General features: G+C 59.0%; 227 protein-coding genes, 4 tRNA genes, 1 pseudogene and 1 riboswitch (1 of these 233 only partly in view). Of the genes and pseudogenes, 102 read left to right on the top strand and 130 right to left on the bottom strand.

Annotated elements, in window-relative coordinates:
• Window positions 1–470 carry the start of a phosphoethanolamine--lipid A transferase gene (locus tag F6R97_RS23350; RefSeq protein WP_315867151.1) on the bottom strand. 1180 nt of this gene lie to the left of the window's left edge, so 470 of the gene's 1650 nt are visible here — the first part of the coding sequence; it begins with the start codon at window positions 468–470; the stop codon falls past the left edge of the window.
• 166 nt (window positions 471–636) lie between these two features.
• Window positions 637–2019, bottom strand: a complete 1383-nt coding sequence (locus F6R97_RS23345; RefSeq protein WP_038979349.1) for a glutamine synthetase family protein — start codon at window positions 2017–2019, stop codon at window positions 637–639.
• 478 nt (window positions 2020–2497) lie between these two features.
• On the opposite strand from F6R97_RS23345, the gene F6R97_RS23340 reads away from it, so the two are divergent.
• Both F6R97_RS23340 and F6R97_RS23335 read left to right on the top strand, forming a co-directional pair.
• Window positions 2498–3685: a cyanate transporter gene (locus tag F6R97_RS23340; protein ID WP_315867150.1), complete on the top strand. Its 1188-nt coding sequence runs from the start codon at window positions 2498–2500 to the stop codon at window positions 3683–3685.
• Between the two features lie 130 nt (window positions 3686–3815).
• Window positions 3816–4727 (top strand): DMT family transporter, encoded by a 912-nt coding sequence (locus tag F6R97_RS23335; protein WP_038979347.1) that lies wholly within the window; start codon window positions 3816–3818, stop codon window positions 4725–4727.
• A 6-nt stretch (window positions 4728–4733) separates the two neighbouring features.
• On the opposite strand, the gene F6R97_RS23330 is transcribed toward F6R97_RS23335, so the two are convergent.
• From F6R97_RS23330 to F6R97_RS23305, 6 genes are read right to left on the bottom strand one after another with little or no spacing between them, the layout of a single operon-like run.
• Entirely contained in the window at window positions 4734–6149 is a 1416-nt protein-coding gene (locus tag F6R97_RS23330; RefSeq protein WP_038979346.1) for an amidase, read from the bottom strand.
• 2 nt (window positions 6150–6151) lie between these two features.
• On the bottom strand, window positions 6152–7492 hold the full coding sequence (locus F6R97_RS23325) for an aspartate aminotransferase family protein (RefSeq protein ID WP_038979345.1): 1341 nt from the start codon (window positions 7490–7492) through the stop codon (window positions 6152–6154).
• Window positions 7470–8597: an aminotransferase class III-fold pyridoxal phosphate-dependent enzyme gene (locus F6R97_RS23320; protein WP_038980225.1), complete on the bottom strand. Its 1128-nt coding sequence runs from the start codon at window positions 8595–8597 to the stop codon at window positions 7470–7472. The genes F6R97_RS23325 and F6R97_RS23320 overlap by 23 nt, the downstream gene beginning before the upstream one ends.
• 9 nt (window positions 8598–8606) lie before the next feature.
• Complete coding sequence (locus F6R97_RS23315; RefSeq protein WP_038979344.1) at window positions 8607–9488, bottom strand: TauD/TfdA family dioxygenase; 882 nt, start codon at window positions 9486–9488, stop codon at window positions 8607–8609.
• Window positions 9463–11031, bottom strand: coding sequence for an AMP-binding protein (locus F6R97_RS23310; RefSeq protein ID WP_038979343.1), 1569 nt, complete (start codon window positions 11029–11031; stop codon window positions 9463–9465). The genes F6R97_RS23315 and F6R97_RS23310 overlap by 26 nt, the downstream gene beginning before the upstream one ends.
• The gene (locus tag F6R97_RS23305; RefSeq protein WP_038979342.1) at window positions 11028–11645 is read right to left on the bottom strand and encodes a thermostable hemolysin; all 618 of its coding nucleotides are present in this window, start codon (window positions 11643–11645) and stop codon (window positions 11028–11030) included. Before F6R97_RS23305 ends, F6R97_RS23310 begins: the two co-directional genes overlap by 4 nt.
• 171 nt (window positions 11646–11816) lie before the next feature.
• Between F6R97_RS23305 and F6R97_RS23300 the strand changes: the two genes are divergently transcribed.
• Window positions 11817–12752, top strand: coding sequence for a LysR family transcriptional regulator (locus tag F6R97_RS23300; RefSeq protein WP_038980224.1), 936 nt, complete (start codon window positions 11817–11819; stop codon window positions 12750–12752).
• 346 nt (window positions 12753–13098) lie between these two features.
• Window positions 13099–14013 (top strand): LysR family transcriptional regulator, encoded by a 915-nt coding sequence (locus F6R97_RS23295; protein WP_038979341.1) that lies wholly within the window; start codon window positions 13099–13101, stop codon window positions 14011–14013.
• A 17-nt stretch (window positions 14014–14030) separates the two neighbouring features.
• Here the strand turns inward: F6R97_RS23295 and F6R97_RS23290 are convergent, their stop codons facing one another.
• The 8 genes from F6R97_RS23290 to dapA form a co-directional block, all read right to left on the bottom strand.
• Window positions 14031–14396 (bottom strand): 5-carboxymethyl-2-hydroxymuconate Delta-isomerase, encoded by a 366-nt coding sequence (locus F6R97_RS23290; protein ID WP_038979340.1) that lies wholly within the window; start codon window positions 14394–14396, stop codon window positions 14031–14033.
• Between the two features lie 57 nt (window positions 14397–14453).
• Complete coding sequence (locus tag F6R97_RS23285; RefSeq protein WP_038979339.1) at window positions 14454–15380, bottom strand: LysR substrate-binding domain-containing protein; 927 nt, start codon at window positions 15378–15380, stop codon at window positions 14454–14456.
• A 150-nt stretch (window positions 15381–15530) separates the two neighbouring features.
• A complete protein-coding gene (locus F6R97_RS23280; RefSeq protein WP_008074435.1) occupies window positions 15531–15722 on the bottom strand; it encodes a YegP family protein in 192 nt (63 codons plus the stop codon).
• Between the two features lie 340 nt (window positions 15723–16062).
• Window positions 16063–16152, bottom strand: a tRNA-Ser gene (locus F6R97_RS23275).
• 83 nt (window positions 16153–16235) lie between these two features.
• Window positions 16236–16949 (bottom strand): phosphoribosylaminoimidazolesuccinocarboxamide synthase, encoded by a 714-nt coding sequence (purC, locus tag F6R97_RS23270; RefSeq protein ID WP_007898671.1) that lies wholly within the window; start codon window positions 16947–16949, stop codon window positions 16236–16238.
• 28 nt (window positions 16950–16977) lie between these two features.
• A complete protein-coding gene (locus F6R97_RS23265; RefSeq protein WP_038979338.1) occupies window positions 16978–17736 on the bottom strand; it encodes an MBL fold metallo-hydrolase in 759 nt (252 codons plus the stop codon).
• 4 nt (window positions 17737–17740) lie between these two features.
• Window positions 17741–18856, bottom strand: coding sequence for an outer membrane protein assembly factor BamC (gene bamC / locus F6R97_RS23260; RefSeq protein ID WP_038979337.1), 1116 nt, complete (start codon window positions 18854–18856; stop codon window positions 17741–17743).
• Window positions 18857–18873: 17 nt separating this feature from the next.
• Window positions 18874–19752 carry a 4-hydroxy-tetrahydrodipicolinate synthase gene (gene dapA, locus F6R97_RS23255; RefSeq protein WP_048394063.1) on the bottom strand — a complete coding sequence of 293 codons (879 nt, stop codon included), beginning with the start codon at window positions 19750–19752 and terminating at the stop codon, window positions 18874–18876.
• Between the two features lie 325 nt (window positions 19753–20077).
• Between dapA and F6R97_RS23250 the strand changes: the two genes are divergently transcribed.
• A complete protein-coding gene (locus tag F6R97_RS23250; RefSeq protein ID WP_007898662.1) occupies window positions 20078–20638 on the top strand; it encodes a glycine cleavage system protein R in 561 nt (186 codons plus the stop codon).
• A 10-nt stretch (window positions 20639–20648) separates the two neighbouring features.
• Window positions 20649–21122 carry a peroxiredoxin gene (locus tag F6R97_RS23245; RefSeq protein WP_095051510.1) on the top strand — a complete coding sequence of 158 codons (474 nt, stop codon included), beginning with the start codon at window positions 20649–20651 and terminating at the stop codon, window positions 21120–21122.
• A 97-nt stretch (window positions 21123–21219) separates the two neighbouring features.
• Here F6R97_RS23245 and F6R97_RS23240 read toward each other — a convergent pair whose 3' ends face one another.
• A complete protein-coding gene (locus tag F6R97_RS23240; RefSeq protein WP_038979334.1) occupies window positions 21220–22290 on the bottom strand; it encodes an AI-2E family transporter in 1071 nt (356 codons plus the stop codon).
• A gap of 31 nt (window positions 22291–22321) precedes the next feature.
• A complete protein-coding gene (locus F6R97_RS23235) occupies window positions 22322–22561 on the bottom strand; it encodes a sulfurtransferase TusA family protein (protein ID WP_007898654.1) in 240 nt (79 codons plus the stop codon).
• Between the two features lie 98 nt (window positions 22562–22659).
• Between F6R97_RS23235 and F6R97_RS23230 the strand changes: the two genes are divergently transcribed.
• Window positions 22660–24093, top strand: a complete 1434-nt coding sequence (locus tag F6R97_RS23230) for a M48 family metalloprotease (protein WP_048394060.1) — start codon at window positions 22660–22662, stop codon at window positions 24091–24093.
• An 88-nt stretch (window positions 24094–24181) separates the two neighbouring features.
• Here the strand turns inward: F6R97_RS23230 and F6R97_RS23225 are convergent, their stop codons facing one another.
• The 4 genes from F6R97_RS23225 to rpoE form a co-directional block, all read right to left on the bottom strand.
• Complete coding sequence (locus F6R97_RS23225; protein ID WP_315867149.1) at window positions 24182–25612, bottom strand: DegQ family serine endoprotease; 1431 nt, start codon at window positions 25610–25612, stop codon at window positions 24182–24184.
• Window positions 25613–25859: 247 nt separating this feature from the next.
• Entirely contained in the window at window positions 25860–26822 is a 963-nt protein-coding gene (locus F6R97_RS23220) for a MucB/RseB C-terminal domain-containing protein (protein WP_038979332.1), read from the bottom strand.
• 8 nt (window positions 26823–26830) lie between these two features.
• A complete protein-coding gene (locus F6R97_RS23215; protein WP_038979331.1) occupies window positions 26831–27418 on the bottom strand; it encodes a sigma-E factor negative regulatory protein in 588 nt (195 codons plus the stop codon).
• A gap of 30 nt (window positions 27419–27448) precedes the next feature.
• Entirely contained in the window at window positions 27449–28030 is a 582-nt protein-coding gene (gene rpoE / locus F6R97_RS23210) for an RNA polymerase sigma factor RpoE (RefSeq protein ID WP_003172477.1), read from the bottom strand.
• A gap of 558 nt (window positions 28031–28588) precedes the next feature.
• Here rpoE and nadB point away from each other — a divergent pair.
• Entirely contained in the window at window positions 28589–30205 is a 1617-nt protein-coding gene (gene nadB / locus F6R97_RS23205; protein WP_048394055.1) for an L-aspartate oxidase, read from the top strand.
• On the opposite strand, the gene F6R97_RS23200 is transcribed toward nadB, so the two are convergent.
• Entirely contained in the window at window positions 30174–30626 is a 453-nt protein-coding gene (locus tag F6R97_RS23200; RefSeq protein WP_048394053.1) for a protein YgfX, read from the bottom strand. The two genes, nadB and F6R97_RS23200, sit on opposite strands and share 32 nt — an antisense overlap.
• The gene (locus F6R97_RS23195; RefSeq protein WP_030132661.1) at window positions 30610–30864 is read right to left on the bottom strand and encodes a succinate dehydrogenase assembly factor 2; all 255 of its coding nucleotides are present in this window, start codon (window positions 30862–30864) and stop codon (window positions 30610–30612) included. The genes F6R97_RS23200 and F6R97_RS23195 overlap by 17 nt, the downstream gene beginning before the upstream one ends.
• A 148-nt stretch (window positions 30865–31012) precedes the next feature.
• On the opposite strand from F6R97_RS23195, the gene F6R97_RS23190 reads away from it, so the two are divergent.
• Both F6R97_RS23190 and F6R97_RS23185 read left to right on the top strand, forming a co-directional pair.
• Entirely contained in the window at window positions 31013–31954 is a 942-nt protein-coding gene (locus tag F6R97_RS23190) for a folate-binding protein YgfZ (protein ID WP_315867148.1), read from the top strand.
• Window positions 31955–31989: 35 nt separating this feature from the next.
• Window positions 31990–32811 carry an HDOD domain-containing protein gene (locus F6R97_RS23185; RefSeq protein ID WP_038979327.1) on the top strand — a complete coding sequence of 274 codons (822 nt, stop codon included), beginning with the start codon at window positions 31990–31992 and terminating at the stop codon, window positions 32809–32811.
• Between the two features lie 135 nt (window positions 32812–32946).
• Here the strand turns inward: F6R97_RS23185 and F6R97_RS23180 are convergent, their stop codons facing one another.
• The gene (locus F6R97_RS23180) at window positions 32947–34335 is read right to left on the bottom strand and encodes a sensor histidine kinase (protein WP_038979326.1); all 1389 of its coding nucleotides are present in this window, start codon (window positions 34333–34335) and stop codon (window positions 32947–32949) included.
• On the bottom strand, window positions 34328–34999 hold the full coding sequence (locus F6R97_RS23175) for a response regulator (protein ID WP_007898613.1): 672 nt from the start codon (window positions 34997–34999) through the stop codon (window positions 34328–34330). The genes F6R97_RS23180 and F6R97_RS23175 overlap by 8 nt, the downstream gene beginning before the upstream one ends.
• A 233-nt stretch (window positions 35000–35232) precedes the next feature.
• On the opposite strand from F6R97_RS23175, the gene F6R97_RS23170 reads away from it, so the two are divergent.
• The 5 genes from F6R97_RS23170 to F6R97_RS23150 are packed head-to-tail and all read left to right on the top strand — an operon-like array spanning window position 35233 to window position 40612.
• On the top strand, window positions 35233–36525 hold the full coding sequence (locus F6R97_RS23170; RefSeq protein WP_048394048.1) for an OprD family porin: 1293 nt from the start codon (window positions 35233–35235) through the stop codon (window positions 36523–36525).
• Window positions 36526–36568: 43 nt separating this feature from the next.
• Window positions 36569–37546: a Bug family tripartite tricarboxylate transporter substrate binding protein gene (locus F6R97_RS23165; protein WP_038979324.1), complete on the top strand. Its 978-nt coding sequence runs from the start codon at window positions 36569–36571 to the stop codon at window positions 37544–37546.
• A gap of 58 nt (window positions 37547–37604) precedes the next feature.
• Window positions 37605–38063 carry a tripartite tricarboxylate transporter TctB family protein gene (locus F6R97_RS23160; RefSeq protein ID WP_038979323.1) on the top strand — a complete coding sequence of 153 codons (459 nt, stop codon included), beginning with the start codon at window positions 37605–37607 and terminating at the stop codon, window positions 38061–38063.
• Between the two features lies 1 nt (window position 38064).
• Window positions 38065–39579: a tripartite tricarboxylate transporter permease gene (locus F6R97_RS23155; protein ID WP_048394037.1), complete on the top strand. Its 1515-nt coding sequence runs from the start codon at window positions 38065–38067 to the stop codon at window positions 39577–39579.
• Window positions 39572–40612: an AbrB family transcriptional regulator gene (locus F6R97_RS23150; protein ID WP_038979321.1), complete on the top strand. Its 1041-nt coding sequence runs from the start codon at window positions 39572–39574 to the stop codon at window positions 40610–40612. Before F6R97_RS23155 ends, F6R97_RS23150 begins: the two co-directional genes overlap by 8 nt.
• 102 nt (window positions 40613–40714) lie before the next feature.
• On the opposite strand, the gene ung is transcribed toward F6R97_RS23150, so the two are convergent.
• Window positions 40715–41407: a uracil-DNA glycosylase gene (ung, locus tag F6R97_RS23145; RefSeq protein ID WP_030132670.1), complete on the bottom strand. Its 693-nt coding sequence runs from the start codon at window positions 41405–41407 to the stop codon at window positions 40715–40717.
• Between the two features lie 132 nt (window positions 41408–41539).
• On the opposite strand from ung, the gene F6R97_RS23140 reads away from it, so the two are divergent.
• Complete coding sequence (locus tag F6R97_RS23140; RefSeq protein ID WP_038979320.1) at window positions 41540–42652, top strand: enoyl-CoA hydratase/isomerase family protein; 1113 nt, start codon at window positions 41540–41542, stop codon at window positions 42650–42652.
• A 53-nt stretch (window positions 42653–42705) separates the two neighbouring features.
• Here F6R97_RS23140 and F6R97_RS23135 read toward each other — a convergent pair whose 3' ends face one another.
• Both F6R97_RS23135 and F6R97_RS23130 read right to left on the bottom strand, forming a co-directional pair.
• Window positions 42706–43209, bottom strand: a complete 504-nt coding sequence (locus F6R97_RS23135) for a hypothetical protein (RefSeq protein ID WP_080772038.1) — start codon at window positions 43207–43209, stop codon at window positions 42706–42708.
• 212 nt (window positions 43210–43421) lie between these two features.
• Window positions 43422–43661, bottom strand: coding sequence for a hypothetical protein (locus F6R97_RS23130; protein WP_048394036.1), 240 nt, complete (start codon window positions 43659–43661; stop codon window positions 43422–43424).
• Window positions 43662–43944: 283 nt separating this feature from the next.
• Window positions 43945–44045, top strand: a riboswitch (guanidine-I (ykkC/yxkD leader).
• A gap of 62 nt (window positions 44046–44107) precedes the next feature.
• Between F6R97_RS23130 and F6R97_RS23125 the strand changes: the two genes are divergently transcribed.
• From F6R97_RS23125 to F6R97_RS23070, 12 genes are all read left to right on the top strand, one after another.
• Complete coding sequence (locus tag F6R97_RS23125) at window positions 44108–45175, top strand: putative urea ABC transporter substrate-binding protein (protein ID WP_038979319.1); 1068 nt, start codon at window positions 44108–44110, stop codon at window positions 45173–45175.
• Between the two features lie 17 nt (window positions 45176–45192).
• A complete protein-coding gene (locus F6R97_RS23120; RefSeq protein ID WP_038979318.1) occupies window positions 45193–46008 on the top strand; it encodes an ABC transporter permease in 816 nt (271 codons plus the stop codon).
• Window positions 46005–46793, top strand: coding sequence for an ABC transporter ATP-binding protein (locus F6R97_RS23115; protein WP_048394035.1), 789 nt, complete (start codon window positions 46005–46007; stop codon window positions 46791–46793). Before F6R97_RS23120 ends, F6R97_RS23115 begins: the two co-directional genes overlap by 4 nt.
• 12 nt (window positions 46794–46805) lie before the next feature.
• Complete coding sequence (locus F6R97_RS23110; protein ID WP_315867147.1) at window positions 46806–47531, top strand: urea amidolyase associated protein UAAP1; 726 nt, start codon at window positions 46806–46808, stop codon at window positions 47529–47531.
• Window positions 47532–47542: 11 nt separating this feature from the next.
• Complete coding sequence (locus F6R97_RS23105) at window positions 47543–48196, top strand: urea amidolyase associated protein UAAP2 (protein WP_315867146.1); 654 nt, start codon at window positions 47543–47545, stop codon at window positions 48194–48196.
• Window positions 48197–48504: 308 nt separating this feature from the next.
• Window positions 48505–52146, top strand: a complete 3642-nt coding sequence (gene uca, locus F6R97_RS23100; protein ID WP_315867145.1) for an urea carboxylase — start codon at window positions 48505–48507, stop codon at window positions 52144–52146.
• A gap of 15 nt (window positions 52147–52161) precedes the next feature.
• Window positions 52162–53940, top strand: a complete 1779-nt coding sequence (gene atzF, locus F6R97_RS23095; protein ID WP_315867144.1) for an allophanate hydrolase — start codon at window positions 52162–52164, stop codon at window positions 53938–53940.
• 91 nt (window positions 53941–54031) lie between these two features.
• On the top strand, window positions 54032–54250 hold the full coding sequence (locus F6R97_RS23090; protein ID WP_048394027.1) for a cysteine-rich CWC family protein: 219 nt from the start codon (window positions 54032–54034) through the stop codon (window positions 54248–54250).
• Between the two features lie 35 nt (window positions 54251–54285).
• Window positions 54286–54978 carry a pseudouridine synthase gene (locus F6R97_RS23085; protein ID WP_048394026.1) on the top strand — a complete coding sequence of 231 codons (693 nt, stop codon included), beginning with the start codon at window positions 54286–54288 and terminating at the stop codon, window positions 54976–54978.
• 315 nt (window positions 54979–55293) lie between these two features.
• Window positions 55294–56178: an alpha/beta fold hydrolase gene (locus F6R97_RS23080; protein ID WP_038979310.1), complete on the top strand. Its 885-nt coding sequence runs from the start codon at window positions 55294–55296 to the stop codon at window positions 56176–56178.
• A 181-nt stretch (window positions 56179–56359) separates the two neighbouring features.
• Window positions 56360–56433: transfer RNA gene (locus F6R97_RS23075), tRNA-Gly, on the top strand.
• Window positions 56434–56717: 284 nt separating this feature from the next.
• Window positions 56718–57278: a hypothetical protein gene (locus F6R97_RS23070; protein WP_038979309.1), complete on the top strand. Its 561-nt coding sequence runs from the start codon at window positions 56718–56720 to the stop codon at window positions 57276–57278.
• Window positions 57279–57305: 27 nt separating this feature from the next.
• Here F6R97_RS23070 and F6R97_RS23065 read toward each other — a convergent pair whose 3' ends face one another.
• The 5 genes from F6R97_RS23065 to F6R97_RS23045 are packed head-to-tail and all read right to left on the bottom strand — an operon-like array spanning window position 57306 to window position 62329.
• Entirely contained in the window at window positions 57306–57623 is a 318-nt protein-coding gene (locus F6R97_RS23065; RefSeq protein ID WP_030132679.1) for a cytochrome C oxidase subunit IV family protein, read from the bottom strand.
• Window positions 57624–57636: 13 nt separating this feature from the next.
• Window positions 57637–58350 carry a heme-copper oxidase subunit III family protein gene (locus F6R97_RS23060; protein WP_038979308.1) on the bottom strand — a complete coding sequence of 238 codons (714 nt, stop codon included), beginning with the start codon at window positions 58348–58350 and terminating at the stop codon, window positions 57637–57639.
• A gap of 6 nt (window positions 58351–58356) precedes the next feature.
• Window positions 58357–59043 carry a cytochrome c oxidase subunit 3 gene (locus tag F6R97_RS23055; protein ID WP_038979307.1) on the bottom strand — a complete coding sequence of 229 codons (687 nt, stop codon included), beginning with the start codon at window positions 59041–59043 and terminating at the stop codon, window positions 58357–58359.
• A complete protein-coding gene (ctaD, locus tag F6R97_RS23050; protein ID WP_038980222.1) occupies window positions 59040–60815 on the bottom strand; it encodes a cytochrome c oxidase subunit I in 1776 nt (591 codons plus the stop codon). Before ctaD ends, F6R97_RS23055 begins: the two co-directional genes overlap by 4 nt.
• A gap of 47 nt (window positions 60816–60862) precedes the next feature.
• Entirely contained in the window at window positions 60863–62329 is a 1467-nt protein-coding gene (locus F6R97_RS23045; protein ID WP_315867143.1) for a cytochrome c oxidase subunit II, read from the bottom strand.
• Between the two features lie 397 nt (window positions 62330–62726).
• On the opposite strand from F6R97_RS23045, the gene F6R97_RS23040 reads away from it, so the two are divergent.
• The gene (locus F6R97_RS23040; protein ID WP_038979305.1) at window positions 62727–63062 is read left to right on the top strand and encodes a hypothetical protein; all 336 of its coding nucleotides are present in this window, start codon (window positions 62727–62729) and stop codon (window positions 63060–63062) included.
• Between the two features lie 297 nt (window positions 63063–63359).
• Here the strand turns inward: F6R97_RS23040 and tam are convergent, their stop codons facing one another.
• Together tam and F6R97_RS23030 are read right to left on the bottom strand one after the other, a co-directional pair.
• Window positions 63360–64130 carry a trans-aconitate 2-methyltransferase gene (gene tam, locus F6R97_RS23035; RefSeq protein WP_315867142.1) on the bottom strand — a complete coding sequence of 257 codons (771 nt, stop codon included), beginning with the start codon at window positions 64128–64130 and terminating at the stop codon, window positions 63360–63362.
• A gap of 66 nt (window positions 64131–64196) precedes the next feature.
• The gene (locus tag F6R97_RS23030) at window positions 64197–64526 is read right to left on the bottom strand and encodes a hypothetical protein (RefSeq protein WP_315867141.1); all 330 of its coding nucleotides are present in this window, start codon (window positions 64524–64526) and stop codon (window positions 64197–64199) included.
• A 441-nt stretch (window positions 64527–64967) separates the two neighbouring features.
• On the opposite strand from F6R97_RS23030, the gene F6R97_RS23025 reads away from it, so the two are divergent.
• Together F6R97_RS23025 and F6R97_RS23020 are read left to right on the top strand one after the other, a co-directional pair.
• The gene (locus F6R97_RS23025; RefSeq protein WP_007903283.1) at window positions 64968–65471 is read left to right on the top strand and encodes an inclusion body family protein; all 504 of its coding nucleotides are present in this window, start codon (window positions 64968–64970) and stop codon (window positions 65469–65471) included.
• A 124-nt stretch (window positions 65472–65595) separates the two neighbouring features.
• Window positions 65596–66135: an AidA/PixA family protein gene (locus F6R97_RS23020; RefSeq protein WP_048394014.1), complete on the top strand. Its 540-nt coding sequence runs from the start codon at window positions 65596–65598 to the stop codon at window positions 66133–66135.
• 164 nt (window positions 66136–66299) lie between these two features.
• Here F6R97_RS23020 and F6R97_RS23015 read toward each other — a convergent pair whose 3' ends face one another.
• On the bottom strand, window positions 66300–66446 hold the full coding sequence (locus tag F6R97_RS23015; RefSeq protein WP_008074520.1) for a hypothetical protein: 147 nt from the start codon (window positions 66444–66446) through the stop codon (window positions 66300–66302).
• A 196-nt stretch (window positions 66447–66642) separates the two neighbouring features.
• On the opposite strand from F6R97_RS23015, the gene F6R97_RS23010 reads away from it, so the two are divergent.
• Window positions 66643–67044 carry a low affinity iron permease family protein gene (locus tag F6R97_RS23010; RefSeq protein ID WP_038979300.1) on the top strand — a complete coding sequence of 134 codons (402 nt, stop codon included), beginning with the start codon at window positions 66643–66645 and terminating at the stop codon, window positions 67042–67044.
• 52 nt (window positions 67045–67096) lie between these two features.
• Here the strand turns inward: F6R97_RS23010 and F6R97_RS23005 are convergent, their stop codons facing one another.
• The 10 genes from F6R97_RS23005 to yiaY all read right to left on the bottom strand — a co-directional run bounded on the left by F6R97_RS23005 (window position 67097) and on the right by yiaY (window position 76791).
• On the bottom strand, window positions 67097–67600 hold the full coding sequence (locus F6R97_RS23005) for a DUF4142 domain-containing protein (RefSeq protein ID WP_048394012.1): 504 nt from the start codon (window positions 67598–67600) through the stop codon (window positions 67097–67099).
• 72 nt (window positions 67601–67672) lie between these two features.
• Window positions 67673–67828 (bottom strand): KGG domain-containing protein, encoded by a 156-nt coding sequence (locus F6R97_RS23000; RefSeq protein ID WP_008014777.1) that lies wholly within the window; start codon window positions 67826–67828, stop codon window positions 67673–67675.
• A 123-nt stretch (window positions 67829–67951) separates the two neighbouring features.
• The gene (locus F6R97_RS22995) at window positions 67952–69304 is read right to left on the bottom strand and encodes a diguanylate cyclase domain-containing protein (protein ID WP_038980221.1); all 1353 of its coding nucleotides are present in this window, start codon (window positions 69302–69304) and stop codon (window positions 67952–67954) included.
• Between the two features lie 103 nt (window positions 69305–69407).
• Window positions 69408–70046: a LysE family translocator gene (locus F6R97_RS22990; RefSeq protein WP_038979298.1), complete on the bottom strand. Its 639-nt coding sequence runs from the start codon at window positions 70044–70046 to the stop codon at window positions 69408–69410.
• A 64-nt stretch (window positions 70047–70110) separates the two neighbouring features.
• Window positions 70111–70527, bottom strand: coding sequence for a fosfomycin resistance glutathione transferase (fos, locus tag F6R97_RS22985; protein ID WP_048394008.1), 417 nt, complete (start codon window positions 70525–70527; stop codon window positions 70111–70113).
• A gap of 210 nt (window positions 70528–70737) precedes the next feature.
• Window positions 70738–72069 carry an MFS transporter gene (locus tag F6R97_RS22980; protein ID WP_038979296.1) on the bottom strand — a complete coding sequence of 444 codons (1332 nt, stop codon included), beginning with the start codon at window positions 72067–72069 and terminating at the stop codon, window positions 70738–70740.
• A gap of 220 nt (window positions 72070–72289) precedes the next feature.
• The gene (locus F6R97_RS22975; RefSeq protein ID WP_048394007.1) at window positions 72290–73216 is read right to left on the bottom strand and encodes a hydroxymethylglutaryl-CoA lyase; all 927 of its coding nucleotides are present in this window, start codon (window positions 73214–73216) and stop codon (window positions 72290–72292) included.
• Window positions 73213–74406, bottom strand: a complete 1194-nt coding sequence (locus F6R97_RS22970) for a CaiB/BaiF CoA transferase family protein (RefSeq protein WP_038979294.1) — start codon at window positions 74404–74406, stop codon at window positions 73213–73215. Before F6R97_RS22970 ends, F6R97_RS22975 begins: the two co-directional genes overlap by 4 nt.
• A gap of 256 nt (window positions 74407–74662) precedes the next feature.
• On the bottom strand, window positions 74663–75571 hold the full coding sequence (locus F6R97_RS22965; RefSeq protein ID WP_038979293.1) for a LysR family transcriptional regulator: 909 nt from the start codon (window positions 75569–75571) through the stop codon (window positions 74663–74665).
• Window positions 75572–75642: 71 nt separating this feature from the next.
• Window positions 75643–76791, bottom strand: coding sequence for an L-threonine dehydrogenase (gene yiaY, locus F6R97_RS22960; protein ID WP_315867140.1), 1149 nt, complete (start codon window positions 76789–76791; stop codon window positions 75643–75645).
• Between the two features lie 156 nt (window positions 76792–76947).
• Between yiaY and F6R97_RS22955 the strand changes: the two genes are divergently transcribed.
• On the top strand, window positions 76948–77967 hold the full coding sequence (locus tag F6R97_RS22955; RefSeq protein ID WP_315867139.1) for a DUF4917 family protein: 1020 nt from the start codon (window positions 76948–76950) through the stop codon (window positions 77965–77967).
• 86 nt (window positions 77968–78053) lie between these two features.
• On the opposite strand, the gene F6R97_RS22950 is transcribed toward F6R97_RS22955, so the two are convergent.
• Window positions 78054–78596, bottom strand: a complete 543-nt coding sequence (locus tag F6R97_RS22950; RefSeq protein WP_038979290.1) for a helix-turn-helix domain-containing protein — start codon at window positions 78594–78596, stop codon at window positions 78054–78056.
• 108 nt (window positions 78597–78704) lie between these two features.
• On the opposite strand from F6R97_RS22950, the gene F6R97_RS22945 reads away from it, so the two are divergent.
• Both F6R97_RS22945 and F6R97_RS22940 read left to right on the top strand, forming a co-directional pair.
• The gene (locus F6R97_RS22945) at window positions 78705–79487 is read left to right on the top strand and encodes an aldolase (protein WP_048393993.1); all 783 of its coding nucleotides are present in this window, start codon (window positions 78705–78707) and stop codon (window positions 79485–79487) included.
• A 29-nt stretch (window positions 79488–79516) separates the two neighbouring features.
• On the top strand, window positions 79517–80404 hold the full coding sequence (locus F6R97_RS22940; RefSeq protein WP_048393991.1) for a dihydrodipicolinate synthase family protein: 888 nt from the start codon (window positions 79517–79519) through the stop codon (window positions 80402–80404).
• A gap of 130 nt (window positions 80405–80534) precedes the next feature.
• Here the strand turns inward: F6R97_RS22940 and F6R97_RS22935 are convergent, their stop codons facing one another.
• The 3 genes from F6R97_RS22935 to F6R97_RS22925 form a co-directional block, all read right to left on the bottom strand.
• Window positions 80535–80879, bottom strand: coding sequence for a YegP family protein (locus tag F6R97_RS22935; protein ID WP_038979287.1), 345 nt, complete (start codon window positions 80877–80879; stop codon window positions 80535–80537).
• Between the two features lie 191 nt (window positions 80880–81070).
• Window positions 81071–81376 carry a ribbon-helix-helix domain-containing protein gene (locus F6R97_RS22930; protein WP_038979286.1) on the bottom strand — a complete coding sequence of 102 codons (306 nt, stop codon included), beginning with the start codon at window positions 81374–81376 and terminating at the stop codon, window positions 81071–81073.
• Between the two features lie 14 nt (window positions 81377–81390).
• Window positions 81391–81972 carry a DJ-1/PfpI family protein gene (locus F6R97_RS22925; protein ID WP_038979285.1) on the bottom strand — a complete coding sequence of 194 codons (582 nt, stop codon included), beginning with the start codon at window positions 81970–81972 and terminating at the stop codon, window positions 81391–81393.
• Between the two features lie 370 nt (window positions 81973–82342).
• On the opposite strand from F6R97_RS22925, the gene F6R97_RS22920 reads away from it, so the two are divergent.
• Window positions 82343–83260: a DMT family transporter gene (locus F6R97_RS22920; RefSeq protein WP_048393988.1), complete on the top strand. Its 918-nt coding sequence runs from the start codon at window positions 82343–82345 to the stop codon at window positions 83258–83260.
• 44 nt (window positions 83261–83304) lie between these two features.
• On the opposite strand, the gene F6R97_RS22915 is transcribed toward F6R97_RS22920, so the two are convergent.
• From F6R97_RS22915 to F6R97_RS22900, 4 genes are all read right to left on the bottom strand, one after another.
• A complete protein-coding gene (locus F6R97_RS22915; protein WP_038979283.1) occupies window positions 83305–84519 on the bottom strand; it encodes a class I SAM-dependent methyltransferase in 1215 nt (404 codons plus the stop codon).
• 179 nt (window positions 84520–84698) lie between these two features.
• The gene (locus F6R97_RS22910) at window positions 84699–85316 is read right to left on the bottom strand and encodes a TPM domain-containing protein (RefSeq protein WP_007903764.1); all 618 of its coding nucleotides are present in this window, start codon (window positions 85314–85316) and stop codon (window positions 84699–84701) included.
• A 46-nt stretch (window positions 85317–85362) separates the two neighbouring features.
• A complete protein-coding gene (locus F6R97_RS22905; RefSeq protein WP_038979282.1) occupies window positions 85363–86112 on the bottom strand; it encodes a TPM domain-containing protein in 750 nt (249 codons plus the stop codon).
• 43 nt (window positions 86113–86155) lie between these two features.
• Window positions 86156–86767, bottom strand: coding sequence for a LemA family protein (locus F6R97_RS22900; protein WP_048393987.1), 612 nt, complete (start codon window positions 86765–86767; stop codon window positions 86156–86158).
• Between the two features lie 236 nt (window positions 86768–87003).
• Here F6R97_RS22900 and bglX point away from each other — a divergent pair, with 236 nt between their 5' ends.
• Window positions 87004–89295, top strand: a complete 2292-nt coding sequence (gene bglX, locus F6R97_RS22895; protein WP_038979281.1) for a beta-glucosidase BglX — start codon at window positions 87004–87006, stop codon at window positions 89293–89295.
• Between the two features lie 141 nt (window positions 89296–89436).
• On the opposite strand, the gene F6R97_RS22890 is transcribed toward bglX, so the two are convergent.
• The 5 genes from F6R97_RS22890 to F6R97_RS22870 all read right to left on the bottom strand — a co-directional run bounded on the left by F6R97_RS22890 (window position 89437) and on the right by F6R97_RS22870 (window position 93834).
• On the bottom strand, window positions 89437–90594 hold the full coding sequence (locus tag F6R97_RS22890; protein ID WP_315867138.1) for a phosphatidylserine/phosphatidylglycerophosphate/cardiolipin synthase family protein: 1158 nt from the start codon (window positions 90592–90594) through the stop codon (window positions 89437–89439).
• 1 nt (window position 90595) lies between these two features.
• On the bottom strand, window positions 90596–91186 hold the full coding sequence (locus F6R97_RS22885) for a YceI family protein (protein ID WP_048393982.1): 591 nt from the start codon (window positions 91184–91186) through the stop codon (window positions 90596–90598).
• Window positions 91187–91341: 155 nt separating this feature from the next.
• Window positions 91342–91671 carry a hypothetical protein gene (locus F6R97_RS22880; RefSeq protein WP_048393980.1) on the bottom strand — a complete coding sequence of 110 codons (330 nt, stop codon included), beginning with the start codon at window positions 91669–91671 and terminating at the stop codon, window positions 91342–91344.
• Window positions 91668–92762 carry a serine hydrolase gene (locus F6R97_RS22875; RefSeq protein WP_315867137.1) on the bottom strand — a complete coding sequence of 365 codons (1095 nt, stop codon included), beginning with the start codon at window positions 92760–92762 and terminating at the stop codon, window positions 91668–91670. The genes F6R97_RS22880 and F6R97_RS22875 overlap by 4 nt, the downstream gene beginning before the upstream one ends.
• A 184-nt stretch (window positions 92763–92946) precedes the next feature.
• A complete protein-coding gene (locus F6R97_RS22870) occupies window positions 92947–93834 on the bottom strand; it encodes an acyl-CoA dehydrogenase family protein (protein WP_048393976.1) in 888 nt (295 codons plus the stop codon).
• Window positions 93835–93988: 154 nt separating this feature from the next.
• On the opposite strand from F6R97_RS22870, the gene olsB reads away from it, so the two are divergent.
• Window positions 93989–94744, top strand: coding sequence for an L-ornithine N(alpha)-acyltransferase (olsB, locus tag F6R97_RS22865; RefSeq protein ID WP_007903792.1), 756 nt, complete (start codon window positions 93989–93991; stop codon window positions 94742–94744).
• A complete protein-coding gene (locus F6R97_RS22860; RefSeq protein ID WP_237883785.1) occupies window positions 94744–95535 on the top strand; it encodes a lysophospholipid acyltransferase family protein in 792 nt (263 codons plus the stop codon). Before olsB ends, F6R97_RS22860 begins: the two co-directional genes overlap by 1 nt.
• 106 nt (window positions 95536–95641) lie before the next feature.
• On the opposite strand, the gene F6R97_RS22855 is transcribed toward F6R97_RS22860, so the two are convergent.
• Window positions 95642–96220 carry an ACP phosphodiesterase gene (locus F6R97_RS22855; RefSeq protein WP_038979274.1) on the bottom strand — a complete coding sequence of 193 codons (579 nt, stop codon included), beginning with the start codon at window positions 96218–96220 and terminating at the stop codon, window positions 95642–95644.
• 154 nt (window positions 96221–96374) lie between these two features.
• Between F6R97_RS22855 and F6R97_RS22850 the strand changes: the two genes are divergently transcribed.
• From F6R97_RS22850 to F6R97_RS22835, 4 genes are all read left to right on the top strand, one after another.
• Window positions 96375–96695 carry an ArsR/SmtB family transcription factor gene (locus tag F6R97_RS22850; RefSeq protein WP_007903797.1) on the top strand — a complete coding sequence of 107 codons (321 nt, stop codon included), beginning with the start codon at window positions 96375–96377 and terminating at the stop codon, window positions 96693–96695.
• 2 nt (window positions 96696–96697) lie between these two features.
• Window positions 96698–97864 (top strand): MFS transporter, encoded by a 1167-nt coding sequence (locus tag F6R97_RS22845; protein WP_038979273.1) that lies wholly within the window; start codon window positions 96698–96700, stop codon window positions 97862–97864.
• Between the two features lie 22 nt (window positions 97865–97886).
• Complete coding sequence (locus F6R97_RS22840; RefSeq protein WP_315867136.1) at window positions 97887–98936, top strand: alkene reductase; 1050 nt, start codon at window positions 97887–97889, stop codon at window positions 98934–98936.
• A gap of 165 nt (window positions 98937–99101) precedes the next feature.
• Window positions 99102–99551, top strand: a complete 450-nt coding sequence (locus F6R97_RS22835) for a hypothetical protein (RefSeq protein WP_038979271.1) — start codon at window positions 99102–99104, stop codon at window positions 99549–99551.
• A gap of 16 nt (window positions 99552–99567) precedes the next feature.
• Here F6R97_RS22835 and F6R97_RS22830 read toward each other — a convergent pair whose 3' ends face one another.
• Both F6R97_RS22830 and emhR read right to left on the bottom strand, forming a co-directional pair.
• Window positions 99568–100461: a DMT family transporter gene (locus tag F6R97_RS22830; protein WP_038979270.1), complete on the bottom strand. Its 894-nt coding sequence runs from the start codon at window positions 100459–100461 to the stop codon at window positions 99568–99570.
• Between the two features lie 164 nt (window positions 100462–100625).
• A complete protein-coding gene (gene emhR, locus F6R97_RS22825) occupies window positions 100626–101258 on the bottom strand; it encodes an efflux system transcriptional repressor EmhR (protein WP_038979269.1) in 633 nt (210 codons plus the stop codon).
• A gap of 265 nt (window positions 101259–101523) precedes the next feature.
• On the opposite strand from emhR, the gene emhA reads away from it, so the two are divergent.
• The 4 genes from emhA to F6R97_RS22805 all read left to right on the top strand — a co-directional run bounded on the left by emhA (window position 101524) and on the right by F6R97_RS22805 (window position 108945).
• Window positions 101524–102681 carry an efflux RND transporter periplasmic adaptor subunit EmhA gene (gene emhA, locus F6R97_RS22820; RefSeq protein ID WP_038979268.1) on the top strand — a complete coding sequence of 386 codons (1158 nt, stop codon included), beginning with the start codon at window positions 101524–101526 and terminating at the stop codon, window positions 102679–102681.
• Window positions 102682–102684: 3 nt separating this feature from the next.
• The gene (emhB, locus tag F6R97_RS22815; RefSeq protein WP_050681803.1) at window positions 102685–105849 is read left to right on the top strand and encodes an efflux RND transporter permease subunit EmhB; all 3165 of its coding nucleotides are present in this window, start codon (window positions 102685–102687) and stop codon (window positions 105847–105849) included.
• Complete coding sequence (emhC, locus tag F6R97_RS22810) at window positions 105849–107309, top strand: efflux RND transporter outer membrane subunit EmhC (RefSeq protein WP_038979266.1); 1461 nt, start codon at window positions 105849–105851, stop codon at window positions 107307–107309. Before emhB ends, emhC begins: the two co-directional genes overlap by 1 nt.
• Before the next feature lie 379 nt (window positions 107310–107688).
• Window positions 107689–108945 carry an OprD family porin gene (locus tag F6R97_RS22805; RefSeq protein ID WP_315867135.1) on the top strand — a complete coding sequence of 419 codons (1257 nt, stop codon included), beginning with the start codon at window positions 107689–107691 and terminating at the stop codon, window positions 108943–108945.
• A 198-nt stretch (window positions 108946–109143) separates the two neighbouring features.
• Here the strand turns inward: F6R97_RS22805 and pcaC are convergent, their stop codons facing one another.
• The 10 genes from pcaC to pcaR form a co-directional block, all read right to left on the bottom strand.
• Window positions 109144–109536, bottom strand: coding sequence for a 4-carboxymuconolactone decarboxylase (pcaC, locus tag F6R97_RS22800; protein WP_008005892.1), 393 nt, complete (start codon window positions 109534–109536; stop codon window positions 109144–109146).
• An 11-nt stretch (window positions 109537–109547) separates the two neighbouring features.
• Complete coding sequence (gene pcaD / locus F6R97_RS22795) at window positions 109548–110354, bottom strand: 3-oxoadipate enol-lactonase (RefSeq protein WP_315867134.1); 807 nt, start codon at window positions 110352–110354, stop codon at window positions 109548–109550.
• Window positions 110355–110365: 11 nt separating this feature from the next.
• Window positions 110366–111730, bottom strand: coding sequence for a 3-carboxy-cis,cis-muconate cycloisomerase (locus tag F6R97_RS22790; RefSeq protein WP_315867133.1), 1365 nt, complete (start codon window positions 111728–111730; stop codon window positions 110366–110368).
• 166 nt (window positions 111731–111896) lie between these two features.
• Entirely contained in the window at window positions 111897–112463 is a 567-nt protein-coding gene (gene pcaG, locus F6R97_RS22785) for a protocatechuate 3,4-dioxygenase subunit alpha (RefSeq protein WP_038979262.1), read from the bottom strand.
• A gap of 1 nt (window position 112464) precedes the next feature.
• The gene (gene pcaH, locus F6R97_RS22780) at window positions 112465–113169 is read right to left on the bottom strand and encodes a protocatechuate 3,4-dioxygenase subunit beta (RefSeq protein WP_038979261.1); all 705 of its coding nucleotides are present in this window, start codon (window positions 113167–113169) and stop codon (window positions 112465–112467) included.
• Window positions 113170–113206: 37 nt separating this feature from the next.
• Complete coding sequence (pcaF, locus tag F6R97_RS22775) at window positions 113207–114412, bottom strand: 3-oxoadipyl-CoA thiolase (RefSeq protein ID WP_174160272.1); 1206 nt, start codon at window positions 114410–114412, stop codon at window positions 113207–113209.
• The gene (locus F6R97_RS22770; RefSeq protein ID WP_315867132.1) at window positions 114409–115188 is read right to left on the bottom strand and encodes a CoA-transferase subunit beta; all 780 of its coding nucleotides are present in this window, start codon (window positions 115186–115188) and stop codon (window positions 114409–114411) included. The genes pcaF and F6R97_RS22770 overlap by 4 nt, the downstream gene beginning before the upstream one ends.
• Window positions 115188–116045 carry a CoA transferase subunit A gene (locus F6R97_RS22765; RefSeq protein WP_007903838.1) on the bottom strand — a complete coding sequence of 286 codons (858 nt, stop codon included), beginning with the start codon at window positions 116043–116045 and terminating at the stop codon, window positions 115188–115190. Before F6R97_RS22765 ends, F6R97_RS22770 begins: the two co-directional genes overlap by 1 nt.
• A gap of 270 nt (window positions 116046–116315) precedes the next feature.
• Window positions 116316–117662 (bottom strand): MFS transporter, encoded by a 1347-nt coding sequence (locus F6R97_RS22760; protein WP_315867131.1) that lies wholly within the window; start codon window positions 117660–117662, stop codon window positions 116316–116318.
• 128 nt (window positions 117663–117790) lie between these two features.
• Complete coding sequence (gene pcaR, locus F6R97_RS22755; protein WP_007903845.1) at window positions 117791–118633, bottom strand: pca regulon transcriptional regulator PcaR; 843 nt, start codon at window positions 118631–118633, stop codon at window positions 117791–117793.
• 666 nt (window positions 118634–119299) lie between these two features.
• Here pcaR and F6R97_RS22750 point away from each other — a divergent pair.
• Together F6R97_RS22750 and F6R97_RS22745 are read left to right on the top strand one after the other, a co-directional pair.
• Window positions 119300–119500, top strand: a complete 201-nt coding sequence (locus F6R97_RS22750; RefSeq protein WP_007903846.1) for a hypothetical protein — start codon at window positions 119300–119302, stop codon at window positions 119498–119500.
• Between the two features lie 378 nt (window positions 119501–119878).
• Window positions 119879–121354 (top strand): inorganic phosphate transporter, encoded by a 1476-nt coding sequence (locus F6R97_RS22745; protein WP_038979257.1) that lies wholly within the window; start codon window positions 119879–119881, stop codon window positions 121352–121354.
• Window positions 121355–121622: 268 nt separating this feature from the next.
• Here F6R97_RS22745 and ccoM read toward each other — a convergent pair whose 3' ends face one another.
• The 4 genes from ccoM to F6R97_RS22725 all read right to left on the bottom strand — a co-directional run bounded on the left by ccoM (window position 121623) and on the right by F6R97_RS22725 (window position 122649).
• The gene (ccoM, locus tag F6R97_RS22740; RefSeq protein ID WP_010462558.1) at window positions 121623–121736 is read right to left on the bottom strand and encodes a cytochrome c oxidase subunit CcoM; all 114 of its coding nucleotides are present in this window, start codon (window positions 121734–121736) and stop codon (window positions 121623–121625) included.
• Between the two features lie 144 nt (window positions 121737–121880).
• Entirely contained in the window at window positions 121881–122042 is a 162-nt protein-coding gene (locus tag F6R97_RS22735; protein ID WP_007935839.1) for a hypothetical protein, read from the bottom strand.
• A 105-nt stretch (window positions 122043–122147) separates the two neighbouring features.
• Entirely contained in the window at window positions 122148–122489 is a 342-nt protein-coding gene (locus F6R97_RS22730; RefSeq protein ID WP_030132729.1) for a hypothetical protein, read from the bottom strand.
• Window positions 122490–122493: 4 nt separating this feature from the next.
• Window positions 122494–122649 (bottom strand): hypothetical protein, encoded by a 156-nt coding sequence (locus F6R97_RS22725; RefSeq protein WP_315867130.1) that lies wholly within the window; start codon window positions 122647–122649, stop codon window positions 122494–122496.
• A gap of 69 nt (window positions 122650–122718) precedes the next feature.
• Here F6R97_RS22725 and rapA point away from each other — a divergent pair, with 69 nt between their 5' ends.
• Window positions 122719–125565, top strand: a complete 2847-nt coding sequence (gene rapA / locus F6R97_RS22720) for an RNA polymerase-associated protein RapA (protein WP_315867129.1) — start codon at window positions 122719–122721, stop codon at window positions 125563–125565.
• 187 nt (window positions 125566–125752) lie between these two features.
• On the opposite strand, the gene F6R97_RS22715 is transcribed toward rapA, so the two are convergent.
• Window positions 125753–127102, bottom strand: coding sequence for a spinster family MFS transporter (locus F6R97_RS22715; RefSeq protein ID WP_050681800.1), 1350 nt, complete (start codon window positions 127100–127102; stop codon window positions 125753–125755).
• A gap of 293 nt (window positions 127103–127395) precedes the next feature.
• Here F6R97_RS22715 and F6R97_RS22710 point away from each other — a divergent pair, with 293 nt between their 5' ends.
• The gene (locus F6R97_RS22710) at window positions 127396–129678 is read left to right on the top strand and encodes a bifunctional diguanylate cyclase/phosphodiesterase (RefSeq protein WP_315867195.1); all 2283 of its coding nucleotides are present in this window, start codon (window positions 127396–127398) and stop codon (window positions 129676–129678) included.
• On the opposite strand, the gene F6R97_RS22705 is transcribed toward F6R97_RS22710, so the two are convergent.
• On the bottom strand, window positions 129569–130465 hold the full coding sequence (locus F6R97_RS22705; protein WP_315867128.1) for an NAD(P)-dependent oxidoreductase: 897 nt from the start codon (window positions 130463–130465) through the stop codon (window positions 129569–129571). The two genes, F6R97_RS22710 and F6R97_RS22705, sit on opposite strands and share 110 nt — an antisense overlap.
• A gap of 199 nt (window positions 130466–130664) precedes the next feature.
• Here F6R97_RS22705 and F6R97_RS22700 point away from each other — a divergent pair, with 199 nt between their 5' ends.
• The gene (locus F6R97_RS22700) at window positions 130665–132860 is read left to right on the top strand and encodes a hypothetical protein (RefSeq protein WP_048393933.1); all 2196 of its coding nucleotides are present in this window, start codon (window positions 130665–130667) and stop codon (window positions 132858–132860) included.
• Between the two features lie 309 nt (window positions 132861–133169).
• On the opposite strand, the gene F6R97_RS22695 is transcribed toward F6R97_RS22700, so the two are convergent.
• Entirely contained in the window at window positions 133170–133475 is a 306-nt protein-coding gene (locus F6R97_RS22695) for a DUF2288 domain-containing protein (protein WP_033059033.1), read from the bottom strand.
• A gap of 351 nt (window positions 133476–133826) precedes the next feature.
• Between F6R97_RS22695 and F6R97_RS22690 the strand changes: the two genes are divergently transcribed.
• From F6R97_RS22690 to F6R97_RS22650, 9 genes are all read left to right on the top strand, one after another.
• Window positions 133827–134954, top strand: coding sequence for a branched-chain amino acid ABC transporter substrate-binding protein (locus F6R97_RS22690; RefSeq protein ID WP_038979250.1), 1128 nt, complete (start codon window positions 133827–133829; stop codon window positions 134952–134954).
• 234 nt (window positions 134955–135188) lie between these two features.
• The gene (gene livH, locus F6R97_RS22685; RefSeq protein ID WP_030128345.1) at window positions 135189–136112 is read left to right on the top strand and encodes a high-affinity branched-chain amino acid ABC transporter permease LivH; all 924 of its coding nucleotides are present in this window, start codon (window positions 135189–135191) and stop codon (window positions 136110–136112) included.
• Complete coding sequence (locus tag F6R97_RS22680; protein ID WP_048393929.1) at window positions 136109–137377, top strand: high-affinity branched-chain amino acid ABC transporter permease LivM; 1269 nt, start codon at window positions 136109–136111, stop codon at window positions 137375–137377. Before livH ends, F6R97_RS22680 begins: the two co-directional genes overlap by 4 nt.
• Window positions 137374–138141: a high-affinity branched-chain amino acid ABC transporter ATP-binding protein LivG gene (gene livG / locus F6R97_RS22675; RefSeq protein WP_048393925.1), complete on the top strand. Its 768-nt coding sequence runs from the start codon at window positions 137374–137376 to the stop codon at window positions 138139–138141. The genes F6R97_RS22680 and livG overlap by 4 nt, the downstream gene beginning before the upstream one ends.
• Complete coding sequence (locus tag F6R97_RS22670) at window positions 138142–138843, top strand: ABC transporter ATP-binding protein (protein WP_007906649.1); 702 nt, start codon at window positions 138142–138144, stop codon at window positions 138841–138843. It abuts the gene before it with no gap.
• Between the two features lie 297 nt (window positions 138844–139140).
• Window positions 139141–139446, top strand: a complete 306-nt coding sequence (locus tag F6R97_RS22665) for a DUF2282 domain-containing protein (RefSeq protein ID WP_038979247.1) — start codon at window positions 139141–139143, stop codon at window positions 139444–139446.
• A 25-nt stretch (window positions 139447–139471) separates the two neighbouring features.
• A complete protein-coding gene (locus F6R97_RS22660) occupies window positions 139472–140326 on the top strand; it encodes a DUF692 domain-containing protein (protein ID WP_050681799.1) in 855 nt (284 codons plus the stop codon).
• A complete protein-coding gene (locus F6R97_RS22655) occupies window positions 140323–141081 on the top strand; it encodes a DUF2063 domain-containing protein (protein ID WP_050681798.1) in 759 nt (252 codons plus the stop codon). Before F6R97_RS22660 ends, F6R97_RS22655 begins: the two co-directional genes overlap by 4 nt.
• A complete protein-coding gene (locus tag F6R97_RS22650) occupies window positions 141078–141563 on the top strand; it encodes a DoxX family protein (protein ID WP_048393918.1) in 486 nt (161 codons plus the stop codon). Before F6R97_RS22655 ends, F6R97_RS22650 begins: the two co-directional genes overlap by 4 nt.
• A 190-nt stretch (window positions 141564–141753) precedes the next feature.
• On the opposite strand, the gene F6R97_RS22645 is transcribed toward F6R97_RS22650, so the two are convergent.
• Window positions 141754–142668, bottom strand: a complete 915-nt coding sequence (locus tag F6R97_RS22645) for a LysR family transcriptional regulator (RefSeq protein WP_048393916.1) — start codon at window positions 142666–142668, stop codon at window positions 141754–141756.
• Window positions 142669–142774: 106 nt separating this feature from the next.
• On the opposite strand from F6R97_RS22645, the gene F6R97_RS22640 reads away from it, so the two are divergent.
• The 3 genes from F6R97_RS22640 to F6R97_RS22630 all read left to right on the top strand — a co-directional run bounded on the left by F6R97_RS22640 (window position 142775) and on the right by F6R97_RS22630 (window position 145912).
• The gene (locus F6R97_RS22640) at window positions 142775–143374 is read left to right on the top strand and encodes a short chain dehydrogenase (protein WP_038979242.1); all 600 of its coding nucleotides are present in this window, start codon (window positions 142775–142777) and stop codon (window positions 143372–143374) included.
• A gap of 163 nt (window positions 143375–143537) precedes the next feature.
• Window positions 143538–144203 (top strand): COG3650 family protein, encoded by a 666-nt coding sequence (locus tag F6R97_RS22635; protein WP_038979241.1) that lies wholly within the window; start codon window positions 143538–143540, stop codon window positions 144201–144203.
• 95 nt (window positions 144204–144298) lie between these two features.
• Window positions 144299–145912 carry an NAD(P)/FAD-dependent oxidoreductase gene (locus tag F6R97_RS22630; protein ID WP_048393910.1) on the top strand — a complete coding sequence of 538 codons (1614 nt, stop codon included), beginning with the start codon at window positions 144299–144301 and terminating at the stop codon, window positions 145910–145912.
• 143 nt (window positions 145913–146055) lie between these two features.
• Here F6R97_RS22630 and F6R97_RS22625 read toward each other — a convergent pair whose 3' ends face one another.
• A complete protein-coding gene (locus tag F6R97_RS22625) occupies window positions 146056–147153 on the bottom strand; it encodes a PLP-dependent cysteine synthase family protein (RefSeq protein WP_315867194.1) in 1098 nt (365 codons plus the stop codon).
• A gap of 248 nt (window positions 147154–147401) precedes the next feature.
• On the opposite strand from F6R97_RS22625, the gene nhaA reads away from it, so the two are divergent.
• The 3 genes from nhaA to F6R97_RS22610 all read left to right on the top strand — a co-directional run bounded on the left by nhaA (window position 147402) and on the right by F6R97_RS22610 (window position 150125).
• Window positions 147402–148610: a Na+/H+ antiporter NhaA gene (nhaA, locus tag F6R97_RS22620; RefSeq protein ID WP_048393905.1), complete on the top strand. Its 1209-nt coding sequence runs from the start codon at window positions 147402–147404 to the stop codon at window positions 148608–148610.
• Window positions 148611–148710: 100 nt separating this feature from the next.
• A complete protein-coding gene (locus F6R97_RS22615) occupies window positions 148711–149892 on the top strand; it encodes an S-type pyocin domain-containing protein (protein WP_315867127.1) in 1182 nt (393 codons plus the stop codon).
• Window positions 149889–150125 (top strand): hypothetical protein, encoded by a 237-nt coding sequence (locus F6R97_RS22610; protein WP_038979236.1) that lies wholly within the window; start codon window positions 149889–149891, stop codon window positions 150123–150125. The genes F6R97_RS22615 and F6R97_RS22610 overlap by 4 nt, the downstream gene beginning before the upstream one ends.
• A 79-nt stretch (window positions 150126–150204) precedes the next feature.
• Here F6R97_RS22610 and F6R97_RS22605 read toward each other — a convergent pair whose 3' ends face one another.
• Window positions 150205–150669 carry a glycine zipper 2TM domain-containing protein gene (locus F6R97_RS22605; protein ID WP_048393893.1) on the bottom strand — a complete coding sequence of 155 codons (465 nt, stop codon included), beginning with the start codon at window positions 150667–150669 and terminating at the stop codon, window positions 150205–150207.
• Between the two features lie 169 nt (window positions 150670–150838).
• On the opposite strand from F6R97_RS22605, the gene F6R97_RS22600 reads away from it, so the two are divergent.
• Window positions 150839–151075, top strand: a complete 237-nt coding sequence (locus tag F6R97_RS22600) for a hypothetical protein (protein ID WP_048393891.1) — start codon at window positions 150839–150841, stop codon at window positions 151073–151075.
• A 5-nt stretch (window positions 151076–151080) separates the two neighbouring features.
• Here F6R97_RS22600 and pdxH read toward each other — a convergent pair whose 3' ends face one another.
• The 5 genes from pdxH to dinG all read right to left on the bottom strand — a co-directional run bounded on the left by pdxH (window position 151081) and on the right by dinG (window position 159062).
• Window positions 151081–151728, bottom strand: a complete 648-nt coding sequence (gene pdxH, locus F6R97_RS22595) for a pyridoxamine 5'-phosphate oxidase (protein WP_048393889.1) — start codon at window positions 151726–151728, stop codon at window positions 151081–151083.
• A 24-nt stretch (window positions 151729–151752) separates the two neighbouring features.
• Window positions 151753–152850: an OmpA family protein gene (locus tag F6R97_RS22590; RefSeq protein WP_038979233.1), complete on the bottom strand. Its 1098-nt coding sequence runs from the start codon at window positions 152848–152850 to the stop codon at window positions 151753–151755.
• A gap of 112 nt (window positions 152851–152962) precedes the next feature.
• Entirely contained in the window at window positions 152963–154108 is a 1146-nt protein-coding gene (locus F6R97_RS22585; RefSeq protein ID WP_315867126.1) for a serine hydrolase domain-containing protein, read from the bottom strand.
• Between the two features lie 196 nt (window positions 154109–154304).
• Complete coding sequence (locus F6R97_RS22580; RefSeq protein ID WP_315867125.1) at window positions 154305–156821, bottom strand: beta-agarase; 2517 nt, start codon at window positions 156819–156821, stop codon at window positions 154305–154307.
• Window positions 156822–156917: 96 nt separating this feature from the next.
• Window positions 156918–159062 carry an ATP-dependent DNA helicase DinG gene (gene dinG / locus F6R97_RS22575; RefSeq protein WP_038979230.1) on the bottom strand — a complete coding sequence of 715 codons (2145 nt, stop codon included), beginning with the start codon at window positions 159060–159062 and terminating at the stop codon, window positions 156918–156920.
• An 86-nt stretch (window positions 159063–159148) separates the two neighbouring features.
• Here dinG and F6R97_RS22570 point away from each other — a divergent pair, with 86 nt between their 5' ends.
• Window positions 159149–159613, top strand: a complete 465-nt coding sequence (locus F6R97_RS22570; protein WP_315867124.1) for a CopD family protein — start codon at window positions 159149–159151, stop codon at window positions 159611–159613.
• Window positions 159614–159808: 195 nt separating this feature from the next.
• Here F6R97_RS22570 and F6R97_RS22565 read toward each other — a convergent pair whose 3' ends face one another.
• The 4 genes from F6R97_RS22565 to F6R97_RS22550 form a co-directional block, all read right to left on the bottom strand.
• Entirely contained in the window at window positions 159809–160567 is a 759-nt protein-coding gene (locus F6R97_RS22565) for a collagen-like protein (RefSeq protein WP_315867123.1), read from the bottom strand.
• Window positions 160560–160838 (bottom strand): DUF1145 domain-containing protein, encoded by a 279-nt coding sequence (locus tag F6R97_RS22560; RefSeq protein WP_315867122.1) that lies wholly within the window; start codon window positions 160836–160838, stop codon window positions 160560–160562. Before F6R97_RS22560 ends, F6R97_RS22565 begins: the two co-directional genes overlap by 8 nt.
• A gap of 178 nt (window positions 160839–161016) precedes the next feature.
• Window positions 161017–161730 (bottom strand): OmpA family protein, encoded by a 714-nt coding sequence (locus tag F6R97_RS22555; protein ID WP_315867121.1) that lies wholly within the window; start codon window positions 161728–161730, stop codon window positions 161017–161019.
• A gap of 90 nt (window positions 161731–161820) precedes the next feature.
• Window positions 161821–162516, bottom strand: coding sequence for an OmpA family protein (locus F6R97_RS22550; protein WP_038979225.1), 696 nt, complete (start codon window positions 162514–162516; stop codon window positions 161821–161823).
• Between the two features lie 201 nt (window positions 162517–162717).
• Between F6R97_RS22550 and F6R97_RS22545 the strand changes: the two genes are divergently transcribed.
• From F6R97_RS22545 to F6R97_RS22530, 4 genes are all read left to right on the top strand, one after another.
• Window positions 162718–163215 carry a DUF6231 family protein gene (locus F6R97_RS22545; protein WP_008005788.1) on the top strand — a complete coding sequence of 166 codons (498 nt, stop codon included), beginning with the start codon at window positions 162718–162720 and terminating at the stop codon, window positions 163213–163215.
• A 4-nt stretch (window positions 163216–163219) separates the two neighbouring features.
• Window positions 163220–163696, top strand: coding sequence for a YchJ family protein (locus F6R97_RS22540; protein ID WP_038979224.1), 477 nt, complete (start codon window positions 163220–163222; stop codon window positions 163694–163696).
• A 79-nt stretch (window positions 163697–163775) separates the two neighbouring features.
• A complete protein-coding gene (locus tag F6R97_RS22535; RefSeq protein ID WP_315867120.1) occupies window positions 163776–164267 on the top strand; it encodes an LEA type 2 family protein in 492 nt (163 codons plus the stop codon).
• A gap of 5 nt (window positions 164268–164272) precedes the next feature.
• Window positions 164273–164491: an SEC-C metal-binding domain-containing protein gene (locus F6R97_RS22530; protein ID WP_046046248.1), complete on the top strand. Its 219-nt coding sequence runs from the start codon at window positions 164273–164275 to the stop codon at window positions 164489–164491.
• 204 nt (window positions 164492–164695) lie between these two features.
• Here the strand turns inward: F6R97_RS22530 and F6R97_RS22525 are convergent, their stop codons facing one another.
• Window positions 164696–165253 carry a cysteine hydrolase family protein gene (locus F6R97_RS22525; RefSeq protein WP_315867119.1) on the bottom strand — a complete coding sequence of 186 codons (558 nt, stop codon included), beginning with the start codon at window positions 165251–165253 and terminating at the stop codon, window positions 164696–164698.
• Window positions 165254–165399: 146 nt separating this feature from the next.
• Here F6R97_RS22525 and F6R97_RS22520 point away from each other — a divergent pair, with 146 nt between their 5' ends.
• The 10 genes from F6R97_RS22520 to F6R97_RS22475 all read left to right on the top strand — a co-directional run bounded on the left by F6R97_RS22520 (window position 165400) and on the right by F6R97_RS22475 (window position 176322).
• On the top strand, window positions 165400–166044 hold the full coding sequence (locus F6R97_RS22520) for a glutathione S-transferase N-terminal domain-containing protein (RefSeq protein WP_315867118.1): 645 nt from the start codon (window positions 165400–165402) through the stop codon (window positions 166042–166044).
• A 112-nt stretch (window positions 166045–166156) separates the two neighbouring features.
• Entirely contained in the window at window positions 166157–166288 is a 132-nt protein-coding gene (locus F6R97_RS22515; protein ID WP_409999807.1) for a hypothetical protein, read from the top strand.
• Window positions 166289–166507: 219 nt separating this feature from the next.
• A complete protein-coding gene (locus tag F6R97_RS22510) occupies window positions 166508–168958 on the top strand; it encodes a penicillin acylase family protein (protein ID WP_315867117.1) in 2451 nt (816 codons plus the stop codon).
• A gap of 149 nt (window positions 168959–169107) precedes the next feature.
• Complete coding sequence (locus F6R97_RS22505) at window positions 169108–170139, top strand: ligase-associated DNA damage response exonuclease (RefSeq protein WP_038979218.1); 1032 nt, start codon at window positions 169108–169110, stop codon at window positions 170137–170139.
• Window positions 170136–171824, top strand: coding sequence for an ATP-dependent DNA ligase (locus F6R97_RS22500; RefSeq protein ID WP_315867116.1), 1689 nt, complete (start codon window positions 170136–170138; stop codon window positions 171822–171824). Before F6R97_RS22505 ends, F6R97_RS22500 begins: the two co-directional genes overlap by 4 nt.
• Before the next feature lie 314 nt (window positions 171825–172138).
• Entirely contained in the window at window positions 172139–172921 is a 783-nt protein-coding gene (locus F6R97_RS22495) for a transporter substrate-binding domain-containing protein (RefSeq protein WP_038979216.1), read from the top strand.
• A gap of 56 nt (window positions 172922–172977) precedes the next feature.
• The gene (locus tag F6R97_RS22490) at window positions 172978–173706 is read left to right on the top strand and encodes an ABC transporter permease (protein ID WP_038979215.1); all 729 of its coding nucleotides are present in this window, start codon (window positions 172978–172980) and stop codon (window positions 173704–173706) included.
• A complete protein-coding gene (locus F6R97_RS22485) occupies window positions 173703–174413 on the top strand; it encodes an ABC transporter permease (protein ID WP_038979214.1) in 711 nt (236 codons plus the stop codon). The genes F6R97_RS22490 and F6R97_RS22485 overlap by 4 nt, the downstream gene beginning before the upstream one ends.
• Before the next feature lie 12 nt (window positions 174414–174425).
• Window positions 174426–175544 (top strand): succinylglutamate desuccinylase/aspartoacylase family protein, encoded by a 1119-nt coding sequence (locus tag F6R97_RS22480; protein ID WP_038979213.1) that lies wholly within the window; start codon window positions 174426–174428, stop codon window positions 175542–175544.
• A gap of 13 nt (window positions 175545–175557) precedes the next feature.
• Window positions 175558–176322 (top strand): ABC transporter ATP-binding protein, encoded by a 765-nt coding sequence (locus F6R97_RS22475; protein ID WP_038979212.1) that lies wholly within the window; start codon window positions 175558–175560, stop codon window positions 176320–176322.
• A 122-nt stretch (window positions 176323–176444) separates the two neighbouring features.
• Here F6R97_RS22475 and F6R97_RS22470 read toward each other — a convergent pair whose 3' ends face one another.
• Together F6R97_RS22470 and dcd are read right to left on the bottom strand one after the other, a co-directional pair.
• Window positions 176445–176654 carry a hypothetical protein gene (locus F6R97_RS22470; protein ID WP_048393859.1) on the bottom strand — a complete coding sequence of 70 codons (210 nt, stop codon included), beginning with the start codon at window positions 176652–176654 and terminating at the stop codon, window positions 176445–176447.
• A 107-nt stretch (window positions 176655–176761) separates the two neighbouring features.
• Window positions 176762–177328, bottom strand: coding sequence for a dCTP deaminase (gene dcd / locus F6R97_RS22465; protein WP_007904652.1), 567 nt, complete (start codon window positions 177326–177328; stop codon window positions 176762–176764).
• Between the two features lie 354 nt (window positions 177329–177682).
• Between dcd and F6R97_RS22460 the strand changes: the two genes are divergently transcribed.
• Window positions 177683–177892: a cold-shock protein gene (locus F6R97_RS22460; RefSeq protein ID WP_002554837.1), complete on the top strand. Its 210-nt coding sequence runs from the start codon at window positions 177683–177685 to the stop codon at window positions 177890–177892.
• 164 nt (window positions 177893–178056) lie between these two features.
• Here F6R97_RS22460 and F6R97_RS22455 read toward each other — a convergent pair whose 3' ends face one another.
• Window positions 178057–179064 (bottom strand): DUF481 domain-containing protein, encoded by a 1008-nt coding sequence (locus F6R97_RS22455; RefSeq protein WP_315867115.1) that lies wholly within the window; start codon window positions 179062–179064, stop codon window positions 178057–178059.
• 167 nt (window positions 179065–179231) lie between these two features.
• Here F6R97_RS22455 and F6R97_RS22450 point away from each other — a divergent pair, with 167 nt between their 5' ends.
• From F6R97_RS22450 to F6R97_RS22435, 4 genes are all read left to right on the top strand, one after another.
• Entirely contained in the window at window positions 179232–179585 is a 354-nt protein-coding gene (locus tag F6R97_RS22450; RefSeq protein ID WP_038979210.1) for an MGMT family protein, read from the top strand.
• A 44-nt stretch (window positions 179586–179629) separates the two neighbouring features.
• The gene (locus F6R97_RS22445; protein ID WP_038979209.1) at window positions 179630–181189 is read left to right on the top strand and encodes an AmpG family muropeptide MFS transporter; all 1560 of its coding nucleotides are present in this window, start codon (window positions 179630–179632) and stop codon (window positions 181187–181189) included.
• Between the two features lie 142 nt (window positions 181190–181331).
• Entirely contained in the window at window positions 181332–183047 is a 1716-nt protein-coding gene (locus F6R97_RS22440) for a proline--tRNA ligase (RefSeq protein ID WP_038979208.1), read from the top strand.
• A 17-nt stretch (window positions 183048–183064) separates the two neighbouring features.
• Window positions 183065–184018, top strand: a complete 954-nt coding sequence (locus F6R97_RS22435) for a hypothetical protein (protein ID WP_048393856.1) — start codon at window positions 183065–183067, stop codon at window positions 184016–184018.
• A gap of 208 nt (window positions 184019–184226) precedes the next feature.
• On the opposite strand, the gene dinB is transcribed toward F6R97_RS22435, so the two are convergent.
• Window positions 184227–185288: a DNA polymerase IV gene (dinB, locus tag F6R97_RS22430; RefSeq protein WP_315867114.1), complete on the bottom strand. Its 1062-nt coding sequence runs from the start codon at window positions 185286–185288 to the stop codon at window positions 184227–184229.
• A 301-nt stretch (window positions 185289–185589) separates the two neighbouring features.
• Between dinB and F6R97_RS22425 the strand changes: the two genes are divergently transcribed.
• The 5 genes from F6R97_RS22425 to F6R97_RS22405 all read left to right on the top strand — a co-directional run bounded on the left by F6R97_RS22425 (window position 185590) and on the right by F6R97_RS22405 (window position 191171).
• Window positions 185590–185666 (top strand) — tRNA-Met (locus F6R97_RS22425).
• A 220-nt stretch (window positions 185667–185886) separates the two neighbouring features.
• Window positions 185887–185963 (top strand) — tRNA-Met (locus F6R97_RS22420).
• Between the two features lie 277 nt (window positions 185964–186240).
• On the top strand, window positions 186241–188883 hold the full coding sequence (gene mprF, locus F6R97_RS22415; protein ID WP_315867113.1) for a bifunctional lysylphosphatidylglycerol flippase/synthetase MprF: 2643 nt from the start codon (window positions 186241–186243) through the stop codon (window positions 188881–188883).
• On the top strand, window positions 188883–190181 hold the full coding sequence (locus tag F6R97_RS22410) for a virulence factor family protein (RefSeq protein ID WP_050682650.1): 1299 nt from the start codon (window positions 188883–188885) through the stop codon (window positions 190179–190181). Before mprF ends, F6R97_RS22410 begins: the two co-directional genes overlap by 1 nt.
• A 678-nt stretch (window positions 190182–190859) precedes the next feature.
• The gene (locus tag F6R97_RS22405; RefSeq protein WP_315867112.1) at window positions 190860–191171 is read left to right on the top strand and encodes a DUF3077 domain-containing protein; all 312 of its coding nucleotides are present in this window, start codon (window positions 190860–190862) and stop codon (window positions 191169–191171) included.
• Between the two features lie 197 nt (window positions 191172–191368).
• Here the strand turns inward: F6R97_RS22405 and F6R97_RS22400 are convergent, their stop codons facing one another.
• Entirely contained in the window at window positions 191369–193270 is a 1902-nt protein-coding gene (locus tag F6R97_RS22400) for a potassium transporter Kup (protein WP_315867111.1), read from the bottom strand.
• A gap of 289 nt (window positions 193271–193559) precedes the next feature.
• On the opposite strand from F6R97_RS22400, the gene rimO reads away from it, so the two are divergent.
• The 6 genes from rimO (at window position 193560) to tsaA (ending at window position 198797) form a co-directional block, all read left to right on the top strand.
• A complete protein-coding gene (gene rimO, locus F6R97_RS22395; protein ID WP_038979196.1) occupies window positions 193560–194897 on the top strand; it encodes a 30S ribosomal protein S12 methylthiotransferase RimO in 1338 nt (445 codons plus the stop codon).
• A gap of 111 nt (window positions 194898–195008) precedes the next feature.
• Window positions 195009–195482 (top strand): GNAT family N-acetyltransferase, encoded by a 474-nt coding sequence (locus F6R97_RS22390; RefSeq protein WP_315867110.1) that lies wholly within the window; start codon window positions 195009–195011, stop codon window positions 195480–195482.
• A gap of 195 nt (window positions 195483–195677) precedes the next feature.
• The gene (locus tag F6R97_RS22385; RefSeq protein WP_038979194.1) at window positions 195678–196388 is read left to right on the top strand and encodes an rRNA pseudouridine synthase; all 711 of its coding nucleotides are present in this window, start codon (window positions 195678–195680) and stop codon (window positions 196386–196388) included.
• A 75-nt stretch (window positions 196389–196463) separates the two neighbouring features.
• Window positions 196464–196934, top strand: a complete 471-nt coding sequence (locus F6R97_RS22380) for a DUF1456 family protein (RefSeq protein WP_038979193.1) — start codon at window positions 196464–196466, stop codon at window positions 196932–196934.
• A gap of 204 nt (window positions 196935–197138) precedes the next feature.
• The gene (locus F6R97_RS22375) at window positions 197139–197909 is read left to right on the top strand and encodes an SDR family oxidoreductase (RefSeq protein WP_038979192.1); all 771 of its coding nucleotides are present in this window, start codon (window positions 197139–197141) and stop codon (window positions 197907–197909) included.
• Window positions 197910–198095: 186 nt separating this feature from the next.
• Window positions 198096–198797, top strand: coding sequence for a tRNA (N6-threonylcarbamoyladenosine(37)-N6)-methyltransferase TrmO (tsaA, locus tag F6R97_RS22370; RefSeq protein WP_038979191.1), 702 nt, complete (start codon window positions 198096–198098; stop codon window positions 198795–198797).
• A 98-nt stretch (window positions 198798–198895) separates the two neighbouring features.
• Here the strand turns inward: tsaA and fpr are convergent, their stop codons facing one another.
• Window positions 198896–199675, bottom strand: a complete 780-nt coding sequence (fpr, locus tag F6R97_RS22365) for a ferredoxin-NADP reductase (protein ID WP_007947184.1) — start codon at window positions 199673–199675, stop codon at window positions 198896–198898.
• Between the two features lie 121 nt (window positions 199676–199796).
• Between fpr and F6R97_RS22360 the strand changes: the two genes are divergently transcribed.
• Entirely contained in the window at window positions 199797–200723 is a 927-nt protein-coding gene (locus F6R97_RS22360; protein ID WP_007907288.1) for a LysR family transcriptional regulator, read from the top strand.
• Here the strand turns inward: F6R97_RS22360 and F6R97_RS22355 are convergent.
• The 3 genes from F6R97_RS22355 to F6R97_RS22345 form a co-directional block, all read right to left on the bottom strand.
• Window positions 200720–201082: a diacylglycerol kinase gene (locus F6R97_RS22355; protein WP_007907286.1), complete on the bottom strand. Its 363-nt coding sequence runs from the start codon at window positions 201080–201082 to the stop codon at window positions 200720–200722. The genes F6R97_RS22360 and F6R97_RS22355 overlap by 4 nt on opposite strands.
• A 75-nt stretch (window positions 201083–201157) precedes the next feature.
• Window positions 201158–201808, bottom strand: a complete 651-nt coding sequence (gene erdR / locus F6R97_RS22350; protein WP_007907284.1) for a response regulator transcription factor ErdR — start codon at window positions 201806–201808, stop codon at window positions 201158–201160.
• Window positions 201809–202047: 239 nt separating this feature from the next.
• Complete coding sequence (locus F6R97_RS22345) at window positions 202048–202791, bottom strand: tRNA-uridine aminocarboxypropyltransferase (RefSeq protein WP_315867109.1); 744 nt, start codon at window positions 202789–202791, stop codon at window positions 202048–202050.
• Window positions 202792–202980: 189 nt separating this feature from the next.
• On the opposite strand from F6R97_RS22345, the gene F6R97_RS22340 reads away from it, so the two are divergent.
• Window positions 202981–203406, top strand: coding sequence for a PA3611 family quorum-sensing-regulated virulence factor (locus F6R97_RS22340; protein ID WP_315867108.1), 426 nt, complete (start codon window positions 202981–202983; stop codon window positions 203404–203406).
• On the opposite strand, the gene F6R97_RS22335 is transcribed toward F6R97_RS22340, so the two are convergent.
• The gene (locus F6R97_RS22335) at window positions 203407–203601 is read right to left on the bottom strand and encodes a hypothetical protein (RefSeq protein ID WP_038979188.1); all 195 of its coding nucleotides are present in this window, start codon (window positions 203599–203601) and stop codon (window positions 203407–203409) included. It lies immediately after the preceding gene.
• Between the two features lie 486 nt (window positions 203602–204087).
• Between F6R97_RS22335 and F6R97_RS22330 the strand changes: the two genes are divergently transcribed.
• Window positions 204088–205206, top strand: coding sequence for a TIGR00730 family Rossman fold protein (locus F6R97_RS22330; protein ID WP_038979187.1), 1119 nt, complete (start codon window positions 204088–204090; stop codon window positions 205204–205206).
• Between the two features lie 43 nt (window positions 205207–205249).
• Here the strand turns inward: F6R97_RS22330 and recX are convergent, their stop codons facing one another.
• From recX to F6R97_RS22190, 27 genes and pseudogenes are all read right to left on the bottom strand, one after another.
• Entirely contained in the window at window positions 205250–205717 is a 468-nt protein-coding gene (recX, locus tag F6R97_RS22325) for a recombination regulator RecX (RefSeq protein WP_048393833.1), read from the bottom strand.
• 8 nt (window positions 205718–205725) lie between these two features.
• A complete protein-coding gene (gene recA / locus F6R97_RS22320) occupies window positions 205726–206778 on the bottom strand; it encodes a recombinase RecA (RefSeq protein ID WP_007907270.1) in 1053 nt (350 codons plus the stop codon).
• Between the two features lie 83 nt (window positions 206779–206861).
• Entirely contained in the window at window positions 206862–207362 is a 501-nt protein-coding gene (locus F6R97_RS22315) for a CinA family protein (RefSeq protein ID WP_007907266.1), read from the bottom strand.
• 80 nt (window positions 207363–207442) lie between these two features.
• Window positions 207443–207961, bottom strand: a complete 519-nt coding sequence (locus tag F6R97_RS22310; RefSeq protein ID WP_048393831.1) for a lysis system i-spanin subunit Rz — start codon at window positions 207959–207961, stop codon at window positions 207443–207445.
• Entirely contained in the window at window positions 207943–208506 is a 564-nt protein-coding gene (locus tag F6R97_RS22305) for a glycoside hydrolase family 19 protein (RefSeq protein ID WP_038979185.1), read from the bottom strand. Before F6R97_RS22305 ends, F6R97_RS22310 begins: the two co-directional genes overlap by 19 nt.
• Window positions 208507–208516: 10 nt before the next feature.
• Entirely contained in the window at window positions 208517–208714 is a 198-nt protein-coding gene (locus F6R97_RS22300; RefSeq protein WP_080772035.1) for a hypothetical protein, read from the bottom strand.
• Window positions 208715–208726: 12 nt separating this feature from the next.
• Window positions 208727–209935 (bottom strand): carbohydrate-binding protein, encoded by a 1209-nt coding sequence (locus F6R97_RS22295; RefSeq protein ID WP_038979184.1) that lies wholly within the window; start codon window positions 209933–209935, stop codon window positions 208727–208729.
• Between the two features lie 107 nt (window positions 209936–210042).
• Window positions 210043–210489, bottom strand: coding sequence for a phage tail assembly chaperone (locus F6R97_RS22290; RefSeq protein WP_038979183.1), 447 nt, complete (start codon window positions 210487–210489; stop codon window positions 210043–210045).
• Window positions 210490–211386, bottom strand: coding sequence for a hypothetical protein (locus F6R97_RS22285; protein WP_048393826.1), 897 nt, complete (start codon window positions 211384–211386; stop codon window positions 210490–210492).
• An 85-nt stretch (window positions 211387–211471) separates the two neighbouring features.
• On the bottom strand, window positions 211472–212044 hold the full coding sequence (locus tag F6R97_RS22280; RefSeq protein ID WP_038979181.1) for a tail fiber assembly protein: 573 nt from the start codon (window positions 212042–212044) through the stop codon (window positions 211472–211474).
• Between the two features lie 7 nt (window positions 212045–212051).
• Window positions 212052–213092, bottom strand: coding sequence for a phage tail protein (locus tag F6R97_RS22275; RefSeq protein WP_315867107.1), 1041 nt, complete (start codon window positions 213090–213092; stop codon window positions 212052–212054).
• Window positions 213093–213169: 77 nt separating this feature from the next.
• On the bottom strand, window positions 213170–213592 hold the full coding sequence (locus tag F6R97_RS22270) for a tail fiber assembly protein (protein ID WP_315867106.1): 423 nt from the start codon (window positions 213590–213592) through the stop codon (window positions 213170–213172).
• A 534-nt stretch (window positions 213593–214126) separates the two neighbouring features.
• A pseudogene (locus tag F6R97_RS29675) lies at window positions 214127–214325 on the bottom strand (hypothetical protein); the annotation flags it as partial.
• Between the two features lie 11 nt (window positions 214326–214336).
• A complete protein-coding gene (locus tag F6R97_RS22260; RefSeq protein ID WP_038979179.1) occupies window positions 214337–214936 on the bottom strand; it encodes a YmfQ family protein in 600 nt (199 codons plus the stop codon).
• Window positions 214924–215967 (bottom strand): baseplate J/gp47 family protein, encoded by a 1044-nt coding sequence (locus F6R97_RS22255; RefSeq protein ID WP_315867105.1) that lies wholly within the window; start codon window positions 215965–215967, stop codon window positions 214924–214926. Before F6R97_RS22255 ends, F6R97_RS22260 begins: the two co-directional genes overlap by 13 nt.
• Complete coding sequence (locus F6R97_RS22250; RefSeq protein ID WP_315867104.1) at window positions 215957–216355, bottom strand: phage GP46 family protein; 399 nt, start codon at window positions 216353–216355, stop codon at window positions 215957–215959. Before F6R97_RS22250 ends, F6R97_RS22255 begins: the two co-directional genes overlap by 11 nt.
• A complete protein-coding gene (locus F6R97_RS22245; RefSeq protein WP_315867103.1) occupies window positions 216355–216864 on the bottom strand; it encodes a phage baseplate assembly protein V in 510 nt (169 codons plus the stop codon). The genes F6R97_RS22250 and F6R97_RS22245 overlap by 1 nt, the downstream gene beginning before the upstream one ends.
• 143 nt (window positions 216865–217007) lie before the next feature.
• Entirely contained in the window at window positions 217008–218051 is a 1044-nt protein-coding gene (locus F6R97_RS22235) for a phage baseplate assembly protein (protein ID WP_315867102.1), read from the bottom strand.
• 3 nt (window positions 218052–218054) lie between these two features.
• Window positions 218055–219293 carry a DNA circularization protein gene (locus tag F6R97_RS22230; protein WP_038979174.1) on the bottom strand — a complete coding sequence of 413 codons (1239 nt, stop codon included), beginning with the start codon at window positions 219291–219293 and terminating at the stop codon, window positions 218055–218057.
• Window positions 219280–220779 (bottom strand): hypothetical protein, encoded by a 1500-nt coding sequence (locus tag F6R97_RS22225; protein WP_038979173.1) that lies wholly within the window; start codon window positions 220777–220779, stop codon window positions 219280–219282. Before F6R97_RS22225 ends, F6R97_RS22230 begins: the two co-directional genes overlap by 14 nt.
• Before the next feature lie 130 nt (window positions 220780–220909).
• A complete protein-coding gene (locus tag F6R97_RS22220) occupies window positions 220910–221206 on the bottom strand; it encodes a phage tail assembly protein (RefSeq protein ID WP_038979172.1) in 297 nt (98 codons plus the stop codon).
• Window positions 221203–221550, bottom strand: a complete 348-nt coding sequence (locus F6R97_RS22215) for a phage tail tube protein (RefSeq protein WP_007907215.1) — start codon at window positions 221548–221550, stop codon at window positions 221203–221205. The genes F6R97_RS22220 and F6R97_RS22215 overlap by 4 nt, the downstream gene beginning before the upstream one ends.
• A 67-nt stretch (window positions 221551–221617) precedes the next feature.
• Window positions 221618–223114: a phage tail sheath subtilisin-like domain-containing protein gene (locus F6R97_RS22210; protein WP_038979171.1), complete on the bottom strand. Its 1497-nt coding sequence runs from the start codon at window positions 223112–223114 to the stop codon at window positions 221618–221620.
• Window positions 223114–223296 carry a DUF2635 domain-containing protein gene (locus tag F6R97_RS22205; protein WP_007907211.1) on the bottom strand — a complete coding sequence of 61 codons (183 nt, stop codon included), beginning with the start codon at window positions 223294–223296 and terminating at the stop codon, window positions 223114–223116. The genes F6R97_RS22210 and F6R97_RS22205 overlap by 1 nt, the downstream gene beginning before the upstream one ends.
• Window positions 223293–223877: a hypothetical protein gene (locus F6R97_RS22200; RefSeq protein ID WP_048393811.1), complete on the bottom strand. Its 585-nt coding sequence runs from the start codon at window positions 223875–223877 to the stop codon at window positions 223293–223295. The genes F6R97_RS22205 and F6R97_RS22200 overlap by 4 nt, the downstream gene beginning before the upstream one ends.
• A 128-nt stretch (window positions 223878–224005) precedes the next feature.
• The gene (locus F6R97_RS22195; protein ID WP_038979169.1) at window positions 224006–224353 is read right to left on the bottom strand and encodes a phage holin family protein; all 348 of its coding nucleotides are present in this window, start codon (window positions 224351–224353) and stop codon (window positions 224006–224008) included.
• Between the two features lie 279 nt (window positions 224354–224632).
• The gene (locus tag F6R97_RS22190) at window positions 224633–225049 is read right to left on the bottom strand and encodes a tail fiber assembly protein (RefSeq protein WP_038979168.1); all 417 of its coding nucleotides are present in this window, start codon (window positions 225047–225049) and stop codon (window positions 224633–224635) included.
• Between the last annotated feature and the right edge of the window lie 352 nt (window positions 225050–225401).

Raw genomic sequence — 225401 nt, 5'->3', positions numbered from 1 at the left:
GCGACACTCACCAGCACTTTACTTAACAACTCACGGTGCCAACGACGGTAATTAACCGGCGTATTCCACAACAACCACGACGGTAAAATTCCGAGAAATATAATATAAACAAACAACTTCACGGACAGTAAGTCACGTACTTCCGTGGCATTGGTTTCTGCGAAGTTACGAAACATACCGGCGTCGATCAACACACCGTATTGGCTCATGAAATAGGCCACGCCGGCACTGACCAAAAAGATCAGCGTCAACACGGGTTTCATCACAGGCCGGAATGCCAGCAACGTCAGCACAATGTTGAAGACCGCCAGGATCATCACCCCGAACGCGACACGCATGGTGATGCCTGGACCGTCTGCCGCGGTGATATCGAAGAGGTGTTGCCAGAGAACTGAATTGAACCCTGCCAATAAAAAGACGCTGGCAATCACCGTCACCCACTCGGGGCGCACCGCTTTGAACTTCAACATGATGATTGGCTGTTCCTGAAAGAAGTGTCCGCGACAAATGTGAAAAATTCATTTACCGCGACAACACAAATCTTAAGCAGCCAACCATCAATTTTTCGTGAAAAATAAGCCAACGATTAGTTGGCTCATGGCATTAGGCCCAAACTTTCAACAGTGGAAACTCGTTTCAAGCCTGATGCAAATACCAGCGCCAGTCCTGCTCACCAACTTCGCCCATGAACTGCCGGTATTCGGCACGTTTTACCGCCAGATACACGCCAAGAAACTCACTACCGAAAGCCTCCCGCGCCCAGTTCGATGCCTCCAGCGCTCGCAACGTGGTCAACCAGTCGGTCGGCAACAATTCAGTGGCCTGGGCGTACCCGTTACCCTCCACCGGAGCGCCCGGGTCAAGCTGCTCACGAATGCCGCGATGAATCCCGGCCAGGATCGCCGCAGCCGCCAGGTACGGGTTGGCGTCGGCACCGCAGATGCGGTGCTCGATATGCCGGGAGAATGCCGGCCCGCCCGGCACTCGCAAACTCACGGTGCGGTTGTCCACGCCCCAGGTGGCCGCCAGTGGTGCGTAGCTGTTGGTCTGGAAACGACGGTACGAGTTGGCGTTCGGACAGAACAGCAGCAATGAATCGAGCAGCGTACTGAGCATGCCACCGACCGCTTGTTTAAGCAGCGGCGTGCCGTCCGGGGCTTCGCTGGCGAACAGGTTATTGCCGTCCTTGTCCGCCAGGCTGACGTGCATGTGCATGCCGGTGCCGGCCAGATCATCGAAAGGCTTGGCCATGAAACAGGCCGCCATCCCATGCTTGTGGGCCACGCCCTTGACCAGCCGTTTGTAGCGCACCGCTTCGTCCATCGCCTGCAAAGCATCGGTGCGGTGTTCGAGGGTGATTTCCACCTGCCCCGGCGCATATTCGGAAATCGCCGTGCGCGCCGGAATGCCCTGCAGCTTGCAGGCGCTGTAGAGGTCTGCCAGAAACGGTTCGATTTGCTCCAGCTCCCGCAAGCCGTAAACCTGCGTGGTGCGTGGCCGCCCGCCATCGACATCCCGCGCCGGCTGCGGCCGACCGTTGCCGTCGCGCTGCTGATCCAGCAAATAGAACTCCAGTTCCGCCGCCATCACCGGGTAATAACCGTCAGCCTGCAAGCCTTCGATGACCTTGGCCAGCAAGTGCCGTGGATCGGCGATGGTCGCGGGCATGCCTTCTTTTGGATGCATGCTGACCTGCACCGCCGCCGTGGGAATCAATCGCCACGGCATACGCTGCAAACTGCCGCTGATCGGGTAGGCCCGACAATCGATATCACCGACGTCCCAGACCAGCCCGGAATTTTCCACGTCATCGCCATTGATGGTCAGTCCCAGAATGGTACTCGGCAGCGGCCGCCCGCTCTCGTACACCGCCAGCAGTTCATCGCGATGCAGCAGCTTGCCCCGTGGCACACCGTTGTTGTCGAGGATGAACAGCTCGAACATCTCGATATCCGGATTGTGTTCCAGGAAGGACAGGGCTTCTTCTTTCGTGGCGAAGGATGTCGTGGCACAGCTCATGGGAATTCTCGTCTATCCGCGTCAGGCAAACGCACAGGCGCCGCCGGTTTGATCCCGACGCACAGCGCGGGACCTGTCAGAACAATCAACGGGACATGCAGGAATCCGGCGGGCGGGCGTGGCGGCAGTGCCACAGTGCCCAGAAGGTCAGTTCAGAAGGGAGTGCAGACAAACTCAATGCGCAGGCAGGTCTATATAGACGACATGGATGAAAGCTTGAAGTGGCCCCAGGCGTCCTCTCGTGTTTGATTCCGATTAGCCAAGCGTCCATGGAAAAAACCGCAGTAAACAGATCAAAGCAGCGTCACACGGGCAGATAAGCCGTTAAATCCAGACTTGATGAACCTTGGTTGCAGACTGGCTAAACAATCCCCCCAAGTCACTAAACCTAATTTCTCGATAGTGCCAGTGACTTTTCAGTTTGCCCCGACAGGCTTGGAGCTGCCTAATCGAAGCCTTGTATATTTGGGGTTCCCTTATGGAAAACGTTCGCACTTCAAGCTCCTATGCCGGATGGCTGATGGTCAGCGTGGTATTGGTGGCACTGAACCTGAGGCCTTCGATGGCCGCTGTCGGACCGTTGTTGTCGGCCATTCGCGCAGATGTTCCATTAAGTTTCAGTACCGCCTCGCTGCTGACCATGCTGCCCGTCATGGCGATGGGCCTGGCGATGTTCCTGGGAATGCGCATCGCGCAACGCGTCGGCGAACATCGCACCATCATCGTGTCGTTGCTGATCATCGGTGTGGCCACGGTCTCCCGGTTGTACCTGGACAGCACGCTTGAGCTGATCCTCAGCGCGGTATTGGCCGGACTGGGGATCGCCCTTATTCAAGCGGTGATGCCGGCGCTGATCAAGTCACGCTTCAGCGACAACGTTTCGCTGTTCATGGGTTTGTATGTCACCTCGATCATGGGCGGAGCGGCGATTGCGGCATCGTTCTCGCCTTTTGTCCTGGCGCAGACCGGTAGTTGGCGGATGGGCCTGGCAATCTGGGCTCTCCTGACGCTGGTGGCCCTGGCCTTCTGGTTTGCCCAGCGCTCGGCAATCGCGCCATTGCCGGCGGCGCCGATGGGGCGCCAGGAGTCCTTCGTCGGTAACTCACGGGCCTGGTTGCTGGCAATTTTCTTCGGCTTGGGCACGGCCTCCTACACCTGTGTGCTGGCTTGGCTTGCTCCGTATTACGTGGAAAAGGGCTGGAGCGAACAAAATGCAGGTTTATTGCTGGGATTTCTGACAGCCATGGAAGTCGTGTCCGGGTTGATCACACCCGCGATTGCCAACCGCAGCCAGGACAAACGTGTGGTGCTGGTCGTTCTGCTGGCCTTGATCATGGCCGGCTTCTGCGGCCTGATCCTCAGTCCGGAACGCTTTAGCCTGCTATGGCCGTGCCTGCTGGGTCTGGGTATTGGCGGTCTGTTCCCGATGAGCCTGATCGTGTCCCTTGATCACTTGTATAACCCGCGCCGTGCCGGCGGCCTGACGGCCTTTGTACAAGGCATCGGTTACCTGATCGCGGGACTCTCACCGCTGATTGCCGGGATGATTCGTGACCAATTGGGTAGCTTCGAATGGGCTTGGTGGTCACTCACGGCAGTTATGGCAGTGATGATCGTGATGGTGCTGCGCTTCAATCCCAAGCAGTACGCGCAGCATATCCAATAGTCTGTTTGTCGTAGGAGCCAGCGGTGCGGCGATCCGACTTGCCGGCGAAGGCGCTCTGAAGGACGCCTTCGCCGGCAAGCCTGGCTCCTACCATGTCCGGTTTACCGATCAAACCCAGGGGAAGGAACGCATGAAACAAGTCGGTTTTGCAGAAGCTCACTGGGGGATGTTGATCTGGGCGATGCTGATCGCCTCCTCGTTCTTTGCGGCGGCAGAGGTTGGTCAATCGATAGACCCGATCCTGTTGACCGGGCTGCGCTTGTTGTTTTCAGCCTTGATATTCTTGCCGCTGCTGTTATTGAAAAACACTTCACCGATCTCGGCCAAAGGCTTGCTGGCCCATGCGGTTCTTGGGCTGCTGCTGGCGACGTATTTTGGTTCGTTGTTTGAAGCGCTGCGTTATACGACGGCGGTCAATACCGCAACGCTGTATACCCTGGTGCCGCTGATGACTTTGTTCTTTGAAGTATTCCTGCTGCCGAGCCCGAGCCTGAAAACCCGCTTGTTGCCGATGTCGATTGCAGCGATCGGTGCCCTGCTGCTGATCCTCAAAGGGGCGGCTCCAGGCGAGTTGCCGGCGCTGTACCCGGTACTGGTCTTCGGCGTCGGCTGCCTGGCGATGGCGCTTTATTCGCCTTTGAGCCAGCGATTCAAGGCCAAGACTTTAAAGGGACGTGACCCGGTGGCGATGACCTTCTGGAACATGCTCTTCGGCTCACTGTTTCTGTTTGTGTTCTGTCTGTTTAACGGCGGTTGGCGCAGCGGCGCGCAGTTGTCGGCGAGCGATATGTTCTGGCTGGTGTACCTGGCGCTGTTTGGCACCCTCGCGACATTCTGGCTGCTGCATCGGGCAATCGGGGTGATTTCACCATCAACGGTGATTTCCTACGTCTACCTGAACACGCTGTTTGTCACATTGTTTCACTGGGTGTGGCTCAGAGAGCAACCGGCGCTGATAGAAGTCACCGGTGCGGTACTGGTGGGTGTCGGTATGCTGGCCCTGGTGATCACCAGCCGCAACGCCAAAACCGTTACGGCTTGAGATCCGTTAAAGAGCGACTGTGGTCAATGGTGCCACCGGGCTCCAGCGCTCCAGTTCGCGTTCAAGGAAATTGGCCACGGCCAGCAGCCGTTCTTCCTGCCAATGCGGACCCACTATCTGAATGCCGATCGGCATCCCGCTGACCGGATCATGCCCGGCGCGAATGACCACCGCCGGTGAACCGGAGAGGCTGAACGGAAACACAAAGGCATAGCGCTCACGATCCTGCAAAGATTCGCCATGAGCGAACGCCACGTCGGGGAATACCGGACAAATGAACAGATCGTGCTGATTGAAGAACTTCGCCAGGTGATAGCGAAACGTATCGATCTGAATCCAGTCGCGCTTCATTTCATCCACGCTCAATTCGACCTCTTCGCTCAAGCGAATCAACTCTGTGGTGGCAGGCGTATAGGTCTGTTTGTCCATGGACTGGAACAGACGCTTCCAGCCACGCCCGGCATCCGCGCCCGTGATGAAAACCCGCCATAGCACATCGCAGGCCTCGTCGAGCATCTGCGGAGCCGTCGGTGTCACTTGCGCCACCACACTGCTCAGGCAACTCTCGACCCGTTGCAGGACTTGCTTCACCGCCGGGCTCACCCGGGTTCTGGTGGACTCCCAAGACAGTGCGACACGCAATTGGGCCAGCGGCTGGCTGTCGGCGAACGGCACATCGACGGTGTCCGGGTCGTGACCGTCAGCGCCGCTGATCAGTTGCCCGAGTAACGCCAGATCATCGACATAACGCCCCATCACGCCAAACGCCGACGTCAGATGAAACAGCCCGGAGCGATCATTGGGAAACTGGCCGGTCAACGGCACACGCCCCTGGGTCAGTTTCATGCCGCAGATACCGTTGAAATGCGCCGGAATCCGTACACTGCCGCAAGCATCCGAGGCCAGCCCGGCCGGCGAGCAACCGGCCGCGATGGCCGCCGCTTCACCGCCACTGCTGCCACCGGCGGAGCGCTGCCCGTCATAAGGATTTAGCGTGCGGCCATACAGCAGGTTGTCGGTTTCAAACGCCATGCACAGCTCGGGAACATTGGTGATCCCAAGGATGATCGCTCCCGCCTGGCGAAGCCGGGCAACGACCGTGGCATCCTCCTGACTGGCTTCGCCAAGCAATTCTTCCAGGCCTCGCGACATCCGGAAGCCACGCACATGGCAGACGTCCTTGATGGTCATGGGGATCCCGTGTAAAGGGCCACGAATCTGTCCAATGCGGGCCATTTCATCGGCCTCCCGGGCCTGTCGACGCAGTTCGTCGACAGACTCCAGTTGAATCAGGGCATTGATCTGCGGATTGCGTTCAGCAATACGCTGCAGGTAGAACTCCAGCAAGTCGACGCTGGTCAGCACACCGCGGCGCAACAGACCGGCCATTTCGCGCAAGGTCAAAGTATCGGGATTGAACATACTCAGGGCTTCCCTTTGTTGCGCAGTAGTTTGTTGGGGATGTGGTACATGTTTCTGACCACCAGAGAAAACGCCTTGACCGCCAGCTTCGGACGCCGGGCAATCGCCTCGAGGGCTTCCTCGGTCATCGTCAGGACATGCCGAAGCGCTTCGGGCGTGATGTTCAGCGGCGGGTAAAACCGCAAAACCGGGTGCTCGGCCTTTTCATTCATGGAATGCCCGGCATGCACTCCACGCTTGCCCAACTCCATGCTCATCAGCGCTTCGTAGACCGAACCACGCAAGCGCAAGCCGGTCATCAGACCGACACCGGGCACCCCCTCGACAATCTGCGGATAACGCTGAGCCAGCCGTTGCAGGCCATGGCGCAGCAAACCGCCATTGATCCGTGATTGCTCGACCAGATTGTGCTGCTCGATGTAATCGATAGCGGCCAGCGCCGAGGCACACGCCACCGGATGCCCGCCATTGGTTCGCTGGTCCGGCTCGATTTCGCTCAGCGGGTATTGCGTGGCCAGTCGCTGGCTGTACATCGCACAGGCAAACGAGGTGTAGCCGCCCGTCAGGCCTTTGGAGAGGATCATGATGTCCGGCACGATGTCGTCGTACTGCACGGCGAACCACTTGCCACAGCGACCGAAACCGGTCTGGATTTCGTCGGCCACCAACAAGGTTTCGGTGGCATCGCACAGGGCGCGGATATTCGCCATATAACCTACGGGCGGAACCTGTAAGTGGGCGCCCCCCAGAATCGGCTCGACATACACCGCACGCACACCCTCGCCAACCGCTCTCTGCAAGGCAGCGAAATCACCGTACGGCACATAAGTCACTTCCGAGGCCTCGGTGCCGTAGCTGCGATGGTGTTGTTTCTGCCCCAGAATGCTCATCGCCGCCAGCGTCTTGCCGTGGTAGGAATCGTTCATTACCACGATTCCGCGCCGGTGCTGCTGCACCTTGAGCACATAACGCATGCTCTGTTCGATGGCTTCGGCACCCGAGACCATGAACTGCACATCCCCCCAATCACCCGGCACCAGATTCCGAAGGCGCTCGGACAGTGCGCCTTGCAGCGGGTGCACCCGCCCCTCTGGAACCCAAGCCATCTGGTTCAACTGGGTCTGCACTTGCTCACGCACCATCGGATTGCGATGGCCGACGATGAACACCCCATAGCTGCATGCGCAGTCGATAAAGCGCTTGCCGGCATGGTCGGTGACATAGATGCCATCGGCCTCCTTTTCGACGCTGGTTTTACCCAGGCGATAGAGCTTTGCCGCCGAGGCACTCCAATGCCGCTGGCAATCATCCAGCAGTTGTTCATGCGATAGGGTTAAGGACATGGCTTAAAGTCTCCTTGAGGATCCGGGATGCGCGCTGGATGTGTTCGGCTCGTGCGGTGATCGGGCAACGCAGAATCAACTCGCGGCCACGGGGTGCACTGACATAGACGCCACGCTGATAAAGCTCCTCGCACAATTCGGCGGGTTTGAGGTCGGCTGGCAGCTGCAGGCTGACCCAGGCACCGCAGGCGACAGCACCGAATGAGGCGAGCGCTTGCGCCAGAATCTGGCCGTTATCGAGGCACTGCCTGGGCAAGTCGTGTGCCTGCACGTAATCCAGTGCCGCCATGGCGGCCACACAGGCCATCGGATTGCCGGCCGTGGTGCTGCCATGTTTCGCCGGGCTGCTGCGACCGTAGACTTGATAGGCCATCTGTTCGCTGCAGGTATAGGTGCCGATAGGAATCGCACTGCCGCCCAGTGGTCCGCCCAACACCACAATGTCCGGAGTGTTGCGATAACGCTGGAAACCGAACAGCGTGCCCAGGCTCCCCAGACAACTTTGCACATCGACCGCGATGACCGGCGCCGACACCTTGGCCGCCGCGGCATACAAGTGATCGAGTAGCACCTGCTCTATCAGGCGCAAGCGACCGTCTTCACCCATCACGGTGCTGGTGTGGCAAACAGCGAAGCAATCGTTCCAGTCCACCTTGTCCAGCTCACGGACATGACGGATCGCCACCAGTTCGAAGCCCAGGAAACGCTGCATTTCCAGATAGTTTTGCGGTGCGCTGAGGCAACGTCCATAACTCAGCGAGCCATAGTCGCCGCCCTGGACAACGACAATGGTGTTGCCCTTGGGCTTGAGGCCTTTGCACAGTTTCAAGGCGCCTTCGAATGCTTCATCGCCGGAGCTGCACACATAAGAGTTCACCAGCGGTTGCGGTAGCAACTCGGCCAAGCGGCGGCACAAAGCGATCAGTGGGTCGGACATCAGCACCCGATTGGACAGGCCCATATTCTGCGCCTGAAGGCTGACCGCCTCGATCACCTCAGGCACCTGAAAGCCAAACCCGCCGGCCAGATCGACGATCTGGCGACCATCGCCGTCGATATACGTCTCGTACTGGCCAGAAATGATCTGTTGGTTATTGGTCTTCATAAATAGGTCTCAGCGGTAGCTCAGGGCGTTGAAGATACGGCGACGTTCGTCAACGATGGCCTCACGGCCGTGCATCACCCGACGGTTGTCGATCATCACCATGTCATGGTCACGCCAGCCGACGGGGTAGGTGTATTGCGCGGAAACCTCAGCGATTTCGTGCAGGAATTCGCTGGGAATGGGCAGCCCGGACGCTGTATCGATCACGGGCACTTCATAGTTGAACGACGGCCCGAGGATGCTGTTGGCAAACGCCGGTCGCTGGCTGAATTCGGAGACCAGAATCGCCGAGGTACTGAAGGCGTAGTGAATTGAATCATCGGCCGGGTTGAAGGAGATTTGCGTCTGCGAATCGTCGCCGACGATCTGCATCAGATCTTCGATCTCGACCGCCGCCGGGTCCGAGAGCGCCGGCGAATAGTGGCAGACCAGCCGACGCCATTTGTCGCCGGCAACAGTGCGGCTGTAGCGAATCGGGTTGTTCTCGAAAAATGTGCGGCAGGCGGGCGACAGTTTCGCCAGCACTTTCTCACCGTCGCACAAGGTGGTTTGCGAGCCCTTGCGCGGCGCTTCCTGGCAATAAAACCAAGTGATGTCCGGCCAGAATGGAGAGTTGCCATTCTCGCAATGCAGACCAATCGCCTGACGACCTGCATCCACCAACTGTGCTGCACCGCCGACCATGACCCGCGCAGGGTCGAGGCTCAGCCGCGAGCTGTTCTGCTTCACATAGGCGCTGAAATCCTCGGCATTGTGAATGCAGTTGCGTAACAGGACGACACCGTAGTGCCCCAGCAACTCGTATAGCTCGGCCTTGCCCAGGCTGGCGAAATGGCGTGGCTCGATAATGGATACGTCGGGACTTTCAGAGTGATAGGCCGGTGTGTTCATCAGATGCACTCCCTTGCAGATTGGCGAAAACAGTAGCGATGTCGGCACGTTTTGGACGGCCGGTGACGGTATAGAGTTGCTCGAGCAATGGATCGTCTTTAGTCAGCAACCACAGGCGGCTCGGGCGCTCGATGTCGGAAAAGCGCCGTGCTGACCAGCTGGCCAGGTCATCGCGATCCGGTGTCGACTCAACACACAACAACGCCACCAGACCATGGGCCTCATCGAAAAACACCGCGGCATCGCGCACACCGGGGTATTCGCGGTATTCCAGCTCGACCTGTTCCGGGCTGACGTTGCGGCCATTGGGCAGGCAGATCACGTTTTTCTTGCGACCGCGAACATAGAGATAACCATCGGCATCCAGCTCCCCCAAATCGCCGGTGTCCATCCAGCCGTCGTCGGACATCGAACAGGCGCTCGGGTCCTTGCCTGAGTAACCACTGAACAACGAGCTGCTCTTGACCTCAATGGTCTGGTCGGTGCCGATGCGCACCTGAACATGCGGCAACGGCCTGCCCACACTACCCAGACGTTGGTGCTGCAAGGTATTCATACTGACGACCGAGGCGTTCTCGGAGAGCCCGTACCCCTGGAACACAGCAATACCCATCTCGGCGAGGGCATGCAGGATATCGATGCTGACGGCCGCGCCGCCGCAGGTGATATGCACCCCCGAATGCAGGTAACGAGACAAGTGCTCGCCTTGCGCGCCGCCTTCGGTCAATTGCTCGTAAAAGCGATTGAGCATCACCGGTGGCACCGTCAATGCCGTTGGTTCGACCCGCAGAATCCACTCGATCAAACGCTGCGGTGATGTCCCAGGCTCGCCCAGCAGCGCCTCGTCTTCTGGCAGGAAATGCACGATCCCACCGGCCAGCAATGGCAAATACGCGGCAGTCACTTGCTCCAGCAGCAGACTCAACGGCACCAGTGACAGGTAGCTGCGATGGGCATCGACCGGCATCCACTGGCGCAGGGAAGTCAACACCGCCCCCACAGCTGCGGTGCTCAGGCGCACCCCCTTGGGCCGGCTGGTAGTCCCGGAGGTATGAATGATTTTGCAGATCCAGTCGCTATCGCCGTCGGGTTCTCGCAACAACGGCTGCTCCAGGGCCGGCTCACTGATACGCCGGAGACGACTGTCGGGAAAATCGAGCATCCAGCGCTCAGCGAGCGTGCGCTCTCCTGCGGCATCCACCAAAAATCCGTCACAACGCTCGGCAAGGTGCTCGGCCTGGGACTGACTGAACGCCAGCGGCAAAGGCAGTGCGGTAATTCCGGCAAACAGACAAGCCAGATCGGCAATCAGCCAGTCACTGCTGTTACGCGTCGCAATCCCCAGCACGACGTGGTCGCCATGAGCCGCCGTGTCGAAACGCCGCTGCAGTTCTGCCGCCAGATTCAGCGCCCGGGATTCCAACTCGCCATAAGTCATGACAGCGGCGTGCTCCAGGCCGGTCGGAGCACAATCGATAGCGCAGACCTTCTGACGATTGACCTGCAACGCAAGCCGTAAATCCGCAATGAAACGGCCGCTCATGGTTGCGCCCTCGCCGGTAAATCGGTCGGCAGTTGGGTGAACAGCGTACCGAGCGTCATGGCTGCAAATCGCGAACGTTTCGGGTCCACTCGGATAAAACCGGTGATCGGTAATTTCGAGTAATAAGTTCCCCAGTTCTTGCCACCATCATCGGCCAGGCGCTGAGGGTCCGCCGTGAGCAGCGGTTCGAAATCGATCTGACAGCTCTCCATCATTTCCCGGACCCGGGGTGTGACGGTGCAAAGCAAATATTGAGCCCCCATGCACCAGGCCAACAGCGGAATCATGTTGACCATGATCATTCCGGCCGTCAGGTGATGAGAAATCAAACTGCCTATTTCGGCAATAACTGATCGATCGATCATTTTTTCAAAACGCTGGGACAAAATCGTTTCTATCGGTTGCGACAGGTATTGCTCCGAGAACAGTGTGCGGTGATCCGCAAAAGTTATCCCGGCGCAAGAAAGAATGCGCTCCTCACTGTCTTGGGTGACCGCAAAATACTGCGGGCTCGGCTCTACGGATGCCTTATAAGAGCTGCGAAATTTTTCTTTCACAACTTCAGTCGCCTGCATCCATAACGGCGTTTGACTTTCCGTGACTCGTACCAACACTTCGCCCTCCTTTCCCGGGTCAGGGATTTCTCTAAAGTGGAACGAGGATATGAGGAAATGTCCGACAGACTATTTAAAAAACCAATTGCTTCCACTAATATATAAATAAACAACCTTGTCACAAAACACGACGTACAGTGACCCGCATGGACTTTCACCGAGATGGATTTTATGCTTAACAGTAATCTGCTAAGAAAACTGGATATGCAGGACCTTATGGTTTTCGTGGCGGTATATGAACAAAGAAGCGTTACTGAGGTCTCCGAAACCCTTTGCGTCAGCCAGTCCACAGTGAGCTATTGCCTGAAAAAGCTGCGCACGAGCTTCGATGACGAACTCTTCATCAATACCCGTAGCGGCATGTGGCCAACACACAAAGCTGCCACAATGTACAGACATGTACTAAAAATCCTGAAAACCATAAACATATGCCATTCTGGAATACCCTCATTCGACCCTGCGCAAAAAGAGATCACTTTTAACATTTGCGCACCCGAATACTTTGAACTTCTGATACTTCCAAATTTATTGAAGCGCTTTATCGGAAGCCGCTTTCCAGTTATTGTAAATATTCAGAAGTTTCACAGAGACATCCCTAATGATGAGCTTATGGATGGGCGTTTCGACTTGGTAATTTGTTTCGGCCCTAACTTTCATCGCGGCGCTAAAAATCTGAAATCACAAGTACTGCTGGAAGACGATCTGGTCTGCGTCGTCGATAAAAACTTCGAGCCTCCAGAGGGCGAGTTCAGCCTGGACACCTTTGTCGCGCGTCAGCATATTTTCCCGACCCCATGGACTTCAGATACCAATATGGTCGATGGCTGGCTCAGCAAATGGGACTACTCTCGCCAAATTATCGCACGGGCCAATAGTTACGTTGCTGCACTGAACATGATTCCCGGAACCGATTTCATTCTCACCCTGCCTCGGCGTATCCAGATGCTGATCAGTAACGACGCCAAATTCAGCCATTGCAAACCTCCGACAGGTTTACCGAACTTCACACTGGAAATGTTGTGGAGCGAGAAACCAGGTCAAAACAGCGCCAACAACTGGTTTCGCGAACAAGTTGTCAGCGTGTGCGCGCAAGACGGCTTACTGTAATAAGACTCATTAACATACAACTTCACTTTACCGGGCCGACCGTAGCCAAGTGTCTGGACGTAACTTCAGCGCTTGGCCGGTGGGGTATTCAGCGTCTGGCAACCCGATGCCGATCACTTTCGAGCAGCCCGCGCTGATCCAGAAAATCCCGGAAAGCCCCTTCAGGCCAGAACGCGCTGGGCGATATGGCCGGCGATTGAATGCGTAGGTCGTGTTACCTACACGTTGTGTCCCACATCTGACAATGAAGCTTCCTACAAACCATTCTCCTGGCACTATCGTTCCGTTATCCTCTTATGGATAGGTTGTGCTCAAAACAGAACAGGGAGTTCATCAGGTGGGGCAGATGCTTAACAGCAATTTACTTAGAAAGCTCGATATGCAGGACCTCATGGTGTTCGTCGCCGTGTATGAACAAAACAGCGTCACTGCCGTCTCCGAAACCCTCGGGGTCAGCCAGTCCACCGTCAGCTATTCGCTGAAAAAGCTGCGCACCGGCTTCAAAGATGATTTGTTCATCAACACCCGATCAGGCATGCGTCCAACCTACAAAGCCACCACCATGCACGAGCATGTGCTGAAGATTCTGGAAGGCATCAACTTCTGCCATTCCGGAGCTCAAGCCTTTGATCCGACTCTAAAAGCCGTCACCTTCAACATTTGCGCGTCGGAATACTTCGAACTGCTGGTACTGCCGCGGCTGTTGAGGAACTTCGACTTCGCCAACTTGCCAGTGATCGTCAATGTGCAAAAACTCGATACCGCCCTACCCGTCGATGAACTGCGCGAGGGCAGTCTCGATCTGGTGATCTGCTTCGGTCACGATTTTCAACACAGCCACACTGACTTCAAATCCCGGAGGCTGGTTGAAGACGAGCTGGTTTACGTCTTCGATAAACGCGCAACCCCGCTGGAATCGCGCCCAAGCTTGCGATCAATCGCTGAACATCGTCACGTGCTCCCTCCACACAGGACCTTCGACACCCACAGGGTCGATCACAAGCGGCAGCTTATCGCGCGATCCAACAGCTACAGGGCAGCCCTCAAGATGATCACCGGCACCGACTTCATCCTGACGCTACCGCGGCGCATTCAAACGCTGCTGGCCAATGACGCCGTGTTCAGTCATTGCGAAGCACCGAATGGCTTGCCAGGATTTACCCTCGACATGCAATGGAGAGAAGCCAACGATCAGGACAGCGCCAATACCTGGCTTCGCGAGCAAGTGGTCAAAGCCTGTGGGGAACAAGGTTTGCTCTGAACCCAAGACCTCGCCTGTCAATGGCCGAAAGCGGTTTTGGTGTAGGACTCACGATCAATATCCAGAATTTCCGCACACAACTGCACTTCTACGTTGGCCGGCCATTCGCACAAGTCCTGCAACACCGCCAACAGGCTTTGCGACAACTGCTTCTTGATCTCCGCCGAACGCCCGCTCAACAGTGCCAGCTTGATATGCACAAAAGCACGCTCGCCCAATGCGGTGCCCACCTTGAAGCTTTCGACCTTCACTGCACGGCTCTTGATATCGAACTCGGCCGCAAACTGACCGGAAGCCATTAACGCATTGTTGAGTCGCATCAACGCCACGTCGGCATTCAGTTCGGGCAAGTTAGCGGTGTATTCCATGTGCAGGTGAGGCATGACAGGGCTCCTGTAGATTGGTAGAAAGTTCGTACATATAACACAGCGCCGTCCTACTCACTGGGACAGCGGAAGGATCGGCCGCTCACTCATGAACGCCTCCAGACGCGAGCGCAGCCAGCGTTCGGCCGGATCGCTGTCGACATGACTGAGCCAGACCATCGACAGGTCCAGAGTCGGCGTCTTGAACGGAAACGGCTCCTTGAACAGTTGGCCGGACGCGGCCATCGCTTCGGCCGTGTAATCCGGCAGGCTGGCGATCAGATCGGTGCCAGCGAGCAAGGCCGGCAACGAGCTGTATTGCGGCACTGAGAGCACCACATGACGAGTACGGCCGATCTCCGCCAGCCATTCATCGGCGTAGCCACTGACATTGGCGGTGTGAGACACCAGCACATGCGGCCGCGAGCAATATTCATCGAGGGTCAGCGGTGTATCTGATGCGTCTGCACGCAAAATACTGGGCTGGATGTGTCGCAGCAATTTGCGCTTGGCGTTGGCTGGCAGGCCGCGGGTCTGGCTAATACCAACGGTGATATCACCGGACGCCAGCAAGTCGGGAATGCGCCAGTAGTCGACATGCTGAACCACGAACACCACCTTCGGCGCTTCCTGACGCAAGGCGCGCAGCAACGGTGGTAACAGGCCGAACTCGACATCGTCCGACAGCCCGATGCGAAACGTCATGGTGCTGCTGAGCGGATCGAAATCGTGAGTCAGGCTCAGGGCCACCGACAGCGAATCCAGCGCCGGTGACAGGTGCTGAATAATTTCCTCGGCTCGCGCCGTGGGTTCCATGCGATGGCCGACCCGAATGAACAGCGGATCATTGAACATCGTCCGCAAGCGGTTCAGCGCCGCACTGATGGTCGGCTGACCGAGGAACAGCTTCTCCGCCACCCGCGTGACGTTGCGTTCGAGCATCAAGGTCTCGAACACCACCATCAGGTTGATGTCGGCCTTGCGCAGTTCGTTGCGATTCATCCCTTGCACCCCGGCCCCCAAGACTTGGGTGACAGTTTAGGGAGATGTCGTAATCGGCGTCTATGCAGGTTGGCAAATGACCTGATCCATAAAAACAGGGAGCCCGAAAAAACGAAGCTGCTCTGACTGAGCAGCTTCACCGCCTGGAGTCTATATCTCCTTGACCGGGGTCTGATCATGAGTCCCTTTGATCAAACTGATGGCATGCACGCAATCAGACTTGTTGACGTAAGCCTCCCCACTGGCAATCGTTTCATGATTCCCCGCCCGCAAACGCCAGCGCCATTGGCCCTTGCCAGTTTGTGCGATACCACGGGTTTGCCTGTAAATCTCAAAATACATTGATCGCTCCTTGCGACTGCTGATTACGACAGATCAGTGACCTGCGAAACCAGAGTAGATGAGGAATTTTTGAGGCAATGTTTTTCAATGTGAGGGGATATTTCGAAGAAAAACCCTTGATTCGCGGGGCGTCCAATAGATACGGGAGGCGGTAATTAAAGAGACTCGGTGGAGTCAGTTTTCCCGTAAATATGCATATTTTTCTTACGCTGTTGGTCTGATTTATCCGACACCAAAAACTTGGGGCAAACGTCGGACGAACGCGAAATGGTCCAAAGGAAAAAGCTGCGCAAACGAAAAAGCCCCGTAGATTTTCATCTACGGGGCTTTTTCTATGTAATGGCGGAGAGATAGGGATTCGAACCCTAGGTACCGGTGAAGGTACAACGGATTTCGAATCCGTCCCATTCGGCCACTCTGGCATCTCTCCAACGGCGCGCATCATAACAACACTTTTGCCGGAAGCGAACCCCCTAAGCGAAATTTTTCCGTGCTATCAGATGCTTGCGTCGATTAAAGCGGTACGCCCAGACGATTGGCGACTTCTTCGTAAGCTTCGATGACGTCACCGAGGCCCTGACGGAAGCGGTCCTTGTCCATTTTCTTGCCGGTGGCCTTGTCCCACAGACGGCAGCCGTCCGGGCTGAACTCGTCGCCCAGGACGATGGAGCCGTCGGAGAAAACGCCGAATTCGAGTTTGAAGTCGACCAGCAGCAGGCCGGCGTCGTCGAACAGTTTGCTCAGTACTTCGTTGACCTTGAGCGACAGTTCTTTCATGCGAACCAGTTGCTCGGCGGTGCCCCAACCGAATGCCACGACGTGGGATTCGTTGATGAACGGGTCGCCCTTGGCGTCGTCCTTCAGGAACAGTTCGAAGGTGTAAGGGTTGAGCTTCATGCCTTCTTCGACACCCAGACGCTTGACCAGGCTGCCGGCGGCGTAGTTACGCACGACGCACTCGACCGGGATCATGTCGAGTTTTTTCACCAGGCATTCGTTGTCGCCCAGCAGTTTGTCGAATTGAGTCGGCACGCCGGCTGCTTCGAGTTTCTGCATGATGAAGGCGTTGAACTTGTTGTTCACCATGCCTTTGCGGTCGAGCTGCTCGATGCGCTTGCCGTCGAACGCCGAAGTGTCGTTGCGAAACAGCAGGATCAAGCGGTCAGCGTCATCGGTCTTGTAAACCGATTTGGCTTTGCCGCGGTAGAGTTCTTCACGTTTTTCCATGATGGGCTCCGCTTGCTAAGTAGGTGGGCTAGGCGATGTGTCGCCAGTCGAGCCCTGAATCTTGATCGGCCAGTTGCAGCCAGTCCGGGTCGCACCCGAGGGTGTCGACAAAACATTGCCGGGCCAGCTGCGGCAGGTTGTTCTTGCTGCTCAGATGGGCCAGGACCAGGTGTTGCAGGCCTTGCCAGCCCAACTCGGCCACCAGGAATGCCGCCTGATGGTTGTTCAAATGTCCCAATTCACCGCCCACCCGCTGCTTGAGAAAGTACGGGTAGTGACCGCGAGCCAGCATGTCACGGCAATGGTTGGACTCGATCATCAATGCATCGAGGTCCCGGTAGCCGTCCAGCACCGTATTGCAATACGAGCCCAGGTCAGTCAACAGGCCGAAACGCCGCTGACCGTCGCTGAAGACATACTGCGTCGGCTCCTGTGCATCATGGGCCACGGCAATGACGCCGATGCTCAGGTTACCGATTTGCAGTTGCTCGCCGCCAGCCAGAAAGCCTGCGGGTTCAATCGGTTTGCGCATCCCGCGCAGAGTCCCGCGACTGAGGTAGACAGGCAGATTGTAACGCCGAGACAGCAAACCCACGCCATGCACGTGGTCGGCATGTTCGTGGGTCACAAGTATCGCGCTCAACTGCGAAGGGTTCACACCCAGTCGCAGCAGGCGTTTTTCGGTTTCTCGCAGGGAGAAACCACAATCCACCAGTACATACGTGTCGTCGCTGGCTATCAGCGTGCCGTTCCCTTGGCTACCGCTGCCGAGAACGGCAAAACGCATGTGATCAGCCCAGGTTGTCCTGAATCACGCTCAACACTTTACGCGCCACGTCTGCTGGCGCCACGGTGTTGATGTTTTTCTCGACGGTGACTTGGACGTTCTCGCCAACCTTGCTCAGGCGAACCTGATAACGCTCGGCGCGGGCTTCAACTTCTTCCTTGTCTGGCTTACTGCCGAACAGGCCGCTGAAGAAACCTGGCTTCTCGTCCTTTTTCTCGGCTTTTTCGGCGAGGTTGATGTAGTACAGGCCCAGGCTGCGGTTGATGTCTTCAACGCGCCATTCGCCCTGTTCCAGCGCACGACCGACACTCGACCAGGCACGATCCAGATCGGAACCGACGTTGAGCACCGGGTTGCCGCTGCCATCTTCGGTCAGGCTGACACGACTTGGCGTATCGAAATCACGCGAAGCCAGCATGGAGACCGAACCGCCCTTTTCCGAGGTGCGGCTCATGCTCGCGAGCATGTCGTCGACCAGTGCTGCGTCCAGGCCGGTGTTGACCGAGCGATTGGTGAAATCCACGTTGGCGGTGCTGCCGGCAGGACGCTCGGCGCTGACCACGTAGACTTCACTGGTGTTGCGCTGCACGCCCGGCTCGATACGCACCCGCACGCGGGTTTCGCTGTTGGCATCGACACCGGCCGCGCTCAGGCGCTTGGCCATTGCTGCGGACAGTTCGTCGGAATGCTGCCAGGTGGTGGTGAATTCGCCGGTTTGCGGGCGCTGTTCGTCCAGACGGAAACCGTTGTCCTGGAAGAACTGCACGGCCACAGGCCAGACTTCGGCCGGCGGGGTCTGAGCCAGGATCGAACGCGAGTCGCCGCTCTTCTGCAGAGAGTAGGCACTGGCGTCAGCCGATGCCGACAGCGGCTGTGGACGAGGCACGATGTATTCGCCCTTGGCGGTGTCGTCGGCCACGTTGCGCGGGATCGGCAACAGCGGATCCAGACGCTTGGCGGTGCTGACCTCTGGTGGCAGTTGCATCGGTGCAGTCTGTTGCGCTTCCAGGTAATCGCTACCACGGTCACGGAAGTAACCTTCCGGGCCCCAGATCCATCCGCAGCCACTGGTGCTGGAGATAATCAAGGCAAGTGCGGAAAGTCCGGCCAATCGCTTCATGCGTAGTACTTCCTCAATTAAACCAGGACGCCGGACTGGCGCATGGCCTGCCGCAGCGGTTCGTGACAGGCAGCACTGAGCCAGGTGAGCGGCAGACGGATACCGTCCGGCATCAAGCCCATTTCATGCAGTGCCCATTTCACGGGGATAGGGTTGGATTCGATAAACAGGGTTTTATTGAGCGGCATCAGCTTTTCGTGGATCGCCCGGGCTTTGACGGCATCACCGGCCATGGCCGCGGCACACAACTCGCTCATGGCGCGCGGTGCGACATTGGCGGTCACCGAAATATTGCCCTTGCCGCCGAGCAGCATCAGCTCGACCGCGGTCGCGTCGTCACCGGAATAAACCAGGAAGTCGCTGCTCACGCCGGCCAGGATGTCCTTGGCGCGCTGCAGGTCACCCGTGGCTTCCTTGATACCGATGATGTTCTTCACGGTCGACAGGCGGATCACCGTCTCGGCCAGCATGTCGCATGCAGTACGACCCGGCACGTTGTAGAGAATCTGCGGGATGTCGACGGCTTCGGCGATTGCCTTGAAGTGCTGGTACAGGCCTTCTTGCGTCGGTTTGTTGTAATAAGGGGTTACCAGCAGGCACGCGTCGGCGCCGGCGTTCTTCGCGTTGGTCGTCAGTTCGATCGCTTCGCGCGTCGAATTGGCGCCCGTACCGGCGATCACCGGAATACGCCCTGCAACCTGGGCAACCACGCGACGAATCACTTCGATGTGCTCGTTCACGTCAAGCGTGGCCGACTCACCTGTAGTGCCGACCGCCACGATGGCGTTGGTGCCCTCTTGCAGGTGGAAGTCCACCAGTTTGCTCAGGCTGTCCCAGTCGAGACGACCCTGTGCATCCATGGGTGTGACCAGTGCCACCATACTGCCCGCAATCATGCAACCGCTCCTGCCGGAAAAAGAGAGCGGTAATGGTACTGGCGCCAAGATGCTTGTACAAGCGAAGTACTGCGCTGCTGCCATTCCCCTTGGCGCTGCTTTTCGCTACCCTTCAGACTTTGATCGGTACTGATAAGCTCGTACGCCGCGTTCCAGCCTCCATTTTCGGCATCACAAGCCCCGATCCAGCGTTGCCACCCCTCGCTCTTGCCATACTGGAGCACGTTGCAACCTTCGGCCGGGTTTTCTGAATTCGCATCCGCTGGCTCGTCCCGGTAAAAAAGCGCATAAAAGTATCGACCGCTCATCGCTTTAGGAATGCTGCATGTCCACCCCCACAGTTCGCGAACAATTCCTTGTCATCAGTGCCCTCGGCGCCAACCCCATGGAGCTGACTAACGTCCTGTGCCGCGCCAGCCATGAAAACCGCTGCGCCGTGGTCACCTCTCGCCTGACGCGCCATGGCGAATGCAGTGCGTTGATCCTTGAAATCTCGGGCAGCTGGGACGCCCTGGCGCGTCTCGAAGGCAGCCTGCCAGTGCTGGCCAAACGGCACGCCTTCACCGTTAACGTGGTCCGCAGCGCTGCCCTGGAGAACCGTCCCCAGGCCCTGCCGTACGTTGCCTATGTCAGCTCGGCCTACCGCCCGGACATCATCAACGAACTGTGCCAGTTCTTCATGGATCACAACGTCGAGCTGGAGAACCTGACCTGCGACACCTATCAGGCCCCACAGACCGGCGGCACCATGCTTAACGCCACGTTCACCGTGACCCTGCCGGCCGGCACCCAGATCAGCTGGTTGCGTGACCAGTTCCTGGATTTCGCCGACGCCATGAACCTGGACGCACTGATTGAACCGTGGCGCCCACAAAACCCAATGTAAGGAAGCTTTCATGGCCGTAGCCATCGACCAACCGGTTGCCGACTTCGAAGCACCCGCCACCAGCGGGCAATCCGTCAGCCTCGCGGGCCTCAAAGGCAAGCAAGTGGTGATTTACTTCTATCCGAAGGACAGCACGCCGGGCTGCACCACCCAGGGTCAGGGTTTTCGTGATCAGCTTGAAGCCTTTAAAGCCGCCAATACCGAAGTTTTCGGCGTGTCTCGCGACAGCCTGAAATCCCATGAGAACTTCAAGGCCAAGCAGGCGTTCACCTTCGAACTGATCAGTGACAAGGAAGAAGCGCTGTGCCAGCTGTTCGACGTGATCAAGCTGAAAAAGCTCTACGGCAAGGAATATATGGGCGTTGATCGCAGCACATTCCTGATCGACAAGAACGGCGTACTGCGTCAGGAATGGCGCGGCGTGAAGGTGCCGGGGCATGTGGATGCGGTTTTGGCTGCTGCTCAGGCGCTGAACAAGGCCTGACACCCAAAAAGATCGCAGCCTTCGGCAGCTCCTACGCCGATCGAGGTGCTCCTGTAGGAGCTGCCGCAGGCTGCGATCTTTTTGCATCTCCACCGATTTAAAGCAGCGGCGCCACCATCGGCTCTTTGCGCGGCCAGGCATCCAGCACAGCTTTGAACAGCGTCGCCAGGGGAATCGCAAAGAACACACCCCAAAAGCCCCACAACCCGCCAAACAACAGCACCGCGCAAATGATCGCCACCGGGTGCAGGTTGACCGCTTCCGAAAACAGCAGCGGCACCAGCACGTTGCCGTCCAGTGTCTGGATGATCCCGTAGACCGCCATCAAATAGATGAACTGATCGCTCCAGCCCCACTGGAACAGCGCAATCAGCAGCACCGGCACGGTCACCACCACAGCCCCGACGTAAGGCACCACCACCGATACACCCACCAGCAACGCCAGCAGCGCCGAATAGTTGAGCCCCAGCGCCACGAAGGCGATGTAGGTCACGCCACCGCAAATGAAGATTTCGATGACTTTACCGCGAATGTAATTGGCGATCTGCCGGTTCATTTCCTGGGCGACCCGGGTGATCAGCGCCCGCTCGCGCGGCAGATAACCGCGTACCCACTGGCCGATCATGTCCCGATCCTTGAGAAAGAAGAACACCAGGATCGGCACCAGCACCAGGTAAATCATGATGTTCACCAGCAGCGGCAGACTCGACAGCGAGAATGTCAGCGCCCACTGGCCGAACTTGCCGATCTCGCCCCGCGCCACTTCGATCGCCTGCAACACTTGCTCATCCGACACCAGGTGCGGATAGCGCTCGGGCAGCAGCAACAGCAGCGACTGCCACTTGGCGAGCATGCCGGGCAATTCGTTGAACAACGTGATCAGTTGGTGCCAGAGCAGTGGCACCACGACGATGATAAAGACCAACAACAACCCCATGAATAACGCGAAAACCAACCCCACCGCCACACCACCCGGCACACGCAGGCGCTCAAGGGTCACCACCAGCCCCTGCATCAGATACGCCAGCACCATACCGGCCAGTACCGGCGCGAGCATTCCACCCAGGGTGAGCACCGCGGTAAATGCCAGAAACAGCAGCACCGCCAGCACCACAGCCTCTTCGTCCGAGAAATAGCGCTGAATCCAGTCGCGTAACACCTTGAACATCAATAATCCTTAGAAACGAACGCAGCAGGTTTCAGGCTTTTTTCAACCAATAGCGGTAAACGCCCGCTTCATCTTCTTCACGAAGCAGGGTATGACCGGCCAATCGGGCAAAGGTGCGAAAGTCGCGCTGGGAACCCGCATCGGTAGCAATCACCTTGAGTACCGCACCGCTGGCTAGTCGGTTGAGTTCCAGTTTGGCTTTGAGCAACGGCAACGGGCAATTCAGACCGCTGGCGTCCAGCTCGGCGTCGTGGGTTACAGCGTCAGTCATCGAATCACTCCGGGGCAGGGGGTTAAGCAGCTTAGAATATCTGGTCCCAAGCGTAGTGTCCGGCTACAGTAAGGTCTTTGTCGACTAAGGCTTTGTGCATGACTTTTTTGCGCCCTACCCTGCTGACGCTCGCTTGCCTGCTCGCCTCACCGGGCTTCGCCGACGACTTGCCGTCACTTGGTGACGCCAGTTCTGCCATCGTCTCGCCGCAACAGGAACACCAACTGGGCCGTGCGTGGCTGGCGCTGTTGCGCAGCCAGGTGTCACAGCTCAACGATCCGCAGCTCAAGGATTACGTCGAATCCAGCGTCTACCGGCTGGTGGAAACCAGCCAGGTCAATGACCGGCGCCTGGAGTTCATCCTGATCAATAGTCCGCAGCTCAACGCTTTTGCCGCACCGGGCGGGATCGTCGGTGTCAACGGTGGCTTGTTCCTCAATGCCCAGACCGAGGGCGAATATGCCTCGGTACTGGCCCACGAACTGGCTCACCTGTCGCAGCGTCACTTCGCCCGCGGGGTCGAAGCGTCGCAACGCATGCAAGTGCCCATGATGGCTGCGCTGCTGGCCGGCATCGTGATTGCCGCGGCCGGTGCAGGCGATGCCGGGATCGCGGCCATTGCCGGTACTCAAGCGGCGGCGATTCAGGAACAACGACGTTTCTCGCGCCAGAACGAACAGGAAGCCGACCGTATCGGCATCATGAATCTGGAAAAGGCCGGTTACGATCCGCGTTCGATGCCGACCATGTTCGAACGACTTATGCGCCAGTACCGCTTCGACGCCAAGCCCCCAGAATTCCTGCTGACTCACCCGGTGACCGAATCGCGGATCGCCGACACTCGCAACCGCGCCGAACAGGCCAAACCGGGCGGTATCGAAGACAGCATGCGTTACCAGCTGATTCGGGCACGCGTGCAGCTGATCTATGAAGAAACCCCAGGCCTGGGCGCCAAACGCTTTCGGGCCCAACTCGATGAAAACCCGAAAAATGACGTCGCGCGCTATGGCCTGGCAATCGCCCAGATCAAGGGCGGCCAGTTGAATGAGGCTCGCGAGAACCTCAAGCTGCTGCTGGCCAAATCGCCGAACGAGATCATCTACAACCTGGCGCAGGTCGATCTGGACATCACCAATAATCGTCTGCCCGATGCTCAATCACGGGTCGACCGGATGCTCACTCAATACCCCGGCAACTACCCGCTGAATCAGGTGCGTGTCGACCTGCTGCTCAAGCAGAATCGAGCGGCAGATGCGGAAAAAGCGCTGGAGAACCTGCTCAAGAGCCGACCTGATGATCCGGACGTCTGGTACATGGTGGCCGAGACTCGCGGCCTGTCGGGTAACATCATCGGCCTGCATCAGGCTCGCGCGGAGTACTTTGCGCTGGTCGGCGACTATCGCCAGGCAATCCAGCAACTGGACTTCGCCAAGCGCAAGGCTGGCAGCAACTTCCCGCTGTCATCGCGGATCGACGCACGGCAACGTGAGTTGATGGAGCAGGAACGGATGGTCAAGGACATGATGGGCTGACGTCTTCAGAAAAAGCTCAGAAACAAAAATCCAGGTACAAAAAAAACCGCCTCTTTCGAGGCGGTTTTTTATTCAGCCGACAACCGGTTTATTCAGCCAGTTTGAAGGTGATGAAGCTGGCGCGACCTTGACGCAGAACCCGCATCGACACCGAGCGATTCTTCGGCAGTGCCTTGGCAATGTCCGTGAACTCCTTGGAGGAGCCGATCGCCTGGTTGTTCAGGTGAGTGATCACATCGCCCGGCTGCAAGCCAATCAGGGCAGCAGGACCGTCCTGGACTTCCTTGATAACCACACCACCCTTGAGGTCGAGGGTTTTCTTCTGCTCTTCGGTCAACTCGGCCACCGAAACACCCAGGCGATTGCTGCTGCGCTCAACGCTGGATTTAGGCAGGGCTTCCAGCTCTTTGCCTTCTTCAGGGATAGCGCCGACGGTCAGCTCGACGTTCTTGCGCTTGCCTTCGCGGATCACTTCAAGATCAGCTTTCGAGCCAGCCTTCAGTGCGCCCACCAGGTGCGGCAGATCGGCGGACATGACGATCGGTTGACCGTTCATGCTGAGGATCACGTCGCCCACTTGCAGGCCACCCTTGGCAGCCGGACCGTCATCCTGGATCTGAGCCACCAGCGCGCCGGCCGGCTTCTCGAGACCGAACGACTCGGCCAGATCCTTGTTCACTTCCTGGATCACTACGCCCAACCAGCCACGACTGACTTTACCGCCGCTTTTCAGCTGATTGGAAACGTCCATCGCCACATCGATAGGGATTGCGAACGACACACCCATGAAGCCGCCGGAGCGGGTATAGATCTGTGAGTTGATGCCGACCACTTCACCGGCCAGGTTGAACAGCGGACCACCGGAGTTGCCCGGGTTGATCGGCACGTCGGTCTGGATGAACGGCACATAGTTTTCGTTCGGCAGGCTACGGCCGATGGCGCTGACGATACCTTGGGTCACCGTGTGATCAAAGCCGAACGGCGAACCGATGGCCACGACCCACTGACCTGCTTTCAGGTCCTGCGACTTGCCAAGCTTCAGAACCGGCAGGTCCTTGCCTTCGATTTTCAGCAAAGCGACGTCAGAGCGCGGATCGGTGCCGATCAGCTTGGCCTTTAACTCACTGCGATCGGCGAGGCGCACGAGAATCTCGTCGGCATCGGCAATCACATGGTTGTTGGTCAGGATGTAGCCGTCGGGCGAGATGATAAAACCCGAGCCTAGGGATTGCGCTTCACGCTGACGATCGCCGCGTGGGGAACGTGGCTGCTGCGGCATGCCCCGCTCAAAGAACTCGCGCAACATCGGCGGCAAGCCTTCAAGGTCAGGCATTTGCTCGTTGGATATCCGGCGGTCCGGCAGCTTCTGGGTGGTACTGATATTCACCACCGCGGGTGAGGCTTGCTCGACCAACTGCGTGAAGTCAGGCAACTCGACCGCTTGTGCAGCGACCGCCTGACCGAGCACCAGCACGGTGGCAAAAATGGAGAGATAAGACTTCAAGCGTGGTATCGACATACGGCTCCCGTTACGACGAGCATGGTTAAGCGATATGGAGCAAGGAACACCGGAAACGATACGCCGGTATTTTTGTTCCGGGAACAACAAACAAGGCCAGAGCCGAGGGGCTCTGACCTATAAAAAATTTTCGGGATATTTGCAAATGAAAATGCTCGGCAAAACATTTCGAGGCACCAATGGCGGGATAGCCATTGTCGACCTCCCGCACCATCCAGACCCCGATAGGTGAGCATGGCTGATCAGCTTACTGCTTGCTGGTAGCCGCGGCATCGTTGCGCATGGACAGCGCAATCCGTTCGGCGGTGCCAATCGGTATTTCACCGACCACAGTCACCATCATCTCGCCTTGCGGTGTAGTCAATCGCCGGGAGACAGCAACGGTTGGCCCCAACTGGGTGCGCGTATCAGTGACTGTTGCGCCATTCAACGGCTCAAGGAACACCGAGAATCGGGCCAGACCGTCGTCGAACATCAGACTGTTGACCTGGGCTTTGGTCTCCGGATCCTTGTGCGAGGTACTGCTGGTCAGCTCGAAACCTGGTGGTAACCAGTCCGAATGCCAGACCTGCGCAGTTTTGACGGCGGAAGCCTTGTCACTGTCGAGGGTAATGGGTTTGCAATCAGAACCTGCCTGCAAATCGCTGTCGGAAGGCACCTCGGCAGTATCCAGTCGGGTGAACTGGAACCGCTCCAGCAGTTGCCCTTTGTCATTGAGCAACAATGACTTCAACGGCAAACCGGTTTCCTTGTCCAGATGCAGCTCAAAACCGTAGCGGTGCTGATCGCGAGGCTTCAACGACACGATCACCGCTGAACGTCCGGCCACACGCGACTTGCCGATGACGGCAAGGTCATACCAATTCTTTAGCTTTTGTGGATCGAGTGCACGAGCGGTGGAGTTGGGTGAGTCCCCCAGCCCTGCTATCAGGGTGCCGCTAACGCATTGAGTATGCCCATCAATGCGCACGACTTCCTGTGCCGAGCCGTCGAGCTGGAGTAAACGCTCGCGGACCTTGCCATCCTGGACGCGATGCCAGATGTTGTGGGTAGAGAAACTACCGTTACGCTCGTAGACGAAAGTACCGTGAAAGCTTTGCGTTTGCTCCGCCTGCCCCAGACGCTTCAGCCAGTCCTGGGCTTCATCGGCGTGGGCTGGAACAACGAACCAGCCACTGAGCAGAAGCGTAAGTAGAGGTATGGCGCGCATGATCCTCCTTAGCGGTTTTCCAGGCTTGCTGCACGAGCGTAAGGCAGAGCGCTCTCAGTACCTTTCAATGCAGCCTGTTGAGCATGTTGGCGCAAGTAACCTGGCAGACGCTGATCGTGCCAGCCTGGCTGACCTTGCAATACGCCGTTGGCCATAGGGCCAGTGGCTTCCGAGCTCTCATTGTAGCCTGCCAATACAGCTGGACCCTTGACCTGAGGAGCGGCCAGACCCGGTTGACTGGATTGCTGGGCCAACTCGACACCGGCGATCTCGTCCTGGTTGTACAGACGAACACCCGCCAGCACGGCAACGGTCACCGAAGCAGCAACTGCCAGACGACCGAGGCTGCGCCATGGACCGCGAGAGGCTTTTGCCGGTACGGCTTCGTCAGCCAGCGCAGCAGAGACTGCCGCAGCGATGTCCAGACGAGGAAGCAACAAATCCTTGTGCATAACTGCCCGAGCGATCTGGTAACGAGCCCAAGTATCGCGGGTTTCAACATCGTCGAAGGCATTCAACACCCGACGCAATTCCAATTCGTCCGCTTCGTTATCCATCACTGCGGACAGCGATTCCTGCAGGGCTTCACGACTCATGGCGTTCCTCTCTTGGCTGTCGCCGCTGTCTCAGTTTTCCTGCAACAACGGCTGCAGGGCTTTATCGATGGCTTCCCGAGCGCGGAAAATCCGGGAGCGCACGGTACCCACCGGACACTGCATGACGCTGGCAATGTCCTCGTAACTCAGACCATCGAATTCACGTAAAGTTAAAGCCGTACGCAAATCTTCTGGCAGTTGCTGAATGGTTCGATGGACGGTGCCTTCGATCTCATCCCGCAGCAATGCACGTTCTGGCGACTCGAGATCCTTGAGGCCATGATCGCCATCGTAGAACTCTGCATCCTCGGAACTGACATCGCTATCCGGCGGCCGACGGCCGCGTGAAACCAGATAGTTTTTCGCCGTGTTGATGGCGATGCGGTAAAGCCACGTATAAAACGCGCTGTCTCCGCGAAAATTACCAAGTGCACGGTATGCCTTGATAAAGGCTTCCTGTGCGACATCCTGGGCTTCATGGGTGTCGTGCACGAACCGCACGATCAACCCGAGAATTTTGTGCTGGTATTTCAGCACTAGCAGATCGAAAGCTCGCTTGTCGCCGCGTTGAACGCGCTCGACCAGCTGCTGATCCTCTTCCTGGGTTAGCATGAACACTCCTCGATAAGCTCGAAGGAGGCTTGCATCACTGAACGACCAGACTTGCAAACATAGACTCGGGCTTTTCGCAAAAGTTCTCCCCCTTCAAGCAAGTTTCCTGCGCACTCTGATTTGGCACGCACGAAAAGCGCAGCGCGGGATAACCCGGCTGCGCGAATAATCTTGTCATCGGATTCGCCAGCTAAGGACCCAACCGCAAGTCCCGCACCGAAGCCGACACTGTCCCTTGTTTCAGGCAACCTTCTATTGATCTTGGGCCTTTGGCAAAAGTTCCATATTTATAGCTGCCCGAAACCGACATTGTGCAACTCTGAAGAGAAAAAGACTGTTAAATCCACGATACAGTCGCCTTGTCGCCGAAGCCCTCAAAAAAACTTCCGACGAAGCGTCCAGCCTTTTCCGTCACAGTAGTTTCACAATGCCATGCTGGCCCGGCTATTGTGCCGATCCCCCCCTCTATATACTAGTGGGCTGTGTGGCTGTCTTGACTCGCCGACCCAGCTGTCTTGCGCCAACCCCGTCCCGGGTCGCTTTGAGCGGAATCCTGAAATGAGCCAACAGTTTCAACACGATGTTCTGGTAATTGGCAGCGGTGCTGCCGGCTTGAGCCTTGCGCTGACCTTACCCGGTCATTTGCGCATCGCCGTATTGAGCAAAGGCGACCTCGCCAATGGCTCAACCTTCTGGGCCCAGGGCGGTGTCGCTGCCGTTCTGGATGACACCGATACTGTCGAATCCCATGTCGATGACACCCTCAACGCCGGTGGTGGCCTGTGCCATGAAGACGCCGTGCGCTTTACCGTCGAGCACAGCAGAGAGGCAATTCAATGGCTGATCGACCAAGGCGTGCCCTTTACCCGCGATGAACAGTCCGGCACCGAAGACGGTGGGTTCGAGTTTCACCTGACCCGCGAAGGCGGCCACAGCCATCGGCGAATCATCCACGCTGCCGATGCGACGGGCGCGGCGATCTTCAGAACCTTGCTCGATCAGGCCAAGCAGCGTCCCAACATCGAACTGCTGGAGCAGCGGGTCGCGGTCGACCTGATCACCGAAAAGCGTCTGGGCCTTGAAGGTGAGCGTTGCCTCGGCGCCTATGTGCTCAACCGCGGCACCGGTGAAGTTGACACCTACGGCGCGCGCTTCGTGATCCTTGCCTCCGGCGGCGCGGCAAAAGTCTACCTCTATACCAGCAACCCAGACGGCGCCTGCGGTGATGGCATCGCCATGGCCTGGCGTTCGGGCTGTCGGGTGGCGAACCTGGAGTTCAACCAGTTCCATCCCACCTGCCTTTATCACCCGCAAGCCAAGAGTTTCCTGATCACCGAAGCCCTGCGCGGCGAAGGTGGCCACCTGAAGCTGCCCAATGGTGAACGCTTCATGCAGCGCTTCGACCCACGGGCCGAGCTGGCACCACGGGACATCGTCGCCCGCGCCATCGACCATGAGATGAAGCGCCTGGGTATCGACTGCGTCTACCTTGACATCAGCCACAAGCCCGAAGATTTCATCAAGACGCACTTCCCGACGGTCTATGAACGCTGCCTGGAATTCTCCATCGACATCACCAAACAACCGATCCCGGTGGTACCGGCGGCGCACTACACCTGCGGCGGCGTAATGGTCGATCAGCGGGGTCGCACCGATGTGCCGGGCCTGTATGCGATTGGTGAAACCAGTTTCACCGGCCTGCATGGCGCCAACCGCATGGCCAGCAACTCGCTGCTGGAATGTTTCGTTTACGCCCGTTCGGCGGCGGCGGACATTCTGGAGCAGTTGCCAGACGTGTCGATTCCGACTGCCCTGCCCGTTTGGGATGCGAGCCAGGTCACCGATTCCGACGAAGACGTGATCATTGCGCACAACTGGGACGAACTGCGGCGATTCATGTGGGACTATGTCGGCATCGTGCGCACCAACAAGCGCCTGCAACGGGCTCAGCACCGGGTGCGTCTGTTGCTGGATGAAATCGATGAGTTCTACAGTAACTACAAGGTCAGCCGGGATTTGATCGAGCTGCGCAACCTGGCGCAAGTAGCCGAACTGATGATCCAGTCAGCCATGGAGCGCAAGGAAAGTCGCGGCCTGCATTACACCCTCGACTACCCGAATATGCTGCCGGTCGCCCTGGACACTATTCTGGTGCCGCCCACCTACGCCGACTGAACTTGAGCCGAACCCGCAGGCGTCGGTGCACATCCGCCGCCTGCGAATCGCGCAGCACACAGATCGCCCTGATCCGTCGCTCATCGCGCAGACGAAAACGCAGTACCACGATCAGCGGCAACGCCAGACTGTCCGGCCGCAGCTGCACGGGCTGCCAGCCCACCGCCTGATTCCACAACTGCCAGCCATCGGCATCGCGACGCAAGCCGCGAAACGCCTGTGGGTGTGTCAGCAGAATCTGTCGCGGCAATGCCCAGATGCCATGAGCCAGACAGCAAAAAGCGCCGAGCAAACTGGCCCAGACCGGTAGGGAAAGTAGAAACAAAGAACCCAACGCGAACAGCTGGGCCAGAAGATAGGCCGCCAGCAACTGCCGTGAGGCATGCCAGCGGCATTCGAACGCGTTACTTGGGCTGGACACGATCCAGGATCATGCGAACCATGCGCTGAAGCTCCGGATCTTCCGATTCGTTGCGCTCCATGAACCAGCCGAACATGTCCTGATCCTCACACGTCAGCAGACGGACGTACAGATCACGATCCACCTGGTTGAGGTGCGGGTAAACCTCTTTCACAAACGGCACCAGCAACACGTCAAGCTCAAGCATGCCGCGGCGGCTGTGCCAGTAGAGGCGATTCAGTTCAACTTGTTCGACCATGGAGCGCTCCTCAAATAGGCGGCAAGTATACAGCCCCAAAGCGAGCCTAACAGTCGGCTTTGGTCGGGACCGACGATCCTTTGTGAACTACCCATTTCAAGGGCGCCCCCTTATGATGTCCCTCGGACTCTTTACCCTGCGATGACCCATGGCCGATTCTGCTTTTTTCTGCACCCTGTCTCACGAAGGCGTTCTCGCGGTACGCGGCGCGGATGCCGGCAAATTCCTGCAAGGCCAATTGACTTGCAACCTTAATTACCTGAGCGACACCCAGGCCAGCCTTGGCGCGCGCTGCACGCAGAAAGGCCGGATGCAGTCGAGTTTCCGCATTCTGCTGGAAGGCGACGGTGTACTCATGGCGATGGCCAGCGAGCTGCTGGAGCCGCAACTGGCGGACCTGAAAAAGTACGCGGTGTTCTCCAAATCGAAACTGACCGATGAAAGTGCCAGCTGGGTTCGCTTTGGCCTTGAGCATGGCGATGCGGCACTGGCCAGCCTGGGCCTGGAGTTACCGGTAGAAACCGACAGCGTCGCGCGCAATGACGGCCTGATCGCCCTTCGCGCCTCGCCGGATCGCGCTGAGCTCTGGGTTCGCGCCGATCAAGCTGACACCCTCAAGGGCAAGCTGTCCGCTCTGTTGGCCGAAGGTGAATTGAATCAATGGCTGTTGGGCCAGATCCGCGCCGGGATCGGTCAGGTCATGCCGAGTACCCGCGAGCTGTTCATCCCGCAGATGCTCAATCTGCAAGCCGTCGGCGGCGTGAGCTTCAAGAAAGGTTGCTACACCGGCCAGGAAATCGTCGCGCGCATGCAATACCTTGGCAAACTCAAGCGCCGTCTGTACCGCCTGCAACTGGAGGCCAGCGAATTACCGGAGCCCGGTACCCAACTGTTCTCCCCAACCCATGGCAGTTCGATCGGTGAAGTGGTGATGGCCGCCCGTACCGAGCAAAACATTGAACTCCTTGCGGTGCTGCAAGCCGAAGCGGCAGAAGATGGCAATCTGCACCTTGGCGCACTTGAAGGTCCGGGCCTGCATCTGCTCGACCTGCCTTACCAACTGGATCGTGATCGCGAAATCCAGCGTTAACAGCAGCACTTGTCGCAATACCCTAGAGAAAAGAAATGATCGAGCTGGCGGATAAGGTCCAACAGGATTTGGTTGAGGCCATCGATAACGATGACCTGGTTCTGCCAACGTTACCCGAAGTGGCCCTGCAGATTCGCAAGGCCGCTGAAGACCCGGAAATCAGTGTCAGCACACTGAGCAAAGTGATTGGCCGCGATACCGCGCTGTCGGCGCGCCTGATCAAAGTGGTCAATAGCCCGTTGCTGCGCGCGACCCAGGAAGTGACTGACCTGCACACGGCCATCACCCGGCTGGGCGTCAATTACAGCAGCAACCTGGCCATTGGCCTGGTGATGGAACAGATCTTCAATGCCCGTTCCGAAGTGGTGGAACAGAAAATGCGCGAGGTCTGGCGCAAAAGCCTGGAAATCGCCGGCGTCAGTTACGCGTTGTGCCGCAGTTATACGCAACTCAAGCCTGATCAGGCGGCGCTCGGCGGGCTCGTGCATCAGATTGGTGTACTGCCGATTCTGACCTACGCCGAAGATCACTATGAATTGCTGTCTGACCCGATCAGCCTCAACCATGTGATCGACCGGATTCACCCGCTGCTCGGCGATAAATTGCTCAGGGTCTGGGAGTTTCCGGAAATGCTGGTGCAATTGCCGGGGCTGTATCTGGATTTCAAGCGGCAATCGGAGCGGGTCGATTATGTCGATCTGGTGCAAGTGGCCAGTCTGTATTGCCACAAGGACACCGATCATCCACTGGCCCGTATCGACCTCTTCAGCGTGCCGGCCTTCAAAAAGTTGGGGATCGATCCGGAGAACAAGGCGATGTGCAAGGATCTGGAGGAGTCGCGGTCGATGTTTTACTGATCACTGTGGCGAGGGGGCTTGCCCCCGTTGGAGCGCGAAGCGCTCCTCAGCGGTCTGTCTGGTAAGTCACCCATAACAGGTTTACGACTGCTGCGCAGCCGAACGGGGGCAAGCCCCCTCGCCACAGGGTTGTGTTCACTCTCCCGCGATAAAACTCACCCGCACCTTCAACCCCGCCTGCTCGCCGTCGTGCAGGCTGATCTGCGCCAGGTGGGCGCGGCAGATCTCGCCGACAATGGCCAAGCCCAGTCCCGATCCAGCCACCTGTTCGTTACGCCGATAAAAACGCTCGAACACCCGATCCCGCTCTTCAAGAGGAATCCCCGGGCCATCGTCTTCGACCTCCAGCACCGCTGGTGCCAAGACCCGCAGGATCACATTGCCGCCCGGCGGCGTGTGAGCCAGCGCGTTGTCCACCAGGTTGCTCAACAGTTCATTCAACAACGTCGGTTCGCCGCGCAGCCACACCGGTTCGTCAGCTTCCAGCGCCAGCGCCACACCACGTGCATGGGCCAGCGGCGCCATGGCCATGCCCAGTTCCCGGGCCAACTGACTGAGGTCGAGCAACTGCGCACCGCCCTCGGCAATTGCCCGGGCGCCATTCTCGACCCGTGCCAGCGAGAGCAATTGATTGGCCAGGTGGGTCAGACGATCTGTGCCCTGGGCCGCAGTTTCCAGGGTGCTGCGCCAGGTTTCGGGTTCGTTCGACCGCAGGCCCAGCTCGAGTCGTGCCTTGAGCGCCGCCAACGGGGTACGCAGTTCATGGGCGGCATCGGCGATGAACTGCGCCTGACGCTCGAACTGCCCGCGCAAGCGCTCGGTAAAGTGATTGAGCGCACGCACCAGCGGCCACAACTCGTGCTGCACTTCCACCAACGGCAAGGGCCGCAAGTCATCGGACTGACGCTCTTCCACCGCCGTGCGCAAGCGCTCCAGCGGACGCAGCGCCGCACTGACCGCAAACCACACCAGCAGCAGCGCACCGATCGCCAGCATGCCCAGTCGCAGCAACGTATCCGCCGCCAGACTGCGCGCCATACTGACCCTCGCCTCATCGGTTTCCGCGACTCGAATTTCCGCCATGCCATTCATGTTCGGTTCACTGACAGGCTTGAGCAGGCTGACTACCCGCACGTTTTGCCCTCGATAAATGGCGTTATAAAAACGCGCCAGCGCCGGGTAGTCATCGGTGCGCGGCGTTCCCGGAGGCGGAGCGGGAAGATTTTCGTAACCGGAAATCAGATTCTGGTGGATATCGTTGACCAGGTAAAAAATTCGCCCGGCACTGTCGTAGGCAAACGTGTCCAGCGCCACGTAAGGCACGTCGGCGCTGAGCGTCCCGTCACGCTGGGAAACCCCCGCGGCGATGGTCCGCGCCGAGGCCAGCAAGGTCCGGTCATAAGCGGTGTCGGCGGCTTCGCGACCGTTCCAGTACGCGCTCAAACCACTGGCGAGCATCAACACCACCAGCAGCAGCGCGAGGTTCCACAGCAACCGCCAGCGCAGGCTGCGGGGCTTATGCATCGCGGCTTTCCAGCAGATAGCCAAGGCCGCGGAAGGTCACGATGGCTACCGGTTGGCCATCGAGTTTCTTGCGCAAGCGGTGAACGTAGATCTCGATGGCATCGGGACTGGCCTCCTCGTCCAGACCGAACACCTGGGCGGCCAGTTGCTCCTTGCTCATCACCCGACCGGGACGGGCGATCAGCGCTTCAAGCACCGCCTGCTCGCGGGAGGTCAGGGTCAGCAATTCTTCGCCGAGGGTGAAGCGCCGGGTGTCCAGATCATAGGCCAGCACGCCACAACGCTGCTGGCGTTCACCGCCGAGCACACTGCGGCGCAGCAAGGCTTTGACCCGGGCTTCGAGTTCTGTCAGCTCGAAGGGTTTGGCCAGGTAATCGTCAGCCCCAAGGTTCAGGCCATGGACCCGATCCTTGACGTCGCTGCGGGCAGTCAGCATCAACACCGGCAGGTTCTTGCCCCGGGCCCGCAGGCGCGCCAGCACTTCGAAACCATCCATGCGCGGCAGGCCGACATCGAGGATCGCCACGGCGTATTCCTCGCTGCTCAAGGCCAGGTCGGCTGCCACACCGTCATGCAGCACATCCACGGTCAGCCCGGTGCTCTTGAGCGCTTGGGCGACACTTTCGGCAAGCTGCAGATGGTCTTCGACGAGCAGAACACGCATGGATCTTTACCTCATTCAGGGATGGTCGACGCCATTCTTTGGCGCGGAGTTTACAGCCGCAACCGTCGCTGTGAAGCCCGAAAACCGTGAAAGTCAGCTGAAAGGTTAGCGAAAGGTTGGCCGGTTAGAGTCCAGCCACGGACAGTTTCGACTGCCGTCGCTACCGCACATAGCGTACGAAAAACGCCTCGAAGCGTTTTCGCCAATAAGAACAATAAACGGAGTACGTCACCATGCTGTCCACGCAGCTTCAGGCTCGCCCGCCTGCTCGTTTTTCCCGCCTCAGCCACACCGCCCTTGCCAGTGCCGCCGCCCTCGCCGGCTTTTCGCCGTTGAGCCAGGCTGCCTTCTTCGAAGACAGTACGGCAACCTTCGAAACCCGCAACATGTATTTCAACCGCGACTTTCGCGACGGCACCAGCGCCCAGCAATCCAAGCGGGACGAATGGGCCCAGGGGTTCATGCTCAATCTGCAATCGGGTTACACCGACGGCACCGTGGGGTTCGGTGTCGATGCACTGGGCATGCTGGGGGTAAAACTCGATTCAAGTCCGGATCGTACCGGCACCGGCCTGTTGCCGACCCATGATGACGGTCGCGCGGCGGATGAGTATTCCAAGCTCGGCCTGACCGGCAAAATGAAAATCTCCGCCACGGAACTGAAAATTGGCAGCCTGATTCCGGAACTGCCGATCCTCAAAGCCAACGACGGGCGCATTCTGCCGCAGACCTTTGAAGGCGGCCTGCTGACCTCCAAAGAGATCAAGAACCTGACCTTCACCGGCGGGCGTCTGGGGAAAGCCAAGGACCGCGACAGCACCGACTTCGAGGACATCGCCCTCAACAACAAGAACAGCCGTTTCGCCGGCACCGTGGCCGGCAAGCACTTTGACTTTGGCGGCGTGGACTATAAGTTCACCGACAAGATCACCGGCAGCTACCACTTCGCCCAACTCGATGAAGTCTATAACCAGCACTTCCTCGGCATGGTGGCCTCGGAAAAATTCGGCCCCGGCACCTTCGGCACTGACTTGCGCCTGGCCATCAGTGATGACGAGGGCGCAGCCCGTGGCGGCCCAATCGACAACAAATCCCTGAACGGCCTGGTGAGCTACGCCTTGAACGGGCATAAACTCAGCGCCGGCTATCAGCACATGTCCGGTGACAGTGCCTTCCCCTATGTCGATGGCAGCGATCCGTACCTGGTCAACTTCGTACAGATCAATGACTTTGCCGGCGCCGAAGAACGTTCCTGGCAGGCACGTTACGACTATGACTTCGCCAAACTCGGCATTCCGGGCCTGAGCTTCATGAGCCGTTATGTGAGCGGTGACAACATCAAGCTCAAGAACGGCGACGAAGGCAAAGAGTGGGAACGCAACACCGAGATCAAATACGTCGTACAAAGCGGCGCCCTGAAAGACGTCGCCGTACGCCTGCGCAATGCCACCTACCGTTCCAACTACTCCGCTCGCGATGCCGATGAAGTGCGTCTGCTGGTGAGCTATAGCGTTGCTCTTTGGTAAACATCACGTTCAATAACAATAATGAATGCCCGTGGAGACTCAAATGAACTTATCACTGCGTAAAGTTGCTCTAGCCGCCAGCTGTGTACTGTTTGCCGGCCAATTGATGGCCGAACCCAAACGCCCGGAATGTATCGCTCCGGCGTCGCCAGGCGGCGGTTTCGACCTGACCTGCAAACTGGCGCAAAGCGCGTTGGTAAACGAAAAACTGCTGACCAAACCGATGCGCGTGACCTACATGCCCGGCGGTGTCGGCGCGGTGGCGTACAACGCGGTGGTTGCTCAGCGTCCGGCCGATGCCGGCACGCTGGTGGCGTGGTCCAGCGGTTCGCTGCTGAACCTGGCGCAAGGCAAGTTCGGTCGTTTCGATGAAACCAACGTTCGTTGGCTCGCCGCCGTCGGCACCAGTTATGGCGCCATCGCGGTGAAAAGCGACTCGCCTTACAAGACCCTGGACGACCTGGTTCAGGCGCTGAAGAAAGATCCAAGCAAAGTAGTGATCGGTTCCGGCGGCACCGTCGGCAGCCAGGACTGGATGCAGACCGCACTGATCGCCAAGGCGGCCGGGATCAACCCGCGCGACCTGCGTTATGTCGCCCTCGAAGGCGGTGGTGAAATTGCCACTGCCCTGCTCGGTGGCCACATCCAGGTCGGCAGCACCGACATCTCCGACTCCATGCCACACATCCAGAGTGGGGACATGCGCCTTCTCGCGGTGTTCTCCGAGAAGCGTCTGGACGAGCCGGAAATGAAAGAGATTCCGACCGCTAAAGAGCAAGGTTACGACATCGTCTGGCCAGTGGTTCGCGGTTTCTACCTTGGGCCAAAAGTCAGCGACGAAGACTACGCCTGGTGGAAAAACGCCTTCGACAAACTGCTGGCCTCCGAGGATTTCGCCAAGCTGCGCGATCAGCGTGAACTGTTCCCGTTCGCCATGACCGGCCCGGAGCTGGACACCTACGTGAAGAAGCAGGTCGCGGACTACAAAGTGCTGGCCAAAGAGTTCGGCCTGATCCAGTGATCGCCTCTGTCTAGTGGCCACGACCCCGGTTCTCGGGGTCGTGGCCCAGGAGTTCCTCATGCTCATACAACGCATTTTTGCTTCGGTGCTGTTGCTGGCCTGTATCAGCCTGATACTGATGGCCTGGCCCTATCAGGCTCCGTTTTCCTATGAACCCATCGGTCCCCGCGCCTTCCCGTTGTTGATGTTGGGCCTGATGGGGCTGGGGCTGGTTTACATGGTGTTTCGCCCGTCGCCGATCATCCACACGACTGACGATCCACCGATGGATCGCGAAACCCTGCACAAGATTGGCCTTTGCGTGCTGTTGCTGCTGATCTTCGCCGGCCTGTTCGAACCCTTGGGCTTCATCCTCAGCAGCATCTTGATCGGCATTCCGATGGCGCGTCTGTACGGCGGACGATGGTTGCCGAGCGCGGTGATCATCAGCCTGATGAGTATCGGCCTGTACCTGCTGTTCGACAAAGTCATGGACGTCCCGCTGCCTTTGGGCCTGCTTGACGTTCTGGAGAACTGATATGGATACGCTTGGTTATTTGAGTCACGGCTTCGGCGTCGCATTAACGCCATACAACCTGGTGACCGCACTCAGTGGCACACTGATCGGCACCGTCGTCGGGCTGTTGCCGGGTCTGGGCCCGATCAACGGCGTGGCGCTGCTGATCCCCATCGCGTTCGCCCTGGGCCTGCCACCGGAGTCGGCATTGATCCTGCTGGCAGCGGTCTATCTGGGTTGTGAGTACGGCGGCCGGATCAGTTCGATCCTGCTGAACATTCCGGGGGAAGCCTCCACCGTGATGACCACCCTCGACGGCTACCCGATGGCGCGTCAAGGCATGGCGGGGGTTGCACTTTCGCTGTCGGCCTGGAGCTCGTTCATCGGCGCCTTCATCGCGACCTGCGGGATGGTGGTGTTTGCACCGATTCTGGCGAAATGGGCGATTGCCTTCGGTCCCGCGGAATACTTCGTGCTGATGGTGTTCGCGATTGTCTGCCTCGGCGGCATGGCCGGCGATCGACCACTGAAGACCTTTATCGCCGCGCTGATCGGCCTGTTCCTGTCGACCGTCGGCATTGATGCCAATAGCGGCGTCTATCGATTCACCGGTGACAACATCCACCTCACTGACGGTATTCAGTTTGTGGTGCTGGTACTGGGTCTGTTCTCCATCAGTGAAATCCTTCTGCTGCTGGAAAAAACCCACCGCGGTCAGGAAGCGTTCAAAGCCACCGGTCGCATGATGTTCAACTTCAAGGAAGCCGCCTCGGTGTTCTGGGTGAACATGCGTTGCGGTGTGCTCGGTTTCATCATGGGCGTGCTGCCCGGTGCCGGCGCGACGCTGGCCAGCGCCGTGGCCTACATGACCGAGAAACGCATTGCCGGCCCTAGCGGCAAATTCGGTCAAGGCGACAAACGTGGTCTCGCCGCCCCGGAAACCGCTATCGGCGCTGAAGCCTGCGGCGCGCTGGTGCCGATGTTGACGCTCGGTGTGCCAGGTTCGGGCACGACGGCGGTGATGATCGGCGCACTGTCGCTGTACAACATCACGCCGGGCCCGCTGCTGTTCCAACAGCAACCGGACATCGTCTGGGGCCTGATTGCTTCGTTGTTCGTCGCCAACATCATGCTGGTGATCCTCAACATTCCGATGATCCGCATCTTCACCCGCATCCTCGCCGTGCCGAACTGGGCGCTGGTGCCGATGATTGCGATCATCACCGCCATCGGCGTCTTTGCGGTACACGCGACCACCTTCGACCTGTTCCTGATGATCGGCATCGGCATCTTCGGCTACATCCTGCGCAAGCTAGACTTCCCGTTGTCGCCAGTGCTGCTGGGCTTCATTCTCGGAGGGTTGATGGAACAGAATCTGCGCCGCGCCCTGTCGATTTCCAACGGCGCGCTGGAAATCCTCTGGTCGAGTCCGATCACTCTCGCCGTCTGGGGGTTGATTGTGATCATGCTGTTGGTGCCGATCCTGCGGATCTGGCGCAAGCGTTCGGTCGCCCGGCGCGTTATTGCCGATGTCTGACAGGACCCCCTTCAAAAGCTGGTGGGGAACACCGCTGGTCGGTCTGCTGGGCGGTTACCTCGCCAGCCAGATCGGCTGGCCACTGCCATGGATGGTCGGCTCGTTGCTGGCGATCATCCTGGTGCGCTGCCTGACTCCCTGGCAATTGGCGGAAATCCCTGGCGGCCGCAAGTGCGGCCAGTGGGTTGTCGGCATCGGCATCGGCCTGCACTTCACCCCGGTGGTGATGGAGCAGGTGCTGAGCCACTTCGGTTTGATCTTCTTCGGTGCGCTGGTTACCAGTCTTTCCGCCGTGGTGGGGGTCTGGTTGATGCGGCGCACCGGGGAAGATCGCGCCACCGCATTCTTTTCCAGCATGCCCGGCGGCTCCGGGGAGATGGTCAACCTCGGCGCCCGCAACGGTGCGGTGCTCAGTCGTGTCGCGGCGGGGCAGAGTTTGCGGGTACTGGTGGTGGTGCTGTGTGTGCCGGCGGCGTTCAAGTATCTGTTGGGCGACGGTGCGCCGGTCTTGCATCCAACGACCGTCAACTGGTGGTGGCTGGCCATTCTGTTCCCGGCGGGCGCCCTTGCCGCCTGGATCTGGGAGCGGCTGCGACAACCCAATCCCTGGCTGTTCGGACCGTTGCTGGTGACTGCGACGGTGAGCATTGCTTGGGACCTGCACATCGGTCTGCCCAACGGCGGCAGTCAGATTGGCCAATGGTTGATTGGCAGCGGGTTGGGGTGTCACTTCAATCGGCAGTTCTTCCGGCGGGCACCGTCGTTCATGGGCCGAACCCTGCTCGGCACAGTGTTGACCATGTTGATCGCAACTTTGGCGGCATTGGGTTTGAGCGCGCTGACCCATCTGGATCTGCGTTCGCTGACGCTGGGCATGATGCCCGGCGGGATTGCCGAGATGAGTTTGACGGCGGAAACCCTGCAATTGTCGGTACCGTTGGTGACGGCGATGCAGGTGATGCGGTTGTTGTTTGTATTGTTTCTGGCGGAACCGTTGTTTCGGTATTGGAACCGGGAGCCGGATTCTCCCTGATAGACCGAGTCGCTTTTATCGCGGGCAAGCCCGCTCCCACAAGGTCCGCGTAGTCCTTGTGGGAGCGGGCTTGCCCGCGATGGGGGCCTCCTGGTCAACACATCAGACCGACGGCAATCGCCACTCGATCGGCATCTCGCCATTCTGCTCCAGAAACTTGTTCGCCCGGCTGAAGTGCCCGCATCCGAGGAAACCGCGATAGGCGGACAGCGGCGACGGGTGGACCGAGGTCAGCACCAGGTGTTTGGTGGCATCGATGAGTTTCTGCTTGCTCTGGGCATGCGCGCCCCACAGCAGGAACACCAGATGTGGCTGGTGCTCGCTGACCACTTCGATAATCCGGTCGGTAAAATATTGCCAGCCCTTGCCCGCATGGGCGTTGGCATTCGCGCGCTCCACGGTCATGGTGGTATTGAGCATCAACACGCCCTGCTCTGCCCAACTCTGCAGGTAGCCATGGTTGGGAATGTCGATGTTCAGGTCGCGCTTCAACTCTTTATAAATGTTCACCAGCGACGGCGGTGCCGGCACGCCTGGTTGCACCGAGAAGCACAACCCATGGGCCTGACCCGGCCCGTGGTAAGGGTCTTGACCTAAAATGACCACTTTGACCTTATCCAGCGGCGTGGAATTGAGCGCGTTGAAGATCATCGGTCCGGGTGGATAGATCTCTTTGCCCGCCGCGCGTTCCTGTTGCAGGAATGTGCGCAACTCTGCCATGTAAGGCTGGTCGAATTCGGCACGCAGTGCCTCCTTCCAGCTCGGTTCGAGTTTGATACGGTCGTCAGCAGTCATGGTTACATCCGGCAAAAACAATGGGGCGAACCCTAGGAAAGCCCATCACGCTTGTCAATTGATCTGACGCAGATCCGGCACTTTCCTATAGAGCGATCATACTGAACGCTCAAATTCCCGATCGAGGTCACGATGAATCTGCACTTCGAAGAACTCACCGGCACCGACGGCGCACGCATCGGCATCGCCAGCCTGGATGCCGAAAAATCCCTCAACGCCCTCTCCTTGCCGATGATCAACGCCCTGCGCGATCAACTGGACGCCTGGGCCAAGGAGCCACAGATCGTTTGCGTGCTGCTGCGCGGCAATGGCGCCAAGGCTTTTTGCGCCGGCGGCGAAGTACGCAGCCTGGTGGAGGCGTGTCGCGACCATCCCGGCGAAGTGCCGCCCTTGGCTGCACACTTCTTTGCGGCAGAATATCGCCTCGACTTCAACCTGCACACCTACCCCAAACCGCTGATCTGCTGGGGGCATGGTTACGTGCTGGGCGGCGGCATGGGGCTGCTGCAAGGGGCGAGCATTCGGATTGTCACGCCGAGCAGCCGGTTGGCGATGCCGGAGATCGGCATCGGCTTGTACCCGGATGTCGGCGCCAGTTGGTTTCTGTCGCGGTTGCCCGGCAAGCTCGGATTGTTTCTCGGCCTGACCGGCGCCCAGATGAACGGTCGTGATGCGATCGATCTGGACCTCGCCGACCGCTTCCTGCGCGATGATCAACAGCATGAGCTGCTCGAAGGTTTGCTGCAATTGAACTGGCAGGAACAGACAGCCATGCAGCTCAACAGCCTGCTCAAGGCCTTGCAGCAGGAAGCGATTGCGCAGATGCCCGAAGCGCAGTGGCTGCCTCGACGCGAGCAGATCGACGAACTGTTGGATGTCAGCGACGTTCGATGCGCCTGGAAGGCCATCAGTGCACTGCGTGATGATTCCGACCCGCTGCTCGCTCGTGCCGCCAAGACCATGACTGAAGGCTCGCCCCTGACCGCTCATCTGGTGTGGGAACAGATCGTTCGCGCCCGGCATCTATCGTTGGCTCAAGTCTTTCAGATGGAATACACCATCAGCCTCAACTGCTGCCGTCATCCAGAGTTCAGCGAAGGCGTGCGAGCGCGGTTGATCGACAAGGACCAGAAACCTCGTTGGCACTGGCCGGACATCAACACTGTGCCGGAGGCGACGGTGGAGGCGCATTTCCATAAGGTCTGGGAAGGCCGGCATCCTCTGGCTGATCTCTCGGAATACTAAAAATCAGGCACAAAAAAAGCGGCGCTTCATGCGCCGATTTTTTATTGAGTGGTTTACCGGTGGTTGCGTCGGCCATCCCGATCGCCATCACGGTGATCGCCCCGACCGCCCCGATTATCCGACCTATTGTGGCCTCGATAGTCATTGTCCCGGCCGCCTCGGTTCCGGCCGTCCCAGCCGCCCCGGTGACGGCCATCCCAGCCGCCACGATCACGACGGTCATGACGATCCCATCCACGATTCTGATAGCCCCGGTAGTCTGCTCGTGGCGCCGGCTGGTAATAGCGCGGTGCCGATTGATAAACCCGCGGCTGGTGGTAATAACGCGGCGTTGGCTGGTAATACCGTGCAGGCGGTGAGTAATACCGGCGCGGGGCCGAGTAGTAACGGCCGTCGGAGTAATAAGACCCGCCACCGGAGTAATACGGCGCTGGGGACGTGTAGACATCGGAACGGTAGTAGCTCGATCCTCCATCGGAATAGGGCACGCACGCACCAAGAGACAATCCCGATAAAACAATCAGCAGAATTTGGCGGAGCTTTTTTTGACAGAGCATGGCGGCCTCCTGGACCGCGGGTGAGCCACACCAGCGACGCTGGCAGGCGACAGTCAATGGTTCGGCGACTGTCGAAATATCAGACAGTGAAATCGGAATCTGGTGCGTCCCTGCAACACGTTGAAACAAGTAGCCGATGAAAGGTTTTTCATCCAGCTCATAAGAAAACGGCGCATCCGTAAGCCGGACGCGCCGTTGTATTCATGAGCTGATCAGCGGTGCCCGCGAGGGTGTCCACCGCGATGATGATGACGGGGACCACTGAAATAATAGTAACGATAACCCCCGTAAAACCGCGGGCCGCCATAGTAGTAAGGTGAGTAGTAATAACCGGGGTAGTAATAAGGTGTCGGATAGAAATCGCCAGAGCCTGCGTAGTAATAACAGCCGGACAGGCCCAAACCGATAAACACACTGAACAGTATGCGACGGAGCATTTTTTGACAGAGCATGAAGGCCTCCTGGAAGACCTGCAACAGCAGTCGACTGACACCTGTTTTGACTTTCAAACCGGTACCGAGTGCCAGACAGCGTCGGCCTTCAGATCAGCGGCCACTGCGTCCATCTACGGTGCATAGACATACGCCAACGCACCATGACAAGGCAGGGCATGCCGCTTGTTTATCCCTCCCCTTTTCCTCGATGCCCAAGCTAGAGGGCTCAAGCCGACTTGGCACGGCTCTCGCTTAACCAAAGGCGTGCAGGAGTCATCACAGGTTCGCGGCACCACAATTTGCAATGGCTGACTAGGGTTCCGGCTCGCTTAGGCGAGTGGCTGGTCCGAGAGTTGGCGACCTCCAGTTGAGGTTACACGGCGGGACAAAAGCCCGGGAGACAAGCCACCGTTCGCGGTGCCGCTGCCTTCCTGTCCGCCCTTGATCAACTGGAGAACCATCCCATGTCCCGACTTCGTTTACCCGCCCTGCTCGCCGCTGCTTTTGCAGCCCTCGTGAGCGTCTCGTCCCAAGCCGCACAGAAAGACCATTTCAGCGTCTGCTGGACTATTTATGCCGGCTGGATGCCCTGGGAATATGCCGGCAGCCAAGGCATCGTCGACAAATGGGCGAAGAAGTACGGCATCAAGATCGATGTGGTGCAGCTCAACGATTACGTCGAATCCATCAACCAATACACCGCCGGCCAGTTTGACGGCTGCACCATGACCAACATGGATGCGCTGACCATTCCGGCTGCCGGTGGCGTCGACAGTACAGCGCTGATCGTCAGCGACTTCTCCAATGGCAACGACGGCATCGTGCTCAAAGGCGAAGGCAAGAAAGTCGCCGACCTCAAGGGCATGGACGTCAATCTGGTGGAGCTCTCGGTGTCCCACTATCTATTGGCCCGGGCACTCGATTCGGTGGACCTCACCGAGAAAGACCTGAAAGTGGTCAACACCTCCGACGCCGACATTTCGGCCGCCTTCAACACCGATCAGGTCAACGCCGTCACCACCTGGAACCCGATGCTCTCGGACATCAAGGCCAAACCCGGCGTGACCGAAGTCTTCAACTCCAGCCAGGTTCCCGGCGAAATCATGGACATGATGGTGGTCAACAGCGCCACCCTCAAAGACAACCCGGCCCTGGGCAAAGCCCTGACCGGCGCCTGGTTTGAAGTGGTGGAATTGATGAACGCGAAAAACGCCGCCAGCAAAGCCGCCCTCGAACACATGGCCAAAGCTTCGGGCACCGACCTGGCGGGTTTCCAGGCACAACTCGACACCACCAAACTGTTCGCCACCCCCCAGGAAGCCTTGGCGTTTTCCACCAGCAAGCAATTGCCGGAAACCATGCGCAAGGTCGCCGAGTTCTCCTTTCAGCACGGCTTGCTGGGTGAAGGCGCCAAGGACACCAGCGCCATCGGCATGGCCTTCGCCAATGGCGTGACCAGCGGCGACAAGACCAACCTCAAGCTGCGCTTCGATCCGAGCTACGTGCAGATGGCTGCCGACTCCACGTTGTAATAACGGAGGACTAGGCCATGCGCCTGATCAATCGCCACCCGGATCGCCCGAGTCGCCTGCTGTTGGTGATCCTGCCGTTCGCCCTGGTGTTGTTCGCCTACTTCATGGGCTCGGCCGATCGGCTGATGGACAACCCCAACGACAAACTGCTGCCCAGTGCCGTGCAGATGACCGACGCAGTGAAACGCCTGGCGTTCACTGCCGACACCCGCACCGGCGACTATTTACTTTGGCAAGACAGCGCCGCCAGCCTGCGACGGCTGGCCATCGGCCTCGGCATCAGTGCATTGGCCGGGCTGTGCCTGGGCATCGCCGCCGGGACCCTGCCGCTGTTCGGCGCACCGTTGTCGCCGGTACTCACCGTGCTGTCGATGGTGCCGCCGCTGGCGATCCTGCCGATTCTGTTCATCGTGTTCGGGCTGGGGGAATTGTCGAAAGTGATGCTGATCGTGATCGGTATCACCCCGTGCCTGGCCCGCGATCTGGAACAGCGCGCCCGGGAAATTCCCGTCGAGTTGCTGATCAAGGCGCAGACGCTTGGCGCTTCGACCTGGACCTTGATGCTGCGGGTGGTGCTGCCGCAATTATTGCCGCGCCTGTTGATATCGCTGCGACTGATGCTGGGTTCGGCGTGGTTGTTCCTGATCGCCGCCGAAGCCATCGCCTCTACCGACGGCCTCGGTTACCGGATTTTTCTGGTGCGCCGCTACCTGGCGATGGACGTGATCCTGCCTTATGTAGTCTGGATCACCCTGCTTGCCTGGCTGATGGATTGGGGTCTGAAACGCCTGACCCAACGGGCGTTCCCTTGGTATGAGGGGGCCCGCGCATGAGCTTTATCACAGTGAAGAATGTCTGGCAGCAATACGCCGATCAGGTGGTGCTCGAAGGGCTGAACCTGAACGTCAACGAAGGTGAGTTCTGCACACTCGTCGGTGCTTCAGGTTGCGGTAAATCGACTTTCCTGCGGCTACTGCTGGGCCAGGAACGCGCCAGTCGCGGCGAGATTCTGCTCGACGGCCAGGCCCTGGAGAGCGAACCGGATGCCAGCCGTGGCGTGGTATTCCAGCGCTACTCGGTGTTCCCGCATTTAAGCGTGCTGGACAACGTCGCCCTCGGCCTCGAACTGCCGCGTTCACCGCTACTTGGGCGCTTGTTCGGCAGCGCTAAAAAAGACGCACGCGAACAAGCCTCAGTGCTGCTGCACAAAGTCGGCCTCGGCCACTCGCTGGACAAGTACCCGGCGCAGCTCTCCGGCGGCATGCAGCAACGACTGGCGATTGCCCAGGCGCTGATCATGAAGCCGCGCGTGTTGCTGCTCGACGAACCGTTCGGAGCCCTCGATCCGGGCATCCGCAAAGACATGCACGGGTTGCTGCTGGAGCTGTGGCGCGAGACGCAGCTAACGGTGTTCATGGTCACCCATGACCTGTCCGAAGGTTTCAGCCTCGGCACCCGTTTACTGGTGTTCGACAAAGTCCGCCTCGACCCGCACGCCCCCGGCGCCTATGGCGCACGCATCACCTACGACATCCCTTTGAACAGCGACCGCCGTGCCAATCGCGCCGCCGTCGACGCCCTGCCTGCTCAGCTGGCAGGTTCGCTTCGCATCGCTTAGAGGAATTTACACATGACTGATTCGACCCAACTGTTCCCGCCCTTCGCCGAAGAAATGCTCCCTGGCGGCGGCCATCGTTCCTTCGTTCTGAAACGCGGCCAGTTACTGCGCCTGACCGACCTGCGCGGCGGTGCCAACGTCAGCCTGACGCTGCTCAATGCGCATGAAAAAACCGAACGCCTGAACCTGCCCGACAGCCTCAAATGCCAACACACCGCCAAGCTCACCACTGGCCATTGCCTGTACTCGGACATGGGCCGCGTATTGGCGGCAATCACTGCCGATACGTGCGGCTGGAGCGACAGTCTCGGCGGCGTGCTGTGCGCTGAAGAGGTCGCGCAAAAGTACGGCGCGGGCCGCTATCAGGAACTGCGTAACGGCTTCTTCCGCAACGGCACCGACAACCTGTTGGTGGAACTGGGCAAGTGGGGTTTGGGCCTGTCCGATCTGTTGATGACCCTCAACCTGTTCAGTCGCGTGAACGTCGATGAGGCCGGGCGTTTCCACTTCGTCGAAGGCCATTCCAAGGCCGGTGACTACATCGAGTTGTACGCGCCGATGGACACCCTGGTGGTGCTGACTACGCTGCAGCACCCGATGGACCCGGCGCCTGAGTACGCACCCAAACCGCTGAAGCTCAGCTGGATGAACGCCGATGCGAGTGTCGCCGAACACTGCCGCACCTCGCGCCCGGAAAACGAGCGCGGCTTCATCAACACCGACCGTCTGTTCGCCTGAGGATCGCTGCCATGTCACTCGCTATCACCACCGCTGCCGTTACTACAAACAGGCAGCCAGAAACCGCGGTGTACCGCGCCGCCATCCCCGCCGGCGAACCCTGGCTGATGGAGGTCAAGGCCGGCCAGACCTTGCGCATCCTCGACCTGGAAGGCAATCAGGCCGTCGACACCTTGTTCTACAGCGTTGCCAACCCGAAGGAGCGCTACGACGTACAACGCACGTTACGTCGGCAGAACAGCGTCTATCTGAGCACCGGCAGCGTGCTCTATTCCAACCTCGGCAAACCGATGCTGACCATCGTCGCCGACACTTGCGGGCGTCACGACACCCTCGGCGGTGCCTGCGCCCAAGAGAGCAACACCGTGCGTTATGCGCTGGAGAAACGCTACATGCACAGCTGCCGCGACAACTACCTGCGCGCCTGCGCCCACGACGGTCGGCTGGGCAAGGGAGACATCGGGCCGAACATCAACTTCTTCATGAACGTGCCGGTGACGGCCGACGGTGGCCTGACCTTCGAAGACGGGATTTCGGCGCCGGGCAAATACGTCGACCTGCGGGCCGAGATGGACGTGATCGTGCTGATCTCCAACTGCCCGCAACTGAACAACCCCTGCAACGCCTACAACCCGACGCCTGCGGAGCTGCTGGTATGGAACTGAAAATTTCGCGCTTGCGGCGGTGGTTGTTTGCCCTCTGCCAGTCCCGCTCCGGCCAGTGCCTAAAAAAGTAAAAACACTACAACCCAAATGTGGGAGCGGGCTTGCTCGCGAAGGGGCCGTCACATCCAGCATTGATGTCGACTGACACTCCGCTTTCGCGAGCAAGCCCGCTCCCACAGGGGGTCAGCGGTGCTTTTTAAGTGAACTGATTCTGCCGCCGAGGACGACCTCGGCGCCTATCGAAAAACTGCGGGACGGCCCGCATCCCAGGTCGAGGCTGATGCGTTATCGCCTCCGGGGGTTATGCCATGTTCGAAAAAGTCCTTATTGCCAACCGCGGCGCCATTGCCTGTCGCATCTTGCGTACCTTGGGTGAATTGCAGGTCAAGGGCGTTGCCGTTTACTCCGAAGCCGATGCCGCCAGCCTGCACATCCTGCAAGCCTTTGAGTCCCACAGCCTCGGCGAAGGCGCTGCCGCAGGCACTTATCTGGCCGTGGATAAAATCCTCGCCATCGCAAAAGCCACCGGCACCACCGCGATCCATCCCGGCTACGGCTTTCTTTCGGAAAACGCTGCATTCGCCCAAGCCTGCGAAACGGCCGACATCGCCTTCATCGGCCCCACACCGGAGCAACTGCGGGTGTTCGGCCTCAAGCACACCGCCCGTGCGCTGGCCAGGCAACACGGCGTGCCAATGCTCGAAGGCACCGAGCTGCTCGATAACCTCGACGCAGCGTTGATCGCAGGCGAACAGGTCGGCTACCCGGTGATGCTCAAAAGCACCGCCGGCGGTGGCGGCATCGGTATGCGCGTGTGTCGCAGCGCCGGCGAATTGAGCGAATCCTTCGAAGCCGTCAAACGCCTTGGGCAGAACAATTTCAGCGACGCCGGCGTGTTCATCGAGAAGTACATCCAGCGCGCCCGGCATCTGGAAGTGCAGGTGTTCGGTGATGGCCAGGGCGAGGTGCTTGCCCTCGGCGTGCGCGACTGTTCGGTGCAGCGACGCAACCAGAAAGTCCTCGAAGAAACCCCGGCGCCGAACCTGCCCGTGGGCATGGCCGAGGAACTCTGTGCAGCGGCAATCAAACTGGCCAAAGCGGTGAATTACCGCAGCGCGGGCACTGTGGAATTCGTCTTCGACAGCGATGCCCAGCGTTTCTATTTTCTTGAAGTGAATACCCGTTTGCAGGTGGAACACGGCGTCACCGAACAAGTGTGGGGCGTCGATCTGGTGCGCTGGATGGTGGAATTGGCGGCCGGTGATTTGCCGCCGCTGCGCGAGTTGAGCCAGGGATTGAAAGCCAACGGTCATGCGATTCAGGCACGACTCTATGCCGAAAATCCGGGTCGGGATTTCCAGCCGAGTCCCGGTCTGCTCACTGCCGTCAATTTCCCGGTTACCGATGGCAAACACCTGCGCATCGACACTTGGGTCGAGGCCGGTTGCGAGATCCCGCCGTACTTCGATCCGATGATCGCCAAGGTCATCAGCTGGGCACCGACTCGCGAAGCAGCGCGCGTCGATCTGCATCAGGCTCTGGGTGACAGCCTGCTGTACGGGGTGGAAACCAACCGCGATTACTTGCGGCAGATTCTGCTCGATACGCCCTTTGCCAGCGGCCAGCCGTGGACCCGTTGCCTGGAAGCCCTGATCTATCAAGCCAACACCTTTGAAGTGCTCAGCGCCGGCACGCAGACCAGCGTTCAGGACTATCCGGGACGCCTCGGTTACTGGGCGGTGGGCGTGCCGCCGTCGGGACCGATGGACAGCCGGGCGCTGCGTCTGGGCAATCGCTTGCTGGGTAACGATGAAGGTGCAGCAGCGCTGGAAATCACCATGAGCGGGCCGCTGCTGCGTTTCAATTGTGAGGCGGTTGTGGCCGTTACGGGTGCAGTGATTCCGTTGATGCTGAACGGTGAAGCGGTGCCGATGAATACCGCGCTGTTGATTCCCGTCGGTGCCACTTTGAATCTCGGCACCATTGGCGGTGCAGGTGCGCGCAGCTATCTGTGCCTGCGCGGCGGCGTGCAAGTGCCGGATTATCTGGGTAGCAAAAGTACCTTCACCCTCGGCCAGTTTGGTGGCCACGCTGGTCGTGCATTGCGCGCTGGGGACGTATTGCATGTTCCGGCCTTGAGCGACCACAGCGCCGGGCAAAACCTGGCGATCCAGCACGTTACCGAGTTGCCCGCCGTGCGGCAGATTCGGGTGATCTACGGCCCTCACGGCGCCCCGGAATATTTCACCGAAAACTACATTGGCACCTTCTTCGCTACACAGTGGGAAGTGCACTTCAACTCAAGCCGCACCGGTGTGCGGTTGATCGGGCCGAAGCCTGAATGGGTGCGGGCCGACGGTGGTGAAGCGGGATTGCATCCGTCGAATATTCATGACAATCCGTACGCGATTGGCGCGGTGGACTTCACTGGTGACATGCCAGTAATCCTCGGTCCCGATGGCCCGAGCCTCGGTGGCTTTGTCTGCCCGGTGACGGTGATCGAGGCGGACCTTTGGCAGTTGGGGCAGCTCAAGGCTGGGGACAAGGTTCAGTTCGTCCCGGTCGATCTCAAGACCGCGCGCAATCTCGCCTTGAAATGGGATTCCTGTGGGAGTGGGCTTGCTCACGAAGAAGTTGATGCGGTGCCTGATCTGGCCCCTTCGCGAGCAAGCCCGCTCCCACAGGGGATTGCGTCGCCTGTGGTGTTGGATATTGGTCAGGGGGATACGCGGCTAGTTGCAAGAATGTCGGGCGACACTCATTTGTTGTTGGAAATCGGTGCCCCCGAACTGGACCTGATCCTGCGCTTTCGCGCTCACGCGTTGATGCAGGCATTGGAAAGCAAACACCTGCACGGTGTGATCGACCTGACGCCGGGCATCCGCTCGCTGCAAGTGCACTACCAACCGGAGCAACTGCCGCTGGCCGATCTGCTGGGCATTGTCACCGGTGAATGGGACTCCGTGTGCGCCGCCAAGGACCTGCAAGTGCCCTCGCGCATCGTCCATCTGCCACTGTCCTGGGATGACCCGGCCTGCCAGTTGGCGATCGAGAAATACATGACCACCGTGCGTAAAGACGCGCCCTGGTGCCCGAGCAATCTGGAGTTCATCCGCCGCATCAACGACCTGCCGAACCTCGACGAAGTGCAGCGCACAGTGTTCGACGCCAGCTATCTGGTGATGGGCCTGGGCGACGTCTACCTCGGCGCACCGGTCGCCACCCCGCTCGATCCTCGGCATCGCCTGGTGACCACCAAGTACAACCCGGCCCGCACCTGGACCGCGGAAAACTCGGTAGGCATCGGCGGCGCCTACATGTGCGTGTACGGCATGGAGGGCCCCGGTGGTTATCAGTTCGTCGGTCGCACGCTGCAGATGTGGAATCGCTACCGCGAAGTCGCCGCGTTCGACGGCAAGCCGTGGCTGCTGCGCTTCTTCGACCAGATCCGGTTCTACCCGGTGAGCGCCGATGAACTGCTGCGCATTCGTCGGGATTTCCCGCTTGGGCGCTTTGATCTGAACATCGAACACAGTCAGCTGAATCTGGCGGATTACCAGGCGTTCTTGGCGAAAGAAGCCCAGGGCATCGCGGCATTTCGGGATCAGCAAAAAAGCGCGTTCAACGCCGAGCGCGAACGCTGGATCGCCAGCGGCCAGGCGCATTTCGACAGCGAAGAGCTGGCCCCGGAAGTGACCGAAGAGGCACCGTTAGCCGACGGTCAGCAGAGCATCGACAGCCACATCGCCGGCAATCTCTGGCAGGTTCAGGTGCAGGCTGGCAGCCGGGTTGCGGCGGGGGATGTGTTGGTGATTCTGGAGTCGATGAAGATGGAAATCCCGCTGCTCGCACCCATGGCGGGCGTGGTGCGCGAGATTCGCGTGCAACCGGGTTCGGCGGTGCGCGCCGGGCAACGTGTGGTGGTGCTGGAACTCGACTCAAGCCATTAAAAAAGGATTAACGCCATGAACATCAACCTGCAACTCGATGCCCTGCGCAACGCTTACCGTGACGGCAGCACTACGCCTCGGCAACTGCTGCTGAGCCTGCGTGAAAAAGCCGCGGCACTGAACCCCGACTATCACCTGTTCATCCATTTGCTCAGCGCCCTGGAACTGGAACCGTACCTCGCCGCACTCGACGATCGTGACCCAGGCAGCCTGCCGCTGTACGGCGTGCCGTTCGCGATCAAGGACAACATCGACCTGGCGGGCATTCCCACCACGGCGGCGTGTCCGGCGTTTGCTTATGTGCCGGAACGCTCGGCAACCATCGTCGAGCGACTGCTGGCGCTGGGTGCGATTCCGTTGGGCAAGACCAATCTCGACCAGTTCGCCACTGGCCTCAATGGCAGCCGCTCGCCGTATGGTGCTTGCCCGAACAGCGTGTTGCCGGAGTATCCGTCGGGAGGTTCCAGCGCCGGGTCTTCACTGGCGGTGGCGCTGGGCGTGGCGAGTTTTTCCCTGGGCACGGACACGGCAGGCTCCGGTCGCGTGCCGGCGGCATTGAACAATCTGGTCGGTTTGAAAGCCAGCAAAGGGCTGTTCTCCACTGCCGGTGTGGTTCCTGCCTGTCGCACGCTCGATTGCGTCACGACCTTCACGTCCACGGCCCGGGAAGCCAGTCAGTTGCTCGCGCTCACCGCTCATCTCGATCCACGGGACGAATACAGCCGCAGTAATCCGCTGTGGAATGACGGCTCGGCCTTCGGCACACCACGCCCATTCCGTTTCGGCGTGCCCCGTGCGCAGGATCTGGCGTTCTTCGGCTGCCCTGAAGGCCCGTTGCTGTTCGGCGACGCCATCGACCAGCTCAAAGCCATGGGCGGGGAAGCGGTCGAACTGGATTTGTCGCCGTTTCTCGAAGCGGCGCGGTTGCTCTACGAAGGGCCGTGGGTGGCGGAGCGTTACAGCGTGGCCGGCGAGTTGATGGAGCAACATCCTCAAGCCGTGCTGCCGGTGATTCGCGCCGTATTGGCCAAGGCCCCAGCGGTGACCGGCGTGCAAACCTTCCGCGCCCAATACCGTCTGCAGGCCTTGAAAGCGCTGTGCGACAAAGCCCTGGAAGGCCTTGATTGCGTGGTCACGCCAACCATCGGCCGCCCGGTGACACAGGCGGAGCTTGCGGCCGAACCGGTGCTGCGCAACTCGGAACTGGGCTACTACACCAACTTCATGAACCTGCTCGATTACGCCGCCGTCGCCGTGCCCAGCGGATTCATGGGCAATGGTTTGCCATGGGGCGTGACGTTGTTCGGCCGGGCGTTTACCGATCAGTATCTGTTGAGCGTGGCGGATGCCCTGCAACGCCAGCAAGGGTTGGCCGCGCCTGCGCCGACGAACATTGCGCGCAATGATCGCGCACGGCTGGTGGTCTGCGGCGCGCACCTGGATGGGCTGGCGCTGAACTGGCAACTCAAGCAGCGTGGAGCCCGTTTGCTCGAAGCCACTCACAGCTCCCCCGACTATCAGCTGTATGCCCTGGCCGGTGGCCCCCCCTATCGCCCAGGCATGGTCCGAGTGAAAGAAGGTGGCGCGGCGATTGCGGTGGAAGTGTGGGAGTTGCCAAGCAGTGAGTTGGGTTCGTTCCTGACCGCCATTCCGGCGCCGCTGGGGTTGGGCAAGGTGCAATTGGCGGATGGGCGCTGGGAGAGCGGGTTTATCTGTGAGCCCTATGGGCTGGAGGGGGCGGTGGATATCAGTCAGTTGGGCGGGTGGCGAGCGTATCTGCAAGATCGGCGTTGATTTCCGGGATCACCGGCTTGCGCAGGAGTGCTTGCCGGCCGATCATGCGCGGTCTCGGGCCAAGCAAACCGGCCGTAATCGAATGCCCCTCATGAAAAAACCTGACCTCTGCCCGGCTTGCGGCGCCTCCAACGACTGCAGCCTGGCTGACCCGCGAACCGTCGATCGTGCCTGCTGGTGCTACGGCGTCAGCATCGATCCGGCGGTGCTCCAGGCGTTGCCCGCCGAGCTGCGCGACAAGTCCTGCCTGTGCCCGGCCTGCGCCCAGGTCGAGGTGCAGTTGCAAGCAGCCGCTGAGCCGATCACGTAAGATGCGCCCCCCCTTTTCCCACCGATCCCTAGCCCATGCGCGTTGACCGTTTCCTCAGCAACCTGCCCCGCTTCAACCGTAAGCAGGTACGCCTGTTGCTGGTGGAAAAACGCGTCAGGGTCGACGGAGAAGTCGTCAGCGACCCTCACGCCGAGGTACTCGAGTTCAGCCGCGTAGAGGTCGACGACGAAGTTCTGCAAGTCGGCAAACCAGCCCGCTACTTCATGCTGTACAAACCACCCGGCTGCGTCAGTGCCACCCGCGACCCGCAACACCCGACGGTGCTCGACCTGATCGATGAACCGGACAAGGATGATTTGCACATCGCCGGTCGCCTGGACTTCAACACCACCGGCCTGATGCTCATCACTAACGATGGCAGCTGGTCGCGACGCCTGACCCAACCTCAGACCAAACTGCCCAAGGTCTACTACGTCGAGACCGAGCAGGACATCACTGCCGAATACGCGATCACCTTCGCCAAAGGGCTGTACTTCGCCTTCGAAGACCTCACCACACAACCTGCTGAACTGGTCGTACTCGGGCCAAAGTCTGCGCGCTTGAGCATCGTCGAGGGCCGCTATCATCAGGTTAAACGGATGTTCGGCCACTTCGACAACAAGGTGGTGCGCCTGCACCGTGAACGCATGGGTCCGCTGGTGCTCGACGACACGTTGAAGCCCGGCGAATACCGGCCGCTGAGCAGCGATGAGATCCGAATGATCTAAGCAGGCGACCGCTCAGCAGAAGCCGGTGAAAATTTTTCGAAAGATACTTGCGCGATGACGTGACCCCTGCTTGAATCAGGACGTCGGCGCGAAACGTGACCGACGAGTCACCAAAACTACTCTAAGAAACTTTTTGCCGGCAGAGAACCCTCAGGTTCCGCCTTCCCCCGGCAAACTGCCCGCTTATAACAATACCCGTCGACCGGCCTGCAATGGATCGACATGGGCCTTCAAAATTCCAGGCGTATGCCTACCTGTCACAAAGCTCGTGCAATCTGATTTGCGCGCATACCCGCTTGCCAGGAGTCTTATGTCATGAGGCCAGAAATCGCTGTGCTGGATATACAGGGTCAGTATCGGGTCTACACGGAGTTCTATCGCGCAGACGCCGCAGAGAAGACCATCATTCTGGTCAACGGCTCGATGTCCACGACTGCGTCGTTTGCACAGACCGTGAAAAACCTTTACCCAGAGTTCAATGTGGTGTGCTACGACCAGCCCTATGCGGGCAAGTCAAAAGCCCACAACCTGCATGAGAAAATGCTCACCAAGGAAATCGAAGGGCAGATTCTTCTGGAGCTGATCGACCACTTCGCCGCCGAGCACGTGCTGTCGTTTTCCTTTGGAGGCGCCGCCACGCTCGTCGCCCTCGCCCAGCGGCCACGGCGCATCGAAAAGGCCGTGATCAGCTCGTTCTCGCCGGTGGTCAACGCGCACATGCTCGACTACCTTGAGCGCGGTGTCGATTATCTCGGCAGCCGGGACGGTAACCGGGTCGGTGACTTGGTGAACAGCACCATCGGCAAACACCTGCCTTCGCTGTTCAAGCGCTTCAACTATCGTCATGTCAGTTCGTTGGCCGAACATGAATACGGGCAGATGCATTTTCACATCAGCGACGTGCTTAACAGCGACCGTCAGTGCTACCTGAACGCGGCGAAGAAAATCAACGTGCCGGTGCTGTTCATGAACGGCGAATGGGACGAGTACACCGCCGCTGCCGATGCCAAGCTGTTCGCCGGCCACGTGCAGCACAGCACCTTCAGCACCCTTCAGGCCACCGGCCACTTTCTCGACATGGAGCACAAAGCCGCCTGCCGAGACAGCCGCAACGCACTGCTGGGCTTCCTGAAACCGGCGCAACACGAAAGCCGACCGCGCTACCAGTACGTCCAGGACCACCATGCATTGGCAATCTGAAACAGAGTCATCGCGAGCAAGCCCCGCCCTGCAGCGTTAAACGCATTCCTGTAGGAGCGAGGCTTGCCCGCGAATGACCGCTACGCGGTCGATGCTTTCGTTTCACCCGTGCTAAAGCCATCACGCGCAAAGAAAAACTTCATTTTCACGCGCACATCTGGTACAAAGTCAGCCGCTCTGAGCGGGTGTCGTATAATGGCATTACTCCAGCTTCCCAAGCTGATAACGAGGGTTCGATTCCCTTCACCCGCTCCAATCGAATTTTTATCTCACGTCAGTTTTTGGCGGGGGATGCAGGAATAAAAAAACCGGCCTCGATGGCCGGTTTTTTTGTGTCTGGGGTTTAGGGGGCTTGCGCCAAACCCTGCCACCTCTCAGATCTTGACGTTGCCCGCCCCGCATACTAGCGAATGCTATACTTCCTACGAATTGCATGAAGCGTACAACGTTCCCCACGGGTACAGATACCGACTGCAAATCTCAGTTAGCGGCTGCAGGACAGAGGAGGTCTACAGCCAACACGAGATGGGAGGTGAGGCATGAATCGGCACTATTACATCAGTGACAATCTCGACGATCTCGAGGCCGTTGAAAATGAACTGGAAGCCAACGGCATCAACACCGAACAAATTCATGTGCTCAGTGAACAAGTGGCTGATGTTGAAGAACATCACCTCCACGAGGTTAACTCGTTAATGAAACAGGATGTTGTTCACTCTGGCGAGATTGGTGCTGTGGTCGGTCTGCCACTCGCGGCGCTGGTCCTTGGCGGCGCCTATTGGCTGGGCTGGACTGAGTCCGCCGCAGGCTGGATGCCTTTTATCTTCCTTGCCATCATTATATTTGGCTTCTGCATCTGGGAAGGCGGCTTTTTTGGTATCCAGGTGCCGAATGCTCACTTCCGCAATTTTAAACAGATGGTAGAAGAGGGAAAACATATCTTCTTCGTGGATGTTGAACCGAATCAGGAACCGATATTGGACCGGGTCATCGAACATCATCCAACACTGACGGTCGCCGGCACGGGAACGGCAGCCCCCCACTGGACAGTGGCCTGGCAGCATAAATGGCATCAGTTCAAGCGAGTGATATCGGGTTAGCCCTGACTCATGGCCACCGGAAGCTGCTTATTGGCCGAAGGAAATGACCCGGCTGAGGAAAACATAGTCTGCCTCGGTGGCCATCAGTCCGACGAGCACCAGTAAACACAAAGGTGGCAACAATATGGCGTAGACCATGGTCAACCGTTCCCAGGCCATGTGCATGAAGATGGAGACAATTAAACCTGCCTTCAACAACATGAAAGTGATAATCAGGGACCACCGAAGGTAGCCATGGAAGTGGAAATAGTCGACAAGGTACGACAGCGTGCTGAGGACGAATAACAGCCCCCAAATCTTAAGGTACAAACTGATTGGATGTTGCTGACCCTGAGCATGTGCCATCACCCGTACTCCTCTACCATAAATAGAAGAAAGCAAAAATAAACACCCACACCAAATCCACGAAGTGCCAGTAGAGCCCGGCTATCTCGACGTTCTGATAGTTTCCGGAGCGCTCATAATCTCCCCGCATTACTTTCAGCGCCACAATGCTGAGGTAGAGGGCGCCGATTGACACATGCAGTCCGTGGAAACCGGTAATCATGAAAAAACTCGCACCAAATTGCGCCGCTCCCATGGGGTTTCCCCAGGGACGCACCCCTTCTGCGATCAGCTTGCTCCATTCAAATGCCTGCATGCCGACGAAGGCCACGCCCAAGGCAGCGGTCGCCAACATCAGGGCAGCGGTTTTCGCGCGATCACGGCGATAGGCGAAATTAACGGCCATGGCCATGGTGCCGCTGCTACTGATCAGCACAAAGGTCATGATGGCGATCAGAATAAGTGGGATTTCCTTACCGGCAATCGTCAATGCGAACACTTCACTGGGGTTCGGCCAGGCAGTGGTGATGGTCATGCGTACCGACATGTAGCCGACTAAAAAACAGGTGAATATAAACGTATCGCTGAGCAGGAATATCCACATCATCGCCTTGCCCCAAGGGACCTGCTTGAAGACCTCTCTATCCGAGGCCCAGTCGCTGGCGATGCCCTGCCATCCCGGAGCAGGCGGTGAGTCTGGTGGATTGGATGAACTGGATTCGCCTGGGGCAAGTGGGTGCGATGCCATGGCTTTTCACCTCAGGCCGCAGAATCTGGCGATGGCTTCATAGGTTTGCGGCGTGCTGGCCAGCAAAGCGAATAGCACGAACCAAAGACCCAGTAAGTAATGCCAATAAATGGTACAGAGCTCTACGCTGACACTGAGTTGCGGCAACGGCACGCGACGCAGGAATTTAGCGACGATTATGCCCCAGGCTATCAGCCCGCCCAGCAGGTGGAGCCCATGCAGGCCGGTCAACAGGTAGAAGAAACTGTTGGCCGGATTGCTGGCGACAAAGTAGCCCCAGGCGACAAACTGCTGCCAGACCCAGAATTGCCCCACCAGAAAGGCAATGGCAAATACGCCCCCCAATGCAAAACCGATGACCGTTGCGTCCAGTCGAGCCTGTCGGGCGGCCATGCGCGACCATTGCAGTGCGATGCAGCTGAATACCAGAAAAGCCGAATTCAGCCATAGCTGCCAGAGATTGGCTAACGGCGCCAAGGGGTCTGTCAGGGGGAGCCAGTCGGCCATTTGTGAACGGGCAATAAAAGCGAACAGGAAGAGAAAGAATAACGAGCTCACCACCACCAGAAACAAGCGCAGGCCCACTCTTGCGATTTGGCCTCTATCGGCACCCTCGGTGGTATCCCCAGGATCGCGACTCCAACTGCCGCCGGGGTCAGCGCCGTCGGCGTTTCTCAATAGCAGCCTTTTCATGTTTTAACGTCCGCTATCTTGGTTCCGGCACTCAGTTGCCGCATCTGCTCCAGCTCCTCGGCGGAGACCGTTTGCGGAACGAAATCCTGCTCTATCCCCGGCACACTGTAGTCATAGGCCCAGCGGTGCACGACCGGCAGCTTCGCTCCCCAGTTTCCGTGTATCGGCGGGGTGTTCGGCGTTTGCCATTCCAGACTGGCCGCACCCCACGGATTACTGCCTGCGGGCTTGCCCTTGAATGCACTCCAGGCCAGATTGAACAGGAACAGCAGTTGGGAAACGCCGACGATCAATGCGATCACCGTAATGAAGGCATTCAACTCTTGCGCCGACTGCGGGATGAACGCGTAGTTTTCATAGGCGTAGTAACGGCGTGGCATGCCCTGGAAACCCAGGTAGTGCATGGGGAAGAAGATGGCGTAGGTGCCCAGAAAGGTAATCCAGAAATGCAGCTTGCCCAGGGTGTCGTTCAACAGGCGCCCGGTGACTTTCGGGTACCAATGATAAATGCCGCCGAACACCACCAATACCGGTGCGACTCCCATGACCATATGAAAATGGGCGACGACGAAATAGGTGTCCGAGAGCGGAATATCGACGATCACATTGCCCAGAAACAATCCGGTCAAACCACCGACCAGGAAGGTGACGATAAAGGCCAGGGCAAACAGCATCGGCACGGTCAGATGGATGTCGCCCCGCCACAGGGTCAGCACCCAGTTGTAGACTTTCAGTGCGGTCGGCACTGCGATGATCAAGGTGGTGACGGCGAAGAAAAAGCCAAAGTACGGGTTCATTCCGCTGACATACATATGGTGTGCCCAGACCACAAAGCTGAGTACGCCAATCGCAATAATGGCCCACACCATCATTCGGTAGCCGAAGATATTTTTACGCGCATGCGTGCTGATCAAGTCGGAGACCAGACCAAACGCAGGCAGAGCCACGATGTAGACCTCCGGGTGGCCGAAGAACCAGAACAGGTGCTGGAATAATATTGGGCTGCCACCCTGGTGATCGATTTGCTGCCCCAGCGAGATCATCGCCGGCATAAAGAAGCTGGTGCCCAACAGCTTGTCAAACAGCATCATGACCGCACTGACGAACAACGCCGGGAAGGCCAGCAAGGCCATGATCGAGGCCATGAAGATGCCCCATACGGAGAGCGGCATGCGAAACAATGTCATGCCGTGCGTGCGCGCCTGCAACACCGTGGTGACGTAGTTCAACCCGCCCATGGTGGCTGCAACAATAAAAATCGCCAGTGAGACGAGCATCAGGACGATGCCCCACTCGACCCCCGGTGTTCCCTGAGAAATGGACTGTGGCGGATAGAGCGTCCAGCCCGAACCGGTGGGGCCGCCGGGGACAAAGAAACTGGAGAGCAACACCACTACCGCTAGCAGGTAGAACCAGTAACTCAGCATGTTGACATAGGGGAAGACCATGTCGCGGGCGCCCACCATCAGCGGGATCAGATAGTTACCGAAGCCACCCAGAAACAACGCCGTCAGCAAGTAAATGACCATGATCATGCCGTGCATGGTCATCGCCTGATAGTAAGCACTGGCGTCCATGAACTCCAAAGTGCCAGGGAAGCCAAGCTGTATGCGCATCAAGCCAGACAACACCACGGCGATAACGCCCACGAATATAGCCGTCAAGGAATATTGAATGGCTATGACCTTGTGGTCCTGACTCCAGATATATTTGGTCAGGAAGCTTTTAGGTTCGTGTAGTGCTTCTGTTTCGGCTTGCTCCGCATAGGCCATCACGTCATCCTCCGGTTCGAAGTTTCGGTGCATTCCTGGCTGCTTTACTACTTCCCTGGCTCCGCCTTGCTCGCATCAGCGTCGGCATTCGCTTTGGATTTGATAAAGGCGATCAGTGCGCTCAACTCCTGATCACTCGGGGTAAAGGCCGGCATGACGGCTGCGTAGCCTTTGACGATTTTGGCGCCGGGATTAAGAATCGAATCCTTTATATAGCCCTCGTCGGCCTTGATACTCGTACCTTCGGCAAGGGTTACGGTCTCGCCATACAGGCCCTGCCAGCTGGGGCCGACACCCTTGCTGCCATCGACGCTGTGGCAGACCAGACAGCCGAGCGACTCGGCCAACCGCTGCCCCTGCGTCGCCAAGTCGTCACCTCTGTCCAGTTTTTCGCTGGCAGAAGATTCTTGCTGCGCGACACCCAGTGATTTGATCAGGGCGACGACAGCACCCAGTTCATCTTCAGTGAGAGTATAGGCCACCATGACTGGCGGGTAGCCCTGTACCAGTCGGGCCTTCGGATCGAGGATCGACTCTTTCAGGTAGGCCTCATCGACCAGCGCACTGGTGCCATCGGCAAACTGTTCAGTGCGGCCGTACAGCCCCTTCCATCCCGGGCCGAGACGGGTACTGCCATCCTGGCTATGGCAGGCACCGCAGCCGTACTGTTCGACCAACAAGCGACCTTTTTCCAGCACGCTGTCCTGACTGGGTTTGGCAGCTGTCGTTAATGTCTGCGCAAAAGTCGGTTGGCTGTTCAGCCATTGATCGAAGGCGCCCTGCTCTTCCACAAACATATGGCCGCGCATGTTGTAATGACCTACACCACAATATTCAGCACAAAGGATTTCATATTTCCCGGTTTTAGTCGGCGTAAACCAAAAATACGACACCATCCCCGGCACCATGTCCATCTTGCTGCGAATTTGCGGGATATAGAAATTGTGCAGTACATCTTTAGAACGCAGTAAAACTTTCACTGGCTGATCGAGCGGAAGGCGAACTTCATTGTTTTTTATAAGTACATCGTCCTGCCCAAGAGGATCTTTGGGATCAAGGCCGAGAGGATTGGTGAAATTAACAAACTTGATATCCGACTTGCCCAGCTTCCCGTCCCGACCGGCAAAACGAAAGGCCCACTGCCACTGCTGGGCGACTACTTCAAGTTCATAAGCATTTTTCGGCACCCGGATGAAGTCATTGTAAACCACCAGGCCTGGCGCCAACATCGCGGCAATCCCTATCGAGGTCACGATAATCAACCATGTTTCCAGTTTTTTACTTTCTGGCTGATAGTGCGCCCTGGCCCCCTCCTTGTGACGATAACGCATGACGGCTATCGCCATAAATACCGTGATAGCGATAAAAAATATTCCGCTAATGATCAGGGTGATGAACAGGGTAGTGTCTATTGACCCCCAGTTGGAGGCTGGCGGTGCCGCATGCCAAGGCGCTAGTATATGGAACAACACTGATGCAATAACGATTAGTATCAAGATAATTGCTATTGCCATTTTCTGTTCATCCTATTCCTGTTGTTCACTGGTTATGCAACAGCATCGCCACTGACGTCCAAGCAGGGCAGACAAGTACCATCCATTCCGGCGGTAAAGTCAGCAAGAAGTATAGTGCATGGACAGATCCAGCGCGTTTTGTGAAAAAACCTGGCGTCCGGATATTCCAATTCGAACATTAAGTTAATCGCTTAAAGCTATTCGCTACATATAACTATGGATATCAGCATTACGTCTCTCGGGACTGAATGGGCGTAGCGAATTGACGCGGGTTATCAAGGCCGGGTTGCCAGCTATACTCAATTCTGATGACGGGATGGCAGAACTGGCCAGAAGCGGATGGCTTGAGAAGAGACAAGAGCTACAGAGTCCAGCAGTCCACGACGGAGGTTTCGTCATGAGTAACCTGACGATCGAAGGCTGGTGCAAACCCAGCGGCGCCCCAAAGTCCACCCCGATGGGTGAGATCAGCTTTGATGTCGATGGCCCCCTCCATCTGCGTCTGGAGCAAGCCGAAGAACGCCTACAGAAGACCCATGAGCCTGAAGCCATGATTGATGTCGACATGAGCTCAATGGATTTGATCCTGCCAGAGGGTTACGACCCCTTGTCCGACTGCCAAATGCGCGTCTACTTGCAGCACGGGCGCGGTCAGTTCCATTTGGTCGGGCATCGGGCGAGCGATGGAAGCTTGATCTATACCAACGCGGTTTTGATTGATCAGCTGATTTAGAAGCTAAAGCATGATTCTCGGCATTGGCTTTTCTTCAGGTTCGATCCCTTTGCCCGCTCCACTCAATTCAGTCTCGCGTCATGATGGTTTGACGGGGATGCAGAAACCAAAAAACCGGTCCGAAGCGGCCTAATGCCGGTAAGTTAAGACGCAGAACCTGTGGGAGCGTGGCTTGCCCGCGAAGAACGATGACGCGTAGTACCTGAAAAACCGCGGTGCATTCTTCGCGGGCAAGCCACGCTCCCACAGGATTTTCGTCGCTCAAATTTCTAAGGGACAAACATGTCCCTTTGTACATCAGCGCGTCGCCACCATGAACAAACGCGGAAACGGCAACAGCACCGAACCATCGCTCAGCGCCGGATAGGCCTGCTCGATCGCCGTCAGATACTGCTTGAGATACTGCACCCGCTCCGCTTCATTCAGCGGCTCAAGGAAAGGCCGTAAACCGCTGCCCTTGAACCACTCGACCACACCCGATGCGCCGTCCGCGAGTGGATGGTGGTAAGTGGTGCGCCATACATCGACCCGGGTGCAATGGGCACGCAGCATCGAGTAGTAACCACCCGCATCCTTCATTTCCGTTCGCAGCCCAGCGACCCCCGCCAGTTTGTCAGCCCAAGAGCCGTTCGCCGCGACTTCGCGCATCAACCTGTGCGACGGTTCGTTGAGGTTGTCGGGCATCTGAATCGCCAGGCTACCGCCAGGCGCAAGCCTGGTCACCAATGACGGCAGCAACCGGGCGTGATCGGGCAGCCACTGCAATACCGCGTTGGCGAAAATCACGTCGAACGGGCCGCTGTCGTTCCAGCTATCGATGTCAGCAGTGTCGAAACGCAAGTGAGGCAAGCGCTTGCGAGCGGCCTCGATCATATCGGGTGAACTGTCCACCCCTCGCACCGTGGCATTGGGAAAGCGCTGCACCAGCAACTCGGTGGAATTACCCGGACCGCAACCGATGTCGATTGCCGATTGGACGTCCATTGCGGGGATGGCGGCCAGCAAGTCACGCGCCGGGCGCGTTCGCTCATCTTCAAAAGCTACGTATTGTTTGGCGGACCAACTCATATCGCTCTCCTGTCGGTGGTTGTAGCCAGAGGCAGACAACCGGTTCGCTACGATACATTGACCGCGTCAGTTAACCCACGCCCCCACCCGCCAATGCCAGCCATCGTTACGTTGCTCCCAGTGCGGATGCACATAACGATACCCCGGCCGTTCCGGGACCCAATGGCCATGAACCGCGACATAACGCCCACCTTCCCAACGCCAGTACCCCCTGGACCAGAGATAACCCGGTCGCCCCGCAGGCTCTACCTCAACAACGCGTTCCGGTGGCGGCTGCGGTGCGATGATTTCAACATATTCACGCTGCACCGGACGCCGGTCATGAACAACCCGTTCCTGCACACAACCCGCAGCGGCCACCGCCACCGCCAGCAACACCATGTAACGTAACAACATGCCGCCTCCTCAGGCTTGAAAGCCAAATCGAGTGAACCAGCAAACAGCCCCCTTTTCCAACCATGCTCCTGCCTGGTTCATTACTCTTTTAACAGGCCTTGTCTGTCTATTGCCTGAACCCGGATCACTTGACGATTGAAAAACACAGGGGATCTGAATGAGCCTTTTCTTATCGCAAAATCATTGAAAGTCATAACCAAAAGGACCGTTCGTCGACCGAAGGGCAAAGCGATTTTGACAGTATAAAAATGGCATCTATAGTCCTATCGCGGCCTGTTGGAAGGAACCCAACCCGTTATCTCAAGGCAAGGAGCAAGGCCAGCTCGTACCCCGTGAATCGAGTGGGTTCCCCAGTAGTGTGTTCGCAACGGCCGCAAGGCAACAAGCGTTGTCGTACCTGGTAGGTAGCCAGGTAATCACTATGTTCAAAGGAGCTTTACTATGTCTCGAGTCACGGATGTACTTGTTTCGATCGACACCGAAACCATTCTGAAAAACTACCCGAACATCAGCAAAAACCCTGCTGCGCCGACGATGATCGACGTCAATCATGTGTACATGGTGACCAATCAGAACAACGTGGTAAGTGGCCAGGCCGGCGGCGAGCTCAACCTGAAAGCCCAGGTAGGCGATCTGATTCGCTGGCGTGAAGCCAGCCTGTCGCTGGGCTTCGAGCAAGCAGTGATTTTCTACAAGTTCGTCGGTAACGCAGGCAACGAGTTGATCTCTACGCCCACGCCACGCAAGGCTACTGCCTCCTTTGCAGTTCCTAACACCAGCAATCCGTCGGTGCCCAGCTGCCAGAAGGTCGATAACCATTACTGGTCTTCGGAAACCCTTGCCTGCGGCAGCGTGACCTATCACTTCCAGTTTCTGATCGTGAATCGCGACTGCCAGATCATCGGCTGCTGCACATGGGATCCGTTCATTACCATCCGTAACTGATGCTGGGCCGGGCCCCTTGGCAACGAGGGGCCTACCGAGCTCGTTGCCGCCTCGGCTGGAACAGGATGTCTCGCTTGAACCGAAGCGGTTACCGTTTTGCGTCAACATCATGAAAGGATCCATGATGACTTCCGAACCGATTACCTCCCCTTCGGCGGACGCCGTGATAGCCAGTAGTGTGCTTCTGATTGTCGATGCCGAATCGTTGCTTTCACGCTATTCGCAACCCAGTCTTGAATCGCAGAACCCGACTGTGATTGAAGATGGCTTCATCTTCCCCGTGACTAGTAGCACGACGACACAAAGTGCTGAAAATGACAGCAAAATAACGCTGACAGCCAGCAACGGAAAGGTCTTCCATGTTCGCGGCAGGACCGTCAGCCTGCTGGCCGAACATACGGTGGTATTTCACGACCTGACGGTGGACGATGCCGGGGTCCTTTCGCCGCCCAAACTGATCGTTCACAGCGACCAGACAGTCCCCACGCCCGACCCCGCCAACCCGACCCAGCCTGGCAGCCACAGCGCCGATGATCATTATTGGGAGTGTTCGCAACTGAGCACGGGCGTAACAGCCTGCGAACTGAACTTCATGCTGATCAACCAGCGCTGTGAAGTGTTGGGGTACTTCAGCTGGAAGACTGAGGTGACGCTGTCGGCGTGAATAGATAGGCACAAAAAAACCAATGCCAGTTCAGGCGCGGAACCTGTGGGAGCGGGCTTGCTCGCGAATGCGGTGTGTCAGGCGACATCAATATTGACTATACCGCCGTCTTCGCGAGCAAGCCCGCTTGTGTCTTGGGGTGCAACGGTAGCAGCGACTCACCGCTATTTACTATCCGCCCCCTTCTCCTGCATCTGCACCGAAGACTTGGTGCCGTCAGTATTGTCTTTAGTCTCGTTATCCGAGTTATCGAAGCAGCCCTGCAATGCAAGCAGGCAGCAGCACAGGTAAAACGTGCGTGCAAGGTTCATGCTGTTCTCCAGTTTCAGGGGCTTGAAGTAGTGACCCATGTCGGTGGAAATGGTTGCGACTTTCTCGGCCCCGAACGATCAGCGCTGACAGAGGGTTCAACGCATCGGTTTTCCGCCCCGCAGGCAATATTCAGCAGAATTTTCGTTATGCCCGTGCTGTCTGAAAATCAGGCTCATCCCTATAAGGAACACGGCAATGAAATTCGCGAAAATTGCACAGAAACTCTCCCTGTGGGCCGGCCTGCCCCGGACATTTCTGGGGGCGATCGCTCTGATTATCCTGTGGGGTTTGAGCGGGCCGATTTTTCATTTCAACGATACCTGGCAACTGATCATCAACACCTCGACCACCATCATCACCTTCCTGATGGTGTTCCTGATCCAGAACACCCAGAACCGCGACACGGACATTTTGCACTTGAAGATCGATGAGTTATTGCGAGTCACGAAAGAAGCGCAGAACGCGATGTTGGGACTCGAATCGCTGGATCTCAAACAGTTGGAAGAATTGAGAAAGAAATATCGCCACCTCGGCGAAGGCGAAACGATTGCCCTGGACGGCACTGTCGTCCCGGAAACAAAGAAACAGGATGAATGAATGTTGATCCATGCCCCGCGGGTGACCGGCGATGTCACCCGCGCCATTGGTGCTAACGACTGGCTTGCAGCTCTCTGGCCATTTGCAGGTGGTTTTGCAGTTTGGGCAACGTTTCTTCGGCGAACGCTTTGATTTGCGGCACGTCCGTGGCCTGTGCTTGTTGTTGAAGCTGGTCGATGGATTCTTGTGTGGTCTTCACCTGGTTGGCGGCGTATGCCTCATCGAAGGACGCGTCGTCCTTCACCTCCGGGATCAGCGTTTTGGCCTTGTCCATCACCTCTTCGCGTGGCGCAACCGGTAAATCGAGTTGCTTGGCAATTTTCGCCAGATGCTGGTTCGCTGTGGTGAGGTCGTTGATCACCACGATGGTGTAATCCTTGACCTGTTTGGACTCGGTTTTCTGGTGCGCCAAGCGACTGGCTTCGATGTCGGCCATGCCTTTGGCCGACGCTTCGTTGATGAATTCGGCAGCTGACTGGGCAAAGGCACTGCTGGCAAACAGCCCCAGTAACGTGACAAAACTGGCATTGCGTAAACGGGTGGCCATCTGGCTCATGTCGCGCCCTCCTTCTTTGAAAATTCAAACGGGAGCTTGCGCCCCCGTCTTTTAATAAAACCACCTTCACTATTACCGGGATTTCTGACCACCTTTGCGGCCCATGCCGCCTTTCGCGGAGTCTTTATCAACGGTCGTCGTGGTGGTTTTCCCACCTTTGCGACCGGCTTCAGACGCCTTCGTTCGATCATGGGCACTACCCGGACTCGGATTTTTTGAAGTAGGCATGGTTTTCATCCTCTTGATGATGAGAGCAGCGAGCGGCGAGCAGCCGCCCGCATAGAATAAGAATTTCCATCGCCAAAAAGGTTTAGAAAAACTGGCAACGCCGCGACGAACGGTGACGGACTTTCAGGCCCCGAGACGCAGGTGATGTTGGCGTTTTGCGGTGTACATCGCCTCATCGGCATGCCTGAACAGCTGGTTTTCTTCAGTGCCATGCTCGGGGTAGCGCGCAACGCCAATGCTCGGCTGAATGTTCAGGTTATGTCCGTCCAGGCGCAGGGGCTGAACCAGTACCTGGCGGATTTTTCCCGCCACATTCTCGGCGTCTTCCGCGGCGTGGATGCTGTGCAACAACACGACAAATTCATCACCGCCGATACGCGCTACGGTGTCGGTTTCGCGCACGCAGCCCTTGAGCCGATTGGCGACCGCTTGCAACAGCATGTCCCCAACTGCATGACCAAGGGTGTCGTTGACTTGCTTGAAGCGGTCGAGATCGACGTAGAGCAACGCCATTCGACCGGAATCTTCCCGGGCCAGCGCCAGTGAGGCCTTGAGGCGTTCGCGCAGCAACTCGCGATTGGGTAGCTGAGTCAGTTGGTCGTACTGGGCCATGCGCTGGAGCCGGGCATGCAATTGCTTGCGCTCGATAGCGGTCGCGACCTGAGCGCAAACATACTGCAGCAGTTCCTTGTCTTGCTCGGTGTAACGCTCGCCGCCCGGTACGCTTTTAACGATCAAGGCGCCAATGGTGCCGTTGTTCTGCGAACTCAATGGCACGCCCAGCCAGCAGGGCGAATCCTGGCCCGCGACAAGCGCCGCAAAACCGGCCGGCGGATCGTCCTGATCCGGGGTCAGCAGAATCGGCAAGCCGCTGCGAATCACTTCGCTGCAAAGACGCCCGGTCACAGTCCCGGGCTCCTCGGGTTGCGGTTCACGGTCGTCGACGTGATAGGGAAAATTAAGCTGCGCGCAGTGTTCGTCATACAGCGCCACAGAGAAATTCAACGCTGGGAGCCATTCGCCGATAATCGAATGGACGCGTTTGAACAGCGCCAGCAGGTCTTCCGCCGCATGGGCCGCCTCGGAGATTGCATACAGCGCCGCTTGCCGGGACTCGGCCTGTTTGCGCTCGGTGATGTCGCGCGCCACGGCAATGCGCAACTGATCGACCTCCGACCAGCGCGCCGACCAGAGAATGTGTACCACCCGGCCGTCCTTGCGCAGGTAGCGATTTTCAAAGTTGAGCTTGGGCTCGCCCCCCATGATCTCCCGCGCGGCGTCGAGGGTGCGCTGTCGGTCGGCGGGGTGTACCAGTTCGATCATCGGCTGGCCGATCAGCTCGTCGGGGGTGTAACCGAAAATGCGCTCGCAGGCCGCGCTGACAAATACGAAGCGGCCTTGTTTGTCCACCGCACAGACGGCGTCCAGCAAGAGGTCGATGTAGCTGGCCAGCGGTGCGGAATTTCTGGTTTCCATGATGCCGAGAGCGTGTCCGGACAATGCAACATTGAACAACCCTCCCTGACCGGTCATACGCCCGAGCGATGACTGTGCAGCTGACGCTTCCTTGCGATCAGCCTCAAGCCTTGTTCGTCACCAGCCCCGGCAGCGCATGCACCAGGGCATTGATGGCAAAACCGATGAACATTACCCCGCACAACCGCGTGATCGCCAGTTCATGGCGCTGATACAGCGTGCGCACCTGACGCGCACCGACGACGCCTATGAGGATAGCGTAGGCCATAAGGCCACCAATGAAGCTGAGGACGATCAACCATGGCAGCATCGACCAATGCAGCAATTCTGCACGGCTGGACAGCAGCGCAGTAAAGGTCGCCACCGCCACCGGGTATGCCTTGGGGTTGGTCAGACCGAACATGATGCCGTGCCAGAACGGCTGCCGCGCCGGCCCCTGAGGCGCCTCGGCACTGCCGCGACGAGCCCGCACCGCGCGCAGACCCAGCCAGAACAAGTAGAGCCCACTGAATACGCCCAGCACATCGAACGCGGTGCTGCCGATTTCCCGCGCACCGACAATCGCGATCAGCGCCGTGCTGCACCAGATCACGTCGCCCAGCAAATGCCCGCACAGAAACCCCGCTCCGGCCCGCCGCCCGCGCGCCGCGCCGATGCCGAACACCGCCAGTACACCCGGCCCCGGCGTGATGCCATAAATGAAGCCCGAGGCGAGAACCGCCATTAGCAGTGATGGAGTCATGGGAATTCCTGTTGAAACGCCGGATGAATGGACGCAAGTCTATCCCAGGACCTCGAGCATCGACTTAACGATCGTCGAAGAACTTCATCCCCGCATACGGCCGTTGCCGACACGCCGCCAGCCGCGACGCCAGATCCCCGACATGCGCCTCTAGCTTGTGCCCGTCCGGATCGAGAAAATAAAACGACGCGCCTTCGCTGCGGTTGTCCCGCCATTCCCGCACGCTAGCGGATCGCAGGCGTTCGACGAACAACGGGAAGTCCGTAGCGCCGATACTGAAGGCGTAATGGGTGTAGTCAGCGGCGGGAGCGGATTCGCGCAACGGATCGAGAGAAAGGCACAGCCATAGACCGGGTAATGAGAGATAGGCGCCGGTGTCCCACGTGGCTTCAAGCTGGAGTTGCAGCAGATCGCGATAGAACGCCACGCTGCGGTTCAGGTCGGTGACGGCGAGGGTCAGGTGATTGAGGCCGGTTAGCATGGGTTTAGTAACCTTGGGGCTGGGTCCGACCGGAGCGTACAACTTAAACGTCCTTGAGCGTATAGCCGCAGGGGGTTTGTTGCTGTGAGTCAGTCTTCGCGAGCAAGCCCGCTCCCACAGGGATTGGCGTCGGACACAGATCCTGTGCCTGACACGGTCAATGTGGGAGCGGGCTTGCCCGCGATGGCGTCCGGTCCAGCACCGCAAATTTCAGAACTTATCGAGCGTGCGCAGCTTCTGCGGCAACCCCCACAGCAACAACGCAGCAGCAATCAGCGCGGCGACGCCGATGACGTACAGGGCCGGGGTGGTGCTGCCGGTCAGGTCCTTGATCCGCCCGACCATGACCGGGCTGACGATCCCGCCGAATTGGCCAAGGGTGTTGATCACCGCGATCCCGCCCGCAGCACCTGCGCCGGCACCGGCCAGTAGTTTTGGCGGGAGGGTCCAGAAGCTCGGGATGGAGGCGATGATCCCGGCACCGAGCAAGCCCAGGGCGACAATCAGGAAGGTCGTGTGGTTAGCGAAGATTCCTGCGCTGAAGAACCCCACCGCGCCTACCGCCACCAGACCTGCAACAAACTTGCGCCGCTCGCCGGTGGCATCGGACAACCGCCCGATCACCACCATGCTGATGGCGCCACAGACATAGGGAATGGCGGTCAGCAAGCCGATCATCACCGGACTCTCGGTGCCGGCACTGCGGATCAGTTGCGGTGCCCAGAAATTCAAGCCGTAGGACGCTACCTGAATCAGAAAGTAAATCAGCCCCAGCATCAGGAAACCCGGAATCCGCAACGCGGCCAGCAAAGAACCGCCGCTCTTGTGCGGTTCGTGGTGAGCGATACGGCTGGCGAGCAGTTTCTTTTCCGACGACGTCAGCCAATGGGCGTCTTCGATGCGGTCCTTGAGCAAGGTCAGCACCAACAAACCGAGGCCGATGCAAGGCACGCCACCGAGCAGAAACAGCCAATGCCAGCCCCGCATATCAAGGACGCCATCCAGGTGTTGCAGCACCAGCCCGGAGAACGGTGCGCCAACCAGCCCGGCAAACGCCGACGCGAGAAACAGCATCGACGTGATGCGCCCGCGATAGTGCTGCGGGAACCACAGCGTCAGGTAATACAGCACGCCCGGCGCGAAACCCGCTTCCATCGCACCAATCACGAAGCGCAAGGCGTAGAACTGCCATTCGCTGTTGACGAAGACCATGGCCGCCGTGGCGACACCCCAGGACATCATGATCCGGGCGATCCAGCGCCGGGCACCGACCTTGTAGAGCATCATGTTGCTCGGCACTTCGAAGATCACGTAACCGACCACAAACAGCCCGGCGCCGAGGCCATAAGCGGTATCGCTCAGGCTCAGGTCGGCCTGCAACTGGAACTTGGCGAAGCTGATGTTGATGCGGTCGAAAAACGCGAACAGGTAGCAAACCATGATCAGTGGCATCAGTCGCCAGGCGACTTTGCGGACCAGGGCTTTTTCGGCGTCGTGGCTAACGGACGGGCTCGCGCCCGCCTCCAGTACATTGAGGCTCATAGTGTTTCTCCAGATGGACTTCACGAGGGAGTCCCGATTGTTTTTGTTGTCTGGTTGAGGTGGTCTTGTGGACGCTTTTTTGTGGGAGCGAGGCTTTTGTGGCGAGGGGGCTTGCCCCCGTTGGACTGCGCAGCAGTCCCATTTTTGGGGCCGCTCCGCGACCCAACGGGGGCAAGCCCCCTCGCCACAAAAGCCCGCTCCCACAGGGTTCGTGGTGGGTTCAGGAGGGTGTCGGGTGCAGGTCGCAATTGCGTCCTGCTTTGGCTAACTGCCCAGGCACTTCATGGCCCAGCAACGCGGGTAACCCTCGGGATAACTTCAGCAACAACGGCAGATCGATGCCGGTGTGAATACCGATTTCATCGCACAGGTTGACCAGGTCTTCAGTGCAGATATTGCCCGAAGCCCCCGGCGCAAACGGGCAACCGCCAAGGCCGCCGAGGGCCGCATCGAAGCGACGGGCTCCGGCCTCGTAAGCGGCCAGGACGTTGCACAGACCGAGGCCGCGAGTGTTGTGAAAATGCAGGGTCAGATCCGCTGGCGAAACCCGCTGCAAGACTCTGCGCACCAGCCGATCGACCTGACGCGGATTGGCCATGCCGGTGGTGTCAGCCAGGGTAATGCCCTGGATCCCGAGCTCCTGATAGGCGTCGACGATCTGCAGCACTCGGTCCTCATCGATCCTGCCTTCGAACGGGCAACCGAAGGTCGTGGCAATGCTGCTGTTGAGCCGCACCTGGGTGCCGCGAACGAATTCGACGATCTCGCCAAACGCCGCCAATGACGCCTCGCAGCGCATCCGCATATTCGCCAGGTTGTGGGTCTGGCTGGCGGACATCACCAGGTTCAGCTCATCGGCCCCCGAGGCCAGCGCTCGTTGTGCGCCTTTGAGGTTGGGGATCAATGCGACATAGATCACGCCTGGCCGTCGGGCGATGCCCTTGAACACTTGCTCGCCATCGCGCAGCGCTGGAATGGCCTTGGGCGAAACGAACGAGCCTGCTTCGATGCGGCTAAACCCCGCCAGCGACAACTGATCGATCAGCGCAATCTTGTCGACGGTTTCGACCCAGGTCGGCTCGATCTGCAAGCCATCACGAGGAGAGACTTCCTGAACGATCAGAGTCTCGGAGTAATCAGTGATCATTGCACCACCCCTTCAGCTTTCAGCCGTTCGATATCCTGGTCAGTCAGGCCCAGCCCCGCGAGGATGCCATCGGTGTGCTGACCCAGACTCGGTCCCGACCAGTTCACGCCACCGGGGGTCTCGGACATTTTCGGTACGATGCCCGGCATCTTCACCGTGGCGCCGCCAGGCAGTTCGGCGCTGAGCAGCATGTCCCGCGCCTGGTAATGTGGATCGGCAACGATATCGGCTACCGAGTAGATGCGACCGGCCGGGACTTCGGCGGCTTCCAGGGCCGACAGCACTTCATCGATGGGCAGGCTGCTGGTCCAGTGAGTGATGGCGGCGTCGAGCACATTACTTTTGGCGGCGCGGCCATCGTTATGCGCAAACTCCGGCGCTTCGGCCAGATCGACCCGACCGATCACCGCCATCAGGCGCTTATAGATCGGGTCACTGTTGCCGGCGATCACCACGTAGGCGCCGTCGGCAGTCAGGTAAGTATTGGATGGCGCGATGCCCGGCAACGCCCCGCCGCTGCGCTCACGAACATGGCCCAGCATGTCGTATTCCGGCACCAGGCTTTCCATCACGTTGAACACGCTTTCGGCCAAAGACACATCGACCACCTGCCCGCCGCCCTGCCCGGTCTTGACTCGCAGCAGCGACATCAGTGCACCGATGACCGCGTGCAGCGAAGCCAGGGAGTCGCCGAGACTCACACCCACTCGGGCCGGCGGTGAACCGGGGGTGCCGGTGGTATAGCGAATCCCGCCCATGGCCTCGCCGATCGCACCGAAACCCGGACGATCACGGTACGGGCCGGTCTGGCCATAACCGGAAATGCGCACCAGCGTCAGGTTGGGATTGAGGGCATGCAACACGTCCCAGCCCAGGCCTAGTTTTTCCAGGGCACCGGGGCGCAGGTTTTCGATCAGCACATCGGCGTCGGTCGCCAGTTGCTTGACCAATTCGATGCCTTCGGCGGATTTCAGATTCAGCGCCAGGGACTTCTTGTTTCGCGATTGCAGGTACCACCACAGCGAAGTGCCTTCGTGCAGCTTGCGCCATTTGCGCAGGGGATCGCCCTGGCCCATGGCTTCGATCTTGATCACTTCGGCGCCGAACTCGGCGAGCATGCGCGCCGCGAATGGCGCGGCGATCAGTGTGCCGATCTCGATCACTTTGATTGCACTCAAGGGGGCAGTCATCGCGGGGTACCTCTTGTTCTTGGAATATGAGCCAAGGCTAGAGGACCGAGGGGCAAGGAATCCAACCTTCAGTTGGCAACGACCGTTCGCGAAATGCGAATGCTCGATGGACGGTTTGCCGCGACCTCAAGTCAGTCTTCGCGAGCAAGCCCGCTCCCACATTTGATTTGTGGAGAGTTGAATATCGCATCCGACACAAATCCCTTGTGGGAGCGGGCTTGCTCGCGAAGAGGCCCGCCAACCCGACAAATAACTATCAGACCACCCCGCGCAACTGCTCAAACAACATCCGGCTCACCGGCGACAGCCTCGCTTCATCACGCACCACCAGAATCAACGCACGATCCGACCAGTCATCCGTCAGCGGCACCGCGTGCAAACCCAACGCCCGGCCGAACAGCTCATAGGCCTTTTGCGGCAGGATGCCGATGCCCATGTTGGCCTGGACCATCCGGCACATGGCATCGAACCCCGGCACATGAATCCGCAGCCTCAGCACCTTGCCAGCCTTGCGCGCGGCCGCATGGGTGCGCATGTTGATGGAACTGGCGGCGTGCAAGCCGACGTAATCGCTGCCCAGCGTGTCGGCAAAAGCCAGGGTCGAACGACTCGCCAATGGATGATCGGCCGGCATCAACACCATCAGTTTGTCCCGGCGATAAAGAACACTGTGCAGGCCTTTGACGTCACTGTCGCTGGAACAAATCCCGAGGTCTGCCACGCCATCGAGCACGCCTTGAATCACCCCACTGCTGGGGCGTTCTTCGAGGTCGGTCTTGACCTGCGGATGGCGCTCGGAAAAATCTCGCAGGTCTTCGGGCAGGAACTGAATGATCGCCGACAGGTTCGCGAGCATCCGCACATAGCCCCGAACACCGTGGCTATGCTCGCCCAGTTCGAGGCCCATTTTCTCGACGTTGAACAACATCTGCCGGGCATGGTGCAGCAGGGTTTCACCGGCCGGCGTCAGCGTCATGCCCTTGGCCTGACGCACGAACAGGCTGATGCCCAGCGCCACCTCCAACTCCATCAAGCGCTTGCTGGCCGCCGACACCGCGATCGCTTCGCGAGCCGCGGCACGGGTCAAGGTGCCCTCTTCATGGACAGCCACGAACAGTTGGAGAGTGATCAGGTCGAGGCGGCGGATCAGGCTTTTTTGCAGCATCAGGCACTCGGCAATGTCGGCTCGGACGAGATCGCAGCATAGCGTTCTTTGCGTCCGAACCGATGCCTTGGTTAAAACGCGCTGCGGAAAATCTCCTCGATCTGCCGCTGATCCGCCTTCCGTGGATTGGTCAGTCCACAGGCGTCTTTCATGGCATTGCTGGCGAGAACCGGGATGTCGGTGAGCTTGGTACCGAGCTCACGTAAACCGGCGGGAATTTCCACGTCCTTGGCCAGGTTGCGAATGGCCGCGATGGCTGCCTGAGCGCCCTCTTCCGGGCTGAACCCGCGAATGTCGGCGCCCATCGCGCGGGCAACATCGGTCAGGCGGTCGGCGCAGACCAGCGCGTTGAAACTTTGCACATGAGGCAGTAGCACCGCATTGCACACACCATGGGGCAAGTCGTAGAACCCGCCCAACTGGTGGGCCATGGCGTGGACATATCCCAAGGACGCATTGTTGAACGCCATACCAGCGAGGAACTGCGCGTAAGCCATGTTTTCCCGCGCGATCATGTCACTGCCGTCGCGTACAGCCAGGCGCAGGTTATTGCTGATCAAGGTGATGGCTTTCAGCGCACAGGCATCGGTAATCGGGTTGGCCGCGGTGGAGACGTAGGCTTCGATGGCGTGGGTCAGTGCGTCCATGCCAGTGGCGGCAGTCAGGCCCTTGGGCATGGCGACCATCAGCGCCGGATCGTTGACTGACAGCAGCGGTGTGACGTTGCGATCGACGATGGCCATTTTCACGTGACGGGACTCGTCGGTGATGATGCAAAAACGGGTCATCTCGCTGGCGGTACCGGCGGTGGTGTTGATCGCGATCAACGGCATTTGCGGTTTGGCCGACTGATCGACACCTTCGTAGTCACGAATCGTCCCACCGTTTGTGGCGCACAACGCGATGCCCTTGGCGCAGTCGTGGGGCGAACCGCCGCCCAGCGACACCACGAAGTCACAGCGACTTTCCTTGAGCAGGCCCAGGCCAAGTTCGACGTTGGCGATGCTCGGATTCGGCTTCGCGCCGTCGAAGATCACCGAGTCGATGTCCTGGATCGCCAGTTTCTCGGCAATCATCTTCGCCACGCCAGCCTTGGCCAATCCGGTGTCGGTGACGATCAGCGCCTTGCGAAAACCATACTTGCGAATGGCGTCCATGGCTTCGTCAAGGCAACCGGTGCCCATGATGTTCACAGCGGGGATGAAAAACGTACTGCTCATGCGCGAGTCTCCTGGCTGAAGCCGAATCAACAGCACCGATCCGGCGGGTGCGCACAGGATCGACTCATTAGTCCTGCGGTAACTTGATCTGGCTCAAGTCCGGGTCGTGATAAAGTCGCCGTCCATCAGACCTTTTGCTTTGAGACAACGAACGCAATGACCGATTTCCAGGATGTCGATGCCCAACTTGAAGACTGGAACGCCTTGCGCACCACCGCCTCTTTCGGTGGCCTGCTGGTGGGTAACGGTGCCAGTCGTGCGGTATGGGACGACTTCGGCTATGACTCGCTGTTTGAAAACGCCCGGACCGTTGAAGAAAAGCCGCTGAGCCAATCCGAACTGAGCGTGTTCGACGCGATGCAGACACGCAGCTTCGAACAAGTGCTTGGGGCGCTGAAAACCACTAGCCGGGTCAACAAGGCATTGGCCGTCAGCTCTGCCGCACCGCGCAATCGCTATTACGCGATCAAGGAAGCGCTGATCAACACCGTGCATGCGGTGCACATCCCTTGGCGATTGGTGGTGCCCTCGACGCTGGCGACGATCAATCAAGAACTGGGCAGCTATCGAACGGTGTTCACCACCAATTACGATTTGCTCAACTACTGGGCGGTCCAGCACCGGCCCGACGCTATTACCGATCTGTTCCAGGGCACCGAGCCACGTTTTGATCTGAGCCTCACCGCGACAGACAAAACCCGGCTGCTGTACCTGCACGGTGGCCTGCATCTGGTGCGCAATCAGGACGGTACGGCGCGTAAATTGATGTCGACCGAAGGTACGTTGCTGGGCAGTTTCGCCATCAACAATACGATCAAGACCCTCGACGATGTACCGCTTTTCGTCACCGAAGGTCCGACCCAGGACAAACTCAAAACCATTCGCAGCTCGGATTACCTGTCGTTTTGCTACGACCAGTTACTGAGCCATGGCGATGGGCTGTGCATCTTCGGGCACGCCCTTGGCGAGCAGGACAGTCACATCATTCATGCATTGCGCCAGGCGAAGCCAAAGACAGCGGCGATCTCGATTTACCCGCGCAGCAAGGCGTTCATCCAGCATCAGAAGCGGCATTACACGAAGGTGTTCGAGGGGACGGGCGTGGAGCTGCGGTTTTTTGATTCGAAGACGCATGCACTTGGTAGTCCCAAGCTGACTGTACCGGTTGAGGTTTAAGTCAAGATCAAAAGATCGCAGCCTTCGGCAGCTCCTACATAGATCGGTGTAGGAGCTGCCGAAGGCTGCGATCTTTTAGAGCAACCTCATTCCTCGCTGCTATGCACCACCACCAGCAACTGCGCCTGAACCTCGCCCACTGACCTGATGCGATGCGGTTTCTGCGCATTGAAGTGCAGCGCATCCCCCCGATTGAGCAGCACGCGCTCGTTCATGAAGTCCACTTCCACCTGCCCCTCGTGGACGAACAGAAACTCTTCCCCCAAGTGTTCCTTGAAGGTTTTGTCGGTGAACTCTGCCGGCGGGTAGATGATGAACGGCAACAGGCTGCGTTCACTGACCTGATGGGCCAGCACCGCATAACCCGGGCTGTGGTCGTTGGCGGCCAGGGACTGGCGTTCGTCGCTGCGCACCAGGCTGTAGCTGTCGAGGCTGACGTTGTCTTCGGAGAACAATTCCTCGACCTTCACGTTCAGCGCCTTGGCCAGTTTCAGGGCGGCGGCGATCGACGGGGTGTTCAACCCGCGCTCGACTTTCGACAAATAGCTCTTGGTCATGCCGGACTTTTCGGCCAAGGCCTCCAGCGTCACGCCGAGCTTTTTTCTAAGTAATTTCAAACGGATAGACATGTGGAGCGATTAATCCATCAAGGAGGCAACGATTTGTCCTTGCCAATGACACAAAGTGTCATATAGCCTCTTTAGTGTCATTTGCATGATCCACCGAAGGACACCGACATGGCCAAGACATTAGCACTGCCCAAAGAGCAACTGGTCAAGCAAGCGCTGACACAGATGCAAAATACCCTGGCGGATAATACGTGGACCGACCGGCAAAAGCTGGCCCTGACCTGCCGCATTCTGTTCGAAAACGGCCACGATTCAGGCCTGGCCGGTCAAATCACCGCTCGTGGACCGCAGGTGGGCACCTATTACACTCAGCAACTGGGCCTGGGTTTCGACGAGATCACGGCAAACAATCTGCTGCTGGTCAACGAAGACCTGGAAGTGCTTGAAGGCCACGGTATGCCCAATCCGGCCAACCGTTTCCACAGCTGGGTGTACCGCGCCCGGCCGGACGTGAACTGCATCATTCACACGCACCCGACTCACGTCGCCGCGCTGTCGATGCTTGAAGTGCCGCTGCAGATTTCGCACATGGACCTCTGCCCGCTCTACGACGACTGTGCGTTTCTCGAAGGCTGGCCGGGTGTACCGGTGGGCAATGAAGAAGGTGAACTGATTGCCGGGGCCTTGGGCGACAAGCGGGCGATTGTGCTTTCCCACCATGGCCAGCTGTCCACCGGCGCGACCATTGAAGAAGCCTGTGTCATTGCGCAATTGATCGAACGCGCGGCGAAGTTGCAGTTGCTGGCCATGGCCGCGGGGGTGATCAAACCGATTCTTCCCCAGCTTGGCCGCGAAGCCCATGACTGGATTTCCAGGCCCAAGCGCCACGCCGCCGCGTTCAACTACTACGCTCGGCAGAACCTGCGTCAACACGCCGATTGCCTGAACTGATCCCACTCATTCTTGAAAGGAGAGACACCATGTCGACCCCAAACATTCACGGCATCATCGGCTACACCATCACCCCCTTCACCGCCAATGGCGAAAGCGTTGATCTCGACGCGCTCGGGCGCTCCATCGACCGCCTGATCGACAGCGGCGTCCACGCCATCGCCCCGTTGGGCAGCACCGGTGAAGGCGCCTACCTGAGCGACGCGGAATGGGATCAGGTCAGCGAATTCAGCCTCCGGCACGTCGCCAAACGCGTCCCGACCATCGTCAGCGTGTCCGACTTGACCACCGCCAAAGCCGTACGCCGCGCGCGTTTCGCTGAAGCTCACGGCGCCGACGTGGTGATGGTGCTGCCGGCGTCCTACTGGAAACTCAGCGAGGCAGAAATCCTCGCCCACTACCGCGCTATCGGCGAGAGCATCGGCGTGCCGATCATGCTCTACAACAATCCGGCCACCAGCGGCACCGACCTGTCGGTGGAGCTGATCCTGCGGATTTTCAACGCCGTCGACAACGTCACCATGGTCAAGGAAAGCACCGGCGATATTCAGCGCATGCACAAACTGCAACTGCTGGGCGAAGGTCAGGTGCCGTTCTATAACGGCTGCAATCCGTTGGCGCTGGAGGCGTTTGCGGCAGGCGCGAAAGGCTGGTGCACGGCGGCGCCGAACCTGATCCCGCAGCTCAATCTCGACTTGTACGAAGCCGTATTGGCCAACGACCTGAGCAAGGCTCGCGAACTGTTCTATCGCCAGTTGCCGCTGCTGGACTTCATCCTCAAGGGCGGTTTGCCGGCGACCATCAAGGCCGGTTTGCGCATGACCGGGCTGGAAGTGGGCGATCCGCGGTTACCGGTGTTTGCGTTGGGTGAAGCGGGTCGCGGTCAGTTGCAGGGATTGTTGAACGCATTGCGCTGATTTTCAGCCACACACAAAACAACTGTGGGAGCGGGCTTGCCCGCGATAGCGATCGTACATCCAACCTCTTCGTTGAATGTTCGGCCGTCATCGCGGGCAAGCCCGCTCCCACAGTTAATCGGCGGTGTGTTTAGAGCACCGGCAAGGTCTTGTCCTTGATCACCGTGGTTGGGCCGTTGGCCTTGACGCTGGCGATGCCTTTATCCCTCGCGGCATCGGATGAGTAGGATTCGCTGCTGCCGATGGTCTCGTGGTTACCGGCCTTCAAATTGAAGTAAGGATGACCGTCCTTGGTGGTTTTTTTCTCGTAGCGTTGGTCCAGCGGACTGTTGGCCTGAACCGAGGCGATACCGCCATCGGCTGCACCGCGAGAGGTATACAGCTCACTGGTCAGAATGGTTTCGGCATTGGCCGCTTTCAATACAAACTTGAACTGACCGTTGCTGGTTTTGCTCACTTCGTACCATCCAGACATGCTTTTTCTCCTTGGCGATTGAGAGGTTTCGCGCTTCAGAGTAAAGACCAAGTCGGGATTTCTGTCGCCTGTACCGGCCCCTTCGCGGGCAAGCCCGCTCCCACATTAGACCGCATCCTTCTGAACAACTCGGTCAACTGTGGGAGCGGGCTTGCCCGCGAAGGGGCCGGTAAGGTCTAAACAAAACCGTCCTACTTCACCACCGCCCGCACCACCGACAACTCAGGTGTCTGCACCCGTCTCTGGCTCAGGTAACGCATGCAACTAACCCGCAAGAACGAGGCGAAATTCACCACTTCGCCGCGGTAGTCCATCACCTCTTCATACAGCTTGGCGATCAACTGATTGGTGGTCATGCCGTCGACCTCGGCGATTTCGCTGAGGATGTCCCAGAACTGATTCTCCAGCCGCAGGGTGGTCACCACCCCGCAGATGCGCAGCGAGCGGGAGCGCGATTCGTAGAGAATCGGATCGGCTTTGACATAGAGCTCGCACATGGACAGGTCCCTCGTTACAGCGTGATTTTGGTACCCAGCAACCCGAGGAAACCGGCCAGCCAGCTCGGGTGTGCCGGCCAGGCCGGTGCAGTGGCCAGATTGCCTTGAACGTGACCTTCCGTCACCGGGATATCGATGAACGTGCCGCCAGCCAGGCGCACTTCTGGAGCGCACGCCGGGTAGGCGCTGCACTCGCGACCTTCAAGAATGCCTGCCGCGGCCAACAGTTGCGCACCGTGACACACCGCGGCGATCGGTTTGCCGGCCTTGTCGAACGCTCGCACCAGGTCCAGGACTTTTTCGTTCAGGCGCAGGTACTCCGGCGCACGACCGCCCGGCACCAGCAGGGCGTCGTAGTCCGTGGCGTCTACCTTGGCGAAATCGAAGTTCAGGGCAAACAGGTGACCGGGTTTTTCGCTGTAGGTCTGGTCGCCTTCGAAGTCATGGATTGCTGTGCGCACGGTCTGGCCAGCAGTTTTGTCCGGGCAAACGGCGTGTACCGTATGGCCGACCATCAGCAACGCCTGGAACGGCACCATCACTTCGTAGTCTTCGACGTAATCGCCGACCAGCATCAGAATTTTTTTAGCCGCCATGGGGAGGACTCCTCTGGAAAATGCGTGGGCATGCAGGAGTATTCAAGGTAGTCCTTAATCTGCATGGCAGGTAATAACCGACTACTACGCCGATCACCTGGGGGTAGATCATTTGATTTGCGGATGTGCATGGTCGATGTAGGAGCTGGCGAAGCCTGCGATCTTTTGACTTTGATCCTTGGGGACATTGGGTGAAGCGATTGGGTATGTGGCGCGGCTGATAAAAAGATCGCAGCCTTCGGCAGCTCCTACGTTGGGGGCATTACCCCCAACTGTACGGATAACTCTGCGCCTATCTGTAACAGAGCAGCGCCTGCGGTTTATGGCTAGATAAAGACACTTCCCGCCATCCTGAACTCTGGTCACCATCATGTCCTCGCGCGAAAACACCGGCATGGCCCTCGGCCTGCTTGGCGTCGTTATCTTCAGCCTGACCCTGCCCTTCACACGGATCGTCGTGCAGGAACTCCATCCCCTGCTCAACGGCCTCGGCCGTGCGCTGTTTGCGGCGATTCCGGCAGCGCTGCTGCTGTGGCACCGTGAAAAATGGCCCACCTGGAAGCAGGTCAAAGGCCTGACGCTGGTGATCGCCGGGGTCATCCTTGGTTTCCCGGTGCTGTCGGCCTGGGCCATGCAGACGTTACCCGCCTCCCACGGCGCACTGGTCAACGGCTTGCAACCGCTGTGCGTGGCGCTGTATGCCGCGTGGCTGTCACATGAGCGTCCGTCGAAAGCCTTCTGGGCCTGCGCCGCGTTGGGCAGTGCGTTGGTGCTCGGTTATGCGCTGATCAGCGGCGCGGGCAGCATTCAGGCCGGTGATTTGCTGATGCTCGGCGCGATTGCCGTGGGTGGGTTGGGATATGCCGAAGGTGGCCGGTTGGCCAAGGAGATGGGCGGCTGGCAGGTGATCTGCTGGGCGCTGGTGCTGTCGACGCCGCTGCTGATCGGACCGGTGCTGTACCTGGCGCTGCAACATCAGGGCGAGATTTCAGCCAAAACCTGGTGGGCGTTTGGTTATGTCTCGCTGTTTTCGCAGTTCATCGGGTTCTTTGCCTGGTACGCCGGGCTGGCCATGGGCGGCATTGCCCGGGTCAGCCAGATCCAGTTGCTGCAGATTTTCTTCACGATCGCGTTTTCGGCGTTGTTCTTTGGTGAACATGTCGAGCCAATTACCTGGCTGTTCGCGGCCGGGGTGATCGTGACGGTGATGTTGGGGCGCAAGACGGCGGTGCAACCCCCTGTGGGAGCGGGCTTGCTCGCGAAGGCGTCATCACATTCAACATCTTAGTTAGCTGCCAGTCCGCTTTCGCGAGCAAGCCCGCTCCCACAGGATCAGAGGTAACCGTCAGCCCGCAGCAATGTTTCCAGGCAATGTTCGCTGATGTGGTAGAAATCCTTCAGTTCCTGAATCTTCACCAACAGCTGGGCGGGATCAACCGGCTCGGCGCGTTTGACCGCCAGGATCATCTTGTTCTTGTTGGTGTGGTCCAGAGAGATGAACTCAAAGACCTTGGTCTCGTAACCGCAGGCTTCCAGGAACAACGCACGCAAACTGTCAGTAACCATTTCCGCTTGCTGACCCAGGTGCAGCCCGTATTGCAACATCGGCTTGAGCAGCGCCGGGCTCTGGATCTGCAGGCGGATCTGCTTGTGGCAGCACGGCGAGCACATGATGATCGAAGCGCCAGAACGAATGCCGGTGTGAATCGCGTAGTCGGTGGCGATGTCGCAGGCATGCAACGCGATCATCACGTCCAGTTCACTCGGCGCGACGCTGCGCACGTCACCGCATTTGAACACCAGCCCCGGATGCTCCAGTTTCGCGGCGGCGGTGTTGCACAGGCTGACCATGTCTTCGCGCAACTCGACGCCGGTCACTTCGCCTTGGGCTTTCAAGGTATTGCGCAGGTAGTCGTGGATCGCGAACGTCAGGTAACCCTTGCCCGAGCCGAAATCCGCCACCCGCACGGGTTTGTCCAGCGCCAGCGGCGACGAGGTCAGCGCATGGCTGAAGACTTCGATGAACTTGTTGATCTGCTTCCACTTGCGCGACATCGCCGGGATCAGCTCATGCTGCGCGTTGGTTACGCCGAGGTCTTTGAGAAACGGCCGGCTCAGATCGAGGAAACGGTTCTTCTCGCGGTTGTGCTCGGCGGATGGCACTTCGCGCAATTGCTGAGGTTTGCTCTTGAACAGCGAAGATTTGCCCTTTTTGCTGTATTCGAGCTGGGCTTCATCGGTCAATGACAATAAATGCGCATTTTTGAACGATGCAGGCAACAACGCAGCAATGGTCGCCACGCCTTCGGCAAGCGGCAGGTTCTTGGTGATGTCGCGGGTCTTGTAGCGATAGACGAAGGACAGGCACGACTGATCCTTGACCGTCAGTTGCTTGATGATCAGCCGCTGCAAATCCGCCTCTGTACCAACGTACTTGGCCAGCACCAGTTTGATGAAGGCGTTCTGGTCGAGGCTGGTTTGCAGCAGGTCGATGAACTGGGCGTGATGATCCGGCGCGAGGCTGGCGGGAGTGGCGGTGACAGACATGGGAAAAAACGGCCTCGGGCGGTGCGGATCGGGGAATGGTGGGTATTTTAGGGGGGATGGCCGTTCGGGACACGCAGTTATTTGCCGAACGGTGCAGAATCAAAAGATCGCAGCCTTCGGCAGCTCCTACAGGGAACCGCGATCGGCGTAGGAGCTGTCGAAGGCTGCGATCTTTTTATTTAGCTCAACACCACCAACCGATTCGGCAACTCATTGCGCACATGGGTCACCGGTACATGCACCTTGAGCAACTCGCCGCATGCCTCGATGCACGTCACAAAGCCCTGCAACGTCTGCCCCTGTTTCACCTGCTGCGTAAACGCCGCCACTATCGCGTCCCAGTTCTTGTTGTCCAGCCGTTTGGAAATGCCTTCATCCACCAGAATCTCCACATAGCGCTCGGCCTCGGAGACGAAAATCAGCATGCCGGTGCTGCCCACGGTGTGGTGCAGGTTTTGCTCCAGGAACTGCCGGCGCGCCAGGTTTGACGCGCGCCAGTGACGAACCGAGCGCGGGATCAGGCGCGTGGTGACTTTCGGAATACGGAACACCAGACACAACACGATGAAGCTGAGCCATTGCACCAGCAACAGGCTGTGCATGGTCAGCCAGCCCGTCAGGTAATGCACGATACCCGGCACCACCAGCGCCAGCAGACTGGCCCAGAGCAGCGGGATATAGGCGTAATCGTCGGCGCGGGCCGCAAGCACCGTCACCAGTTCGGCGTCGGTATCGCGCTCGACCCGGGCGATCGCCTCGGCGACTTTGCGTTGTTCGTGTTCAGTCAGTAATGCCATGTTTATGAATGCCTGCTCGCTGTTGTTGTTTTTACCTGCAGTGTGATCACCAGCCGCCCGACGAACCGCCGCCCCCGAAACTGCCCCCGCCGCCGCTGAAGCCCCCACCGCCACCGCCGCCAAAACCTCCGCCGCCGAACCCGCCTCCCGAGCCGCCACGGCCCCCGCCGCTTGGCAGAATACCGAACATCTGCCCGACGAAGATCGTCAGGAAGAACAGCATCAGCAGAAGCACGAACAACCCCGGATGCCGCCCAACGAAATCACTCTCCTGATCACCGTCCGATTCATACACCGTCGACGGCTCGTCCAGCGGATTGCCGCCCAGCACCACCAGCATCGCCGCAACCCCGTCGCTGATGCCTTTACTGAAGTTGCCGGCCTTGAACGCGGGCGTGATCACCTGATGGATGATCACCGAACTCTGCGCATCAGTCAGACGACCTTCCAGGCCATAACCGACTTCGATCCGCAGCTTGCGCTCGTCACGCGCGACGATCAGCAACGCGCCGTTGTTCTTGTCCTTCTGGCCGATGCCCCAGTAGCGTCCCAGCTGATAACCGAAATCCGCGATGTCGGTGCCCTGCAAGTCCGGTAACGTGACCACCACCAATTGCTCGCCGGTGGTTTTTTCATGGGCGTTAAGCTGCTGAACAAGCTGCTCGCGCACCGCAGGCTCGATCATCTGGGCGTTGTCCACCACCCGACCGGTCAATTCCGGGAACTTCAACTCGGCCTGGGCCGTCAGGGCAAACACCCAGAACATCAGCACCAGGCCCACTTTCAACACGCGCATTGGCAACCTCATCCTTGGTGACGCTTCAAGCCCGTTCCGGCGCTTACTGGAACTTCACTTCAGGCGCTTTCTCGGCGCCGGGGCTGGTGGCCTCGAAGGTTTCGCGGATTGGCAGATCGCTATACATCACGGTGTGCCACAGGCGACCGGGAAAGGTGCGGATCTCGGTATTGTATTTCTGCACCGCGAGGATGAAGTCGCGACGCGCCACGGCGATGCGGTTCTCGGTGCCTTCAAGTTGCGATTGCAGCGCCAGGAAGTTCTGGTTGGCCTTGAGGTCCGGGTAGCGCTCGGACACCACCATCAATCGACTCAGCGCGCCGGTCAGCTGATTCTGCGCCTGCTCGTATTGTTTGAGTTTTTCCGGATTGTCCAGCGTGCTGGCATCCACCTGAATCGACGTCGCCTTGGCGCGGGCTTCGATCACCGCGGTCAGGGTGTCTTGCTCATGCTGGGCATAACCCTTGACGGTTTCCACCAGATTGGGAATCAGGTCAGCGCGACGCTGGTACTGGTTCTGCACCTGGCCCCAGGCGCCCTTGGCTTGTTCGTCGAGGGTCGGGATATTGTTGATGCCGCAGCCGGCCAGCAGTGTGGTCAGCAACATCAAGGCTGCAACCTGCAGGCTCGACCGATAATGGTGTCGTACATTCATCTGGTTGATGCTCCCTTGCACATTCCGTTGATGAAACAACCTGCGAACTCTGACCCGGCTCTTGGGGCATAATCTGCGCCGCTACTGGATTGCATCGAGCCAATGGGCTAAAAGATGCCCAGCACTGACACGCTGCGCAAGTGTGTCTGCATTTACCTGAACAACAATAGTCGCTCCCCAAATTTTGGCTGACCGGCGTGTAATCACTGCCGTTTAGGCTTTTGAGAAAACAATTCATGAAGAAGCTGTGTTTGCTGGGCCTGTTCGTCAGCCTGGCCAGTCATACCGTATTGGCCGCCACGACGCCCGCACCTATAGAGAACAAGGATGCCTTCATCAGCCACCTGATGAAGCAAATGACCCTCGATGAAAAGATCGGCCAGTTACGCCTGATCAGCATCGGCCCGGAAATGCCGCGGGAGATGATCCGCAAGGAGATCGCTGCCGGCAATATCGGCGGCACCTTCAACTCGATCACCCGCGCCGAGAACCGCCCGATGCAGGACGCGGCCATGCGCAGCCGGTTGAAGATCCCGATGTTCTTCGCCTATGACGTGATCCACGGCCACCGCACCATTTTCCCGATTCCGCTGGCCTTGGCCTCGAGCTGGGACATGGACGCCATTGGCCGCTCCGGGCGCATCGCCGCCCAGGAAGCGGCGGCTGACAGCCTCGACATCACCTTCGCGCCGATGGTCGATATCTCCCGCGACCCACGCTGGGGCCGCACGTCCGAAGGTTTCGGCGAAGACACCTACCTGGTTTCGCGGATCGCCGGCGTAATGGTCAGGGCGTTCCAGGGCTCAGGCGCGAACGCGGCCGACAGCATCATGGCCAGCGTCAAGCACTTTGCCTTGTACGGCGCGGTCGAGGGCGGTCGCGACTACAACGTCGTCGACATGAGCCCGGTCAAGATGTATCAGGACTACCTGCCACCGTACCGCGCGGCGATTGACGCCGGTGCCGGCGGGGTGATGGTCGCGCTGAACTCGATCAACGGCGTGCCGGCTACCGCCAACACCTGGCTGATGAACGACCTGCTGCGTAAGGAATGGGGTTTCAAGGGCCTGGCAGTCAGCGATCACGGCGCAATTTTCGAGCTGATCAAGCACGGCGTCGCCGCCGACGGTCGCGAAGCCGCGAAACTGGCGATCAAGGCCGGCATCGACATGAGCATGAACGACACCCTCTACGGCAAGGAATTGCCAGGGTTGCTGAAGGCCGGTGAGATCGAACAGAAGGACATCGACAACGCCGTGCGTGAAGTGCTCGCCGCCAAGTACGACATGGGCCTGTTCAAAGACCCGTACCTGCGCATCGGCAAGGCCGAGGATGACCCGGCCGACACCTACGCCGAAAGCCGTCTGCACCGCGCCGAGGCCCGTGATGTCGCGCGCCGCAGCCTGGTGTTGCTGAAGAACCAGGGCGACACCCTGCCGCTGAAGAAAACCGCAAAAATCGCTTTGGTCGGTCCACTGGCCAAGGCGCCGATCGACATGATGGGCAGTTGGGCCGCTGCGGGCCGTCCCGAGCAATCGGTCACTTTGTTCGACGGCATGACCACTGCGCTTGGCAAACAGTCGACGCTGATCTACGCCCGCGGCGCGAACATCACCAGCGACAAGAAAATCCTCGATTACCTCAACTTCCTCAACTTCGATGCGCCGGAAGTGGTGGATGATCCGCGCTCGGCCAATGTGTTGATCGATGAAGCGGTCAAGGCTGCCAAGCAAGCAGATGTGGTGGTGGCGGCGGTGGGCGAATCCCGTGGCATGTCCCACGAATCGTCGAGCCGTACCGACCTGAACATCCCGGCAGCCCAGCGCGAGCTGATCAAGGCGTTGAAAGCCACCGGCAAACCGCTGGTGCTGGTGTTGATGAATGGCCGTCCGCTGTCGATTCTCGAAGAGAAAGAGCAGGCTGACGCGATTCTGGAAACCTGGTTCAGCGGCACCGAAGGCGGCAACGCCATCGCTGACGTGCTGTTCGGCGACTACAACCCATCGGGCAAACTGCCGATCAGCGTTCCGCGCTCGGTGGGTCAGATTCCAACCTACTACAACCACCTGAGCATTGGCCGGCCTTTCACTCCGGGCAAACCGGGCAACTACACCTCGCAATATTTCGAAGACACCACCGGGCCGCTGTTCCCGTTCGGCTTCGGCCTGAGCTACACCCAGTTCAGCCTGACCGACATGGCGCTGTCGTCGACCACACTGAACAAGACCGGCAAGCTCGACGCCAGCGTCGTGGTGAAGAACACCGGCAAGCGTGACGGCGAAACCGTGGTGCAGCTGTACATCCAGGACGTGACCGGTTCGATGATCCGCCCGGTCAAGGAACTGAAGAACTTCCAGAAAGTATTGGTCAAGGCCGGCGAACAGAAAGTCGTGCACTTCACCATCACCGAGGATGACCTGAAGTTCTACAACGCCCAGCTCAAGTACGCCGCGGAACCGGGCAAGTTCAACGTGCAGATCGGCCTGGACTCCCAGGACGTGACGCAGCAGAGCTTTGAGTTGCTGTAATCCCTGACACACCGCAAAACAAATGTGGGAGCGGGCTTGCTCGCGAAGACGGCTTAACATTCAACAAAGATGCTGAATGTCAGACCGCTTTCGCGAGCAAGCCCGCTCCCACATTAGGTCAGGGTGTTTGGAGGAATGTATTCAGCCCCGTCGATCCAGCAGATTCACCACCAGCCGATCCAACCATCCCCATACCCTTTGCTTGACCCGCCGCCACAACGGTCGGCGTTTCCATGCCTCGAGGCTGACTTCCTGGCTCAGGGCAAAGTCATTCTCGAAACTCGCCACCACCGCCCGGGTCAGTCCGGGGTCCAGGGCTTCGAGGTTGGCTTCCAGATTGAAGCGCAGATTCCAGTGATCGAAGTTGCATGAGCCGATGCTCACCCAGTCATCGATCAACACCATTTTCAGGTGCAGGAAACACGGCTGGTATTCGAAGATCTTCACCCCGGCCCTGAGCAATCGCGGGTAGTAGCGATGCCCGGCGTAGCGCACCGAGGGGTGATCGGTGCGCGGCCCGGTCAGCAGCAGACGCACATCAACGCCACGAGCCGCAGCCCGACGCAGTGAGCGGCGGACTTTCCAGGTCGGCAGGAAATACGGCGTGGCCAACCAGATTCGGCGCTGGCCACTGTTCAGTGCGCGAACCAGCGATTGCAAAATATCGCGGTGTTGGCGGGCGTCGGCATAGGCGACCCGGCCCATGCCCTCGCCCATGGCCGGCACTCGCGGCAAGCGCGGCAAACCGAAGTGCGCAGTGGGTTTCCAGGCGCGCCGATGGCGGTTGGCAATCCATTGGCGGTCGAACAGCAACTGCCAGTCGAGCACCAACGGGCCGCCGATTTCCACCATCACTTCGTGCCATTCGCTGGTGTCTTCACCTGGTGTCCAGAACTCATCGGTGACCCCGGTGCCGCCGACTACCGCCAGGCATTGATCCACCAGCAGCAGCTTACGGTGGTCGCGATAGAAATTGCCCACCCAGCGTCGCCAGCTCAGGCGATTGTAGAAACGCAGCTCGACACCGGCGGCCATCAGGCGCTGACGCAAGGTCAGGGTAAAGGCTAGGCTGCCGTAGTCATCGAACAGGCAACGCACCCGCACGCCGCGTTCGGCAGCCTGGACCAGCGCCTGAACCATGGCCTCGGCGCAGGCTCCCGCCTCCACCAGGTACAGTTCCAGTTCGACTTGTTCTTCGGCGCGGGCAATCGCCACCAGCATTCGCGGAAAAAACTGCGGGCCATCGATCAGCAGTTCAAAGCGGTTGCCGTCGCGCCACGGAAAAATTGCGCCGCGCATTTCAGCGCGCCGTGAAAATCAGCACCGCACCCACCGGCACCGACAGACTGATGGCCGACAAACCGGCAACCTTGCGCAAGCTTTCCAGGCCCGGGGCCAGGCCGAAATCTTCAGCGCTGATCACCAACGGCTCGAGGGTCACCACTTGAAAGCGCCGGTCATCAAGACGGGTCGCCAGCAGTTCGGCGTTGTATCGGTGTTGTTTGCCATGCAGGTTGACGGTCAGTGGCAAACGCAACTCGAGTTGCGCACCGGGCGCCAGGTCGTTAATCGGCCGCAGATCGATTTGCGTGGTGATCAACGCTTCGGGAAACGTCTGGATCTCGAACAGCTCCTTGCGCATGCGCTCGTCACGCAGCGGAATGCCGCTGTTGATCGACTCTAGTTCGACTTCTACCTGCGCCAGGCCCTTGGGATCGACCTTGCCGTGCAGCACCAGAAAGCGCTGCACTTCGGAGATGTTGGCGTTTTTAGTGCTAATGAACGACAGCCGCGAAGACTCGCCGTCCAGGTACCAATTGGCCTGGGCCGACACGGTGACACCGGCCAGCAGCAGGAAAGCGAGGGTTTTGCAGACAAAGCGGTTGAACATAGAGACTCGGGGGGTAGATAAACCTGAGCGAACCTTAACTGGCCGTGGGCGCATTGCAAACCGCACAGATCAAAAGATCAAAAGATCGCAGCCTTCGGCAGCTCCTACAGGGTTGCACGCGGTCAATGTAGGAGCTGCCGAAGGCTGCGATCTTTTCAAGGGATCAACCGACATCCCTGCCGTTCGCCAACCCAAACAGCGCTATTGCTGCGCCCCATCCCACCAACCGTCACACGCTTGTTCGCAGCATCATCGACGAACCCACTGGTGGGCAAATACTGCTTCACATAGCTCTGGCAATACTCCACCGGATTGTTCATCACATACCGGCACGAGCAGTATTCCTTGGCGGTATAAGCGCTGATGATATCGGGGAAGGCCCATAGCGCCACACGCTCCTGCCAGATCCAGCCAAGCAAGACGATCAGCAGCACCAGCAACATCGTGCTGAACGGCCGACGGCGAATAAAACTGCGGCGGCTCATGGCTGCACCTGCATGGCAAAGGCCTTGAGCGCGAGGTTGAGCAATTCGTTGTGCCGATAGCTTCCATCGCGATCATCGCCGTAGCGCACGATCACCAGCTTTTCGCTGGGAATCACGTACATCGCCTGGCCCCAATGGCCCAGCGCGGCGAAGGTGTCGCCGGGGGCAGCGGGCCAGGGTTGGGTCGCGCCATCCACCGTGCGATTGAGCCACCAATGTCCGCCGGGCACTACTTCATCCTGGTTGGCTTGATAGCGGGCAAAAGGCTCACGACTGAAGTCGACCCAGTCTTTGGGCATTAATTGCCGCTCACGCCAACGACCGTCGCGCGCCATCAACAGGCCGACCCGCGCCAGATCCCGGGCAGTGAGATAGGCGTAGGACGATGCAACAAACGTCCCCGTGGCATCCGTTTCCCACACCGCACTGCGAATCCCCAAGGGTTCGAACAGCGCGGTCCATGGATAATCCGGATAACGGGCCGGGCCGACGATGGTTTTCAGCGCGGCGGACAGAAGGTTGCTGTCACCACTGGAGTAACGGAATGCCTGGCCGGGTTTGACGTACTCGTCATGGTCGGCGGTGAACGCAGCCATGTCGCGGTGACCACGGGTGTAGAGCATGGCCACCACCGAGGACTTCAATGGGGCGTATTCGTAGTCTTCCTGCCAGTCCAGGCCCGAGGCCCAGTGCAGCAGGTCGGCCATGGTCATGCCGGGGTGTTTTTCCAGCGGAGGATAGAACTTCACCGCCGGGTCCTGCAGTTTGAACAGCCCTTCGCCATAGGCCACCCCGAGCACCGCGCCCATCAGGCTTTTGCTGATCGACCACGTCAGGTGCGGCGTTTGGGCAGTGGTCGGGCCGGCGTAGCGTTCGTAGACGAGTTGACCGTCGCGGATCACCAGCAAGGCATCGGTGCGAATGCCTTGGTGAGTGGCATCGTCGCGGGGTGGGAAGGCGTAGTTTTCCAGGGTTTGAAGTGCCGGCCCGGTGACTTTCGGGCCCGGCGACCATTGCTCGGCCGGCCAGTTTTCAGCGTGGGCCGTGAGGCTGAGCAGCAGCATGACAATCAGGGACAAGCCTTTGAACATGAGGGGCGCTCGGAGGGATGAACCTGCAGAGCCTAGTCGAGCTTGATGACAGTTTTGGAATTTGCGTCGCCAATGAGGCCGCCTTCGCGAGCAAGCCCGCTCCCACAGGGGATTTGTGGTGAGCACAAAATGTGTGAACACCGCAGATCAACTGTGGGAGCGGGCTTGCTCGCGAAGAGGCCCATCAACCCAGCGAAGATCCCGCCAACGCCTTGGCCAACCGCTTCCCCCGCGCCCCTGCCGCCAGATCCATCACGGTCTGATCTCGCTGCCACATCGCCGCCCATTGTGGCGGGCCATCGGCCAGGGCCTGATTCACTTCAGCCTTGAGCCCATCGAACTGCGCAAACAACCCGCCCAGCAACACATGCCCGACCGGATTGTTCGGTGCCTGGCGGCTGACTTCCGCGCACCCGGCCAGCAGCGCCAGCAAACGCAGTTGCAAGGTTTGCGGCCAGTCGCTGTCTTGACCGACGCCGTATAGCCACGCGGTCATGGCGCTCAACACATAGATGTCTTCCAGGGTGCGGAACGGTTTGACGTATGCGTCCCAACCATCCCCAGCGAGCAATTCACACAGCGCGTTGTCGAGAAACAACCGGCCGTGACCTATGTCTGGCATCAGTGGCATCGGCGCGAGCTTTTCCAGGCGCACACCCGGTTCGCCGGGGTAAACCACCGCAAGGTTCAAGCGCGCCGCTTCGCCGGGTTCTTCACTGCGGGCGGCGACCAGCAACCAGTCGGCGGCATCGCCGGCGGTGACGAAATCCTTGCGTCCATTCAGACGCAGATCGCGCAGCCGGGTCTGCATGTCCGCCACCCGCAAACTGCGCTGTTCAGTCGCACATAACGCGCCGAGGCTCAGCGGCGCGCTCGGCCAGAGCATGCGCAACGCCGCCTGATAACCCACCAGAAACGCCAGCCCCGGTGTTGCCATCAGCCGTCCACCGACCACCGCCAATTCGAACGGCGACACCGCGCCCAACTGTTGCAACAAGGTTGCAAAGCCTTCGCCCAGGTCAGGGTCGACGGGCAGGCGATCACGGCGATTCAACAGGGATTGCCAGGGCATAAGAGGCTCCTCAAAGGCTGTCATATAAGCATCACCAAAGCTTCATGGCGATGACACCGGGGCTACATAGCCTGACTTTGCACAACACGGCTGCATAAAGAAAGTCGATCGGCTGCAACCCAAGACGGGTGGCCAGCCCGTACGGAGACTCACAATGACTCAGATCGCCCGCATCAGCGACACCGGCAATGAACGCCGCCTGCAAGCCGAACGCCTGGTGGGCGCCGAGGCGTTGCAGGAAGCCCAGGCCTTGCGCTTCAACGTGTTCAGCGGCGAATTCAACGCCAAACTGAAAGGCGCGGAGCTGGGTCTGGACATGGATGACTATGATGTTCACTGCGCCCACATCGGCGTGCGTGACTTGAACACCGGGCGCCTGGTGGCGACCACCCGTTTGCTCGACCACACAGCGGCCAGCAGCCTGGGCAAGTTCTACAGCGAAGAAGAATTCAGCCTGCATGGCCTGGTCCATCTGAAAGGCCCGATCCTGGAAATCGGTCGCACCTGCGTCGACCCGGCCTACCGCAATGGCGGCACTATCGCCGTGCTCTGGGGTGAACTGGCCGAAGTGCTGAACCAAGGCGGCTACAGCTATTTGATGGGTTGCGCGAGCATTCCAATGCAGGACGGTGGCATTCAGGCCCACGCGATCATGCAGCGCCTGCGCGAGCGTTACCTGTGCACCGAACACCTGCGGGCCGAGCCGAAGAAGCCATTGCCGACGCTGGATATTCCGTCCAACGTCATCGCCGAAATGCCACCACTGCTCAAGGCCTACATGCGCCTGGGCGCGAAAATCTGCGGCGAGCCGTGCTGGGACGAAGACTTCCAGGTCGCCGACGTGTTCATCCTGCTCAAGCGCGACGAGCTCTGCCCGCGTTATGCCAAGCACTTCAAGGCGGCTGTGTAATGAGCCGCTTGCGGGTGTACGCGCGAATTGCGCGAGTGCTTTTAGTGGTGACGCTGGGCTTGAGCATGGCCAGTGTGTTCGGGTTGTTCGAGCGACTGGGGATTGCCCATTCGATGGTCCGTCGTCAGCGCTGGTCGCGGTTTTTCATGGCGCGGCTGAGCAATGCCCTGCCCTTTCGCGTGACCGTTCATGGTGAGCTGCCCAAGCAACCGATGCTCTGGGTCAGCAATCATGTGTCCTGGACCGACATTCCGTTGCTGGGTATGCTCACGCCACTGTCGTTCCTGTCCAAGGCCGAAGTGCGCACCTGGCCGGTGGCGGGCTGGTTGGCGGCCAAGGCTGGCAGCCTGTTCATTCGCCGTGGTTCAGGCGACAGTCAGTTGATCCGCAAACAAATGACCCGTCATCTGGAGCAGGAACATCCGCTGCTGATGTTCCCCGAAGGCACCACCACCGATGGCCGCTCGCTGCGCACGTTTCATGGTCGTTTGCTGTCAGCGGCGATCGATTCCGAAGTGGCGCTGCAACCGGTGGCGATTCGTTATCTGCGCGATGGCGAGCTCGATACCCTGGCACCGTTCATTGGCGATGATGATTTGCTCTCGCACCTGATGCGCTTGTTCGCCAATGATCGAGGTGAGGTGGAAATTCATCTGCTCAAGCCGATCGAGTGCCAGGACCGGGAACGTGCTGCGCTGGCGTTCGAAGCGCAGCAGGCGGTGCAGAAGGCGTTGTTTGGGGCGATTCCGGAAACGCAGCAAATCCCGATGCGCCCGGCTATTGCTGCTTAATCACAAATCCCTGTGGGAGCGGGCTTGCCCGCGATGGCGGCTTAACATTCAACGGTAATGTTGAATGACATACCGCAATCGCGGGCAAGCCCGCTCCCACAGTTATTTATGTAGTTGGATAGTTTTGGGCAAAGTCCTGCAACTCGGGATAGAACAACCGAAAATCCTCGCTCAACGGTTCATACAACCGTCGCAATTCCTGCATCGCCCCGGCCAATTCCTCCGGCCGGGTCAACCTGCGCGAAATCCCACGCAGCACCTGCTCCAGCACCGCGAATTCCCGGTAAGAACCCAACCAGTCATTGGCCACCATGTGCGGCGCAATCATCGCCAGGCGCTCCGGCAACTGCGGCTCGGCGGACAGTACCCGGTAAACGTCAGAAGTGAACTGCACAAGCGGACGGTCGGCGTACAACTCCCAGTCCCGTGCCAGGCAGTGGTCGAAAAACACATCGAGCACGATCCCGGCGTAACGCCTGCGCGTGAGGGAAAACCGCGACAAGGCGATGTCCACCAGCGGATGGCGGTCGGTAAACACGTCGATGCTGCGGTGCAACTGAATGGCCGCTTCGATCTCCGGATCGAACTGCCCTTGCAGCCGTCCTTTGACGAAATCGCCATACAGACTGCCGAGCATTTGACCGGGGCGCTGGCCACCGAGGTGCAGATGTGCGAGATAGTTCATGCGCGCAGCTTAACACTGCGACATCCATATCGTTATAACCCGATATACCGATTCATGCGGTCATCAGACCAAAATCATATTGGTATATCGCGAAGTACCGATTTAAAGTTCGCCTCATCGCGATATAGCGTTTTACTCATCACGAGCCCAAACCATGACCATCGACCTCGACGAAATAATAAAAGCGCTGGCACACCCAGTACGCCGAGACATCCTCATCTGGCTGAAAGACCCCAAAGTCCAGTTCCCGGAACAGCTCCACAACCATGAGTACGGCATTTGCGCCGGACAGATCGATCAACGCTGCGGCCTGTCGCAGTCGACCGTGTCCGCCCATTTGGCGACCTTGCAACGGGCAGGACTGATCAGCAGCCAGAAAGCCGGTCAATGGCACTTCTTCAAACGCAACGAGGACGTGATTCAGGCGTTCCTCGACGCCATCGACAAGGAGCTTCGCGCTCCGACAAGGAACTGACAATGCCCCTCTCGCTACTCATTCTGGCCTTGAGCGCCTTCGCCATCGGCACCACCGAGTTCGTCATCATGGGCCTGTTGCCCGAGGTGGCGGCCGATCTCGGTGTGTCGATCCCCGGCGCCGGCTGGCTGGTGACCGGTTACGCCCTGGGCGTGGCCATCGGTGCACCGTTCATGGCACTGGCCACCGCCAGACTGCCGCGCAAGGCCGCTTTGGTAGCGTTGATGGGCATCTTCATTATCGGCAACCTGCTCTGCGCCCTGGCCAGTGACTACAACGTTTTGATGTTTGCCCGCGTGGTCACCGCGTTGTGTCACGGCGCCTTCTTCGGCATCGGTTCGGTGGTGGCGGCAGGTCTGGTACCGGCCAACAAACGTGCGTCGGCCGTGGCCCTGATGTTCACCGGCCTGACCCTGGCCAATGTCCTCGGCGTGCCGCTGGGTACCGCGCTCGGTCAGGAAGCCGGTTGGCGTTCGACCTTCTGGGCGGTGACGGTGATCGGTGTGATTGCGTTGATCGGCCTGATTCGCTTCCTGCCGGCCAAGCGCGATGAAGAGAAACTCGACATGCGTGCCGAACTGCGCGCCCTCAAAGGCGCTGGGATCTGGCTGTCACTGAGCATGACTGCGCTGTTCGCCGCCTCGGTCTTCACCTTGTTCACTTATGTCGCGCCTCTGTTGGGCGAGGTCACCGGAGTCTCGCCACGTGGCGTGACCTGGACCTTGATGCTCATCGGCTTGGGCTTGACGGTCGGCAACATCATCGGCGGCAAGCTGGCGGACAAAAGCATGGCGGCGACGCTGATCGGTGTGTTCACCACCATGGCAGTCGTGTCCACCGTGCTGACCTGGACCAGCATTGCCGTGATCCCGACCGAGATCACCCTGTTTCTCTGGGCCACCGCGTGCTTCGCCGCCGTACCCGCCCTGCAAGTGAACGTTGTGACCTACGGCAAGGCGGCACCGAACCTGGTGTCGACCCTGAACATCGGCGCTTTCAACGTCGGCAACGCGCTGGGTGCCTGGGTCGGCGGCAGCGTCATCGCCCATGGCTTCGGCCTCACCCGCGTGCCGCTCGCGGCAGCCGCACTGGCGGTACTCGCCCTTCTGGTGACCCTGATTACTTTCCGTCAGAGCGGCAATGCCGAACTGGCCCCCGCTACTAACTGATCTTTAACGAGGGTTTTATTTCATGACGACTATTTTCGATCCGATCAAACTGGGCGACCTCGAGTTGGCCAACCGCATCATCATGGCGCCGCTGACCCGCTGCCGCGCCGACGAAGGCCGTGTGCCGAACGCGCTGATGGCCGAGTACTACGTGCAACGCGCCTCTGCCGGTCTGATCCTCAGCGAAGCGACTTCGGTGACGCCAATCGGCGTGGGCTACCCGGACACTCCCGGTATCTGGTCCAACGACCAGGTGCGCGGCTGGAGCAACGTGACCAAAGCGATCCACGGCGCTGGCGGCAAAATCTTCCTGCAACTGTGGCACGTGGGCCGGATTTCCCACCCCTTGTACCTGAACGGCGAAGCACCGGTCGCGCCGAGTGCCATCCAGCCTAAGGGTCATGTCAGCCTGGTGCGTCCGTTGGCCGATTTCCCAACCCCGCGCGCCCTGGAAACCGCTGAAATCGCCGACATCATCGACGCTTACCGCGTGGGTGCCGAGAACGCCAAGGCTGCCGGTTTCGACGGTGTGGAAATCCACGGCGCCAACGGTTACCTGCTCGACCAGTTCCTGCAAAGCAGCACCAACCAGCGCACCGACAACTATGGCGGCTCCCTGGAAAACCGTGCGCGCCTGTTGCTGGAAGTGACCGATGCCGCCATCGAAATCTGGGGCGCGGGCCGCGTCGGTGTGCACCTGTCACCACGTGCCGATCTCCATGACATGGGCGACGACAACCTGTCCGAGACCTTCACCTACGTCGCTCGCGAACTGGGCAAGCGTGGTATCGCCTTCATCTGCTCGCGCGAGAAAGAAGCTGGCGACAGTCTGGGCCCACAACTGAAGGAAGCCTTCGGCGGCCCGTACATCGCCAACGAACGCTTCACCAAGGACAGCGCCAACGGGTGGCTGGCCAGCGGCAAGGCTGACGCGGTGGCATTCGGTGTGCCGTTCATTGCCAACCCGGATTTGCCAGCACGCTTGAAGGCCGATGCGCCGTTGAATGAAGCACGTCCGGAATTGTTCTATGCGAAGGGTCCGGTGGGTTATATCGATTATCCGGCTCTGTAAATAACTTAAATAACATAAAGCCCTGCCTCGAAAGAGCCAGGGCTTTTTTATTTGCATACACTTAAAGAGTCGCCAACCAAATACAAGACACTTAGTCTTCGCACATCAACGAACACGTTGCACAACCTCCACAACAACCACCTAATTCAAAAGGAAAACATGAGCATGGACGCTACAAATCCGAACACTCTTATTTTTATGCTGCAAATTACAAACTTTACGGATACAACCTTCTGGCTTGATGACATTTCCCCTGAAAATCCGCCCGTGGATCGGCCCGACAAGATCCTCCCTTACGAGACCGTCAACCTGATATTCGAAGGAGATCCTCATCTTAAGCAAGACATCAATATCGATTACGACATCAAGAAACAGATATTCGATACCTACATCAAATATACCAACTATCGACAAACAGCGCTGTTTGAGACGACGCTGAGTTATTGCCACAGGCAAACGGCTGGCCACCGAATCCCGAGAGTTGAATTATTTTGGGAGTATTACGCCACTTCCGTTGGCTCAGAACCTATCAAGTGCCTCTCAAACCTTCATAACAAAAGTGAAACTTATCCTTATAACTATTTTATGGGAGCCATTATAACAATGCCAAGTTGAAGCCATCAGGCGGAACCTAAGCGGAACTTCTTTTGCTTTGAGCCCATGCAACTGCAAGTCCACTCACACAAATAACAGCGATGCCCAGGATGGCAAAACCATCCGGGGCATGGTCAAAGATCAAGTACCCGTATATCCCGGCAAACAGAATCTGCCCATAACTGAACGGCGCCAGCATCGCCGGCGCCGCATGGCGGAAGGCCTGGGTCAGCAACATGTGACCGAGCATGCCGCAAGTGCCCAGGCCAATCATGAACAGGCTATGCAGCAGCGTCGGTGTGCTCCAGAAGAACGGCAACAGTGCAGTCATGATCAGGCTGTTGAGAATGCCGGTGAGAAAGTTGCTGGTGGTCGGGCTGTCGATACCGCTGAGCAGGCGAGTGAGCAATTGATAGAAGCCAAAACACAAGGCCGAGCACAGTGGCAATAAAATCGCCGGGGTGAACAGCGCACCCCCAGGCCGCACGACGATCAACACGCCGACAAATCCACCCAGCACCGCCAGCCACTGATTGCGGGTTACGCGCTCATGCAGCAACGGTACGGACAACGCGGTCACCAATAAAGGAGCAAGAAAAGTGACGGCGGTGGCTTCAGCCAAAGGGATGTAGCGCAGGCCGGAAGTGAAAAACAGGCTGGTGCCGATCAGGCACAGGGCGCGTAATAACTGCAAACCCGGACGCTGGGTGCGCACTACCACCGAGAAACCACTGCGTGGCACGAAAATCACCAGCATCAACAAGGTGTGCACCACGTAGCGTGCCCAAACCACCATCACGATCGGATAGAACCCGGACAGGTACTTGGACAAAGTGTCGTGACTGGCGAACAACAAAACCGCCAGGCAGATCAGCGCGATACCCTTTATCGGCTGCTCGGCGCCCTTGTAGCCCGGGTTGTTAACATTCATTCACACACTCGACACAAAATCCCTACAAAATACGTAGCTCGCTACCTATCAACCTGGCAAACGTACGTATATAAAAGCACCCCATTACAGAAAGGCGAGCGAAGCAGGGACATTTCCCCCCGCTTCAAGTCTTGACACAAACGGATCCAATTACGCATTTTGTTTCAATTGCGCAGGCTTGGACTCAAGCGCAGCATATCCAACCCTGTATCGACGCAACGCTCGGCTTCGGTGTGCAGTTGAAAACTGTCGGGAGCCAATAGCCACTGATACAGGATGCCATCGATATACGCATGCAGGCTGATGGCCGCGCGGGCAGTGTCGAGGTTTTCCGGCAACTGCCCGCGATTCACCGCATTACTCAGGGCCAGAGCAATTCGCACATTGCAATCGAGACTGGCCGTTCGGCGCTGCTGGCGCAGATCGCACATTTCATCGGTGAATTCGCACTTATGAAAAAGAATCTCGTTGATGCGTCGGGTTTTCGGGTCCAGGGCAACTTGATGAAACAAATGAATCAGCAGCTTGCGCATGCAGCCCAGCGGATCGAGTTCATCTTCGCTTTCACTGGCCTTGGCCATTTCATCCAGCGGCTCATGCAAGGTATCGAGCATCGCCTGCACCAGATCCGCCTTGTTACTGAAATGCCAGTAGATGGCCCCGCGAGTCACGCCGGCCAGGGTCGCGATATCCGCCAGCGTCGTGCGTGCCACGCCCCGCTCGTAAAAGGCTTTTTCTGCCGCTTCGAGTATCTGGCTTCGGGTTTCTTGAGCTTCCTCTTTGGTACGACGGACCATGGCAGTAAAACCTCAATCAGGGTGCTTCAGCGATGTCTGAATATCAGCTGAATAAAAGTGGGGCGAGCGCTCTTGGGCGTCTCATCAGGCCTACAATTCCAACCTTTGAACGGCTTTTGTAACCGTGTGGGTACACCGCCAAGGCCTTTACAAACAACCATGAACGTAAGTATATTCCTTAGCAAGCTACTTATCCACCCGGCAAAAATTTTTTAACCTTCCACATTTCTTGTGCGCAATGTGCGCGCCTGACCCGAGGATCTTCATGCAATTCAAGCCAGCTGTTACCGCTCTGGTTACTGCCGTCGCCCTGGCATCGCTGCTCAGCGGATGTAAAAAGGAAGAGGCGGCACCTGCCGCACCAGCCCCTCAGGTCGGCGTCGTAACCCTGCAACCTCAAGCCTTCACCCTGACATCCGAACTTCCGGGGCGCACCAGTGCGTTCCGCATCGCCGAAGTTCGCCCACAGGTCAACGGCATCATTCTCAAGCGACTGTTCAAGGAAGGCGGCGACGTCAAGGCCGGTCAGCAGCTTTATCAGATCGACCCATCGGTCTATGACGCGACCCTGAAAAGCGCCGAAGCCAACCTGCGTTCGACCAAGTCGATCTCCGACCGCTACAAGCAACTGGTCGACGAACAGGCTGTCAGTCGCCAGGAATACGACACCGCGCTGGCCAACCGCCTGCAATCGGAAGCATCCCTGCAGACCGCCCAGATCAACGTGCGCTACACCAAGGTTTACGCACCGATCTCCGGTCGCATCGGCCGTTCGTCTGTGACTGAAGGCGCGCTGGTCAGCAACGGCCAGACCGACGCCATGGCCGTCATTCAGCAACTGGACCCAATCTACGTCGACGTCACTCAGTCTTCGGTGGAGCTGCTTGAGCTGCGCCGCGAACTGGAAAGCGGTCGTCTGCAAAAGGCTGGCGATAATGCCGCCGCGGTCAAGCTGACTCTCGAAGATGGCAGCCAGTACACGCTGGACGGCAAGCTTGAGTTCTCCGAAGTTTCGGTTGACCAGACCACCGGTTCCGTGACCCTGCGTGCCGTGTTCCCGAACCCCGATCACACCCTGCTGCCGGGCATGTTCGTTCACGCCCAGTTGCAGGCCGGTGTGGACAGCGCGGCGATTCTGGCTCCGCAACAAGGCGTGACCCGCGACCTCAAAGGCTCTCCGACCGCACTGGTCGTCGGCCCGGACAACAAGGTCGAACTGCGTCAGCTCAAGGCCAGCCGCACTGTCGGTAACCAATGGCTGATTGAAGACGGTCTGAAGGCAGGCGATCGCGTGATCACCGAAGGGCTGCAATTCGTCAGACCTGGCGTTGAAGTCAAGGCCACTGAAGCCACTAATGTTGGCATAAAGAGCCCGGCCCCCGCACAGGCAGCTAACACAGCTGTCGGCGGCAAAGGGGAGTAAACCATGTCGAAATTTTTTATCGACCGTCCTATTTTCGCCTGGGTGATTGCCCTGGTGATTATGCTGGTCGGGGCTCTATCGATTCTCAAACTGCCGATCAACCAATACCCGAGCATTGCGCCTCCGGCCATTGCCATCTCGGTGACCTACCCGGGCGCGTCTGCACAAACCGTGCAGGACACCGTGGTGCAAGTGATCGAGCAACAGCTCAACGGTATCGATAACCTGCGTTATGTCTCGTCGGAAAGTAACTCTGACGGCAACATGACCATTACCGCGACCTTCGAGCAGGGCACCAACTCCGATACCGCGCAGGTTCAGGTCCAGAACAAGCTGAACCTGGCCACCCCGCTGCTGCCGCAAGAAGTGCAGCAACAGGGCATCCGCGTGACCAAGTCGGTGAAAAACTTCCTGATGGTCATCGGCGTGGTGTCGCGCGACGGCAGCATGACCAAGGACGACCTGTCCAACTACATCGTGTCGAACATGCAAGACCCGATTTCGCGCACCGCCGGTGTCGGTGACTTCCAGGTCTTCGGTGCCCAGTACGCGATGCGGATCTGGCTCGACCCGGCCAAGTTGAACAACTTCAACCTGACCCCGGTGGACGTGAAAACCGCCATTGCAGCGCAGAACGTCCAGGTGTCGTCCGGTCAACTCGGCGGCTTGCCTGCCCTGCCCGGCCAGCAACTGAACGCGACGATCATCGGCAAGACCCGTCTGCAGACCGCCGAGCAGTTCAAGGCGATCCTGTTGAAGGTCAACAAGGACGGCTCGCAAGTGCGTGTCGGCGACGTTGCGGAAGTCGGTCTGGGTGGCGAAAACTACTCGATCAGCGCCCAGTTCAACGGCGCCCCGGCCTCCGGTCTGGCGGTGAAACTGGCCAACGGTGCCAACGCCCTCGACACCGCAAAAGCCCTGCGTAACACCATTGACACCCTCAAGCCCTTCTTCCCGGAAGGGATGGAAGTGGTGTTCCCGTATGACACCACTCCGGTGGTGACCGAGTCGATCAAGGGTGTGGTTGAAACCCTGGTCGAAGCGATCGTGCTGGTGTTCCTGGTGATGTTCCTGTTCCTGCAAAACTTCCGCGCCACCGTCATCACCACGATGACCGTGCCGGTGGTATTGCTGGGTACGTTCGGGATCCTCGCGGCGTTCGGTTTCAGCATCAACACCCTGACCATGTTCGGTATGGTGTTGGCCATTGGCTTGCTGGTGGACGATGCCATTGTCGTGGTGGAAAACGTCGAACGGGTCATGAGCGAAGAAGGTCTGTCACCCAAGGAGGCCACCAAGAAATCCATGGGGCAGATCCAGGGTGCCCTGGTCGGTATTGCGCTGGTTCTGTCGGCGGTACTGCTGCCGATGGCGTTCTTCAGTGGCTCCACCGGTGTGATCTACAAGCAGTTCTCGATCACCATCGTCTCGGCCATGGCCCTGTCGGTACTGGTAGCGTTGATCTTCACCCCGGCGCTCTGCGCGACCATGCTCAAGGCGATTCCGAAAGGTGAGCACGGCACGCCGAAACGCGGCTTCTTCGGCTGGTTCAACCGCAGTTTCGACCGTGGCGTCAAAAGCTACGAGCGCGGCGTGGGCAACATGCTCGCGCACAAGGCTCCGTATCTGCTGGCGTACCTGATCATCGTAGTTGGCATGATCTGGCTGTTCACCCGTATTCCAACGGCGTTCCTCCCGGAAGAAGACCAAGGCGTACTGTTTGCCCAGGTGCAGACACCGGCTGGTTCCAGTTCCCAGCGTACGCAAGTGGTCGTGGACGAAATGCGCGAATTCCTGCTGCGTCCGAGCAAGGAAGGCGGCGAAGGCGACGCGGTGGCCTCGGTGTTTACCGTGACCGGCTTCAACTTCGCCGGTCGGGGTCAGAGTTCGGGTATGGCGTTCATCATGCTCAAACCATGGGAAGAACGTAACGCCGACAACAGCGTGTTCAAACTGGCGGCCCGTGCCCAACAGCACTTCTTTACCTTCCGTGATGCCATGGTATTTGCCTTCGCTCCACCGGCGGTACTGGAACTGGGTAACGCCACCGGTTTCGACGTGTTCCTTCAGGACCGCGCCGGTATCGGTCACGAAAAGCTGATGGAGGCACGTAACCAGTTCCTCGGCATGGCGGCGCAAAGCAAGGTGCTGTCGCAAGTCCGTCCTAACGGCCTGAACGACGAGCCGCAATACCAGCTGGAGATCGACGATGAGAAGGCCAGCGCCCTGGGCGTGACCCTCACCGACATCAACAACACCCTGTCGATTGCTTTGGGCAGTAGCTATGTGAACGACTTCATCGACCGCGGTCGAGTGAAGAAGGTCTACATACAGGGCCTGCCTGGCGCTCGCATGAGCCCCGAAGACCTGAAGAAGTGGTACGTGCGCAACAGCGCCGGCACCATGGTTCCGTTCTCGTCGTTCGCCAAGGGTGAGTGGATCTACGGTTCGCCGAAACTGGCCCGTTACAACGGCGTAGAAGCGATGGAAATCCTCGGTGCCCCGGCGCCAGGTTATTCCACCGGTGAAGCGATGGCCGAAGTCGAAGCCCTGGCCAAGAAACTGCCGGCCGGTGTCGGTATTTCCTGGACGGGCCTGTCGTACGAGGAACGTCTGTCCGGCTCGCAAGCGCCAGCGTTGTACGCCTTGTCGCTGCTGATGGTGTTCCTGTGCCTGGCGGCGTTGTATGAAAGCTGGTCGATCCCGATCGCGGTGATGCTGGTGGTACCGCTGGGGATTATCGGTGCGCTGATGGCGACCAGCCTGCGCGGTCTGTCCAACGACGTGTACTTCCAGGTGGGGCTGTTGACCACCATCGGTCTGGCGGCGAAGAACGCCATTCTGATCGTCGAGTTCGCCAAGGAACTGCATGAGCAAGGACGTAGCCTGCGCGATGCCGCGATCGAAGCCTGCCGGATGCGTCTGCGACCGATCATCATGACCTCGCTCGCCTTCGTGCTCGGTGTGGTTCCACTGGCCATTTCCACGGGCGCAGGTTCGGGTAGCCAGCATGCGATCGGTACCGGGGTGATTGGCGGTATGATCACAGCCACTGTGCTGGCGATCTTCTGGGTCCCATTGTTCTTTGTCACCGTGTCGTCCATGGGTCAGCGCAAAATCGCCGACCAAGATGATGACGCTATTGAACCTTCTAAAGAGGCTGGCTAATGAGCAAGTCGCTACTCTCCATCGCAGTCGCCGCCTTCGTGCTGAGCGGCTGCTCGCTGATACCCGATTATCAGCAGCCAGAAGCACCGGTGGCGGGCCAATACCCGCAAGGCCCGGCGTATTCGCCGGCCCAGGCGCCTAACCAGGCCGCCGCCGAACAGGGCTGGAAGCAGTTTTTCCACGACCCGGCGCTGCAACAGCTGATTCAGACCGCGCTGGAGAACAACCGTGACCTGCGCGTCGCGGCGCTGAACATCGACGCTTATGCGGCTCAATACCGCATCCAGCGTGCCGATCTGTTCCCGGCCGTTTCGGCCACCGGCAGCGGCAGCCGTCAGCGAGTTCCGGCACGGGCCTCGCAAACCGGTGAAGCGGCCATCAGCAGTTCCTACTCGGCCACTGTCGGCATCAGCGCTTATGAACTCGACCTGTTCGGTCGGGTTCGCAGCCTGAGCGAAGAAGCCCTGCAGAAATACTTCGCCACTGAAGAAGCGCGCCGCAGTACGCAGATCAGTCTGGTGGCCAGCGTGGCCAATGCCTACCTGACCTGGCAGGCTGACAAGGAGCTGCTGAAACTCACCCAGGAAACCCTCGGGGCCTTCGAGGAGAGCTACAAGCTCACCTCGCGCAGCAACGAAGTGGGAGTAGCCTCGGCGCTGGATCTGGCCCAGTCGCGTACCTCGGTGGAAAACGCCCGCGCACAACTGGCCAGATACACCCGTCAGGTCGCTCAGGATGAAAACAGCCTGGTGCTGCTGCTCGGCACCGGTATCCCGGCCAATCTGCAAGCGGCCAAGCCACTGTCGGATGACGTGCTGAGCGAAGTGCCGGCCGGCCTGCCGTCGGACTTGCTGCAACGTCGTCCGGACATCCTTCAGGCCGAGTACAACCTGAAGGCTGCCAACGCCAACATCGGTGCGGCACGGGCTGCGTTCTTCCCGAGCATCAGCCTGACCGCCAATGCCGGTTCCCTGAGCCCGGACCTGTCCGGTCTGTTCAAGGGCGGTTCGGGCACCTGGTTGTTCCAGCCGCAAATCAACCTGCCGATCTTCAACGCCGGCAGCCTGCGCGCCAGCCTGGATTACTCCAAAATCCAGAAAGACATCGGCGTGGCGAACTACGAGAAGTCCATTCAAACGGCCTTCCAGGAAGTCGCCGATGGCCTGGCTGCCCGCCAGACCTACACCGAGCAGTTGCAGGCTCAGCGTGACTTCGTCAGCGCCAACCAGGACTACTACCGTCTGGCCGAGCGTCGTTATCGCATTGGTGTCGACAGCAACCTGACCTTCCTCGATGCCCAGCGTCAGCTGTTCAGTGCTCAACAAGCGCTGATCACCGACCGCCTGGCGCAGCTGACCAGCGCGGTCAATCTGTACAAGGCATTGGGTGGTGGCTGGAATGAACAGACGGCGAAGAACGAGCCGTTGAAAGAAGAAGCGCCGAAGATGAAGTTGTTCTGATAGCGCGGTAAACACGAAGCCCACCGATTGGTGGGCTTTTTGTTGGCTGCGGGAAAAGCCAGATCAAAAGATCGCAGCCTTCGGCAGCTCCTACGCAGGTACGCGATTCCATGTAGGAGCTGCCGAAGGCTGCGATCTTTTGATCTTTTGCTGTTCGATAATCGCCCAGAACCCGTCCTCCCCCGATTGAACCATTTAGTCCGTTTACCTCACCATCTGTCATACAAAACCAATAACAACAGGTTCAACACCATGCCCCCGCGCCCTGCCCTGTCCGGCTGACTTCGCCCCGCTTTTCTGAATTCGAATCTTTTGTCTGCAACCCGAACGTTGCGGCATCGCCCTGTTTCACCCCCAGGAATTAGAGAGACCCGAGCCCATGACGCCTTCCACGCAGTATTTCTTACCCAGCCTGATCGCCATCGCACTGGCCGGTGCGGCCCTGCCCGCCATGGCCGAGGAAGCCGGTTTTGTCGAAGGCGCCAAGGTCAACCTGAACCTGCGCAACTTCTACATCAACCGTAACTTCACCAACCCGACCAAGACCCAGGGCAAGGCTGAAGAGTGGACGCAAAGTTTCATCCTCGACGCCAAGTCCGGGTTCACCCAGGGCACCGTCGGGTTCGGCATGGACGTGCTGGGGTTGTATTCGGTCAAGCTCGACGGCGGCAAAGGCACCGGGGGTACGCAGTTGTTGCCGCTGGATCACGATGGTCGCCCGGCGGATAACTTCGGTCGCACCAATGTGGCGTTCAAGGCGAAACTGTCCCAGACCGAAGTGAAGGTCGGTGAATGGATGCCGGTGCTGCCGATCCTGCGTTCGGACGACGGCCGCTCGCTGCCGCAAACCTTCCGTGGCGGCCAGATCACCTCAAAGGAAATCAACGGCCTGACGCTCTACGGCGGCCAGTTCCGCGCCAACAGCCCGCGCGATGACAGCAGCATGAATGACATGTCGATGACCGGCAAAACGGCGTTTACCTCAGACCGCTTCAACTTCCAGGGCGGTGAATATGCCTTCAACGGCAAGCGCACTCAGATCGGCCTGTGGAACGCTGAACTCAAGGACATCTACAGCCAGCAATACGTCAACCTGATCCACACCCAACCGCTGGGCGACTGGACATTCGGCGCCAATTTGGGGTTCTTCTATGGCAAGGATGACGGCAGTGCCCAGGCTGGTGAGCTGGACAACAAGACCTGGTCGGGCCTGTTCTCGGCCAAATATGGCGGCAACACCTTCTACGTCGGCCTGCAAAAACTCACCGGCGACAGCGCCTGGATGCGAGTCAACGGCACCAGCGGTGGCACCCTGGCCAACGACAGCTACAACGCCAGCTATGACAACGCGAAGGAAAAATCCTGGCAACTGCGCCACGACTACAACTTCGCCGCGCTCGGCGTGCCGGGCCTGACGTTAATGAACCGCTACATCAGCGGCGACAACGTACACACCGCAACCACCACCGACGGCAAGGAATGGGGCCGCGAAAGCGAACTGGGCTATACCGTGCAGAGCGGCACGCTCAAAGACCTCAACGTCAAATGGCGCAACTCAACCATCCGACGCGACTTCAGCAACAACGAATTCGACGAGAATCGGTTGATCGTCAGCTATCCGATCAGTTTGTTGTAAACCCAAAAAATGTGGGAGCGGGCTTGCCCGCGATGGCAATCGTTCAATTACATAAATTTTGAATGTACCGCTGCCATCGCGGGCAAGCCCGGCTCCCACAGGAATGTTCGGTGAACACAAAATCAGCGTTCACACCGCCCAACTGTAGGAGCGAGGCTTGCCCGCGAAGGCGTCAGCTCAGGCAACAACTTTCGCGGATTACTCCCGCGATTCAACCCCCAACTCATCCCACACCGATTCAGCCAAGTGGAAGGTCGCGTTGGCCGCCGGGATGCCGCAGTAGATCGCGCTCTGCATGATCACTTCCTTGATCTCGCCGCGGGTCACGCCGTTGTTGGCGGCGGCGCGCAGGTGCAGTTTGAGTTCTTCATTGCGGTTCATGCCGATCAGCATGGCGATGGTGATCAGGCTGCGGGTATGGCGCGGCAGGCCCGGGCGGGTCCAGATATCGCCCCAGGCGTGGCGGGTGATCATCTCCTGGAACTCCGAGTTGAACTCGGTCAGCGCGTTCAGGCTGCGGTCGACATGGGCGTCGCCAAGTACTGCGCGGCGAACATTCAGGCCCTCGTCGTAACGTTGTTTCTCGTCCACAACAATCCCCCTCAATGAGCTGACAAAAATGCCAGTACCCGGTCGCTGAACGCAGCGCCGGCCTGGACGTTGGACAGGTGCGCGGCGTAGAACTCTGCGTACTCAGCGCCACGCACTTGCTCCTGAATGAAATGCCCGCCGGACGGCGGCGTCACCGCATCTTCAGTGCCGGCGATCACCAGCAGCGGCACTTGAATCGAGGACAACTGATCGCGGAAATCGGCATCGCGTACCGCCGCGCAGTTGGCCGCGTAACCTTCAGGCGAAGTCGCTGCGAGCATGTCGGTAATCTGCTTCGCCACTGCCGGATTGGCCTCGGAAAAGTCCGGAGTAAACCAGCGCGCTATCGACGCATCGCGCAGGGCAACCATCGCCGCCGCGCCGTCACGCAGCACGGTTTCGATCCGTGGATTCCACACCGACGGATCGCCGATTTTCGCCGCGGTGTTGCATACGATCAGTTTGTTCAAACGCTGACCGGCATTGATCCCCAGCCACTGGCCGATCAACCCGCCCATGGACAGACCACAGAAATGCGCGCGTTCGATGTGCAGCGCATCCAGCAGCGCCAGCACGTCGCGGCCCAGTTGCTCGATGCTGTACGGTCCCGGCGTCACCAACGACTGGCCGTGACCACGGGTGTCGAAACGCAGCACGCGAAAATGCTCGGTGAACGCCGGGATCTGCGCGTCCCACATGTGCAGGTCGGTACCCAGTGAGTTGGACAGCACCAGCACCGGCGCATCCGCCGGTCCATCGAGTTGCGGCCCTTGAATTTGGTAGTGCAGTTCGCCCTCGGCGAGTTGTACGAATGCCACAGCAGTCTCCTTCAAGAGGTCAACGCAAAATGTTCAGCCACCGCTCGCTCGACCCAGGTATGGGCCTGACCGAGGTAATGGGCAGGGTCCAGCAGACGATCAAGTTCAGCGTCCGACAGCTCGGCAGTCACCTGCGGCTCGTCGCCGAGTACCGCGCGCAGATGACGTTGTTCAGCCACGGCGCGCTTGCAGCATTGCTCCAGCAGATGGTGCGCGGTGTCGCGACCGACCCGTTGCGCCAGCACGATGCTCACGGCTTCGGCCAGCACCAGGCCCTGGGTCAGGTCGAGGTTGCGCGTCATTCGCATCGCGTCCACTTCAAGTCCGTCGGCCACCAACAGCGCTTGCTGCAGGCTACCTGACACCAAACAGCAGATCTCCGGCAGGGTTTCCCACTCGGCATGCCACAGGCCCAGACTGCGTTCGTGTTCCTGCGGCATGGCGCTGAACAGCGTCGAGAGCAACCCCGGCACCCGCGTCGCCGCGCCGATAAGCACCGCTGCGCCCACCGGGTTGCGTTTGTGCGGCATGGTCGAGGAGCCGCCCTTGCCCGGCGCCGACGGCTCAAACACTTCGCCGGCCTCGGTCTGCATCAACAGACTGATATCGCGGCCGAGTTTGCCGAGGCTGCCGGCGATCAATCCAAGCACCGCGCCGAACTCCACCAGACGATCACGCTGGGTGTGCCAGGGTTGCTCCGGCAGTGCCAGCTGCAGCTCTGCGGCCAAGGCTTCGGCAATCGGCATCGCCTGTTCGCCGAGGGCCGCGAGGGTGCCGGAGGCGCCGCCGAATTGCAGCACCAGCAGGCGCGGTTTGAGTTCCAGCAGACGCTGACGGCTGCGCGTCACCGCCCCCAACCAACCGGCGATCTTCATGCCGAGGGTCACCGGCGTCGCGTGCTGCAGCCAGGTGCGGCCGGCCATTGGCGTGGCAACGTAACGCCAGGCCTGAGTCGCTAGGGTTTCCCCCAGTTGCGCCAGATCAGCGTCGATCAATTCCAGCGCGCGGCGCAGTTGCAACACCAGGCCGGTGTCCATCACGTCCTGACTGGTCGCGCCCAGATGCACATAGCGCTCGGCTTCGGCATCGCTCTTGGCGATCTGTTTACCCAGTGCTTTGACCAGTGGAATCGCCGAATTCCCCGCCGTGGCAATGGCCTCGCCGAGCGCGGCGAAGTCGTAATGCTCGGCCCGACATGCCGCTTCGATAGACGCAACAGCCGTCTGCGGAATCAGGCCAACCCGTGCTTCAGCGCGAGCGAGTGCCGCTTCGAAATCAAGCATGGCCTGAAGCCGGCCCTGATCGCAGAACACCTCACGCATGTCGCGTGTCGTGAAGTAGGCATCGAACAATTGATTGCCCGGTCGCTGGTTCATAAACAGTCCTTGCAGGCGAGGGCCGGTCAGGCTCCCGCGTAAAGATCAAAGGTCATTTTGCAGGCGCCAAAAGATCGCAGGCTGCGCCAGCTCCTACAGGAACCGCGTTTGACCACACCCATTCCCGGTAGGAGCTGCCGAAGGCTGCGATCTTTTGATCTTGATCTCAATAATCGAAGAACACCGTCTCCGCATCCGTTCCCTGCAGAATCACGTTCCACTGATATACACCCGAAGTATCCTGCTTCGCCAGCAAGGTACTACGGCGTTCAGCAGGCACGCATTCCAGCAGCGGATCCGCCACGTTAGCCGGGTCGCCGTCGAAATAAATCCGAGTCAACAAGTGCTTCACCAACCCGCGAGCAAACACCAGCACCACCAAATGCGGCGCCTGGGTCGTGCCTTTCAAGCCTTCCACTGTGCCCGGCTTGATCGTGGTAAATCGAAAACGCCCTTCTGCATCCACCGGCACCCGGCCAAAACCTTCGAAGTTCGGGTCCAGGGGTTTGTCTTGATCGTCTTCGGGGTGGTCGTACTTGCCGGCAGCGTTGGCCTGCCACACTTCGAGCATGGCGTCATTGACGAAGTCGCCATTGCCATCGACAACTTGCCCGGTGATCGCCACGCGCTCGCCGAGGGTCTGTGCAACGGTCAGGTCTTCGCGGTTCAGCCAGGTCAGGCCGATGTGGTAATACGGCCCGACGGTGTGGGACGTGGTCGCGTTCAGCGTCATCTTATTTCTCCATCGGCGTGGCGTCGCGGCCGCGCAAAACGATGTCCCAGCGATAACCGAGGGCGTAGGAAGGGATAGTTTTTTCCAGGTCGAAACTGGCGATCAGGCGCTCTTTGGCGCTGGTATCGGGCACGCAGTTGTAGATCGGGTCGTAGGCCAGCAACGGGTCGCCCGGGAAATACATCTGGGTCACCAGACGCGTAAGAATACTCGGCCCGAACAGTGAGAAATGGATGTGCGCCGGGCGCCAGGCATTGTGGTGGTTGCCCCACGGATAGGCGCCGGGCTTGATGGTCTGAAACTGATACCAGCCATCGGCGTCGGTCACGGTGCGACCGGTGCCGGTGAAGTTCGGGTCCAGCGGCGCGTCGTGCAGGTCGCGCGGATGGTTGTAGCGACCGGCGGCGTTGGCCTGCCAGATCTCCACCAGAATCCCCGGCACCGGCAGACCGTTTTCATCCAGCACACGGCCGTGGATGATGATCCGTTCACCCAGTGGCTCCCCCTGATGCTGCGCCGTCAGGTCGTTGTCCTGCTCCTCGATGCGATCGGCGCCAATGGTCGGCCCGGTGATTTCCGACAGCGAATGAGGCAAAAACACCAACGGCTTGGACGGCGAGCGAAGGTTGGTGGATTGATAGGCCGGGTGCAGGTACTCCGGCTGGGTGCCCTCTTGCGGGCGGCGGTAACCAGGCTTGTCAGTCATGAAGCATTCCTCAGTTCTTATTAGTCACTGCTACGCGTCAGACGCGTTCGATCGCCAAGGCCAGACCCTGGCCGACACCGACGCACATGGTCGCCAGACCTTTCTTGCCACCGGTCTTTTCCAGTTGATGCAGCGCGGTCAGTACCAAGCGTGCACCGCTCATGCCCAGCGGATGACCCAAGGCAATGGCGCCACCGTTCGGGTTGACCTGGGCTGCGTCATCCGCCAACCCCAGTTCACGCAGCACGGCCAAGCCCTGGCTGGCGAAGGCTTCGTTGAGTTCGATCACATCGAAATCGCTGACCGCCAGGCCCAGGCGCTCAGTCAATTTGCGCACCGCTGGCACCGGGCCGATGCCCATCACCCTAGGTGCGACCCCGGCACTCGACATGCCCAACACCCGAGCGCGGGCAGTCAGGCCATGTTTCTTCACCGCGTCGCCGGAGGCCAGAATCAGCGCCGCCGCACCATCGTTCACACCGGAAGCGTTGCCAGCGGTAACGGTTTTGTCCGGGCCATTGACCGGTTTGAGTTTGGCCAGGGTTTCCAATGTCGTGTCGGCACGGGGATGCTCGTCTTGTGTAACGACGCTTTCACCCTTCTTGTGGGCAATCCGCACTTCGACGATTTCTTCGGCGAAAAATCCTGCGGCTTGCGCGGCCGCCGTGCGTTGCTGACTGCGCAGGGCGAACGCGTCCTGATCGGCGCGGGAAACCTGGTAATCATCGGCCACGTTATCGGCGGTCTGCGGCATCGCATCGACGCCGTATTGGGCTTTCATCAATGGGTTGATGAAGCGCCAGCCAATGGTGGTGTCTTCCAGTTTCATGTTGCGCGAAAACGCGGCATCGGCCTTGCCCATCACGAAGGGCGCACGGGACATCGACTCGACGCCGCCGGCAATCGCCAGCTCCATCTCACCGCTGGCGATAGCACGGAACGCGGTGCCGATGGCATCCATGCCCGAAGCGCAGAGGCGGTTGAGGGTCACGCCGGGAATGGTTTCCGGCAATCCGGCCAGCAACAGCGCCATACGCGCAACGTTGCGATTGTCTTCGCCGGCCTGGTTAGCACAGCCGAGAAACACCTCGTCCACCGCGTTCCAGTCCACCGAAGGATTGCGTTCCATCAGCGCTTTGATCGGTACGGCGGCCAGGTCATCGGCGCGAACCGCCGACAGGCCACCGCCGAAACGGCCGATGGGGGTGCGAATGGCGTCACAGATATAAACGTCACGCATCAGGCTTCTCCGGGTGCTTGACCGTGGGCCGCAGCGGTGCGGGCTTCCAGATCGCGCAGTGCGGTCAGCTCGACATCGGTTGGCTCGGCGGTGTTTTCCACCTGATCGGCGAAGCGAATCGCCCAACCGGTGGCGGCCATCACTTGCTCGCGGGTCACGCCGGGGTGCAGCGCAGTCACCACGAATTCATGGGTGTCCGCTTCAGGTTCCATGATGCACAGGTCGGTAATAATGCCGACAGGACCGGCGCCCGGCAGGCCGAGACGCTTGCGTGAATCACCGCCCTCGCCATGACCGACCGAAGTGATGAAGTCGAGTTTGTCGACAAAGGAACGCGCCGACTGCTTGAGGATGATCAGCACGCTCTTGGCGGAACCGGCGATCTCCGGCGCGCCACCGGCGCCCGGCAGGCGAACTTTCGGCTGATGGTAATCGCCCACCACCGTGGTGTTGATGTTGCCGAAACGGTCGACTTGCGCGGCGCCGAGAAAACCGACGTCGATGCGCCCGCCCTGCAACCAGTAGCGAAAAATCTCACCGGTCGGGACGACAGTGTCGGCGGTTTCCGCCAGTTCACCGTCACCGATCGACAGCGGCAATACGCTCGGCTTGGCACCGATCGGACCCGATTCATAGATCAGGACTACATCTGGCGAGGAAGTCAGACGCGCCAGGTTGGCGGCTTTCGACGGCAGGCCGATGCCGACGAAACACACCGAACCGTTTTTCAGACGGCGGGCGGCGGCGACGGTCATCATTTCATTGGTGGTGTAAGTCATTACTTGGCCTCCGAAGCAGCGGCCAGCTTGGCCTGGAACTCACTGAAGTCAGCGCAACCGTGGATGTACTCGTTGATCCACGCGGTGAAGGTTTCACGGTCGCGGGCAATCGGGTCCCAAGCCTGGTAGAAACGGTTATCACGCTCGGTGTAACCGTGAGCGTAGGACGGATGCGCACCACCCGGTACATGGCAGACCGCGCTCAAGGCCCAGGTCGGCAGCACGCAAGCGTTCATCGGTGCGTTGAGGTCGTCGACGATTTCTTCAACAGTGACGATGCAACGCTTCGCGGCCAGCGCCGCTTCTTTCTGCACGCCGAGAATGCCCCAGAGCAGCACATTGCCTTTGCGGTCGGCTTTCTGCGCGTGAATCACGGTGATGTCCGGGCGCACCGACGGCACCGCCGCCAGCACTTCGCCGGTGAACGGGCACGTGACGGTTTTGATCAGCGGGTTGACCTTTGGCAGGTCGGAGCCGGCGTAGGCACGCAGCACCGCGAACGGTAAGCCCGAAGCGCCCGCGACGTAGGCATTGGCCAGGTCGGCGTGACTGTGTTCTTCGATTTCCAGCGCATGCGGCCACTGCCTTTCGACCGCGTCACGCAGACGGTGCAGCGAACCCACGCCCGGGTTACCGCCCCAGGAGAAAATCAGCTTGCGAGCACAACCGGCACCGATCAACTGGTCGTAGATCAAGTCAGGCGTCATCCGCACCAGGGTCAGATCTTTCTTGCCCTGACGGATGATTTCGTGACCCGCCGCCGTAGGAATCAGGTGAGTAAAGCCTTCGAGCGCGACGGTATCGCCGTCGTTGACGAACTGCTTTACCGCGTCATGCAGCGAAAGGATTTCAGCCATGGGGCAGGCTCCCGTTTTGTTATGAACCGACAGTGGTAGAAAAAGGCGCGAGGTTCAGCGCCGGAATGACTGAAGAGTAAGCCCCTGGAAAACGCCAAACAATCCGATAATCGACTGAGTGTTCGTTTATCGAACAGATTGTTGTCTCCCTACCGATCCCTAAAAGCATCGCGGGCAAGCCCGCTCCCACAGGTTGATGCGCAATCCTTGTGGGAGCGGGCTTGCCCGCGAAGAGGCCATCAGACTCGCTGAAGAATCTGAAACCCGCCCTCAGGTCGCATCCGCATGACTGACCATGCCCTTGATCACCACCGCCGTGGTCGCCAACGCAGCCGGAATCACCAGCGCCGTCAGCACCTGTTCAAAATTCCAGCCCAGGCCCAGCAACGTTGCGCCCATCCACGCACCGAGGATCGCGCCGAAGCGGCCAATCCCGAGCATCCACGACACACCGGTCGCCCGTCCTTGAGTCGGGTAAAACCGCGCCGCCAGCGACGGCATCGCCGATTGCGCACCGTTGACGCACATCCCGGCCACCAATACCAAGGTCGCTAGCAATGTGATGTTGCCCAGGCTCTGCCCTACCGCGTAGGCAAACACCCCGGCGAATAAGTAGAAAATGCCGATGACCTTGTGCGGATTGAACCGGTCCATCGCCCAGCCCACACCCACTGCGCTCAACACCCCACCGAACTGGAACAGCGCACCGATGAATGCGGCCTGCTCCATGCTCGCGCCGCTGTCGCGCATCAGTGTCGGCAACCAACTGGTCAGCAGGTAAACAATCACCAGGCCCATGAAGTACGTCAGCCACAGCAACAACGTGCCGGTGCTGTAAGTGCCGGAGAAGATCACCGCAAACACATTGCGCGCCTTCACGGTTTTCTGTTCCGGGACGCTGAAGCTCGAAGCCTGAGCCACCACCGTCGGGTCGATCGGCGCCAAGGCCTTGCGCACTTTGTCCGTGCCACGGTTGCGCACCACCAGATAGCGCGCCGATTCCGGCAACCAGAACAGCAAGACGACCGCGAGGATCAGCGGCAGAACCCCGCCGATCATCAACAGACTGTGCCAGCCGAAGGCCGGAATCAGTTTGGCCGAGATGAACCCGCCACCGGCCATGCCAAGGTTGAAGCCGCAGAACATGCTGGTCACCAGCAGGGATTTCTTGCGCTCCGGGGTGTATTCGGACAGCAGCGTGGTGGCGTTCGGCATGCCGGCGCCCAGGCCCAGGCCAGTGAGGAAACGCAGTACCAGCAGTTCATCGACGTTGGTGCTGTAGGCCGACGCCAGGCTGAAAGCGCCGAACACCAACACCGCGCCCACCAGTACGACTTTTCGCCCGAAGCGGTCAGCCAATGGGCCAGACCCCAGCGCACCGAAGACCATGCCGATCAACGCCGCACTCATCACCGGGCCGAGACTGGCGCGATCGATCCCCCAGTCCTGGGACAGTGCCGGCGCAATAAAACCCATGGCCGCAGTGTCGAGGCCATCGAGGAAAACAATCAGGAAACATAAAATCACCACCCGCCATTGGTAGCGCGAAATGGGTTGAGTGTTGATGAAGGACTGCACGTCGAGGCAGTTTCCTACAGCAGACTGAGGCTGGTTCATTATTTTTATTCCACGCAAAGAACGCAGTCGAACAGGTGCCAGCCGGGGCTGACGCTGCCGCGACATTAATGATCCAAGGGAAAGAGCGTCAATTCGATAAACGCGACTCCGTGCGTTTATCGAACAGCTTAGGCAAAGAGTTGCGCGCTCAGATCACGGCTGGCGCTTAGCAGACCGGGCAAGAAACGCTGTTCCAGCTCGCTGCGACTGACCCGGCCGGCGTGGGTACTGACGTTTAACGCCGCCACTACTTGGCCAGAAGCGTCGTACACCGGAACGGCAATCGAGCGCAGACCCTGCTCCAGTTCCTGATCGACGATGCACCAGCCTTGTTGCCGTACCTCTTGCAGGCATTCGAGCAACGCCTCGGGGGTATGCAACGTGCGACTGGTCTTGGCTTGCAGCTCTGCATGGTCGAGGTATTCGCGCAGTGACGTGTCGTCCAGCGCGGCGAGAAGAATCCTGCCCATGGACGTGCAATAGGCCGGCAGTCGCCCGCCCACCGAGAGGTCGACGGAAATCAGCCGCTGGGTGGTTGCCGAGCGCGCGATGTACAAAATGTCATCGCCCTCCAGCGTGGCCATATTGCAAGCCTCATGCAGTTGCTCGCTCATGCGGTCCAGGTACGGCTGGGCAGAAACCGCCAATGGTGTCGACGACAAATAGGCATGCCCCAGGGTCAGTACTTTGGGCAGCAGCGAATAGGTGCGCCCGTCGGTGGTGGCGTAGCCGAGTTTGATCAGGGTATGCAGGCAACGTCGCACAGCGGCGCGGGGAATTTCCGTACGATGGCTGATCTGCGCAATGGTCAGGTGCCGCTTGCGCTCCTGGAACGCTTGCACCACCGCCAAGCCACGGGCCAGGGAGGTCATGAAATCCGGGTCACCGGTCAGGGCCTGGATTCGCTTGGCGGGCGAGGCAACGATCGGCGGTGCCACTGAAGCGAAGGAATTGCGCATTTGATCGTTCATATCAGTTGTTTCCCACACGGATCAGCGACTATTACAAGCGGCTCCCGGTCTGACACACAAGCCACCGGCCACCAAGATTGGGCGATTATCGAACCATGGGCCGATAATCGCAATCAGTGGTTGCTTATGGTGAGCCATACTGCTTTCAGCCCATGCAATACGATTGTTATTTTCGGTCACGATTTAAAGAAACACGGATGTACTAATTCGTTCGGCTTAATGGCGCCAGAAAGTCATCGCTGTAACTGGCATCACCGGCACCGTAGTTACCGGTAAAAGTTTGCGAGTAACAAAACAATCACACACGAGGAACTACTTTTAACTCTCAAGAGATAGTGTTCTTCGGATCGACCGCTATAATACACCTCAGTGGCGACCGGTTTTTTACGTGCCGATTCCGCCAACCGGCAGCGCAATATCCATTGCCGCTGTCCGCAGCAAGCGCCTGACGCTCATTTCATATGTTCCGCCAACGCGCTCGCTGAAACAGGAGACTGATGCTACGTCAGCTGTTTTTCTCTGGTGCCGTGGCCGCCTGCAACAAGGACGTATTGATTGCTCCGAGGGAACGATGCCGTGTCAGGCATTGTCCCTTCAATGAGCGTGGTCAATAAATCGATGCAGCGCGTTTCACCAGAATTAATCCCAACTCAATCAGGTAGCACTGTGACGAAAGACGAACTGCGCGCGGAACTTGAGCGCCAGGAACAACGTTACAAGGAAGTTTACGGCGGGGAAGTCACCACCTACGCCGCTCAGCCCGAACCCGAACGCAAACCCTGGCGTAAACGCGCCACCGTTCAGGACCAGGCCTTCTCCCAGGAATTGCAGAAGATGGAAAAGGAACTCAAAGCCGAAGAGCCATGACCGCCTCGGCTTGAATCCTTTCAAGAGCCTGCGTCTGCACCCGTTAAAAGCGGGTTGTATGGATGATGCTTTTCGCGCCCGCTACAAGCGGGCAGCGGTCCCCCTCATCCATTGAATGAGGCAAATGGCTCCTGTCTGGCCCTCTTCTCAGATATTTCACACAAGCGTTCAAGCCTCTCGCCCCGACGGGAGAAACCCCTGTGGCTGCGGCCTTTCCAAGTAAATTCAACGACTTGTAAAACCCTGAAAAAACCCGGGGCCTGGGGGATTGCCACCAATTAATTCGTTGAAGAATGTTACCGATGAGCAGCAAGTGCATCGATTAGCAGTCTTTTCTGGCATAATCGCGCCCCCTTACGACCGGGTCAGAAAACCTTCATGATCGATTTATTCAGCGGACTGGATGCTTGGGTGCTTGTGAGCCTCTTGCTCGCCCTGGCCTTTGTCCTCGCCTTCGAGTTCATCAACGGCTTTCATGACACCGCAAACGCGGTGGCCACTGTTATCTACACCAAAGCCATGCCGCCTCATCTGGCGGTGTTCTTTTCCGGTGTGTTCAACTTCCTCGGCGTGCTGCTGGGCGGTGTGGGCGTGGCGTATGCCATCGTCCATTTGCTGCCGGTAGAACTGCTGATCAATGTGAACACCGGTCACGGACTGGCCATGGTGTTCTCGTTGCTCGCCGCCGCCATCACCTGGAACCTGGGCACCTGGTACTTCGGTATCCCCGCCTCCAGCTCTCATACGCTGATCGGTTCGATCCTCGGTGTCGGCCTGGCCAACGCCCTGATCAACGATATTCCGTTGGCCGATGGCGTGAACTGGCAGAAGGCGATTGATATCGGTGCGTCCCTGGTGTTCTCGCCAATGGCCGGTTTCCTGATCGCAGCCCTGGTGCTGATCGGTCTTAAATGGTGGCGCCCGCTGTCCAAGATGCACAAGACACCGGAACAGCGCCGCAAGATCGACGACAAGAAACACCCGCCGTTCTGGAACCGTCTGGTGCTGGTGATTTCCGCGATGGCTGTCAGCTTCGTGCACGGCTCGAACGATGGCCAGAAAGGTATCGGCCTGATCATGCTGGTGCTGATCGGTATCGTGCCGGCGCAGTTCGTTCTCGACCTGAACAGCACCACCTACCAGATCGAACGAACTCGCGATGCGACCCTGCACCTGAGCCAGTTCTACGAGCGCAACCGCGAATCCCTGGGCGAGTTCCTGGCACTGGGTAAAAGCGTGAAAGGCGATTTGCCGGAGAAATTCCGTTGCAACCCGCAACAGACCGAACCGACCATTTCAGCTTTGCTCAGCACCCTTAAAGGTGTAGCCGACTACCATTCGCTGCCGTCGGAAAGTCGTATCGAAGTACGTCGCTACCTGCTCTGCCTGGACGACACCGCGAAGAAAGTCGCCAAGCTGCCAGGCCTCGCTGCCCGTGAAAAGGCTGATCTGGACAAGCTGCGCAAAGACCTGACCACCACCACCGAATACGCCCCGTTCTGGGTGATTCTGGCGGTCGCACTGGCCCTCGGCCTGGGCACCATGGTCGGCTGGAAACGCGTGGTACTGACCATTGGCGAGAAAATCGGCAAGCAAGGCATGACCTACGCTCAAGGCATGTCGGCGCAGATCACCACCGCGTGCATGATCGGCGCGGCGAACATCTTCAGCCTGCCGGTTTCCACCACCCACGTCCTGTCTTCAGGCGTGGCCGGCACCATGGTCGCGAACAAAAGCGGCCTGCAAGGCGGCACCGTCAGAACCATCCTGCTGGCCTGGGTCCTGACCCTGCCCGCCACCGTGGCCCTGTCGGCCGGCCTGTTCTGGCTGGCGTCCAAGGCACTGGGTAGCTGATACACCGCTACCAAAAAAGGCGCGTTCCGTGAGGTTCGCGCCTTTTTTATTGCTGCAATTTTCGCGTACACCACCGATCCACTGTGGGAGCGGGCTTGCTCGCGAAGGCGGCTTAGCAGCCAACATAGATGTTGAATGTCATGGCCTCTTCGCGAGCAAGCCCGCTCCCACAGTAGTTCTATGTACACCCCGATAGAAATTCGCAGACAAAAAAAAGGGCGACCGAAGTCGCCCAAAATGCCTTGCGTGCTCATTGCTCCAGAAAGACCTACGGTTTGCGCTTATGCGAATCCTTCCAGATAAAAAATCCAAACCCTGCAAAAAACAGAACCATGAGGCCGACTGTCAGCACTCCGGCGATCACCACGTTGTCGAAAAACATGACTAGCCTCCTGCACTTGCCCTGTTGCGATGGGGCTAAGTTAACCAATCGGGCAGGAGAGAAAATTGACCGGGATCAATGCCGCCCTAGACGGGCGTAAAAGGAAGGGAAATAACTGACCTGCATCAACCGATGCAGGGTCTTTCAACGCTTTTTCGGTTTGTTCTTCGGCTTTTTCTTCGCTTTGCCCAACGGCATCGCCTGCTCGAACGCCTGGCGCACTTCGTTCAGGCGCTTTTCATTAAGGTCATGAACCCGCTTGGCGCGTTCGGAGTTGAGGTCGATCAGCTTGTCATCTTGGCTCATGGCGTTCAGTGCATCGCTTGGAAATGAATTCAACTGCCGGTCAAAGGCGACAGGATTACGCCAATAATGCGGTCTGGCGCGGGCGCTGACCAGTGATCCGACACTTCAGATTTCAATATCGACCCACAATCCCTGACGTGGTTGATCCTCCATCAACGGCACCACCGGTACGGTGTTGTCGGCATTGAGCTCATTACCGGGAATCGCCAGGTGTTCTTCAGGATCCTCATCGGCCTCACGGCGGCGGCGCTCCTGCTCTTGTTTGCGACGCTGTTCCTCGCGCAGCTGCAGGCCCGCCTCTTCCGGGTCGCGCTTTTGCAGGTCGATGGTGCTTTCGTTGGAGCTTTCCTGCACCGGCACCACAGGCGGAATATCCGGGCGCTGGCGAATCGGATCCTGCTGTGAAGTGATTGGTACGGCGCTCAAGGGGAGCATCGGTGGCAGCATATTATTAGTCTCCTGTCAGCAGGCTGTCGGCTGCGGGAATGGCGACTTGAGCCATCGGTCGCAAACTTGTGATCCACTTGGCACCGTAGGAGCTGGCGCAGCCTGCGATCTTTTGATCTTCATCTCCCGAAAAGTTCGCATCCACCATCAGCCCACGCATGTAATCCTTTGGCCCTGAAGGCTCATTCCGTTAAGATAGCCCGCTTTTTCAAGGTGGGAGTCAGGCAGCATGGCGCAGCAGTATCAACCGGGGCAACGCTGGATCAGTGACAGCGAAGCCGAGCTGGGTTTGGGCACCGTTCTGGCACAGGACGGCCGCTTGTTGACCGTGCTCTATCCGGCCACTGGCGAGACTCGCCAGTACGCGCTACGGAATGCGCCCCTCACCCGCGTGCGGTTTTCGCCGGGTGACAGCATCACTCACTTCGAAGGCTGGAAACTGACCGTACAAGAAGTCGACGATGTCGATGGCCTGCTGGTCTACCACGGCCTCAACGCGCAGAACGAAGTGGTCACCCTGCCGGAAACCCAACTGTCGAACTTCATTCAGTTCCGTCTGGCCAGCGACCGCTTGTTCGCCGGACAGATCGACCCGCTCGCCTGGTTCTCCCTGCGCTACAACACCCTGGAACACACCAGCCGCCAGTTGCAGTCCGCGCTTTGGGGCTTGGGTGGCGTGCGCGCGCAACCGATCGCGCACCAGTTGCATATCGCCCGTGAAGTCGCCGACCGTATTGCGCCGCGGGTTTTGCTGGCCGACGAAGTGGGCTTGGGCAAGACCATCGAAGCCGGTCTGGTGATCCATCGCCAACTACTCTCGGGCCGCGCCAATCGCGTGTTGATCCTGGTGCCGGAAAACCTCCAGCACCAATGGCTGGTCGAGATGCGCCGCCGCTTCAACCTGCAAGTCGCGCTGTTCGACGAAGAACGCTTCATCGAAAGCGATGCCGCCAACCCGTTCGAAGACACCCAGCTTGCATTGGTTGCGCTCGAATGGCTGGTGGACGACGAGAAGGCCCAGGACGCATTGTTCGCCGCCGGCTGGGATTTGCTGGTGGTCGATGAAGCGCACCACCTGGTGTGGCACGAAGACCAGGTCAGCCCTCAGTACTCGCTGGTGGAGCAACTGGCTGAAGTCATTCCCGGCGTCTTGCTGCTGACCGCGACCCCGGAACAACTGGGTCAGGACAGCCACTTCGCCCGTCTGCGCCTGCTCGACCCGAACCGTTTCCATGACCTGCACGCCTTCCGCGCCGAGAGCGAAAACTATCGCCCGGTGGCCGAAGCCGTTCAGGAGCTGCTGGACAAAGGGCGCCTGTCGCCTGAAGCGCACAAAACCATCCACGGTTTCCTCGGCAACGAAGGCGAAGCCCTGCTGACCGCCGTCAACGATGGCGACACCGAAGCTAGCGCCCGTCTGGTCCGCGAATTGCTGGACCGCCACGGCACCGGCCGCGTGCTGTTCCGTAATACCCGCGCTGCCGTGCAGGGTTTCCCGGAGCGCAAACTGCACCCGTACCCGCTGCCGTGCCCGGCCGAATACCTCGAACTGCCATTGGGCGATCACGCCGAGTTGTACCCGGAAGTCAGCTTCCAGGCCCAGCCGGACGCCAACGAAGAAGAGCGCTGGTGGAAATTCGACCCGCGTGTCGAGTGGGTGATCGACACCCTGAAAATGCTCAAGCGCACCAAAGTGCTGGTGATCTGCGCCCACGCCGAAACCGCCATGGACCTGGAAGACGCCTTGCGCGTACGTTCCGGCATTCCGGCTACGGTCTTCCACGAGGGCATGAACATCCTCGAGCGTGACCGCGCCGCCGCCTACTTCGCCGACGAAGAGTTCGGCGCTCAGGTGCTGATCTGCTCGGAAATCGGCAGTGAAGGTCGCAACTTCCAGTTCTCGCACCACTTGGTGCTGTTCGACCTGCCGTCGCACCCGGACCTGCTGGAGCAGCGTATCGGTCGTCTCGACCGGATCGGTCAGAAGCACATCATCGAACTGCACGTGCCGTACCTGGAAACCAGCCCGCAAGAACGGCTGTACCAGTGGTACCACGAAGCGCTGAACGCATTTCTCAACACCTGCCCGACCGGCAACGCCTTGCAGCATCAGTTCGGCCCGCGCCTGCTGCCGCTGCTGGAAACCGCCGACGATGGCGAGTGGCAAGCGCTGATCGACGAAGCCCGCGCCGAACGTGAGCGTCTGGAAGCCGAACTGCACACCGGTCGCGACCGCTTGCTGGAGCTCAATTCCGGTGGCGCTGGCGAAGGTGATGCGCTGGTCGAGGACATCCTCGAGCAGGACGATCAGTTCGCCCTGCCGATCTACATGGAAACCCTGTTCGACGCCTTCGGCATCGACAGCGAAGACCATTCGGAAAATGCGCTGATCCTCAAGCCAAGCGAAAAAATGCTCGACGCCAGCTTCCCGCTGGGCGACGACGAAGGCGTGACCATCACCTACGACCGCAACCAGGCACTGTCTCGCGAAGACATGCAGTTCATCACTTGGGAACACCCGATGGTTCAGGGCGGCATGGACTTGGTCCTGTCCGGCTCGATGGGCAACACCGCCGTGGCGCTGATCAAGAACAAGGCGCTGAAACCAGGCACCGTGTTGCTGGAACTGCTCTATGTCAGCGAAGTGGTTGCCCCGCGCTCGCTGCAACTGGGCCGCTACCTGCCGCCGGCCGCCCTGCGCTGCCTGCTCGACGCCAACGGCAACGACCTGTCGACCCGAGTGTCTTTCGAAACCCTGAACGATCAACTGGAAAGCGTGCCCCGCGCCAGCGCCAACAAGTTCATCCAGGCCCAGCGCGACCAGCTGACGCCACGGATCAACGCCGGCGAAGAGAAAATCACCCCGCGTCACGCCGAGCGCGTGGCCGAGGCGCAACGTCGCCTGGCCGCCGATACCGACGAAGAACTGGCACGCCTGACCGCGTTGCAAGCGGTCAACCCGACCGTGCGCGACAGCGAACTGGTTGCCTTGCGCAAGCAACGTGAGCAAGGCCTGGCCATGCTCGACAAAGCCGCGCTGCGACTGGAAGCGATTCGGGTGTTGGTGGCGGGCTAACACCCCTCCTCCTCCACCGTTATAAAAAAAGGCCCGCAGTGATGCGGGCCTTTTTTTGTCTGCTTGATTGTTGCGGTGTTCTTGAGGGCCTCATCGCGGGCAAGCCCGCTCCCACAGGGCTTCGGGTGAATACAAGTTTTGTGAACAAACGAGATCACTGTGGGAGCGGGCTTGCCCGCGATGGCGGTTAAGCAGTCGCCGCAGAACCCACAGGCTCAACCACCGCCACTAACCCTTCTTTCATCCGCTTGGCGTCGCGCACAAAACACCGCGAGGCCAAAAACAGAAACACCATGGTGAAAAACAACGCCACCGGAATCAGATACATCGCGTCATGCAAACCGACAGCCTTGAACGCTTCAGTCATCTGCTCAGCGCCAGCCGATAGCATGGCCGTGTGCGCGAAGTGATCCGACAAACCGCCCACCACCACCGGCCCCAATCCGCCACCCAGCAGATACAACCCGGCAAAGAACAGCGCCATCGCCGTAGCCCGCAGGCGCGGTTCGACCACGTCCTGAATCGCCGTGTACACGCAGGTATAGAAGTTGTAGGCGAACAACCAACCCAGGCTGAACACCGCGACAAACACCCCGATCTCGATCCGTCCGGCATGCAGCGCCCAAGCCGTGCATACCGTCGAAATGATCAGGCTGAACGCCGCGAACAGCAGCCGCCCATTGGCCACGCGCTGGTGAATCTTGTCGGCAATCCAGCCGCCGAGCGTCAGGCCGAACAACCCGGTCACCCCGACGATCACCCCGGTCGCCACCGCCGCGTCCTGTAACGGCATCAGGAAATAACGCTGCAGCATTGGCACCAGAAACGAGTTGCAGGCATAGGTCGCGAAGTTGAAGCACAGCCCCGCCATTACCAGCCACAGGAAAGTCGGCACCGCCAGCACTCGACGGATCGGCCGGTCCACGCGTTCCTGAGACACTTGCACGCTTTCCGCCGCGCCGCGTTTCGGCTCTTTAATGAAGAACATGAAGACCGCCAGGATCAGCCCCGGCACCGCCGCGATAAAGAACGGCGCGCGCCAGCTGTCGAACGCCTTGACCATCCAGCCGATGGTGAAGAACGCCAGCAGCAACCCCAACGGCAAACCAAGCATGAAAATGCCCATGGCCCGCGCCCGACGATGAGCCGGGAACAAATCGCCGATCAGCGAGTTGGCGGCCGGCGCGTAGCTGGCTTCACCGATGCCGATGCCCATGCGCACGATCAGGAAACTCCAGAAACTGCCCACCAGCCCGTTGACCGCAGTCAGCCCGCTCCATGTCGCCAGGCCCCAGCCCATCAACTTGCTGCGCGAACCGGTATCGGCCAATCGCCCCAGGGGCAGGCCGGCAATGGCGTAAACGATGGTGAATGCAGTCCCGATGATCCCCAGTTGAAAGTCACTGAGGTGCCATTCCATGCGGATCGGCTCGATGATGATCGCCGGGATGGTGCGGTCGAAGAAGTTGAACAGGTTGGCCAGGAACAGCAGGAACAGAATGCGCCAGGCATTCGCCGCTTGGGTCGAGTTCTGCATGGGTCCGTCTCTTTATTGTTATTGGGGCTTCACTGCCAACGCATTCGAGCCCGGAACCGTCAATCTAGTCAGGCTCATCAGCGCTGTCTGTAATTATTCGTAATGCTGATACCCATCCATCGCAGCCAAATGCGGCCCATGCAACAATTCATTTCCAATTGTTCTAAATGCCATTCCAAAAACATTGGCATTAATGTGCCACCACCTCTTGCGCTGCGTGCAAGGCCTCTATACTGCAAGCATTCGCCAGCGCGCATGGCGCAGGCCAGGATGATTCAGAGATGGGGCATGCTATGGAGTGGCTTGGTTTGCATTTCATGACCGGGCTACCGGAGAGCGGGCAGGTCATACTCGATTGCACCCATAACCCTTTTCTGGTGTTGCTGGCCTATCTGGTCGCCTGCACAGCCGGCTTCGCCACGCTGGACATGACCGAACGGGTCGGGCATGTGGAGAAATCCGCCTCTCAACGGCTTTGGCGCTGGGTCGGTGCCGGGTGTCTGGCGGGCGGTATCTGGGCCATGCATTTCATCAGCATGCTGGCGTTCCAGGCGCCGATCGAAATCCAGTACCACCTGCCCACTACCCTGCTCTCGCTGTTATTCGCCCTGACCGCCTCATGGTTGGCCATGTACACACTCAGCCATCCTCAGCTGAATTTCTGGCAATACCTGCGGGCCGCGGTATGGATCGGCCTGGGCATCGCAACCATGCATTACGTGGGCATGGCCGCCCTGCGATCGAATGCGATGGCCTACTACCAACCCGTTCTGTTCGTGCTTTCCATTGTGATCGCCATCGGTGCCAGCCTGGCCGCCCTGTTGATTTCCAGTCACCTGCGCGACGGCGCCGGCGTGCTTCATCAATTGCTCAAATGCACCGCCAGCCTGGTGCTCGGGGCCGGCATCGTCAGCATGCATTTCACCGGCATGGCGGCGTTCAACCTGGTGCTGCCCGCTGGCAGCCTTCAACCGCTGCCCAGCGACAACAATCACCTGCAACTGGGGCTGACGGTGGCAGTGATGACGCTGCTGATCATCGGCAGCAGCATCAGCGCTGCACTGGCGGACAAGAAGCTGCAACACAAGGAGCATGACCTGCAGCGGGTCAACGCCCTGCTCAGTCAACTGGATCAGGCACGTATGTCGCTGCAACAGGTGGCGCATTACGACCCCTTGACCAACCTGATCAACCGCCGGGGCTTCAACCAGATCTTCGCCGAGAAACTCATCGAGAAAACCAACGAAGGCGGCATGCTGGCGGTGATGTTCCTGGACATCGACCACTTCAAGCGGATCAATGACAGCCTCGGTCATGACGCCGGCGACGAATTGCTCAAAGTCCTGGCCGGCCATATCAAAGCCGCGGTGCGCAGCCATGAAGACGTGGTGGCGCGCTTTGGAGGCGACGAATTCTGCATCCTCATCACCCTGTACGACCGTGAAGAAGCGCGGCAAATGGCCCAACGCATCATGCTGAAAATGAAGGAGCCCATCGAGTTGTCCGGACGGCGCATGGTCATGACCACCAGCATCGGCATCAGCCTGTTTCCAGAAGATGGCAAGACCTGTGAAGAACTGCTGAAAAACGCCGACCTGGCGCTGTACCAGTCCAAGGATTGCGGTCGTAACGCTCTGCATTTTTTCAGTTCAAACCTGAAAACCCGCGCCACTCTGGAGTTACAACTCGAAGAGGAACTGCGTCACGCCCTGCGCGAAAACATCGGGTTGATGCTGTATTACCAGCCGATCTATGACCTGAGAATCGGCCAGGTCACCAAACTTGAAGCGCTGATTCGCTGGCAGCACCCGGTTCACGGATTGCTCACGCCGGATCGGTTCATCGCCATTGCCGAAGCCAATGGCCTGATCGCCGAACTGGACAACTGGGTGCTGCGCAAGGCCTGCGAGGACTTGGGCGAGCTGTCCCGACACGATTGCGAAGAACTCAAAATCGCGGTGAATTGCTCGCCCCTGAACCTGGCGCGAGAAGAACTGGCCAATGAAATCGAACACGCCCTGCACGCCTTCGGGGTGGCACCACATCGACTGGAACTGGAAGTCACCGAGAATGCGCTGATGGGCAATATCACCAATACCCTGGTGTTGCTGCGGCAGATTCGCGCCCTCGGGGTCTCGTTGTCGATCGATGACTTTGGCACCGGTTATTCATCCCTGGCCTACCTCAGGCGCCTGCCATTAAACACGTTGAAGATCGACCGCTCGTTCATTCAGGACATCCCCAAGGCCACCCAGGACATGGAAATCGTCCAGGCCATTATCGTCATGGCCCATACCCTGCATTTGCAGGTCGTTACCGAAGGCGTCGAAACTTTCGAGCAGTACGATTTTCTCGAACGCCATGGCTGCGATTTCGTTCAGGGCTACCTGCTCAGCCGCCCGGTGCCGCTGGCCGAGTTGCGTCCGGTGCTGGCCGAAATCAATCAGCGCAAGCACATGCACACCGTCAATCCTTTGAGTCTGGCTCGCGGTATAGCTGCACTAGCGTCGACGGATCCTTTTCCAGGAACCCCTGCCCCCCATGGAGGCGCATCAGTTGTGCGGCCAATCCGCTGATCGGTGTGGCCGAGCCTTGTTCACGGGAGAATTTTACGGCGCTGTCGAGGTCCTTGAGCAGCGTTCGCACGTGCCATTTCACCGGCTCGAAACGGCTTTCGGCCATTTGCGGCGCGAGAATCTGCAACGGTTTTGAATCGGCGAAACCACCGGCCAGCGCTTCGGCGATCAGGCGTGCGTCGACCCCGGAACGCTCGGCCAGGGCCACCACTTCGGCAATGACCAAGGCATTGCAGGCCACGATCATCTGATTACAGGCCTTGGTCACCTGCCCCGCACCGACGGCGCCCATGTGGGTCACACGCTGGCCAAGGGTCAACAACACCGGCCGCACGCGCGCAAGGTCTGCCGCTTCGCCACCGACCATGATCGCCAGGCTGCCCGCCTCGGCGCCGACCACCCCGCCGGACACTGGCGCATCGAGCCAACTCATGCCGGTTTTACTCGCCAATGCGCTTGCCATTTCTCGCGTCGCGGTGGGTTCCAGGCTGGAAAAATCCACCAGCAACTGTCCGCTTTTCGCACGCTCGGCAACGCCCGCCGGGCCAAACACCACCTCACGTACAACAGCAGTGTCGGCCAGACACAGCATCACCAGGTCGGCGTGCTGACACAGTTCGGCCGGTGTCGCCACTTGCCGCGCGCCGGCCTCGACCAGCGCTGCGCACTTGGCCGGGTTGCGGTTGCACACCGTCAGCGGATAACCCGCCGCCAACAGGCGTCGGCACATCGGCAAGCCCATCAGACCGATTCCGGCAAACCCCAGCGCAGGTAACGTTGCCATCATTTAGCCTCTTTTTGATTAAAGATCGTCGAATATTGGCCGATTCATCATGAATAAGGAAAGGATTCCCCCGAGCGATGTTCAGGCCCAGGCCCTGACTCTTGGGCCACATTCGCGCTGCAAAAAAAGACGCGAGATCCCATTCCGTGATGACTCGATGACACTTGTCGCCGAGCCGACCAGTCCAGGTATATGGCGCACAATGACTTCTAAAAATAATCCGGCCACCGCGGTATCCGACCTGACCTTGAGCCCCGCGGCGAACAGCCCCTCATCGTCGAAGCCATTGACCCCGTCGCGTCCGCTGGCGACTCAGCAATACCTGTACTTCACCGAAACCAATACCGACCGTATCCTCGACAACCTCGACGGCCTGCGCGACCTGGTGTTCCCGCGCCCGCCGCACCTGGAAGGTGACAACGAACAGCACAGCGATCAGGAATTCCCGTCGGTGTGCCTGATCGGCCTGGGCCGCTGTGGTTCGAACATCGCGCTGGACGTGGCGGAGCTGGTGTACAACGCCCGCAAGTTCTACCTCAACGAATTCAACAACGAAGACCGCCTGTCGCCGGACAAACGCTACGCCGAAAAGGGCTACAGCCCGGCGCAGTGGATTCGCAATAACCTGCGCCTGGGGACGAACAAGGCCAGCAAACCGGTGTTTCTGGTCGAGCCGCTGGTGATGCTCGGCGACCTGGACAAGGACATCGCCGGTCGCATCCGTTTCTCGCGCAAGGGCGAAAAAAGCGGCTTTTTGCGCGACTACAGCAAAATGAAAATCATGGACTTGTCGGAAGTCCACGCCGGTGGCGCCGGTAACGCGCCGATCCTCGGCCAATACCTGGCCAAGATCATCCTGAACAAGGACACCCAGCGGTTTTCCAGCCCTGACTGGAAGATGATTCACTCGTACCTGATCGACAGCTGCGGGATCAAGGCCAACCAGTCGCGCCTGTATTTCTCGATCTTCAGCGCCGGCGGCGGTACCGGTTCGGGCATGGCCTCTGAGTTCGGCCTGGCCCAGCAGCACTCATACATGAACAAGACGTTCGACACCAAGCCTGTGGACGAGCACGACAGCAAGAGCGGTCATTCCTTCGTCTTCGAGCCGATCTTCACCAGCGGTATTTGCGTACTGCCGAACATTTCCGATCACCGCAGCGAAATGTCCGAGGCGCTGCACATCAACGCCGGTCGCCTGCTGTGCAAATACCTGTCGGAAGAGTGGGACTTCTCCTACAACTTCGCCAACGAAGACAGCAGTGAAGCCAGCGTCATGGGTCGTATCCGCCCATGGAACGCGATGATGCTGATTTCCAACGACATCATGCGTTATGCCGAAGAAAGCGATGACGGCAACATCCAGAACATTGATGTCAATGCCATGGAAAAGCACGCCAACCAGTACATCTCACAGCAGATCTTCAACATTCTGACAGCGCAGGCGGTCACCACCGACTACGACCAGAACTATTTCCGTCGTGCCGGCATCGACATCGGCGAAACCATTCGCCTGGACGCCAACGACCTGTTCATGAGCCTGGCCGGCCCGGTGGCAATTGCCTACGCCGAGTCCGTGGTGCCGGAAACTCCGCCGCCGAGCAGCGACAAGTTCAAAGTGTTCGAGAAAGAGCCGCAGCGCCTGAACATCGACGACCTGTTCTTCCGCTCCATCGACCTGCCGCACTTCAACAAGGTCACCCAGGCGATCGAAGGCATCAGCCTGTTGCCGATCGAGTCCAAGCGCTATCGCGCCTCGCTTGAGCAGTACAAGAACTCGGGTTACGACGCGGCCGCGTTGCACGACCTGCACTTCTTCAAGAATTGCTCGTCGGTGGTATCGATTGTTTCGCTGCCCAAAGACTACAAGCTGTCCTACATGGACCTGAACCGGCTCAAGACTCACCTTAACAGCCTGTTCCCCAACACCACGCTCAAGCGTTATGCACTGGTGATCGGCGCCTCGGCCAACCTGTCGCTGACCACTTTGATCGCCAAGAGCCCTTGCCTGTCGGACGACTTCCTGACGCTGATCGTGGCCTTCATCAAGCGCTGCTTCGCGAAAAACCCGTACCGCTTCGACGAGACGCTGGATAACTCGATCCTGGACTTCATCATCAATGAAGACTTCGACGAAGACCGCATCGACGAGCTGCTCAACGAATTCGAAAACCCGGCGAAAATCCTCGATACCAACTGGTACGCGATCAAACCGATGTATGAGAAAAAGTACCGCGAGCTGATCAACGACAAGGACAAGTTCGTCTCGATCAATGACATTCGTTTGTCCCGGGATTGCGTGAAGAAGGCGATCAAGTATCTGCGCGAGATTTACCGTCACCGGATTGGCAAGACCAAGGTTATTTCACTTAATAACCATACGGGCAAGACCGCTTAAACCGCGGCGCCGCCATTCGCGAGCAAGCCCGCTCCCACATTTGATCGCATTCCTTCTGGAGGAACCCGGTTAAATGTGGGAGCGGGCTTGCTCGCGAAAGCGGTCTGATACTCACCGCATCAGCCACCGATTTACCAACATCCAGAAACAATTAAGCAGCCAATCGGCTGCTCAATAAACTGTTCCCGTTACGTTTACGTCACCCTCGCCAAGACCCTTCTGTGGCCTTTCTCTACGGCAACATGCCATCACGCTACTCGGCTACACACTTTTCACCGGCAAAGATGCGCACCAATTAAGTGCATAGACTCAGCTCGTCGCCCTTTCCTGGATCAGAATCCACGGCGAAACCACCACGGCCCAAAGCTCCGGATCGCGCTCGAAAAGATCCAGCGCCCGCGTTTCAGACAGCTTGGCGACCTTGTCGGCGGCCAGCCAGGCAGCGACTTTCTCGCCTTCATCGGTTGCCACTGCTTCTGCTGCAGCGATCAAATCCAGGCCTGGATCGACCCACAATAGGGCACCCTTGGCGAAGAACGGCTCCAACTCTTTCCAGGTAATAGATGCGGTCTCACCAAGCAGCTTGGCATAGAGGGTGCTAGGTTCTTGAGTCATGGGCTTCTGTCCGCAAAGAAAATCGACGTGAATGATAACGTCGGTATTGCGCCAGAAAAACCCGGATGCAATTGCATTACCGATTGAAAAAAGCAGGAAAGCCAGGGAATGCTGCTGAACTCAAGTATTAGCCAGCTAACATCCCGCCGTGATTCTGTCTTTTTCTTTCAATAAAGCGACACCCTCAGGTTTTGCCCCCTGGCGCCAGCTTCCCAGGCTAACAATCGGCGCTCTACACTGTACCGGTACAGTTGCCGGGGGCATTTTCCGGAGGATATCAACGATATCTGACCCGGTTCTGCTGCTACGGCGCCAGGACTATAAAAACTACAACAGTAAGAGTGGAGCACTATGACTAAGGCTACTAAGCAGATTTCAAAACTGTTTGCCGCTATGGTTCTGGCCGGGGTTGCCAGCCATTCGTTCGCCGCTGACACCATCAAGATCGGCATCGCCGGCCCTAAAACCGGCCCTGTAGCCCAATACGGCGACATGCAGTTCAGTGGCTCCAAAATGGCCATCGAACAAATCAACGCCAAGGGTGGCGTCGACGGCAAGAAACTCGAAGCCGTTGAATACGACGATGCCTGCGATCCAAAACAAGCGGTTGCTGTCGCGAACAAAGTCGTCAACGACGGCGTCAAGTTCGTGGTTGGTCACCTGTGCTCCAGCTCCACTCAACCGGCGTCCGACATCTACGAAGACGAAGGCGTGATCATGATCACTCCGGCTGCCACCAGCCCGGACATCACCACTCGCGGCTACAAAATGATCTTCCGGACCATCGGTCTGGACAGCGCCCAGGGCCCTGCCGCCGGTAACTACATCGCCGATCACGTCAAACCGAAAATCGTTGCTGTTCTGCACGACAAACAGCAATACGGTGAAGGCATCGCCAGCGCCGTGAAGAAAACCCTGGAAGCCAAAGGCGTCAAGGTTGCCGTGTTCGAAGGCATCAACGCTGGCGACAAAGACTTCTCTTCGATGGTCTCCAAGCTCAAGCAAGCCAACGTCGACTTCGTCTACTACGGCGGCTACCACCCGGAACTGGGTCTGCTTCTGCGTCAATCCCAGGAAAAAGGCCTGAAAGCCAAGTTCATGGGTCCGGAAGGCGTGGGTAACGACTCCATTTCGCAGATCGCCAAGGAAGCTTCCGAAGGCCTGCTGGTGACCCTGCCGAAATCCTTCGACCAGGATCCGGCCAACATCGCCCTGGCTGACGCGTTCAAAGCCAAGAAAGAAGACCCGAGCGGTCCGTTCGTGTTCCCGGCCTACTCGGCTGTGCAAGTCATCGCCGAAGGCATCAAGGCCGCCAAGAGCGAAGACACCACCAAAGTGGCTGAAGCTATCCACAAGGGCACGTTCAAAACCCCGACCGGCGACCTGTCTTTCGACGACAAGGGCGATCTGAAGGACTTCAAATTCGTGGTTTACCAGTGGCACTTCGGCAAACCTAAAACTGAAGTTTCGCCTCAGTAAGGCCTTGGCCTGACTGACTGCCAATAAAGCCCACGGCGTGCCGTGGGCTTTGTTTTACGAACGTAATTGGGCCGCGCTGGCGTGATCCGCCAGTCTCCCCACCTGAAAATCTCAAAACCGTCATCAGCGGTTCGCTGGCAAACCTCGAATTCGAAGTGGATGCAGATCCACGGGGCTCGAGCGGGAAAATGACTCCACCAGTGAAATGCGTATCAGGTTTTTAGGAGCGCTGTAATGCCTGACATCTATCACTTTTTCCAACAGCTGGTTAACGGTCTGACCGTTGGCAGCACGTATGCCCTGATCGCCATCGGCTATACGATGGTTTACGGCATCATTGGAATGATCAACTTCGCCCACGGCGAGGTGTACATGATCGGCTCTTACGTGGCGTTCATCGCCATCGCCGGGCTGGCCATGATGGGGCTCGACAGTGTCCCGCTCTTGATGACCGCGGCTTTCATCGCGACCATCGTCGTTACCAGTGCCTACGGTTACAGCATCGAACGGATCGCCTATCGCCCCCTGCGCGGCAGCAACCGTCTGATCCCGCTGATCTCCGCCATCGGCATGTCGATCTTCCTGCAGAACACGGTTCTGCTGGCGCAAGACTCCAAGGACAAATCCATCTCCAACCTGATCCCTGGCAACTTCGCCATCGGGCCAGGTGGCGCACATGAAGTGCTGATTTCCTACATGCAAATCGTGGTGTTCGTGGTGACCCTGGTCGCCATGCTCGGCCTGACGCTGTTCATCTCCCGTTCTCGCCTGGGTCGCGCCTGCCGCGCCTGTGCCGAAGACATCAAGATGGCCAACCTCTTGGGTATCAACACCAACAACATCATCGCCCTGACCTTCGTCATCGGTGCGGCACTGGCGGCCATCGCGGCTGTGCTGCTGAGCATGCAATACGGCGTGATCAACCCGAACGCCGGTTTCCTGGTCGGCCTCAAGGCCTTCACCGCCGCAGTATTGGGCGGTATCGGCAGCATCCCCGGCGCAATGCTCGGCGGGCTGGTGCTTGGGGTGGCGGAAGCCTTTGGTGCCGATATTTTCGGCGACCAGTACAAGGACGTCGTGGCGTTCGGTCTATTGGTTCTGGTGTTGTTGTTCCGGCCAACCGGCCTGTTGGGCCGTCCGGAGGTTGAGAAAGTATGACTAGGAATCTTAAACAGGCGTTGTTCAGCGCCTTGCTGGTGTGGGCTGTTGCCTACCCGGTACTCGGTCTGAAACTGACCATTGTCGGCATCAACCTCGAAGTCCATGGCACCAGCACTGCAACGCTGATCACCATTGCCGTGTGCTCGGTGCTGATGTTCTTGCGGGTGCTGTTCGACCAGCAGATCAGCTCGGCCTGGAAAGCCTCGCCCAACCTGCCGGTGATGCCGGCCAAGGCCAGTCACTTCCTGACCCTGCCGACGACTCAACGCTGGATCATCATCGCGTTAGTCGTGGGTGCACTGGTCTGGCCGTTCTTCGGCTCCCGCGGGGCGGTGGACATCGCCACCCTGGTGCTGATCTACGTGATGCTCGGCCTGGGCCTGAACATCGTGGTCGGCCTGGCTGGTCTGCTCGACCTCGGTTATGTCGGCTTCTACGCCGTGGGCGCCTACAGCTACGCGCTGCTGTCGCACTACTATGGCCTGAGCTTCTGGATCTGCCTGCCGATTGCCGGGATGATGGCGGCCACGTTTGGCTTCCTGCTCGGTTTCCCGGTGCTGCGTTTGCGCGGTGACTACCTGGCAATCGTGACCTTGGGTTTCGGTGAAATCATCCGTCTGTTCCTGCGTAACCTGACCGACCTCACCGGCGGCCCGAACGGCATCAGCAACATTCCCAAGCCAACGCTTTTCGGGCTGACCTTCGATAGAACTGCCGCAGATGGACTGCAGACCTTCCACGAGTACTTCGGCCTGACCTACAACCCGGTAAACAAGGTGATCTTCCTTTACCTGATCGCGGTGTTGTTGTCGCTGTTCGCCCTGTTCGTCATCAACCGTCTGCTGCGCATGCCCCTGGGCCGTGCCTGGGAAGCGCTGCGTGAAGACGAAATCGCCTGCCGTGCGCTGGGGCTCAATCCTACGGTCATCAAGCTGTCGGCCTTCACCCTCGGTGCTGCGTTCGCCGGTTTCGCCGGTAGCTTCTTCGCCGCGCGCCAAGGCCTGGTGACACCGGAGTCCTTCACCTTCATCGAGTCGGCGACCATCCTCGCCATCGTGGTGCTGGGCGGCATGGGCTCGCAACTGGGCGTCGTACTCGCCGCCACGGTGATGATCCTGTTGCCGGAAATGATGCGTGAGTTCAGTGAATACCGCATGTTGATGTTCGGCGCCTTGATGGTGCTGATGATGATCTGGCGTCCTCAAGGTCTGCTGCCGATGCAACGCCCCGAACTTAAATTAAGAGCGGAGCCGCGCAAATGAGCCGTGAGATCCTTAAAGTAGACAACTTGAGCATGCGCTTCGGCGGCTTGCTGGCGGTCAACGGCGTAGCCCTGAGCGTGAAAGAAAAACAGGTGGTGGCATTGATCGGCCCCAACGGCGCCGGCAAGACCACCGTGTTCAACTGCCTGACCGGTTTCTACAAACCGAGCGGCGGCAGCATCCTGCTCGACGGCGAGCCAATCGAAGGCCTGCCCGGCCACAAGATCGCCCTCAAAGGTGTGGTGCGGACCTTCCAGAACGTACGGCTGTTCAAGGACATGACCGCGGTCGAGAACCTCTTGATCGCCCAACACCGTCACCTGAACACCAACTTCCTGGCCGGTCTGTTCAAGACACCGGGCTTTCGCAAAAGCGAACGTGAAGCCATGGAGTTCGCCGAGTACTGGCTGGACAAGGTCAACCTCAAGGCGTTCGCCAACCGTCCGGCCGGCACCCTGGCCTACGGTCAGCAACGTCGTCTGGAAATCGCTCGCTGCATGATGACCCGTCCGCGGATCCTCATGCTCGACGAACCGGCCGCCGGCCTGAACCCGAAGGAAACCGAAGACCTCAAAGCGCTAATCAGCATGTTGCGTGAAGAGCACAACGTCACCGTGCTGTTGATCGAACACGACATGAAACTGGTCATGAGCATTTCCGACCACATCGTCGTGATCAACCAGGGCACGCCCCTGGCCGATGGCACGCCGGAACAGATCCGCGACAATCCTGAAGTGATCAAAGCCTACCTGGGGGAAGCGTAAATGCTGCAGTTCGAAAACGTTTCCACCTTCTACGGCAAGATCCAGGCGCTGCACAGCGTCAACGTCGAAGTCCGCCAGGGCGAGATCGTGACCCTGATCGGCGCCAACGGTGCCGGCAAGTCGACCCTGCTGATGACCCTCTGCGGTTCGCCGCAAGCCCACAGCGGCAGCATCCGCTACATGGGCGAAGAGCTCGTCGGCCAGGACTCGTCGCACATCATGCGTAAAAGCATCGCCGTGGTCCCGGAAGGTCGTCGGGTGTTTGCCCGTCTGACCGTGGAAGAGAACCTCGCCATGGGCGGATTCTTCACCGACAAGGGCGATTATCAGGAACAGATGGACAAGGTCCTCGGACTTTTCCCACGCCTGAAAGAACGTTTCGCCCAACGCGGCGGCACCATGTCTGGCGGCGAACAGCAAATGCTCGCCATCGGCCGTGCGCTGATGAGCAAGCCCAAGCTGTTGCTGCTCGACGAGCCATCGCTGGGCCTGGCACCGATCATCATCCAGCAGATCTTCGACATCATCGAACAACTGCGCAAGGACGGTGTAACGGTGTTTTTGGTGGAGCAGAACGCCAACCAGGCACTGAAAATCGCTGACCGTGCCTACGTGCTGGAAAACGGCCGGGTGGTGATGACAGGGACAGGTGAAGCGCTGTTGACCGACCCGAAAGTGCGCGAAGCGTATCTTGGTGGTTGAGCCTTGGCGGTAAACAAAAAAACGGCCTTCGCGGCCGTTTTTTTATGCCTGACACAAACCTCACAACAATGAAGATCTCCGTAGGAGCTGCCGAAGGCTGCGATCTTTTGATCCTGATCTTCAGTGTTTCAGAAAAGATCAAAGTCAAAAGATCGCAGCCTTCGGCAGCTCCTACGGGGGTCTGCGTGTTTTTTGAGTTTTTTTCGTTGGGGCTGTAACGCATCGCCCTGTCGTTTCTCTAGAGCAGTAAGCAAGCACAAACGCTTGCCAATCCAAGCTCAATTTCGGAGAAACATCATGACTGCTACCACCCGCACCCTGTCCGCCACCGCCCTGGTTCTGGCCCTCGGTTCTGCCTTGAGCATTGCCGCTGTCTCCACTGCCCATGCCGCTGACGACAACATGGAAAAATGCTTCGGCGTGGCCATGAAAGGCAAGAACGATTGCGCCGCAGGCGCTGGCACCACTTGCGCCGGCACTGCAAAAACCGATTACCAGGCCAATGCCTGGAAACTCGTCCCTAAGGGCACCTGCACCACCACGATGAGCCAAACCTCGCCAACCGGTTTTGGCCAACTGGAAGCCTACAAAGCCAAGTCGTAATCAGCACCCAGCCTGAGTGTCGACCATGAACTATTTATCTTCCGGGCTCCCGCCCCGCTCCGGGCTGGGGCTCAAGACCGGGCACTTTGGTGAAGTGCTCGGTGCACAACCGGACATCGGTTTCTTCGAAGTCCACGCCGAAAACTACATGGTGGCCGGCGGCCCGTTTCATCATTTTCTGGGGTTGATTCGCGAGCATTATCCGCTGTCGCTACACGGCGTTGGCCTGTCCATTGGTGCCGAAGGTCCGCTGGATGGCCAGCACCTGCAAAGGCTTGCCGCGCTGATCGAACGCTATCAACCCCAATCCTTTTCCGAACACCTGGCCTGGTCCAGCCATGGTCCGGTGTTTCTCAATGACCTGCTGCCCCTGGCCTACGATGCGCCGACGCTGAACCGCGTCTGCGAGCACATCGATCAGGTGCAAAGCACCCTCAAACGCCCGATGCTGCTGGAGAATCCGGCGACGTATCTGGCGTTCCAGCGCTCGACAATCGATGAAGCCGACTTCATCAGCGAAGTCATTCGCCGCACTGGCTGCGGCCTGCTACTGGACGTCAACAACGTCTACGTCTCCTGCATCAATCACCAAAGGGATCCGCTGGCCTACATCGACGCGCTGCCGCTGCAGGCGGTGGGAGAGATTCATCTGGCCGGGTTTGCCGAAGACACCGACAGCCTCGGCGATCGTCTGCTCATCGACGATCACGGTGCGCCCATCGATAACGCGGTGTGGACGCTGTACAAGCGAGTACTGGAACGAATCGGCCCGATCGCCACGTTGATCGAGCGCGACAACCAGTTACCGGCCTTCAGCGTGCTGCATGCCGAAGCCCGTCAGGCCGATGAGTTGCTGCATTGCGCGGGGGGCCGGCCATGAGCACTCAAGCCGCTTTTGCCGCCGCCCTGCTCGATCCGCAACGGTCCTGCCCCGAGGGTTTGTTCAGCGCCAATGGCGCCGATCCCGCCAGCCGTTTCGCGGTGTATCGCAACAATGTGCAGAGCTCGCTGATCAACGCCCTGGCCGACAGTTACCCGGTGGTTTCGCAGTTGGTGGGCGATGAATTCTTTCGGGCGATGGCGGGGCTGTATGTGCAGCGTTGCCCGCCGCAAGGCCCACTCATCAACGACTACGGCAAGAACCTCGCCGAGTTCATCGACAGCTTTGAGCCAGCAGCCTGCGTGCCGTATCTGGCCGACGTGGCACGATTGGAGCGGTTACGCGTTCAGGCCTATCACGCCGCCGATGCGCAGCCCCTGAGCCATGAGCAGATCGCTGCCGCGCTGTCGGACCCGCAGGCGTTGAGCGAGCTGACGGTCGGATTTCATCCCTCCCTGAATCTGCTGACTTCAGCCTTTGCCGTGGTTGCAATCTGGGCCGCGCATCAACAGGACGCGACGCTGGCCGGGATCGACCTCGACCACGGGCAAAACGCACTGGTGTTGCGCAATGGCCTGGAGGTTGAGGTTTTCGCCATCGACCACGGCACCAGCATCTTCATTCAGCACCTGCAAAACGGCCAATCCCTGACCCAAGCGTTAGAGACAGCGCCGGCCTTCGACCTCAGCCAAACCCTGGCGCTGCTGATCAGCCACAACGTCATTACTCATTTACACCAGAAGGTATCGCCATGAACACCCACCAGAACCCCATCGCCCGCGCCATCGCGCTGCTGGAAAAAATCCCCCACAGCCTGATCGCCTTTATCGCGCGTTTTTCCATTGCCGCGGTGTTCTGGAAGTCCGGGCAAACCAAGGTGGAAGGCCTGGTCATCGACTTGATCGACGGCACCTTTGAACTCGGCGTACCAAGGCTGGCGGACTCGACTATTCCGTTGTTCCAGAGCGAATATCACCTGCCGCTACTCTCCCCGGAACTGGCGGCGCACCTGGCAGCCTTCGCCGAGCATTTCTTTCCGGTGCTGATTCTGATCGGCTTCGCCACACGTTTTTCGGCTTTGGCACTGCTGGGTATGACGCTGACTATTCAGCTGTTCGTGTACCCCGATGCCTATCCAACCCACGGCACCTGGGTTGCGGTGTTGCTGTACTTGATGGCGACCGGGCCGGGCAAGTTGTCGATCGATCATCTGATTGCCAAGCGTTACGCCCGCTAAACTTCGGATAGATATCCCCTGTAGGAGCTGCCGAAGGCTGCGATCTTTTGATCTTGATTTTCAGCGACTCCGAGAAGAACAAAATCAAAAGATCGCAGCCTTCGGCAGCTCCTACGCAGATCGTCATTAGTCGATCCAATTGCATCCATCGCCGTTACCGCTACAGCCGATCCAATTACACAAATTCCAGTCACCGTCGAAGCCGATCCAACGCCTCACCACTGCGCTTGAACCAACCCATCAAATAATCCGCCAGCACTTGGGTACGTTTCGGCAAACCACCTTGATACGGGTGCACCAGGTACATCGGCATGCTGCGAGTCTGATAATCGCGCAGGAGCCAGCGCAAACGCCCGTCAGCCAATTCCTCTTGCAGCAAGTACGACGGCAAACGCGCAATGCCCGCGCCGGTCAGTGCGGCTTTTTTCAGCAGGTTGTAATGGTTGCTGGCGAACGGCCCCGACACTCGCACCCGCAGTAACTCGTGCTGCTGGTGATAGAGCCATTCTTCGCGACCGCTGTAATGACTGTTGAGCAGGCAGCGGTGTTCAGCCAGCGCCTGAGGCGTCAGTGGTTCACCGAATCGCTCAAGGTACGCAGGGCTGGCGCAGGTCATCTCGTGCCAGGCCAGTAGCGGTCGGGCAACCAGGCGTTCGTCGTTGGCCACTTCCGAGCGGATCGCCAGGTCGAAACCGTCCCGGGACAGGTCACGGTAATTATTGTTGAGCTCCAGCTCGATCTGCACCTCGGGGTACTGCCGGGAAAACTCCAGCAGCGCGCCGTCAAAGAAGGTTTCCCCCAGTGAAACCGGAACCGTCATCCGCACCGGGCCGGCCATGTCGTCTTTCAACCGCGCCAAGGCCTGACGCGCTCGCTCGACTTGAACCACCAGCGCCTGGGCTTGCGGCAACAGCGCCGCGCCCGCCGCCGTCAGGCTCAAGCGGCGAGTGGTGCGTTGCAGCAACACCACGGAAAACCGCGTTTCCAGCAGGCTGATGCGCTTGGAGAGTTGCCCTTTGCTGCAACCCAATTGCTGGGCGGCCAGGGTGAAACTACCCGCCTCGATCAACACCGCGAACGCCGCCAGATCGTCCATTTCGCTCATCGGATTGTTTCCATTTGAAAACCAAAGGTTGCCTATTAGCCCGCTTATCAATGGAAAAAACCACTCTAAACTTATATTTAAATCCAACCCATTCAGGTACAGCACGATGAAAATTCTTTTGATTGGCGCCTCTGGCACCGTCGGTTCGGCGATTGACCATGAACTGTCCCAGCGCCACGAAATCATCCGTATCGGCCGTAAAAGCGGTGAGTTCCAGGTCGACATCAGTGACAGCGCCTCGATCCGCAAATTGTTCCAACAGACCGGCAACTTTGATGCCCTGATCTGCGCCGCTGGCAGCGTCAACTTCGTGCCGCTGGCGACCATGACCGAACAAGATTTCGAGCTCGGCTTGCGGGACAAGCTGATGGGCCAGGTCAACCTGCTGCTGATCGGCCGGGAATTCGCCAATGACGGTGCATCATTCACCTTCACCACCGGCATCCTCAGCCACGATCCGATTCGTACCGGCAGCTCAGCCTCCATGGTCAACGGCGCCCTGGACAGCTTCGTCCGTGCAGCGGCGATCGAACTGCCGCGCGGCCTGCGCATCAACTCGGTCAGCCCGAACGTGCTGGTCGAAGCCATGGGTAGCTACGCCCCGTACTTCCGTGGTTTCAAACCGGTGCCCGCCGCCGAAGTGGCGCTGGCCTACGCCAAAAGCGTAGAAGGCTTACAGACCGGCCAGACTTACCGCGTCGGCTAAACCGCCAGAATCAAAAGATCGCAGGCTTCGCCAGCTCCTACAAAAGGCTCGGCGTACCCCCTGTAGGAGCTGCCGCAGCCTGCGATCTTTTGATCTTGCTTTGCAGGGTTGTGATGAGCGGTCAGGCTAAGTAACGTGGCGACACTTGTCAGGAGACTCAAAGATGCGTGTTGCCCGTTCCTTAGTGCTTGTTGCCCTGCTTCCGCTGTTCGCCGCCTGCCAGTTGCTTGATGGGCCGCGCGAAAGTGCTTCCCATGTGGGCCAGACCCGCATGCAGGGCCAGTTGACGGCGGCCGACGGCAAGTTGCTGTTCCAGCCGTGCAATGAGCAGCGCAGTTATGTGGTCAATGACACCGGCGGCACCAGCGTCCTGCAAGAGGCCGCGACCCTGGCCGATGATCAGGGCAAGTTGTTTGCTGACGTGCGTGGCCGGATCGTTGCCAGTGGTGCCGATAGCCGGCTCGATCTGGGGCAGCTATACCGCGTCGAGCGTTCGGGCACGGCGTGCGACGATCCCAATTTCAAACAGCTGACTCTGCGCGCCGCCGGCCATGGCCCTGAATGGAACGTCAAAGTCAGCGGCAAAGGCATGGTCATCGACCGCGCCGGCCAGCCGCCCTTGGCCCTGCCGTACGTTGAAGAGCAACTGGGCGATGGCCGTTTCAACCTGAGCACCGAAGCCAACAATCAGCGCATCGAGCTCTGGGTCGCGCCGCAACGCTGCGTCGACAGCAGCACCGGCAGCGTGCAGCACATGAGCGCCGAACTGCGCATCGATGGCCAAGTGCAACGCGGCTGTGGGTATTTCGGCGGATCGCGTAACGACTGATCGTTTTTGCCTCACGGGAATCATCCTTTGAGGCTTATAATCGCGGGCTTCAAACGCCTTGGCGCAGTTGTGCGCCCCGCGAACCGGATCCCGTCATGTTACGAATCACCGAACTCAAGCTGCCGATCGACCATCCCGAAGAAGACCTGCGCCCTGCCATCGTGCAGCGCCTGGGCATCGCCAGTGATGACCTGCTCGATTTCACCTTGTTCAAGCGCAGCTACGATGCGCGCAAAAAGTCCTCCGAACTGTGCTTCATCTACACCATCGACCTCAACGTTCGCGATGAGGCGTCGGTGCTGCACACATTCGCCGATGACCGTAACGTCAGCGTGGCGCCGGATGTCAGCTACAAAGAGGTCGGCCAGGCGCCGGCCGACCTGAGCCAGCGCCCGATCGTGGTCGGGTTCGGCCCCTGCGGGATTTTCGCCGGGCTGCTGCTGGCGCAGATGGGCTTCAAGCCGATCATCCTCGAACGTGGCACCGAAGTGCGTCAGCGCACCAAGGACACTTGGGGCCTGTGGCGCAAAAGCGTGCTCAACCCCGAGTCCAACGTGCAATTCGGTGAAGGCGGCGCGGGGACGTTCTCCGACGGCAAGCTTTACAGCCAGATCAAAGACCCGAAATTCATCGGTCGCAAAGTCTTGCACGAGTTCGTCAAGGCCGGCGCGCCGGAAGAAATCCTCTACGTCAGCAAACCGCACATCGGTACGTTCCGTCTGACCGGTGTAGTGGAAAACATGCGTGAGCAGATTCGCGCCATGGGCGGCGAAGTGCGCTTCCAGCAGCGTGTCACCGATGTGTTGATCGAGGACGGCCAACTGGTCGGCGTCGAGCTCAATGGCGGTGAGCAGATCCATTCGAAACACGTGATTCTGGCCCTCGGCCACAGTGCCCGGGACACCTTCCGCATGCTTCACGGCCGTGGTGTGTTCATGGAAGCCAAGCCGTTCTCGGTGGGTTTCCGCATCGAGCACCCGCAATCGCTGATCGACCGCGCGCGCCTGGGCAAATACGCCGGGCACCCGAAACTCGGCGCTGCCGACTACAAACTGGTGCACCACGCCAGCAACGGTCGTTCGGTCTACAGCTTCTGCATGTGCCCGGGCGGCACCGTGGTGGCAGCGACCTCCGAGCCGAACCGCGTGGTCACCAACGGCATGAGCCAGTACTCGCGTAACGAGCGCAACGCCAACTCCGGGATCGTCGTCGGGATCACCCCGGAAGTCGATTATCCAGGTGGCCCACTGGCTGGCATCGAGTTGCAGGAACGCCTGGAATCCCACGCTTTTGTGTTGGGCGGCAGCAATTACGAAGCACCGGCGCAACTGGTTGGCGACTTCATTGCCGGCAAACCGTCGACCGAGTTGGGCAGCGTCGAACCGTCCTACAAGCCGGGTGTTGCCTTGGGCGATTTGGCCCTGGCTTTGCCGGCGTTCGCCATCGAAGCCATTCGCGAAGCCTTGCCGGCGTTCGAGAAGCAGATTCGTGGCTACTCGCTGCACGACGCCGTGTTGACCGGGATCGAGACGCGCACCTCGTCGCCACTGCGGATTACCCGTAACGAGTCGATGCAAAGCCTGAACGTGAAGGGCTTGTTCCCGGCGGGTGAAGGCGCGGGTTATGCGGGCGGGATTCTGTCAGCGGGTGTCGACGGGATTCGGATTGCCGAAGCAGTGGCCCGAGACATCCTCGGCCTCGAAGCCTGATACACAAATACCGAAACAACACATTACCTGTGGGAGCGGGCTTGCCCGCGATAGCGGTGGATCAGTCAACATCTTTGTTGAATTTGAATCCGCCATCGCGGGCAAGCCCGGCTCCCACAAGGGTCTTCAGCGTCTGAAACATCTCAGATATTGGCGCGCAACACGCTGGCCGGCAGCGGCTCGCCGCGCTCGACACTCGCCGCCACGGCATCCATCAAACCACTCAACTCATACCCCTGGGCCTTGAGCCAGGCCTGATCGTAATAGGTGGTGGCATAGCGCTCGCCGCCATCGCACAGAATCGCCACGATAGACCCCGACTCCCCTGCCGCCACCATCTGCTGGGCCGCCATCAAGGCGCCGATCAGGTTGGTCCCGCTCGATCCGCCAACCCGTCGCCCCAAACGCTGCGCCAGGTAATGCATGGCCGCCAGCGACAACGCGTCCGGCACTTTGACCATCGCATCGATCACCTTGGGCAGGAACGACGCTTCCACTCGCGGCCGGCCAATCCCTTCAATCCGTGACCCGCAATCCAGGCGCAGGCTGGCATCGCCGGTCTGGTAATAATCGAAGAACACCGAACGCTCGGCATCGGCGCACAGCACGCGGGTGCAGTGCTGGCGATAGCGCACGTAACGGCCGAGTGTTGCGGTGGTGCCGCCAGTGCCGGGGCTGGAAATCAGCCAGCTCGGTTCCGGGTGCTGCTCGAAGCGCATCTGCTGGAAGATCGATTCGGCGATGTTGTTGTTCGCCCGCCAGTCGGTGGCGCGTTCAGCGTAGGTGAACTGATCGATGAAGTGCCCGTCGTGTTCGCGAGCCAGGCGTTCGGACTCGGCGTAGATCTGGGTCGGATCGTCCACCAGATGACTCTGGCCACCGTAGAACGCGATTTGCGCGATCTTCTCTTTGGAGGTGGTCGCCGGCATCACCGCAATGAATGGCAAGCCCAGCATTCGAGCGAAGTACGCCTCGGAAATCGCCGTCGAACCGCTGGAGGCTTCGATCACCGGCGCACCGGGTTTGAGCCAGCCGTTACACAGGGCGTAGAGGAACAACGAGCGCGCCAGCCGATGTTTCAGGCTGCCGGTGGGATGACTCGACTCATCCTTGAAATACAACTCGATGCCCGGCAACCCCGGCAGCGGCAAGGGGATCAGGTGGGTATCGGCGCTGCGCTGGAAGTCGGCTTCGATGATCCGGATGGCTTCGCGGGCCCACTGTCGGTTGTCGCTCATGATGGTTTTCTCGTTGAATCAGGCAAAGAGTCGGCCTTGTCGCAAGGCTCAGCCCACAAGCTTAGGAAAGAACCTACATCATGCACAGATACAGCTGAGGTCCAATACGTCCGGCAACTGCTAGGCTCAGGCCTTTGCTGACCGTCCGCGTTGTAACGGCATATAACAAAAAAGAATATAACTTTTGTTTTAACAACTAACGGTACGGGTTAGGGTGTGCCACCTTTTGAATTCATCGATGGAGAGCGACCTTGCCTCTGCGTAGCACGTTCACGCGTTTCTTTCAGTTGGAAGCTGCCAGCGGTCTGTTATTGATCGCCGCGGCCGCTCTCGCCCTGATCATCAACAATTCATCGCTGTCGTGGCTCTATAGCGGGCTGCTGGACACCCCCGTGGTGGCTCAGATCGGCGCGCTGAAAATCGCCAAGCCGCTGCTGCTGTGGATCAACGACGGCCTGATGGCCCTGTTCTTCCTGTTGATCGGCCTGGAAGTGAAGCGCGAAGTCCTCGACGGCCAGCTGTCGAAACCATCGCAAATCGTGTTGCCCGGCGCGGCGGCGATTGGCGGCATGGTGGTGCCGGCGCTGATCTACTGGTTCCTCAACCGCGACAACCCGTCCGCCCTGAGTGGTTGGGCGATCCCAACGGCCACCGACATTGCCTTCGCCCTCGGCGTACTGGCCCTGCTGGGCAAACGCGTGCCGGTGTCGCTGAAACTGTTCCTGATGACCCTGGCGATCATCGACGACCTGGGCGCGATTATCATCATCGCGATCTTCTATTCCGGCGCGCTGTCGACCTTGTCCCTGGCACTGGCTGCGGCCTGCATCGCGGCCTTGATCGGGATGAATCGACTCGGCGTGGTCAAGCTCGGGCCGTACATGATCATCGGGCTGATCCTCTGGGTCTGCGTGCTCAAGAGCGGCGTACACGCCACGCTGGCCGGCGTGACCCTGGCCTTCTGCATTCCCCTGCGCACGAAAAACGCTGAGCCTTCGCCGCTGCTGACCCTGGAACATGCCCTGCATCCGTGGGTGGCCTACGGCATCCTGCCGCTGTTCGCCTTCGCCAACGCCGGCCTGTCACTGAGCGGCGTGACCGTCGAAAGCTTCACCCACGACGTGCCGATGGGCATCGCCGTCGGCCTGCTGCTGGGCAAGATGGTCGGCGTGTTCGGCCTGACCTGGCTGGCGGTGAAAATCGGCATCGCCGCCCTGCCCCAAGGCGCCAACTGGGGCCAGGTGCTGGGTGTGGCGATCCTCTGCGGCATCGGTTTCACCATGAGCCTGTTTGTCGGCTCCCTGGCCTTCGTGCCTGGCGCCAGCGAATACGCCGGGATGGATCGAATGGGGATTCTGACCGGTTCGATTCTGGCGGCATTGATCGGTTATGCGGTGACGGCGGCGGCGAGTCGCAAGAGCACTACACCTGTTTTCCTGAGCGAAAAAGAACACTCTTAACGACATTCAGGATTCGTCCTACAGCCACGATTAGCCACGTTCGTTAACGTCGCGCAGCCCCTCTTCCGGGGTTGCCGATGGACGAGCGAAAGGACAATCAGTGGCTGGCAACAAGGACATCCCGCGGGTTCAAAACCCACCCTCAGGCGACGGGCATCACGTCACCCACCGCTACATGACTGCCACTGAATTGGCCGAGCGGGACGCCAGGCAAAATGCCTACGACGCCATGTTCGCCAGGCAGCAGGCCTTCGAAGACAGCCTTCAGGTCGCGGCAGAAAAGGACGACGTTGTCCGCGCGGGATGCGTGTTCGCCAAGTCCTGCAAGCTGCCCGATGCAATCATCGACTATACGAATCCCTCCGGCGTTGTTCCGACAGACAGCCTGAAAGACTACGGCGAACTGGTTCTGCTCGGCGCTCGCGAGGCCGATGAAAGCGGTGACATCCCGCTGAAGAAAATCAGTGGCACTGCGATTCCGGTGGGTTTCGGCAGCTTCGCCTTGGCCGGCTCAGCGTTCGCCGCACTGCCCGCTGTCGCCGCCAGCACCGCTGCCGCCACGCTGACGGGGCTGGTTGCACTGGTCATCCCGTCGAGCCTCGGCGACAGCTCGCTCTATACCGAAGATCAACTGCGATCCCTCAAACAGGCGCGCACTCGCGTTCGCCTGCGAGTCGAGCAACAGACTGACGGCAGTCTCAAGGGATACGGTTTCTACACCGGCAAAAACCGTGACTGGGAAATGGTCGATGTCGTGCAATTCACCTTGCGTGGCAGTCAGCAGGTGGCTGATCTTGGGGATGGTGTTGAACTGATCTGGACACCGGCCGAGGACGGTTCAAACATCCTTGGTATCCCCGCGCTGGAAGCCGCACCGCAAGCACCGCACATCTGGGTTTATCCGCCGACGAAGGCGGCTGACAACATCATCGTGAATCCGGTGTACCCGCCTGAGTACAAGGATTTCATTCTGGTGTTTCCGGCGGATTCGGGGGTGGTGCCGGTTTATATTGTGGTGAGTATTGCGGACCACAAATATCATCCGGCGCCAAAGGGGCTTACCGCTTTTCCTGATGCCACACCGGCAAAACAGAAGACACGGGTCAAAGGTAGAGGCACCCGAATGCGCTGGAGAACTGCTGAAGGGCGAATTCTAGAATGGGATTATCAGCATGGAGCAGTAGAAATGTACGACAAACGAGGTCGCCATCTTGGTGAGTTTGATGCTGAAACAGGTAATCAAAATAAGCCGGCAGATCCGAAAAGAAGGATAGAACCGTGAACCACGTAATTTATGCTTTTGATAAAGAAACAGAAGCGCTGGTATTCGAAGTGCCCGTCCCCGCAGACAACATTGAACAGCTGAGGGAGATAATGAGTTGGACTGAAGCTGAAGAAGAAATCTATGGCTATGATCTTGATTCCCAGCAGATAACAAAACTGGAAACGTTAGTCGGTCGATCATTCTACGATCCACAATACGATTTTCAGCTCGGTTGCTATGCAAGCAATTAAACGCTCTGGTTCAACCCCACAGCCAAAAAGAAAACCCCGACCAGTCACCTGATCGGGGTTTTGTTTTACCCGTTCCCGCTTAGTGCGTAACGCGGCTAGTCCCATCAACAGTAGCAATCCGCACACGCTCACCAACACGGAACACTTCGTTTTCCTGAACCTGTTGTACGTAGGCGCGCATGCTGCCATCGTCTTCGCGCACGGTGATTTCAACACCTTGTGTACGGGTCAGGCCTTCTTCGGCAGCCGAGCCCATCAGGCCGCCGGCGACAGCGCCGATGACCGCTGCGACGATGCTGCCGCGACCGCCACCGATGGCGCTACCGCCGACACCACCCACGACTGCACCGGCGGCGCTGCCGATCGGGGTTTTAGTGCCTTCGATTTTCACCGGACGCAGGGCTTCGATGGTACCCATGCGAATCGTCTGCACGCGACGCGCTTCGTCACGGGAGTAGGAGTCACCGGTCAAGCTCGATTGGCAGCCAGTGAGCAACATCGCCATCGTGGAAAAGGAAGCAACCAGCAGAACAGACTTACGCATAGCATCAAACTCCATAGGACAGGTATCCATTAAACTCCGCAGCTTGACGCCTGTCACGACTTCACCCGGATAAAATTGGTTTCATTCAGGCCCGATACAGGCGCTTTTTCGAACTCAGCACACAGTAGCGTCAAATTACAAAATCTGCGCCGCTGACCCAAGGATTTTCATGGATTACTTCATCATTGTTGTCACGACCGTCGCCGGCTTGTACTTCCATTGGTGGTTGTACGTGCGGATCAAACGCTGGATGGACCGTGATCTGGCGTTGTCACTGGCGGGTAAAGACGATCAGAAAAGAGCCTTCATGCTTCAGCAACTGGCGAACGCTCAAGCGCAGAAGATCAAGCGGCGGGACCTGCCTCAGTGGCTGGAGGCCGCTGCGGCAGGGTATCCCGATCGGTAGATTGTTTACGGCGCCAGGCGTTCACGAACCCAGTCGGTGCCTTGCAAGCGGTAGTTGAGGCGATCGTGCAGACGGCTCGGACGGCCCTGCCAGAATTCGATGCGCTCGGGTAGCAAGCGATAACCGCCCCAGTGCTCGGGGCAGTGAGGCTGGGTGTCACTGAAACGTTGCTCGGTGTTCTTGAGCAACGCTTCCAGTTCGCCGCGATCGGCGATCACCCGGCTCTGGGGCGAGGCCCAGGCACCGAGACGGCTGCCCAGAGGACGAACCTGATAATAAGCGTCGGACTCTTCAGGCGTGACCTTCACCACCCGCCCTTCGATGCGCACTTGGCGCTCCAGGGCTGGCCAAAAGAACGTCATGGCCGCAAATGGATTGACTGCCAGTTGCTGACCCTTGTCGCTTTCGTAGTTGGTGAAGAAGGTGAAGCCCTGCTCGTCCAAACCTTTGAGCAGCAGGATGCGGCAATGCGGCCGACCGTCCTGATCGACGGTGGCCAGCGTCATGGCATTCGCCTCCACCGGTACCTGCTCGGTTTTCACCGCGTCGGCAAACCACTGATGGAACAGCGCGAACGGCTCGGCCGGAGCTTGCGCCTCGGTCAGGCCATCTCGGGTGTAGTCGCGACGCATATCTGCCAAGGGCCGGGTCATGGCGCATTCCTTTTGGTTAACGAATCACTTCTTTGTGTCATCGGCGACAGCGACTTTCTTGGTGTCGACAGCGGCTTTGGCGGGCGCAGTCTTTTTCACCACGGCTTTTTTGGCTGGAGCCTTGGCAGCCGCTTTCTTGGCCGGTGCCTTTTTCGTCGCCGGCACAGCCGCTTTCTTCGCAGCAGGCGCCGGGGTCACAGGCTTGGCCACTGGCTTGATGTCTTGCGCAGCGATCATAGTTTTCACCGGTGCAGGAGCCGGCATGTTGTACTTGCTCAGCAACGCGACCATGGTGTTTGCCGGCGTCACCAACAGCTCGACGCGACGGTTCAAGGCACGACCTTCGGAACTGTCGTTGGCGGCACGCGGAGCCTCACCACCCATGCCGCGCAGCATCAGGCGATCACGCTGCAGACCGCTGAGACGGAAGATCGCCGCCACCGACTGGGCGCGCTCCTGGCTCAGCTTCACATTGGCCGGTGCGGCGCCCGACGTATCACTGTGACCGAGTACCAGCACGGCGGTCTTTGGATCGACTTCGAGGATTTTCGCAACACGGGTGAACGGGCCGAGGGTTACCGGCAGCAGCATGGCCGGACGGTCAGGGTTGAACGAGCCTTCTACCGGTGCCGTGACGACCAGCACGTTTTCGCGGCGCTCAAGTTTCAGGTTGCTGTCCTTGATCGCTTCGCGCAGGCGCGGTTCGTAGTCGTCGAGCCAAGCCTGGGTGACTTTCGGATCGGGCATCGGCACGGCCTTGGCGGTGCTCTGCTCCTTACCGCCGAACGGCCACCACCAATTGCCACCGGCATCGGCTTCAGCCTTGGCCACAGCGGCCGGTTTGGCTTCAGATTTAACCTCAGGCTTCACTTCGGGCTTGGCGACCTTGGCGGCGCCATCATCGGAACCGAACGGCCAGTACCAAGGGGATGCACTGTCAGCCTTGGCGACAGGGGCTGTTGCAGCAGGTTTCAGCGGGGCCGGGGCCGGCTCTTTGGTCGCAACCTTGTCGGAAGAACCGAACGGCCACCAGCTGCCGCCGTCTGCGTCATTTTGTGGAGTTTGTGCGCAACCGGTGATAGCGAAGCACAGGGCCAGGGCGAGAGTTTTATTGGATGACATTGGATATCCACAAAATGAAGTAATGAAAAATCAGACCGGGTTAGCCCGGATAAACAGCGCTTTGAAACCACAAAGGCTTTCGGGTTCCGGCCCTGGCCCCCTTAAGCGTGATTTACAGACAAGTGGCCAGTACTCGCACAAGCTTTTGCGCTCGTGGATCCATCAAGACGTACGGCCCCAGGGTATTTGTCACAAAGCCGAAGGCCACATCGTATTCCGGGTCAGCAAAACCGGTGGAACCGCCGGCGCCCGGGTGACCGAACGCCCGTGGGCCGAGGCCATAGGTGGCGTTGGGTACGTCCGGTTGATCGAGCATGCAACCCAGGCCGAAGCGGGTCCGGGTCAATAAAGTCTTGTCTTCGCCGATGCTGTGTTCGCGGGTCAGCTCGTCGAGCATTTCGCTTTCCAGCAAGCTGCCGTCGAGCAGACCGGCGTAGAACCCGGCCAGGCTGCGGGCATTGCCATGACCATTGGCGGCCGGCTGCTGCATACGTCGCCATTCCAGTTTGTTGGTACTGGTCATTATAGACGGCGGGTTGGTGAAGGCCCGGGTGCTCATGGCCGTCGGTTCGCGCATGGTCACTTGCAGCAAGCGCTGGGCCGCGGCATCGCCGAGGTTGCCCTTGCCACGGGCGATGTGCGCCACGCGATGGAACTCTTTGTCGGCGAGGCCGACGTGGAAGTCCAGCCCCAAAGGCTTCGCGACCCGTGCCACGATGGATTCGCCCGGCCCACGACCGTCGGCGCGACGCAGCAACTCACCGACCAGCCAACCATAGGTGATCGCCGCATAACCGTGACCTTCACCCGGCGTCCACCATGGCGCTTCGGCGGCCAGGGCATCGACCATGGTCTGCCAGTCGTAAAGTGCTTCAGGGGCCAGCAACTCGCGCAGCGCAGGCAGGCCGGCTTGATGGCAGAGCAAGTGGCGCAGGGTCACGGTTTCTTTGCCGGCGGCAGCGAACTCGGGCCAGTAACGGGCGACCGGGGCATCCAGTTGCAGTTTGCCTTCGGCCACCAGTTGCAGCGCGGTCACGGCGGTGAAGGTCTTGGTGCAAGAAAACAGATTGGCAATGGTGTCGCTGTGCCAGGCTTCGGTACCGTCCTTGTCAGCGGTACCGCCCCAGAGGTCGAGAACGGTTTCCCCGCCAATGCGGATGCACAATGCCGCGCCACGCTCCTGAGGATCGTCGAAAAGTGCCGCAAACGCTTCGCGCACCGCTTCGAACTTAAGCTCGTAATGACCCTGAATCTGCACCCGCAACTCTCCCGGATAAACGCTCTACAAAGTGGCCCGCATTGTTCCAGCCCTTGAGGGTTTTGGGAACAGGGTCGGGCCGGGCGGTCAATTCAAGATCAAGATCAAAAGATCGCAGCCTGCGGCAGCTCCTACAGTGAGGTTGAGTACACCCTGTAGGAGCTGCCGAAGGCTGCGATCTTGGCGATCTCAGGGATTAATGGCCATTAGCGGAATGTCCGCCCGCATGGCCAGCGCCCTCCCCTGGGCCTTTGCCTGCCTCACCTTTCCTGCCGCCCTCGGCATCGTGACTAGCTTTTTCCGCCTCGGCCCTAGCCTTCTCGGCCTCTTTGCCAAGTTGATCGACGGTCAACAAGTTGCTTTTGCGCACACTGTCGACAAAGCCCTGAAACGGCAGATCAGTAATACCCACCAACCCGAAGTGACCGTTCTCGCCGTCCAGCAGGCGACCCGTCACCGGTTGATCTAGGTACTGGAACCAGTGCACCCCGACAATCGACGGTTCGCTCATCGCTTGTTTGAGGAAGTTGGCGTAGGCAGGGCCGCGGTCTTCTTCTTTCGCCAGTTCTGTTACGCCACCCCAGAACGGGCCGCGATCCTTTGATCCGAAATTGAATTCGGTGATCAGCACCGGCTTATCCAGGCTGCGCAGTCTGGCGAAGTCGTAACCGTCCTGGGGTTGCAGGGTGTACATATTGAAGCTCAACACGTCGCAGTATTGCGCGCAGGACTCGACGGCTTCAGGGGTGCTGACAGCAAAGCGGCCACCCAACAACAACTGGTTCGGCGCATGCCATTTGAGCGAGTCGGAAACGGTTTTGAAGTAGGTGTCGGCGAACACTTTCTGGAAGTATTTGAAGTCGGCTTCGATTTCCGGGTATTCGGCGCTCGGCTGCGGTGGCACGAAACCCGGGTCTTCCATCAATTCCCAGGCCGGCAAATCAATGCCCCAGGCTTTGGAAAGACCCGCCTGGTTGCGGTACTTGTCGCGCAGCTGTTTGAGGAAGGCACGTTTGGCCGGCACATCGGTGGTCATTTTCAAAGTGCCGTAGGCCAGCGCGTAACGGGCCTTCGGGTCATCGCCGGGACCGGCCCAGGCCAGTTCATTGTCGGCGAAGTAACCGATCAGCCACGGATCGTCTCGATGGTCGCGGGCGGCGATGGCCACGGCGCGTTCGGTGGCCATGGCGAAACGCGGATCGAACGGGTCAGGCATGCCGCCCCACCAATCGGTGCCGGTGCTGATGCTGGCGTAATCGCCGACGATCGACAGCGGCAAGGTGTACGGCACTCGGTCAGCGTTGCCAAACACCGGTGCGCTCCAGTTGCCGAGCGTATTGAAACCCCAGGCTTGCAGGCGATCGAGGGTATGACTGGCCCAGCGTTGTTCGTCGAAAACCACTTTGCAGGGTTCGGTGGTCGCTTGCTCGGCGGCTTTTTCGACTGACGCTTCAACGGCGCCGGTCTTGGCCGCGTCGGCAACCCCGGCCGCGGATTCGGTCGCCGCAGGAGGGGCTGATTGCTCGGCGATCTTATCAGCCGTCGCCTCGACCGCATCGGCCTTGGCCGCTTCGGCAACACCAGCCTTGGTGTCGCTGCCCGGTGCGCAAGGTTTGCCATACAGACGCTGCAGGTTGGCGCCATAGAAATCGTACCAGCGACCGGCGTTGTAGGCTCGGCCCTGATCAACGCCATTGCCGCCACGGTTGTCGCCTTCGCCATAATAGCTGGCAAGGGGCTCGTCGGGTTTGGGCAGGGATTCGAACATCCACTCGCGACCGGCGACGTAGGTCTGGTTGACGCTTGGGTTCACGCTGTTGACGCCGAGGGAATAGAACGGATGCCCTTCCGGCGTCACCAGATACCAGCGGCCGTCACGCTTTTCAGTGCGGAAAAAGCCGCTGGCCTTGAACGCCGGGCCTTTGGTCCAGCCGCCGAACTTGTCCAGGGACTGCTTCTCGCGCTCGGCCAGCCAGGTTTTCAATTGTTGCTGTTCTTTGGCCGCGGCGGATTTCAATTGCTCGTCGCTGTTGACCTTCTCCGGCCACTTGGCCCTGGTCGATTGGCCGTAGGCGTCTACCAGACCGCCATAAGCGGCCTTGGTGACAGCCTCGCCGTCCTGCACGCCGAAACGTTCGAGCAGGATGCTTTGGGCGACTTTCGGCTGATCCATCGACAAAGTCACTGACACCACTTGGCTGCGGTCCAGCTCACCGGCGCTGCTGGCCAGCAATACACGCTGGCCTTCAAAGTTGATCGGCATCGGCGGGCCGGCTTTCATCCCCTGTCTCAGCGGCGAACTGGCAACCAAAGGCACCAGCAGGGTTTGCGCAGGGCCGGCCGGCAGATCGACACGGCTGACCAGGGTCTTGCCATCATTGCTCTGGATTTTCACGTACAGGGTCACGGCCCAGTTCATCGCGCTCTGGATCCGCAGGCTCATGACACCCGACTGCGACCAGTCCCAGGCACCGATCTGCGGCGTCAGGCGCAAGGTCGGCTGAGCGACCGGATTGAAGGTCACGCGGCGCAGCACTTCACCTTCGGCCGTTTGCTCCGCGTTCGATTGCGGCAGGCTGGCGTCCTGGGTCGCCACCTGGACCACGTCGGCGGGACGCACAAAGTTGAACAACGTTTGCTGGCCGGCAGGGGCCGCCAGCAAAGGGGCTGCGAACATCAAGGCAAAAACAGCAGGCAACGAACGGCGAATCATAGGAACGTGGATCTCCCAAGCGACCATCAATGGGCCAGTGGAAAAGCGGTGGCAGTGAGGTAGACAACGCGGTGGGCCTATTTGCCCACCGGCGTATCAGGAAATTTCACGACGGAATGGCGGCAATGCATTGAGAATAGCTTTGCCGTAACGCTGCGTAACCAGGCGACGGTCGAGCAAGGTGATGGTGCCGCGGTCTTCTTCGGTCCGAAGCAAGCGACCGCAGGCCTGGACCAGCTTCAGCGAGGCGTCCGGCACGGAGATTTCCATGAACGGATTGCCACCGCGGGCCTCGATCCATTCCGCCAGTGCCGCTTCGACAGGATCGTCGGGCACCGAGAACGGAATCTTGGCGATCACCACGTGCTCGCAGTAGGCACCGGGCAAATCCACGCCTTCGGCGAAACTCGCCAGACCGAACAACACGCTGGAATCCCCGCCATCAACCCGCGCCTTGTGCTTGTTCAGGGTTTCCTGCTTCGACAGGTTGCCTTGAATGAACACTTGCTTGCGCCAGTCGCGATCCAGACCGTCGAACACGTCCTGCATCTGCTTGCGTGAGGAGAACAGCACCAGGGTGCCACGGGAGCCTTCTACCAGTTGCGGCAAGTCGCGGATGATCGCCGCGGTGTGAGCCGGCGCGTCACGCGGGTCGGCTTTCAGGTCCGGCACCCGCAGCACGCCGGCGTCGGCGTGATGGAACGGGCTCGGGACCACCGCGGTGACGGCTGTTTTAGGCAGGCCGGCACGCATGCGGAAGCGGTCGAAAGTGCCGAGCGCGGTCAGGGTCGCCGAGGTCACCAGCGCCCCGTAAGCCACGTTCCACAGGTTGCGCCGGAGCATGTCCGCCGCGAGGATCGGGCTGGCATTGACCTCGATGTCGAACAGCGAACCGCTTTCGGCCAGGGTCAGCCAACGGGCCATGGGCGGATTGTCTTCCGGGTCTTCGACGGTGAAGGCGGTCCACAACTCCCAGTTGCCCGAAGATCGGGACAACAGGCTGCCGAACAGCGGATACCACTCTTCGGCCTGGTTACTGGCGATGCCGATGTTGACCTCGCCATCCATGCCTTCCTTGAGCAGTTCGGTGAGCCGGGTGAACAGGTCGGTCAGGCGGGCAAAGCCCTTCTTCAGCTCGATACCCATTTCGCGCATGTGCTCGGGAATCACCCCGCCGACGAAACGGTGACGTGGCCGCTCGCGACCTTCGACGTCTTCGCCGGGTTTGAAGTCGGCGGCTTGCTCGCAGGCAGTGAACATGAACTGCTGCTGGGTTTTGATCTCCCGGGCCAGCTCCGGCACCTGCTCGATCAACTTGCCCAGATCGCCCGGCAGCGGGTGCTGGGCCAGCAGTTTGGTGAGGTTCTTGGCGGTGGTTTCCAGCCAGTCGGCGGTGGAACGCAGACGCGTGTAGTGAGCGAAGTGACCGATAGCCTTGTCCGGCAGGTGATGGCCTTCGTCGAATACGTAGATGGTGTCACGCGGGTCCGGCAGCACGGCACCGCCGCCCAGGGCCAGGTCGGCCAGGACCATGTCGTGGTTGGTGACGATCACGTCGACTTTGCCCATGCCTTCGCGGGCCTTGTAGAAGGCGCACTGGCCGAAGTTCGGGCAATGACGGTTGGTGCACTGGCTGTGATCGGTGGTCAGGCGCGCCCAGTCAGCGTCTTCCAGCGCCGTCGACCAACTGTCGCGGTCGCCGTCCCACTTATTGCCGGCGAGCTTCTCGATCATGCTGGTGAACAGCTTCTGGCTGGCCTCATCGACCTCGATCTTGAAGCCTTCTTCTTCGAACAGCTGCGCGGTGGCGGTCTGCGCGTGACCTTCCTGGAGCAACATGTCGAGCTTGGACAGGCACATGTAGCGCCCGCGGCCCTTGGCCAGGGCGAAGCTGAAATTCAGCCCGCTGTTGCGCATCAGGTCGGGCAAATCCTTGTAGACGATCTGCTCTTGCAGGGCCACGGTGGCCGTGGCAATCACCAGACGCTTGCCGGCAGCCTTCGCGGTCGGGATGGCCGCCAGGCTGTAGGCCACGGTTTTGCCGGTACCGGTGCCCGCTTCCACCGCGACAATCGCGGGGTCGCCACTGCGCCGGCCTTCGTCGTCGGTGTCGATGGCACCGAGGACCTTGGCAATTTCGGCGATCATCAGGCGTTGGCCGTAGCGCGGCTTGAGGCTCTTGGCTTCGAGAAAACGCGAATAGGCGCCCTGGATCGTGGTTTTGAGTTCGGTGCTGATCATCAAAAAAGGCTGGATAAATTTTCAGTGGTTCGGATCGGCCGCTATCATACCCCGCTAATCAATCCCGCGCAGAACGGAGTACCTCAATGACACCTTTTGGCATCGTTTATACCCTGCATGTCCTGGCCGCCCTGGTGTGGGTCGGCGGCATGTTTTTCGCCTGGATGGTCTTGCGCCCCGCGGCGATGAAGGCGCTGGAAGGCCCTGCCCGGTTGAAGCTGTGGGTGGAAGTGTTTCAAGGTTTTTTCCGCTGGGTCTGGGTCGCGGTGGTGCTTTTACCGATCAGTGGCGTGGGCATGATTCATCTGCAGTTCGCCGGATTTGAAGCGGCGCCGCGGTATGTGCAGGTGATGATGGGATTGTATGTGGTGATGACGGCGCTGTTTATCCGGATTCAGGCGTTGCTGCTGCCGGAATTGCGCACGACGGTGACGGCTCAGGATTGGCCGGCGGGGGCGGCGGTGTTGGGTAAGATTCGTCGGTTGGTGGGGATTAACCTGATAGTCGGGTTGGTGCTGGTGGCGATTGCGGCGGCTCGGCCGATGTTTTGAGGAATATGTAGTTTGGGGGAGCTTTTGTGGCGAGGGGGCTTGTCGGAACGCCGCATCGCCCCGTTCGGCTGCGAAGCAGTCGTAAACCAGTCACCGCGTTCATTCTGAAAGAATGGGGTGGCTGGTTTTGGGGCCGCTTCGCGACCCAACGGGGGCAAGCCCCCTCGCCACAGGTGGGAACGATCGCTTGAGGACTTACAACCGCTGAATGCTCACCGAACCCTCCACCCCCGCAGGCCCTGGCTGGCCATCGGCACCGGGACGACCACTCTTGCCGCCATCGGCTTTATAGACGACGCAGCCCTTGGCTTTGCCACCCGCTCCCGGTTTTCCACCAGGCCCTGCCGCGCCACCAACCCCGCCTGCAACCTCGACCTTGATCTGCTCCGTCGGGTAATCACGCGGCACTTCCAGCCGAACCAGCGCCCCAGGTGCGCCCGGCTGGCCGTCGCTGCCATTACTGCCATCGGCGCCGCGACCGGCCTGACCCCAGGTGCAACCCGGTGCTTGACCATTAGCCCCATCGAGGCCGACAAAACCTGGAGCGCCCGCACCACCGCGAGCGTCTACTGACAATTGCGGCGCGTTCAACGCTTTGATCTGCAAATCCAGATTGCGCCCGGAGCGAGCGGCCTTGAGGTATGTCCCCGGCGCGCCCCGCGCAGTGATCTGGCTGCCTTCGGCCAACTCGGCACGGCTGACCTTCAACGCCAGAGCCTGCTCGCTCGGCACAATGGCGATCCGCGCGTCGCGTCCCAGATGCAGCTCGCCGACCGTCACTTCGGTCACGTTCGAGGGAATCAGCAAGGTGCCGTAATCGGCGACTTCCAGCCGTTCCAGTTGCAAGGTACTGGCCGTGTTGGGCAAGCGCATCAGCGAGTTGGTTTCGACGCTCACCACCTGCGCGCAGGCCAATGGGCTGATAAGTGCAGCGAGCAGACAGAATTTACGCATGGGAGGCCTTCGAAGCGGCCGGGGCCGGAATGGTTTGCAGGTGGAAAACGCCGAAAAAGACGATCTTCAGGCGATCACGCCAAGGGTGGGTTCGACCTTTGAGGCTGCGATTGCAGAACACCAGCTCCAGAAGATGGAGCCCTGCCAAACCACTGCCTGCAAAATTGATCAGCAGGTGAAACGGATGAATAAATGGTATGAGCAGATTGACCAGCGCCACCAGCCAGAACAGCAGGGTCAACAACTTCCCCAGCCCCCAAAACACCTTCATACGCCCCCCCGTTGAGAATTATTCTTTGCACGCACAGTAACGGCTTACGCGCGAGATAAGCCAGAGGGCAACAAAAAATTCTTCCCGAAGGTCGCGGATTGGCCGTCGGACCCACCTTGATCGTGGTCCGACGGCTCTATCACGCGGCTTATAGCCACAGAGCTTAAAGTCACAGAGCTTAGCGATTGATGTGCAATTCCACGCGACGGTTCTGCGCGCGGCCTTCTTCCGTGTCGTTATCAGCCACCGGCTGGCTTTCGCCCCGGCCTTCGCTGGTGAGTTTGTCCGGCGCCAGCCCCTGGCTCAACAGGTAGGCCGCCACGCTGCTGGCACGACGTTCGGACAGTTTCTGGTTATAGGCGTCCGAACCCTGGCTGTCGGTATGACCGATGACTTTAACGCTCACCACATCGGCGTTCTGCAATTTGGCCATCAGCGAATCCAGCTCACTGCGCGCTTCGGGCATCAGGTCGGATTGGTTGTAAGCGAACAGCACGTTACCGTTCAGGGTGATGACTTCGGATACAGGTGTTTCAACAGGTTTCACGCTGGCCGGGTATTGCGGCAGCGGGCAACCGTGATGTTCGACAGGGGTATCGGCAGGTGTATCGGGGCAGCGGTCACGTCGATCGAAGACACCATCATCGTCTTCATCGCCATCCTGGGCATAACAGATCAGGCCACCGGTCAAGATCCCTAGCGCCCCTCCACCCGCTGCCCAGGCACTACTTTCTATTGCACCCAAACCACCGCCAACCAGTCCGCCTATGACGCTGCAGATCGGCCAGGTACGTTGATTGAGGGGGGCGGTGCCATCGCTGTGAGTCGCACAACCGGTCAGAAGACTGCCAAGCAGCAGAACCGGCAAGACGGTCCTTGTAAGAACGCTCATTGTGAATGCTCCTGTGTCACCGGCCCATACCGGTCACACAGGAGTAAAGACCCGCATCCGCGACTGTACAAGCCACGGAATGCGAGAGACCTAGCGGTTGATTTTGATTTCCGTGCGCCGGTTCATCGCACGGCCGTCAGCGGTTTTGTTATCGGCCACCGGCTGGCTTTCACCGGCACCGGTCACAGACACGAAACTGCTGCGTGGCACGCCTTGGGAAATCAGGTATTCCACCACTGAATGGGCGCGTCTATCCGACAGTTTCTGGTTGTAGGCATCACTGCCGACACTGTCGGTATGCCCGGTCACGGTCAGTTGGGCGCTGGAGGATTCCTGTTTCAGGCGCGTGGCAATGGTGTTGAGTACGTCTTTATCGGCAGGGGTGAGCTTGGCCGAGTCGAACTGGAAGTGCACATCACGGATAACGATGACTTCTTCCTTGACCACCGCCACCTCTTCGACCACCGGCGCAGGCGCAGGTGGAGGGCAGCCGTTGGCATCGACCTGCACGCCTTTAGGTGTACCCGGGCACTTGTCGCGGCTGTCCAGCACACCATCGCCGTCTTCATCGCCATCGCCGTGCACCCAGCACCAGGCTGCTGCCGTGCCGCCGACCAGCAGCGCGCCATACCCCGCCCATGCCGAGCTTTCGGTCGCGCCGAGCCCTGCGCCGATAACACCGCCGACACCCGCACAGGTCGGCCAGTCGGTTTTCTGCAAACCTGCGCAACCAGTCAACACACTGGTTAGCAGAACCAAGGGTAATGCTGTCCGAATTATGCTCATCTAGTTCTTCTCCTGAGGGATCGGCTTAAAACCGATTCTAGGGAGTAAAGACCCGACTTTTAATCTCCGCCAGCAATACGCCATTGCTGCTTTGCCCCATGTTCACGGAAGATCGGCGCTTTTTGGCTAAACCCTCGAGACGGGACACTAGGCCCGGACGTTGGGGCAGGCTAGTCTTGGCGTTCTGATTGAGGATCTTCGATGATTGCAGGTATTTCTTCGCGCACGCCCCAACAGGCGTTGGCCGCTTTGCTTGATCGTTACGCCCCGGCGCGTCTGTTGCTGATTGGCGCCAGCGAATTCCCCGCGCTTGAGGCATTCAAGCTCGCGCACCCGGACAGCATCGTCGCCTTTGCTGCGCCAGGGCCACTGCCCGCCGAACAGGCAGCACAACGGTTTGATCTGGCGCTGGTGGTCGATTGTCTTGAACACTTGCCCAAGCGCGACGGCCTGAATCTGCTCGGCGGGATACGCAACCTCAATGCCAGTCGCATTGCGGTGCTGGCCGACTTGCCGGCCTGCGGTTGGCAGGAGACGGACTTTTTCTCCCTGGCGCTGCAAGCCAGCGAACGCTTCCAGCGCGATGATCAAGTACTGACCCTGTTTACCTACGATCTGCTTGACTATAAACAGGTGCCCGACTGGCTGAACTCACGCTTCTGGGCCAATCCGGAAAACTTCGGGAAATATTGGTGGTAACCCAATGAGTACATCCATTTGCCCTTGCGGCAGCGGCACACTCCTCGATGCCTGCTGTGGCCATTACCACGCCGGCCACCCCGCCCCCAGCGCCGAAGTCTTGATGCGTTCGCGCTACAGCGCCTATGTACTGGGGCTGATCGACTATCTGGTGGCGACCACCCTGCCCGCGCAACAGGCCGGCCTGGACCGCCAGTCAATCAGCGACTGGAGCGCCCAAAGCACCTGGCTGGGCCTGGAGGTGGAAAGCGCCGAGGTCTTCGGCGGTCAGCCGGAGCATGCTTTCGTCACCTTCACCGCTCGTTGGCACGACAGCAGCGGCGAACACAGCCACCGCGAACGTTCGTCATTCGTACAGAACGCCGGCCACTGGTATTTCATCGACCCCACCGTGTTACTCAAGGCCGGGCGTAACGATGCGTGCCCATGCGCCAGCGGGCAGAAGTTCAAGAAGTGTTGCGCGGGGTATTTCGGCGCTTGAGGTGATCCCTGTAGCAGCTGTCGACGGCCGAACGCAGCCTCGCAGGCTCGACAGCTGCTACAAAGAGAGAAACACGACCATGAATACTCGGCGGCGCGCATTACAGCTGCTCACCCTGCTCCTGTTTCTGGGGCTCGGCGGCTGTGCGTCGTGGTTCGACTTCGACAACGAACTGCCAGAGCCAGAAGTACATCTGGTCAAGGTCGAAGTGGTCCGGGCCAAACTACTGGAGCAGAAATTCCTGCTGCATTTTCGCGTCGACAATCCCAACGACCAAGACCTGACGGTGCGTGCCCTGGAATATCGCATTCACCTCGGGGACATCCTGCTGACCGAAGGCGAGCACGAACATTGGTTCACGATCGGCCCCAAGCGCAGCGCCTATTTCAAGGTACCGATCCGCACCAACCTGTGGCCGAAAGTCCGGGACCTGGTGAAGTTGCTGAAAAAACCCGACCAACCCATTCCCTATCGTCTGGAAGGTGAACTGGAAACCGGTTTATTCATCGCGCACTACGTGCACCTGGCGCGTAATGGCGTGATAATCGCCGCCGATTTAATTCCGGAGTGACCCCGATGACCCAGCAACCTCATGTCCATGGCCCTGACTGCAACCACGATCATGACCATCACGACCATCACGACCACCATGATCACGACCATGGCCATGTCCACGGCCCGAACTGCGGCCACGCCCACCAGGAACCGGTGCGCAACGCCCTGAAAGATGTCGGCCGTAACGACCCTTGCCCTTGCGGCAATGGCAAGAAATTCAAGAAGTGCCACGGCGCTTGATGCTTCGGGCGGATATCTTCTTTTTCGCCTGTTGAATCGCTATCGCGAGCAGGCTCGCTCCCACAGGGACCTTTTGTGAACCACAAAACTGTGGGCACCGTCGATCCACTGTGGGAGCGGGCTTGCCCGCGATGACGGCGGCACATTCAATACAACTGTTTCAGTTAGATCCTCATCGCGGGCAAGCCCGCTCCCACAGGTTTTTTAGTCAGCCTGCAGAATTTCTCCGGTACTGACGACCGTCGCATATTCCCCATGCAAATTACCCAGCGACATCGCATGCACTTCCTCGGCTGAATGGGCGTTACCGAAAAAATCCGCCTTGTCGAAGGTAAAGCACGCATCCTCGGCAACCCAGGTTTCAAACCCCAGATTCCCCGCCGTTCGCGCCGTGGACTCGACCGAGTTGTGGGTCGCCACGCCAACGATGATCAACTGATCGATCCCCGCCTCGCACAAACGTGCTTCCAGCCCCGTCGAACAAAAGGCATCCGGCACCTGTTTCTGAATCAGCCACTCACCCATCGATGGTTGAAAACGCTCCTGAAATTCCACCCCCGACTGCTGTGGCCAGAACACTGAATCCTCTGAGCGGGACAGGTGCTGCACATGAATCACCGGCCGCCCGGTTCGGCGCCAATATCCCAGCAATTCCAGGATGCGCTCTTCGGCCTGTGGATTGTTTCGGCGGCCCAACTTGGGATGCAGGATGCCTTTTTGTTGATCGATGATGATCAGCGCCGCGTTTGTCTTGAGCTCCATGCTGACTTTTCTCCTGCTGGGGCATTGAATTCCCCGCACTTCAGCATCACCTCTTGCTACTGGCAAGCCATCAAACGCAAACAGGACGACCTGATGCCGACGGTCGCTGTCCGTACCTGACGATGTCTCTTGATTTGGAGTACTTCATGATCGACTTGTATTACTGGACCACCCCCAACGGCCACAAGATTTCGATATTCCTGGAAGAAGCCGGCCTGCCGTACAACGTTTATCCGATTAACATCAGCCAGAACGACCAGTTCAAACCCGAGTTCCTGAAGATCTCGCCGAACAACAAAATCCCGGCCATCGTCGATCATGAGCCAGTCGATGGCGGTAAACCGTTGGCACTGTTCGAGTCGGGGGCGATTCTGCTGTACTTGGCGGAGAAAACCGGCAAGTTCCTGCCCAAAGACCTGCGCGGTCGCCAACAAGCGCTGCAATGGCTGTTCTGGCAGATGGGAGGCCTGGGGCCGATGGCCGGGCAAAATCATCACTTCAGCCAATTCGCACCGGAAAAAATCCCCTACGCGATCAAGCGCTACATCGACGAAACCGCCCGCCTGTATGGCGTGCTCGACAAGCAACTGGCCAACAATGAATTTGTTGCCGGCAGCGAATACAGCATTGCCGACATGGCGATCTACCCGTGGGTCGTTTCTCACAAATGGCAGAGCCAGAACCTGGAAGACTTCCCCAACGTGCTGCGCTGGTTCAACCACATCCAGAACCGCCCGGCGACGCTGAAGGCGTATGCGTTGGTGGCCAAGGTTAATCCGCCGAAATCCTGAGGCACCGCACTCTGATCGTTCCCATGCTCCGCGTGGGAATGCCTCAACGGACGCTCCGCGTTCGGCTCTGGATGTGACGCAGAGCGTCACGGGCTGCATTCCCACGCAGAGCGTGGGAACGATCACCAGCCAGAACCTGGAAGACTTCCCTAACGTGCTGCGCTGGTTCAACCACATCCAGAACCGCCCGGCGACGATGAAGGCGTATGCGTTGGTGGCCAAGATTAATCCGCCGAAATCCTGAGGCACCGCACTCTGATCGTTCCCATGCTCCGCGTGGGAATACCTCAACGGACGCTCCGCGTTCGGCTCTGGATGTGACGCAGAGCGTCACGGGCTGCATTCCCACGCAGAGCGTGGGAACGATCACCATAAAGAAATAAACCGCCGCCGCTTGCGCGGCTTCCTCCTGCTCACTAACGTAGCGCCTTTATTGCGTCACTACCCCCGCAGGAGCTTTGCCATGGCCTCGCCAGCCCTCACACATTTTCTTCCCCGGTTCGGCGTTGCCGCAGCAGTGGCCGGTGTTTTAAGCCTGACTGGTTGTCAGACCTGGAACACTCAAGACACCCTCCTGCCAGCCTCGGGCGTGCAACCGCTCAAAGGCCTGGCGCAGAACGTTTCGATTCGACGCAATGCCATGGGCATGCCGCTGATCGAGAGCAACAGCTTCCACGATGCGCTGTTCACCCTCGGCTACGTGCACGCCAGCGACCGCATCAGCCAAATGGTCACTCTGCGTTTGCTGGCGCAGGGTCGTCTGGCGGAGATGTCCGGTTCAGACTTGCTCGACGCCGACCGCTACATGCGTGCAGTCAATCTGAAGAAAAGCGCGGGTGAGCTGTACAAGGCCTCTTCGCCGCGCCTCAAGCGCTTCTTCGAAGTCTATGCCCGTGGGGTCAACGCCTACCTGTTCCGCTACCGCGACAAACTGCCTGCGGACCTAGCAGCCACTGGCTACAAACCGGAATACTGGAAACCGGAAGATTCGGCGCTGATTTTCTGCCTGCTGAATTTCAGTCAATCGGCGAACCTGCCGGAAGAAATTTCCTCATTGATGCTGGCCCAGACGGTCAGTACCGACAAGCTGGCGTGGCTTGCGCCGTCCGCCCCTGACGAAAAACTGCCGGTCGCTGAAGCCGAAAAACTTCAGGGCATCAAACTCAACGGGCAAATCCCGGGGCTGAGCGAAATCAGCAAAGCCACCGGTCAACTGTCCGACTTGAACCTGCTGGGCGCCACGTCTTCGAACAACTGGGCGATCGCCCCGCAACGCAGCCGCAGCGGCAAAAGCCTGTTGGCCAGCGACAGCCATGGGCCGCTGGGCGTGCCGTCGCTGTTCAGTTACGTACAGATTCGCGCGCCGAAATACCAGGCATCCGGCGTGACCATTGCCGGGTTACCCATGGTGCTCGGTGGTTTCAACGGCAAAGTGGCGTGGAGCATGACCACGGTCATGGGCGACAACCAGGACCTGTTCCTGGAAAAAATCAAACGCCAGGGCAATGGCCTTTCCTACGAAGTCAGCGGCAAATGGCAGCCGGCGATCGTGCGTAACGAAACCTACTTCGTCAAAGGCCAGAAGCCGATTCGCGAAGCGGTGTACGAAACCCGCCACGGGCCGTTGCTCAACAGCGCCCAAGGCACCGCGTTGGCGAATGGTTTCGGCCTGGCTTTGCAGACGCCGAACTTCACCGACGACAAAACCCTGGACGCCTTTTTCGACCTGTCCCGAGCGCAGAGCGTCGAGAAGGCCTCGGACGCCAGCCGTGAAATACGCGCCATCGCCCTGAATCTGGTGTTTGCCGATGCCAGCAACATTGGCTGGCAAGTCACCGGTCGCTACCCGAACCGTCGCGAAGGTGAAGGCTTGCTGCCGTCGCCGGGCTGGGAAGGTCGTTACGACTGGGACGGTTACGCCGACCCGATGCTCCATCCGTATGACCAAGACCCGACTCAGGGCTGGCTCGGCACCGCCAACCAACGGGTCATTCCCCATGGCTATGGCATGCAACTGTCCAATTCCTGGTCAGCGCCGGAGCGCGGCGAGCGCATGGCCGAACTGGCGGGCGTAGGCAAGCACGACACTCGTAGCGTGATCGCCATGCAATACGACCAGACCACCACCTTCGCTGCCAAGCTGAAGAAAATGTTTGAAGCGCCGGGCATGGCTCAGCCACTCAAACAGGCCATCGAAGCGCTGCCGGTTGCCGATCGCGGCAAGGCTCGTGAGGTTTACACGCGCTTGATGGCTTTCGACGGCAAACTCAGCCCGACCTCCGCCGACGCGGCGATTTACGAGCTGTTCCTGCAGGAAAGCACTAAACAGATTTTCCTCGACGAACTGGGCCCGGAAAGCAGCCCGGCGTGGAAGGCCTTTATCGCCAACGGCAAGTTGTCTTACGCGGCTCAGGCCGACCATCTGCTGAGCCGTGAGGACAGTCCGTTCTGGGACGATCTGCGCACCCCGCAGAAAGAAGACAAACCCGCAATCCTCGCCCGTAGCCTGGCGGCCGCGATCAGCGCGGGTGACAGCCAGTTGGGTGGTGATCACAAAGCCTGGCAGTGGGGCAAACTGCATCGCTACGAGTGGAAGAACGTCAGTGGCCAGACCGTGCGCGGTCTGCTGCCAGCCGGCGGCGACCACACCACGCTCAACACCGCCGCGTTCACCTGGGGTCAGGACTTCAACACCACGCTGGCGCCGGCCATGCGCTTTATCGTCGATTTCGGCCAGGCCGAACCGCTGATGGGCCAGAACGGTACCGGCCAGTCCGGCAACCCGGCCAGCCCGCACTATCTCGACAGCGTCGATCCATGGCTCAAGGGGCAATACATGAGCCTGCCGATGCAGCCGCAGAACTTTGACAAGGTGTATGGCAAGACGCGGTTGACGCTGACGCCAGGCAAGTAAGTCAAAAGACAAGATCGCAGCCTGCGGCAGCTCCTACAAAAGCTGCCGCAGGCTGCGATCTTTTGATTTTTACCACCCATAAAAATAAATAGAACTTCTCGTCTCGCGCAAACCTCCTAGCTAACAGGCCTCTCCATTTGGGTAACAATATGGACCTTGTTATCGCTCGTCCTGAAGGTTTGTACTGCCCGCCCGGGGATTTCTATATTGACCCATGGCAGCCGGTCGAACGCTCGCTGATCACCCATGCCCACAGCGACCATGCTCGCCGTGGCAATCAACATTATCTGGCGGCGGCACCGGGTGCAGGCATTCTGCGCGCGCGTCTGGGCCAGGACATCAACCTGCAAACCTTGCCCTATGGCGAGCAGTTGCTGCACCACGGCGTAAAACTGAGTTTTCACCCTGCGGGTCATGTACTCGGCTCGGCCCAGGTACGGTTGGAATACGGCGGTGAGGTCTGGGTCGCCTCGGGGGATTACAAGACCGAACCCGACGGCACCTGTGCGCCATTCGAACCGGTGCGTTGCCACACGTTCATCACGGAATCGACATTCGGTTTGCCGATTTACCGCTGGCAACCCCAGACGCAGATCTTTGCCGAGATCAATCAGTGGTGGCAGACCAACGCCGCAGCCGACAAAACCAGCGTGCTGCTCTGCTATTCCTTCGGCAAGGCTCAGCGGATTCTCCACGGCATCGATGCCAGTCTCGGTCCCATTCTGGTCCATGGCGCGGTTGAACCCATCAATCGGATTTATCGCGAGAGCGGCATTTATTTACCGCCAACGATCTATTCCGGCGAAGTAAAAAAACATGACCCGATGATGCGCAAGGCCTTGGTCCTCGCACCACCTCCGGCTGGCGCCAGCCCTTGGATCCGGCGTTTCGGTGACTACAGCGATGGCTTCGCCAGCGGTTGGATGCGCTTGCGCGGGACACGGCGGCGGCGCGGCGTGGACCGCGGTTTCGTGCTGTCCGACCACGCCGACTGGCCCGGCCTGCTCTGGGCCATCGAACAAACCGGAGCCGAACGCGTGATCGTCACCCATGGTTCGATTGGAGTGCTGGTGCGCCATCTGCGCGAACTAGGCCTCGATGCCATGAGTTTCAGCACCGAGTACGGCGATGATGAAGACACCCCTGTCCTCGAACCCGAGAGCGCTGAGGTGCTGGCATGAAAGCCTTCGCCGACTTGTATGCCGAACTCGATGCCACCACCTCGAGCAACGCCAAACTGACGGCGATGCAGAACTATTTCGCCCAAGCCGCGCCTGAAGATGCCGCCTGGGCGGTGTACTTTCTGTCCGGTGGACGACCTCGGCAATTGGTGCCGGTACGAATGCTGCGGGAAATGGCCACAGCGTTTTCCGGGCTCTCGCCCTGGTTGTTCGAGGAAAGTTATCAGGCCGTCGGTGATCTGGCGGAAACCATTTCGCTGGTGCTGCCCGAAACGCTCCACACCTCTACCGACGGGCTGGCGGTGTGGATAGAAGACAAACTGCTGCCACTGCGTAACGCCCCCCCGCAGACCCTCGCCGAATGCTTGCCGGCCCTGTGGGCGCAACTGGATCGCCAAAGCCTGATGCTGTGCATCAAATTGATCACCGGCAGTTTCCGTGTCGGGGTTTCCAAATTGCTGGTCACCCGCGCCCTGGCGGCGATGGCCGGGCTCGACAGCAAACGCGTGGCCCAGCGACTGGTGGGTTACACCGATCTGTCTAACCGCCCAAGCGCCGCCAGTTACCTGAAGCTGATCGCCCCCGAATCACCCAATGAGCATGCCCAACGGGGTGGCCAGCCGTACCCTTTTTTCCTCGCCCATGCGTTGTCGCACCCGGTCGAGCGGTTCGAAACCCTGCTCGGACCGGCCAGCCAGTGGCAAGTGGAATGGAAGTGGGACGGCATCCGCGCTCAAGTGGTCAAGCGCGATGGGCGCTTGTGGATCTGGTCGCGAGGTGAAGAACTGGTGACCGAACGCTTCCCCGAACTGGAGAGCCTGGTCCATGGCTTACCCGATGGCACGGTGATCGACGGTGAAATCGTCGCCTGGAAAGCTGCACAATCGGGTACCGAGGACACCTTCGACGCGCAATCGCTATCGCCCCCTTCCGTGCAGCCTTTCGCCCTGTTGCAACAGCGGATCGGCCGTAAAATGCTGAGCAAAAAAATCCTCGATGAGGTACCCGTGGTCATCCAGGCCTACGACTTACTGGAATGGCAGGGAGAGGATTGGCGTAACCAGACTCAAGCCACGCGCCGCACTCAGCTGGAACAACTCATCCTCACCTGCGCAAACCCGGTGTTACTGAGCTCGCCCGTGCTGACCGGTGAAGACTGGTTCGACCTCGCCCGTCAACGAGAAGCCTCCCGCAGACTGGGCGTCGAAGGCATGATGCTCAAGGCCCACGATGCACTGTATGGCGTCGGGCGGACCAAGGACATGGGGGTGTGGTGGAAATGGAAAGTCGACCCGTTCAGCGTCGATGCGGTGCTGATCTATGCCCAGCAGGGTCATGGCCGCCGGGCCAGTCTCTACACCGATTACACCTTCGCTGTGTGGGATGGCCCACCCTCTGCCCGCGAGCGAACGCTGGTGCCTTTCGCCAAGGCTTACTCCGGGTTGACCGACGAAGAAATGCGTCAGGTCGACAGCATCGTGCGCAAGACCACGGTGGAAAAGTTCGGACCGGTGAGCAGTGTGAAACCGACGTTGGTGTTTGAACTGGGATTCGAGGGCATTGCCCTGTCGAAACGGCACAAGAGCGGGATTGCGGTGCGGTTTCCGAGGATGCTGCGCTGGCGGCAGGATAAGTCGGTGGAGGACGCTGACAGCTTGGCAACGTTGCAGGATTTGCTCGCCTGACCTGATTTCTGTGGGCTGATCTTTTGCAGCGGCTGCGAAACCTGCTCTGTAGGAGCGAGGCTTGCCCGCGAAGGCGTCTTCAGGTACGCCAAAAGCTTCGCGGGCAAGCCTCGCTCCTACAGCACCACCCTGGCGCAGGGATTTGGCGATGCCCGTTTTCGTGCACAGATCGCGCTTTGCCACTTCTTGTATTACCTTTTAAACGCTTGTTCGGGACTCTGGTTCGGAAATTGCTACTTTGAATAGGTCTTACGCTTTCCAGTAACAGTACTTCTGCGCCACAAGCGCTCATATTGGTTCTTAGGGATTGAATAATGAAAAAAGCATTGCTGACCCTTTCTGCACTGGCGTTGTGCATGGCTGCCGGCTCCGCGCTGGCCAAGGAATACAAAGAATTGCGTTTTGGCGTTGACCCTTCTTACGCGCCGTTCGAGTCCAAAGCAGCCGACGGCAGCCTGGTAGGCTTCGACATCGATCTGGGCAATGCGATCTGCGCCGAGCTGAAGGTCAAGTGCAAATGGGTCGAAAGCGATTTCGACGGCATGATTCCGGGCCTCAAGGCCAATAAATTCGACGGTGTGATCTCTTCGATGACCGTCACCCCGGCCCGCGAAAAAGTCATCGACTTCTCCGACGAGCTGTTCTCCGGCCCAACCGCTTATGTATTCAAGAAAGGTTCCGGGCTGAGCGAAGACGTTGCTTCGCTGAAGGGCAAGACCGTCGGCTATGAGCAAGGCACCATCCAGGAAGCCTACGCCAAGGCGGTGCTGGACAAGGCTGGCGTGAAAACCCAGGCCTATCAGAACCAGGATCAGGTGTATTCGGACCTGATGTCCGGTCGCCTCGACGCAGCAATCCAGGACATGCTGCAAGCCGAACTGGGCTTCTTGAAGTCTCCAAAAGGCGAAGGCTACGAAGTCAGCAAGCCGGTCGACAGCGAATTGCTGCCGTCGAAAACAGCTATCGGTATCTCTAAAGGTAACAAAGACCTCAAAGACCTTTTGAATAAAGGTATCAAAGCGTTACACGACGATGGCACCTACGCCACCATTCAGAAGAAACACTTTGGCGATCTGAATCTGTACAGCGGCAAATAATGCCCGGCGCCCATCTCGCGATGGGCGCTTTTTTTACCCGATCAGGTTGCTGATTTATGTTCGAAAACCTATTACAAGACTTGGGGCTTTCTGCCTTCAGCCTCAAGGGCTTCGGTCCGTTGCTGATGGAAGGCACCTGGATGACCATCAAATTATCGGTGTTGTCACTTTTGTTGGCCGTATTGCTCGGTCTGCTCGGTGCCAGTGCCAAGCTGTCAAAAGTCAAACTGGTGCGTGTACCGGCCCAGCTCTACACCACGCTGATTCGTGGGGTGCCCGACCTGGTGCTGATGCTGCTGATCTTCTACAGCCTGCAAACCTGGCTGACCTCGTTTACCGACTTCATGGAATGGGAATACATCGAGATCAACCCGTTCAGCGCCGGGGTCATCACCCTGGGCTTCATTTATGGCGCGTACTTCACCGAAACGTTTCGCGGGGCGATCCTCGCCGTGCCACGGGGCCAGGTTGAAGCCGCCACCGCCTACGGCCTCAAACGCGGCCAGCGTTTTCGTTTCGTGGTGTTTCCGCAAATGATGCGCTTCGCCTTGCCAGGCATCGGCAACAACTGGATGGTGATGCTCAAGGCCACCGCGCTGGTTTCGATCATCGGCCTCGCCGATTTGGTCAAAGCCGCACAGGACGCCGGTAAAAGCACTTATCAACTGTTCTACTTCCTGGTGCTTGCCGCATTAATTTACCTGGTGATCACCAGTGCCTCCAACGTCGTCCTGCGCTGGCTCGAACGCCGCTACGCCGCCGGTTCCCGGGAGGCCGTACGATGATCGAACTCTTGCAGGAATACTGGAGACCCTTCCTTTATACCGACGGCTATAACATCACTGGCCTGGCCATGACCATGTGGCTGCTCAGTGCATCGATCTTCATCGGTTTTGTAGTGTCGATCCCGCTGTCCATCGCCAGGGTTTCGTCTAAGGTCTATATCCGCTGGCCAGTGCAGTTTTACGTCTATCTGTTCCGGGGGACGCCGCTGTATATCCAGCTGCTGATTTGCTACACCGGCATCTACAGCCTGGCCGCCGTGCGTGCCCAGCCAGTCCTCGATGCGTTCTTTCGCGATGCGATGAACTGCACGATCCTGGCCTTCGCCCTGAACACCTGCGCCTACACCACGGAGATCTTCGCCGGGGCGATTCGCAGCCTGCCTCACGGAGAAATCGAAGCGGCCAAGGCCTACGGCCTGTCAGGCTGGAAGCTCTACGCCTACGTGATCATGCCGTCAGCACTGCGTCGCTCGTTGCCTTATTACAGCAACGAAGTGATTCTGATGCTGCACTCGACCACCGTGGCGTTCACCGCGACTGTCCCGGATGTCTTGAAAGTTGCTCGCGATGCGAACTCTGCGACTTTTCTGACATTCCAGTCGTTCGGCATCGCCGCGCTGATCTACCTGACCGTTACCTTTGCGCTGGTCGGCCTGTTTCGCCTCGCCGAACGCCGATGGCTGGCCTTCCTCGGGCCGACTCACTAGGACAACTCGTACATGCGCCACCAGATTCATGACCTGCTGGCCCCGCTGCCGGGGACCGTGCGACAGATTCACAGCTTCCACTTCGGCCCGCAGTCGGCCAAAGGCAAGATTTACATCCAGTCCTCCCTGCATGCCGATGAATTGCCCGGCATGTTGGTGGCCTGGCACCTCAAGCAACGTCTGGCGGAGCTGGAAGCCGCCGGCCGGCTGCGCAGCGAAATCGTGCTGGTGCCCGTGGCCAACCCGGTCGGCCTGGAACAAGTGTTGATGGACGTTCCACTGGGCCGCTACGAGCTGGAAAGCGGGCAGAACTTCAATCGCTGGTTTGTCGATTTGAGTGAAGAAGTCGGCAACGAGATAGAAGGCCTGCTCGGCGACGATCCGCAACGTAACCTCGAACTGATCCGCGACAGCCTGCGCAAGGCGTTGGCGCGGCAGACCGCAGGCACTCAACTGCAATCCCAGCGCCTGACCCTGCAACGGCTGGCCTGCGATGCGGACATGGTGCTGGACCTGCATTGTGATTTCGAAGCCGTGGCGCACCTCTACACCACGCCCGAGGCCTGGCCGCAGGTCGAGCCGCTGGCGCGCTACATCGGTTCCGAAGCCAGCCTGCTGGCCACTGACTCGGGTGGCCAGTCGTTCGATGAATGCTTCACTCTGCTCTGGTGGCAGCTGAAAGAGCGCTTCGGCGAGCAGTTCGAGATTCCGCTGGGCAGTTTTTCAGTTACCGTCGAATTGCGCGGCCAAGGTGACGTCAATCACCCGCTGGCAAGCCTCGACTGTCGGGCGCTGATCGATTATCTGATTCATTTCGGCGCGATTGCCGGTGAACCGGCGCCATTACCCGAACTGCCCTACCCGGCCACACCGCTGGCCGGCGTCGAACCGGTGGCGACACCCGTGGGCGGACTGCTGGTGTTCACGGCCCTGCCCGGGGAATACCTGGAGGCCGGGCAACTGATCGCCGAAGTGATCGACCCGATCAATGATCGCGTCACCCCTGTTCATTGCTCCGTCGCCGGGCTGATGTACGCCCGTTCGCTGCGGCGCATGGCCACTGCCGGCATGGTAATCGCCCACGTCGCGGGCACCGAAGCCTATCGCAGCGGCTACCTACTTTCGCCTTGAGGATGCATGCCCCATGTACAAATTGACCATTGAAGGCCTGCATAAAAGCTATGGCGATCATCAGGTGCTCAAAGGTGTTTCGCTCAAGGCCAAAACCGGCGACGTCATCAGCCTGATCGGCGCCAGCGGCTCAGGCAAAAGCACCTTTTTGCGCTGCATCAACTTTCTCGAACAACCCAACGACGGCGCCATGACCATGGACGGCCAGAACATCCGCATGATCAAGGATCGCCACGGCATGCACGTGGCCGATGCAGATGAACTGCAGCGGATCCGCACCCGCCTGGCCATGGTGTTCCAGCACTTCAACCTGTGGAGCCACATGACGGTGCTGGAGAACATCACCATGGCACCGCGCCGGGTACTCGGTTGCAGCAAGCAAGAAGCCGAAGACCGTGCCCGACGTTACCTCGACAAGGTTGGCCTGGCGGCGCGCGTGGCGGATCAATACCCGGCGTTCCTTTCAGGCGGCCAGCAACAACGGGTAGCCATTGCCCGCGCACTGGCCATGGAACCGGAAGTCATGCTGTTCGACGAACCGACCTCGGCGCTCGACCCGGAACTGGTCGGCGAAGTGCTCAAGGTGATCCAGGGCCTGGCCGAAGAAGGCCGGACCATGATCATGGTCACCCACGAAATGAGCTTCGCCCGCAAGGTCTCGAGCCAGGTGCTGTTCCTGCACCAGGGTCTGGTGGAAGAAGAAGGCGCGCCGGAAGATGTGCTGGGTAATCCGAAGAGTGAGCGGTTGAAGCAGTTCCTCAGCGGCAACCTCAAGTAACCCACCGTCCTGTAGGAGCGAGGCTTGCCCGCGAAGAACGATAACGCGGTCATCATATAGACCGAGTTGCCTTCATCGCGGGCAAGCCTCGCTCCTACAAAAGCGGATTTCGCTAACAGATATCAGGCCACTGGCGCGGGTGGTGGTTCATCCGGAAGAGTCGGTTCTCCGGGTTCTGTCGGCTGTTCGTTGGGGGTATCGGGATCAGGCTGGCCGGGGATGCCCCCTGCCATGCTGACTGGCGGATGTGCCAACAAGGACCAGGCCAGCATGCCAACCTGATTGGGCTCAAGCCTTGCCAGTTCGGCACTTATTCGCGGATCGATCTTCATGAAGCACTCCTGAGCGATGGCCCGATCCGCCTTGCGCGAATCGGAGCAGTACATTCCATAGAGTGTACGCCCGCTCAGGAATTCCAACGGTTTGTCAGACGGCTGACTCAGGTACGCGGCAGGGTCACGCCACGCTGGCCCTGGTACTTGCCGCCACGGTCCTTGTAGGAGACTTCGCACTCTTCGTCCGACTCAAGGAACAACATCTGCGCCACGCCTTCGTTCGCGTAGATTTTCGCCGGCAGATTGGTGGTGTTGGAGAACTCCAGGGTCACGTGACCTTCCCACTCAGGCTCAAGCGGCGTGACATTGACGATGATGCCGCAACGCGCATAGGTGCTTTTACCCAGGCAAATGGTCAATACGTTACGCGGGATGCGGAAGTATTCGACGGTGCTGGCCAGAGCGAAGGAGTTCGGCGGAATGATGCACACGTCGCTGTGGATGTCGACGAAGCTGCCAGCATCGAAGTTTTTCGGGTCGACGATCGCCGAATTGATGTTGGTAAACACCTTGAAGTGATTGGTGCAACGCACATCGTAGCCGTAGCTGGACACGCCGTAGGAGATCACACGGCTATCGTCGCTGCCGCGCACCTGGCGCTCGACGAAGGGCTCGATCATGCCGTGCTCTTGCGCCATGCGGCGAATCCACTTGTCCGATTTGATGCTCATGGCGGGTGTCCTGAATAGCGAGGTGGAAAAATTCTGTCCGGCATCTTACCGGGCAGGCGCTCCGGGTTCAAAGTCCGGGAAACAATTCTCGACGATCCCCCGTGAATTCAGGGCCTTCACCGCTATTCGATACACCGTCAGTCATGAAAACAGAGAAACCTTCGCAAGAACCATTGGCACGTTCCGGAAAAAGGGTTAAGGTGGCGCCACTGTGCTGCTTGTGTCACTGAGAATCTCTACACGATATGTTGAATTTCGATCCAACCATCTACAAGAATTTTTCCTGCTCTTTGCACTCAGTCTCGGCCAGGGTTCTTCCTGCGTCGCAGTTATCTTTGTTCAAGGAGTTACACCATGTCTAATCGCCAAACCGGTACCGTTAAGTGGTTCAACGATGAAAAAGGCTTCGGCTTCATCACTCCACAATCCGGTGACGACCTGTTCGTTCACTTCAAAGCTATCCAATCCGACGGCTTCAAAAGCCTGAAAGAAGGCCAACAGGTTTCTTTCATCGCTACCCGCGGTCAGAAAGGCATGCAAGCTGAAGAAGTTCAAGTTATCTAACTTGTAACTGCTTTAGTAAAAAGCCCCGCCCTCAAAAGCGGGGCTTTTTTGTGCCTGAGTGTTTTGTGTGACAAAAAAGATCGCAGCCTTCGGCAGCTCCTACAGGGCATACATCAATCCTCTGTAGGAGCTGCCGAAGGCTGCGATCTTTTGATCTTTCAGTGTTACCAGGCCACGCCAAACCCAGCGGTGTAACGAGTCTTGCTCAGATCAGCCTCATCGCTGCCACTGATGATATCTCTCTCGGCCTTCAGGTTCAGCGACGCCCAATCGGTGACTTTGTAGCGCAGGCCGACCTCGGCATCGAGTGCGTAATCCGCCACGCCCGACAGCGGCTTGCCGACCTCACCATTGGTGAAGAATTCGACCTTCTTGCCAACCAGATAACGGTTGTAGTCCCACTTCATCGCCAGGGAGTAGAAGTTCTCCTTACGACCGTTGGAATACTCATAATCCGTGTTATTCAGCAGCGAGCCCAAGGAGAAGGCGCCCAATTCGTTATCCCAGAACTGATAACCGGGGCCGGTACCGATGGTGCGCTGACGGGCGAGCTCTTCGACCTTGTCGCGTTTATAGACCGCGCGCCCTTGCCAGAACCACTTCTCGGTGAGGAATCGGTCGAGAGAATATTCGGCACGCCAGTTATCAGTGGTGACAACGTCATCCTGGAACTCGCGGTTGTACTCACCTTCCGCCGTATGACGCCACCGACCATGACGCGCGGTGGTTTTGAAACCAACGTCATAATCATCAGTATCTTTTTCGGCCCGCTGATAATCCAGCGCCATGTCGACATTACCTTTCCACACCAAATCCTCAACTACCGGCTTGGGCTTGAGCATCTGCTGGATACTGGCCAGCTCCACGGTCTTGGGGCCATCGCCGTTGGCCAAGGTGACCTTGCCATCCTCTGCCGCGTGCAGGGATTTGGCCTTCTCACCGGTATAGGCATCCTGTTTGACCAACAGTTGCTGATCGCTTTCCAGGGTTTTGACCTGTTTCCAGTCGATCGGGACCGTGCCCGCATACTCGGTCTGAATCAGCAGCTTGCCACCATCAAAGACGGTGATTTTGCCGCTCAACTTGTCACCGTTCTTCAACCAGACGGTATCGGCAAGCAAGGGAGTGGAAGCACTGGCGACAGCGAGGCACAGCAAGGTTCTGGACAACATAAGCGAATCGAAGGCTCAACTTTGCGAAAAAAAGTCGGCATTATCCTCATGAATAAGGCCCTGACAAGGACTGACCCGACTTTTTCTATTGAGTTCATTTCTCAATGGGCGATCCTGGATTTACTCTACAGACGGTCAATTGCGCATTCTTTCAGGAAACCCGGGACGTGACCGACTCAAACGCAGAAACCGAAAGCGCGGCGCAAATCCGACGCACGGCGCTCTACCTGACCCTGGCGCAAGTGCCCGAGGGCAAAGTCGTGAGTTATGGCCAGCTCGCCGAGCTGGCCGGACTGGGTCGTGCTGCCCGCTGGGTCGGGCGAACACTGAGCCAATTGCCCGGCGACACCAAATTACCCTGGCACCGCGTGCTGGGTGCCGGCGGCCGGATCAGCCTGCCCGTGGGCAGCCCTTCGGGGGATGAACAACGGGCCCGATTGCGCATGGAAGGCATCAGTATCCTGAACAATCGTGTTGATATTCAGCGCCATGGCTGGCGCCCGGTAGAGCACAGCGGTTAGAGTGCGCGCTTTGTTTCCGTAACTCTTGAGGCAGACTCCAGCCCATGCCCCGTAAAACCTGGCGCGCCGCGCTCGCCGCCTATGCCAGCCCCTCGACACTCGTACTGTTGCTGCTTGGTTTCGCCGCCGGCTTGCCTTACATGCTGGTGTTTTCGACGCTTTCCGTCTGGCTGCGCGAGGCCGGCGTTGCCCGCGAAACCATCGGCTATGCAAGCCTGATCGGCCTGGCCTACGCCTTTAAATGGGTCTGGTCCCCGCTGCTCGACCAATGGCGCCTGCCGCTGCTCGGCAAGCTCGGTCGACGACGCTCCTGGCTGGTACTGGCCCAGGCACTGGTGATCCTTGGCCTGATCGGCATGGGATTTTGCGACCCGCAAAAGCACCTGTCTTGGCTGATCGCCATCGCCGTGGTCGTCGCCTTTGCCTCGGCGACGCAAGACATCGCCGTCGACGCTTATCGCCTGGAAATCGCCGATGAAACCCGCCAAGCCGCGCTGGCAGCCAGCTACATGGCCGGTTATCGGGTCGCGGCCCTGCTGGCGACGGCAGGCGCACTGTTCTTCGCCGAAGGCTTCGGCTCCACTGGCTTCAACTACAAGCATGCGGCGTGGACCGGTACCTACGTGCTGTTCGGCGTCTTGATGGTCCCGGCGCTGCTGACCACCCTGTTCATGCGCGAACCGCCGGTGCCTCTACGTACTCAATTGCAGGCCGGACGCTACAGCTTCGTGCACCAACTGGCGTCGGTGTTCGTGCTGATCGTACTGCTGGTGTCCGTACCGGCCTTGTTCACCCAGCTCTACAACACCGACTTCGCCAGCGTACTGTTCGAAGGCGCCAGCGTGCTCGACCTGCTGCTCGAAGACCGCGCGTTCCTGCGGGCGATCCTCTATATCACGCTTACCGGCCTGTGCTTGTCGGCCATGGGCCGCCGTGGCTTGGCCCCAGTGCTGACCCCGGTCAATGACTTTATCCTGCGTTACCGCTGGCAAGCCCTGTTGCTGCTTGGGCTGATCGCCACCTATCGGATGTCCGATACGGTCATGGGCGTGATGGCCAATGTGTTTTACATCGACCAAGGGTTCACCAAGGATCAGATTGCCAGCGTCAGCAAGATTTTCGGGCTGATCATGACGCTGGTCGGCGCCGGCATGGGCGGCCTGCTAATCGTGCGCTTCGGCATCCTGCCTATCCTGTTCATCGGCGGCGTTACCTCAGCCGGCACCAACCTGCTGTTCTTGATGCTTGCGGATATGGGTGCCGACCTGCAGATGTTGATCGCCACCATCTCACTGGATAATTTCAGCTCGGGCCTGGCGACTTCAGCATTTGTCGCTTACCTGTCGAGCCTGACCAACCTCAAATTCTCCGCCACACAATACGCCCTGCTCAGCTCGATCATGCTCTTGCTGCCCCGCCTGATCGGCGGCTATTCAGGGGTCATGGTGGAGAAATTCGGTTATCACAACTTCTTCCTGATCACCGCCCTGCTGGGCGTTCCGACCCTGCTGTTGATCGCGCTGCACTGGTTCCAGGAAAACCGCCGCGCCGGTCCGACACCGACGCCGGAACCGGTTCCGACCCAGGTCGCGGAAGAATCGTAGGCTCTTTACGCAGGAAACATCGCAGAGGGCGGGCAGATTATCGCCCTCTGCGACACAGCCGGCCGCACTCCTGTACGCCAGCAGATCTCGCCCGTACAATGTTCCGTCATTTCTCGTCATCAGCAACCGACAACGGCCAACCATGCGCACCAGTCAATTTTTGCTCGCCACACAGAAAGAAACGCCTTCCGACGCGGTCGTCATCAGCCATCAGCTGATGCTGCGCGCCGGCATGATCCGCAAACTCGCCTCGGGCCTGTACACCTGGCTGCCCATGGGCTTGCGAGTGATGCGCAAGGTTGAAGCCATCGTGCGTGAAGAAATGAACGCCGCCGGCTCTCTCGAAGTGTTGATGCCGAGCACTCAACCGGCTGAGCTGTGGCAGGAATCCGGTCGCTGGGAAGAATACGGCCCTGAACTGCTGCGCTTCAAGGATCGCCACGGTCGCGATTTCTGTGCCGGCCCGACTCACGAAGAAGTCATCACCGACCTGATGCGCAACGAGCTGAGCAGCTACAAACAGCTGCCGATCAACCTGTATCAGATCCAGACCAAATTCCGTGACGAAATCCGCCCACGCTTCGGTTTGATGCGCGGCCGCGAATTCATCATGAAGGACGCCTATTCGTTCCACGCTGATCAGCCTTCGCTGCAGATCACCTACGATCGCATGCACCAGGCGTACTGCAACGTGTTCACCCGCCTGGGCCTGAAATTCCGTCCGGTTGAAGCCGACAACGGCTCGATCGGTGGTGCCGGCTCCCACGAGTTCCACGTACTGGCCGAATCCGGCGAAGACGATATCGTCTTCAGCAACGGTTCCGACTACGCAGCCAACATCGAGAAGGCCGAAGCCGTACCGCGCGAAACCTCTCGTGCCGCGCCTACCGAAGAGTTGCGTCTGGTCGACACGCCGAACGCCAAGACCATCGCGCAACTGGTCGAAGGCTTCAATCTGCCGATCGAAAAGACCATCAAGACCTTGGTGGTGCACGCTGAAGAGCAAGGCAAACTGATTGCCCTGATCATTCGTGGCGACCACGAGCTGAACGAAATCAAGGCCGCCAACCAGCCTGGCGTTGCCAGCCCGCTGGTCATGGCCTCCGAAGCTGAACTGCGCGACGCCATTGGTGCCGGCGCCGGTTCCCTTGGCCCGTTGAACCTGCCGCTGCCGATCATCATCGACCGTTCCGTCGAGCTGATGAGCGACTTCGGCATCGGTGCCAACATCGACGACAAGCACTACTTCGGCGTGAACTGGGAGCGTGATCTGCCGGTTCCGACCGTTGCCGATCTGCGCAATGTCGTGGCCGGTGATCCGAGCCCTGACGGCAAAGGCACCCTGGAAATCAAGCGCGGTATCGAAGTCGGGCACATCTTCCAGCTGGGCAACAAGTACAGCAAAGCGATGAAGTGCGAAGTGCTGGGCGAGAACGGCAAGCCGGTCACCCTGGAAATGGGCTGCTATGGCATTGGCGTATCCCGCGTGGTGGCTGCCGCCATCGAGCAGGGCAACGACGAGAACGGGATTATCTGGAGCGATGCTCTGGCCCCGTTCCAGATTGCTCTGGTACCGCTGCGCTACGAAACCGAACAGGTTCGCGAAGCCACCGACAAGCTCTACGCAGAACTGACTGCCGCCGGCTTCGAAGTGCTGCTGGACGACCGCGACAAGAAAACCAGCCCGGGCATCAAGTTCGCGGACATGGAGCTGATCGGCATTCCACACCGGATCGTGGTCAGTGACCGCGGCCTCGCCGACGGCAATCTGGAATACAAGAGCCGCACAGAGGCCGAGGCGCAAGCGCTGCCGGTCGCTGACGTGCTGTCTTTCCTCCAGGCCCGTATCCGCCGCTGACACCAGATAGAGACGTCATGTTCAAGCGAAACACCTTAGGCCTCGGTGGCGCCGCCCTGTGCGGCGCCCTGCTGGTCAGCGGCTGTGCCAATCAGATGTCACAACGTAGCGAGCACGAGGAACGGGTCGAGCGCAAATTGCTCGATCATAGCCTGCAGATCGATGTCGGCGAGCCCAAGGTGCTTGAGCTGCCGCAACGTCGGGTGAAAATCCACGAGCAAAAAACTTTCGAAGTCACCGAGTTCGAAGTCACGCGTCACTACGATCGCTACACGCCTTACCAACCCTGGAGGGAGGTCTACGAGATCCCGCTGGGCGCGGTGGCCGTGGTGGCCGGTGTCGGTGCGAACGTGGTCAACGTGTTCGCCCTCGGCAATCTGCCGGACACCGTGACGAAGGACTGGCTCAGCTATGGTTTCGCCGGGCTCAACCCGTTCATGAACGCGCAGTCCCATGGTCGGGCGCAACAGAACCTGGCGGGTATCGACGAAGTCCAGCGCGACAAGCGCACGGAATACTCGAGCCTGCCGTGGAGCGAGCGCCCGGTGCAGGTCAAGGCTGGCAAGAACACCTTCGAACTGACCACTGACCGTAACGGCGTGTTGCGCCTGAACCTGCTGGACAGCCCGTTCGCTGAACATGACCTCAATCATCTGGGCAAGCTGCAGATCAGTGTCGAGGACAACAAGGACGATGTGCACACCGACTCGTCCCTGATGATCAGCGGCAACTTGCGCGGCAAGCTGCTCGAAGCGCATGGGCTGATTTACGACGACCTCGAAGACGACGAAGTGAGCCAGTGGGTACACCGGGTCAAACGTCTGTCGGAACTGGGTCTGGAAGAAGAAGCGAGCGAGCTGGAACAGAGCCTGATCGAACTGACCCGCAACGATCCCGAGCTGCAGACCGAATTCCTCAAGTCGCTGACCAAGGATGCCGGGCGACTGGTGGCGGATCCGGGACCGAATTAAACGCTTAAAAGCATCGCGGGCAAGCCCGCTCCCACAAGGACGATGCAGTACCTGTGGGAGCGGGCTTGCTCGCGAAAGCGGTGGGTCAGGCAACATCAATGTTTACTGTGCCGCCGTCTTCGCGAGCAAGCCCGCTCCCACATGGATTGCGCTTAACTGACTGGCATTAGGGCTTGCCCGCGATGACGCCATTACATTCACTGCAAAACTACCGCTCAAACAACTCCATCTGCTCAAACCCGCCCCGCAAATCCTCCAGCCTCACCCCAACCCCCAACAACCGCACCGGTTTTCCACCACGGTTAAAGGCTTGGGTCAGCAGCAACTGATAACTCCCCAGATCCCGCCCTGCCCCGGCCTGCTCCAAAGTCGTCTGGGTAAAATCATGAAATTTCACTTTGACGAACGGCTTGCCCGGGCGATAGCTGCTGTCGATCCGTGCCATGCGGTCATTCAGGGATTCCAGCAACTCGGGCAATTTGTCCAGGCAACTCACCAGATCCGGCAGGTCCACGTCGTAAGTGTTTTCGACGCTGATCGACTGCCGGCGACTGTCGTTGTGCACCAACCGCTCATCGATCCCACGGGCCAGGCTCCAGAGTCGCTCGCCAAAGCTGCCGAATTCGCGCACCAGTGCCAACTTGTCCCACTCACGTAAATGCGAGCAATCGACGATGCCGAGCCTGCCGAGTTTGTCGGCGGTCACTTTGCCAACCCCGTGCAGCTTGCTCACCAGCAAACCACTGACGAAGTCTTCCACCTGATCCGGTGTGATTACGAACAGGCCGTTAGGCTTCTTCCAGTCGCTGGCGATTTTGGCGAGAAACTTGTTCGGCGCCACGCCGGCCGACACGGTGATATGCAACTGATTGGAGACCCGGCGGCGAATGTCCTGGGCGATTCGCGTGGCGCTGCCGCCAAAATGCGCGCTGTCCGACACGTCAAGGTAGGCCTCATCCAGGGAAAGCGGCTCGATCAGATCGGTGTAATCGCGAAAGATCGTATGAATTTCCTTCGACGCCTCTCTATAGGCATCCATGCGCGGCTTGACGATGGTCAGGTCTGGACAGAGCTTCAAGGCATGCCCGGAAGACATGGCCGAGCGTACGCCATAAGCCCGCGCTTCATAGTTACAGGTGGCAATCACCCCACGCCGATCCGCCGAGCCGCCCACCGCCAATGGCTTACCAGCCAGGCGCGGGTCGTCACGCATCTCGATGGCGGCGTAGAAACAGTCACAATCGACGTGGATGATTTTTCGCTGCGTCATATAAAAGCAGTGTTCATGGCGAAGAAATGAGGTGCTGGTGAGTCATACCGGCAGTATCTCACTGGCACCTGTATATAGCACCAGTACTCTGAATGTTCTTTTTCCTTTGTAGGAAAAGCACCGGATGAATTTATTTTCTCAATCGAAAGACCCCACTCGATAGAGCCACAAGCCTTGCCCTGCCTGCGTTTCAGGCCGGTCAGCCGTTGCTTTTTTCACCTAAGCGCTTGAACGGGAACAGGTTTTACCGAGATTGAAGGTTGACAGCCCTGCGATCCTCTGTAGAATGCCGACACACAGACGCGGGATGGAGCAGTCTGGTAGCTCGTCGGGCTCATAACCCGAAGGTCGTCGGTTCAAATCCGGCTCCCGCAACCAAACATCAAAAAAGGCTACTCGAAAGAGTGGCCTTTTTTGTGCGCGCCTGTTTTATAAAAATCAGCCGTCTATGCCTTATGGCACAGAAACAAGAAATCGTTCTGATTCCGAAACTTAGGTCTCCCCTGCGACCATTCACCGTCGTTTTACACTTATTTGAGCCATACTGGGATTAACGGTTGACACTCCGGCGTTCGCCTGTAGAATGCCGCCACACAGACGCGGGATGGAGCAGTCTGGTAGCTCGTCGGGCTCATAACCCGAAGGTCGTCGGTTCAAATCCGGCTCCCGCAACCAAACATCAAAAAAGGCTACTCGAAAGAGTGGCCTTTTTTGTATCTGTTGAAAAAGTCCTTTCGCAACAATGACCTGTCACTATGCAGTGAGCCGTTCGGGGTCGTCAGACTGTGCGTTCAGAGCAGACTGAACCGCAGATGAAACCTTCTACGACTGATGACGCGCCATCTCCCCTATCCGGTGAGAGGCGTTAATATTTGTGATTATTTTTTTCTACAGGGATTGGTAACTTGGCTGGATACCTCCATCCTGTCGCGCACAATCCAAGAGGTGATTGATGCGCGCCAACTCGTCTGATTCACAAGACACCGTCACTGCGACACAACCGATCAAAGCCGAGCGTCTGCGCTTGCTGGATCGAATCAGCAAATATCGTCAGCCCATCGGGCTGGCAGTCACTTTGCTGTTGTTCGCCATCGCGCTGATTGCCTGTCGTCACCTGCTGAGCGAACTCGATCTGTACGCGCTGCACGACTCGATTCTGGAAGTACCGAAACCGGCCTTGCTGGGTGCACTCGGCGCGACCGTCATCGGCTTCATTATTCTGCTGGGTTACGAATGGTCGGCCAGCCGTTATGCCGGCGTGACGCTGGCGCCGCGAATACTGGCATTGGGCGGCTTCACCGCGTTTGCCATTGGCAACGCCATCGGCCTTTCGCTGTTATCGGGTGGCTCGGTTCGCTACCGTTTATATGCACGTCATGGTGTGGGGGCTTCGGAAGTCGCGCACATGACCTTGTTTGCCAGTCTCTCGCTCGGCTGCGCCCTCCCGCCCCTGGCCGCCCTCGCCACCCTCAGCAACCTGCCCGCCGCCTCCGCAGCCCTGGGTTTCTCCGAGACGTTGCTGGGTGCGATTGCAGTGGCCGTGCTGCTGCTCTCCACCGTACTGGCCATCGGCATCTATCGCCGTCGCTTGCCAGAACAGCCTTACCCGGACAACCTGCTGGTCAAGGTCGGCCGCCGCACCTTGCGCCTGCCGGGTCGCCGCCTGACGTTCCTGCAATTGGTCATCACCGCTCTAGACGTAGCCGCCGCCGCGACCGTGCTCTATCTGTTGCTGCCAGAAGCACCGCCCTTTGGTGCGTTCCTGCTGGTCTATCTATTGGCCCTGGCCGCTGGCGTGCTCAGCCATGTACCGGGCGGCGTCGGGGTATTCGAAGCGATTCTGCTGGCGGCCTTCGCCGACAAGCTCGGTGCTGCGCCATTGGCTGCCGCGCTACTGCTCTACCGTCTGATCTACGTGGTGTTGCCGCTGCTGGTGGCTTGCGTATTGCTGCTGATCAACGAAGGCCAACGCCTGTTTCAATCGCGCCAGTCCTTGCGTGCAGCATCTGGCTTGGCCGCGCCGATTCTGGCGGTGCTGGTGTTCCTGTCCGGCGTGGTGCTGCTGTTTTCCGGCGTGACGCCAGAGATCGATACCCGCCTTGAACACATCGGTTTTCTGATTCCGCATCGATTGGTCGACGCCTCACACTTCGGCGCCAGCCTGGTGGGTGTGCTCTGCCTGCTGCTGGCTCAGGGGCTGCGTCGACGCCTGTCAGCCGCGTGGATGTTGACCACCATTCTGTTGTTGGTCGGCGCCCTGCTCTCTCTGCTTAAAGGCTTCGACTGGGAAGAGGCTTGCCTGATGACCCTGACGGCGAGTTTGCTGGGGGTTTTCCGGCGCTCGTTCTATCGCCCCAGCCGCCTGACCGAAGTGCCGTTTTCGCCGCTGTACCTGGTGGCCAGCCTCTGCGTTCTCGGCGCGTCGATCTGGTTGCTGCTGTTCGCCTATCAGGACGTTCCCTACAGCCATCAACTCTGGTGGCAGTTCACCCTCGACGCCGATGCCCCGCGTGGCCTGCGCTCGCTGCTCGGCGCCGCGGTTCTGCTGGTGGTGGTGTCCCTGACTTGGCTGCTGCGCACCGCACGCCCGGTGATCCAACTGCCAACGCCCGATGAGCTGGACCGCGCGGTAAAGATTCTCATGGCCTCGTCCCAACCGGATGGCGGCCTGGCCCTGACCGGTGACAAGGCGCTGCTGTTTCACCCCAACGACGAGGCGTTTCTGATGTACGCCCGCCGTGGTCGCAGCCTGGTAGCGTTGTACGACCCGATCGGCCCGAGCCAGCAACGGGCGGAAATGATCTGGCAGTTCCGCGACCTCTGCGATATCCATCATGCCCGCCCCGTGTTCTATCAAGTACGCGCCGAGAATCTGCCGTACTACATGGACATCGGCCTGACCGCGATCAAGCTCGGCGAAGAAGCCCGGGTCGATCTGCACCGCTTTGATCTCGAAGCCAAGGGCAAAGAGATGAAGGACCTGCGCTACACCTGGAACCGCGGCACCCGAGATGGCCTGTCGTTGGAAATCCATGAGCCGGGGCAAGCGCCGATGGATGAGCTCAAGGTGATTTCGGACGCTTGGCTGACCGGCAAGAATGTGCGCGAGAAAGGCTTCTCGCTCGGGCGTTTCAGTGATGACTATCTCAAGCACTTCCGTGTCGCGGTGATTCGTTTCGAAGGGCGCCCGGTGGCGTTCGCCAACCTGCTCGAGACCTACGGCCATGACCTGGCCAGCCTCGACCTGATGCGCGCACACCCCGATGCGCCCAAGCTGACCATGGAGTTCATGATGGTCGGCCTGATTCAACATTATAAAAATCATGGATACGCGCGCTTCAGCCTGGGCATGGTGCCGTTGTCGGGGTTGCAACCCCGGCGCGGCGCACCACTGACCCAGCGCTTGGGCTCGATGGTATTCCGCCGTGGTGAGCAGCTGTACAACTTCCAAGGTTTGCGCCGCTTCAAAGACAAGTTCCAGCCCGACTGGGAACCCCGTTATATGGCCGTGCCCGCCGGACTCGATCCGCTGGTGGCCCTGGCCGACACTGCCGCCCTGATTGCGGGTGGCTTGACTGGATTGGTGAAACGCTGATGATTCAACGCTCCCTGCGGTACGTACTGGCCACACTGGTAGTGCTGGCCCTGATGGTCGGTGGCGGTTACTGGTACCTGAAACGCCCGGCACCGGAACCGACCCTCGAACGGCTGACGCCGGCCGATGGCGCCGCGATGACCCGCGTCATCCCCGGCACCACGCCGAAGGCTCAGGTGCTGGTGGCGGTCAATGACGACCAGAAACTCAATGACAAGCAATTGACCACCCTGAGCCGCAGCGCCTCGGCGCAGATCGTCCAGGTGATCCTGCCCAAGGACTGCCTGCTGCAAAGCCGCGCCCTGCAAGCGGGTCTGCGCGAACTGAAAGGCCCGGCCACTCTGGTCAGCGGCATCGGCCCTGGCGCCGTGCTCGCGTGGCGCTGGTTGTCGGAGCAGAAGGACGACAAGGCCCAGGCCATTTCAGTTGATCTGGCCCTGGAAAAGCCCGGCGCCTGCACTCACCTGCTGCCAAAAAGCGCCGCCCACGGCCACTGGCTCGTGGCATGGAACGACAACCCGGACGACGCCAGTGCCGGTTTCGTACGTGATCAGCCCAATGCCGAAACCAGCATCAGCGACTACGACATCAACCTGCCGCAAGTGCTGAACAACGAACTGCGCAAAATCCTCGTTGGCGGCGATAAAGCCGCTGGTGGCCTGCAGATCCCGGTGGTCGAAGTCCCGGCCGGCCAGGCCAAGGACACCGTCACCCTGTTCCTTTCCGGCGACGGCGGCTGGCGCGACCTGGACCGCGACGTGGCCGGCGAGATGGCGAAGATCGGCTACCCGGTAGTCGGCATCGACACCCTGCGCTACTACTGGCAGCACAAGAGCCCGGAACAAAGCGCTCTGGACCTGACCGAACTGATGCAGCACTACCGGCAGAAATGGGGCACCAAGCGCTTCATCCTGACCGGCTACTCATTCGGCGCGGACGTATTGCCTGCCATCTACAACCGCCTGCCGGAAGCCGAACAGCAGCGCGTCGACGCAATCATCCTGCTGGCCTTCGCCCGCACCGGCAGCTTCGAAATCGAAGTCGAAGGCTGGCTCGGCAACGCCGGCAAAGAAGCCGCCACCGGCCCGGAAATGGCCAAGCTGCCGCCGGCAAAAGTGGTGTGCATCTACGGCGAAGAAGAAGTCGACGAGAGCGGCTGCACCGACAAGACCGCCGTGGGCGAAGCGATGAAACTGCCTGGCGGCCATCACTTTGACGAGAACTACCCGGCGTTGGCCAAGCGGTTGGTGGATGTGATCGAGAAGCGTCAAGCAAAGGAGACGGCGGCTCAGGAGTGATCTGAGCCGCGCTCACAAAAAAGCCCCCGCAGCCTTATGGTTGCGGGGGCTTTTTCATTTGGACAAAGATCATCTAGACGCCGCAAATTCCTGTGGGAGCGGGCTTGCCCGCGATGGCGGTATGTCTGCCACATCAATGCTGAATCTGCCGCCGTCATCGCGGGCAAGCCCGCTCCCACAGGGTTCTCCGTTGGATTGAGATGTAACTCTGTCCTTTGTCCTAGGACAAAGGACACTCGCTAACCCAGGCCAAATGGACAATCAATTCGATTTATCGCTGGGAAGACAACTTCTCAGGCACTCCTTAGATCTGTGAAATCGTTTGTTTAATTCCGGCACGGCGATTTCGGATGACTCTCACAAACCTTGTAGGCAAACTCCGAATCTCGTGTTTGGGCACTTTGCCGCCTTGTTGCGTTTTTCTTCGACGGGATACTCTCCGGACGTCGCTGACCATTCAGTGATCGGGCTTGGTAACCCGGTGGAATAAGGCGCAACAGCGCACCCGACACGATTGCAGGCGTTTTTTGGCCTGCGATCCTGTGTTATGGCAGCTGTGCGTGGGACGCTTTCGAGCGTGCCGGTTTCCTTGATTCCCCGGTTTACCAACCTGCGCTCAGCTGCCACCCATTCGCTTGGTATCGGATGCGGCAGCTTCTTAAATCAAGGAAGTTGACCATGAACAATCAATCAGAACTAAAAACCATCGGCCTCACCCCACTCATCTACTGCTCGGATCAGGCGTTATTCAACGTCCGCGCCGGCGTCCCCATCGTTGATGCCTTGTCACAAGCCTCCGACCTGCTGTTCCTCGCCAAATCATTTACCGAGGATGCAGCCTACATAAAAGACACCGACCGCCACGCCTGGGCCGCGCATTATTTGACGGCTATGTCCAAGGCAGTGATTGATGATGTGGTGAAGGTGCTGACACCGCGACCTGCCCGGACAAAGACCGAATCTGAAGAAGAGCTGCCTGAAAACCAGTAAAGGCACCAGCAGACACTCAAATACCTGTGGTAGCGGGCTTGCCCGCGATGGCGGCAGCAGATCCAACATTGATGTGCCAGACATACCGCTATCGCGGGCAAGCCCGCTCCCACAGGGTTCTTCGTTGGATTGGGATCAAATCCCGGTCAATAAAAAGCCCCCGAAACCTTACGGCAACGGGGGCTTTTTCATGTGGCTTACATCTCGACTTGCGTACCCAACTCAATCACCCGGTTTAGCGGCAGATTGAAGAACCGCAGGTTGCCGTTGGCATTCTTCAACATGAAGGCGAACAACAACTCGCGCCAACGGGCCATACCTTCGAGTTTGGAGGCGATGACCGTCTCGCGACTGAGGAAGTAGGTCGTGCGCATCGGGCTGAAATTCAGGTCATCCAGATGGCACAGTTTCAAGGCCTCAGGGACGTCCGGCTCGTCGGTGAAGCCGAAATGCAGGATCACCCGGAAGAACCCTTCGCCGTAGGAATCGACATCGAAACGCCGTTGTGGCGGGACGCGCGGGATGTCTTCGTACACCACCGTCAGCAGCACCACTTGCTCGTGCAGCACCTGGTTATGCAGCAGGTTGTGCAACAGCGCGTGAGGCACGGCATCCGGGCGAGCAGTCAGAAACACGGCGGTGCCCTGGACTCGATGCGGCGGTTGCACGCGGATACTGCTGATGAAGATCGGCAGCGGTAACCCGCCTTCGTCCAGTCGCTCCACCAGCAGTTGCTTGCCGCGTTTCCAGGTGGTCATCAACACGAACAGCGCGATACCGGCAATTACCGGGAACGCACCGCCCTGAATGATTTTCGGCACGTTGGCAGCGAAGTAAAGACCGTCCACCAACAGGAAACCCAGCAACACCGGCACCGCAAGGATCGGTGGCCACTTCCACAGCAGCAACATCACCGCCGATACCAGGATGGTGGTCATCAGCATGGTCCCGGTCACCGCCACGCCGTAGGCCGAAGCCAATGCGCCGGAGGACTCAAAGCCTATTACCAGCAAAATCACGCCAACCATCAGGGCCCAGTTCACCGCGCCGATATAAATCTGGCCTTGCTCGGCACTGGACGTGTGCTGGATGTGCATGCGCGGGATGTAGCCGAGCTGGATCGCCTGACGGGTCAGCGAGAACGCACCGGAGATGACCGCTTGCGAGGCAATCACCGTGGCCATCGTCGACAATCCCACCAATGGAATCAACGCCCAGCTTGGCGCCAGCAGATAGAACGGGTTACGGGCGGCTTCCGGATCACCAAGCAGCAACGCGCCCTGCCCGAAGTAGTTCAGCACCAAAGCTGGCAGCACCAGAATGAACCAGGCCCGGGCGATCGGCTTGCGACCGAAGTGGCCCATGTCGGCGTACAGCGCCTCGGCGCCGGTCAATGCCAGCACCACGGCACCAAGAATCGTGACCCCCATGCCCGGGTGGACCATGAAGAAACGCACGCCCCACACCGGGTTCATCGCCTGCAACACTTCTGGATGCTGACTGATGCCATACACGCCCAGCGCGCCCAGCACCAGAAACCAGGTGACCATGATCGGCCCGAACAGAATGCCGATTCGCGCTGTGCCGTGACGCTGAATCAGGAACAACGCCACCAGCACGATCAACGACAGTGGCACCACCCAATGGTCGATGCCGTCGAATGCCAGCCCCAGGCCTTCAATCGCCGAGAGCACAGAAATCGCCGGCGTGATCATGCTGTCGCCGTAGAACAGCGCCGCGCCGATCAGCCCGCAGACCACCAGCAAGGTACGCAACTTCGCATGCCCCGCCGCTGCCCGCCGAGCCAGCGCGGTCAAGGCCATGATCCCGCCCTCGCCCTGGTTGTCGGCACGCAGCACGAACATCATGTATTTGATTGAGACGACCCAGATCAGCGACCAGAAGATCAGCGCCAGAATGCCCAGCACGCCGTCATGGTTGACCGGCACGCCATAGCCACCGGAAAACACTTCTTTGAGGGTGTACAGCGGGCTCGTGCCGATATCGCCATAAACCACCCCGACCGCCGCGACCAGCATGCCGATCGGCTTCGCCGCCGAATGCTCGGCACCCGCAGCCTGACTACTTGCCTGACCCATCCACCACTCCTGTTACCAGACCCGGGCTTCTTGAAAGAAGCACTATGTTTTGCCGTGCAGCATGCGCTGTTTTACTTATTGTTACAGACGTTTTATTGACTGTAGAAAATCGGTAATGCCTAACGGCGCGAAGCATAGCGCAGCACTCGTCGTATTTCCCTGCATAAAGCTGGTCAAGTGAGCCTCTCATCGCTAGAATTGCGCACTTTTTGACCAGAGGCGCAACATAGCGCCCGTCTGTCGCCTTGCCGTCTTCGGCTGGAGGCGTCCCAAAATACCGAGGTTAGACATGTCCACCACTCCTGCGCCGGCCAATCCAAAGGTTGGCTTCGTATCCCTGGGTTGCCCGAAAGCACTGGTCGACTCCGAGCGCATCCTTACCCAGCTGCGCATGGAAGGCTATGACGTTGTGTCCACTTATCAGGACGCCGACGTCGTGGTGGTCAACACCTGCGGCTTCATCGACTCGGCCAAGGCTGAGTCCCTGGAAGTGATCGGCGAAGCCATCAAGGAAAACGGCAAGGTCATCGTGACCGGCTGCATGGGCGTCGAAGAAGGCAACATCCGCAACGTGCACCCAAGTGTATTGGCCGTGACCGGTCCGCAGCAGTACGAGCAAGTGGTCAACGCCGTGCACGCCGTTGTGCCGCCGCGTCAGGATCACAACCCGTTGATCGACCTGGTGCCGCCGCAAGGGATCAAATTGACCCCGCGTCACTACGCCTACCTGAAGATTTCCGAAGGCTGCAACCACAGCTGCAGCTTCTGCATCATCCCGTCGATGCGCGGCAAACTGGTTAGCCGCCCGGTCGGTGACGTGCTTGATGAGGCCCAGCGCCTGGTCAAGGCCGGCGTCAAAGAGCTGTTGGTGATCTCCCAGGACACCAGCGCTTACGGCGTCGACGTGAAGTACCGCACCGGGTTCTGGAACGGCGCGCCGGTGAAAACCCGCATGACCGAACTCTGCGAAGCCCTGAGCACTCTCGGTGTCTGGGTGCGTCTGCACTACGTTTACCCGTACCCGCACGTCGACGAGCTGATCCCGCTGATGGCCGCCGGGAAAATCCTGCCGTACCTGGACATCCCGTTCCAGCACGCCAGCCCGAAAGTCCTGAAAGCCATGAAACGCCCGGCCTTCGAAGACAAGACCCTGGCGCGGATCAAGAACTGGCGCGAAATCTGCCCGGACCTGATCATCCGTTCGACCTTCATCGTCGGCTTCCCTGGCGAAACCGAAGAAGACTTCCAGTACCTGCTGAACTGGCTGACCGAAGCGCAGCTGGACCGCGTTGGCTGCTTCCAGTACTCGCCGGTCGAAGGCGCACCGGCCAACCTGCTGGACGCGGCCATCGTGCCGGACGACGTCAAGCAAGACCGTTGGGACCGCTTCATGGCGCACCAACAGGCCATCAGCTCGGCACGCCTGCAAATGCGCATCGGCCGTGAAATCGAAGTGCTGGTCGATGAAGTCGACGAGCAAGGCGCGGTCGGCCGTTGCTTCTTCGATGCCCCGGAAATCGACGGCAACGTGTTCATCGACAACGGCAGCAACTTGAAGCCAGGCGACAAAGTCTGGTGCAAAGTGACCGACGCCGACGAATACGACCTGTGGGCTGAACAGATCTAAACGCAAAAAACACAAAAGCCCCGCTCTCTTGACGAGATGCGGGGCTTTTTAACGTCTATCGTTTTGTAAGAGAAAGAACTCGCGTCATCCACGGAACAGAGGCAAGCGAGCATGCGCCAACACTCAATCATTCACACACCCAAACAAAGCGACTACGAAGAACTCACCCGTGTGTGGGAAGCCTCGGTACGCGCCACGCATGACTTTCTGCCCGACAGCTACATCGACCTGCTGAGGAACCTGGTGCTGACCCGCTACCTCGACGCGGTGATGCTGATCTGCACCAAAGACTCGCGCCAACGCATCACCGGGTTCGCCGGCGTGGCGGCGGGCAAGATCGAAATGCTCTTCATCGACCCGGCGCATCGCGGCAAGGGCCTGGGCAAGCAATTGCTGCGCTATGCCATGGAACACCTGAACGCCGATGAGCTGGACGTCAATGAGCAGAACCCGCAGGCCTTGGGGTTTTACTTCAAACAGGGCTTTGAGGTGATCGGTCGCTCGGAAGTCGATGGCATGGGGCAGCCCTATCCATTGCTGCACATGCGTTTGCGCCAGTCTCAACAACTGACGCGTAATGGTTAAATGGCTGACCCAACATAGAACAATGTGGGAGCTGGCTTGCCTGCGATGCAGACGACGCGGTCTGTCTGTCAGGTCGCAGCGATGCCATCGCAGGCAAGCCAGCTCCCACAAAAAAGCCGCACGGCGCAAATGGAGCCGGGATTAACCGGCGCCAGGCAGGTACAATGCCCACCCCTTTTTTGTTACGGCCCTGTCATGACTGACCCGATTCGTCTCTCCAAACGCCTCATCGAACTCGTCGGCTGTTCCCGTCGGGAGGCTGAGCTGTTCATCGAGGGCGGCTGGGTCACCGTGGACGGCGAAGTCATCGACGAGCCGCAGTTCAAGGTCGACAACCAAAAAGTCGAGCTCGACCCCGAAGCCAAGGCCACTGCGCCGGAGCCGGTGACCATTCTGTTCAACGTCCCTGCGGGCATGGACGCGGACACAGCCATGGCGACCATCAGCGCCGAGACCCTGAGCGAAGAACACCGCTACGGCAAACGCCCGCTCAAGGGCCACTTCCTGCGCCTGACCGCCAGCACCGACCTGCAGGCCAATGCCAGCGGTCTGCTGGTGTTCACCCAGGACTGGAAGATCCTGCGCAAACTCACCGCAGACTCCGCCAAGATCGAGCAAGAGTATGTGGTGGAAGTTGAAGGCGACATGGTGGCTCACGGCCTCAACCGCCTGAACCACGGCTTGACCTACAAGGGCAAGGAACTGCCGCCGGTCAAAGCCAGCTGGCAGAACGAAAACCGCCTGCGTTTTGCGATGAAAAACCCACAACCGGGCGTGATCGCCCTGTTTTGCCAGGCCGTGGGCCTGAAGGTCGTCGCCATCCGCCGCATCCGCATCGGCGGCGTGTCCATCGGCAAAGTGCCGTTGGGGCAATGGCGCTACCTGTCCGGCAAAGAGAAGTTCTAAGACTTTTCACGCCGCCATACATTTCGGCGCCGCTGTTTATGCGGCGCCCACTGCTGAATATCAGGATTGCACACCATGATTCATAACGACGTACTGCGCAGCGTGCGCTACATGCTCGACATCAGCGACAAGAAAGTCATCGAGATCATCAAGCTCGGCGGCATGGACGTGTCCCTGGAAGACTTGCTGACCTACCTCGACAAGAAAGAGGAAGACGAGGAAGGCTTCGTACGTTGCCCGGACGAGGTCATGGCGCATTTCCTCGATGGCCTGGTGATCTTCAAGCGCGGCAAGGACGAAAGCCGTCCGCCGCAGCCGATCGAAGTGCCGGTGACCAACAACATCATCCTGAAGAAGCTGCGTGTGGCCTTCGAACTGAAGGAAGACGACATGCACGCCATCCTCAAGGCCGCCGAGTTCCCGGTGTCCAAGCCTGAGCTGAGCGCGCTGTTCCGCAAGTTCGGTCACACCAACTACCGCACCTGCGGCGACCAACTGCTGCGCAACTTCCTCAAGGGCCTGACCCTGCGCGTTCGCCCGCAGTAAGTCGCCCACGAACGCCGCGGTCCCTGTAGGAGCGAGGCTTGCCCGCGAAGGCGGTCTTCAAAACGCCTTCGCCAGCAAGCTGTGCTCCTACGGGGACGGTGGCAGTTCAAGCCTGTATAGACCCTCATTCCTCGCAAAAATAGTGGCTCCGCTTCTGGCGGCTGACGACTAGGGTGTATTGACCCTCAGCTCTCAGGATTCGCCATGCATCCCTACTTTTCCCTGCAAGGCCGCACCGCTCTGGTGACCGGCGGCACCCGCGGTATCGGCAAAATGATCGCCAAGGCTTATGTCGAGGCTGGCGCCACTGTGTACGTGTGTGCCCGCGATGCCGACGCCTGCCAGCAAACTGCCTTTGAGCTGAGTGCCTTCGGGATTTGTCACGCGGTAGCTGCCAACCTGGCCCATGAAGAAGGCGTCCAGCAATTGGCTGCGCACATGAGTGAACAGATCGGTCAGCTGGATATTCTAGTGAACAACGCCGGTACCACATGGGGCGCGCCGCTGGAGAGTTACCCGGTCAAGGGTTGGGAAAAAGTCATGCAGCTCAACGTGACCTCGGTGTTCAACTGCATTCAGCAGTTCTTGCCGCTGCTGCGCAAGGCTGGTTCGGCGGCGAATCCGGCACGGATCATCAACATCGGTTCGGTGGCCGGGATTTCTTCCTTTGGCGAACAGGCGTATGCCTACGGCCCGAGCAAGGCTGCCCTGCATCAACTGTCGCGGATTCTGGCGCGGGAGTTGGTGAGCCAGCACATCAACGTCAACGTGATTGCACCGGGGCGTTTCCCGAGCAAGATGACTCAGCACATCGGGAATGATGAACAGGCGTTGGCGGAAGATACGGCGTTGATTCCGATGAAGCGCTGGGGGCGTGAGGAAGAGATGGCTGCCTTGGCGATCAGTCTGGCGAGTACGGCCGGGGCGTATATGACTGGGAATATTATTCCTTTGGATGGCGGATTCAGTCTCTGAGATTGGTGGTGCGGCCATCGCGGGCAAGCCACGCTCCCACAGGTTTTATGCCGTACACAACATCTGTGTTCGCTCGAGAACCCTGTGGGAGCGTGGCTTGCCCGCGATGAGGCCGGCTCTGCCACCACCAGACTTGAGGCCTGCCGGGTTATCATGCCCGCCTCAACTCCGCCTCGACCCCAAACCATGACCTACAGCGTTTCCCCCATCGGCTTCGTGCGCTCCTGTTTCAAGGAGAAGTTCGCCATTCCGCGCCAGCCGCAACTGGCCCCGGCCGCTCGAGGCGTGCTGGAGCTGGTGGCGCCGTTCGATCAGGGTGATGCGGTGCAGGGACTGGAGCAGGTCAGCCATGTCTGGCTGTTGTTCCTGTTCCATCAGGCCCTGGAAGAAAAGCCACGCCTGAAAGTCCGCCCTCCGCGCCTGGGTGGCAACAAATCCATGGGCGTATTTGCCACTCGGGCGACGCACCGGCCCAATGGTATCGGTCAATCGGTGGTCAAACTGGATAAGGTCGAAGCCAATCGACTGTGGATCTCCGGCATCGACCTACTCGACGGTACGCCGATTCTCGACATCAAACCTTACGTGCCCTACGCCGACATTATCGACACGGCGTCCAACAGCATCGCCAGCGCCCCGCCATCGCTGATTCCCGTGCAGTGGACAGACTCAGCGCTGCAACAGGCTCATGGCCACGCTCAGCGGCTTGATGAGCCCTTGGTCGAACTGATCGAGCAATGCCTGGCACAAGACCCACGCCCGGCGTACCAGATTCCTGCACCGGAAAGGGAATACGGCGCGCAGTTCTGGGATGTGGATGTGCGCTGGCATTACCCCACGCCTGACCTAATCCGCGTCCTCGAAGTCATTCCCGTGCGTCGGGCATAAAAAAGCCCCCATTGCCTGCACAGGCAATGGGGGCTGATCGTTCCCACGCTCCGCGTGGGAACGCATCCAGTGACGCTCTGCGTCACCCAAACAACGTCTTACTTCTCGACGAACGCACGCTCGATCAGGTAATCACCCGGCTCGCGCATCCGCGGCGAAACTTTCAGGCCGAAGCTGTTCAACACTTCGCTGGTCTCGTCGAGCATGCTCGGGCTGCCGCACAGCATGGCGCGGTCGTCCTGCGGGTTGATCGGTGGCAGACCGATGTCGCTGAACAGCTTGCCGCTGCGCATCAGGTCGGTCAGGCGGCCTTCGTTTTCGAACGGTTCGCGGGTCACGGTCGGGTAGTAGATCAACTTGTCACGCAGCGACTCGCCGAAGAACTCGTTCTGCGGCAAGTGCTCGGTGATGAACTCGCGGTAAGCGACTTCATTGACGTAACGCACGCCGTGGCACAGGATCACTTTTTCGAAACGCTCGTAGGTTTCCGGGTCCTGGATGACGCTCATGAATGGCGCCAGACCGGTACCGGTGCTGAGCAGGTACAAATGTTTGCCAGGCTTCAAGTCATCCAGCACCAGCGTGCCGGTAGGCTTTTTGCTGATGATGATCTCGTCGCCTTCCTTCAGATGCTGCAGCTGGGAAGTCAGCGGGCCATCAGGCACCTTGATGCTGAAGAACTCGAGATGCTCTTCCCAGTTCGGGCTGGCAATCGAGTAAGCACGCATAAGCGGGCGGCCGTTGGGCTGTTGCAGGCCGATCATCACGAACTGACCGTTCTCGAAGCGCAGGCCCGGATCGCGGGTGCACTTGAAGCTGAACAGAGTGTCGTTCCAGTGGTGAACACTGAGGACACGCTCGTGGTTCATGTTGCTCATGTACGTGGGACTCCTGGAGATTTGCCTGCGCCGATGATGTGCGCAATTGCAGCGCATTCTAATGGCAGCGACAATATCTGTTAACTGGATTATTAAGATAAGGGTTATCGGTTATATCGATATGCGATTTACTCTCCGTCAACTTCAAGTATTCGTCGCCGTCGCCCAGCAGGAAAGCGTATCCCGTGCTGCCCTGACGCTCAACCTCTCGCAATCGGCGGCGAGCACCTCGATCACCGAGCTAGAGCGTCAGTGCAGCTGTCAGCTGTTCGATCGCGCCGGCAAACGGCTGAGCCTCAACGCCCTCGGCAAACAGCTGTTGCCGCAAGCGGTGGCCCTGCTCGACCAGGCCAAGGAGATCGAAGACTTGCTCAATGGCAAGTCCGGTTTCGGCTCTTTGGCGGTCGGCGCGACCCTGACCATCGGCAATTACCTCGCCACCCTGCTGATCGGCAGCTTCATGCAGCGCCATCCGGAAAGCCAGGTGAAGCTGCATGTGCAGAACACTGCCAACATCGTGCAACAGGTCGCGCACTATGAAATTGATCTGGGTCTGATCGAAGGCGACTGCAGCCACCCGGACATCGAAGTGCAGAGTTGGGTCGAAGATGAGCTGGTGGTGTTCTGTGCGCCTCAGCATCCGCTGGCCAAACGTGGCATCGCGACCATGGAGGAGCTGAGTCATGAGGCGTGGATTCTCCGCGAACAAGGCTCTGGCACACGGCTGACGTTCGACCAGGCCATGCGACACCATCGCAGTGCGCTGAACATTCGCCTGGAGCTGGAACACACCGAAGCGATCAAGCGCGCGGTGGAATCAGGTTTGGGGATTGGGTGCATTTCGCGCTTGGCGCTGCGCGATGCGTTCCGCCGCGGCAGTCTGGTACCCGTGGAAACACCGGATCTGGATCTGGCGCGGCAGTTCTATTTCATCTGGCACAAACAGAAATATCAGACGTCGGCGATGCGCGAATTCCTCGAACTGTGCCGCGCGTTCACCGCAGGGGTTCAGCGCAGCGACGAGATCGTCCTGCCCACCATCGCTTAAAGCAGAATCACCGCCCACACCAGCGCGATCATGCTCAACGCCACGAATTGAGCGGCGCTGCCCATGTCCTTGGCATTCTTGGACAGTGGGTGCAATTCAAGGGAAATGCGGTCGATGGCCGCTTCCACCGCCGAATTGAGCAACTCGACGATCAACGCCAACAGGCAAACCGCAATCAGCAGTGCCTGCTCGACGCGGCTGACGTTCAGGAAGAACGACAGCGGAATCAGAATGGCGTTGAGCAACACCAGTTGCCGGAAGGCCGCTTCGCCGGTGAAGGCCGCGCGCAAGCCGTCCAGGGAGTAGCCGGAGGCGTTGAGGATGCGTTTGAGGCCGGTCTGGCCTTTGAAAGGTGACATAAAGTAGGCAACTGACCAAAAAGGAGTGGGAAAACTAGTTGAAGCAAAGTCAAAAAAGCGTGAACACGTAGCTCCTTAGTTGCTCGAAATTGACTCAAGTTGTTGCAAGAGCAGCGCTGCCTGAGTCCGGGTCCGCACATTCAGCTTACGGAAAATGGCCGTGACGTGGGCCTTGATCGTCGCTTCGGAAACACTCAACTCGTAAGCAATCTGCTTGTTCAGCAAACCTTCACAGACCATGGTCAACACCCGGAACTGCTGGGGTGTCAGGCTGGCAAGGCCTTCGCTGGCAGCCTTGGCTTCGGCGGAAACGCTGACCGCTTCAAAGGCCTGGGGCGGCCAGAAAACGTCGCCATCCAGCACCGCGCGTACGGCTTTCTGAATGACGCTCAAATCACTGGACTTGGGAATGAAACCGCTGGCGCCGAATTCACGGGATTTCACCATGATCGACGCTTCTTCCTGAGCCGACACCATCACCACCGGAATCTGCGGGTACTGCCCACGCAACAACACCAACCCGGAAAAACCGTAAGCCCCTGGCATGTTCAGGTCCAGCAATACCAGATCCCAATCGGCCTTTTCGTCCAGACGGGTTTCCAGCTCGGCAATGCTTGCCACTTCCACCAGACGGACATCCGGGCCCAGGCCCAGGGTCAACGCTTGATGCAGGGCGCTACGAAAAAGAGGGTGGTCATCGGCAATCAGGATTTCGTATGTGGCCATTTTTCAAATGATCCTGTTTTTTTATGGGACGCCTGATGCATTTCAGGCCTCGCCAGAACAACTCGAGGTGCAGCCACGCAGCAGCACCAACAGGGCACGTTCAACGCCAATTACGTAAAAAAGCAGCGTTTCAAACCTTGGCCGCGCCCTAATCGGCGCCAAGCATGCCCAGCGAAGCCGGGGTGGTCAAGTTGCGTGGCCCCGCCAGCGAGCCTGGTTCTTTGCAGTATGGGTGATGCTCAGCAGATGACGGGCGCCGCGTGCTCTACAAAGGGCATCAGCTCGGCGTGGGCCGGTGTTGCAACATTCATATCCAGCTGATGTTTAGCGTCCAGGTAATGCTGGCTGAACACATCAAAATAAGCGTCCAGCGCCGAGGCAGCGTCTGTATCACCGGCAAGATCGAGGCACAGCGCCGCCACTTCGGCCGTGCACAGGTGCTCGCTACGAGTGGACCTGCGCAATCGGTACCGTGAAAGCTTCTCAGGAAGCAGGCTCAGAATCGGCAACGCATCAAAATAGGGGCTTTTACGGAAAATCTTCCGGGCTTCGGTCCAGGTGGCGTCCAGCAGAATGAACAGTGGGCGCTTGGTGCTATCGACCTCGACGCTGTGGGTCACTCGCTCGGGCTCGACGTATTCGCCCGGAAACACCAGATAGGGTTGCCATTGTGGGTCGGCCAACAGCGCCAGCAGTTGTTCATCGACTTCCGTGCGCGACCAGATGAATGCATGGTTGTCGCGCACCACATCGGCAATCAGCCAACCGGTGTTACTTGGTTTGAACACTTCTTTGTTGGTCATGATCAGGCACACGCCGCTACGGGCGTCGACTTGCGGGCGCCAGGCGCATAGGCAGTGGCTCTCGATCACACGGCAGGCACGGCAACGGGTTGCTCGCCAGCCACGGGCCTGAATCGGCTTGATGCCCTCTTCTTCTCGCTGATCGCGCAAGCGGGCTACCGCGTTGGGAGCGTGGTTCATCGTGGGCAACACCGGCAGACAGGAAAACTCGACACAAACGGCACTCGGCAAGGCAATAAAGGCCAGCAGTTTACCAGAGCGCCCGGCGCAAGCCTGTACCGTCCAGGCGCGCTCCCCTATAATTCGCCGCCACTGAACGCACAGTCACGTGACGGGTCGAACCACCAGTCACTGAACCAGGAGAGTTTCATGCTGCGCCTTATCGTTCCCACCGCTGCCATTCTGCTGGCGTCGTCCTTCAACGCTCAGGCTGCGTCCTTGAGTGAGCAGAATCTGAACAGAGAGCTGCGAAACGTCGCCGTACAAAGCAGTGTCGGCACGCCACGGGCGATCAACGAAGACATTCAGGATCAGGGTTATACCGTCGAAGGTAATCAACTGATCAACCACCTGAGTGTTCAGAGCAGCCACGCCGACAAGATGCGCGCCGATCCGAAAGCCGTGTACTTCCAGCTGGGTGCCTCCGTCTGCAGAAACGAGGGGTTCCGCAAGCTGATGGCCAAGGGCGCGATCATGCGTTACGACTTCACCGAAGTGAAATCCAATCGCCCGGTCGGCTCCGCAAGCTTCCAGGAATCGGATTGCCCGAAAGCCACACCGACCAAGAAAAAGTAATCAACGGGATTTGGCGCGCCGCTGTTCATCCTCGGCGCGCAGTTCTGCCAACAGCGCCTGCAAGTAGCGCGAACGTCGCTCCCCGCCCTCCAGACGCCGGCAGCACTCCTCTTCGAGACTCAAATGATTAGTCTCGGCTGATAATTTCAGCAATCGATACAGTTGCGCATCGATTTCCAGAGTGACTCTGGGCATGGTTTCCCGCCTCCTTGCACGCATTGATCGTCGTTGATCACGCGATAAATCCCTGAATTGCTTGAACGTTGCGTCCTGCCATTGATGCAAAGTTGTCGTGTCACGCCTGTAACTTAGTAAATCAGAGCGCAGGACATACGGCTTGCGTTCAGACGAGCGGTGAAAGCACCTTGCAAATGGTCAATAAGCGGTTGCCAGGAAAGACTTTGCGGCGCAATGATCAGGCAGCGCAAATCGTTGCGAGGGTCTAAATTCATAGTGTTCACGTTGTTTTTTTCAGGGCAGAAAAGGGGCTGCCCATTGCGTGCCTTATTGTGCGAACGTTTCTTTCATTCAAGGATAAGCAGAGCCCGTATGGATGGCTCGATTGCAAACGAGTCAGGTGGAGCGCCCAGGCATGGGCTTGGGCAGACAGCGACACAAGGGGTGTCGCGGCGCCGACATTGTTTTGTCGGGCCAAGGGTTCTGTGCAGAAGGAGAAGTTGAATGCCTTACCAACCGAATGACCTCCTGAGCCGTCATTTTCAAGAAAGCGGCCACGACCTCACCAGCAAGGTCGAAGAACAACTCAACCTGGTTTCACCCAACAGCCCCAACATCCCGATTTACCGCGACATGATCCTGACTGTGCTGCGCATGGCCCAGGAAGATCACAACCGCTGGAATGCCAAGATCACCCTGCAAGCCCTGCGCGAACTCGAACATGCCTTCCGTGTGCTGGAGCAATTCAAGGGACGACGCAAAGTCACTGTTTTCGGCTCGGCCCGCACGCCGATAGAACACCCACTGTATGGTTTGGCCCGAGAGCTTGGCGCCGCTTTGGCGCGCTCGGACATGATGGTCATCACCGGTGCCGGCGGTGGCATCATGGCGGCGGCCCACGAAGGTGCCGGCCTGGAACACAGCTTGGGATTCAACATCACCCTGCCCTTCGAGCAGCATGCGAATCCCACGGTCAATGGCACCGGGAATCTACTGCCCTTCCACTTTTTCTTTACCCGCAAGCTGTTCTTCGTCAAGGAAGCCGATGCGCTGGTCCTGTGCCCGGGCGGTTTCGGTACGCTGGATGAAGCGCTGGAAGTGCTGACCCTGATCCAGACTGGCAAAAGCCCATTGGTGCCTGTGGTGCTACTGGATGCGCCGGGCGGCAAGTTCTGGCAAGGCGCGCTGGACTTCATTCATCATCAACTGGAGGAAAATCGCTACATCCTGCCAACCGACATGAAGCTGTTGAGTCTGGTCTACAGTGCCGAAGAGGCAGTGGAGCAGATCAATCAGTTCTACAGCAACTTCCACTCCAGCCGCTGGCTCAAGCATCAGTTCGTGATTCGCATGAACCACAAACTCAGCGACCGGGCGCTCGAACACATGCAGGAGGCATTTGCCGACCTGTGCCTGAGCGACCATTTCCATCAGCACGCCTACAGCGGTGAGGAGCACGACGAAGCACAGTTCAGCCATCTGGCGCGACTGGCCTTCACCTTCAACGCCCGTGATCATGGCCGTCTGCGGGAGCTAGTGGATTACATCAATCTGCCGGAAAACTGGGCCCAGTCCAAACCCCAGGCGCAACAACGCACACGGGAACCGTCCAAGGTAACGTGAGGCAAAAAAAAACGGCCCGCTATCGAAATAGCGAGCCGTTCATTCAATCGTCCATCCCTCGGCCGCTGAACAAGCGGCTGATCATTTCCATGGAATACCCCCGATAACTCAGGAACCTGCCCTGTTTGGCACGCTCCCGGGCATCTATCGGTAGGTGCCCAGCAAATTTGCGCCGCCAGGTGTCTTCCAGTTGTTCCTGCCAGTTGATACCGCTCTCGCGTAACGCCAGTTCGATGTCGGTACGTTGCAGGCCGCGCTGGCTCAACTCTTCGCGAATTCGCAAAGGGCCATAACCGGAACGGGCACGGTAGGAAACGAAGCTCTCGAGGTAACGGGATTCGGACAACAGGCCCTCTTCCGTCAAGCGGTCGAGTGCTGTGTCGATCATTTCAGGGAGGGCGCCGCGCTGACGCAGTTTACGCGTCAGCTCGACTCGACCGTGCTCGCGTCGCGCGAGCAGGTCCATTGCGGTTCGCCGCACCGCGACGAGTGTATCGAGTACGGCGGTCATCGGATCAATCAGATATCAGCGTCAGCCAGGTCATCAGCCGTCTCTTTGACTGGCGATGCTTTGACGTCCGGCGCTGGAGTCAACAGCTTGTCGCGCAGTTGCTTCTCAAGTTTCGCGGCGATCTCCGGGTTGTCCGCCAGGAACTTGGCCGAGTTGGCCTTGCCCTGACCGATCTTGGTGCCTTCGTAGGCATACCATGCACCGGATTTCTCGACGAAACCGTGCAGAACACCCAAGTCGATCATCTCACCGTTGAGGTAGATGCCCTTGCCGTAAAGAATCTGGAACTCGGCCTGACGGAACGGCGAAGCCACCTTGTTCTTCACAACCTTGACGCGGGTTTCACTACCGACGACTTCATCACCTTCTTTCACCGCGCCAGTACGGCGGATGTCCAGACGAACCGATGCGTAGAACTTCAGCGCGTTACCACCGGTGGTGGTTTCCGGGCTGCCGAACATCACGCCGATTTTCATACGGATCTGGTTGATGAAGATCACCAGACAGTTGGCGTTCTTGATATTACCGGTGATTTTACGCAGCGCCTGGGACATCAGACGGGCTTGCAGGCCCACGTGCATGTCACCCATTTCGCCTTCGATTTCAGCCTTTGGCACCAGAGCGGCCACGGAGTCGACGATGATCACGTCTACCGCGTTGGAACGCACCAGCATGTCGGTGATTTCCAGGGCCTGCTCGCCGGTGTCCGGCTGGGAAACCAGCAGGTCATCGACGTTGACGCCCAGTTTGCCGGCGTACTCAGGGTCGAGGGCGTGTTCGGCGTCGACGAATGCGCAGGTCGCGCCGGCTTTTTGAGCCTGGGCGATCACCGACAGTGTCAGGGTGGTTTTACCGGAGGATTCAGGACCGTAGATCTCAACGATACGGCCTTTTGGCAGACCGCCAATGCCGAGCGCGATGTCCAGACCCAAGGAGCCAGTGGAAATAGCCGGGATCGCCTGACGGTCCTGATCGCCCATACGCATTACGGCACCCTTGCCGAATTGACGTTCGATCTGACCCAGGGCCGCAGCCAAGGCTTTCTTCTTGTTGTCGTCCATTAAAGTCCTCACGTAATCAATAAGGCCTGACGGCCAACACCTGTATAAGTAGCCAGTATTATTCCACAGCGTTTCAGGATCGCCTACCCCTGATTTGAGATTTCTCCTGCGGCATGCCGCAGCAGCCCCTCTAGCGCGGCCTTCACCGTTTGTCGGCGGACCTCGTCACGGTTACCGGGAAAGTACTGCACCTCGCTGAACACCTGTTCACCGACGCCCCAGGCCAGCCACACCGTGCCCACGGGCTTGCTCGGCGAACCGCCGTCCGGCCCTGCCACACCGCTGACCGCCACGGCAAAACGCGCTCGGCTTTTTTCCTGTGCGCCGCGGACCATGGCCTCGACTACCTCGCGACTGACCGCCCCGACGGTTGGAAACAACTCGGCCGGGACATCCAGTTGCTGGGTTTTCTGGCGGTTGGAGTACGTGACATAACCGGCCTCGAACCAGGCTGAACTCCCCGGAATGCGGGTGATCGCCTCGGCAATCCCGCCACCGGTACAGGATTCGGCGGTGGTGACGTGGGCATTGAGAACCTGCAAGCGTCTGCCAAGTTCAGCGGCCAGCTGAGTGATATCTTTCACGACTCTCTCCTGATCGAGCGGAATGAGGCCTACCGTACACGAGCCGATCACGCTTGCAAGGTTCAGGATCGATCAAAATGTTAGCGAGCGAGGGCTCTGACATAGGCCTGACACGCCTGCAGGGCAATCAGTCCGCTATCGCCTGCGCTGGTGATGGCGATAATTCGTTGAGCATGCGCCGGGTCAAGTCGGGCTCGCGAGGCGCCATGATCCACCCCGCCGGTGCCGGAGGCGGCTGGCACTGCACAGGCCGAGGCAGCGTCATTGGCATCGAGGAGAACTGACAAGCGCACATCAGCAGTGGCAAGACGATCGCGCAGGCGACCTTGATCACGTTCGGCATCGCTAAGCGCTCGATAATGGGTTTGTTCACTGGCCGACAGCCGCTGCTCCAGAGTCAGACGCTTGTCCTGCTCGACCTGTTGCTGGGTGGCAGCGGCCAGAGTCAGTTGATTAAGGGTCTCGGCGTGCAGCCTGGCCTGCTCGGACAGTTGCCGGCCGTAGCGCCAATCCTGAAACTGCCAGGCCAACGCCGCCGAACAACCGACCAGCACCAGCAGACCGATCTGTCGCCAGCCGATCAGACCGAAGGCTGGCATAACACCGCCCTCGCTCGAGCCCAGATTTCCAGACGATCCTGCAACCCGTTCAGCCCGCCGTTGATACGGCGAGTGATGCTGTTGAACTGATCGCGGTCGGCCAATTCATTCAAGCCATTCTGCTCCCAGAACCATGCTGCCGATTCGGCGGCCCATTGGGGTTGTTCCAGCAGTTCAGGCAGAGACAGCAGTCGTTCATCGCCAAATAGGCCGAGGCTGCATTGACGGTAGTTGTTGCGGCCGGTGATCTGGATCAGGCCACGTCCACGGTATTTTTGACCGTCACCGTCGGGTTCTGGAGTGTTGCCCAAACGGGTGGCCAGGTTGCCGGTGTCGTATTTGCTCAGGTATTGAGTGCTGCCCAATTCACGTACGTACTGCAACTGCCCCGATTCGTGACCGACTTGCGCGAGGAAGGCGGCGATACGTTTGGGGGTGTTGATGTTGCGTTGGGTCATGGCTGTGTTTAGGGCGGAAATGAAAACGCCCGCTTGGGTGCGGGCGTTGGGCATAACGATCTTTAGTTGTTGCTGCGTAACGGTCATAGAGTACCAATCAGATAATCCGTTTAAGAAAACCGAAAACACTTTGCTCTGCTTCCTTCCTCACCAGCAGCGATTCCAGCGGGAAAGGCTCACCTCCCGATGAAACCCAGTCCAGATAATCAAGCCAGTCTCGATTACCCGAATCTTGAGGAATAAAAGCTGAGTCAGAAAGACGAAGTACGCCATTGACGGTTAGTTGATAGTTCATCGTGTTCGATTCCTATAGTTCAGCGTCAGCTGTCCATTCAAGCTGTAACGTTTGACCCGGCACGCTTCCGACGGCGGTAACTGTTGCAAACGATATGCTTCGATTCGTCAGGCTTTGAAGGGTCGTCCCTGTACAGGCCCTGCCCAGCGTCAGGTTCCAGACCTGATTGCTGTTATCTCCAGGACAAAACGCCAACACAGTTGGCTGAGCCCTTTTCTGTACCAGGAAGCCAATCGTCATTCCATATTGACCGGTATTCCCTGCCGGGATCTGAGTAAAGGTCGACAAGCACGTACTTGAACCATTACCTGCTTGCACCGGGAGCCAGGTATTAAAAGACTTTTCGTAATACCGCTGACAATTGATCAGCTCTTGGGCCGCAGTGCGATATTCAAACGGCGTCGCAATTGGCCCTTCTTCAAGCTGAACCTGCGCCAGATCAACCGTTTGCAATACGTTCAGCGGCAAGTCGAAGGCCAAGCGCAAACAGTCACTGTTGGTGTTACCCAACATTTTTCCAGCGAGCGAGGGAACCTGGAAGGTCGTGGTATACAGCGCCCATGAAGTTGTCAGCAGAAAATCACCGACGTTTTTTTCAACGGATTCCGAACCGCTCGGTCCGAAGTACTGGGTAATGCTTACCTTCAATGGACGTGCCGCATCGGATTTCGCCCAGAAGGACACGGTGGCGGTTTTTCCGGCCAAGGTTCTGACCGATTCGATATTCTGGGAAATCTTGTGAATAGTAGCGCCGGTGCCGGCAGTCACTTGTTGCCACCGAAGAAAGTATCGTGGTTCATCCGGCACTTCGGTTTGCCCTAATACAAAACCCTGTCGGGAAATATTGACCCCGGCATTTCCGTTCCAGTCGCAACGGAATCGATCAGCCACGTACCCTCCCGTGTTAGGCGCAAGATTCGTAGCTCCGCGCTGCCAAATATCAAAACCACCGTTAATCAGCAGGTTTTTACGATAGACCTGAACCGGAAAATGTTGCAGAGGATCAGGTTTTGAAAGTTGCCTGATCGCCCTCGACAGTTGATCATTCTGATCTTCTGTCGGGGTTAAACCCGCTTCGCTAATCGCGTTCAAAATTTCTTGCGTAACAGCATTCCCCCAACTCGCGGGAATTAAGGAACCGGGGGTACCGATGATCGGATTTTCGTCCGCAAACTGTCCGTTAACCAACCCGGCGCTGGGTACGCTCTTTGGATAATCCATTTGTCTTGATTCCTGTATTACCTGAAAAAACCCAGCGCACGCATATCGAAACGCTCAGAAAAAACCGCGTTGGCAGATGTATGACCGGTAGTGATATTCAGGTCGTGTCAAAGATATCCAGCCAGCCAAAGTGGTGCGCTGGGTCGACGCTCGCTGAAAGGAAAGAATGACCCTTGCGGCCAATCCCGAAGTGCACGGCGATAGGCCTGCAATTCGGCGTATTGATCGGTGGTCAATGTTGTACCGCCACCGTCCTCCAGTTCGTCCCTGTCGCGAGCGACCATACTGTCAGTGGCCGATAACTGGCTATCACGCCAAAGACGCTCGGCCTTCGCGACTTCCTCCGGCGCAAGAGGTGGTGTATCCGTAAGAACGGGATAGCCGTTATCGGCTCGCACCGAAATCATTTTCGGGGTTACAGCCAACTGTTGGAGTAACGAAATCCAATAAGCCTGGGGGATTTCTATGACATCGGAAGGGATATCCGACGCATTGATTCCAGGAACATAAACACCACAGGTACTTGCGCTAAACAAAACATTGAACGCGTTCATTCAATAGCCCTTTGCAAAATAATTCACGCTCCATCCCGCCTGCACCTGACCGGAAAAACTCCGGACTTTCAGGCGGCAGCCCTGTTTGGTCCCGGTGCCCCCGACCAGGATGACCATCGCCCCGTCGCCACCCACATGGGTGGCGACGAGCGAAGAAAAAGACGTCGGGAACGAGATCGGGAAAGTGATATAGACATCGCCATTGGCATCCGTGGTGCCAACGCCCCATTGTTCAATGTTGCCACTGGGATACTTCTGGTAACCGACGTTGCCGTAGACGCCGGAGAAGGACGAAGCGTACTTGTCGCTGACCGAGCCCCCATACAGGCGCCACTCGCTACCCAGTTTGATGAAGTGCGCGGAATCACCAAGGCCGAGCTTGACCGGCCCGAATGTGCCGTTACAGGTCTCGATGAGTTCGACACCAGCCGGGTTGATGGTCAGCACGCCGTTTCCGGCGTTGATGACATGGATCGTACTGGCATGGGCAAGTCCATTGATGGACGGCAACGTCGCCGTGATCGGCGTGGCGCTGGCAAAACTCGCCACCCCGCCCACGTTGGCTGCGGTCAGCGCAGCGCTCGCGGGAAAGACGTTGAAGCCTGAAAACTGCAGACCGCTGCGGGTCACAAATTCAGTGGTGGCGACCGACTGATCGCTGTCGAACTGTGGCGCGGTCACAAACAGCTTGTTACTGCGCAACGCCGTCAACAGTTGATCGTTACTAGCCTCTGACGGTTTGATGCCAGCAGCCTCGATGACTTTCAACAACTCCAGAGTGACACCGTTACCCCAGCTGGCTGGGATCAAAGAACCCGGAGTCCCCGCAATCAGGTTTTCATCGACAAACTTGCCGTCCACCAGACCGGCGCTGGGGACGCTATTGGGATAATCCACGGTATATCCTTCCGTTGGTATTTTGCAGGCAGCCGTGTGCTGGCGGCACAAGACTGCACTTCCAGTTATTAATAAGTTTCAGGATTTATACGGCTACGACGCTGACAGGTGAAGCTGGCCAGTCAATGATCAGTGGGAAGTCCGGTTGCTGTTCAATGTTTATCAACTTGAGCGTATACCGTTTCCACTCTTGCAGAACGGCCAGTTGAACATTGGTGGCCTCACCCAGTTCATAGGCGTATTGCAGCGGTGCGACGCGAATAACCATCTCACGCAGACGATTGTCTCGCTCGGCGCCGGCTTGAGCGGTTTTGCCTGTTCGTTCGGCAGCCAAGTCCAGTGCCCAGTCATCATTCAGCCAAACATAGTATTCGCCGGGGCGAGGCTTGACAGTCAGGAAATCAGGCAACGGACCCAACTCGTACCAGAATTGAAGTCCACCTGTGTCTTTGCGATACACCGGGCGGTTGCGCAAATCGATCAGTTGCGAAGCGGCACCGTTACGCCAGACCCATACATAACCGGTTTCAGCGGGTGGCAGAACTTCCGGCAACTCGATCGCATTGCCCGGCAATACAACGCCCATACCAGGAATGACCGGCAACCCGACGGGACCGGTTAACTCTTGAGAACTTTCATTTAAATAGTAATAAGCCATATGCACCTCAAATGAGTTTCAATCGACCTGGATAAGCAATGTTCCTGGGGCGAGTCATCCCCCAGTAAGTACTGCCCAGATTCTCGGTCATGGTGGCTGATACGTAGTAACAGAGACCGGTAAAGGTTGTTGGGTCAGCCCCTACTGTCGCGATGTTGGCAATACCCTGAACCGCTGGAGCGGCGCCGTTATCACCCGTGATGTTGGTACCCGTCTGCCAGGTGCCGGCTGCGCGCGCAGTATCGACACCGCGTTGTTCATCAAGGACGCGGACAAATTCACCCCGGACTTCCGGGGCGCGGAACGTCTTGATCCCATCGCCACTGCTCCAACCTCCGGCGCGGTCAACTTCTGCACGCAACATTCCGGACTGAACGGCGTGATCCCAAAGCCAGGGCCATTCGGAGCGAAGAAATTCTCTGCCGTTCAACGCGCCATAACCACCCGGACTGAACGCGGTTGTCGTCTCAAGAACAATCCTTCCCAAGGGTGTTGCATCGAAGCGCCCGACGGGCCACCAATTGCTCGCTCCATCGCTTCGTAAGTGCCACCAATCACCCGCCCCCATCAAAACCAGAAACGGGTATCCGTTTGGCGACAAGTGAGTGTGGAACTTGATTCGATCATTACCTGAGGCCTGTACTACCAAGCGGTTAACACTGTTGTCGGTCCGTCGAACAACGACATCCCGAACACCTGACAACGAACTTGCTGCCGGCAGGGTAATAATCGTCTCCGTCGCACTGGCGCTAATCAGTACCAGCCCCAACTCTTCTGGCATCAACGCCTTTGATGTCGATACTTCTGTCACCCGCGAAGACATGGGACTGGCCAAATTCAGTAGCGTCTTCAAGGCCGCTAGCAATTGATCGTTAACATTCTCGGATGGCGTCATTCCGGCCGCTGTAATAACGGCCAGAAGCTCTTCGGTCACACTGTTTCCCCATACTGCCGGGATCAACGATCCCGGCGTCCCGGCCACCGGGTTTTCATCGACGAACCGGCTATTGACCAGACCGACGCTGGGTACACTTTTTGGATAATCCATATTCCAATCCTTTACCTGGAACATTCATTGAAGATGCCGACAGAGCGCTCGAATCAAGCGCATCCAGTGGCATCCGTTCAATCAGCCAACCAGGCAGGCTTTTTCGGTCGAGAACGTTTGGAGGGAAACTTCTTCGCCTGAGGCCACTTGCGCAACGCCTGCAGATAAACAAGAAGCTCTTGATATTCATTGTCGGAAAGCGTGGTGGTCTTCATCAGTTCCACTTCATCCCGGTGTCGGTCGCGTAGCCAGACCACTCGGTCAAATGCTTGATCGCGCCACGTCTTTGCTTCTTGCAAAAGTTCTTCATCCGACAAGGGGGCAAGTTCAACCAGAACCGGCAAGCCTCCATCATCATGAGCTCTCGCGGTTCCCGCTTTTGGATTGGCGATCACCGCGTCATAACGCTCGTCGTCAATTTCAACGGCATCTTCAGGAAGGCTTGTGTGATAACTCGTCAGGTAAGTATTGCCGGTAGTGCGGCTATAAAATCTCTTCATCTCAGTTACCCACGCTCAAGACACTGACCCAGCCAGTGCCGCCGGAATTACTCATGACCTGAACTTGACTGGCGTCGAGGTAAGTCACCAAGGGCGGTGTGGTGATATCGAGGAACGGCGCATTACCTGATGACGAATAACCGGCCCAGGCGCCACGACATTGATTTTTAAAGGCCAGCGGCCACGGTTTGGATACATAACCGTTATTGACGGTGATAGGGACCACTACCCACTGAATCATGAAACCACCCAGCCAGCTCGGAAACGCGATGTAGCCGTTATCCGCAAAGCTGTAAGAAACCCCGAACGTCAGTTTTTTCGGGGTAACAATCGTGGTGTCATCAACAGCGGCATTGACTTGGGTCTGAGTCGAAATACGCGCCCAGCCGAACACCGACTCGGTGGCCTGAAGCAACTTTTTCTCTATCGCTTGAAAGACACGGATGGGCGTCATCAATTTGTTGGCACTTACACCGGATTCGGCCTCTTCTTTGCTCGCCAGAGAATCGCTTTTGTTCTTCTCGACAATCGCTGAAATCGCCGCTTTCAGCTGAGCGCTATCGCTTTCTTCCGGGACAATGCCCGCGCCGATAATCGCATTCACAATTTCATCCGTGACGCTGTTGCCCCACCTCGCTGGAATCAACGATCCCGGCGTCCCGGTCAGCGGGTTCTCATCCACAAACTTCCCATTCACCAACCCGGCGCTGGGTACGCTTTTCGGATAATCCATCCCTCTACTCCCTAGTCATAATTGATGTGCACCTTGGTATGCGCCGGTGCGCTGCGGTGGATCAGGCATTCCAGTGCCGAGCCCGGGTTCACGCCGAAGCGTTCGCCCCAGTAACTGGCGCCAAAACGCCGGCCCAGCAGCAATCGCCCACCGGTATTGAGCGTCCACATGAACTGCGCTTCCCAGGTGCCCCAATGCGCCGCACCGAAACGCGAACGTCCCATGCGCGGGGCTTCCAGTTCGGTGATGGTGGCGTTCGGGTAGCCCTGGCTTTTGGCGATTTCGAGGTAGTAGCCGACGGCCTGACTACCGACTGCGAGCAGGCGGCGACGTACCGCGAGGCGGCGGTCATCGAACAGTGGCGTAGCGCCGAGGCACGGGTCGGGCAGGTTCATCACCCGCTCCCAGTCCGGCACCAGTTCACTGACGCCGGCCGGGTCCATTTCGTTGAGCAGGTCGGCGGCGCGGGCGTCGAGGCGGGCCAGTTCCTGTGCGACGCCTTCGAGGACTTCTTCGAGTTCCGGTACCCGTTCAGGGTCCCAGGCCGGGCCGGTGGGCAGCAGGCTGCGCAGTTGGGCATGGTATTGCTCGGCAGTTCTTATGCCCCCCATACGCAACCTCCGAAGGTCAGCAGCTCATTGCGCTCGGTTTCGACATCTGCGACAGGCGAGGTGAGTACGTGGTCGTTTTCGCCGCTGGTGCTGCTGATCGCTTCACGGATGTGACTGATCAACAACTTCTGGCCGAGGTCGGCTTCACGGTTATGCAGGTCTCGCAACTGCGCTTCAACGGCGGCGCGTATGGCGGTGGTGTCGGGGGTCAGCGTCAAGTGATAGACCACCGGCACCTGAACCGGCCGCTGCACATGCACCTCGGCGGTGACCGGGCGCAGAGGCTCGATATAGGCCTGAACTTCGGCCAGTTGTTCGTCGTTCGGCACCGGTTGCGGGTCGTCGTCACGCATGATGAACAGGCTGACCGTGCCCGGCCCCAACAACCCGCCACGACACCAGGCGCGAGTCACTCCCGAGCATTCGAGTGCCCAGGTTTCATAGTCTTGCGCCGAACCGCCGTGAGGGATGATGCGGTAGGAGCGGATCACCCGCGAACGTAGCGACTCCAGGCTTTCCCGCGCCACTCCTCCGCTGAGACCTGGCGCCAGCACGCTGAAACTATTGCCGACGATACCCGCAATCGGTTGCACCGGAATCAGCGTCATACCGGTCTCGGCATTGCCCAGGCTGCCGGCCTCGAGCGCGGCGATGGTGGTGCTGTTGAACCCGTTGCTGGTGGTGCGTGCGGCGGTCACTTTGTAGGTGCGACCGTCGCTCGATTGCAGCAGGGTGTCGACATCCAGCACGGCACCGGCGCTGGCGGTAAAGCTGACGCTGCCGCTGGCCGCTTGGGCGGGTTTGCGTGGCTGGTTCAAACGCAGTGCGGCGATCCGTTCCAGGGTCGATTCATCAGCCTTGTCCGGGAGGATCTGCTCGGCGATCCAGTCCAGGTAGCCATACAGGCCATAGGCGGCGCCACCGAGGGTGCGGGCCAGCACTTGCGCATCGGACTGGCGCAGCGAATCACTGGCCAGGTCGCTTTGGGTGCGCTTGATCAGCACCGGCAGCGAAGGGGTTTCAAACGGCATAGATCACCTGCCAACTGTTATCAGGGTTGATGTCCAGGCGCTCGCCATCGGCCAGGGTCAGGACCGTGCGCAGGTTCAGGCGCTGGGCGTCGAGACGTTCGCTAATGATGTCGATGGCGCTGCAATGACCGTCGTCGATCAGCCATTGCAGGGCTTCGCGGGCATAGAATTCGGCGTCCATCTGGGTTTGTCGGGTCAACTTGACCCGGAGCAGCAGCCACAGCCGCGAGCCGATGCGGTCATCGGCGACGGTGGGAAACGTGTCGCCCCACCAGCCGAAACGTTCTTCGTCATCGAGGGCATCGTCATCGGCGGCGCGGCGCCAGGTGAACAGGCTGATCAGCACTGAGCGGGTCAGTGCGGCATGCAGGTTTTGGCTGATGAACATCATTGCCCTCCTGCCGGTACGCCGGTCTGGCCATTGCCTGCTTGAACGCCGACATGCACGTGTTTGATCTGGCTGATGCCGCCGGCAATCTGATCGCCTTGGGAGACGATCTTGCCGGTCTGGGTCAGGGTCGGTGTGTCGATGTTCACGACGCTGCTGGCGCGGATGTTCAGGGTGGCGGTTTCGATGTCGATGATCCGCCCGCGCTTGAAGTGAATTTTGTCGCCTTCGTCGGTGTAGATCGCCACTTCGCCAGCGGCCAGGGACTGGAGGCGATAGCGACGGTCGGCGACCACCAGCACAATGGCGTGGGAGCGGTCACCGCCAAGAAAGGTGGCGATACCTTCGGCGCCGGCCAGTGGGTTGCTGGTGAAACCGTAGGGTTCGAAGTGCTCCATGTCGTCGTTCACTTCGCCAGCGGTGAGGCGCATTTGCAGCGATTGAAGCTTGGTGGCCGAGTTGGCGAGCACGACAGTGCCGCGCGCCAGGAGGCGTGTCAGTAGGCTCATTCGGGTTCCTTCAATGATCAGGTCGGACGCGGTCGAGTGTGGGAGCGGGCTTGCTCGCGAAAGCGGTGGGTCAGTCGACTTCAGTGTTGAATGATCAACCGCATTCGCGAGCAAGCCCGCTCCCACAGGGTTCGGTGTAAGGCTCAGGCCTTTTTGGGAGGCTCGGGATTGGCGTCAAAGGTATGCGGCGGTGCGACTTGCAGGGTGGTGACCGAACCTTGCGCCGACAGCGAGTAGGTCACCTTCGAGATCAGCATGTCGTCATCAAACCCCAGCACCGGATCCTTGACCCTGACCTGCGTGTTATGACGCCACAGATCGCCGTTCGATTGCCGCCAGCCCTGCACCTGATAGGTGGTGGCTTTGGCCTTGCCCACGCGGGTGGCGCTTTCCCAGTTGGCTCGTTGCAAGGCGAGATCGGGATTGATCTGCATGCCTTCGTTGATCACCGTGACCCGCCGACGTTTGTAGCTCAGGTCGGCGGACACTGATTCAACCTCGCTGACCGCTGCCCCGCTCTTCTTGTCCGTGCCCTTGTGCTGGCCGATCACCCGGTATTCGGAGAACACCTGGCTGTAATCCATCGGCGCGTTGGCCGACAGAATATTCTTGCCCAACTCCAGCGCATCGCTGGCCCGGCCACCACTGCCAGGCCGGGCCAGCACCAGCCGGCCCTGGGCATCATCGGTAGAAAACACCCGGAACAATGTCAGCAAGCGGTCGATGGATTGAAACACCGTTTCCCCCGGCACAATGGTGTGGCTGCTGAGCCGGGCGGTCTCGGGAATTTCGCTGACCACAAAGACCTTGTAGGTGATCGCCAGCGCTTCGACGATGCTCAACAGCGATTGCTCATGCCACTGATTCGGGCGGTTGGTCGCGGCGCAATCCACCAGATCCTGGGTGCAGGAACTGCCTTCGATGTTCAGGCTGATCTGCCGCCCGTCGTAACTGATCGGGGCCTTGAACACATACCCGGTCAGCACCAGATCCTGGCCGATGCGCACTTCACAGGCGTCACCGGGCTGGATCCGTTTGTCCACGGTCTGCCCCGGCCATTGCCAGGTGATGTTGAGTTTAAAGGTGCGGAACTGGCGCTCCAGATCCGCCGTGATTTCCACGCTTTTCCAGCCACCGTATTCCAGCCCGCCGACGGTCAGGGTGACCCGGTTATCCATGTCGTTCATGGTTCACTTCCCGGAAACTTTCACATCGTTCGGTGGCAGGAACCCCGGATGGGCAACACCGTTGCGTTGAGTCACCTCCGTGACCCGCGTCGCGTCGGCGAATTGCCGATAGGCCACGACGACGGCAGGCAAGCTCTCCTGAAAGGATTTACTGACCAGCCGCACGCCGGACGACGCCACCGCTTTGAGGTGCGCATTCAAGTTCTGCTTCAGATCGTTGATGGCCTGATAGTGCGCGGGGCTGGCCTTGTTCAGTGCCAGTTGGATCGCTTCGTTCAACTCCTTTTGCAACAACTGCAAATCTTCGGTGACCGGCACTTCCTGACGGGTGACCGGCTGCAGCGTCTGATGATCCAGCGACGGCTGCGAGGTCAGTTTCACCGGCGTCGACGCCACTGGCATCGAGGCGACCCATTGCGCCACTTTGACCAGCAACGTGTCCTGCACCAGATCGGCCATGGCTTGCGCCGCGGCGGTGGTGTCCTTGCCAGTGGTGAGCTTCGGCGCATCGGCCTTGCGGATGGCTTCGAGCTGTTGGGACACGTCGGCAATCACGCCACGATAACCCTCCTTCGCGGAGTCCTTGAGCGATTTGATATCGCCGAGCAATCCCTTGAATTCCGCCGCCACTTCCTTGGGCAATTCCTTGACCGCCTTGACCAGCTCCGTGATCTGCCGGTACTCCTCGATCAACGGTTTGAGCTGTTCCTTGATAACGTCATACACCTCGGTCAGGCTGTTGCGCAGATTGTTGATACCTATCCGCGCTGCCTGGATCCGGATCATGACCTCTTCGAACCGCGCCACCGCCGAGCCCAGCAGCGTGTCCGCCGACAACAGCAGCACCTTTTGCGTGCTCACCGTGGCCGTCGGAAACTGCAGCGGCTGATCGGGATAGAACTTCAGGGCAAAGGTCACCAGCCCGCCGTCCTGGCGGGTCTGGGTCATGTCGCATTCACCGACCTTGACTTGCATCCGCCCCAACCACGGGTGGACCAGTTCACCATTGCCCTGCTCCAACGCCTTGAGCAGTTTGTCGCGCTGCTCCAGGCAATCGGCGCCGACGATGAAGGCCGTCAGATCGTGGATCTTCGCCTGCTGCCCAAGGCCCTCGAAAAACGGCTGGTCACGTTGTGGATACTCGTGCAACTGGCCCTTGTGGCCGACCGGGGTTTTCGCCTGATCGACCCAAAAACCGACACCGCGAAAGGATGCCGGCAACAATCGGTCACGCCAGTTCATTGGAACCTCCCAGAGACAGCGAGCGATAGCCGATGCGCGAATTGAGCGACAGCCCCGGTTGATTGGTTTGCGGTTGATCGGTACGCAGCCCGGCCGGCGCGTTTTCGAAGCGCACGGTCAGGCCGCCTTCGAGTTGCGTGCGGTTGTTGGCGGCGGTTTGCTGGATCAGGGTGCTGGAGTTTTGTGTCAGAGAACCGGGCTGCATCGGCGACTTGATCGGCAAACTGCCGGGAGCCGTCAGCGCGCTCGAGGCTGGCTCGGACGCGTCACCAAAGAAGGCCGCTGCTGGCGCAAATTCACCCTTGCCTTCGGCATTGGTTTTCTTTTGCACCTCGGTGAAGCCTTCGACCTTGCCGGTAATTTGGGCGATAAAGCCACCAAAGCTACCGCCGAGCATCTCCTGGATCGGCGCCAGAATGGCCCGGAGTTTTTCCGCTTTTTCACTGAAAAACTGAACCACAGATGCCCACGTTTCGCTCAATGCATCCAAGGGCGACCAAGTGAACAGGCCGCCGAGATAGGAAAAGAATTCCTGAGCCCCAAGCTTGATTGACTCCCAGTAGCCCGAAAATATGGCAGGCACCTGATCCCATGCAGCGGCAATCGCATCCAGCGGCACCCAGTCGAACAGGCTGCGCAGTTTCTCCTTTACCGGCACGGTCAGTGCCATGAGCAGATCCCAGATGGCGGCAAACAAACCGACAACGGCCCCCCAGTTGTTCAGGATCATTCCGTAAGGCGTCCAGGCAAACCACGCCTTGAGGAAATCGAATCCTGCGCTCACGACTGCTTTCACTCGATCAAAAATATCCGAGAAAACTCCGCTGATCGGCGCCCAGTAACTGACAACCTTTTGCCAGAGCCCGGCGAAAAACGTCGAAATCGGTTCCCAGTTGGCAATGATCAAACCGGCAGCTACGGCAATGCCCATGGCAATCAGCATGATCGGATTGGTCTTGAGCACCATGTTCATCAGCTCGAACACTTGCGTCGCGCCGGTCACGGCCGTTTGCATCGCCGAGAACGCGATGGCACCTGCCGCCAGCCCTTCGACCAGCTTCGGGTTGTCATCGAGCAGACTGCCAAAACCAACCAGCAAAGGTTGAAGACCTGCCGTTACCGTAGCGACGGCAGGCTGCAGGGCCGTGTTGGCCGCGACCGACACCTGCTCCATCGATCGACTGAACACATTCATGTTTTGCGTGGCGCTTGCCGGCGCCTTCGGCAAATCAACGCCTTCGGCCGATTCGCTGACCTCAGTCAATTTGCCTTTGAACGCGTCGGACGCCTTGATCGCATCCATGAACGGCGTAATCACGCTACCGCCCTTGAACAAACCGCTGATGTCCAGTTTGCCGAGGCCGGTCTGCTCCAGGTTTTTCTTGAAGCTCTCGACTTTTGCCCGCAGGGCGCCGAGTTTGGGTGACAGTTCGTCAATGCCCGTGAGCAGCACCGACGTTTTCTCTTTCGTTTCTGTGTCTGCCATCACTGCACCTGCTGCATCGCATTGATCCGTTGCGCGTGCTCCAACGATTCGCGGAGCACATCCAGTGGCCTGGCCATCATCTGTTCGGGGTCAACCTTCCAGAACCAGGCCAGGTCATAGGCGACTGCGATCAGGTCGGTGATGGCTCCGACGCCGCACTCATGAAAAAACTCGCGACGGCCCAACTCAGCGCGTTGAGGTCCGCCAGATCCAGCTGGTTGACCGACGACGGCGGGATGCCGGCGCACACGGCGATGTATTTGGCCGCGACGTCCATGTCGAGGCTGACCTCTTCGCTCTTGTCGATCTTGTACGGCAGCGCCTTGATCGCCCGAACTTCCTGCACCGTCGGACGGCGCAGGTTGAGTTCGGTCAAGGGCTCGCCGTGGGCTTCGATCGCAACGTGAAGCTTCACGGCGTTGCTCATTGCCAGGTCCCCTTGATGCCTTCGAATTTCAGTTCGATGGTGGCGTCGTCGCCTTTGGAGACAGGCTCTTCAACCAGGTAGGCGCCGGCCAGTACGTAGACTTTGCCGTTGCTGAATTCGCAGGTGACGGTCATGTCGGTGCCTGCGATCAGTTGCTTGAGCGGGAAGTCCGCGGTGTGCAGCGCCGTCACTTTGAACGATGGCGCGATGTCGGTTTCCTTGTAGAAGCCCGGCACGACGGTTTCCCGTTTAACGGCCATCAATGGTGCTTCGCAGCCGCCATTGATGGTCAGTTGAGCGCCGTCCACTTTGACGTAGCAGGTGCCCGCAATCAGTTGACCCATGGTGTTTCTCCCTTCAAATAAAAAGCCCACGCGAGGTGGGCTGAAATCACACAGTCAAAGGCAGCGATCAGGCTGCGTCGTCGTACTGCAGACGGAACTGGTTGAGCAGCGCGAACACGCGCAGGCCGTTGATGTAATCCGGCGGGAACAGCACGTTGACCCGGCTCGGGTCCTGAACATCGCGCTCGACGATCAGGTGTTCGGCGAACAGTTCGGCGTTTTCCACGTGGCCTTCCAGTTCGAGCTTGGCGTACTGGGCGATCAGCTCACCGCGAAGGGTGCTCGGGGTGACGATGGGCTGGCCGGCGCCGAAACGCGTGCCGTCGGAGGCCAATTTGTGGCGACCGTATTTGCTGGTGATCACGCTTTGCAGACGACGCACGATGAACGCCGACTGGTGCATGGTTTCGCTGTCCAGGTAGGAATTGTCTGCCTGGCCATAGGCGTTCTTCTGATAGGTGGTGATCGAACGCTGAATGCGTACGTAGCCGCCTTCGTAGTACGCGGTGGCGATGCCGTAGTTGAGCAACGACTGACGCTCGGTCAGGGTGAAACGCTCGCTCGCCGGTGCCGGATCGAGACCTGGCAGGCTGCCGCTTTGGGTCGGACGACTGGCGTCGGCAGAGATGAACACCGAGGTGCGCGCAGCCAGTGCAGCAGCCTGTACCCAGAACGGTTGCGGTACGCCCGGCTCCAGCGCCTGGATAGTCATATGCTGGTCGTTACGCGCCTGACCGGCCGCCACCAGAGTACCGATGGTGCCGCGCTTGGCGCTGTAGACGTGACCGAACAATTGCTTGGCCCAGGACCAACGACCGGTGCTGTCATCCATGACGGCTTGCCAGGTGTTGAGGGTCGACAGATCCGACCACGGCACGCAGATGAACTCGAACGGTTCATCGCCCAGCGCCGCCACGGCGGCCACTTGATCCGGCACACCGGTGCCGCCGGTCATGGCAGTGATTGCCAAGGTCAGGCCTGCCGGCGTTTCTTCGCCGTTGCTCTTGCCCAGGCGATTGAATTGCAGGCTGATGTCGTTGCCGCTGTCGCCAGTCCATTTGGCGCTCAGGGTGACGATACCGTCGACCGCTGCAGCGCTAACCGGCAGATCGGCAGAGGCATTGATTTTCAGCGCCAGGGCCGTGGCCGCTTGCGCCGCAGTGGCACCGTTGACGATGGCCGCCTGAACACGAACGCCGCCGACGTACAGGTTGAGCACGCCGCTTTGAGTCGCCGCACCAGTCAGGGTCAGCACGCCTTTGGCAATGCTGCCTTCAGTGTTGTGCAGCGGCAGGCACCAGATCTCGCCGATCGGGTCGGTCTTGCGCCAGGTTTCGTACATCGAGGCGAGCATCGAGCCTTGGCCGCCAATGCTTTTGGCCAGCGCCACGCTGGATACCAGCACCAGTTTGCCTACATCGGCCGGTGCGATGTTGTCGTTGACCTGAGCGACGATCAGGCGGCGCATGGCCGACGACGCGCTATTGGCGGCCGAGTTGTCCATTTCGGCGTAGAACAGCGGAACACGAATGTCTGCGGGGATGTTGCTGAATCCGATCGCCATTATTTGGCTCCCTGTGGTTTCGCCGCTTTCACGGCTTTGGTAGTGATATCGCCATCGGCCAGACGTCGACGCCACCAGGCGTTGTCCGGCACTTCACGGCCCTCGAGGGGCAACAGATCGCCCGCTTCCGGGTCCGGCACGACACGGCCGGGGGCCGGTAGCACGGTGATGCGTTTGCTCATGGGGTTACGTCTCCAGAGAAAGTCAGTTCCAGGCGCCCGTCGGGGCCTGGGCGTTTCAGATTGGGGTCCGCCGGATCGATCGCATCGACCCGCACGGTGACCCCGGTAAAGGACGACAAACCGTCCAGTTCACGCTCGTGCCAGCTCTCCGCCGGTTGACCTGGCAGATTGCGGCCGAGCTGGAATTCGGCAAAAAAGCGCAGGCGATACAACACGCGGCTGCTGTTGATGGAAACCAGTTCGCCGCCGTCGTACTCGATGGCGTCGTAGTCGCTGCCGGGCTTGAAACCCACCAGAGCGCGCCAGAGTTCGGCGCGCAGGTCATGCAACAGATCCAGCGCTTTTGTAGCGTCCGTGGTGTCGAGTACCAGGGTTACTTCGAAGCGGTCGCGGATGGGTTGCAGCATCAGGTTTTGCGCGAGGCTCTTGCTCGCCAGATCGGCAATCGGCACCACATAGGCGCAGGGGGTTTGCAGCGGGGTGTTGGCTTGCAGCGTGGCGAGGTCGATGCCGGCGGCCACGCGATTGGCCAGGGTTGGGCATTGCTCACGCAACTGCGTGAGGATCGGCGTGATCTTCATATTTTTTCACCGGGCAATAAAAAACCCGCGGCGGCGGGTTTGAGTGAACGGTACTGGCTGTGGGAAACCCGCGTCCTTGCGAGCCAGTGCGGCATGCACTGTGGATGACACTCCTTCAGGTTGGGGTCTCAATGATCCTGAGACGTATCGCGCGGTGGCACTTCGCAAACGCCAATCCGCTTAGCCGCCCAGCGCTCATAAAGCCCAATGGCCACGTCCGCACCGGCCATCGCCGTCAGGCAGCCAAAGGCACCGGCGGCCCAGATCGACACGCCAGCCGCGTACAGCAGCATGATTGCCGAGACGCCGCAGATCATGCAGGCCCCGGAGCGCAGCGCCAGGCGCCGCAGCAGCGACCAGCCACGGGCGCCCTCCTTGTCAGCTCGCCACATTTCGCCGGACACCCCGCCCACCAGGGCGAGAACGATGACCAGCCAGATCGGCATGTCCAGCAACGCTTGTTGCTCGTTTGTCATGTCACGCCTCCTGGGGTGATTGATGAGTGATGTGTGTTGAGTTCAAACGATGTCTCTTGAGGTAGGCATTCCAAAAAGCCCGGTGCCGGGGCCTAATGCTGTTCATTCAGGCGCGCTCTTGGATCGTGCGTACCTTTGTGGCGAGGGAGCTTGCTCCCTCGCCACAGGTTTCTCTGATTCAAGACTCTTTTCAGTGAACAGCATTAGGCGCCTGGGCCGGGCTTTTGAGTAATACGGTCCTGGTTTAGATGCAGACGTTGTGGAATGCATCAACCGTGCTTATGGAACTTCAGGCCAAGTGACGGTCAGCGGGTAGCCCGGTTGTTTGTTGACGTTGCTCATATCGATGAAGAACTGCTTGTACGCCAGCAACCCGGCTTCATCAGCTGGAGTGGCCAGACCCAGCTCAACCTTGTACGCCAGCGCGGTAGAAGCCAGGGTGGCATTGGCTCGTTCAATACGTGGCATTCTTGCGCTGCGCAGTTGGATAGCAAGCGCGGACTGCTGGCCCCACGGATCGCTGTCGGTAAACGTCCAGACGCCGTTTGTGTTCACCGCGTTCCAGGAATAATCGATCTTGGGCAATGCGGTGACATCCACCCAGACTTGATCGGACGGAAACTCTTCGGTGATCGGGTTGTTGGTTTCGAAGATGTTGTCGACCTTGCCATCAACGACACGTACGTACTTTTTCATAGTCATTTCCTTTTTGATTGCCGGCATCCCGGCATTTCGGTTCCTGCCCAGGTAGGCATTCCAAAAAGCCCGGTATTGGCCGGGCTTTTCAGTAATGCGGTCCTTCGCCTTCCTTTGATCCTGTGCACAAAAAAGGAAGCTGACCTTTCGGCGCTACTGGCGCGGTACGAGTCCATTCAAATTGTTTTTCCGACCGCGGTCCCTGCCCGCCGGATAACTGCTTCTGGTGCTTTACGCTGCACACCCGGGTCAGTTGCCAACCCTCTGAACCGTTGAGGCCGGTTCATCGCTGCCTTTGTTGCGGAACTAAAGAGCTTCGTTTCGAGCCACTTTGTTGAGCGGCTTGAGACAA

This window comes from Pseudomonas sp. JV414 (assembly GCF_032424305.1).
Lineage (GTDB): Bacteria > Pseudomonadota > Gammaproteobacteria > Pseudomonadales > Pseudomonadaceae > Aquipseudomonas > Aquipseudomonas lini.
The sequence above is the reverse complement of the archived record's forward strand: the minus strand, read 5'-3'. Positions and strand labels throughout refer to the sequence as shown.

Excerpts from the sequence above, each read along its gene's own strand:
- F6R97_RS23345 (WP_038979349.1), bottom strand. The coding sequence starts at position 2,019 with ATGAGCTGTGCCACGACATCCTTCGCCACGAAAGAAGAAGCCCTGTCC.
- F6R97_RS23340 (WP_315867150.1), top strand. The coding sequence starts at position 2,498 with ATGGAAAACGTTCGCACTTCAAGCTCCTATGCCGGATGGCTGATGGTC.
- F6R97_RS23335 (WP_038979347.1), top strand. The coding sequence starts at position 3,816 with ATGAAACAAGTCGGTTTTGCAGAAGCTCACTGGGGGATGTTGATCTGG.
- F6R97_RS23330 (WP_038979346.1), bottom strand. The coding sequence starts at position 6,149 with ATGTTCAATCCCGATACTTTGACCTTGCGCGAAATGGCCGGTCTGTTG.
- F6R97_RS23325 (WP_038979345.1), bottom strand. The coding sequence starts at position 7,492 with ATGTCCTTAACCCTATCGCATGAACAACTGCTGGATGATTGCCAGCGG.
- F6R97_RS23320 (WP_038980225.1), bottom strand. The coding sequence starts at position 8,597 with ATGAAGACCAATAACCAACAGATCATTTCTGGCCAGTACGAGACGTAT.
- F6R97_RS23315 (WP_038979344.1), bottom strand. The coding sequence starts at position 9,488 with ATGAACACACCGGCCTATCACTCTGAAAGTCCCGACGTATCCATTATC.
- F6R97_RS23310 (WP_038979343.1), bottom strand. The coding sequence starts at position 11,031 with ATGAGCGGCCGTTTCATTGCGGATTTACGGCTTGCGTTGCAGGTCAAT.
- F6R97_RS23300 (WP_038980224.1), top strand. The coding sequence starts at position 11,817 with ATGCTTAACAGTAATCTGCTAAGAAAACTGGATATGCAGGACCTTATG.
- F6R97_RS23295 (WP_038979341.1), top strand. The coding sequence starts at position 13,099 with ATGCTTAACAGCAATTTACTTAGAAAGCTCGATATGCAGGACCTCATG.
- F6R97_RS23290 (WP_038979340.1), bottom strand. The coding sequence starts at position 14,396 with ATGCCTCACCTGCACATGGAATACACCGCTAACTTGCCCGAACTGAAT.
- F6R97_RS23285 (WP_038979339.1), bottom strand. The coding sequence starts at position 15,380 with ATGAATCGCAACGAACTGCGCAAGGCCGACATCAACCTGATGGTGGTG.
- F6R97_RS23280 (WP_008074435.1), bottom strand. The coding sequence starts at position 15,722 with ATGTATTTTGAGATTTACAGGCAAACCCGTGGTATCGCACAAACTGGC.
- purC (WP_007898671.1), bottom strand. The coding sequence starts at position 16,949 with ATGGAAAAACGTGAAGAACTCTACCGCGGCAAAGCCAAATCGGTTTAC.
- F6R97_RS23265 (WP_038979338.1), bottom strand. The coding sequence starts at position 17,736 with ATGCGTTTTGCCGTTCTCGGCAGCGGTAGCCAAGGGAACGGCACGCTG.
- bamC (WP_038979337.1), bottom strand. The coding sequence starts at position 18,856 with ATGAAGCGATTGGCCGGACTTTCCGCACTTGCCTTGATTATCTCCAGC.
- dapA (WP_048394063.1), bottom strand. The coding sequence starts at position 19,752 with ATGATTGCGGGCAGTATGGTGGCACTGGTCACACCCATGGATGCACAG.
- F6R97_RS23250 (WP_007898662.1), top strand. The coding sequence starts at position 20,078 with ATGTCCACCCCCACAGTTCGCGAACAATTCCTTGTCATCAGTGCCCTC.
- F6R97_RS23245 (WP_095051510.1), top strand. The coding sequence starts at position 20,649 with ATGGCCGTAGCCATCGACCAACCGGTTGCCGACTTCGAAGCACCCGCC.
- F6R97_RS23240 (WP_038979334.1), bottom strand. The coding sequence starts at position 22,290 with ATGTTCAAGGTGTTACGCGACTGGATTCAGCGCTATTTCTCGGACGAA.
- F6R97_RS23235 (WP_007898654.1), bottom strand. The coding sequence starts at position 22,561 with ATGACTGACGCTGTAACCCACGACGCCGAGCTGGACGCCAGCGGTCTG.
- F6R97_RS23230 (WP_048394060.1), top strand. The coding sequence starts at position 22,660 with ATGACTTTTTTGCGCCCTACCCTGCTGACGCTCGCTTGCCTGCTCGCC.
- F6R97_RS23225 (WP_315867149.1), bottom strand. The coding sequence starts at position 25,612 with ATGTCGATACCACGCTTGAAGTCTTATCTCTCCATTTTTGCCACCGTG.
- F6R97_RS23220 (WP_038979332.1), bottom strand. The coding sequence starts at position 26,822 with ATGCGCGCCATACCTCTACTTACGCTTCTGCTCAGTGGCTGGTTCGTT.
- F6R97_RS23215 (WP_038979331.1), bottom strand. The coding sequence starts at position 27,418 with ATGAGTCGTGAAGCCCTGCAGGAATCGCTGTCCGCAGTGATGGATAAC.
- rpoE (WP_003172477.1), bottom strand. The coding sequence starts at position 28,030 with ATGCTAACCCAGGAAGAGGATCAGCAGCTGGTCGAGCGCGTTCAACGC.
- nadB (WP_048394055.1), top strand. The coding sequence starts at position 28,589 with ATGAGCCAACAGTTTCAACACGATGTTCTGGTAATTGGCAGCGGTGCT.
- F6R97_RS23195 (WP_030132661.1), bottom strand. The coding sequence starts at position 30,864 with ATGGTCGAACAAGTTGAACTGAATCGCCTCTACTGGCACAGCCGCCGC.
- F6R97_RS23190 (WP_315867148.1), top strand. The coding sequence starts at position 31,013 with ATGGCCGATTCTGCTTTTTTCTGCACCCTGTCTCACGAAGGCGTTCTC.
- F6R97_RS23185 (WP_038979327.1), top strand. The coding sequence starts at position 31,990 with ATGATCGAGCTGGCGGATAAGGTCCAACAGGATTTGGTTGAGGCCATC.
- F6R97_RS23180 (WP_038979326.1), bottom strand. The coding sequence starts at position 34,335 with ATGCATAAGCCCCGCAGCCTGCGCTGGCGGTTGCTGTGGAACCTCGCG.
- F6R97_RS23175 (WP_007898613.1), bottom strand. The coding sequence starts at position 34,999 with ATGCGTGTTCTGCTCGTCGAAGACCATCTGCAGCTTGCCGAAAGTGTC.
- F6R97_RS23170 (WP_048394048.1), top strand. The coding sequence starts at position 35,233 with ATGCTGTCCACGCAGCTTCAGGCTCGCCCGCCTGCTCGTTTTTCCCGC.
- F6R97_RS23165 (WP_038979324.1), top strand. The coding sequence starts at position 36,569 with ATGAACTTATCACTGCGTAAAGTTGCTCTAGCCGCCAGCTGTGTACTG.
- F6R97_RS23160 (WP_038979323.1), top strand. The coding sequence starts at position 37,605 with ATGCTCATACAACGCATTTTTGCTTCGGTGCTGTTGCTGGCCTGTATC.
- F6R97_RS23155 (WP_048394037.1), top strand. The coding sequence starts at position 38,065 with ATGGATACGCTTGGTTATTTGAGTCACGGCTTCGGCGTCGCATTAACG.
- F6R97_RS23150 (WP_038979321.1), top strand. The coding sequence starts at position 39,572 with ATGTCTGACAGGACCCCCTTCAAAAGCTGGTGGGGAACACCGCTGGTC.
- ung (WP_030132670.1), bottom strand. The coding sequence starts at position 41,407 with ATGACTGCTGACGACCGTATCAAACTCGAACCGAGCTGGAAGGAGGCA.
- F6R97_RS23140 (WP_038979320.1), top strand. The coding sequence starts at position 41,540 with ATGAATCTGCACTTCGAAGAACTCACCGGCACCGACGGCGCACGCATC.
- F6R97_RS23135 (WP_080772038.1), bottom strand. The coding sequence starts at position 43,209 with ATGCTCTGTCAAAAAAAGCTCCGCCAAATTCTGCTGATTGTTTTATCG.
- F6R97_RS23130 (WP_048394036.1), bottom strand. The coding sequence starts at position 43,661 with ATGCTCTGTCAAAAAATGCTCCGTCGCATACTGTTCAGTGTGTTTATC.
- F6R97_RS23125 (WP_038979319.1), top strand. The coding sequence starts at position 44,108 with ATGTCCCGACTTCGTTTACCCGCCCTGCTCGCCGCTGCTTTTGCAGCC.
- F6R97_RS23120 (WP_038979318.1), top strand. The coding sequence starts at position 45,193 with ATGCGCCTGATCAATCGCCACCCGGATCGCCCGAGTCGCCTGCTGTTG.
- F6R97_RS23115 (WP_048394035.1), top strand. The coding sequence starts at position 46,005 with ATGAGCTTTATCACAGTGAAGAATGTCTGGCAGCAATACGCCGATCAG.
- F6R97_RS23110 (WP_315867147.1), top strand. The coding sequence starts at position 46,806 with ATGACTGATTCGACCCAACTGTTCCCGCCCTTCGCCGAAGAAATGCTC.
- F6R97_RS23105 (WP_315867146.1), top strand. The coding sequence starts at position 47,543 with ATGTCACTCGCTATCACCACCGCTGCCGTTACTACAAACAGGCAGCCA.
- uca (WP_315867145.1), top strand. The coding sequence starts at position 48,505 with ATGTTCGAAAAAGTCCTTATTGCCAACCGCGGCGCCATTGCCTGTCGC.
- atzF (WP_315867144.1), top strand. The coding sequence starts at position 52,162 with ATGAACATCAACCTGCAACTCGATGCCCTGCGCAACGCTTACCGTGAC.
- F6R97_RS23090 (WP_048394027.1), top strand. The coding sequence starts at position 54,032 with ATGAAAAAACCTGACCTCTGCCCGGCTTGCGGCGCCTCCAACGACTGC.
- F6R97_RS23085 (WP_048394026.1), top strand. The coding sequence starts at position 54,286 with ATGCGCGTTGACCGTTTCCTCAGCAACCTGCCCCGCTTCAACCGTAAG.
- F6R97_RS23080 (WP_038979310.1), top strand. The coding sequence starts at position 55,294 with ATGAGGCCAGAAATCGCTGTGCTGGATATACAGGGTCAGTATCGGGTC.
- F6R97_RS23070 (WP_038979309.1), top strand. The coding sequence starts at position 56,718 with ATGAATCGGCACTATTACATCAGTGACAATCTCGACGATCTCGAGGCC.
- F6R97_RS23065 (WP_030132679.1), bottom strand. The coding sequence starts at position 57,623 with ATGGCACATGCTCAGGGTCAGCAACATCCAATCAGTTTGTACCTTAAG.
- F6R97_RS23060 (WP_038979308.1), bottom strand. The coding sequence starts at position 58,350 with ATGGCATCGCACCCACTTGCCCCAGGCGAATCCAGTTCATCCAATCCA.
- F6R97_RS23055 (WP_038979307.1), bottom strand. The coding sequence starts at position 59,043 with ATGAAAAGGCTGCTATTGAGAAACGCCGACGGCGCTGACCCCGGCGGC.
- ctaD (WP_038980222.1), bottom strand. The coding sequence starts at position 60,815 with ATGGCCTATGCGGAGCAAGCCGAAACAGAAGCACTACACGAACCTAAA.
- F6R97_RS23045 (WP_315867143.1), bottom strand. The coding sequence starts at position 62,329 with ATGGCAATAGCAATTATCTTGATACTAATCGTTATTGCATCAGTGTTG.
- F6R97_RS23040 (WP_038979305.1), top strand. The coding sequence starts at position 62,727 with ATGAGTAACCTGACGATCGAAGGCTGGTGCAAACCCAGCGGCGCCCCA.
- tam (WP_315867142.1), bottom strand. The coding sequence starts at position 64,130 with ATGAGTTGGTCCGCCAAACAATACGTAGCTTTTGAAGATGAGCGAACG.
- F6R97_RS23030 (WP_315867141.1), bottom strand. The coding sequence starts at position 64,526 with ATGTTGTTACGTTACATGGTGTTGCTGGCGGTGGCGGTGGCCGCTGCG.
- F6R97_RS23025 (WP_007903283.1), top strand. The coding sequence starts at position 64,968 with ATGTCTCGAGTCACGGATGTACTTGTTTCGATCGACACCGAAACCATT.
- F6R97_RS23020 (WP_048394014.1), top strand. The coding sequence starts at position 65,596 with ATGACTTCCGAACCGATTACCTCCCCTTCGGCGGACGCCGTGATAGCC.
- F6R97_RS23015 (WP_008074520.1), bottom strand. The coding sequence starts at position 66,446 with ATGAACCTTGCACGCACGTTTTACCTGTGCTGCTGCCTGCTTGCATTG.
- F6R97_RS23010 (WP_038979300.1), top strand. The coding sequence starts at position 66,643 with ATGAAATTCGCGAAAATTGCACAGAAACTCTCCCTGTGGGCCGGCCTG.
- F6R97_RS23005 (WP_048394012.1), bottom strand. The coding sequence starts at position 67,600 with ATGAGCCAGATGGCCACCCGTTTACGCAATGCCAGTTTTGTCACGTTA.
- F6R97_RS23000 (WP_008014777.1), bottom strand. The coding sequence starts at position 67,828 with ATGCCTACTTCAAAAAATCCGAGTCCGGGTAGTGCCCATGATCGAACG.
- F6R97_RS22995 (WP_038980221.1), bottom strand. The coding sequence starts at position 69,304 with ATGGAAACCAGAAATTCCGCACCGCTGGCCAGCTACATCGACCTCTTG.
- F6R97_RS22990 (WP_038979298.1), bottom strand. The coding sequence starts at position 70,046 with ATGACTCCATCACTGCTAATGGCGGTTCTCGCCTCGGGCTTCATTTAT.
- fos (WP_048394008.1), bottom strand. The coding sequence starts at position 70,527 with ATGCTAACCGGCCTCAATCACCTGACCCTCGCCGTCACCGACCTGAAC.
- F6R97_RS22980 (WP_038979296.1), bottom strand. The coding sequence starts at position 72,069 with ATGAGCCTCAATGTACTGGAGGCGGGCGCGAGCCCGTCCGTTAGCCAC.
- F6R97_RS22975 (WP_048394007.1), bottom strand. The coding sequence starts at position 73,216 with ATGATCACTGATTACTCCGAGACTCTGATCGTTCAGGAAGTCTCTCCT.
- F6R97_RS22970 (WP_038979294.1), bottom strand. The coding sequence starts at position 74,406 with ATGACTGCCCCCTTGAGTGCAATCAAAGTGATCGAGATCGGCACACTG.
- F6R97_RS22965 (WP_038979293.1), bottom strand. The coding sequence starts at position 75,571 with ATGCTGCAAAAAAGCCTGATCCGCCGCCTCGACCTGATCACTCTCCAA.
- yiaY (WP_315867140.1), bottom strand. The coding sequence starts at position 76,791 with ATGAGCAGTACGTTTTTCATCCCCGCTGTGAACATCATGGGCACCGGT.
- F6R97_RS22955 (WP_315867139.1), top strand. The coding sequence starts at position 76,948 with ATGACCGATTTCCAGGATGTCGATGCCCAACTTGAAGACTGGAACGCC.
- F6R97_RS22950 (WP_038979290.1), bottom strand. The coding sequence starts at position 78,596 with ATGTCTATCCGTTTGAAATTACTTAGAAAAAAGCTCGGCGTGACGCTG.
- F6R97_RS22945 (WP_048393993.1), top strand. The coding sequence starts at position 78,705 with ATGGCCAAGACATTAGCACTGCCCAAAGAGCAACTGGTCAAGCAAGCG.
- F6R97_RS22940 (WP_048393991.1), top strand. The coding sequence starts at position 79,517 with ATGTCGACCCCAAACATTCACGGCATCATCGGCTACACCATCACCCCC.
- F6R97_RS22935 (WP_038979287.1), bottom strand. The coding sequence starts at position 80,879 with ATGTCTGGATGGTACGAAGTGAGCAAAACCAGCAACGGTCAGTTCAAG.
- F6R97_RS22930 (WP_038979286.1), bottom strand. The coding sequence starts at position 81,376 with ATGTGCGAGCTCTATGTCAAAGCCGATCCGATTCTCTACGAATCGCGC.
- F6R97_RS22925 (WP_038979285.1), bottom strand. The coding sequence starts at position 81,972 with ATGGCGGCTAAAAAAATTCTGATGCTGGTCGGCGATTACGTCGAAGAC.
- F6R97_RS22920 (WP_048393988.1), top strand. The coding sequence starts at position 82,343 with ATGTCCTCGCGCGAAAACACCGGCATGGCCCTCGGCCTGCTTGGCGTC.
- F6R97_RS22915 (WP_038979283.1), bottom strand. The coding sequence starts at position 84,519 with ATGTCTGTCACCGCCACTCCCGCCAGCCTCGCGCCGGATCATCACGCC.
- F6R97_RS22910 (WP_007903764.1), bottom strand. The coding sequence starts at position 85,316 with ATGGCATTACTGACTGAACACGAACAACGCAAAGTCGCCGAGGCGATC.
- F6R97_RS22905 (WP_038979282.1), bottom strand. The coding sequence starts at position 86,112 with ATGCGCGTGTTGAAAGTGGGCCTGGTGCTGATGTTCTGGGTGTTTGCC.
- F6R97_RS22900 (WP_048393987.1), bottom strand. The coding sequence starts at position 86,767 with ATGAATGTACGACACCATTATCGGTCGAGCCTGCAGGTTGCAGCCTTG.
- bglX (WP_038979281.1), top strand. The coding sequence starts at position 87,004 with ATGAAGAAGCTGTGTTTGCTGGGCCTGTTCGTCAGCCTGGCCAGTCAT.
- F6R97_RS22890 (WP_315867138.1), bottom strand. The coding sequence starts at position 90,594 with ATGCGCGGCGCAATTTTTCCGTGGCGCGACGGCAACCGCTTTGAACTG.
- F6R97_RS22885 (WP_048393982.1), bottom strand. The coding sequence starts at position 91,186 with ATGTTCAACCGCTTTGTCTGCAAAACCCTCGCTTTCCTGCTGCTGGCC.
- F6R97_RS22880 (WP_048393980.1), bottom strand. The coding sequence starts at position 91,671 with ATGAGCCGCCGCAGTTTTATTCGCCGTCGGCCGTTCAGCACGATGTTG.
- F6R97_RS22875 (WP_315867137.1), bottom strand. The coding sequence starts at position 92,762 with ATGTTCAAAGGCTTGTCCCTGATTGTCATGCTGCTGCTCAGCCTCACG.
- F6R97_RS22870 (WP_048393976.1), bottom strand. The coding sequence starts at position 93,834 with ATGCCCTGGCAATCCCTGTTGAATCGCCGTGATCGCCTGCCCGTCGAC.
- olsB (WP_007903792.1), top strand. The coding sequence starts at position 93,989 with ATGACTCAGATCGCCCGCATCAGCGACACCGGCAATGAACGCCGCCTG.
- F6R97_RS22860 (WP_237883785.1), top strand. The coding sequence starts at position 94,744 with ATGAGCCGCTTGCGGGTGTACGCGCGAATTGCGCGAGTGCTTTTAGTG.
- F6R97_RS22855 (WP_038979274.1), bottom strand. The coding sequence starts at position 96,220 with ATGAACTATCTCGCACATCTGCACCTCGGTGGCCAGCGCCCCGGTCAA.
- F6R97_RS22850 (WP_007903797.1), top strand. The coding sequence starts at position 96,375 with ATGACCATCGACCTCGACGAAATAATAAAAGCGCTGGCACACCCAGTA.
- F6R97_RS22845 (WP_038979273.1), top strand. The coding sequence starts at position 96,698 with ATGCCCCTCTCGCTACTCATTCTGGCCTTGAGCGCCTTCGCCATCGGC.
- F6R97_RS22840 (WP_315867136.1), top strand. The coding sequence starts at position 97,887 with ATGACGACTATTTTCGATCCGATCAAACTGGGCGACCTCGAGTTGGCC.
- F6R97_RS22835 (WP_038979271.1), top strand. The coding sequence starts at position 99,102 with ATGGACGCTACAAATCCGAACACTCTTATTTTTATGCTGCAAATTACA.
- F6R97_RS22830 (WP_038979270.1), bottom strand. The coding sequence starts at position 100,461 with ATGAATGTTAACAACCCGGGCTACAAGGGCGCCGAGCAGCCGATAAAG.
- emhR (WP_038979269.1), bottom strand. The coding sequence starts at position 101,258 with ATGGTCCGTCGTACCAAAGAGGAAGCTCAAGAAACCCGAAGCCAGATA.
- emhA (WP_038979268.1), top strand. The coding sequence starts at position 101,524 with ATGCAATTCAAGCCAGCTGTTACCGCTCTGGTTACTGCCGTCGCCCTG.
- emhB (WP_050681803.1), top strand. The coding sequence starts at position 102,685 with ATGTCGAAATTTTTTATCGACCGTCCTATTTTCGCCTGGGTGATTGCC.
- emhC (WP_038979266.1), top strand. The coding sequence starts at position 105,849 with ATGAGCAAGTCGCTACTCTCCATCGCAGTCGCCGCCTTCGTGCTGAGC.
- F6R97_RS22805 (WP_315867135.1), top strand. The coding sequence starts at position 107,689 with ATGACGCCTTCCACGCAGTATTTCTTACCCAGCCTGATCGCCATCGCA.
- F6R97_RS22790 (WP_315867133.1), bottom strand. The coding sequence starts at position 111,730 with ATGAACCAGCGACCGGGCAATCAATTGTTCGATGCCTACTTCACGACA.
- pcaG (WP_038979262.1), bottom strand. The coding sequence starts at position 112,463 with ATGACGCTGAACGCGACCACGTCCCACACCGTCGGGCCGTATTACCAC.
- pcaH (WP_038979261.1), bottom strand. The coding sequence starts at position 113,169 with ATGACTGACAAGCCTGGTTACCGCCGCCCGCAAGAGGGCACCCAGCCG.
- F6R97_RS22770 (WP_315867132.1), bottom strand. The coding sequence starts at position 115,188 with ATGACTTACACCACCAATGAAATGATGACCGTCGCCGCCGCCCGCCGT.
- F6R97_RS22765 (WP_007903838.1), bottom strand. The coding sequence starts at position 116,045 with ATGGCTGAAATCCTTTCGCTGCATGACGCGGTAAAGCAGTTCGTCAAC.
- F6R97_RS22760 (WP_315867131.1), bottom strand. The coding sequence starts at position 117,662 with ATGAACCAGCCTCAGTCTGCTGTAGGAAACTGCCTCGACGTGCAGTCC.
- pcaR (WP_007903845.1), bottom strand. The coding sequence starts at position 118,633 with ATGAACGATCAAATGCGCAATTCCTTCGCTTCAGTGGCACCGCCGATC.
- F6R97_RS22745 (WP_038979257.1), top strand. The coding sequence starts at position 119,879 with ATGATCGATTTATTCAGCGGACTGGATGCTTGGGTGCTTGTGAGCCTC.
- ccoM (WP_010462558.1), bottom strand. The coding sequence starts at position 121,736 with ATGTTTTTCGACAACGTGGTGATCGCCGGAGTGCTGACAGTCGGCCTC.
- F6R97_RS22735 (WP_007935839.1), bottom strand. The coding sequence starts at position 122,042 with ATGAGCCAAGATGACAAGCTGATCGACCTCAACTCCGAACGCGCCAAG.
- F6R97_RS22730 (WP_030132729.1), bottom strand. The coding sequence starts at position 122,489 with ATGCTGCCACCGATGCTCCCCTTGAGCGCCGTACCAATCACTTCACAG.
- F6R97_RS22725 (WP_315867130.1), bottom strand. The coding sequence starts at position 122,649 with ATGCGTGGGCTGATGGTGGATGCGAACTTTTCGGGAGATGAAGATCAA.
- rapA (WP_315867129.1), top strand. The coding sequence starts at position 122,719 with ATGGCGCAGCAGTATCAACCGGGGCAACGCTGGATCAGTGACAGCGAA.
- F6R97_RS22715 (WP_050681800.1), bottom strand. The coding sequence starts at position 127,102 with ATGCAGAACTCGACCCAAGCGGCGAATGCCTGGCGCATTCTGTTCCTG.
- F6R97_RS22710 (WP_315867195.1), top strand. The coding sequence starts at position 127,396 with ATGGAGTGGCTTGGTTTGCATTTCATGACCGGGCTACCGGAGAGCGGG.
- F6R97_RS22705 (WP_315867128.1), bottom strand. The coding sequence starts at position 130,465 with ATGATGGCAACGTTACCTGCGCTGGGGTTTGCCGGAATCGGTCTGATG.
- F6R97_RS22700 (WP_048393933.1), top strand. The coding sequence starts at position 130,665 with ATGACTTCTAAAAATAATCCGGCCACCGCGGTATCCGACCTGACCTTG.
- F6R97_RS22695 (WP_033059033.1), bottom strand. The coding sequence starts at position 133,475 with ATGACTCAAGAACCTAGCACCCTCTATGCCAAGCTGCTTGGTGAGACC.
- F6R97_RS22690 (WP_038979250.1), top strand. The coding sequence starts at position 133,827 with ATGACTAAGGCTACTAAGCAGATTTCAAAACTGTTTGCCGCTATGGTT.
- livH (WP_030128345.1), top strand. The coding sequence starts at position 135,189 with ATGCCTGACATCTATCACTTTTTCCAACAGCTGGTTAACGGTCTGACC.
- F6R97_RS22680 (WP_048393929.1), top strand. The coding sequence starts at position 136,109 with ATGACTAGGAATCTTAAACAGGCGTTGTTCAGCGCCTTGCTGGTGTGG.
- livG (WP_048393925.1), top strand. The coding sequence starts at position 137,374 with ATGAGCCGTGAGATCCTTAAAGTAGACAACTTGAGCATGCGCTTCGGC.
- F6R97_RS22670 (WP_007906649.1), top strand. The coding sequence starts at position 138,142 with ATGCTGCAGTTCGAAAACGTTTCCACCTTCTACGGCAAGATCCAGGCG.
- F6R97_RS22665 (WP_038979247.1), top strand. The coding sequence starts at position 139,141 with ATGACTGCTACCACCCGCACCCTGTCCGCCACCGCCCTGGTTCTGGCC.
- F6R97_RS22660 (WP_050681799.1), top strand. The coding sequence starts at position 139,472 with ATGAACTATTTATCTTCCGGGCTCCCGCCCCGCTCCGGGCTGGGGCTC.
- F6R97_RS22655 (WP_050681798.1), top strand. The coding sequence starts at position 140,323 with ATGAGCACTCAAGCCGCTTTTGCCGCCGCCCTGCTCGATCCGCAACGG.
- F6R97_RS22650 (WP_048393918.1), top strand. The coding sequence starts at position 141,078 with ATGAACACCCACCAGAACCCCATCGCCCGCGCCATCGCGCTGCTGGAA.
- F6R97_RS22645 (WP_048393916.1), bottom strand. The coding sequence starts at position 142,668 with ATGAGCGAAATGGACGATCTGGCGGCGTTCGCGGTGTTGATCGAGGCG.
- F6R97_RS22640 (WP_038979242.1), top strand. The coding sequence starts at position 142,775 with ATGAAAATTCTTTTGATTGGCGCCTCTGGCACCGTCGGTTCGGCGATT.
- F6R97_RS22635 (WP_038979241.1), top strand. The coding sequence starts at position 143,538 with ATGCGTGTTGCCCGTTCCTTAGTGCTTGTTGCCCTGCTTCCGCTGTTC.
- F6R97_RS22630 (WP_048393910.1), top strand. The coding sequence starts at position 144,299 with ATGTTACGAATCACCGAACTCAAGCTGCCGATCGACCATCCCGAAGAA.
- F6R97_RS22605 (WP_048393893.1), bottom strand. The coding sequence starts at position 150,669 with ATGCGTAAGTCTGTTCTGCTGGTTGCTTCCTTTTCCACGATGGCGATG.
- F6R97_RS22600 (WP_048393891.1), top strand. The coding sequence starts at position 150,839 with ATGGATTACTTCATCATTGTTGTCACGACCGTCGCCGGCTTGTACTTC.
- pdxH (WP_048393889.1), bottom strand. The coding sequence starts at position 151,728 with ATGACCCGGCCCTTGGCAGATATGCGTCGCGACTACACCCGAGATGGC.
- F6R97_RS22590 (WP_038979233.1), bottom strand. The coding sequence starts at position 152,850 with ATGTCATCCAATAAAACTCTCGCCCTGGCCCTGTGCTTCGCTATCACC.
- F6R97_RS22580 (WP_315867125.1), bottom strand. The coding sequence starts at position 156,821 with ATGATTCGCCGTTCGTTGCCTGCTGTTTTTGCCTTGATGTTCGCAGCC.
- dinG (WP_038979230.1), bottom strand. The coding sequence starts at position 159,062 with ATGATCAGCACCGAACTCAAAACCACGATCCAGGGCGCCTATTCGCGT.
- F6R97_RS22570 (WP_315867124.1), top strand. The coding sequence starts at position 159,149 with ATGACACCTTTTGGCATCGTTTATACCCTGCATGTCCTGGCCGCCCTG.
- F6R97_RS22565 (WP_315867123.1), bottom strand. The coding sequence starts at position 160,567 with ATGCGTAAATTCTGTCTGCTCGCTGCACTTATCAGCCCATTGGCCTGC.
- F6R97_RS22560 (WP_315867122.1), bottom strand. The coding sequence starts at position 160,838 with ATGAAGGTGTTTTGGGGGCTGGGGAAGTTGTTGACCCTGCTGTTCTGG.
- F6R97_RS22555 (WP_315867121.1), bottom strand. The coding sequence starts at position 161,730 with ATGAGCGTTCTTACAAGGACCGTCTTGCCGGTTCTGCTGCTTGGCAGT.
- F6R97_RS22550 (WP_038979225.1), bottom strand. The coding sequence starts at position 162,516 with ATGAGCATAATTCGGACAGCATTACCCTTGGTTCTGCTAACCAGTGTG.
- F6R97_RS22545 (WP_008005788.1), top strand. The coding sequence starts at position 162,718 with ATGATTGCAGGTATTTCTTCGCGCACGCCCCAACAGGCGTTGGCCGCT.
- F6R97_RS22540 (WP_038979224.1), top strand. The coding sequence starts at position 163,220 with ATGAGTACATCCATTTGCCCTTGCGGCAGCGGCACACTCCTCGATGCC.
- F6R97_RS22535 (WP_315867120.1), top strand. The coding sequence starts at position 163,776 with ATGAATACTCGGCGGCGCGCATTACAGCTGCTCACCCTGCTCCTGTTT.
- F6R97_RS22530 (WP_046046248.1), top strand. The coding sequence starts at position 164,273 with ATGACCCAGCAACCTCATGTCCATGGCCCTGACTGCAACCACGATCAT.
- F6R97_RS22525 (WP_315867119.1), bottom strand. The coding sequence starts at position 165,253 with ATGGAGCTCAAGACAAACGCGGCGCTGATCATCATCGATCAACAAAAA.
- F6R97_RS22520 (WP_315867118.1), top strand. The coding sequence starts at position 165,400 with ATGATCGACTTGTATTACTGGACCACCCCCAACGGCCACAAGATTTCG.
- F6R97_RS22510 (WP_315867117.1), top strand. The coding sequence starts at position 166,508 with ATGGCCTCGCCAGCCCTCACACATTTTCTTCCCCGGTTCGGCGTTGCC.
- F6R97_RS22505 (WP_038979218.1), top strand. The coding sequence starts at position 169,108 with ATGGACCTTGTTATCGCTCGTCCTGAAGGTTTGTACTGCCCGCCCGGG.
- F6R97_RS22500 (WP_315867116.1), top strand. The coding sequence starts at position 170,136 with ATGAAAGCCTTCGCCGACTTGTATGCCGAACTCGATGCCACCACCTCG.
- F6R97_RS22495 (WP_038979216.1), top strand. The coding sequence starts at position 172,139 with ATGAAAAAAGCATTGCTGACCCTTTCTGCACTGGCGTTGTGCATGGCT.
- F6R97_RS22490 (WP_038979215.1), top strand. The coding sequence starts at position 172,978 with ATGTTCGAAAACCTATTACAAGACTTGGGGCTTTCTGCCTTCAGCCTC.
- F6R97_RS22485 (WP_038979214.1), top strand. The coding sequence starts at position 173,703 with ATGATCGAACTCTTGCAGGAATACTGGAGACCCTTCCTTTATACCGAC.
- F6R97_RS22480 (WP_038979213.1), top strand. The coding sequence starts at position 174,426 with ATGCGCCACCAGATTCATGACCTGCTGGCCCCGCTGCCGGGGACCGTG.
- F6R97_RS22475 (WP_038979212.1), top strand. The coding sequence starts at position 175,558 with ATGTACAAATTGACCATTGAAGGCCTGCATAAAAGCTATGGCGATCAT.
- F6R97_RS22470 (WP_048393859.1), bottom strand. The coding sequence starts at position 176,654 with ATGAAGATCGATCCGCGAATAAGTGCCGAACTGGCAAGGCTTGAGCCC.
- dcd (WP_007904652.1), bottom strand. The coding sequence starts at position 177,328 with ATGAGCATCAAATCGGACAAGTGGATTCGCCGCATGGCGCAAGAGCAC.
- F6R97_RS22460 (WP_002554837.1), top strand. The coding sequence starts at position 177,683 with ATGTCTAATCGCCAAACCGGTACCGTTAAGTGGTTCAACGATGAAAAA.
- F6R97_RS22455 (WP_315867115.1), bottom strand. The coding sequence starts at position 179,064 with ATGTTGTCCAGAACCTTGCTGTGCCTCGCTGTCGCCAGTGCTTCCACT.
- F6R97_RS22445 (WP_038979209.1), top strand. The coding sequence starts at position 179,630 with ATGCCCCGTAAAACCTGGCGCGCCGCGCTCGCCGCCTATGCCAGCCCC.
- F6R97_RS22440 (WP_038979208.1), top strand. The coding sequence starts at position 181,332 with ATGCGCACCAGTCAATTTTTGCTCGCCACACAGAAAGAAACGCCTTCC.
- F6R97_RS22435 (WP_048393856.1), top strand. The coding sequence starts at position 183,065 with ATGTTCAAGCGAAACACCTTAGGCCTCGGTGGCGCCGCCCTGTGCGGC.
- dinB (WP_315867114.1), bottom strand. The coding sequence starts at position 185,288 with ATGACGCAGCGAAAAATCATCCACGTCGATTGTGACTGTTTCTACGCC.
- mprF (WP_315867113.1), top strand. The coding sequence starts at position 186,241 with ATGCGCGCCAACTCGTCTGATTCACAAGACACCGTCACTGCGACACAA.
- F6R97_RS22410 (WP_050682650.1), top strand. The coding sequence starts at position 188,883 with ATGATTCAACGCTCCCTGCGGTACGTACTGGCCACACTGGTAGTGCTG.
- F6R97_RS22405 (WP_315867112.1), top strand. The coding sequence starts at position 190,860 with ATGAACAATCAATCAGAACTAAAAACCATCGGCCTCACCCCACTCATC.
- F6R97_RS22400 (WP_315867111.1), bottom strand. The coding sequence starts at position 193,270 with ATGGGTCAGGCAAGTAGTCAGGCTGCGGGTGCCGAGCATTCGGCGGCG.
- rimO (WP_038979196.1), top strand. The coding sequence starts at position 193,560 with ATGTCCACCACTCCTGCGCCGGCCAATCCAAAGGTTGGCTTCGTATCC.
- F6R97_RS22390 (WP_315867110.1), top strand. The coding sequence starts at position 195,009 with ATGCGCCAACACTCAATCATTCACACACCCAAACAAAGCGACTACGAA.
- F6R97_RS22385 (WP_038979194.1), top strand. The coding sequence starts at position 195,678 with ATGACTGACCCGATTCGTCTCTCCAAACGCCTCATCGAACTCGTCGGC.
- F6R97_RS22380 (WP_038979193.1), top strand. The coding sequence starts at position 196,464 with ATGATTCATAACGACGTACTGCGCAGCGTGCGCTACATGCTCGACATC.
- F6R97_RS22375 (WP_038979192.1), top strand. The coding sequence starts at position 197,139 with ATGCATCCCTACTTTTCCCTGCAAGGCCGCACCGCTCTGGTGACCGGC.
- tsaA (WP_038979191.1), top strand. The coding sequence starts at position 198,096 with ATGACCTACAGCGTTTCCCCCATCGGCTTCGTGCGCTCCTGTTTCAAG.
- fpr (WP_007947184.1), bottom strand. The coding sequence starts at position 199,675 with ATGAGCAACATGAACCACGAGCGTGTCCTCAGTGTTCACCACTGGAAC.
- F6R97_RS22360 (WP_007907288.1), top strand. The coding sequence starts at position 199,797 with ATGCGATTTACTCTCCGTCAACTTCAAGTATTCGTCGCCGTCGCCCAG.
- F6R97_RS22355 (WP_007907286.1), bottom strand. The coding sequence starts at position 201,082 with ATGTCACCTTTCAAAGGCCAGACCGGCCTCAAACGCATCCTCAACGCC.
- erdR (WP_007907284.1), bottom strand. The coding sequence starts at position 201,808 with ATGGCCACATACGAAATCCTGATTGCCGATGACCACCCTCTTTTTCGT.
- F6R97_RS22345 (WP_315867109.1), bottom strand. The coding sequence starts at position 202,791 with ATGAACCACGCTCCCAACGCGGTAGCCCGCTTGCGCGATCAGCGAGAA.
- F6R97_RS22340 (WP_315867108.1), top strand. The coding sequence starts at position 202,981 with ATGCTGCGCCTTATCGTTCCCACCGCTGCCATTCTGCTGGCGTCGTCC.
- F6R97_RS22335 (WP_038979188.1), bottom strand. The coding sequence starts at position 203,601 with ATGCCCAGAGTCACTCTGGAAATCGATGCGCAACTGTATCGATTGCTG.
- F6R97_RS22330 (WP_038979187.1), top strand. The coding sequence starts at position 204,088 with ATGCCTTACCAACCGAATGACCTCCTGAGCCGTCATTTTCAAGAAAGC.
- recX (WP_048393833.1), bottom strand. The coding sequence starts at position 205,717 with ATGACCGCCGTACTCGATACACTCGTCGCGGTGCGGCGAACCGCAATG.
- recA (WP_007907270.1), bottom strand. The coding sequence starts at position 206,778 with ATGGACGACAACAAGAAGAAAGCCTTGGCTGCGGCCCTGGGTCAGATC.
- F6R97_RS22310 (WP_048393831.1), bottom strand. The coding sequence starts at position 207,961 with ATGCCAGCCTTCGGTCTGATCGGCTGGCGACAGATCGGTCTGCTGGTG.
- F6R97_RS22305 (WP_038979185.1), bottom strand. The coding sequence starts at position 208,506 with ATGACCGTTACGCAGCAACAACTAAAGATCGTTATGCCCAACGCCCGC.
- F6R97_RS22300 (WP_080772035.1), bottom strand. The coding sequence starts at position 208,714 with ATGAACTATCAACTAACCGTCAATGGCGTACTTCGTCTTTCTGACTCA.
- F6R97_RS22295 (WP_038979184.1), bottom strand. The coding sequence starts at position 209,935 with ATGGATTATCCAAAGAGCGTACCCAGCGCCGGGTTGGTTAACGGACAG.
- F6R97_RS22290 (WP_038979183.1), bottom strand. The coding sequence starts at position 210,489 with ATGAACGCGTTCAATGTTTTGTTTAGCGCAAGTACCTGTGGTGTTTAT.
- F6R97_RS22280 (WP_038979181.1), bottom strand. The coding sequence starts at position 212,044 with ATGGCTTATTACTATTTAAATGAAAGTTCTCAAGAGTTAACCGGTCCC.
- F6R97_RS22275 (WP_315867107.1), bottom strand. The coding sequence starts at position 213,092 with ATGGATTATCCAAAAAGTGTACCCAGCGTCGGTCTGGTCAATAGCCGG.
- F6R97_RS22270 (WP_315867106.1), bottom strand. The coding sequence starts at position 213,592 with ATGAAGAGATTTTATAGCCGCACTACCGGCAATACTTACCTGACGAGT.
- F6R97_RS22260 (WP_038979179.1), bottom strand. The coding sequence starts at position 214,936 with ATGGGGGGCATAAGAACTGCCGAGCAATACCATGCCCAACTGCGCAGC.
- F6R97_RS22255 (WP_315867105.1), bottom strand. The coding sequence starts at position 215,967 with ATGCCGTTTGAAACCCCTTCGCTGCCGGTGCTGATCAAGCGCACCCAA.
- F6R97_RS22250 (WP_315867104.1), bottom strand. The coding sequence starts at position 216,355 with ATGTTCATCAGCCAAAACCTGCATGCCGCACTGACCCGCTCAGTGCTG.
- F6R97_RS22245 (WP_315867103.1), bottom strand. The coding sequence starts at position 216,864 with ATGAGCCTACTGACACGCCTCCTGGCGCGCGGCACTGTCGTGCTCGCC.
- F6R97_RS22235 (WP_315867102.1), bottom strand. The coding sequence starts at position 218,051 with ATGAACGACATGGATAACCGGGTCACCCTGACCGTCGGCGGGCTGGAA.
- F6R97_RS22230 (WP_038979174.1), bottom strand. The coding sequence starts at position 219,293 with ATGAACTGGCGTGACCGATTGTTGCCGGCATCCTTTCGCGGTGTCGGT.
- F6R97_RS22225 (WP_038979173.1), bottom strand. The coding sequence starts at position 220,779 with ATGGCAGACACAGAAACGAAAGAGAAAACGTCGGTGCTGCTCACGGGC.
- F6R97_RS22220 (WP_038979172.1), bottom strand. The coding sequence starts at position 221,206 with ATGAGCAACGCCGTGAAGCTTCACGTTGCGATCGAAGCCCACGGCGAG.
- F6R97_RS22215 (WP_007907215.1), bottom strand. The coding sequence starts at position 221,550 with ATGGGTCAACTGATTGCGGGCACCTGCTACGTCAAAGTGGACGGCGCT.
- F6R97_RS22210 (WP_038979171.1), bottom strand. The coding sequence starts at position 223,114 with ATGGCGATCGGATTCAGCAACATCCCCGCAGACATTCGTGTTCCGCTG.
- F6R97_RS22205 (WP_007907211.1), bottom strand. The coding sequence starts at position 223,296 with ATGAGCAAACGCATCACCGTGCTACCGGCCCCCGGCCGTGTCGTGCCG.
- F6R97_RS22200 (WP_048393811.1), bottom strand. The coding sequence starts at position 223,877 with ATGAAGATCACGCCGATCCTCACGCAGTTGCGTGAGCAATGCCCAACC.
- F6R97_RS22195 (WP_038979169.1), bottom strand. The coding sequence starts at position 224,353 with ATGACAAACGAGCAACAAGCGTTGCTGGACATGCCGATCTGGCTGGTC.
- F6R97_RS22190 (WP_038979168.1), bottom strand. The coding sequence starts at position 225,049 with ATGAAAAAGTACGTACGTGTCGTTGATGGCAAGGTCGACAACATCTTC.